At 70.7% G+C, this 227325-nt stretch carries 191 protein-coding genes and 3 pseudogenes (2 of these 194 running past the window's edge); 98 read left to right on the top strand and 96 right to left on the bottom strand.

Going from position 1 to position 227325, the window contains the following annotated elements:
- A protein-coding gene (locus tag ACEN9J_RS05880; RefSeq protein ID WP_413763583.1) for a LysR family transcriptional regulator crosses the window boundary here: on the bottom strand, positions 1 to 107 show its 5' end (the start). It extends 808 nt beyond the left edge of the window; the window shows 107 of its 915 coding nt (coding positions 1-107); the start codon lies at positions 105 to 107; its stop codon lies off the left edge, out of view.
- A gap of 128 nt (positions 108 to 235) precedes the next feature.
- Here ACEN9J_RS05880 and ACEN9J_RS05875 point away from each other — a divergent pair, with 128 nt between their 5' ends.
- From ACEN9J_RS05875 to ACEN9J_RS05850, 6 genes are read left to right on the top strand one after another with little or no spacing between them, the layout of a single operon-like run.
- Positions 236 to 1228: a 2Fe-2S iron-sulfur cluster-binding protein gene (locus ACEN9J_RS05875; RefSeq protein WP_413763582.1), complete on the top strand. Its 993-nt coding sequence runs from the start codon at positions 236 to 238 to the stop codon at positions 1226 to 1228.
- Positions 1229 to 1258: 30 nt separating this feature from the next.
- Positions 1259 to 2518 (top strand): aromatic ring-hydroxylating dioxygenase subunit alpha, encoded by a 1260-nt coding sequence (locus ACEN9J_RS05870; RefSeq protein ID WP_413763581.1) that lies wholly within the window; start codon positions 1259 to 1261, stop codon positions 2516 to 2518.
- Positions 2515 to 2997, top strand: coding sequence for an aromatic-ring-hydroxylating dioxygenase subunit beta (locus tag ACEN9J_RS05865; RefSeq protein ID WP_057594947.1), 483 nt, complete (start codon positions 2515 to 2517; stop codon positions 2995 to 2997). Before ACEN9J_RS05870 ends, ACEN9J_RS05865 begins: the two co-directional genes overlap by 4 nt.
- Positions 2998 to 3000: 3 nt before the next feature.
- Positions 3001 to 3369 carry a chorismate mutase gene (locus ACEN9J_RS05860; protein ID WP_057594948.1) on the top strand — a complete coding sequence of 123 codons (369 nt, stop codon included), beginning with the start codon at positions 3001 to 3003 and terminating at the stop codon, positions 3367 to 3369.
- Positions 3366 to 4325: a Bug family tripartite tricarboxylate transporter substrate binding protein gene (locus tag ACEN9J_RS05855; protein ID WP_413763580.1), complete on the top strand. Its 960-nt coding sequence runs from the start codon at positions 3366 to 3368 to the stop codon at positions 4323 to 4325. Before ACEN9J_RS05860 ends, ACEN9J_RS05855 begins: the two co-directional genes overlap by 4 nt.
- A 29-nt stretch (positions 4326 to 4354) precedes the next feature.
- Positions 4355 to 4675: a non-heme iron oxygenase ferredoxin subunit gene (locus ACEN9J_RS05850; RefSeq protein ID WP_261205802.1), complete on the top strand. Its 321-nt coding sequence runs from the start codon at positions 4355 to 4357 to the stop codon at positions 4673 to 4675.
- Here ACEN9J_RS05850 and ACEN9J_RS05845 read toward each other — a convergent pair.
- Entirely contained in the window at positions 4654 to 5268 is a 615-nt protein-coding gene (locus ACEN9J_RS05845) for a DUF2726 domain-containing protein (RefSeq protein WP_261205801.1), read from the bottom strand. The two genes, ACEN9J_RS05850 and ACEN9J_RS05845, sit on opposite strands and share 22 nt — an antisense overlap.
- Positions 5269 to 5455: 187 nt before the next feature.
- Between ACEN9J_RS05845 and ACEN9J_RS05840 the strand changes: the two genes are divergently transcribed.
- Positions 5456 to 5938 carry a RidA family protein gene (locus tag ACEN9J_RS05840; protein ID WP_261205800.1) on the top strand — a complete coding sequence of 161 codons (483 nt, stop codon included), beginning with the start codon at positions 5456 to 5458 and terminating at the stop codon, positions 5936 to 5938.
- Between the two features lies 1 nt (position 5939).
- Here the strand turns inward: ACEN9J_RS05840 and ACEN9J_RS05835 are convergent, their stop codons facing one another.
- Positions 5940 to 6998, bottom strand: a complete 1059-nt coding sequence (locus ACEN9J_RS05835) for a DUF72 domain-containing protein (RefSeq protein ID WP_261205799.1) — start codon at positions 6996 to 6998, stop codon at positions 5940 to 5942.
- A 66-nt stretch (positions 6999 to 7064) separates the two neighbouring features.
- On the opposite strand from ACEN9J_RS05835, the gene ACEN9J_RS05830 reads away from it, so the two are divergent.
- The 7 genes from ACEN9J_RS05830 (at position 7065) to ACEN9J_RS05800 (ending at position 12888) form a co-directional block, all read left to right on the top strand.
- A complete protein-coding gene (locus tag ACEN9J_RS05830; RefSeq protein ID WP_413763579.1) occupies positions 7065 to 8549 on the top strand; it encodes a sensor histidine kinase in 1485 nt (494 codons plus the stop codon).
- Positions 8546 to 9175, top strand: coding sequence for a response regulator transcription factor (locus ACEN9J_RS05825; protein ID WP_057594954.1), 630 nt, complete (start codon positions 8546 to 8548; stop codon positions 9173 to 9175). Before ACEN9J_RS05830 ends, ACEN9J_RS05825 begins: the two co-directional genes overlap by 4 nt.
- Positions 9176 to 9283: 108 nt before the next feature.
- Positions 9284 to 9802, top strand: coding sequence for a GlcG/HbpS family heme-binding protein (locus tag ACEN9J_RS05820; protein ID WP_057594955.1), 519 nt, complete (start codon positions 9284 to 9286; stop codon positions 9800 to 9802).
- The gene (locus ACEN9J_RS05815; protein ID WP_172705494.1) at positions 9799 to 10503 is read left to right on the top strand and encodes an ankyrin repeat domain-containing protein; all 705 of its coding nucleotides are present in this window, start codon (positions 9799 to 9801) and stop codon (positions 10501 to 10503) included. The genes ACEN9J_RS05820 and ACEN9J_RS05815 overlap by 4 nt, the downstream gene beginning before the upstream one ends.
- An 87-nt stretch (positions 10504 to 10590) precedes the next feature.
- Positions 10591 to 10809 carry a hypothetical protein gene (locus tag ACEN9J_RS05810; protein WP_057594956.1) on the top strand — a complete coding sequence of 73 codons (219 nt, stop codon included), beginning with the start codon at positions 10591 to 10593 and terminating at the stop codon, positions 10807 to 10809.
- Positions 10799 to 11893: a tRNA adenosine(34) deaminase TadA gene (gene tadA, locus ACEN9J_RS05805; RefSeq protein ID WP_413763578.1), complete on the top strand. Its 1095-nt coding sequence runs from the start codon at positions 10799 to 10801 to the stop codon at positions 11891 to 11893. Before ACEN9J_RS05810 ends, tadA begins: the two co-directional genes overlap by 11 nt.
- The gene (locus tag ACEN9J_RS05800; RefSeq protein ID WP_413763577.1) at positions 11890 to 12888 is read left to right on the top strand and encodes an LD-carboxypeptidase; all 999 of its coding nucleotides are present in this window, start codon (positions 11890 to 11892) and stop codon (positions 12886 to 12888) included. The genes tadA and ACEN9J_RS05800 overlap by 4 nt, the downstream gene beginning before the upstream one ends.
- 90 nt (positions 12889 to 12978) lie before the next feature.
- On the opposite strand, the gene ACEN9J_RS05795 is transcribed toward ACEN9J_RS05800, so the two are convergent.
- Positions 12979 to 13314 carry a hypothetical protein gene (locus ACEN9J_RS05795; RefSeq protein ID WP_057594959.1) on the bottom strand — a complete coding sequence of 112 codons (336 nt, stop codon included), beginning with the start codon at positions 13312 to 13314 and terminating at the stop codon, positions 12979 to 12981.
- Positions 13315 to 13661: 347 nt separating this feature from the next.
- Between ACEN9J_RS05795 and ACEN9J_RS05790 the strand changes: the two genes are divergently transcribed.
- The 5 genes from ACEN9J_RS05790 (at position 13662) to ACEN9J_RS05770 (ending at position 19012) form a co-directional block, all read left to right on the top strand.
- Positions 13662 to 14606 (top strand): adenylate/guanylate cyclase domain-containing protein, encoded by a 945-nt coding sequence (locus ACEN9J_RS05790; RefSeq protein WP_413763576.1) that lies wholly within the window; start codon positions 13662 to 13664, stop codon positions 14604 to 14606.
- A gap of 134 nt (positions 14607 to 14740) precedes the next feature.
- Positions 14741 to 15088: a hypothetical protein gene (locus ACEN9J_RS05785; protein WP_296735124.1), complete on the top strand. Its 348-nt coding sequence runs from the start codon at positions 14741 to 14743 to the stop codon at positions 15086 to 15088.
- Positions 15089 to 15298: 210 nt separating this feature from the next.
- Positions 15299 to 17134, top strand: coding sequence for a DUF1800 domain-containing protein (locus ACEN9J_RS05780; RefSeq protein WP_413763575.1), 1836 nt, complete (start codon positions 15299 to 15301; stop codon positions 17132 to 17134).
- A gap of 43 nt (positions 17135 to 17177) precedes the next feature.
- Positions 17178 to 18650: a DUF1501 domain-containing protein gene (locus tag ACEN9J_RS05775; protein ID WP_413763574.1), complete on the top strand. Its 1473-nt coding sequence runs from the start codon at positions 17178 to 17180 to the stop codon at positions 18648 to 18650.
- Positions 18647 to 19012 (top strand): hypothetical protein, encoded by a 366-nt coding sequence (locus ACEN9J_RS05770; RefSeq protein ID WP_057594963.1) that lies wholly within the window; start codon positions 18647 to 18649, stop codon positions 19010 to 19012. The genes ACEN9J_RS05775 and ACEN9J_RS05770 overlap by 4 nt, the downstream gene beginning before the upstream one ends.
- 14 nt (positions 19013 to 19026) lie before the next feature.
- Here the strand turns inward: ACEN9J_RS05770 and ACEN9J_RS05765 are convergent, their stop codons facing one another.
- Entirely contained in the window at positions 19027 to 19932 is a 906-nt protein-coding gene (locus tag ACEN9J_RS05765) for a LysR family transcriptional regulator (RefSeq protein ID WP_413763573.1), read from the bottom strand.
- Positions 19933 to 20041: 109 nt separating this feature from the next.
- On the opposite strand from ACEN9J_RS05765, the gene ACEN9J_RS05760 reads away from it, so the two are divergent.
- From ACEN9J_RS05760 to ACEN9J_RS05725, 8 genes are all read left to right on the top strand, one after another.
- Positions 20042 to 20536: a cupin domain-containing protein gene (locus tag ACEN9J_RS05760; RefSeq protein WP_413763572.1), complete on the top strand. Its 495-nt coding sequence runs from the start codon at positions 20042 to 20044 to the stop codon at positions 20534 to 20536.
- Entirely contained in the window at positions 20514 to 21272 is a 759-nt protein-coding gene (locus tag ACEN9J_RS05755; RefSeq protein ID WP_413763571.1) for a carboxymuconolactone decarboxylase family protein, read from the top strand. Before ACEN9J_RS05760 ends, ACEN9J_RS05755 begins: the two co-directional genes overlap by 23 nt.
- A gap of 175 nt (positions 21273 to 21447) precedes the next feature.
- The gene (locus ACEN9J_RS05750) at positions 21448 to 22170 is read left to right on the top strand and encodes an STN domain-containing protein (RefSeq protein ID WP_413763570.1); all 723 of its coding nucleotides are present in this window, start codon (positions 21448 to 21450) and stop codon (positions 22168 to 22170) included.
- Complete coding sequence (locus tag ACEN9J_RS05745; protein ID WP_057594968.1) at positions 22167 to 22667, top strand: RNA polymerase sigma factor; 501 nt, start codon at positions 22167 to 22169, stop codon at positions 22665 to 22667. Before ACEN9J_RS05750 ends, ACEN9J_RS05745 begins: the two co-directional genes overlap by 4 nt.
- Before the next feature lie 58 nt (positions 22668 to 22725).
- A complete protein-coding gene (locus ACEN9J_RS05740) occupies positions 22726 to 23730 on the top strand; it encodes a FecR family protein (RefSeq protein ID WP_413763569.1) in 1005 nt (334 codons plus the stop codon).
- A gap of 118 nt (positions 23731 to 23848) precedes the next feature.
- Positions 23849 to 35773, top strand: coding sequence for a filamentous haemagglutinin family protein (locus tag ACEN9J_RS05735; protein ID WP_413763568.1), 11925 nt, complete (start codon positions 23849 to 23851; stop codon positions 35771 to 35773).
- A 162-nt stretch (positions 35774 to 35935) separates the two neighbouring features.
- Positions 35936 to 36256, top strand: a complete 321-nt coding sequence (locus tag ACEN9J_RS05730; protein ID WP_296732576.1) for a hypothetical protein — start codon at positions 35936 to 35938, stop codon at positions 36254 to 36256.
- Positions 36257 to 36324: 68 nt separating this feature from the next.
- A complete protein-coding gene (locus ACEN9J_RS05725; RefSeq protein ID WP_296732573.1) occupies positions 36325 to 36654 on the top strand; it encodes a cupin domain-containing protein in 330 nt (109 codons plus the stop codon).
- A gap of 7 nt (positions 36655 to 36661) precedes the next feature.
- On the opposite strand, the gene ACEN9J_RS05720 is transcribed toward ACEN9J_RS05725, so the two are convergent.
- The gene (locus ACEN9J_RS05720; RefSeq protein WP_413763567.1) at positions 36662 to 37558 is read right to left on the bottom strand and encodes a LysR family transcriptional regulator; all 897 of its coding nucleotides are present in this window, start codon (positions 37556 to 37558) and stop codon (positions 36662 to 36664) included.
- A gap of 117 nt (positions 37559 to 37675) precedes the next feature.
- Here ACEN9J_RS05720 and ACEN9J_RS05715 point away from each other — a divergent pair, with 117 nt between their 5' ends.
- Positions 37676 to 38623: a threonine/serine dehydratase gene (locus tag ACEN9J_RS05715; RefSeq protein WP_296732557.1), complete on the top strand. Its 948-nt coding sequence runs from the start codon at positions 37676 to 37678 to the stop codon at positions 38621 to 38623.
- A 23-nt stretch (positions 38624 to 38646) separates the two neighbouring features.
- On the opposite strand, the gene ACEN9J_RS05710 is transcribed toward ACEN9J_RS05715, so the two are convergent.
- Complete coding sequence (locus ACEN9J_RS05710; RefSeq protein WP_261205781.1) at positions 38647 to 39000, bottom strand: hypothetical protein; 354 nt, start codon at positions 38998 to 39000, stop codon at positions 38647 to 38649.
- Between the two features lie 218 nt (positions 39001 to 39218).
- On the opposite strand from ACEN9J_RS05710, the gene ACEN9J_RS05705 reads away from it, so the two are divergent.
- The 15 genes from ACEN9J_RS05705 to ACEN9J_RS05635 all read left to right on the top strand — a co-directional run bounded on the left by ACEN9J_RS05705 (position 39219) and on the right by ACEN9J_RS05635 (position 66029).
- A complete protein-coding gene (locus ACEN9J_RS05705) occupies positions 39219 to 39944 on the top strand; it encodes an STN domain-containing protein (RefSeq protein ID WP_413763566.1) in 726 nt (241 codons plus the stop codon).
- Positions 39945 to 39954: 10 nt separating this feature from the next.
- Positions 39955 to 40515, top strand: coding sequence for an RNA polymerase sigma factor (locus tag ACEN9J_RS05700; protein WP_057590199.1), 561 nt, complete (start codon positions 39955 to 39957; stop codon positions 40513 to 40515).
- A 46-nt stretch (positions 40516 to 40561) separates the two neighbouring features.
- Positions 40562 to 41524, top strand: coding sequence for a FecR family protein (locus ACEN9J_RS05695; protein ID WP_261205778.1), 963 nt, complete (start codon positions 40562 to 40564; stop codon positions 41522 to 41524).
- A gap of 148 nt (positions 41525 to 41672) precedes the next feature.
- Positions 41673 to 55253: a filamentous haemagglutinin family protein gene (locus ACEN9J_RS05690; protein ID WP_413763565.1), complete on the top strand. Its 13581-nt coding sequence runs from the start codon at positions 41673 to 41675 to the stop codon at positions 55251 to 55253.
- A gap of 244 nt (positions 55254 to 55497) precedes the next feature.
- Positions 55498 to 57189 (top strand): ShlB/FhaC/HecB family hemolysin secretion/activation protein, encoded by a 1692-nt coding sequence (locus tag ACEN9J_RS05685; RefSeq protein ID WP_413763564.1) that lies wholly within the window; start codon positions 55498 to 55500, stop codon positions 57187 to 57189.
- 73 nt (positions 57190 to 57262) lie between these two features.
- Positions 57263 to 59137, top strand: coding sequence for a DUF2341 domain-containing protein (locus ACEN9J_RS05680; protein ID WP_413763563.1), 1875 nt, complete (start codon positions 57263 to 57265; stop codon positions 59135 to 59137).
- Positions 59138 to 59147: 10 nt separating this feature from the next.
- On the top strand, positions 59148 to 59558 hold the full coding sequence (locus tag ACEN9J_RS05675) for an ExbD/TolR family protein (protein WP_057590202.1): 411 nt from the start codon (positions 59148 to 59150) through the stop codon (positions 59556 to 59558).
- 125 nt (positions 59559 to 59683) lie between these two features.
- Positions 59684 to 60316, top strand: coding sequence for an energy transducer TonB (locus ACEN9J_RS05670; protein WP_413763562.1), 633 nt, complete (start codon positions 59684 to 59686; stop codon positions 60314 to 60316).
- Positions 60317 to 60363: 47 nt separating this feature from the next.
- Positions 60364 to 62151 carry a putative porin gene (locus ACEN9J_RS05665; protein ID WP_413763561.1) on the top strand — a complete coding sequence of 596 codons (1788 nt, stop codon included), beginning with the start codon at positions 60364 to 60366 and terminating at the stop codon, positions 62149 to 62151.
- 10 nt (positions 62152 to 62161) lie between these two features.
- The gene (locus ACEN9J_RS05660; RefSeq protein WP_216087292.1) at positions 62162 to 62932 is read left to right on the top strand and encodes a hypothetical protein; all 771 of its coding nucleotides are present in this window, start codon (positions 62162 to 62164) and stop codon (positions 62930 to 62932) included.
- A 23-nt stretch (positions 62933 to 62955) separates the two neighbouring features.
- Positions 62956 to 63900, top strand: a complete 945-nt coding sequence (locus tag ACEN9J_RS05655; RefSeq protein WP_057590292.1) for a peptidylprolyl isomerase — start codon at positions 62956 to 62958, stop codon at positions 63898 to 63900.
- 37 nt (positions 63901 to 63937) lie between these two features.
- On the top strand, positions 63938 to 64474 hold the full coding sequence (locus tag ACEN9J_RS05650; protein ID WP_057590204.1) for a YbjN domain-containing protein: 537 nt from the start codon (positions 63938 to 63940) through the stop codon (positions 64472 to 64474).
- Positions 64475 to 64500: 26 nt separating this feature from the next.
- Positions 64501 to 64734, top strand: coding sequence for a hypothetical protein (locus ACEN9J_RS05645; RefSeq protein WP_057590205.1), 234 nt, complete (start codon positions 64501 to 64503; stop codon positions 64732 to 64734).
- Between the two features lie 29 nt (positions 64735 to 64763).
- Positions 64764 to 65504 carry a S1 family peptidase gene (locus ACEN9J_RS05640; protein WP_413763560.1) on the top strand — a complete coding sequence of 247 codons (741 nt, stop codon included), beginning with the start codon at positions 64764 to 64766 and terminating at the stop codon, positions 65502 to 65504.
- A 42-nt stretch (positions 65505 to 65546) separates the two neighbouring features.
- The gene (locus ACEN9J_RS05635; RefSeq protein WP_057590211.1) at positions 65547 to 66029 is read left to right on the top strand and encodes a hypothetical protein; all 483 of its coding nucleotides are present in this window, start codon (positions 65547 to 65549) and stop codon (positions 66027 to 66029) included.
- An 18-nt stretch (positions 66030 to 66047) separates the two neighbouring features.
- On the opposite strand, the gene ACEN9J_RS05630 is transcribed toward ACEN9J_RS05635, so the two are convergent.
- From ACEN9J_RS05630 to ACEN9J_RS05605, 6 genes are all read right to left on the bottom strand, one after another.
- A complete protein-coding gene (locus ACEN9J_RS05630; RefSeq protein WP_413763559.1) occupies positions 66048 to 67124 on the bottom strand; it encodes a S41 family peptidase in 1077 nt (358 codons plus the stop codon).
- A gap of 31 nt (positions 67125 to 67155) precedes the next feature.
- Positions 67156 to 67524 (bottom strand): response regulator, encoded by a 369-nt coding sequence (locus ACEN9J_RS05625; protein WP_057590213.1) that lies wholly within the window; start codon positions 67522 to 67524, stop codon positions 67156 to 67158.
- A gap of 101 nt (positions 67525 to 67625) precedes the next feature.
- On the bottom strand, positions 67626 to 68849 hold the full coding sequence (locus tag ACEN9J_RS05620) for an ATP-binding protein (protein WP_413763558.1): 1224 nt from the start codon (positions 68847 to 68849) through the stop codon (positions 67626 to 67628).
- Complete coding sequence (locus tag ACEN9J_RS05615) at positions 68839 to 69444, bottom strand: chemotaxis protein CheB (protein ID WP_057590215.1); 606 nt, start codon at positions 69442 to 69444, stop codon at positions 68839 to 68841. Before ACEN9J_RS05615 ends, ACEN9J_RS05620 begins: the two co-directional genes overlap by 11 nt.
- The gene (locus tag ACEN9J_RS05610) at positions 69441 to 70298 is read right to left on the bottom strand and encodes a CheR family methyltransferase (protein ID WP_412179571.1); all 858 of its coding nucleotides are present in this window, start codon (positions 70296 to 70298) and stop codon (positions 69441 to 69443) included. The genes ACEN9J_RS05615 and ACEN9J_RS05610 overlap by 4 nt, the downstream gene beginning before the upstream one ends.
- A gap of 53 nt (positions 70299 to 70351) precedes the next feature.
- Positions 70352 to 73855, bottom strand: coding sequence for a response regulator (locus ACEN9J_RS05605; protein WP_296733409.1), 3504 nt, complete (start codon positions 73853 to 73855; stop codon positions 70352 to 70354).
- 250 nt (positions 73856 to 74105) lie between these two features.
- Between ACEN9J_RS05605 and ACEN9J_RS05600 the strand changes: the two genes are divergently transcribed.
- The 5 genes from ACEN9J_RS05600 to ACEN9J_RS05580 all read left to right on the top strand — a co-directional run bounded on the left by ACEN9J_RS05600 (position 74106) and on the right by ACEN9J_RS05580 (position 80083).
- A complete protein-coding gene (locus ACEN9J_RS05600) occupies positions 74106 to 76451 on the top strand; it encodes a helicase C-terminal domain-containing protein (protein WP_413763557.1) in 2346 nt (781 codons plus the stop codon).
- Positions 76438 to 77094 carry an alpha-ketoglutarate-dependent dioxygenase AlkB gene (locus tag ACEN9J_RS05595; RefSeq protein ID WP_413763556.1) on the top strand — a complete coding sequence of 219 codons (657 nt, stop codon included), beginning with the start codon at positions 76438 to 76440 and terminating at the stop codon, positions 77092 to 77094. Before ACEN9J_RS05600 ends, ACEN9J_RS05595 begins: the two co-directional genes overlap by 14 nt.
- A gap of 46 nt (positions 77095 to 77140) precedes the next feature.
- Positions 77141 to 78493, top strand: a complete 1353-nt coding sequence (locus tag ACEN9J_RS05590; RefSeq protein ID WP_413763555.1) for an MATE family efflux transporter — start codon at positions 77141 to 77143, stop codon at positions 78491 to 78493.
- A 68-nt stretch (positions 78494 to 78561) separates the two neighbouring features.
- Entirely contained in the window at positions 78562 to 79431 is an 870-nt protein-coding gene (locus ACEN9J_RS05585) for a helix-turn-helix domain-containing protein (RefSeq protein WP_413763554.1), read from the top strand.
- Positions 79432 to 79468: 37 nt separating this feature from the next.
- On the top strand, positions 79469 to 80083 hold the full coding sequence (locus ACEN9J_RS05580; protein ID WP_413763553.1) for a DUF938 domain-containing protein: 615 nt from the start codon (positions 79469 to 79471) through the stop codon (positions 80081 to 80083).
- 30 nt (positions 80084 to 80113) lie between these two features.
- Here the strand turns inward: ACEN9J_RS05580 and ACEN9J_RS05575 are convergent, their stop codons facing one another.
- Positions 80114 to 80608, bottom strand: a complete 495-nt coding sequence (locus ACEN9J_RS05575; RefSeq protein ID WP_413763552.1) for a hypothetical protein — start codon at positions 80606 to 80608, stop codon at positions 80114 to 80116.
- Positions 80609 to 80688: 80 nt separating this feature from the next.
- Between ACEN9J_RS05575 and ACEN9J_RS05570 the strand changes: the two are divergent.
- Positions 80689 to 81006, top strand: a pseudogene (locus ACEN9J_RS05570) (DUF4304 domain-containing protein); the annotation flags it as partial.
- Positions 81007 to 81315: 309 nt separating this feature from the next.
- Here ACEN9J_RS05570 and ACEN9J_RS05565 read toward each other — a convergent pair.
- Positions 81316 to 81525 (bottom strand): hypothetical protein, encoded by a 210-nt coding sequence (locus ACEN9J_RS05565; protein ID WP_057590224.1) that lies wholly within the window; start codon positions 81523 to 81525, stop codon positions 81316 to 81318.
- Positions 81526 to 81718: 193 nt separating this feature from the next.
- Here ACEN9J_RS05565 and ACEN9J_RS05560 point away from each other — a divergent pair, with 193 nt between their 5' ends.
- The 6 genes and pseudogenes from ACEN9J_RS05560 to ACEN9J_RS05535 form a co-directional block, all read left to right on the top strand.
- Entirely contained in the window at positions 81719 to 82732 is a 1014-nt protein-coding gene (locus tag ACEN9J_RS05560) for an acyl-CoA dehydrogenase family protein (protein WP_261205753.1), read from the top strand.
- Positions 82720 to 83502 (top strand): PIG-L deacetylase family protein, encoded by a 783-nt coding sequence (locus ACEN9J_RS05555; RefSeq protein ID WP_057590226.1) that lies wholly within the window; start codon positions 82720 to 82722, stop codon positions 83500 to 83502. The genes ACEN9J_RS05560 and ACEN9J_RS05555 overlap by 13 nt, the downstream gene beginning before the upstream one ends.
- Complete coding sequence (locus ACEN9J_RS05550; RefSeq protein ID WP_413763551.1) at positions 83499 to 84113, top strand: class I SAM-dependent methyltransferase; 615 nt, start codon at positions 83499 to 83501, stop codon at positions 84111 to 84113. The genes ACEN9J_RS05555 and ACEN9J_RS05550 overlap by 4 nt, the downstream gene beginning before the upstream one ends.
- Positions 84110 to 84814 (top strand): glycosyltransferase, encoded by a 705-nt coding sequence (locus tag ACEN9J_RS05545; RefSeq protein ID WP_057590228.1) that lies wholly within the window; start codon positions 84110 to 84112, stop codon positions 84812 to 84814. Before ACEN9J_RS05550 ends, ACEN9J_RS05545 begins: the two co-directional genes overlap by 4 nt.
- Positions 84815 to 84949: 135 nt before the next feature.
- Positions 84950 to 85258, top strand: coding sequence for a plasmid stabilization protein (locus tag ACEN9J_RS05540; RefSeq protein ID WP_413763550.1), 309 nt, complete (start codon positions 84950 to 84952; stop codon positions 85256 to 85258).
- A gap of 23 nt (positions 85259 to 85281) precedes the next feature.
- Positions 85282 to 85953: pseudogene (locus ACEN9J_RS05535) on the top strand (NAD(P)H-binding protein); the annotation flags it as partial.
- 224 nt (positions 85954 to 86177) lie between these two features.
- Here ACEN9J_RS05535 and ACEN9J_RS05530 read toward each other — a convergent pair.
- Positions 86178 to 87230 carry an aldo/keto reductase gene (locus ACEN9J_RS05530; RefSeq protein WP_413763549.1) on the bottom strand — a complete coding sequence of 351 codons (1053 nt, stop codon included), beginning with the start codon at positions 87228 to 87230 and terminating at the stop codon, positions 86178 to 86180.
- Positions 87231 to 87423: 193 nt separating this feature from the next.
- On the opposite strand from ACEN9J_RS05530, the gene ACEN9J_RS05525 reads away from it, so the two are divergent.
- The 5 genes from ACEN9J_RS05525 (at position 87424) to ACEN9J_RS05505 (ending at position 92087) form a co-directional block, all read left to right on the top strand.
- The gene (locus ACEN9J_RS05525; RefSeq protein WP_057590231.1) at positions 87424 to 88416 is read left to right on the top strand and encodes an AraC family transcriptional regulator; all 993 of its coding nucleotides are present in this window, start codon (positions 87424 to 87426) and stop codon (positions 88414 to 88416) included.
- 117 nt (positions 88417 to 88533) lie between these two features.
- A complete protein-coding gene (locus ACEN9J_RS05520) occupies positions 88534 to 88713 on the top strand; it encodes a DUF3606 domain-containing protein (protein ID WP_057590232.1) in 180 nt (59 codons plus the stop codon).
- Positions 88714 to 88742: 29 nt separating this feature from the next.
- Positions 88743 to 89666 carry a cation diffusion facilitator family transporter gene (locus tag ACEN9J_RS05515; protein WP_057590233.1) on the top strand — a complete coding sequence of 308 codons (924 nt, stop codon included), beginning with the start codon at positions 88743 to 88745 and terminating at the stop codon, positions 89664 to 89666.
- 184 nt (positions 89667 to 89850) lie between these two features.
- Positions 89851 to 90270: a hypothetical protein gene (locus ACEN9J_RS05510; RefSeq protein ID WP_413763548.1), complete on the top strand. Its 420-nt coding sequence runs from the start codon at positions 89851 to 89853 to the stop codon at positions 90268 to 90270.
- A 575-nt stretch (positions 90271 to 90845) separates the two neighbouring features.
- Positions 90846 to 92087 (top strand): class I SAM-dependent methyltransferase, encoded by a 1242-nt coding sequence (locus ACEN9J_RS05505; RefSeq protein ID WP_413763547.1) that lies wholly within the window; start codon positions 90846 to 90848, stop codon positions 92085 to 92087.
- 13 nt (positions 92088 to 92100) lie between these two features.
- Here ACEN9J_RS05505 and ACEN9J_RS05500 read toward each other — a convergent pair whose 3' ends face one another.
- Positions 92101 to 92916 (bottom strand): thioesterase family protein, encoded by an 816-nt coding sequence (locus ACEN9J_RS05500; RefSeq protein WP_413763546.1) that lies wholly within the window; start codon positions 92914 to 92916, stop codon positions 92101 to 92103.
- A complete protein-coding gene (locus tag ACEN9J_RS05495) occupies positions 92909 to 93904 on the bottom strand; it encodes a Rieske 2Fe-2S domain-containing protein (RefSeq protein WP_413763545.1) in 996 nt (331 codons plus the stop codon). The genes ACEN9J_RS05500 and ACEN9J_RS05495 overlap by 8 nt, the downstream gene beginning before the upstream one ends.
- Before the next feature lie 136 nt (positions 93905 to 94040).
- On the opposite strand from ACEN9J_RS05495, the gene ACEN9J_RS05490 reads away from it, so the two are divergent.
- The 4 genes from ACEN9J_RS05490 (at position 94041) to ACEN9J_RS05475 (ending at position 97806) form a co-directional block, all read left to right on the top strand.
- Entirely contained in the window at positions 94041 to 94700 is a 660-nt protein-coding gene (locus ACEN9J_RS05490; protein WP_413763544.1) for a TetR/AcrR family transcriptional regulator, read from the top strand.
- Positions 94697 to 96352 (top strand): acyl-CoA dehydrogenase family protein, encoded by a 1656-nt coding sequence (locus ACEN9J_RS05485; RefSeq protein ID WP_413763543.1) that lies wholly within the window; start codon positions 94697 to 94699, stop codon positions 96350 to 96352. Before ACEN9J_RS05490 ends, ACEN9J_RS05485 begins: the two co-directional genes overlap by 4 nt.
- 110 nt (positions 96353 to 96462) lie before the next feature.
- A complete protein-coding gene (mgrA, locus tag ACEN9J_RS05480) occupies positions 96463 to 97503 on the top strand; it encodes an L-glyceraldehyde 3-phosphate reductase (protein WP_057590240.1) in 1041 nt (346 codons plus the stop codon).
- A gap of 102 nt (positions 97504 to 97605) precedes the next feature.
- Entirely contained in the window at positions 97606 to 97806 is a 201-nt protein-coding gene (locus ACEN9J_RS05475) for a hypothetical protein (protein WP_057607172.1), read from the top strand.
- A gap of 17 nt (positions 97807 to 97823) precedes the next feature.
- Here the strand turns inward: ACEN9J_RS05475 and ACEN9J_RS05470 are convergent, their stop codons facing one another.
- The 13 genes from ACEN9J_RS05470 to mltG form a co-directional block, all read right to left on the bottom strand.
- Positions 97824 to 98999 carry a c-type cytochrome gene (locus ACEN9J_RS05470; protein ID WP_413763542.1) on the bottom strand — a complete coding sequence of 392 codons (1176 nt, stop codon included), beginning with the start codon at positions 98997 to 98999 and terminating at the stop codon, positions 97824 to 97826.
- Positions 99000 to 99024: 25 nt separating this feature from the next.
- The gene (locus ACEN9J_RS05465) at positions 99025 to 99831 is read right to left on the bottom strand and encodes an ABC transporter ATP-binding protein (RefSeq protein ID WP_413763541.1); all 807 of its coding nucleotides are present in this window, start codon (positions 99829 to 99831) and stop codon (positions 99025 to 99027) included.
- A complete protein-coding gene (locus ACEN9J_RS05460; RefSeq protein WP_413763540.1) occupies positions 99825 to 100937 on the bottom strand; it encodes an ABC transporter permease in 1113 nt (370 codons plus the stop codon). The genes ACEN9J_RS05465 and ACEN9J_RS05460 overlap by 7 nt, the downstream gene beginning before the upstream one ends.
- 172 nt (positions 100938 to 101109) lie before the next feature.
- Positions 101110 to 102396, bottom strand: coding sequence for an acyl-CoA dehydrogenase family protein (locus ACEN9J_RS05455; protein ID WP_296733327.1), 1287 nt, complete (start codon positions 102394 to 102396; stop codon positions 101110 to 101112).
- Between the two features lie 74 nt (positions 102397 to 102470).
- Complete coding sequence (locus tag ACEN9J_RS05450; RefSeq protein ID WP_413763539.1) at positions 102471 to 103064, bottom strand: phosphatase PAP2 family protein; 594 nt, start codon at positions 103062 to 103064, stop codon at positions 102471 to 102473.
- Positions 103065 to 103212: 148 nt separating this feature from the next.
- Entirely contained in the window at positions 103213 to 103665 is a 453-nt protein-coding gene (locus tag ACEN9J_RS05445; RefSeq protein WP_413763538.1) for a hypothetical protein, read from the bottom strand.
- 376 nt (positions 103666 to 104041) lie between these two features.
- Positions 104042 to 104257 (bottom strand): hypothetical protein, encoded by a 216-nt coding sequence (locus ACEN9J_RS05440; protein ID WP_413763537.1) that lies wholly within the window; start codon positions 104255 to 104257, stop codon positions 104042 to 104044.
- Positions 104258 to 104418: 161 nt separating this feature from the next.
- A complete protein-coding gene (locus tag ACEN9J_RS05435; protein WP_413763536.1) occupies positions 104419 to 105084 on the bottom strand; it encodes an ankyrin repeat domain-containing protein in 666 nt (221 codons plus the stop codon).
- Positions 105084 to 105890, bottom strand: coding sequence for a TatD family hydrolase (locus tag ACEN9J_RS05430; RefSeq protein WP_413763535.1), 807 nt, complete (start codon positions 105888 to 105890; stop codon positions 105084 to 105086). The genes ACEN9J_RS05435 and ACEN9J_RS05430 overlap by 1 nt, the downstream gene beginning before the upstream one ends.
- Positions 105891 to 105964: 74 nt before the next feature.
- Entirely contained in the window at positions 105965 to 106381 is a 417-nt protein-coding gene (locus tag ACEN9J_RS05425; RefSeq protein WP_057590250.1) for a PilZ domain-containing protein, read from the bottom strand.
- Positions 106378 to 107391, bottom strand: a complete 1014-nt coding sequence (locus tag ACEN9J_RS05420) for a DNA polymerase (RefSeq protein ID WP_057590251.1) — start codon at positions 107389 to 107391, stop codon at positions 106378 to 106380. The genes ACEN9J_RS05425 and ACEN9J_RS05420 overlap by 4 nt, the downstream gene beginning before the upstream one ends.
- Positions 107388 to 108050, bottom strand: a complete 663-nt coding sequence (tmk, locus tag ACEN9J_RS05415; RefSeq protein WP_413763534.1) for a dTMP kinase — start codon at positions 108048 to 108050, stop codon at positions 107388 to 107390. Before tmk ends, ACEN9J_RS05420 begins: the two co-directional genes overlap by 4 nt.
- Positions 108047 to 109069 carry an endolytic transglycosylase MltG gene (mltG, locus tag ACEN9J_RS05410; RefSeq protein ID WP_261205732.1) on the bottom strand — a complete coding sequence of 341 codons (1023 nt, stop codon included), beginning with the start codon at positions 109067 to 109069 and terminating at the stop codon, positions 108047 to 108049. Before mltG ends, tmk begins: the two co-directional genes overlap by 4 nt.
- Positions 109070 to 109228: 159 nt before the next feature.
- Between mltG and ACEN9J_RS05405 the strand changes: the two genes are divergently transcribed.
- A complete protein-coding gene (locus ACEN9J_RS05405; RefSeq protein WP_413763533.1) occupies positions 109229 to 110161 on the top strand; it encodes a YgfZ/GcvT domain-containing protein in 933 nt (310 codons plus the stop codon).
- A 215-nt stretch (positions 110162 to 110376) separates the two neighbouring features.
- Positions 110377 to 111285, top strand: coding sequence for a hypothetical protein (locus ACEN9J_RS05400; protein ID WP_413763532.1), 909 nt, complete (start codon positions 110377 to 110379; stop codon positions 111283 to 111285).
- A gap of 7 nt (positions 111286 to 111292) precedes the next feature.
- On the opposite strand, the gene ACEN9J_RS05395 is transcribed toward ACEN9J_RS05400, so the two are convergent.
- Together ACEN9J_RS05395 and ACEN9J_RS05390 are read right to left on the bottom strand one after the other, a co-directional pair.
- Positions 111293 to 112153, bottom strand: a complete 861-nt coding sequence (locus ACEN9J_RS05395; protein WP_261205728.1) for a YbgC/FadM family acyl-CoA thioesterase — start codon at positions 112151 to 112153, stop codon at positions 111293 to 111295.
- A 34-nt stretch (positions 112154 to 112187) separates the two neighbouring features.
- Entirely contained in the window at positions 112188 to 113150 is a 963-nt protein-coding gene (locus ACEN9J_RS05390; protein ID WP_413763531.1) for an alpha/beta hydrolase, read from the bottom strand.
- 139 nt (positions 113151 to 113289) lie between these two features.
- Between ACEN9J_RS05390 and ACEN9J_RS05385 the strand changes: the two genes are divergently transcribed.
- The 7 genes from ACEN9J_RS05385 (at position 113290) to ACEN9J_RS05355 (ending at position 122296) form a co-directional block, all read left to right on the top strand.
- Complete coding sequence (locus tag ACEN9J_RS05385) at positions 113290 to 114426, top strand: iron-containing alcohol dehydrogenase (protein WP_057590258.1); 1137 nt, start codon at positions 113290 to 113292, stop codon at positions 114424 to 114426.
- Positions 114427 to 114592: 166 nt separating this feature from the next.
- Entirely contained in the window at positions 114593 to 116938 is a 2346-nt protein-coding gene (locus ACEN9J_RS05380; RefSeq protein WP_413763530.1) for a type VI secretion system Vgr family protein, read from the top strand.
- Between the two features lie 12 nt (positions 116939 to 116950).
- Positions 116951 to 117388 (top strand): hypothetical protein, encoded by a 438-nt coding sequence (locus tag ACEN9J_RS05375; protein WP_057590260.1) that lies wholly within the window; start codon positions 116951 to 116953, stop codon positions 117386 to 117388.
- A 14-nt stretch (positions 117389 to 117402) separates the two neighbouring features.
- Positions 117403 to 120060, top strand: a complete 2658-nt coding sequence (locus ACEN9J_RS05370; protein ID WP_413763529.1) for a DUF2169 domain-containing protein — start codon at positions 117403 to 117405, stop codon at positions 120058 to 120060.
- Positions 120057 to 121190 carry a pentapeptide repeat-containing protein gene (locus tag ACEN9J_RS05365; protein ID WP_413763528.1) on the top strand — a complete coding sequence of 378 codons (1134 nt, stop codon included), beginning with the start codon at positions 120057 to 120059 and terminating at the stop codon, positions 121188 to 121190. Before ACEN9J_RS05370 ends, ACEN9J_RS05365 begins: the two co-directional genes overlap by 4 nt.
- Entirely contained in the window at positions 121187 to 121864 is a 678-nt protein-coding gene (locus ACEN9J_RS05360; protein WP_413763527.1) for a DUF3540 domain-containing protein, read from the top strand. Before ACEN9J_RS05365 ends, ACEN9J_RS05360 begins: the two co-directional genes overlap by 4 nt.
- 45 nt (positions 121865 to 121909) lie before the next feature.
- Complete coding sequence (locus tag ACEN9J_RS05355) at positions 121910 to 122296, top strand: DUF4150 domain-containing protein (RefSeq protein ID WP_057590264.1); 387 nt, start codon at positions 121910 to 121912, stop codon at positions 122294 to 122296.
- Between the two features lie 22 nt (positions 122297 to 122318).
- Here the strand turns inward: ACEN9J_RS05355 and ACEN9J_RS05350 are convergent, their stop codons facing one another.
- The 4 genes from ACEN9J_RS05350 to ACEN9J_RS05335 all read right to left on the bottom strand — a co-directional run bounded on the left by ACEN9J_RS05350 (position 122319) and on the right by ACEN9J_RS05335 (position 127271).
- A complete protein-coding gene (locus tag ACEN9J_RS05350) occupies positions 122319 to 123311 on the bottom strand; it encodes a tripartite tricarboxylate transporter substrate binding protein (protein WP_057590265.1) in 993 nt (330 codons plus the stop codon).
- Positions 123312 to 123414: 103 nt separating this feature from the next.
- Entirely contained in the window at positions 123415 to 124488 is a 1074-nt protein-coding gene (locus ACEN9J_RS05345) for a patatin-like phospholipase family protein (protein ID WP_057590266.1), read from the bottom strand.
- A gap of 108 nt (positions 124489 to 124596) precedes the next feature.
- The gene (locus ACEN9J_RS05340) at positions 124597 to 124839 is read right to left on the bottom strand and encodes a type II toxin-antitoxin system prevent-host-death family antitoxin (protein WP_413763526.1); all 243 of its coding nucleotides are present in this window, start codon (positions 124837 to 124839) and stop codon (positions 124597 to 124599) included.
- Positions 124840 to 124901: 62 nt separating this feature from the next.
- Positions 124902 to 127271, bottom strand: a complete 2370-nt coding sequence (locus tag ACEN9J_RS05335; RefSeq protein WP_413763525.1) for a Tex family protein — start codon at positions 127269 to 127271, stop codon at positions 124902 to 124904.
- Positions 127272 to 127480: 209 nt separating this feature from the next.
- On the opposite strand from ACEN9J_RS05335, the gene ACEN9J_RS05330 reads away from it, so the two are divergent.
- The 4 genes from ACEN9J_RS05330 to ACEN9J_RS05315 all read left to right on the top strand — a co-directional run bounded on the left by ACEN9J_RS05330 (position 127481) and on the right by ACEN9J_RS05315 (position 130470).
- On the top strand, positions 127481 to 127945 hold the full coding sequence (locus ACEN9J_RS05330) for a hypothetical protein (protein WP_413763524.1): 465 nt from the start codon (positions 127481 to 127483) through the stop codon (positions 127943 to 127945).
- Between the two features lie 65 nt (positions 127946 to 128010).
- On the top strand, positions 128011 to 128388 hold the full coding sequence (locus ACEN9J_RS05325; protein WP_413763523.1) for a GIY-YIG nuclease family protein: 378 nt from the start codon (positions 128011 to 128013) through the stop codon (positions 128386 to 128388).
- Positions 128389 to 128491: 103 nt separating this feature from the next.
- Positions 128492 to 129061, top strand: coding sequence for a DUF2239 family protein (locus ACEN9J_RS05320; protein ID WP_057590270.1), 570 nt, complete (start codon positions 128492 to 128494; stop codon positions 129059 to 129061).
- Positions 129058 to 130470: an MATE family efflux transporter gene (locus tag ACEN9J_RS05315; protein WP_057590271.1), complete on the top strand. Its 1413-nt coding sequence runs from the start codon at positions 129058 to 129060 to the stop codon at positions 130468 to 130470. Before ACEN9J_RS05320 ends, ACEN9J_RS05315 begins: the two co-directional genes overlap by 4 nt.
- Positions 130471 to 130473: 3 nt before the next feature.
- Here ACEN9J_RS05315 and ACEN9J_RS05310 read toward each other — a convergent pair whose 3' ends face one another.
- The 3 genes from ACEN9J_RS05310 to ACEN9J_RS05300 all read right to left on the bottom strand — a co-directional run bounded on the left by ACEN9J_RS05310 (position 130474) and on the right by ACEN9J_RS05300 (position 133092).
- Positions 130474 to 130950 carry a VOC family protein gene (locus ACEN9J_RS05310; RefSeq protein WP_057590272.1) on the bottom strand — a complete coding sequence of 159 codons (477 nt, stop codon included), beginning with the start codon at positions 130948 to 130950 and terminating at the stop codon, positions 130474 to 130476.
- Between the two features lie 85 nt (positions 130951 to 131035).
- Positions 131036 to 132439: a sensor histidine kinase gene (locus ACEN9J_RS05305; protein ID WP_413763522.1), complete on the bottom strand. Its 1404-nt coding sequence runs from the start codon at positions 132437 to 132439 to the stop codon at positions 131036 to 131038.
- On the bottom strand, positions 132436 to 133092 hold the full coding sequence (locus ACEN9J_RS05300) for a response regulator (RefSeq protein ID WP_413763521.1): 657 nt from the start codon (positions 133090 to 133092) through the stop codon (positions 132436 to 132438). Before ACEN9J_RS05300 ends, ACEN9J_RS05305 begins: the two co-directional genes overlap by 4 nt.
- Positions 133093 to 133210: 118 nt before the next feature.
- Between ACEN9J_RS05300 and ACEN9J_RS05295 the strand changes: the two genes are divergently transcribed.
- Entirely contained in the window at positions 133211 to 135262 is a 2052-nt protein-coding gene (locus ACEN9J_RS05295; protein ID WP_413763520.1) for a prolyl oligopeptidase family serine peptidase, read from the top strand.
- A gap of 3 nt (positions 135263 to 135265) precedes the next feature.
- Here the strand turns inward: ACEN9J_RS05295 and ACEN9J_RS05290 are convergent, their stop codons facing one another.
- The 3 genes from ACEN9J_RS05290 to ACEN9J_RS05280 all read right to left on the bottom strand — a co-directional run bounded on the left by ACEN9J_RS05290 (position 135266) and on the right by ACEN9J_RS05280 (position 139419).
- The gene (locus tag ACEN9J_RS05290) at positions 135266 to 137674 is read right to left on the bottom strand and encodes a TonB-dependent siderophore receptor (RefSeq protein ID WP_413763519.1); all 2409 of its coding nucleotides are present in this window, start codon (positions 137672 to 137674) and stop codon (positions 135266 to 135268) included.
- A gap of 106 nt (positions 137675 to 137780) precedes the next feature.
- A complete protein-coding gene (locus ACEN9J_RS05285) occupies positions 137781 to 138827 on the bottom strand; it encodes a FecR family protein (RefSeq protein WP_413763518.1) in 1047 nt (348 codons plus the stop codon).
- Positions 138828 to 138915: 88 nt separating this feature from the next.
- The gene (locus tag ACEN9J_RS05280; RefSeq protein WP_057590277.1) at positions 138916 to 139419 is read right to left on the bottom strand and encodes an RNA polymerase sigma factor; all 504 of its coding nucleotides are present in this window, start codon (positions 139417 to 139419) and stop codon (positions 138916 to 138918) included.
- A gap of 240 nt (positions 139420 to 139659) precedes the next feature.
- Here ACEN9J_RS05280 and ACEN9J_RS05275 point away from each other — a divergent pair, with 240 nt between their 5' ends.
- From ACEN9J_RS05275 to ACEN9J_RS05260, 4 genes are all read left to right on the top strand, one after another.
- A complete protein-coding gene (locus ACEN9J_RS05275; protein ID WP_413763517.1) occupies positions 139660 to 140757 on the top strand; it encodes an alpha/beta hydrolase family esterase in 1098 nt (365 codons plus the stop codon).
- 27 nt (positions 140758 to 140784) lie between these two features.
- Positions 140785 to 141822 carry a PAS domain-containing sensor histidine kinase gene (locus ACEN9J_RS05270; RefSeq protein ID WP_413763516.1) on the top strand — a complete coding sequence of 346 codons (1038 nt, stop codon included), beginning with the start codon at positions 140785 to 140787 and terminating at the stop codon, positions 141820 to 141822.
- 16 nt (positions 141823 to 141838) lie between these two features.
- Positions 141839 to 142471: a response regulator transcription factor gene (locus tag ACEN9J_RS05265; RefSeq protein ID WP_057590280.1), complete on the top strand. Its 633-nt coding sequence runs from the start codon at positions 141839 to 141841 to the stop codon at positions 142469 to 142471.
- Between the two features lie 155 nt (positions 142472 to 142626).
- Complete coding sequence (locus ACEN9J_RS05260; RefSeq protein WP_413763515.1) at positions 142627 to 145056, top strand: DUF6351 family protein; 2430 nt, start codon at positions 142627 to 142629, stop codon at positions 145054 to 145056.
- A gap of 15 nt (positions 145057 to 145071) precedes the next feature.
- On the opposite strand, the gene ACEN9J_RS05255 is transcribed toward ACEN9J_RS05260, so the two are convergent.
- The 5 genes from ACEN9J_RS05255 to ACEN9J_RS05235 are packed head-to-tail and all read right to left on the bottom strand — an operon-like array spanning position 145072 to position 151041.
- Positions 145072 to 145899, bottom strand: coding sequence for an amidohydrolase family protein (locus ACEN9J_RS05255; RefSeq protein WP_413763514.1), 828 nt, complete (start codon positions 145897 to 145899; stop codon positions 145072 to 145074).
- Between the two features lie 28 nt (positions 145900 to 145927).
- Complete coding sequence (locus ACEN9J_RS05250; RefSeq protein WP_413763513.1) at positions 145928 to 146929, bottom strand: NAD(P)-dependent oxidoreductase; 1002 nt, start codon at positions 146927 to 146929, stop codon at positions 145928 to 145930.
- 32 nt (positions 146930 to 146961) lie between these two features.
- Positions 146962 to 148002 carry a LacI family DNA-binding transcriptional regulator gene (locus tag ACEN9J_RS05245; protein ID WP_057590284.1) on the bottom strand — a complete coding sequence of 347 codons (1041 nt, stop codon included), beginning with the start codon at positions 148000 to 148002 and terminating at the stop codon, positions 146962 to 146964.
- Between the two features lie 49 nt (positions 148003 to 148051).
- Positions 148052 to 149995, bottom strand: a complete 1944-nt coding sequence (locus ACEN9J_RS05240; RefSeq protein WP_413763512.1) for a TRAP transporter large permease subunit — start codon at positions 149993 to 149995, stop codon at positions 148052 to 148054.
- A gap of 5 nt (positions 149996 to 150000) precedes the next feature.
- Positions 150001 to 151041: a TRAP transporter substrate-binding protein gene (locus ACEN9J_RS05235; protein WP_296782657.1), complete on the bottom strand. Its 1041-nt coding sequence runs from the start codon at positions 151039 to 151041 to the stop codon at positions 150001 to 150003.
- 448 nt (positions 151042 to 151489) lie between these two features.
- On the opposite strand from ACEN9J_RS05235, the gene ACEN9J_RS05230 reads away from it, so the two are divergent.
- Positions 151490 to 152017: an HD domain-containing protein gene (locus ACEN9J_RS05230; RefSeq protein ID WP_057590286.1), complete on the top strand. Its 528-nt coding sequence runs from the start codon at positions 151490 to 151492 to the stop codon at positions 152015 to 152017.
- Positions 152018 to 152041: 24 nt separating this feature from the next.
- Here ACEN9J_RS05230 and ACEN9J_RS05225 read toward each other — a convergent pair whose 3' ends face one another.
- The 10 genes from ACEN9J_RS05225 to ACEN9J_RS05180 all read right to left on the bottom strand — a co-directional run bounded on the left by ACEN9J_RS05225 (position 152042) and on the right by ACEN9J_RS05180 (position 163831).
- Positions 152042 to 153484 (bottom strand): PAN domain-containing protein, encoded by a 1443-nt coding sequence (locus ACEN9J_RS05225; RefSeq protein ID WP_413763511.1) that lies wholly within the window; start codon positions 153482 to 153484, stop codon positions 152042 to 152044.
- Positions 153485 to 153672: 188 nt separating this feature from the next.
- Positions 153673 to 155229 carry an MFS transporter gene (locus ACEN9J_RS05220; protein ID WP_413763510.1) on the bottom strand — a complete coding sequence of 519 codons (1557 nt, stop codon included), beginning with the start codon at positions 155227 to 155229 and terminating at the stop codon, positions 153673 to 153675.
- A 66-nt stretch (positions 155230 to 155295) separates the two neighbouring features.
- Positions 155296 to 155931 (bottom strand): membrane integrity-associated transporter subunit PqiC, encoded by a 636-nt coding sequence (locus ACEN9J_RS05215; protein ID WP_413763509.1) that lies wholly within the window; start codon positions 155929 to 155931, stop codon positions 155296 to 155298.
- Complete coding sequence (locus ACEN9J_RS05210) at positions 155928 to 157580, bottom strand: intermembrane transport protein PqiB (protein WP_057597468.1); 1653 nt, start codon at positions 157578 to 157580, stop codon at positions 155928 to 155930. The genes ACEN9J_RS05215 and ACEN9J_RS05210 overlap by 4 nt, the downstream gene beginning before the upstream one ends.
- On the bottom strand, positions 157577 to 158290 hold the full coding sequence (locus ACEN9J_RS05205; protein ID WP_057597467.1) for a paraquat-inducible protein A: 714 nt from the start codon (positions 158288 to 158290) through the stop codon (positions 157577 to 157579). The genes ACEN9J_RS05210 and ACEN9J_RS05205 overlap by 4 nt, the downstream gene beginning before the upstream one ends.
- The gene (locus ACEN9J_RS05200) at positions 158287 to 158925 is read right to left on the bottom strand and encodes a paraquat-inducible protein A (RefSeq protein ID WP_057597466.1); all 639 of its coding nucleotides are present in this window, start codon (positions 158923 to 158925) and stop codon (positions 158287 to 158289) included. The genes ACEN9J_RS05205 and ACEN9J_RS05200 overlap by 4 nt, the downstream gene beginning before the upstream one ends.
- A gap of 20 nt (positions 158926 to 158945) precedes the next feature.
- The gene (locus tag ACEN9J_RS05195; protein WP_413763508.1) at positions 158946 to 160385 is read right to left on the bottom strand and encodes an MFS transporter; all 1440 of its coding nucleotides are present in this window, start codon (positions 160383 to 160385) and stop codon (positions 158946 to 158948) included.
- Positions 160385 to 161602, bottom strand: a complete 1218-nt coding sequence (locus tag ACEN9J_RS05190; RefSeq protein ID WP_057607291.1) for a multidrug effflux MFS transporter — start codon at positions 161600 to 161602, stop codon at positions 160385 to 160387. The genes ACEN9J_RS05195 and ACEN9J_RS05190 overlap by 1 nt, the downstream gene beginning before the upstream one ends.
- A gap of 71 nt (positions 161603 to 161673) precedes the next feature.
- Entirely contained in the window at positions 161674 to 162969 is a 1296-nt protein-coding gene (locus ACEN9J_RS05185) for an LLM class flavin-dependent oxidoreductase (RefSeq protein WP_413764545.1), read from the bottom strand.
- Between the two features lie 52 nt (positions 162970 to 163021).
- Complete coding sequence (locus tag ACEN9J_RS05180; protein ID WP_413763507.1) at positions 163022 to 163831, bottom strand: SDR family NAD(P)-dependent oxidoreductase; 810 nt, start codon at positions 163829 to 163831, stop codon at positions 163022 to 163024.
- A gap of 272 nt (positions 163832 to 164103) precedes the next feature.
- On the opposite strand from ACEN9J_RS05180, the gene ACEN9J_RS05175 reads away from it, so the two are divergent.
- Positions 164104 to 165291 carry an MFS transporter gene (locus ACEN9J_RS05175; protein ID WP_413763506.1) on the top strand — a complete coding sequence of 396 codons (1188 nt, stop codon included), beginning with the start codon at positions 164104 to 164106 and terminating at the stop codon, positions 165289 to 165291.
- 40 nt (positions 165292 to 165331) lie between these two features.
- Positions 165332 to 165667, top strand: coding sequence for a hypothetical protein (locus tag ACEN9J_RS05170; RefSeq protein WP_413763505.1), 336 nt, complete (start codon positions 165332 to 165334; stop codon positions 165665 to 165667).
- A gap of 7 nt (positions 165668 to 165674) precedes the next feature.
- Here ACEN9J_RS05170 and ACEN9J_RS05165 read toward each other — a convergent pair whose 3' ends face one another.
- The 3 genes from ACEN9J_RS05165 to ACEN9J_RS05155 form a co-directional block, all read right to left on the bottom strand.
- Entirely contained in the window at positions 165675 to 165905 is a 231-nt protein-coding gene (locus ACEN9J_RS05165) for a hypothetical protein (RefSeq protein ID WP_413763504.1), read from the bottom strand.
- A 112-nt stretch (positions 165906 to 166017) separates the two neighbouring features.
- Positions 166018 to 166641 (bottom strand): pyridoxamine 5'-phosphate oxidase family protein, encoded by a 624-nt coding sequence (locus ACEN9J_RS05160; RefSeq protein ID WP_413763503.1) that lies wholly within the window; start codon positions 166639 to 166641, stop codon positions 166018 to 166020.
- Positions 166638 to 167840 (bottom strand): MFS transporter, encoded by a 1203-nt coding sequence (locus ACEN9J_RS05155; protein ID WP_413763502.1) that lies wholly within the window; start codon positions 167838 to 167840, stop codon positions 166638 to 166640. The genes ACEN9J_RS05160 and ACEN9J_RS05155 overlap by 4 nt, the downstream gene beginning before the upstream one ends.
- 78 nt (positions 167841 to 167918) lie before the next feature.
- Here ACEN9J_RS05155 and ACEN9J_RS05150 point away from each other — a divergent pair, with 78 nt between their 5' ends.
- Positions 167919 to 168818 carry a LysR substrate-binding domain-containing protein gene (locus ACEN9J_RS05150; protein WP_413764544.1) on the top strand — a complete coding sequence of 300 codons (900 nt, stop codon included), beginning with the start codon at positions 167919 to 167921 and terminating at the stop codon, positions 168816 to 168818.
- Positions 168819 to 168958: 140 nt separating this feature from the next.
- On the top strand, positions 168959 to 170194 hold the full coding sequence (locus ACEN9J_RS05145) for an MFS transporter (protein ID WP_413763501.1): 1236 nt from the start codon (positions 168959 to 168961) through the stop codon (positions 170192 to 170194).
- Here ACEN9J_RS05145 and ACEN9J_RS05140 read toward each other — a convergent pair.
- Both ACEN9J_RS05140 and ACEN9J_RS05135 read right to left on the bottom strand, forming a co-directional pair.
- Positions 170187 to 170576 carry a hypothetical protein gene (locus ACEN9J_RS05140; RefSeq protein ID WP_413763500.1) on the bottom strand — a complete coding sequence of 130 codons (390 nt, stop codon included), beginning with the start codon at positions 170574 to 170576 and terminating at the stop codon, positions 170187 to 170189. The two genes, ACEN9J_RS05145 and ACEN9J_RS05140, sit on opposite strands and share 8 nt — an antisense overlap.
- A 107-nt stretch (positions 170577 to 170683) precedes the next feature.
- The gene (locus tag ACEN9J_RS05135; protein WP_413763499.1) at positions 170684 to 172366 is read right to left on the bottom strand and encodes a M24 family metallopeptidase; all 1683 of its coding nucleotides are present in this window, start codon (positions 172364 to 172366) and stop codon (positions 170684 to 170686) included.
- A 67-nt stretch (positions 172367 to 172433) separates the two neighbouring features.
- On the opposite strand from ACEN9J_RS05135, the gene ACEN9J_RS05130 reads away from it, so the two are divergent.
- A complete protein-coding gene (locus ACEN9J_RS05130; RefSeq protein ID WP_413764543.1) occupies positions 172434 to 173933 on the top strand; it encodes a PLP-dependent aminotransferase family protein in 1500 nt (499 codons plus the stop codon).
- Positions 173934 to 174041: 108 nt separating this feature from the next.
- On the top strand, positions 174042 to 176333 hold the full coding sequence (locus tag ACEN9J_RS05125; RefSeq protein ID WP_413763498.1) for a DNA/RNA non-specific endonuclease: 2292 nt from the start codon (positions 174042 to 174044) through the stop codon (positions 176331 to 176333).
- On the opposite strand, the gene ACEN9J_RS05120 is transcribed toward ACEN9J_RS05125, so the two are convergent.
- From ACEN9J_RS05120 to ACEN9J_RS05105, 4 genes are all read right to left on the bottom strand, one after another.
- Positions 176278 to 176820 carry a methylated-DNA--[protein]-cysteine S-methyltransferase gene (locus ACEN9J_RS05120; protein ID WP_261205687.1) on the bottom strand — a complete coding sequence of 181 codons (543 nt, stop codon included), beginning with the start codon at positions 176818 to 176820 and terminating at the stop codon, positions 176278 to 176280. The genes ACEN9J_RS05125 and ACEN9J_RS05120 overlap by 56 nt on opposite strands.
- The gene (locus tag ACEN9J_RS05115) at positions 176817 to 178028 is read right to left on the bottom strand and encodes a YbfB/YjiJ family MFS transporter (RefSeq protein ID WP_413763497.1); all 1212 of its coding nucleotides are present in this window, start codon (positions 178026 to 178028) and stop codon (positions 176817 to 176819) included. Before ACEN9J_RS05115 ends, ACEN9J_RS05120 begins: the two co-directional genes overlap by 4 nt.
- A 73-nt stretch (positions 178029 to 178101) precedes the next feature.
- On the bottom strand, positions 178102 to 181173 hold the full coding sequence (locus ACEN9J_RS05110; protein WP_413763496.1) for an FAD-binding and (Fe-S)-binding domain-containing protein: 3072 nt from the start codon (positions 181171 to 181173) through the stop codon (positions 178102 to 178104).
- Positions 181174 to 181202: 29 nt separating this feature from the next.
- The gene (locus ACEN9J_RS05105) at positions 181203 to 181910 is read right to left on the bottom strand and encodes a GntR family transcriptional regulator (protein ID WP_261205684.1); all 708 of its coding nucleotides are present in this window, start codon (positions 181908 to 181910) and stop codon (positions 181203 to 181205) included.
- Positions 181911 to 182041: 131 nt separating this feature from the next.
- On the opposite strand from ACEN9J_RS05105, the gene ACEN9J_RS05100 reads away from it, so the two are divergent.
- The 3 genes from ACEN9J_RS05100 to ACEN9J_RS05090 all read left to right on the top strand — a co-directional run bounded on the left by ACEN9J_RS05100 (position 182042) and on the right by ACEN9J_RS05090 (position 185208).
- Entirely contained in the window at positions 182042 to 183286 is a 1245-nt protein-coding gene (locus ACEN9J_RS05100) for a pyridoxal-phosphate-dependent aminotransferase family protein (RefSeq protein WP_057594796.1), read from the top strand.
- Positions 183287 to 183425: 139 nt separating this feature from the next.
- Entirely contained in the window at positions 183426 to 184403 is a 978-nt protein-coding gene (locus ACEN9J_RS05095) for a tripartite tricarboxylate transporter substrate binding protein (protein ID WP_208511811.1), read from the top strand.
- A gap of 13 nt (positions 184404 to 184416) precedes the next feature.
- Positions 184417 to 185208 (top strand): 2-keto-4-pentenoate hydratase, encoded by a 792-nt coding sequence (locus ACEN9J_RS05090; RefSeq protein ID WP_413763495.1) that lies wholly within the window; start codon positions 184417 to 184419, stop codon positions 185206 to 185208.
- Here the strand turns inward: ACEN9J_RS05090 and ACEN9J_RS05085 are convergent.
- Positions 185157 to 186119: a LysR family transcriptional regulator gene (locus ACEN9J_RS05085; protein ID WP_261205680.1), complete on the bottom strand. Its 963-nt coding sequence runs from the start codon at positions 186117 to 186119 to the stop codon at positions 185157 to 185159. The genes ACEN9J_RS05090 and ACEN9J_RS05085 overlap by 52 nt on opposite strands.
- Before the next feature lie 103 nt (positions 186120 to 186222).
- On the opposite strand from ACEN9J_RS05085, the gene ACEN9J_RS05080 reads away from it, so the two are divergent.
- Positions 186223 to 187413 (top strand): MFS transporter, encoded by a 1191-nt coding sequence (locus ACEN9J_RS05080; RefSeq protein WP_057594800.1) that lies wholly within the window; start codon positions 186223 to 186225, stop codon positions 187411 to 187413.
- A 27-nt stretch (positions 187414 to 187440) separates the two neighbouring features.
- Entirely contained in the window at positions 187441 to 188490 is a 1050-nt protein-coding gene (locus tag ACEN9J_RS05075; protein WP_413763494.1) for an aldo/keto reductase, read from the top strand.
- On the opposite strand, the gene ACEN9J_RS05070 is transcribed toward ACEN9J_RS05075, so the two are convergent.
- From ACEN9J_RS05070 to ACEN9J_RS05035, 8 genes are all read right to left on the bottom strand, one after another.
- A complete protein-coding gene (locus ACEN9J_RS05070; protein WP_413763493.1) occupies positions 188474 to 189370 on the bottom strand; it encodes a 2OG-Fe(II) oxygenase in 897 nt (298 codons plus the stop codon). The genes ACEN9J_RS05075 and ACEN9J_RS05070 overlap by 17 nt on opposite strands.
- 13 nt (positions 189371 to 189383) lie before the next feature.
- Positions 189384 to 190037, bottom strand: a complete 654-nt coding sequence (locus tag ACEN9J_RS05065; RefSeq protein ID WP_413763492.1) for a hypothetical protein — start codon at positions 190035 to 190037, stop codon at positions 189384 to 189386.
- Between the two features lie 38 nt (positions 190038 to 190075).
- Complete coding sequence (locus tag ACEN9J_RS05060) at positions 190076 to 190693, bottom strand: hypothetical protein (RefSeq protein ID WP_413763491.1); 618 nt, start codon at positions 190691 to 190693, stop codon at positions 190076 to 190078.
- Positions 190694 to 190704: 11 nt separating this feature from the next.
- Positions 190705 to 192105 carry a cytochrome-c peroxidase gene (locus ACEN9J_RS05055; protein WP_413763490.1) on the bottom strand — a complete coding sequence of 467 codons (1401 nt, stop codon included), beginning with the start codon at positions 192103 to 192105 and terminating at the stop codon, positions 190705 to 190707.
- A gap of 178 nt (positions 192106 to 192283) precedes the next feature.
- Positions 192284 to 194737 (bottom strand): alkaline phosphatase family protein, encoded by a 2454-nt coding sequence (locus tag ACEN9J_RS05050; protein ID WP_413763489.1) that lies wholly within the window; start codon positions 194735 to 194737, stop codon positions 192284 to 192286.
- Positions 194738 to 195000: 263 nt separating this feature from the next.
- Entirely contained in the window at positions 195001 to 196437 is a 1437-nt protein-coding gene (locus tag ACEN9J_RS05045) for an MFS transporter (RefSeq protein ID WP_413764542.1), read from the bottom strand.
- A gap of 230 nt (positions 196438 to 196667) precedes the next feature.
- The gene (locus tag ACEN9J_RS05040) at positions 196668 to 199481 is read right to left on the bottom strand and encodes a diguanylate cyclase domain-containing protein (RefSeq protein WP_261205672.1); all 2814 of its coding nucleotides are present in this window, start codon (positions 199479 to 199481) and stop codon (positions 196668 to 196670) included.
- 165 nt (positions 199482 to 199646) lie between these two features.
- Complete coding sequence (locus tag ACEN9J_RS05035; protein ID WP_413763488.1) at positions 199647 to 200357, bottom strand: FMN-dependent NADH-azoreductase; 711 nt, start codon at positions 200355 to 200357, stop codon at positions 199647 to 199649.
- Between the two features lie 127 nt (positions 200358 to 200484).
- Here ACEN9J_RS05035 and ACEN9J_RS05030 point away from each other — a divergent pair, with 127 nt between their 5' ends.
- Positions 200485 to 201435, top strand: coding sequence for a LysR substrate-binding domain-containing protein (locus ACEN9J_RS05030; protein WP_413763487.1), 951 nt, complete (start codon positions 200485 to 200487; stop codon positions 201433 to 201435).
- On the opposite strand, the gene ACEN9J_RS05025 is transcribed toward ACEN9J_RS05030, so the two are convergent.
- Positions 201436 to 202068 carry a TetR/AcrR family transcriptional regulator gene (locus tag ACEN9J_RS05025; protein ID WP_413763486.1) on the bottom strand — a complete coding sequence of 211 codons (633 nt, stop codon included), beginning with the start codon at positions 202066 to 202068 and terminating at the stop codon, positions 201436 to 201438.
- A 95-nt stretch (positions 202069 to 202163) separates the two neighbouring features.
- Here ACEN9J_RS05025 and ACEN9J_RS05020 point away from each other — a divergent pair, with 95 nt between their 5' ends.
- Complete coding sequence (locus ACEN9J_RS05020; protein ID WP_082321992.1) at positions 202164 to 203030, top strand: NAD(P)H-binding protein; 867 nt, start codon at positions 202164 to 202166, stop codon at positions 203028 to 203030.
- Positions 203027 to 203506 carry a DUF1772 domain-containing protein gene (locus ACEN9J_RS05015; protein WP_296736906.1) on the top strand — a complete coding sequence of 160 codons (480 nt, stop codon included), beginning with the start codon at positions 203027 to 203029 and terminating at the stop codon, positions 203504 to 203506. The genes ACEN9J_RS05020 and ACEN9J_RS05015 overlap by 4 nt, the downstream gene beginning before the upstream one ends.
- A gap of 133 nt (positions 203507 to 203639) precedes the next feature.
- Here ACEN9J_RS05015 and ACEN9J_RS05010 read toward each other — a convergent pair whose 3' ends face one another.
- The gene (locus ACEN9J_RS05010) at positions 203640 to 204545 is read right to left on the bottom strand and encodes an SDR family oxidoreductase (RefSeq protein WP_057594811.1); all 906 of its coding nucleotides are present in this window, start codon (positions 204543 to 204545) and stop codon (positions 203640 to 203642) included.
- Between the two features lie 204 nt (positions 204546 to 204749).
- On the opposite strand from ACEN9J_RS05010, the gene ACEN9J_RS05005 reads away from it, so the two are divergent.
- A complete protein-coding gene (locus tag ACEN9J_RS05005; protein ID WP_082325167.1) occupies positions 204750 to 207527 on the top strand; it encodes an ExeM/NucH family extracellular endonuclease in 2778 nt (925 codons plus the stop codon).
- 40 nt (positions 207528 to 207567) lie between these two features.
- Here the strand turns inward: ACEN9J_RS05005 and ACEN9J_RS05000 are convergent, their stop codons facing one another.
- The 18 genes and pseudogenes from ACEN9J_RS05000 to ACEN9J_RS04915 form a co-directional block, all read right to left on the bottom strand.
- A complete protein-coding gene (locus ACEN9J_RS05000) occupies positions 207568 to 208506 on the bottom strand; it encodes a glutathione S-transferase family protein (RefSeq protein ID WP_057596405.1) in 939 nt (312 codons plus the stop codon).
- 35 nt (positions 208507 to 208541) lie between these two features.
- Positions 208542 to 210191, bottom strand: coding sequence for an isovaleryl-CoA dehydrogenase (locus ACEN9J_RS04995; protein WP_413763485.1), 1650 nt, complete (start codon positions 210189 to 210191; stop codon positions 208542 to 208544).
- 25 nt (positions 210192 to 210216) lie between these two features.
- Positions 210217 to 211233, bottom strand: coding sequence for an NADP-dependent oxidoreductase (locus tag ACEN9J_RS04990; protein ID WP_261205663.1), 1017 nt, complete (start codon positions 211231 to 211233; stop codon positions 210217 to 210219).
- Between the two features lie 92 nt (positions 211234 to 211325).
- Positions 211326 to 211787 (bottom strand): PaaI family thioesterase, encoded by a 462-nt coding sequence (locus tag ACEN9J_RS04985; RefSeq protein ID WP_261205662.1) that lies wholly within the window; start codon positions 211785 to 211787, stop codon positions 211326 to 211328.
- A gap of 4 nt (positions 211788 to 211791) precedes the next feature.
- Positions 211792 to 212589 (bottom strand): SDR family oxidoreductase, encoded by a 798-nt coding sequence (locus ACEN9J_RS04980; protein ID WP_413763484.1) that lies wholly within the window; start codon positions 212587 to 212589, stop codon positions 211792 to 211794.
- Between the two features lie 37 nt (positions 212590 to 212626).
- Positions 212627 to 212929 carry a Dabb family protein gene (locus ACEN9J_RS04975; RefSeq protein ID WP_057596409.1) on the bottom strand — a complete coding sequence of 101 codons (303 nt, stop codon included), beginning with the start codon at positions 212927 to 212929 and terminating at the stop codon, positions 212627 to 212629.
- Between the two features lie 11 nt (positions 212930 to 212940).
- Complete coding sequence (locus ACEN9J_RS04970; protein ID WP_261205661.1) at positions 212941 to 213159, bottom strand: hypothetical protein; 219 nt, start codon at positions 213157 to 213159, stop codon at positions 212941 to 212943.
- A 14-nt stretch (positions 213160 to 213173) separates the two neighbouring features.
- A complete protein-coding gene (locus ACEN9J_RS04965) occupies positions 213174 to 215027 on the bottom strand; it encodes an acyl-CoA dehydrogenase (protein ID WP_413763483.1) in 1854 nt (617 codons plus the stop codon).
- 189 nt (positions 215028 to 215216) lie between these two features.
- Entirely contained in the window at positions 215217 to 216392 is a 1176-nt protein-coding gene (locus ACEN9J_RS04960; protein ID WP_057596412.1) for an acetyl-CoA C-acyltransferase, read from the bottom strand.
- A 37-nt stretch (positions 216393 to 216429) separates the two neighbouring features.
- Positions 216430 to 217926, bottom strand: a pseudogene (locus ACEN9J_RS04955) (M20 family peptidase); the annotation flags it as partial.
- 1 nt (position 217927) lies between these two features.
- Entirely contained in the window at positions 217928 to 220030 is a 2103-nt protein-coding gene (locus tag ACEN9J_RS04950; protein WP_057596414.1) for a 3-hydroxyacyl-CoA dehydrogenase NAD-binding domain-containing protein, read from the bottom strand.
- A gap of 262 nt (positions 220031 to 220292) precedes the next feature.
- Positions 220293 to 220988, bottom strand: a complete 696-nt coding sequence (locus tag ACEN9J_RS04945) for an ABC transporter ATP-binding protein (RefSeq protein WP_057596415.1) — start codon at positions 220986 to 220988, stop codon at positions 220293 to 220295.
- 1 nt (position 220989) lies between these two features.
- Positions 220990 to 221766: an ABC transporter ATP-binding protein gene (locus ACEN9J_RS04940; RefSeq protein ID WP_261205658.1), complete on the bottom strand. Its 777-nt coding sequence runs from the start codon at positions 221764 to 221766 to the stop codon at positions 220990 to 220992.
- 3 nt (positions 221767 to 221769) lie between these two features.
- Positions 221770 to 223080 (bottom strand): branched-chain amino acid ABC transporter permease, encoded by a 1311-nt coding sequence (locus tag ACEN9J_RS04935; protein ID WP_057596417.1) that lies wholly within the window; start codon positions 223078 to 223080, stop codon positions 221770 to 221772.
- Positions 223081 to 223084: 4 nt separating this feature from the next.
- The gene (locus ACEN9J_RS04930; RefSeq protein ID WP_057596418.1) at positions 223085 to 224038 is read right to left on the bottom strand and encodes a branched-chain amino acid ABC transporter permease; all 954 of its coding nucleotides are present in this window, start codon (positions 224036 to 224038) and stop codon (positions 223085 to 223087) included.
- Positions 224039 to 224116: 78 nt separating this feature from the next.
- Positions 224117 to 225349 carry a branched-chain amino acid ABC transporter substrate-binding protein gene (locus ACEN9J_RS04925; RefSeq protein WP_057596419.1) on the bottom strand — a complete coding sequence of 411 codons (1233 nt, stop codon included), beginning with the start codon at positions 225347 to 225349 and terminating at the stop codon, positions 224117 to 224119.
- Positions 225350 to 225549: 200 nt separating this feature from the next.
- Positions 225550 to 226779, bottom strand: coding sequence for a branched-chain amino acid ABC transporter substrate-binding protein (locus tag ACEN9J_RS04920; protein WP_057596420.1), 1230 nt, complete (start codon positions 226777 to 226779; stop codon positions 225550 to 225552).
- A 149-nt stretch (positions 226780 to 226928) separates the two neighbouring features.
- On the bottom strand, positions 226929 to 227325 hold the end of the coding sequence (locus ACEN9J_RS04915; protein WP_413763482.1) for a 3-(methylthio)propionyl-CoA ligase. Its footprint extends 1232 nt past the window's final position; the window shows 397 of its 1629 coding nt (coding positions 1233-1629); its start codon lies beyond the right edge, outside the window — the gene reads right to left on this strand; its stop codon occupies positions 226929 to 226931.

Below are 227325 nucleotides of genomic sequence, written 5' to 3'. Positions count from 1 at the left end.
GCGGGCTGCGACAGGCCCAGCGAGGCGGCCACGGCCGACACGCGCTTCTCGGCCAGCATGCGGTCGAACACCAGCAACAGGTTGAGGTCGATGTCCTTGAGCTGCATGCCGGACCTTTATTCATTTCGGTGATGAAGAGAATTCACGGAATTCTATTGGTCAATCGGCGACGGCCGCGCATCATCCGTCCCCGAGACAACCGGCGCACCGCGCCCGCCCACGAGAAGAACATCCGATGGACCTGCACATCCACCCCCTGGCCCGCACGCTCGAGGTCCGCCCCGGCGCGAACCTGCTCGAGGTGCTGCGCGAGCACCATGTGCCGGTGTCGTACAGCTGCATGGCCGGGCGCTGCGGCACCTGCCGCTGCAAGCTGGTGTCGGGCCAGGTGCTCGACGCGGGCCAGGACGCCATCCGTCCCGACGGCCAGGGCGAGCGCTACGTGCTGGCCTGCCAGGCCACCCTGACCGAGAGCTGCGCGATCGAGATCCCCGAGCCCGACGAGGTGGTGGTGCATCCGGCGCGGGTGCTCAAGGCGACGGTCACCGGTATCGACACGCTGACCCACGACATCCGCCGCCTGCGTCTCAAGCCCAACAAGCCGCTCGAGTTCTCGCCCGGCCAGTACGCGCAATTGCAGTTCGCGCCGGGGCTCGCGCGGCCGTACTCGATGGCGGGCCTCGGCCGCGACGACGAACTCGAGTTCCACGTGCGCCGCGTGCCCGGCGGGCGCGTCACCGCGCATGTGTTCGAGCAGCTGCGCGTGGGCGACGCGGTGCGCGTCAGCGGGCCGCTGGGCACCGCCTACCTGCGCACGAAGCACCGCGGGCCGATGCTCTGCGCGGCCGGCGGCACCGGGCTGGCGCCGATCCTGTCGATCGTGCGCGGCGCCATCGAGGCCGGGCTCACGCAGCAATCGATCCACCTCTACCTCGGCGTGCGCTCGGCGGCCGACGTCTATGGCCTCGCCGAACTGCGCGAACTGCAGGCGCTGCATCCGCGCCTGACGGTGCAGGTGGTGGTGGTCGCCGGCCCGGCCGAGGCCGGCCAGCGCCTGGGCCTGATCACCGACGCGATCCGCGCCGACTGGCCCGGCAGCCTCGAGGGCTGGCGCGCCTACCTCTGCGGCTCGCCGCCGATGGTCGAGGCCGTGACGCAACTGGTGCGCGGCCGCGGCCTCGCGCCCGAGCAGATCCATGCCGATGCCTTCTACCTGCAAGGCACCTGAAGAATTGCCGGAAAGACAAGGAGACCCGCGATGACAACGCAAGCCGTGTTCCCCATCGAGCTGCGCTGGGAGAACGAGCAGACCAGCCGCATCCCGTTCAAGGCCTACACCGACGAGGAACTGCACCTGAAGGAGCTGCAGCGCTTCTTCTACGAGAAGCACTGGTGCTACGTCGGCCTCGAGGCCGAGATCCCGAACCCCGGCGACTTCAAGCGCACCGCCGTCGGCGAGCGCTCGGTGATCCTGGTGCGCGACATGGAGGGCGAGATCCACGTGGTGGAGAACGTCTGCGCGCACCGCGGCATGCAGTTCTGCCGCGAGCGCCAGGGCAACCGCAAGGATTTCGTCTGCCCCTACCACCAGTGGAACTACTCGCTCAAGGGCGACCTGCAGGGCGTGCCGTTCCGCCGCGGCGTGAAGCAGGACGGCAAGGTCAACGGCGGCATGCCCGGCGACTTCAAGCTCGAGGAGAACGGCCTCAACAAGCTCAAGGTGGCGCGGCGCGGCGGCGTGGTGTTCGCCTCCTTCGACCATGGCATCGAGTCCTTCGAGGACTTCCTCGGCCCCGAGATCCTGCGCTACTTCGACCGGTTGTTCGACGGCCGCAAGCTCACCATCCTCGGCTACAGCCGCCAGCGCATCCCCGGCAACTGGAAGCTGATGCAGGAGAACATCAAGGACCCGTACCACCCGGGCCTGCTCCACACCTGGTTCGTGACCTTCGGGCTCTGGCGCGCCGACAACAAGTCGGAGCTCAAGATGGATGCGCGCGGGCGCCACGCCGCGATGATCTCCACGCGCGGCAGCGCGGGCAAGGCCGCGCAGGTGACGCAGGTCTCCAGCTTCAAGGAGAGCATGCAGCTCAAGGACCCGCGCTTCCTCGACATCGTGCCCGAGCCCTGGTGGGGCGGGCCGACCGCGGTGATGATGACGCTGTTCCCGAGCCTGATCCTGCAGCAGCAGGTCAACAGCGTGTCGACGCGCCACATCCAGCCCGTGGGCCACGATGCCTTCGATTTCGTCTGGACCCATTTCGGCTTCGAGGACGACAGCGAGGAGATGACGCAGCGCCGCCTGCGCCAGGCCAACCTGTTCGGGCCGGCGGGCTTCGTGTCGGCCGACGACGGCGAGGTGATCGAGTTCTCGCAGCAGGGCTTCGAGCAGAAGCCCTACCACCGCACGCTGGCCGAGCTCGGCGGGCGCGAGGTCGAGAACACCGACCACATGGTGACCGAGACGCTGATCCGCGGCATGTACCGCTACTGGCGCGAAGTGATGGAGGCCGCATGAAGCAGCTCGACCCTGCCGCCTACCTCGAGCTGGCCCGGCTCTATGCGGCCTATGCCCATGCGGTCGATTCGGGCCAGTGGAGCCTGTGGCCGGCCTTCTTCACCGAGCAGTGCAGCTACCGGCTGCAGCCGCGCGAGAACCACGAGCGCGGCCTGCCGCTGGCCACGCTGTCCTTCGAGAGCCGCGGCATGCTCGAGGACCGCGTCTACGGCATCCAGGAGACGCTGTTCCACGACCCGTACTACCAGCGCCACGTGGTCGGGCTGCCGGTGGTGCACGGCGTCGACGACGACGGCACCATCCGCAGCGAGGCCAACTACGCGGTGTTCCGCACCAAGCTCGACGGGCCCTCGACCGTGTTCAACGTGGGCCGCTACATCGACCGCGTGGTGTCCACGCCCGAAGGCCTGAAGTTCGCGTCGCGCCTGTGCGTGTTCGACAGCGAAATGATCCCGAATTCCATCATCTATCCGATCTGAGCCATGCAGGACAAAGAACCCGAGACCCACGGCGCGCCGCTGCGCCGCTTCACCGACCCGGCCTACCGGCCGCTGTGCGCCAACCTCGCCGAGGTGCGCGAGAACATCGACGCGCTCGACCGCAAAATCGTCGCGCTGCTGGCCGAGCGCGGCCGCTACGTGAAGGACGCGGCGCGCTTCAAGCGCGATGCCTTCCAGGTCTCGGCGCCCCAGCGCCAGCAGGAAGTGATCGACAAGGTAAGGGCGCTGGCCGAACAGGAGGGCGCCTATCCCGAGGTGGTGGAGGCCGCCTACCGCGCATTGATCGCGGGCTTCATCGCGCGCGAGCAGCAGGATCACCTGGGCATGGTGGACGTGGAGGCGCGGCCATGAAAACCTTGCTCGTGTTCGCGGCCACGGCCGCCATCGCCATCACGGCCCAGGCCCAGGACTGGCCGCAGCGTCCCGTGCGCGTGATCGTGCCCTTCGCCGCGGGCGCCTCGCCCGACATCCTCGCGCGCATCGTCAACGACAAGCTCGCCTCGCGCATCGGCCAGCCGCTGATCGTGGAGAACAAGCCCGGCGCGGGCGGCAACAGCGGCACCGACCAGGCCTCGAAGGCCGCGCCCGACGGCTACACCTTCCTGCTCTCGGTCAACGCGCCGCTGGTCTACAACACCATCCTCTACAAGAACCTGCCGTACGACCCGTTCAAGGACCTGGTGCCGGTGTCGCTCGCGGCCACCACGCCCAATGTGTGCGCGGTGTCGAACGGCATGAACGTCGACTCGGTCAAGTCCTGGCTCGAGGCGCTGAAGCGCAACCCCGGCCAGTTCAACTTCGCCTCGACCGGCAACGGCTCGATCTCGCACCTGGGCGTGGAGCTGGTCAAGCTCAAGACCCGGTCCTTCGCGGTCCACATTCCCTATGCGTCCTCGGGCCAGGCCGTCACCGCGATCATCCAGGGCGACGTGCAGTTCGCCTGCCTGCCGCCGGTGTCGGTGATGCCGCAGGCCAAGGCCGGCCGGCTCAAGGCCATCGCCGTGACCTCGGCCGAGCGCTCGGCGCTGCTGCCCGAGCTGCCGACCCTGCGCGAATCGGGCCTGCCCGACATCCAGGCCGTGCCGTGGTTCGCCTACATGGCGCCCAAGGGCACGCCCGATGCGATCGTGCAGCGCATGAGCCGCGAGATCGCCGCGGTGCTCAAGGACCCCGAGGTGCAAAAGCGCCTGCAGACCGCGTACTTCGATCCCGTGGGCAGCACGCCCGAGGCGCTGGCGAAGTTCATGGGCGAGGAACTGCGGCGCTGGAAGCCGGTGATCGAGCGCACGGGCCTCAAGCCCGACTGACAGCCACCCACGCCACGAAGGAAAAGAACATGACCACGATCACCTGGATCGACGCCGCGGCGGTGGACGACGTCCCCGCCGACGACGTGATCGGCATCGACGTGCAGGGCCGCGACATCGCGCTCTATGGCACCGAGGACGGCATCCATGCCACCGACAACATCTGCACTCACGGCCATGCGCGGCTGTGCGACGGCTTCCTCGAGGGCCACGAGATCGAGTGCCCGCTGCACCAGGGCCGTTTCGACGTGCGGAGCGGCAAGGCGATGTGCGCGCCGCTCACCGAGGACCTGCGCAGCTACCCGGTGAAGATCGAGGACGGGCGGGTCTACCTCGCGTTCGAGGCCTGAACGGCGGCGGGCAGCTGGCGCTCGCGGCGCCGGCGCCTGGCCTTCGACGGATGCCACTGGTGCGTCGAGGCCTTGAAGGCCGGCCGCTCGAGCGCCATCGCCTCGAGGAAGCGCGGGCCGAGCTGCAGCCGCGGCGTGGCCAGCGAGGGATCGAAGTCGGCCTCGACGCGGCCCACGTCGGGCACGCGCGCATAGCGCAGCACGCGGTAGCCGGCATCGACCAGCAGCGCATCGTGGGCCTCGCGCAGCGCGCGTTCCTTGCGGCCGGCCTTCTCGTCGAGGCCGACCACGGCCACCACCTCGAAGTTGCGGTCGCAGATGACGAAGTCGGCGATCTTGCGGCCGAAGCCGCTGCGCGCGGCGCGGGTGCGCGCGGTGAGCAGGGCGCCGAAGCTCACCTGCGGCAGCACCACGAGGTCGGGCAGCGTCTGCACCAGGCGGTGGTACATGGCCTGCTGGCGTTCGTTGAGCGGCGCGCGCGGACGCGGGCGTTCGACGAAACCGCCGCGGCTGTCGTTGCGCTTCTGCGCGATCAGCACGACCAGGAGCAGGGCGAGGGTCGCCAGAACGACCACGAATAGAAATGTATTCATCTGTAACTCTCCTTCAGCGGCGAGTCTCGCACGAGTGAAAGCGAGGGCCTTGGCAAGCCCCTCGAAGCCTCGGACCAGGGCTTGCGCGCGGCCTCTGTTGCGGCTGCATTTCGCGGGCTCTGTATCTGTTCGCGGCGCGCCGGTGCGGCGAAGATGGCGCCTTTTCTTTCAGCTGGAAATTCCGCCCATGACCGCCTCCGCCCATCGCCAACAGACCGCCGACCGCATCGCCGCCGAGCTCGGCCACAGCTTCGAGGGCGAGATCCGCGTCGGCGGCCACTATGCGTCGGCCGTGCGCGACGGCAACACCGTCTACATCAGCGGCCAGGTGCCGCGCGTGGGCACCACGGTGATGGTCAAGGGCCGCGCGGGCGATACCGTGTCGCTCGAGCAGGCGCGCGAGGGCGCGCAGATCTGCGCGCTGCGCGCGCTCGCGATCCTGCGCCGCGAGCTCGGCTCGCTCGACGCGGTGCGCCAGGTGCTGCGCGTGGGCGTGTTCGTGCAGTGCAGCGCCGACTTCACGCTGCACAGCGAGGTGGCCGACGCGGCCTCGGACCTGCTGCACGAGGTGTTCGGCGACGCGGGCGTGCATGTGCGCACGGCGGTCGGCGTCTATGCGCTGCCGAAGAACGCGACGGTCGAGGTCGAGATGACCGTCGCGGTCGACTGACTCAGCGCAGCAGCAGGTCCGCCACTTCCTGCGCCAGGGTCGCCACGGTGCGCGGCGCGCAGCCCTCGGCGTTGTTGCTCACGGTGACGAAGGCGTTCTGCCCGGCCTTCACGGTGCCCGCGATCACGCGCGCCAGCGCCTGGCGCGTCTCGGGATCGGGGTCGACGATCTTGTCGAACGGGCCGTAGAGCTTCTCGGCGTCCTCGTAGCCGTAGCGGCCGTGGCGCCGGTGCAGGTTCCAGCGGCACACCAGCGGGCGCGGCCACAGCGCGCGCAGCATCGGCAGCTGGTCCTCGATCGGCGGCATCTTCGCGTGCAGGCCCAGGCACCAGGTGGCGCCCACGCTGCGCAGCATGGCGGCGAACTCGGGCGTCATGAGCTGCGGGTCGCGCACCTCGACCGCGACCACCGCGTCGGGCGCGGTCGGCGTGAGCGGCGGCAGCGCGGCAATCATCGCGGCGAGGCGCTCGAGCAGCAGCGGCACGTCGGCCAGCACGGGCCGCGGCAGCGGGCTCAGCTGGAACACCAGCGCGCCGATGCGGTGGCCCAGGCCCTGCAGCGCGGGCTCGGCGAACTCGCGCACCGCGAGCTCGGCGCTGAGGAAGGCCGGATTGATCTGCGTGCCGCGGCCGCTCTCGTCGCGCACCGTGGCATCGGTCACCACGCTCGGCGCCTTCACCACGAAGCGGAAGTCGTCGGGCACCATCGCGGCATAGCGCGCGTACTGGCTCGCGGTGAGCGCGCGGTAGAAGTTGCGGTCCAGGCTCACGGTGCGGAACAGCGGATGCTGGCCATAGGCCGCGAGCCCGTTCTTCGACAGCACGGCCTCGGCGTACTCGCCGTCCCACACGAGGCCGGCCCAGCCCGGGTAGTTCCACGACGAGCCGCCGAAGCGCAATTGCGGCGGCAGCTGCAGCGCGAGGTCGACCAGCGCGGGATCGGCGGGCGCCGGCTGCACGGTGCCGCCGCGCGATTTCTTCGGAGCCGGCGCATCGTCCGCGGGCGCGGGCGGCGCCGAAGGGGGAGATCCGGGGAGGTCGGGGAAAAGATGGTCCTGCATTGCACTGATGCCTCGGGCGCGCATTCTCGCCCGGCCGGCGCCTGCCTGCCGGGCACAATCCGCGCCATGAAACAGTGGTTGCGCACCCGCGGCGGATGGTGGCTGGCCTGGCTGGCGCTGTCGGCCATGGGCGCGGTCTGGCTCGCGCGCGCGGAGATCGAGCGGCTGCACCAGGCCTTCGACACCGACGCGCGCATCGCGCACCGCCTGATGAGCCAGCAGGTGGTGCAGTACGACGCGGTGCTGGCCACGCTCGCATTGCTCGAGCCCGCGAGCGGCGGTGGCGCCGACCGTCCAGAGCAGCGGCTGCCCGCCGTGTACTCGTCGATCCTCGGCGTGCAGCGGCGCGCGCGCGGCGAGGCCTGGCCGCCGGGGCCGCAGGCCGAGGCGCTGGCGCGGGCCGAGGCGCGCTCGCGCGAACTGCATCGCGCAGAGTTCGCGGCGCTCGACCTGCCGCACGGGCGCTACCTGCTGGCGATCGGCGCCGACCCGGTGAGCTATGCGCTGGCCATCGACCTCGCGGGCACGGTGCCCTGGCGCGACTGGCCCATGAACCCGCAGCAAAGCCCCGTGCGATTGAGCCTGCAGCGCGATGGCCAGCAACTGGTGCTGCAGCCGGGGCGCATCGGCGAGGGCGGCTGGCGCTTCGACTTCTCCAAGGTGCTGGCCTCGCCGAGCCAGCCCTTCGACCTCGTCGCGCAGCGCCAGGTGGGCTGGTCCGAGCTGCCCTGGCGCGCGATCGCGCTGTGGACGCTGGCGATGGCGCTGCTGGTCGCGGGCCTGTGGACCGCAAGGCGCCAGCGCGTGGCGCGCCGCCGCGCGGAAGAACTGCTGCGCCTGGGCCAGGTCGCGCGGCTCAATGCGCTCGGCGAGCTGTCGGCCGGCCTCGCGCACGAACTCAACCAGCCGCTGACGGCCGTGCTCGCCAATGCGCAGGCCGCGCGCCGGCTGCTCGACGAGGAGCCGCCCGACATCGCCACCGCGCGCGGCGCCATGGGCCAGGCGGTCGAACAGGCACGGCGCGCGGCCGGCGTGGTGGGGCGGCTGCGGCGCGTGATCGAGCGGCCCGAGGCCGGCGGCGAGCTGCGCCCGCTGGCGCTGCACGAGGTGGTGCGCGATGCGATGCACCTGCTGGCGCCCGAGTTCGAGCAGCGCGGCGTCGCCGTGCGCTTCGATGCCGCGGCCCAGCCGCCGCTGCGCGTGTTCGGCGAGCCGGTGGCGCTCGAGCAGATCGTGCACAACCTGCTGATGAACGCGCTGCAGGCGCTCGAGGGCGTGCCGGCGGGCGAACGGCGCATCGAGATCGAGCTCGCGCGCCAGGGCGGGGAGGGCATGCTGGCCATCGTCGACAGCGGCCGCGGCATCGCGCCCGAGGCGCTGCCGCGCCTGTTCGAACCCTTCTTCAGCACGCGCGAAGGCGGCCTGGGACTGGGCCTGAGCCTCAGCGAGACCCTGGCCAGCGGCATGGGCGGCAGCCTCGAGGCGGCGCATGCATTGCCGCGCGGCGCGCGCTTCACCCTGCGGCTGCGGCTGGAAGAAAGCGCCCGATGAACGTCCAGCCCCAATCCCCGCTGGTGCACCTGATCGACGACGACCAGGCCGTGCGCGAGAGTCTCGCGCTGCTGATCGGCACCGTGGGCCTGCGCGTGCAGGCCTGGGCCGATCCGCAGGCTTTCCTCGCGGGCTTCGACCGCACGGGCATCGGCGCGATCGTGCTCGACGTGCGCATGCCCGGTATCGGCGGACTGACCGTGCTCGACCGGCTGGTGGCGCAGGGCGTGGACCAGCCCGTGATCATGCTGACCGGCCATGGCACCGTCGAGATGTGCCGCCGTGCCTTCAAGGCCGGCGCGGCCGAGTTCCTCGAGAAGCCGGTCGACGACGAGCAACTGCTCGAGGCGCTGCAGCAGGCGGTGCGCCAGCACGTGCGCTCGCGCGAGCGTTCGCAGGCCGACCAGGCGGCGCGCGAGCGGGTCGCGCAGCTGTCGGAGCGCGAGCGCGAGGTGCTGGCCTTCATCGTCGCCGGCCTCACCAACAAGGAGATCGCGCGCGAGCTCGCGCTGTCGCCGCGCACGGTGGAGACGCATCGCGCGAACCTGTTCGCCAAGCTCGAGAGCGATTCGCTGGCGCAGCTGATCCGGCGCTACGCGCTGCTGGTCGATAGCGAGGCTCCGTAGAACTACGGAGCGCGCCCCGCAGCCGTACGAATGGCCGCGCCGACGCGCCTTTCCTACAGTGGCGCAGCCGTCGGCAACGGGCCGGCGCCACTCACTGGAGACCCCTTCATGCATTCGTCGCTTCGCTTCGCCACCCTCGCCGCCGCCGTCGTCGGCCTGGCCGCATCCACCCTGGCCCAGGCCCAGACCGCCGCGCCCGCCGCGGTGCGCACCGAGCGCAACATCTCGCTCGCGCTGGCCAACCAGATCGCTGCCGAGGCCGTCGCCGCCTGCGCCGCCAACGGCTACAACGTGGCCGCCACCGTGGTCGACCGTGCCGGCACCGTGCGCGCCGTGCAGCGCGCCGACAACGCCGGTCCGCACACGCTGGCCTCGAGCGAGCGCAAGGCCTGGACCTCGGCCTCGGCCAAGAGCCCCACGCAGGCCATGATGGAGAACGCGCAGAAGAACCCCGGCGCCGCGAACCTGGTCTACCTGCCGGGCTTCCTGCTGCTGGGCGGCGGCGTGCCCGTGAAGTCGGGCAACGAGGTGATCGGCGCGGTGGGCGTGGGCGGCGCGCCCGGCGGCCACCTCGACGAACAGTGCGCGAACGCCGCGCTCGAGAAGGTCAAGGGCCTGCTGGGATGAGAACGGCGCGCGCGCTTCGGCTCGCTGCTTGCCTGGCGGCGGCGCTGGTCGCGGGCGTGCCGGGCGCGGCCATGGCCCAGGTCGCGCCCACCGTGGCCGAGGGCCGGGCCTACGAAGGCTTGCACCGCGCGGCCTGGCAGGGCGACCTGCCGCGGCTGCGCACGCTGGTCGCGGGCGGCGCCAGGCTCGATGCGCGCGATGCACGCGGCCGCACGGCGCTGCAAGTGGCCACGCATGCGCGCCAGCGCGAGGCGATCCGCCTGCTGGCGCAGGCCGGCGCCTCGCTCGACGTGCTCGAGGACGACCGCTACGACGCCGTGACCATCGCCGCGGTGGCCGACGACCCGGCCACGCTGGCGCTGCTGCTGTCGCTGGGCGCGAGCGCGAAGCAGGTCACGAGCCGCTACGACGGCACCGCGCTGATCGCGGCCGCGCACCTGGGCCACGACGAGGTGGTGCGCCAGCTGATCGCGGCCGGCGCGCCGCTCGACCATGTCAACAACCTGCACTGGACCGCCGCCATCGAGGCGGTGGTGCTGGGCGATGGCGGCGAGCGGCACCAGCGCACGTTGGCCGCGCTGATCGGTGCGGGCGCGAATCTCTCGCTGGCCGACCGGCAGGGGCGCACGCCGCTGCAGCTCGCGGTGGCGCGCGGCTATACGGCGATGGCCGATCAGTTGAGGGCCGCGGGCGCGCGCTAGTTGCGAGGGAGAATCGGGCTTTTGCTGCCCGAGACTCCGCCATGCCGCTTTCCGTCGACACCACCGCCCGCGCGAAAGGCCGCTGAAATGCGCGGCCTCGGATTGATCGGTCTCGTGATCGCGCTCGCGATCGTCGCGCTGGTCGCGAAGAAGCAGTTCGCCGGCACGGCCGCGCCCGTCTCCGCCGATGGCTCGACGGCCCCGGCCCCGGTGCGCGACCAGGCTCGCCAGGTGCAGGACCAGTACAGGCAGGCCCTCGACGCCGCGATGCAGCAGTCGCAGCGCAAGATGCCCGATGACGAGTGAGCCGCTGAACGACGACGGCTTCATGGCGCTCGCGCTCGCCGAGGCGCGGCGCGCGGCCGAGGCCGGCGAGGTGCCTGTCGGCGCGGTGCTGGTGAAGGACGGCCGCGTGATCGCCACCGGCCGCAACACGCCCGTGGGCGGGCACGACCCCAGCGGCCATGCCGAGATCAACGCGCTGCGCGCCGGCGCCGAGGCGCTGCGCAACTACCGGCTCGAGGGCTGCGAGCTGTTCGTCACGCTCGAACCCTGCGCGATGTGCGCGGGCGCGATGCTGCATGCGCGGCTCGCGCGCGTGGTCTATGGCGCCGCCGATCCCAAGACCGGCGCTGCGGGTTCGGTGCTCGACCTGTTCGCGCTGCCCCGGCTCAACCACCAGACGCAGGTGCAGGGCGGCGTGCTGGCGGCCGACTGCGCGGCGCTGCTGCAGGACTTCTTCCAGCAACGGCGCGCGGCCGCGCGCGAGCAGGCGCAGCCGCTGCGCGACGACGCGCTGCGCACGTCGCCCGAGCGCTTCGCGGCGCTGGCCGACTATGCCTTCGCGCCGCACCACGTGCAGGACCTGCCGTCGCAGCGCGGCTGGCGCCTGCACTACGTGGACGAAGGGCCGGCCGACGGCGTGGCCTGCCTGTGCCTGCACGGTCCCGGCGAATGGGGCTATGCCTTCCGCCACCTCGTGGGCCTGCCCGGGCTGCGCGTGCGGGTGCCCGACCTGATCGGCTTCGGGAAGAGCGACAAGCCCAAGCGCGAAGCCGCGCACAGCCTCGAATGGCATCGCGACGTGCTGCTCGAATGGCTGGACCGGCTGCCGCCTTCGCCGATGGTGCTCGTGCATTCGCAGGCCGGCGCGAACCTGGCGGCGGCCTTGCATGCGGCCGCGCCCGCGGGCCGCTTCGCGGCGCTGCTGGCCGCGCCCGAGGGCGGCGAGCGCGTGCGCGATGCCTGGCGCGCGCCGTTCCCCGACCGCGGCTTCGAGGCCGCGCTGCGCGCGCTCGGCCCGCTGGCCCGGTCCTCGGGGCCGGACCGCGCGCAGGCGCTGGCACTGGCAGAGGCGGCGCGGGCCGCGATGGGATACTCGACGCCGTGAGCAACAAGCACATCTACATCTATTCCCCCTCCAGCGCGGTGCGCGACAAGGCCGCGTTCCGGCGCGGCGTGGCGCGCCTCAAGGCCCTGGGCCACGAGGTCGAGGTCGACGAGGCCGCGCTGTCCTTCCACCAGCGCTTCGCCGGCGACGACGCGACGCGCCTCGCGGCCATCGCGCGCGCGGCCGCGAGCGGAGCCGACATCGCGCTGATCGCGCGCGGCGGCTACGGCCTCACGCGCATCCTCGACGGCGTGCCGTTCAAGAAGCTGGCCAAGGCCATCGAGCGCGGCACCGAGTTCGTCGGCCTCAGCGACTTCACCGCGCTGCAGAACGCGCTGCTCGCGAAGACCGGCGCCGTGACCTGGGCCGGTCCCGCGGTGGGCGAGGATTTCGGTGCCGAGGCCGGGCCCGACGACATCATGGAAGCCTGCTTCGACGACCTCGCGAACGGGCAGGGCGAGGGCACGGGCTGGCGCATGCCGGTGCGCGACGCGGCGCTCAAGTTCAAGCCCGTGCACGACGCCGTGCTGTGGGGCGGCAACCTCTGCGTGCTGACCAGCCTGCTCGGCACGCCGTACTTTCCGGCGGTCGACCAGGGCGTGCTGTTCATCGAGGACATCAACGAGCATCCCTACCGCATCGAGCGCATGCTCGAGCAGCTGCGCATGGCCGGCGTGCTCGGCCGCCAGCGCGCCATCGTCTTCGGCCAGTTCACCGGCATGCGCAAGGTGCCGGGCTACGACCGCGGCTTCGGCCTCGACACGGTGATCGACCGGCTGCGCGCGCAATTGCGCAAGGTACAGGTGATCGCGGGCCTGCCGTTCGGCCATGTGCCGACCAAGGTGCTGCTGCCGGTGGGCGCGAAGGTCGAGCTCGCGGCCGACGGGCGCGACGTGTTCATGGTCTGGGGCCACCATCCGCACGGCGGCGCGCGGTCCCATGGCCACGATCACGGCCATGCGCATCACGCGCACGACCACGGCCACGACCACTGAAGCGCGCCCGCGCGGCGCAAAAAAAAGGCAGCCCGGAGGCCGCCTCGAAGCGAACGGCAGGCAGCTCGCGACCGCCTGCCATCCGTCACATCAGTGGTGGGGAATGCGCTGGTGCGCGCGCGGTCCCATCGAGCCTGGCAGGCCGCCTTCGAACATGCTGTTGATGCCCTTCATCTTGCGGCGCGCGGCGGTTTCGCCGTCGATCGCGCTGAGCGCGGTCATCACGTCCTGGCGCAGGTACCAGAGGGTTTCGACATCGGCGGCGAAGCGCACGCGCTGGCTCACGCGCTGCACGGAGTGGCCGCCTTGCGAGGGGAGCAGCGACAGCATCGCGCTGCGGATGCGGCCGAGCTGAAGGTCCTTGGTGCGTGCGTTGCCGGCACCCGACAGGTGCAGCAGACGAAGCAGGCGGCGGAGGATCGTCATGGCGAGTTACGTAACACCGAGAACAGGATTGGCGGTTACCTTAATCGGGCGGTGATCAAGAGACAAGTTGTGGAACATTGTTTCTTGTTTGAAAACAACACACTTTACGTAGCAGTTCGAGCAAAAACTGAAGAGTGTTTTCTTAAGTATTAATGCAATTGCGGGATTATTCCTACAGTGCTCGCAGTATTTGTCCGACGCCTCACTCTTCCTCTTCAGAATAGTGCGACTTGGTGAAGGATTTGACGGTACAAACCCGTCCAGGGATGACTGGATTTCGGCGTTCTCCGTGTCCGGTCGGAGATAGATACAACACAAAACAACGGCGGTGAGGCCGGATTCAGAACATGGTTGTCAACTCCACTGTGGTGTTTGCGGACCTGACCGGCAGTACCCGGGTCTTCGAGGCCATGGGCAATGCCCGGGCCACGGAGACGGTGACGCGCCTGACGCAATGGATCGGGGCGGTGTGCGAGAAGCATGGCGGCCGCGTGGTCAAGTCGCTCGGCGATGGCGTGCTCGCGCTGTTCGCCGAGGGCGCGGGCGCGATCCAGTCGGTGATCGAGCTGCAGCGCCAGCACCAGAAGCGCCTGCTGGCCTGGCCCGCGCCGCTGCGCATGGAGCTGCAGATCGGCGTGGCCAGCGGCGAGGTGCTCGAGGTCGATGGCGACTGCTTCGGCGACGCGGTCAACCTGGCCTCGCGCCTGAGCGATCTCGCGGGGCCGAGCCAGATCTGGGCCACCGAATCGGTGATCGTCCAGTTGCGCGAAGGCGCGGTCCATCACCGCGACCTCGGCCCGATCAACATCCGCGGCCGCAGCGAGCTGTCGGTGGTGCACCGCATCGACTGGCAGGAGGACGTCACCGCCTCGCTGACCGTCCCGGCCGCGCTGATGGCGGGGCGCCATGCCGATTCGAACTTCGGCCAGATCGAGCTGAGCTGGCTCGACGTGCGCTCGATGTTCCGCACCGAGCAGCTGCCGATCCACCTGGGCCGCGTCGACGGCGCCGAGTTCGTGGTCAACGATCCGCGCGTGTCGCGGCTGCACGCGCGCATCGAGCTGCGCCAGGGCAGCTGCGTGCTGACCGACCTCAGCACCTACGGCACCTGGGTGCGCTTCCACGGCAACGCCGGGCCCAGCAGCGAGATCGCGCTGCGGCGCGAGGAGTGCGTGCTGCACGGCAGCGGCGAGATCGGCCTCGGCGCGCCGCTCAGCGATTTCAGCGCGCCCACCATCGCCTTCAACACCATGGGCGGCGACGTGCTGCTGTCGCGCCGCACGGTCGGCTGAACGGCGCCGGCCCCGTCACGTTTGGCTACCAGAAGCGGTGGCCGGAGGTGCACGGCGCGCGGGGGCCGGGCGTTGCTCGTGCATCGGACCGCCGTTGGCGGTCGTTTCCAGCCAGCCCGCACCGGGAGCCCTCAGTGAACCTAAAGCCTTCTTCCTTCTCGTCGCGCGGCCTGCACGTGGCCGCGCTCGCCGCCGTGGCGCTCGCCTCGCTGTGCGCGGCCGGTGCCGCGAACGCGCGCGGCCACTGGTCGATCGAGATCGGCACGCCCGGCGCGGGCTATCCGCCGCCGTACTACGCGCCGCCGCCGGTCTACTACGAGCCCGCGCCGGTCTACTACGCGCCGCCACCGCCGGTGTACTACCGCCCGCCGCCGCCCGTGTACTACCGGCCGGCACCGCTGATCGCGCCGCCGCCGGGCCGGCTCTACTACGGTCCCGGCTACCCGTACCGCGCGCCCAACGACGACGGGGACGACGACTGACACGCGCAGTGTCCTCCTGAGCGCTTGCTGAAGACAATTCAGGGCAGGAATTGTCAAATTGTGTTTCCTGGGCGACGAAAAAGTCACACAAGTTCACATTTCTAAGCCGAAAGTCCGTTGATTTCGGCCCCTCGATCCACGGAAACCGGTAGGGCATGGGCCTTGCCTCCTGACCTCCATCGGCGCGCGGGCGCCGCAGGAGCGAGGGTCATGTTCGACACGGAAGAAGCCGGCCGGCAGGCAGCGGCTCATGGGATGGAGGATGCGCCGCTGGCGCGGGACGGCGACGGCACGCCCGGCGCCGAAGGATCGGCCGGGGCGCTGAAGGGCTTCGCGCTGTTCGCGATGCTGGCGCTGATCGCGGGCTGTGGCGGTGGAGGAGGCGGCGGTGGCGCGGGCGGCGGCATCTTCCCCGGCGCGGCTGGCGGCGGCAATCCGCAGCCCGATACGTCCGCGCCCGCCGACACGGGTCCCTACCACTACCTGCAAGCCAGGAGCGACGCGGAAGCCGCGCGCTTCCTGCTGCAGGCACAGTTCTCGGCCTCCGAGGCGGAGATCGCCACGGTGCGCAGCCTCGGCTACCTGCCCTGGCTCGAGCAGCAGTTCAACGCGCCGCGCACCCAGACCGCCTGGGAATGGGTCGAGAGCCAGCCCTACAACGGCACCGACATCGATGCCACCGTCTGGCGCCAGCTCATGCTGTCGGGCGACGCGGTGCGCAAGCGCATGGCGCTCGCGCTCAGCGAGATCTTCGTGGTCTCGGCCAACGACATCGGCTCGAGCTGGCCGACGCACATGATGGCCCAGTACTGGGACATGCTGGCCGCCGGCGCCACCGGCAACTTCCGCCAGCTGCTCGAGGCCGTGACGCTCAATCCCGCGATGGGCTTCTACCTCAACACGCGCGGCAACCAGAAGGAGAACAACCGCGGCCGCCAGCCCGACGAGAACTATGCGCGCGAGGTCATGCAGCTCATGAGCATCGGCCTGCAGCAGCTCGAGGCCGACGGCACGCCGAAGACCGGCGCCGACGGCCAGCCGCTCGACAGCTACACGCAGAACGACGTGAGCCAGCTCGCGCGCGTGTTCACCGGCTACGACCTCGACATCAAGCCCGGCGAGCAGAACGGCTTCCGCCCGCCGGGTGCGAGCTACACCGTCGAAACCAGGGACTGGACCACCCGGCCGATGGTGCTCGACGCGAGCCGCCACTCGATGCTCGAGGCGAAGTTCCTCGGCGCCACCGTGCCCGCCAACACGCCCGGCGCCGCCGCGCTCAAGATCGCGCTCGACACGCTGTTCAACCACCCGAACGTCGGCCCCTTCATCGGGCGGCAGCTGATCCAGCGGCTGGTCACGAGCAACCCGAGCCCGGCCTACGTGAAGCGCGTGGCCACGGCCTTCGCCGACAACGGCGCGGGCGTGCGCGGCGACATGAAGGCGGTGTTCGCCGCCGTGCTGATCGACGACGAGGCACGCGGGCCGGCCGGCCTGGCCAGCCCCGACTTCGGCCGCCTGCGCGAACCGATGCTGCGGCTGGCGCAATGGGGCCGCAGCTTCGGCGTGAGCTCCACCAAGGGCACCTGGCGCATCGGCGACCAGAGCAATGCCAGCTACGGGCTGGGCCAGAGCCCGCTGCGCTCGCCCTCGGTCTTCAACTACTTCAGGCCCGGCTACGTGCCGCCGGCCACCGCCATCGCCGAGCGCAAGCTGGTGGCGCCCGAGTTCCAGATCGTCAACGAGTCCAGCGTGGGCGGCTACCTCAACTTCCTGCAGAACGCGCTGCCCTACGGCATCGACAACGGCGACGTGCGCGCCGCCTACGCGGCCGAGAAGGCGCTGGCGCTCGACCCCGCGGCGCTCGTGAAGCGGCTCGACCTGCTGCTGACCGGCAACCAGCTCTCGAACGCCACCGTGAGCCTGATCGTCAATGCGCTCGCCACGCCCGCGCTCAACGCCAGCAGCAGCGAGGGCGCCCGGCTCAACCGCGTCTGCGCCGCCGTGATGCTGGTGATGGGCGCGCCCGAATACCTGGTGCAGAAATGAACCCCATGACCTCGACGAACACGGCCAGCCAGGAGCGGCGCCCATGCATCTGATCGATCCCGCGCGCCACACCCGGCGCGCCTTCCTGCGCCGCTCGGGCCAGCTCGCGATGGCCGGCACCGCGCTGCCGTTCGCGCTCAACCTCGCGACCATGGGCGAGGCCGCGGCCCAGGCCGCGTCCGGCGACGACTACAAGGCGCTGGTCTGCGTCTTCCTCTACGGCGGCAACGACTACGCCAACACGGTCGTCACCTACGACACCGACAGCTACGGCAAGTACAGCCAGATCCGCGGCGGCAACGGCGATGCCGGCGGCGGCATCGCGATCCCGCGCGCCCAGCTGCTGCCCACCTTGCTCGCGCCCACGCAGGCCTTGCCGGGCGGGCGGCAGTACGCGCTGCATCCGTCGATGACCGCGCTGGCCGACCTGTTCCACGGCGAAGGCAAGGTGGCGGTGCAGCTCAACGTCGGCCCGCTGATCGCGCCGATCACGCGCGCCCAGTACGACAGCGGCAACCGCAAGGCCTGGCCGGTGCCGCCCAAGCTGTTCTCGCACAACGACCAGCAGTCGGTCTGGCAGTCGTCCTCTCCCGAGGGCTCGACCGTGGGCTGGGGCGGCAACATCGGCGACCTCGTGCTGTCGGGCAACACCGGCGCGCTGTTCACCTGCATGTCGGTCGCTGGCAATGCCGTGTTCCTCTCGGGCGACCGGGCGCTGCAGTACCAGGTCGGCACCGGCGGCGCGGTGCGCATCTACAGCGTGGGCGACAACACCGGCAACCTGTTCGGCTCCGACACCGTCAAGGCCGCGATGCAGCAGCTCGCGCAGCAGTCGCGCGGTCACACGCTCGAGGAGGAGTACAGCAAGGTGGTGCGGCGCGCGGTCAAGGCCGAGGGCCAGGTCACGGCGGCGATCCAGAGCGACTTTCCCGCCGGCGCCTTCCCGGCCAACAACGGCCTCGCGAGCCAGCTCAAGATGGTCGCGCGCCTGATCCGCGGCCGCGCCTCGCTGGGCGTGAAGCGCCAGGTGTTCTTCGTCTCGATGGGCGGCTTCGACCTGCACGACAGCCTGATCGCCAACCAGCCCGGCCTGATGCAGCGGCTGTCCGACGCGATGGCAGCCTTCCATCGCCAGATGGCGGCGCTGGGCCTGGCCGAGCAGGTCACGGCCTTCACGGCCTCCGACTTCGGCCGCACGCTCTCGTACAACAGCGACGGCTCCGACCACGGCTGGGGCGGCCACCACTTCGTGGTCGGCGGTGCGGTCAAGGGCAGGGCGATCTACGGCACGCCGCCGCCCGTGAGCATCGGCAACACCGCGGCCGATGCCGACCAGTGGCACGTGGGGCAGGGCCGGCTGCTGCCCACGACCTCGGTCGACCAGTACGCGGCCACGCTCGCGCGCTGGTTCGGCGTGCCCGACAGCCAGCTCGACGAGATCCTGCCGAACCTGAAGAACTTCGGACGCACGGCGAATGGCATCGCGTATCCGCGCAACGTCGGGTTCATGGCATGAACATCATGGGCCACGTCACCTTGATGGGCAGCCTCGACAGCGTCGAGGGCGGCATCAGCGTGGACTTCGGTCCCAAGCCGCGCCGCGCGGCCGCGCCCGCGGCGCCCGCCACCGGCCTCGCGCGGCGCCGGCCCTTCGCCAGCGTCGAAGCCGCGATCGCGGCCATCGAGGCGCTGGACCGCGAGCTGCGCAAGTTCGAGCTCGCGGTCGACGACGGGCTGCAGGATTACCTGGGCGTGCAGATGGCCCAGATCACCGACTGCGCGCTCACGCGCGGCTGGGAGCCCGTGGGCTTCGTGCAGGACGAGGGCTTTCGCGTCTACCGCTACGAGCGCGTGCGCGGCCGGCGCAGGCTGGGCTGAGCGCCCGCGCGGCCTCAGCTGCCGCGCGGTGCCCGGTAGCGCAGGGCACCGATCACCAGCGCCAGTGCCGGCGACAGCTGGCGGCGGTTGGCGTGGTAGAGGTGATAGCCGGGGAAGGTCGGCCACCAGTCCCGCAGCACCGGCACCAGCGTTCCCTGCGCGATGTGCGGCGCCATGATGTCGAGGGGCACGCAGGCGAAGCCCAGGCCGTCCAGCGCCGCCTGCAGCATCAGGTAGGTGTTGTTGAACGTCGCCTGTCCGCGCACCCGGACGCCGAGCGCCTCGCCGTCCTTCTCGAAGTCCCACGCATACAGGCCGCCGTGCGTGGCCAGCCGCAGGTTCACGCAGCGGTGCGCCGTGAGGTCGCCGGGCACCAGCGGCAGCGGCTTGCCGGCCAGGTAGCCGGGCGAGGCGGCCACCGCCATGCGCAGCGGCGGCGCGATCGCCACGGCCACCATGTCCTTGTCGACGCTGCTGCCCAGGCGCACGCCCGCGTCGAAGCGCCGGGCCGCGATGTCGGTCAGCGCGTAGTCCACGCTGAACTCGATCTCGATGTCGGGATGCTCCCGCAGCAGCGGCAGCAGCCGCGGCCACAGGACCGTGGCAATGGCATGGTCGTGCGCCGTGATGCGCACCGTGCCGGCCGGCTTGTCGCGCATCGCGCTCAGCGATTCGAGCTCCTGCGCGATCTCCTGCAGCCGCGGCGCCAGCGTGTTCAGCAGCCGCGCGCCGGCATCGGTCACCGAGACGCTGCGCGTGGTGCGCGTCAGCAGCCGCACGCCGAGCCGGGCTTCGAGCGCCAGCATCGAATGGCTGAGCGCCGAGCGCGAGACGCCGATCTGCGCGGCCGCGCGCGTGAAGCTGCGTTCGCGCGCGACGACGACGAAGGCTTGCAGGTCGTTGAGGTTCTCGGTGGTCACGGATGAATTGGTGAACTGGATTCACAAGTGCATCCCGATTTTGCAGTCTTCTCAACCAATGGCGCGCTTCCTAGAGTTCGGGCATCGGTCCATTTCCCAGGAACTCTCCATGTGCCATCGTCCCCTCCAAGCCGCCTTCTGCCTGGCGGCACTCCACAGCCTGAATGCCGGCGCCGTCGAAAACGCGCCAGCCGTTGCCGAGGCCCAGCAGATCGCGCGTGCCGGCAGCCAGGCCTCGGTGGCCGGGCCCGCCGAGTACTTCACCGGCCGCGTGCGCATCGATCCGGTCTGGCCGGCCAGCGAGACCCTCAACGCCTCCGGTGGCCTCGTCACCTTCGAGCCCGGCGCGCGCTCGGCCTGGCACACGCACCCGGCCGGGCAGCGCCTGGTCGTGACATCGGGCGTCGGCCTGACCCAGGAGTGGGGCCGGCCGGTGCGGGAGATCCGGCCCGGCGATGTCGTCTGGTGCCCGCCGGGCGTCAAGCACTGGCACGGCGCGGCGCCGGGCACCGCGATGACGCACCTGGCCGTCACCGGCACGGTCGATGGCAGGAACGTCGAATGGCTCGAGAAGGTGTCCGATGCGCAATACCCCCAGCGTTGACCGGTCCCGCAGGAGCGCGCTCGCCTCCGCCCTGGGCCTGGCCGCCGCCGCCTGCCATGCCGCGCCCGTGAACGCCGCGCCCGCCGGCACCGGATCCCTGAGCGCGCGCCAGCAGGCGATCGTTCCGATCGCGGCTTTCGCCGCGAGCGGCGACATCGCGCGCCTGTCCGCCGCGCTGCAGCGGGGCCTCGACGCCGGCCTGGGCGTCAACGAGCTCAAGGAGCTCCTGGTGCAGGTCTACGCCTATGCGGGCTTTCCGCGCAGCCTCAATGCGCTGGGCGAGCTGATGAAGGTGCTCGAGGCGCGCCGGCAACGCGGCCTGCGAGACCGCGAAGGACCGCTGCCGTCGCGGCCCGTTCCGCGGGGCGATGCCCTGCTCGCGGCCGGCACCGCCAACCAGACGAAGCTCTCGGGCGGACCGGTCCGGGGCCCGCTGTTCGACTTCGCCCCGGCCATCGACGAGTTCCTCAAGACCCATCTGTTCGGCGACCTGTTCGAGCGCGACAACCTCGACTGGCAAAGCCGCGAACTCGCCACCGTCGGCATGCTGTCGGCGCTCGCGGGCGTCGAGCCGCAACTCCAGGCCCACCTGCGCATCGCGATGAACGTCGGGCTCGGCGCGGCGCAACTCGAGCAACTGGTCCGGGTGCTGGAGGCACAGGTCGATGCCGAGGCGGCGCGCCGGGCCCGCGAGGCCCTGGAACGGCAGCTCGCCGCCACGCGTTCCGGCGGCTGAGCCCGCGCCGGCCGGTCCGGCGCGGGGCCGGCCGTCATCGTTCGGACACGATTTCGTCATCTCGCGCGGTCACCATCCGGCTCGCCCAGGCTGCGATGGTCCCGATGTCCGCGGCCCGGCCCCTTTCGAACTCGCCGCGCATGCACCTTCCCCGCACCTCCATCCTCGATCCGGCATGCCCGCAGCGGGTTCACAGCTCGCGGCGGGACTGATGGCGGTGGTGGTGCTCCTGAGCGGCATGCCGGCCGCGCGCGCCGACGCGCCGCGCACCACCGCGGCCGACCCCGTGGCCGACCCCGCGGCGCCGATGCGCTTCGACATCCCGCGCCTGCCGCTGGCCGCCGCGCTGAGCCGCTTCCATGCGCAGACCGGCCAGTCGCTGCTCTACGACGACGCGATCGCCGAGGGCCGCATGGCCGGCCCGCTGCAGGGCGAGCGCACGCCCGAGGCCGCGCTGCGCGAGCTGCTCGCGGGCAGCGGCATCGTGGTGCGCTACACCTCGCAGGCGGCCTTCATGCTGATGCGTCCCGAGGCGCCGGACGCCGGGTCCGCGCCGGCTGCCGCGGCCACCGGCACGGCCAGCGCCAGCGCCGCCACCGCCGCGCGCCGCGGCTACTACACCGAGCTGCAGGCCCGCGTGACCGCGGCCCTGTGCGGCGATCCGGCCACCATGCCCGGCAGCTACCGTCTCGCGCTCAATCTCTGGATCGATGCCGAGGCCCCGGTGGTCGAACGCGTGCTGCTGCATCCCACCGGCAACGAGCGGCGCGATGCGCGCATCGCCGCGCGGCTCACCGGCCTCGCGCTCGCGTCGGCGCCGCCCGCGGGCCTGGCGCAGCCGATCGCGCTGCTGATCCTGCCGCGCCAGCCGGCGCAGACCGGCGACTGCCGCCCATGACGGCGCTGCTGAACTTCCTGGTGGAGCGCTACGACGTGCTGCGCCGCAAGCTCTCGCACCGGCTCGGCTCGGTCGAGCTGGCCGAGGACGTGCTGCACGACACCTACGTCAAGCTCTCCGCGCGCGCGCCGGCCGGCCCGGTGCACAGCCCGCAGAGCTTCCTGCTGCGCACCGCGGTCAACATCGCGATCGACCGCATCCGCGCCGACCGGCTCGAGCTCTCGGGCGAGGAGGTCGACGAGTTGCTGATGGCCGACGAGAAGGCGGTGGATCCGGCCGTGGCCGTCGAGGCGCGCGTCGACCTCGAGGCCGTGGCGCGCGCGATGGAGCAGTTGCCGCCGCTGCGCCGGCAGCTGCTGTTCGCCTCGCGCGTCGAGGGCATTCCGCAGAAGGAACTGGCCCAGCGCTACGCGATCTCGCTGCGGCGCGTCGAACGCGAGATCCACCTGGCGCACGAGTTCTGCGTCGAACAGATGCGAGGGCCGCGCAAGGACTGAGTTGGCGGCCGGCCCCGGCGCCGAACGTCCAGTCAGCAGCACACCGATGATTTCGAACATGGCCGACGACGATTCCGAAGTCCCCGATTCCCGTCTCGACGCGGAAGCGCGCGCGTGGGTGCGTCGGCTGCGCTCGGGCGCGGCCACGCGCAAGGACGCGCGCGAGCTCGCGCGATGGCGCGCGTGCGGCCCCGGCCACGCGCAGGCCTTCGAACGCGCCAAGCGCGAATGGCAGGCGATCGGCGGCGTGGCGCAGGCGCACCAGCGGCTCTTTCCCGCGGCGGCGGCACCGGCCCGCGCCGCCGCGCACGCGGCGGTGGCGGTCGATACGCGCCGGCGCTGGCTGCTCGGCGCGGGCTTCGCGAGCGCGGGCGCGGCGGCCGTCGCGGCGGTGGTGCATCCGCCGCTGGCGCTGTGGCCCTCGTGGTCCGAACTGGTGGCCGACTACCGCACCGGCACCGGCCAGCAGGCCACGGTGACGCTGGCGGGCGACGTGGAGCTGATGCTCAACACCCAGACCAGCCTCGCGGTGCAGCCCGCCGGCGCGGCCGGCAGCGGCGAGCGCATCCGGCTGATCGCGGGCGAGGCCACGCTGCGGCGCGGACCCGGCGCGCCCTTCGTCGAGCTGGTCGCGGGCGACACGCGCATCGTGCCCGGCGTGGGCAACGTCGCCGTGTGGCGCCAGGAGGAGCGCTACCGCGTGAGCTGCATCGAGGGCCGCGTCGAGGTCATGCATCCCATGCGCACCGTCGCGCTGCTGGAGGGCGAGCAGATCTGGTGCGGCGCGACCGGCGTGTCGCCGGTGGCGCAGGTGGACATGGCGCAGACCCAGGCCTGGCGCCGTGGCGAGCTGGTGTTCCGCGGCACGCCCTTGAGCGAGGCCATCCACGAGATCAACCGCTACCGCAGCGGCCGCGTCGTGCTGGCGAGCGACTCGCTCGCGCGCCACCGGCTCAGCGGGCATTTCCGCATCGACGCCCTCGACGAGGCGATCGAGCAGATCGAGGTGCTGTTCGGCGCGCGCGCCACGCGCTGGCCGGGCGGGATCGTGATGCTGGGCTGAACGCGGGCCGCGCCGCACGCGAAAAAAAGTCGGATTCCCTTGGCGGGTCTTCGCGGCGCGAACGTCTAGGTCAGGACTTCAACGACCGACCCCGATGCCCACACACGGACCCGCCACCATGTCTCCGATCCCGCGACGCGCCACCGACCGAACCCCGCCGCACCATCCACCTCGCGCCCAGGCGCGGCCGCTGCATCCCGTCGCCTGGGCCGTCGCCGGCCTCGCGATGGCGCTGGCCGCCGGCGGCGCGCAGGCCCAGCGCGCCTTCAGCGCCGGCTGGATGGCGCAGAAGAACATGGCGCAGGCCACGGCCGCCGCCACCGGCCGGCTGCCCAACGGCCAGCCGGCCGCGCTGCTGACCCACCCGCAGGCGCAGCAGCAGCGCGCCAACGCCGAGCTGCAGCGCTCGCTCGACAACCTGCAGCTGGCCGCGCGCGGCATCGCGGCCCAGCAGGCGGCCCAGGCCGCGGCGCGGCTGGCCGCGCAGGGCGAGGCCTCGGTGCCCGACGGCCTGGCCGAGGGCGGCCTGCGCGTGGACGGCAACAGCCTCAGCGCCGGCTGGCTCAACGCGCAGGCACCGCAGCAGACGCAGGCCGGCGGCCGCACCACGGTCGCGATCCGCCAGACCGGCGAGCGCGCCATCCTCAACTGGGAGACCTTCAACGTCGGGCGCAACACCACGGTCGAGTTCCAGCAGCAGCCCGACTGGGCGGTGCTCAACCGCGTCAACGATCCGCAGGCGCGGCCCAGCCGCATCCAGGGCCGGATCAAGGCCGACGGCACGGTGCTGATCGCCAACCGCAACGGCGTGGTGTTCAGCGGCACCAGCCAGGTCGATACGCGCAACCTGGTGGCGGCCGCGGCGCGCATCGGCGACGACCAGTTCCGCAACAACGGCATCTACAGCGCGCAGTCCAATGGCCAGCCGCTGCCGGTGTTCACCGACGCGGCGGGCAAGGTCGAGGTGCAGGCCGGCGCGCGCATCGCGACCCGGCAGCCCGCGTCGGTGACGCAGGGCGGCGGCTACGTGCTGCTGCTCGGGCGCGAGGTCGAGAACGCCGGCAGCATCGCCACGCCGCGCGGCCAGGCACAGCTCGCGGCCGGCGACAGCTTCGCGATCCGCAAGGGCGTGGGCACCGAGGCCAACACCTTCTCGACCACGCGCGGCAACGAGATCGCGCCGCAGTTCGCGCCCGACAGCACGGCCGGCCTGGTGCGCAACAGCGGCCTGATCGTCGCCACCGAGGGCGACATCACGCTGGCCGGCCGCACGGTGCGCCAGGACGGCGTGGCGCTGGCCACCACCACCGTCAATGCGCGCGGCACGGTGCACCTGCTGAACTCGGCGGCCGATACCAAGGGGCGCGTGGCCACGGGGCGCGAGGCGGTCACGGCGGTGCTGATCGATGCGGACGATCGATTCACCGCGCTGGACAGCCAGCGCGAGGCGCTGGTGAGCGAATCGGTCGCGCTCGACCGGCTGCGCACCATGGCCGTGCCGGGCGCCTTCGACAACCTGTCGCGGCTGCAGGATCGGCGCGATCTCTCGCGCGTCGAGGTGACGTCGGGCGGCGAGGTGCAGTTCGACGATGGCGCCCTGGTGCTCGCGACCGGCGGCCAGATCGCCGTCAGCGCGCAGCGGCGCGTGTACGTGGGCGCGCAGGCGCGGCTGGATGTCGCGGGCGCGGTCGGCGTGAGCGTGGCGATGGCGTCGAACAACGTCCAGGTCAACATCCAGGGCAACGAGCAGCGCGACGCGCCGCTCAACCGCGACACCGGCAAGCTCGCCAACGCCAATGTCTGGATCGACCGGCGCCGGCTTTCGTACGTGCCCGCCAAGCCGGGCGTGTACGACCGCGACCGCTTCTACACCGCGGGCGGCCTGCTCGAGGTCGGCGGCTACCTGGGCAACCAGCCGCGCGGCATCGGCGAGTGGATGGCGCAGGGCGGCAATGTCACGCTCGCCGGCGCCGAGGTGGTGACGCAGCGCGACTCGCAGATCAACCTCTCGGGCGGCTCGATCGACGTGCGCACCGGCTACCTGAACCAGAGCTGGCTCAAGGGCGGCGACGGGCGCCTGTACCGGCTCGACCGCGCGCCGGCCGACATGGTCTTCGAGGGCGTGTACCGCGGCTTCGAGGATGCGCATGCGCGCTGGGGCAAGAACACCACCGGTTATTTCTACAACCCGCTGATCGGCCCGCAGCGCCAGCTCGAGAACGGCTACACGATCGGGCGCGACGCGGGTCGGCTGGTGGTGAGCGCGCCCACGGCCGTGCTCGAGGGCGACATCGAGGCGACGGTGTTCCGCGGCCCGCGCCAGACCCAGGCGCGCGGCGCGGCGCAGGACGGCTACCTGCAGTCGCAGCTCGCGGTCGCGCGCGCCGGCACGCTGGCGCTGCGACGCATCGGCGGCGTGGGGCCCGACGGTGCCTTCGACATGCAGGTGCGCATCGGCGAGTTCGCCGACGTCGCCGATGCGCTCGCCGGCGACCCGTCGGCCGCGCTGCCCGCCGCGCGCACCGGCACCGCCTTCCTCGACGCCGCGCGGCTCTCCGGCTTCGGCCTGGGCGGGCTGGAGATCGTGGCCAACGGCGAGGTGCGCATCGAGCGCGCGCTGCGGCTGGCCGACGGCGGCCGGCTCGAGATCGTGGCGCCTTCGACGCGCATCGAGGCCGACGTGACGGCGCGCGCCGGCAGCGTGGCGGTGGGCAACGTCGCGCCGGTGGCGAGCACCGGCTCGCCCAACATCGGTGACCTGCTGCAGCGCGACGGCGCCGCGAGCTTCGTGCTCGGCGCGGGCGCGCGGCTCGACCTGCGCGGCCTGTGGACCAACGAGCGACTGGAGGGCGGCAATATCGACGGCGCGGCCGGCAGCGCCTTCGTCGACGGCGGCAGCCTCTCGGTGCGCATGACGCATGGCGGCGTCGCGCTGGAGCGCGGCAGCCTGGTCGACGTGTCCTCGGGCGCCACGCTGGCGCGCAACGGGCGGCTCGCGGGCGGGCGCGGCGGCAGCGTGAGCCTGCTGGCCGGGGCCGCGCTGGTCGAGACCAACCTCGAGGACAACCCCGGCGACGCGCTGCTGCGCATCGATGGCGAGCTGCGCGCGAGCGGCGTGCTGGGCGGGGGCACGCTCACGCTGCAGTCGCCGGCCAACGTGCTGTTCGGGCCCGATGCCTTCCTCGAAGGCGGCACGCTCGCGGCCGGCACGCCGTCGCCGCTGAGCGTGGTGTTCGCGCGCGACGTGCACGTGGGCATCGGCGAGCGCCTGCCGCAACGCATCTCGACGCCGTTGACGGTGTCGCTGCAGGACTTCGCGCTGCCGTCCGTTCTGAGTCCCACCAATGCCGCGCCCCTCGTGACCGCGGCCGACTGGGTGCTGCCACCCTATGTCTCGGTCTACACGCCGCAGGGCTTTCTGCCGCCCGGCAGCCCGCTCCCGGCGGGCACGCGCATCAATGCCTTCGGCGGCCAGCTGCCGATAGGCACGGTGCTGCCTTCGGCCGTGTTCCCGCTCGGCATTCCAGTCCAGCCCTACGTGCTGACCCAGGAGGCGGGCGAGCGCTCGGCGATCGCCTCGGTCTATCTCGCGGGACGCCTGGTCGAGCGCGGCGCGTACTTCGACGAAACGATCGCGTTCGCGCCCGCGCTGCGGCTCGACCCCGCGTTGCTGCAAAGCGGCTTCTCCAGGTACCGGATCGGCAGCTTCAGCGGCGTGCGCGTGCTCGAGGATCTCGCGCCGCGCATGCCGGTGCTGCGCGCCGCCGCCGACGCGGGCGAACTGGCCAGCGGCACCGACACCGCGCGCGCGCTCGAGCGCTGGCTGCCGCCGCTGTACGCCGAGGATGCGCCACGGCATCGCCTGAGCCAGCGCGCCGGCGCCGACCTGAGCCTGCAGGGCGCCGAGCTCGAGCTCGCGCGCGGCGTGCGCATCGAGGTCGATCCGGGGCGCCAGGCGCGCCTGGTGGCGCAGGGCCAGCTCACGGTCGAAGGCCAGGTGATCGCGCCCGGCGGCGATATCGTGCTGGCCAGTGCCGCCACGCGCGGCACCACCGATCCGAAGCTGGCGCCGATCGGCACCTCGATCTGGATCGGCGGCGAGGCGGTGCTCGACGCCGCGGGCCGCGCCCACGTCGCGATCGACGACCACGGCCTGCGCTACGGCATCGCGCCCGATGGCGGCTCGATCCGCATCGGCCTGGAGGACTACACGCGCGCCGACCGCGACTTCCTGAAGGCCACCGGCATGCACGTGATCGTGCGGCCCGGCGCCCGGCTCGATGCCTCGGGCGCCACGGCCGAGGTCGACGCCGCGCCGCAGAACCTGCCGCCCGGCGGCACGCGGGCACAACGGCTGGCCGGCGACGGTGGGCTGATCCGCATCGGCTCCTCGCGCGGCATCTTCAACGACGGCTGGCTGCGCGCCGCCGCGGGCGGCGAGGGCGCGGCCGGCGGCACGCTGAACCTGGTGCTCGAGAACCCGATGAGCAACCCGCACCGGGTGCAGGTCCTGACCCTGGCGCAGGAGCGCGTCGCCAGCGGTGCCGCGGCCGGCCTGCGGCCCGGCGAGGCCGACGGCTCGCCGGTCGACGCGCGCGCCCGCCTCAGTGCCGAGGAGGTGCGCGACGGCGGCTTCGGCACGCTCGAGCTCTGGAGCCGCGACGTCTTCAGCTTCGAGGGCGACCTGGACCTGCGGCTGCCCGAGAGCCTGATCCTGCGCCGCGGTGCCTTCGCCAGCGCGCCGGCCGCGCCGCCCGCGCGGGTGCGGCTGGCCGCGCCCTACGTGCTGCTCGACGGCAAGGTCGTGATCCCGGTGCAGCAGAACGAATTCCAGTCGGGGCTGGTGCAGACCGGCACCTCGACCGTCAACCGGGGCCGGCTCGAGATCGAGGCCGCGCTGATCGACGTGCGCGCCTCCAACCTGTTCGGCGCCATCGGCGTGAGCCAGAGCATGGTGCCCACGTCCAGCGGCGGCCAGATCGTCACCCGCCCACTGGACTTCGCCGGCTTCGACGAGGTGCTGCTCGACAGCCGAGGCGACGTCCGTTTCACCAACGGCACCATCGAGGTCGGCGGCAACCTCACGGTGAGCGCGGCCCAGCTCTACCCGACCACCGGCGCCACGGGCGACCTGCGCGTGGCCCTGCGTCCGGGACAGCCCGACCACTACGATCCCGCGCGCCGGCTCACGATCCGCGGCACGGGCACGGTGCCCGAGCCGCCGGCCTCGGCCTTCGGCACGCTCACGCTGGCGGCCGCGACCATCGACCAGGGCGGGGTGGTGCGCGCACCGCTGGGCAGCATCGTCTTCGGCACCAAGCCCGCCTTCGGCATCGGCACGCCGCCGCTGCGCGACCAGATGTTCGAGGTGCTGCTGCGCGACGGCAGCCTCACCTCCACCAGCGCCGCGGGCCTCGTCATGCCCTATGGCGGCACGGTGGACAACATCCGCTACAGCTACAACGGCCAGGAGGTCGAGTACCTGCCGCTCGCGGCCGTGTCCGGCAAGCCGACGCAGTATGCCGAGCTGTTCGTGCGGCCCGGCGTGGCCTTCGGCCAGTCGCGGATCACGGCCGAGCATGGCGCGGTGCTCGACGTGTCGGGCGGCGGGCAGCTCACGGGCGCCGGCTTCTTCACCGGCCGCGGCGGCTCGGTCGACGTGTTGCGCACGCCGCTGATCGATGCCAATCCCACCTACGGCTTCAGCAGCGCGGGCGCCGGTGTCTATGCGCTGGTGCCGGGCTTCGCGGGCGGCTACGCACCGGTGGCGCCCGATACCGGCGCGGGGGCGCCGCGCGTGGGCCAGCAGATCCGCTTCGACGCACCCGTGGGCGGATTGCCCGCTGGCACCTACACGCTGCTGCCCTCGACCTATGCGCTGCTGCCCGGTGCCTGGCGCATCGAGCTCGGCGCGCAGAACCAGGCCGGCCCGTTCGACACGGTGCGCGCCAGCGGTTCGATGCGCGCGAGCGGCTACCTGGCCATCGCCAACACCGCGGTGCGCGACGCGCTGCCCACCGCCGTCACGCTCACGCCCGGCAGCGCGGTGCGCGGCCTCTCGCAGTACAACGAGACCAGCTATGCCGACTTCGCGCTCGCGCGCGTCGCCCTGTTCGGCGGCGCGCGGCCCCGGCTCGAGCGCGATGGCCAGAGCGTGCACATCGACACCGCCAGCGCGACCGGCCGCGTGCTGTCCTTCGAGGGCGTGGCGAGGCTGCGCGGCGAAGCCGGCACGGCCGGCGTCTACGACGGCCACCTGTTCCTCACCGGCCGGCGCGCGGTCGAAGTGCTGGCGCCGGGCATGGCGCCCACGCCGGACTTCGCCGCCTTCGACGCGGCGCAGCTCTCGGCCTTCGATGCGGGCACGCTGATCGTGGGCGGCACCTACGGCCTGCGCGACGTGTTCGTGACCGTCGGGCAGGCCGCGGTCCCGGTCGGCCCGCACGTGGTCGTCAACAGCGCCGAGCAGGAGGTCGTGATCGTGCGCGGCGGCGCGCGGCTGGCCGCGGGCCAGGTCTTCCTGTCGGGCCACGACGTGCGCGTGGAGCGCGGCGCGCTGATCGACACCACGCGCAGCAGCACCACGGGCTTCGACTCGACCCAGGGCTACGTCTACCTCGACTCGGCAAGCAACGGCGCCAGCGCGATCCTCGCGGTGGGCAACGGCGTCTACGATTTCGCGCCGCCGCAGGGCAACGCCTCCGCGCGCCAGGGCGCGATCACCATCGACGACGGCGCGATGCTGCGCACCCGCGGCAGCGTGAGCTTCCTCAGCAGCGGCCCGGTGACGCTCGGCGAGGCCGAGATCAACGCGCGCTACCTGAGCATGGCCGCGCCCGCGATCCAGGTCGGCACGCGCGCATCCTTCGCCGCGGCCGAGGCGCAGGGCGCGATCGGGCCCGGCGTGCGGCTGAGCCAGGAGATGCTCGAGCGGCTGCTGCGGCCCACCGTGCCCGGCCAGACGCCGATCGAGCAGCTCTCGCTGACGGCGACCCACTCGCTCAACTTCTTCGGCAGCGTCGCGCTCGACCTGCGCGCGGCGCGCGGGGAGGGCGTCCCCGAGACGGTGCTGATGCTCAACACGCCCGCCATCTACGGCTGGGGCACGGCCGGCGACAGCGCGCGCATCGCGACCGGCACGCTGATCTGGAACGGTCTCGCGGCCGGCAGCGGCTCGCCCGAGTCGCCGTTCACCAGCCGCGGCCCCGGCCCCGTGACGCCCGGCGGCCCGGGCACCGGTGCCGGCAGCCTGGTCGTCGATGCGCGCCGCATCGAGTTCGGCTACGGACCATCGCAGCGGGGCCAGGACCAGGCGGCGCTCGACCGGCTGATCCTCGGCTTCTCGCACGTCGGCCTGCAGGCCAGCGACCGCATCACCGCCAATCGGCGCGCCACGCTCTCGGTGTACCGCCAGGGCACCGACGCGGCCAGCCGCAGCGGTGGCGAACTGCTGCTGAGCACGCCGCTGCTGACCGGCGAGGCCGGCTCGTTCATGAGCTACCGCGCCGGCGATGCGGTGCGCGTGAGCGCGCCCGAAGGCAACCGGGGCGCGGGCGACACGGCGCGCCTCGACGCGCTCGGCGCCGAAGTCCGGCTGGCGGGCCGCTCGGTCCTGCTCGACACCGCGGTCGCGCTGCCCAGCGGCCGGCTGGTGCTCGAGGCCGAGCGCGACATCCGGCTCGGCGACGGCGCGGCCATCGACCTCGCGGGCCGCGCCCTCGGTTTCTTCGACGTCACGCGCTTCAGCAGCGGCGGCGACCTGCTGATCGAATCGGCCGAAGGCGCCGTCGCGCAGGCCGCGGGTTCGCGCATCGACGTCTCGGCCGCCGGCAAGCCGGCCGGTTCGGTCCGCGTCACAGCGACCGGCGCCGACGGCCGCGTGACGCTCGCGGGGCGCATCCTCGGCGCTTCGCCGCGGGCGCGCGAGTCCGGCAGCATCGACATCCGCGCGCGCGCGCTCGACGACTTCGCCGGGCTCAATGGGCGGCTCAACGAGGGCGGCGTCTTCGGCGGCCGCGGCTTCGTGGTCAAGACCGGCGACCTCGCGATCGGCGACGAGCTGCGCGCCAACCGCATCGAGGTCTCGGCCGACGGCGGGCGGCTCACGGTCAACGGCCGCATCGACGCCAGCGGCGAGGACGTGGGCACGATCCGCCTCGCCGCGCGCGACGACCTCGTGCTCGCATCGGGCGCGGTGCTCGACGCGCGGGGCACGCGGCTCGCGCTCGACGGGCGCGGCCAGGCCATCGAGGCTTCGAACAGGGCGCAGGCGGAACTCGGCTCCACGGCCGGCACGGTGCGGCTGGACGCGGGCGCGACGATCGACCTGCGCGCGGCCGACGCGGTCGCGCGCGGCCGGCTCGAGATCAACGCACGGCGCCTCGGCACCGACGGCGTGGCGGTCGATGCCGCCGCGGGCGTGGCGGTGCGCGGCGCCGAGAGCATCGCGGTCAATGCCTTCGCGCGCGACACGCCCGCGGACGGCATGGTCGACCAGGCGTACCTGGACCGGCTGCATGCCGCCAGCGTGGCCTTCATCGACGCCGCCAACGCCAGCGGCGCGACCCAGGCGCGGCTGGCCGGGCTGCGCGCGCAGGGCCCCGCCTTCCATCTGCGGCCCGGCGTGGAAGTCCGCGCAGCGGGCGACCTGCGGGTGCGCGGCGAGATCGATCTCTCGGGTTACCGCTACGGCCCCGGCGCCGACAGCGCGCGGCGCGGTTCGGGCGAACCGGGCGTGCTGGTGCTGCGCGCGGGCGGCAACCTCGTCGTCAACGGCAGCATCTCCGACGGCTTCGCGCCGCCGCCCGACACGCCCGACGACTTCGGCTGGACCGACCGGCCCGACGGCCGGGGCCGCATGATGGCCGTGGCCGACATGCTGGCGCCCGGCATGCGTTCGTGGTCGATGCGCCTCGTGGGCGGCGCCGACCTGGGCGCGGCCGACACGCGCACGCTGGCGGCCGCATCGCGGCTGCGCGACAGCGGCGACCTGCTGCTCGACGACCCGCACCAGGTCGCGGTCCAGTTCTCGCCCGAGGCCGGGCTGTCGGTGCTGCGCACCGGCACCGGCTCCCTCGAGTTGCTGGCCGGGCGCGACTACCGGCAGATGACGCCGTTCGGCGTCTACACCGCCGGCACGCAGATCGCGGGCAGCGAGGCCTGGGACCTGCCGCGCGCGGCGGGCTGGGACGGCTCGGTGCTCGCCGGCTATCCCGACTACGAAGCCACGCTCAACGCGCGCCGCATGTTCTTCACCGAGGGCGGCGGCGACCTGTTGCTCGCGGCCCAGGGCGAAATGCGTGGCCACGTCTACAGCGACATCGGCAACCTCAAGTTCAGCAACGACATCGGCCGCTGGCTCTGGCGCCAGGGCGGCAGCGAACTCGGGCAGCGCACGGCCTGGGGCATCAACTTCGGCCAGTACGTGCTGTCGCCGCTGTCCGGCGGCGTCGAGCTCGCGGGCTTCAACGGCATCGGCACCTTGGGCGGCGGCCATCTCACGGTGCGCGCGGGCGGCGACGCCGGATCGACATCCAACATCGGCATGAACGACTTCACGGCCACCACATCCGCGCTCGACCTGTTCGTCGCCTCCACCGGCCGCGTGGGCGCCGACGGCACGCTCGCGGTCTCGGGCGGCGGGCGCCTGAGCCTGGAGGTCGGCGGCCGCCTCAACACCGGCGTCGACACGGGCAACATGCCGGTCACCACCGGCCAGGTCGTGAACCTGCGCGGCGACAGCCGGGTGCGCGCCGGCACCATCGGCATGTCGCTCGAGGCGGGCTATGGCCTGAAGGCCGGCGGCGATCCGCGCGCCGTCGATGTACGCGCGCCGCGCGACCGCGCGGGCTTCGGCGGCATCAACCTGCTGGTGGGCGATGGCGCGATGACGCTCGAGGCGCGCGGCGACCTGTCCGTGATCACCGCGCGCGACGCGGGCCGGGTGCCGCTGCGCGGCGGCGAGACGCAGGCCTCCTCGCAGGGGCAGGACGGTTCGGCCGTCAGCGCGTTCTCGCTGTGGACCGAGCGCAGCGGCCTCGAACTGTTCTCGGCCGGCGGCGACATCCTGCAGCGGCCGGTGCTGAGCCTGGACAGCAACGCGCTGCGCTACGACCCGGGTCGCTTCTCGGCCATCGCCGCGAACGGCTCGGTCACCACCGCGATCAATCTCGCGCCATCGCGCCAGGGGTTGCTCGAGCTGCTCGCGCGCGACAACATCTTCGGCACCTCGTCGATATCGAGCGCCGCCCTCGAGTCGCTCGCCACGCCGCAGGCGCCGCTGTGGCTGCTCAGCGCCTTCGGCTCGCGCCTGGCCAGCAACTACTACGCGGCGATCGACCGGCCCTCGCCCGAGGGCGACATCTACGAACCGCTGTTCGAGGGCAGCGTGCTGTTCGCCCACGGCGTGGACCGCGCGACGGCGCTGCATGCCGCGGGCGGCGAGCCGATCCGGCTGTACGCGGTGCGCGGCGACATCATGGCCGTCAACGGCCTCGAGCGCGCCCTGGTCGAAGGGGGCCGCGACATCGAGCACTACTACATCGCCGCCCGGCCGCTGCAACTGCGCGCCGGGCGCGACATCCTCGCCAGCGGCTTCGTCTCGCACAACGCGCCGACCGACGTCTCGGTGCTGCAGGCCGGGCGCGACATCCTCAACACCCGGATCGACCTGGCCGGCCCGGGCCTGCTCGAGGTCACGGCGGGACGCAGCATCCAGCAGGGCCTGCCGGCGGATAACTCCTCCTCGAACTTCACGCTGCGCAGCATCGGGCCGATCTTCGAGGGCGACACGCGGCCCGGTGCCTCGATCGTGCTGTCGGCCGGCATGGGCGCGCGCGGACCCGATTACGCCGGCTTCGCCGCGCGCTACCTGGACCGCGCCAACCTGGCGGACCCGGGCGCGCCGCTGGCCGACCAGGCCGGCAAGGTCGCGAAGACCTACGAAGACCGGCTGCTGGCCTGGCTGCGCGAGCGCTTCGGCTACGCGGGCGGCGCCGAGGGCGCGCTCGCGGCCTTCCTCGCGCTGCCCGTGGAGCAGCAGGGCGTGCTGGTGCGCGAGGTGTTCTACGAGGAACTGCGCCAGGGCGGGCGCGAGTACAACGATCCCGACAGCCGCCGTGCCGGCAGCTACCTGCGCGGGCGCGCGGCGATCGCGGCGCTGCTGCCCGAGGGTACCGGGCGCGGCGACATCGTGTTCCAGGGCAGCGCTGGAGCGCACACCCAGTTCGGCGGCGACATCCAGGTGCTGGTGCCCGGCGGCGGACTCACGCTGGGCGCCAACGGCGTGCTGCCGCCGCCGAGCACCGGCCTGCTCACGCAGGGCGAGGGTGCGGTCGAGATCTACACGCGCGACAGCGTGCTGCTGGGCCTCTCTCGCATCATGACCACCTTCGGCGGCGGCATCCTCGCCTGGTCGGCCGAGGGCGACATCAATGCCGGGCGCGGCAGCAAGACCACGCTGGTCTATACCCCGCCCAAGCGCAGCTACGACGCGCTCGGCAACATCCGGCTGTCGTCGAACGTGCCGAGCAGCGGCGCCGGCATCGCCACGCTGGCCCCGATCGCCGAGGTGCCGCCGGGCGACGTCGACCTGATCGCGCCCCTGGGCACCATCGACGCGGGCGAGGCCGGCATCCGCGTGTCGGGCAACGTGAACCTCGCGGCCTTGCAGGTGGTCAACGCGGCCAACATCCAGGTCAAGGGGGAGTCGGCCGGGCTGCCGGTGGTGGCTTCGGTCAACGTGGGCGCGCTCACCAGCGCCAGCGCCGCGGCCTCGCAGGCCGCGATGGCCGCGCAGGACTCGGTGCAGCGCGAGCGCGCGGCCGCGCGGCAGGCGCTGCCCTCGGTGTTCACGGTGCGCGTGCTGGGCTTCGGCAACGAGCCCGCGTCCGGCACGCCGAGCACGCCCGGTGGCAACGATGCCGCGCCGCAGCGCGGCGGCTACCGCAGCGGCAGCGCGGTGCAGGTGCTCGGCGATTCGGCCATGGGGCCGGCCGAGCGCAACCAGCTCACGCCGGCGGAGCGGCGAACGCTGGGATATTGAGGAGGGCGCCCGGCATCGCGAAGAGAGGCCGCGCAACGCAGCCTCTCTCGCGCTATTCGGCCAGGGTGGGGCGACTTCCCGGAGGATTCCCGGCATCTGCTGAGCTGCGCGCAGTTCCCCGGCATCGAGCGGATCACACGGGAACAGGCCTCCATCAAGGCCATGGAAACGCGGCCCGCACCGACGTCCGACGAGGCCAGGCTGTCGGGCTACGTGCAGTCCTCGCTGCCTGTCTGCATGGCCTTGCTGCCCACGATGCAGGGCCTGCAGGACGTCGAGGTCAGGGAGGCCGCCGCCTATTGCAATTGCATCCACGGTGCCAGCGTCGAGGGACTGACCGGCGCCGACCTTGACGACTTCAGGACACCGAGCCTCGATGGCAAATACACCATCGAGAAGAGATTGCTGATAGGCAGCGGAATGGCAGCGCGCGCGAATGCCGCCATACTGGCATGCCGGGCGGAGGCGTTGGCTGCGTACTGACTTCGCGCCGCACTGTGGCGCATCCGAGCGATCGTTCGGGTCGCATTCAATACAGGGAGTTTCGATCCATGAATCCAGTGAATCCAGGCACCGCCCTGCCGGCATCGTCGATGCCGTGGGAGCCCACCGCCGTGGCGCGCTTCAACGACAACCAGATCATGGTGGTCAAGGCACAGGGCGCTTACGAATGGCATCGGCATGACGACACCGATGATTTCTTTCTAGTCCTCAAGGGACGCCTCACCATCGAAATGCGCGACCGCAGCGTCACGGTCGCGGCTGGCGAACTGTTCGTGGTACCACGTGGCGTGGAGCATCGTCCCATTGCGCAGGAGGAAGCTCATTTCCTGCTGATCGAGCCTTCGGGTACCCCGGGCTCGGCAACCGGCGGCGGTTGAACGGCGCTCAATGCGCGGTCATCAGTGACCGCAGCAGCGAGACGGCCCTTTGCGCCGCGGGGGCCAATGGCCGTGCGGCGGAACGGACCAGCGTGATCTTCGTCTTCGACAGGCGCCTCTCCCGCAGCGCGACGGTGGTCAATGCGCCGGCCTCGACTTCATCGAGAACCGCATGTCGAGGCAGGAAGGTCACGGCGACTCCGTTGACCGCGATCTGGCGCATCAGTGCGATGGAGTTGGTCTCCATTGCCAGATCGAGCTGAATGCCACTCAGCGCAGCGACCCGATCGATCTCCTGCCGGATGCCGAAACTCCTGTCGGGCATCACGACAGGGTATCCAACCGCTTCGGCGACCGAGCAGGACTTGCTGCGTGCCAGCGGATGCGTGGCGGAAACCACCAGGTACAGCGGCTGTCGCATGAATGCGAGCTCGATGAGGTCGCCGCGCGGGGCGGGGCCGAACAGCAGTCCCAGATCGGCCTGTTGCTCGGCGACCATGTCGGCCGCTGCGTTGGAGCCCACGATCGCCAGCGACATCCTGACCTGTGGATTCGCACGATGGAATGCCTTGGTGAACTCCGAGAGCAGGCGAGGGATGACGCCCTCGATCGCAGCGATCCGGACATGGCCTCTGGGCAGTTTCAGGTATTCGTCGAAGCGCGCACGGAAGTCCGCGGTCTCTTCCGCCTGCCTGGACAGGAATTCCAGCAACAGAGTGCCGGCCGCGTTCAACCGCATGCCCCTGGCTTCGCGGCTGAACAGCCGGGCGCCGAAGTGATCCTCGAGCATCCGCACCTGCCGGCCGATGGCGCTGGTCGCGACACCCAGCGTTTCCGACGCGGCCGTCAGAGATCCGGTTCGCGCAACCTCGCGGAAGTAGCGCAGCACCGCGGTTTCGATCATCGGCAGCCCCTTCATACTTTCCATTGATTCGCAAGCTTATTGCCAATTGACCCCCTGTGATTGGCAAGAAACACGGAATACGCTCGGATTCCTCGACCATGAACTCAGAGGATCTGCATGAGCTCTGCCATTTCACGAGAAGCCATCGAGGCGGCACATGCCCGGATCGGTGACTTCGTTCGCAAGACACCGGTGCTTGAACTGCCGCGTGGCGAACTGTCCGACCGGGCCCGGGTCTGCCTGAAGCTCGAGCTGCTGCAGCGCACCGGATCGTTCAAGCCCCGCGGCGCGTTCAACAACGTGCTTCAGCGCGAGGTGCCGGCGGCCGGTATTGCCGCCGCATCGGGCGGCAACCACGGCATTGCAGTGGCCCATGTCGCGAGAACGCTGGGGATCCGGGCCACGTTGTTCGTTCCCGAGAGTGCGAGTCGCGTCAAGATCGAAGCGATCCGATCGCTCGGCGCGGATCTGAGGCTGCATGGCACGTCCTATGATGAGGCACAGTCGGCTTGTCTCGACCACGTGGCCCGAGCGGGCGCGCTGCACGTGCATCCGTTCGACGACGAAGCCACGATCGCGGGACAGGGAACGATTGGCAAGGAATGGGAGGCTCAGTGTCCGGGCCTCGACGCCGTTCTGGTTGCAACGGGCGGAGGTGGCCTGGTCAGCGGGATTGCCTCTTGGTACGCAGGACGAGGCGTGAAAGTGATCGCCGTGGAGCCGATGGGGGCGAACGCACTGCACGCATCGATGGCGGCCGGACATCCCGTTGCGATCCAGGTCCGATCGATCGCGGCGGATTCACTGGGGCCCAGCAGGGTCAGCGATCGTGTCCACGAGATCTGCGCATCATCGGTCGATCGAGTCGTTCTGGTTTCGGACGACGCGATCGTTCGAGCGCAGGGCTTGCTGTGGCAAGCCTACGGTCTGATCGCGGAGCCCGGAGGCGCCACCGCGCTGGCTGCCTTGCTCGACGGGGCCTTCGTTCCAGCGCCGGGGAACCGCGTCGGCGTGCTTCTTTGCGGACGCAATGCGGCGCTGGACACCGGAACTTTCGGGGATTGAGGCGTCATCCGGGCGCGAGGCCCTCACCGCCCCGGAATCAGCGGCGACACCGGCGCCACCGGCGGCGGCCGCTGCGGATACACCGAGGTGCCGAAGGTATTGCCCATGCGGGTGCTGGTGGCCGCGCGGTTGAACAGGCCGAGCTGGTTCGAGGGCCGGTTGGCGATCGCCTCCGAGGCCAGTTGCGGCGTGCCCTCGGCATCGCGCGGTGCCGAGGCGGGCGGGCGCATCTTCTGCGTCAGGCAGTCGTAGGAGGGCGCGCGTTCGCCGTTCACCGTCGCCTCGATGCAGGACGGGGGCGGCTCGGCGTCCTGCGCCATGGCGCCGGGGCCGGACAGGCCGGCCAGCATCGCGATCCAGAAGCAGGCTGCGCGCATCGACGTCTCCGATCTCCGGGAAAGAAAAAACGCGCCAGTCTAGGCCGGGAACAAGTCGCCGCGATGTCGCGAACCCGGGTGCGCGGCGCCTGTCATGGGTCGGTCATGTCAGACGAATAGCCTCAGGCCGCGAACATCGATCCAGACCGCAAGGCGGACGGCCGCGCCAGTCGCCCACTTTCTCTCCGCCGCACTCCCTTGCCTTCCTCCTCCGCCTCATGACACGTGCTTCCGCCTCGGGCAGTGCCCTGTCGCTGTCCTGGTGCCTCGTCGTGCTGCTGATGATGGGCGCGCGCTTCGCCCAGGCGCAAATGCCCGGTCCGCGCGAAGCGGCCGGCGCGATCAACTTCGACATGCAGGCCCAGCCGCTGCAGGACGCGCTGGCCGAGTTCGGCCGCATCACCGGCCATTCGGTGCTGGTCAGCAGCAGCCTGGCCGCGGGCCGCGCGGCCTCGCCGGTGCGCGGGCAACTGGCGCCGCGCGAGGCGCTGCGCCAGTTGCTCGCGGGCTCGGGCCTGGTGGCGCGCTATGTCGGCGAACAGTCGTTCACGCTGGTGCCCGAGTTCGTGGCGGAAGCGAACGCACCCGCGGCAACGCGCGGCGAGGCCGTCGGCGGCGAGGACGAGGCCGTCGCCGACCTGCGCGCCTACGCGGCCGCGCTGCAATCCTCGATCACGCGCGTACTGTGCATCGCGCAGCCCGACGCCTTCGGCCGCTACCGCCTCGGCCTGCAGCTGTGGATCGGCGACGACGGCGCGGTGCGCGAGGTCCGCGTGCTCGAGGGCAGCGGCCAGCAGGAGCGCGACGCGCGCGTGCTGCGCAGCCTGCGCGACCTGGCGCTCGATGCGCCGCCGCCCGCGCTGCCGCAGCCGCTCACGATCCTGCTGACGCCGCGCACCGACCCGGCGCGCGATTGCCGCCCCCATCGGGCACGCGCGGGCTGAGGGAGCGACGATGCCCGACCGCTTCAAGGCCGCATTGCGGACGCTGTTCCTCGCGCGCTACGCCCAGTTCAGGAAGCACCTGCACATGCGCCTGGGTTCCGAGGACCTGGCCAACGACGCGCTGCAGGAAACCTTCCTGCGGGTGGAGAACAGCACCGTGCGCAGCGAGGTGCGCTATCCCTCGGCCTACCTGTTCCGCATCGCGCTCAACGTGGCCGAGGACCAGCGCAAGAGCAACGCGCGCCTGCTGAGCGTGGGCGAGGTCGAGGCGCTCTACGACATGGCCGACGAGATGGCCGACCCGGCGCGCGGCGCCGAGGCGCGCGACCAGATCGCGGCGCTCGAGCGCGCGCTGGCCGAGCTGCCGCGCCGGCGCAAGGCGATCGTGCTGGCCGCGCGCGTGGACGAGATGCCGCACAAGGACATCGCGACGCGCTACGGCGTGTCGGTGCGCACGGTCGAGAAGGAACTGCGCGCCGGCCTCGAGCATTGCTGCGAGCGATTGGGCCGGGATTTCATCCAGCGCTTCGGTCCCGGCGCGGGAAAACAGTCGAAGCAAGATGAAGGCTGAAAAAGATGAAGCCTCGGCCGTCGACGAACCCGGAGATCCCGACGCGATGAAGACCCTGCAACGCGAAGCCCAGGCCTGGGCGGTGCGGCTGGCCTCGGGCCAGGCGAACGAGGACGATGCGCGCGCCTTCAAGGCCTGGTGCGCGCGCAGCCGCGCGCATGCGCAGGCCTTCGCGCAGGCGCGCGAGGTCTGGCGCGCGATGGCGCCGGCCGGCCTGCAGCTGCGCCGGCAGGAGGAGCGCGCCGCGCGCAACAAGCTGCCGCTGCCGGGCCGCCGCGCCTGGCTCGGCGGCGCGGTGGCGGCCTCGGTCGCCTACCTCGCGGTCTCGCCGCCGCTCGGCCTCTGGTCGCCGGTGACCGACTGGAACGCCGACTACAGCACCGCCACCGGCGAGCAGCGCGAGGTGCACGTGGCCGGCGGCGTGGTGCTGCAACTGAACACGCGCACGCGCGTGAACCTGCGCCGCGCGGCGGGCGATGGCGGCGGCGGCGACAGCGTCGAGCTGGTGGCCGGCGAGGCCGAGTTCGCCAACGAGGCCGCGGGCGGCACGCGCTTCACGGTCACGGCCGCGGGCGGCACGGTGTCGGCGCAGCGCGCGCGTTTCAACATGCGCAACCTCGACGGCGAGGTCTGCGTGACCTGCCTGTCGGGCCAGGTCGAGGTGGCGCGCGGCACGCAGCGCGTGCGGCTCGACGCGGGCCGCCAGCTGCGCTGGAGCGCGGCCGGCCTCGGCACGGTCGCGGCGGTCGACACCGGCCCGGTCAGCGCCTGGCGCCGGCGCCAGCTGGTGTTCGACCGGGTGCCGCTGTCGCAGGTGGTGGCCGAGGTCAACCGCTACCGCCACGGCCGGCTGGTGATCACCAGCGCGGCGCTGGGGCGCAGCGAGGTGCAGGCCAGCTTCTCGATCGACCGGCTCGACGACGTGGCCTTCCTGGTGCGCGACGTCTACGGTGCCGAGCTCACGCAGCTGCCCGGCGGCATCGTGCTGCTGGGCCTGGCCAGCACCTGAGTGCCGTGGCCGGGCGCGCGCCGTTCGTGAAGTTTTCGTGACATGGTGCAGTCGCGCCATGGCTTCGCTGTCATAGCTCGGTAGACCACGAGGCCGCGGGCCTCGCGGCATCGATCGAGCAACGCAACACGAACCCATGGAAGTCCGCATGCAACGCAGCAGCACGGTGTCCCGGCGCAACGAGAGCAGCCCCTTTTCCTTCACCCCCCAGACCCGGCTGCGGCCGCTGGTGCATGCCATCGCGCTGATGCTGGCCGCGGGCGCCGCGGTGCCCGCCGCGCATGCGCAGCGCGCCTTCAGCGCCGGCTGGATGGCGCAGAAGAACATGGCGCAGGGCACCGCGCTGGCCACCGGCCGGCTGCCCAACGGCATGCCGGCCTCGGCGCTGGTGAGCCCGCAGGCGCAGCAGCAGCGCGCGGGCGAGCAGCTGCAGCGCTCGATCGGCAACCTGAACCTCGCCGCGCGCGGCATCGCGGCGCAGCAGGCCGCGCAGGAGGCGGCGCGCCGCACGGCGCTGGCCAGCGGGCAGGGCGTGCCCGACGGCATGGCCGAGGGCGGCCTGCGCGTGGACACGGCCAGCCTCACGGCCGGCTGGGCCAATGCCAACGCGCCGGTGGAAACGCGCAGCGGCGGCCAGACGCAGGTGACGATCGCGCAGACCGCGCCGCAGGCGATCCTCAACTGGGAGACCTTCAACGTCGGGCGCAACACCACGGTGAAGTTCGAGCAGCAGCCGAGCTGGGCCGTGCTCAACCGCGTCAACGACCCGCAGGCGCGGCCCTCGCAGATCCAGGGCCGGATCCAGGCCGACGGCACGGTGATGGTGGTCAACCGCAACGGCATCGTGTTCAGCGGCAGCAGCCAGGTCGACACGCGCAACCTGGTGGCCTCGGCCGTTGGCATGAGCGACGCACAGTTCAGGAAGGGGATCTACAGCGATGCCCAGGGCACGAAGTTCGTCCCGAGCCTGGCCAACGACCTGCAGACCACCGCCAACAGCTTCAGCCATGGCGCGGCCACGGGCGACGTGGTGGTCGAGGCCGGCGCGCGCATCGCGACGCGCCGCCCCGAGACGGTGACCGAGGCCGGCGGCTACGTGCTGCTGGCCGGGCGCGAGACGCGCAACCACGGCCAGATCAGCACGCCCAACGGCCAGGTCATGCTGGCCGCGGGCGATGCCTTTGTGATCCGCAAGGGCCTGGGCACCGACGAGAACCAGGCCTCGACCACGCGCGGCAACACGGTCGTGCCGCTGCGCCTCGAGGGCAGCGGCGCCGGGCTGGTGCGCAACACCGGGCTGCTGCAGGCGGAGCAGGGCGACATCACGCTCGCCGGCCGCGACGTGCGCCAGCAGGGCGTGGCGGTGTCGACCACCTCGGTCCACACGCGCGGCACGGTGCACCTGCTCAACGACACGGCCGATGCCGCGGGCAAGGTGACGCTCGAGGCCGGCAGCGTGACCGCGATCCTGCTCGACGAGAGCGCGACCACCGCGCTCGACGTGCAGCGCAACGCGATGATCAAGGACTCGGACAAGGCCGGCGACGGCGTCGCGCACCGGCGCGACCAGTCGCTGGTGCGCATCGCCAGCGGCGGCGAGGTCGAGTTCCTCGGCGACTCGCTCACGCTGGCCACCGGCGGGCAGGTGCTGGTCGATGCCGCGAAGCGCAGCAGCGTGCGCGAGGGCGCGCGCATCGACGTGTCGGGCGCGGTCGGCGTGCGCGTGGCGATGGAGGCCAACAACGTCGAGATCAACGTGCAGGGCAACGAGCAGCGCGACGCGCCGCGCAACCGCGACGGCCGCGCGCTGTTCAACAACAACATCTGGCTCGACCGCCGCTACCTGGTGCGCGTGCCCGCGGGCACCAACGGCTACGAGACCGACCGCTGGTACACCGCGGGCGGCCTGCTCGAGGTCGGCGGCTACCTCGGCATCGCGGGCCACGGCATCGGCGAATGGTCGGCGCAGGGCGGCACGGTGCAGTTCGGCGGCGGCGAGCTGCGCACCGACAAGGGCTCGAGCATCAACCTCGCGGGCGGCACGCTCGACGTGCAGACCGGCAAGATCCGCCAGACCTGGCTCAAGGGCTCGGACGGCCGGCTCTACGAGGCTTCGCGCGCGCCGGGCGACCTGCTCTACACCGGCCTCTACAAGGGCTTCGAATCGGAGCACAAGCGCTGGGGCGTGACCGATGCCTTCTACAACCCGCTGATCGGCGCGAAAGAGCGGATCGAGAACGGCTACACGGTCGGGCGCGACGCGGGCCGGCTGGTGGTGGCCACGGCCAAGGCGCAGCTCGAGGGCGACATCGACTCCAGCGCCTTCCAGGGCCAGGGCCAGACGCAGGCGCGCGACAAGTCCTTCGACGGCTACCGCCAGGCGCAGACCGCGGTGGCGCTGCGCGGGCAGCTGATCGTCGGCAAGCAGACGCCGGTCTACGACAAGGCGACCGAGGGCCTGCGCTACACCGAGGACGCGGTGGCGCAACGCATCGCCATCGGCGGCGCGGGCGGCGAGGACCAGGACATCCACCTCGACGCCGGCTGGCTCGATGCGCTCGAGCTCGGCGCGCTGCGCGTGCATGCCAAGGACGCGATCGCGGTGCGCGAGGCGCTGCGCGTGGCGCCGGGCGGCGACATCGCGCTGCATGCCACGCAGGTGCAGGTCGATGCGGGGCTGGAAGCGCGTGGTGGCGGCATCGCGCTGGGCAACGTGTTCCAGAAGTGGAGCGCGAGCCTGGGCTGGATCGACAGCCTCGCGGCGCCGCTCAAGCCCGAGCTGGCCGCCAACGTGACGATCGCCGAGGGCGTGCTGCTCGACGCGCGCGGCCTGTGGACCAACCTCGCGCTCGACCGCGCGGGCACGGCGGGCGTGCCCTTCGTCGCGGGCGGCAGCATCCGCGTGCAGTCCAGCGGCGACGTGGTGGTGTCGCCAGGCGCGGTGCTCGACACCTCGGCCGGCGCCGTCTACCGCGCCGACCACAGCGTGCAGGGCGGCCGCGGCGGCGACATCGCGCTGGCGGCCAATGCCTATCCGGGCGCGGGCACGAGCGGGCCGGCGGGCGAGCTGGTGCTCGGCGGCGCGCTGCGCAGCCAGGGCATGAAGGGCGGCGGCACGCTGCGGCTGCAGTCGGGCGGCGCGGTGGTGGTCGGCGGCGAGATCGCGGGCGGCCGCGGCGTGCTGGCCGCGGGCGAGGCCGCGCCGGTCGACCTGATCGCGAGCGAGGGCTTCGTGGTGAAGGCCGGTGCCACGCTGCCGACCGATTTCCACTACACGCGCACGCGCGCCCAGCCCGGCGAGGCGCTGGGCGCGGCGCCGCTGGTGGACCGGGCGCGGCCCGAGACCCACCTCACGCTGGCCGCGAACTGGACCCCGCCCAAGCCCGTGGGCAGCAACGACTTCTACACCCTGCAGACCGCGAGCGGCCAGTCCTACTCGTTCTATTCCTGGAGCACGATACCGACGCTGCCCGCGGGCACGGTCATCGTCAGCCTCACGGGCCAGTTCGGCGGCTTCCCGAACGGCTACACGGTGCCGGCCGACGTGTTCCCGCAGGGCATGGGCATCCAGCCTAGCCCGGGCGTGATCAGGGCCGGCACGACGGCGCCGCGCGACCTCGAGTTCACGGCCGGCACGCGCATCGCGGCGGGCGGGCGCTTCGACCGCGACGTGGCGGTCGGCCGCGTGCTGCACATCGATGGCGAGCAACTGCGCGCGGGCTTCTCGCGCTACGAACTGGTCGGCCACCAGGGCCTGGCGGTCGCGCCGGGCGCCGCGCTGCGCGTGGAGATGCCGGTGCTGCGCGCCGACACCACCGCCGCGCGCGGGCTGCCCACGGGCGCCGACACCGCCGGCGTGCTCCAGAGCTGGCTGCCGCCCGAATACACCGAGAACGCGGCCAAGGGCCTGCTGACGCAGCGCCAGGGCGCCGACCTGCAGCTCACGGCCGGCTGGGGCTACGGCTCGCTCGCGCCGCTGGACGTGGGCCGCGACGCGCGCGTGCAGGTCGATGCCGGCCGCGCCATCACGCTCACCGGCAACGGGCAGATCACCGTCGACGGCACGCTGCGCACGGCGGGCGGGCGCATCGAGGTGACGAACTTCGGCTATGGCCTCGACGGCGCCTCGTCGAAGAGCCACGACCGCTCGATCTGGCTCGACGACCATGCGGTGCTCGACGTGTCGGGCGAGGCCCGCATCGCGACCGACGTGCGCGGCCGGCGCTACGGCCTGGTCGGCGACGGCGGCAGCATCCAGATCGGCGGGCGCTACAACGCCAATGCCACCAGCACGGTGGGCGCCGACAACTTCATCGTGGTGCGCCCCGGCGCGCGCCTCGAGGCCTCGGGCACCAGCGCGACGCTGGACCTGCCGCAGGCCGGCGCCACCGTGGTCGCTTCCGACGGCGGCCTGATCTACCTGAGCAGCTTCAACGGCCTGTTCCTCGACGGCACGCTGCGCGCCGCCGCGGGCGGCGCGGGCGCGGCCGGCGGCACGCTGGGCCTGACCCTGGAGGCGCCGGCCTATCCCGAGGCCAACCTGCCCGACGCGCGCGTGCGTTCGCTGCGCGAGATCAAGCTCGGTGCGCAGCAGGGCCCCGACTCGCTGCGCGCCGACCTGCGCCCGGGCCAGGCCGATGCCGCGCTCGCCTACGGCCATGCGCGCATCGGCGTCGACCGCATCGAGGCCGGCGGCTTCGACAACCTCTCGCTGTTGGTCAACGGCGTGATCAGCTTCGAGGACGGCGTGAACCTGCGCCTCGGCCAGGGCCTGCGCATGACCGCGGGCAGCTTCAGCCTCGCGCAGGGCTCGGGCGACGGCTCGCAGGTGCTGCTGGCGGCGCCCTATGTGCGCCTGGGTGGCAATACCGGCCTGGGCCGCGACAAGCACATCCTGCCGATCCCGACGAACACGCGCGTGCCGCGGCTGGCCGCGGGCTCGGACCTGCGCATCGAGTCCTCGGTGCTCGACGTGATCGAGACCGTGGCCTTCGGCACCGCGGGCCCCCAGCCCGAACTCCAGGGCAACGTGCAGGTCGAGCGCGACGGCTTCGAGCACATCGCGCTGCGCAGCCAGGGCGACCTGCGCCTGCTGGCCTCGCTGGTGCGCGACCGCACCTCGCTCGAGACCGCGGGCGACCTGGTGCTCGCGGCCAGCCAGATCTATCCGGGCACCGGCGCGCGCGCCGAGATCCGCGCCGGCAAGAGGGGGCAGGTCGACACCTGGGGCAACTACCAGAACCTGTACGACCCGGCGCGCAGCCTGCGCGTGGAGCGCATCGGCGAGGGCGAGCCCGCCGTGCCGTACTCGGCCTTCGGCAGCCTGCAACTGATGTCGGCCAACATCGACCAGGGCGGCGTGCTGCGCGCGCCGCTGGGCAGCGTGATCCTGGGCCGCCCCGAGGGCCAGGCCGACGACGTCGCCTCCACCGTGCGGCTGCGCGCGGGCAGCATCACCTCGACCAGCGGCGCCGGCCTGGCCATGCCCTACGGCGGCACCAAGGACGGCCTGACCTACATCTACAACGGCACCGACGCCGGCTACGTGGGCCTCGGCGGTTCGGGCATCGCCTTCGGCGGCGTCACGCTGCTCGGCGAGCGCATCGACGTGCAGGGTGGGGCGCTGATCGACCTGTCGGGCGGCGGCATGCTCGCGGGCGCGGCCTTCCTCACCGGCCGCGGCGGCTCCACCGACGCGCGGCTCAACCCGCTGGTGCAAAGCGGCACCGGCCGCGCGGCCTTCGTGCTGCCGGGCCTCGCGACCAACCCGGTCTACGCCATCGTGCCGGGCGCGCAGCCGGGCGCGGCGCCGATCGCGGCCGAGAAGGGCGCGGGCGACCCGATGGTCGGGCGCCAGATCACCGTCGGCGCGGGCGTGCCGGGCCTGCCGCCGGGCACCTACACGCTGCTGCCCTCGACCTACGCGCTGCTGCCGGGCGCCTTCCGCGTCGAGCTCAACGGCCTCGCGGGCGGCCAGGCGGCTTTCGGCGCCACGCAGGCGATGCGCAACGGCTCCTACAGCACCGCGGGCCGGGTCGGCGTCGCCAACACCGGCATCCTCGACACGCTGACCACGCAGCTCGTGCTGACGCCGGCCGACCTGCTGCGCACCTATTCCCAGTACAACGAGACCAGCTACGCCCAGTTCGGCCTCGACTGGGCCGCGCGCGACGGCGTGCCGCGCCCGCGCCTGGAGCGCGACGCGGGCCGGCTGACGCTGACCCCCGGCATCAAGCCGCTGGAGGACCGCGGCGTCCGCATCGCCGAGGGCACGGTGCGGCACGCGGCCGCAACGGGCGGCTTCGGCAGCGAGCTGGTGGTCAGCGGCTCCGGGCGCGCGTTCGAGATCGTGGCGGCGGGCAAGGGCCCGACCGAAGGCTTCACCGGCGTCACGCTCGACGCCGGCATGCTCAACGGCATCGGCGCGGGCACCATGGCCATCGGCGGCGCGCCGGGCTCGCAGTTCGAGACCGGCCGCAACACCCAGTCCTCGTATCTCGCGAGCTTCGGCACGGCCTACCAGGCCGCCAGCGGCATCGTGCTGCGCGAAGGCGCCGTGCTGTCGGCGCCGCAGGTGTTCCTGGTCGCGGGCCAGCGCGACGGCGGCATCGTGCTCGAACAGGGCGCGGGCATCGACACGCTGCGCCGCGGACCGGTCTCCTGGGACTCGAAGGCCGGCTATGTCTTCAAGCCCGGCGATGTCGCGGTGCTCGCCGTTTCCAACGGCTGGCTCGACATGCTGGCCCCGAGCCTGAGCACCGACACCCGCTGGGGCCAGGGCCCGATCCGTATCGGCGTGTGCGAGGGCAGCGTGCGCTGCGGCGGCACCACCACCCTCTATGCCGAGGGCACGATCACGGCCGCGACCGACCGTGCCTTCGAGCTCGGCGACTCGGTGCGCTACGGCGCGCGCAACCTGGTGCTGGCCGTGGGCGGCATCAACGTCGGCAGCGCCGAGGCGCTGGAGCGCGCCCGCGCGGGCGGCGCGCTGCCCGCGGGCATGACGCTCAACCAGCAGGTGCTCGACCGCCTGCTGCGCGGCGACACCAGCACCGGCGCGCCCGCGCTCGAGAACCTGGTGCTGACCGCGCGCGACTCGGTCAACTTCTACGAATCGGTGCGCTTGTCGACGCTGTCGTCCGCCAACGGCCAGCCCTCGCTGGCGCAACTGGTGCTGACCACGCCGGCCATCTACGGCCATGGCGGCGCCGACGACGTGGCGCGCATCGAGACCGACACCCTGGTGTGGAACGGCACGGCGTCGCCGGCCGGCGGCGTGATGAGCGGCGGCGCGGGCACCGGCAGCGGCCGGCTCGAGGTCGACGCGCGCGAGATCGTGTTCGGCTACGCGGCGCAGGCCCAGCCCAAGTCGGTGATCTCGCACGACCGCCTGACCCTGGGCTTCGGCACGGTGGCGCTGAACGCCAGCGAGCGCATCACGGCCAACCACCGCGGCAGCCTCGGCGTCTACCAGTCGCAGGGCGCGTGGAACGAGGCCACCAAGGACTTCGACCGCAGCGGCGGCGAGCTGCTGATCGCCACGCCGCTGATGACCGGCAAGGCCGGCTCGGTCAACGCCATCCGCGCGGGCGGCCGCATCGCGGTGACCACGCCCGAAGGCGCGGTGCTGCCCGCGATCGACGCGGTGGCACCCGAGGCGCTGGGCGCCGAGCTGCGCCTCGACGCGGGCGGGCCACTGAGCTTCGACACCGCGGTGCGGCTGCCCAGCGGCAAGCTGAGCCTGGTCGCGCAGGGCGACCTGCTGCTGGGCGAGCGTTCGATGCTCGACCTCGCGGGCCGGCGCGTCGATTTCTTCGACGTCAGCAAGTACGCCTGGGGCGGCGACCTCGTGCTCGAGAGCCGCGGCGGCAACATCGCGCAGGCGGCGGGCGCGCGCATCGACCTGTCGGCCCGCAACAACCGCGCGGGCCGCCTCGATGCGGTGGCGCTCGACGCCGGCGCGGGCACGGTCGACCTGCGCGGCGCCATCGCGGCCGACAGCAGCGGCTACTACGACGCGGGCGGCACGCTGGTGCCCTACGCGGCGGGCGACATCGAGCTGCGCGCGCAGTCCATCGCCGACTTCCGCGGCCTGAATGCGCGGCTCAGCGAGGGCGGTGCCTTCGGCGTGCGCAGCTTCCAGCTCAAGCGCGGCGACCTGGTGGTCGGCGACGAGCTCAAGGCGCGCGAGATCAACCTCTCGGTCGACGGCGGCCGGCTCACGGTCGAGGGCCGCGTCGACGCCAGCGGCGAGCAGGCCGGCAGCATCCGGCTGGCCGCGCGCGACGGCGTGTCGCTCGCGGGCACGGCGGTGCTCGATGCCAGCGCCAGCGTGCTGCGGCGCGACAGCCACGGCCAGGCGATCGACGCGCCCAACCGCGCGGTCATCGAGCTCGATGCCGGCAGCGGCACGCTCTCGATCGCCAGCGGCGCGCGCATGGACCTGCGCGTGGCCGGTGCCGCGAAGGACTACGGCACGGTGGCGCTCAACGCACCGCGCCGCGGCGCCGACGACGTGGCCATCGAGGCCGCGGGCAGCATCGACATCCAGGGCGCGAAGTCGGTCGCGGTCAACGCCTTCGTCACCGACAAGAGCGCGGCGAAGGGCACGGACGCGAGCGTCGACGGCCGTACCTACCAGGTGATCGACCAGGCCTACCTCGATCGCCTGCACGGTCAGAGCGAGGCCTTCATCGAGGCCGCGCTGCGCAACGGCGCGCTGATCGACGGCCGCCTCGCGGGCCTGCGCGCGCAGGGCGACCGCTTCCACCTGCGCCCCGGCGTGCAGATCGTGACCGACGCCGCGATCAACCCCGATGGCGACCTGCACGTGGACGGCGACATCGACCTCTCGGGCCACCGCTACGCGAGCCTGAACCCGCGCACGCGCAAGACCCTGGCCTACGGCTCGGGCGAGCCGGGCGCGCTGGTGATCCGCGCGCCGGGCAACCTCGAGGTCTTCGGCAGCATCAACGACGGCTTCGACGGCTCGCGCCTCGTGCGTGGCGCCACGCCCGACGACAAGGGCTGGATCCTGCCGAACGGCCGGCTGCCCTTCGGCGGCGACCTCGTGATCCCGCACGGCGGCATGGTCACGCTCGACACCGGCACCGGCTTCGAGCAGGGCCGCACGCTGAACTTCGACCTGCCGGCCAGCGCGGTGACGCTGCCCTCGGGCACGCTGCTGCCAGCGCTGATGGTGCTCGACCAGCCGCTGACCGTGCCCGCGGGCCTGGTGCTCGGCGCGGACGTGCGCGACGCCGCGGGCAAGCTGCTGCACGCGGCCGGCTCGGTACTGGGCGAGCCCGTGACGCTGCCGGCCGGCACGCGCCTGGCCGCGGGCTTCCGTCTGCCGGCCGCGGTGCGCATGGCGGCGGGCATCTGGCCCGCGGGCGTGCCGCTGCCGGTGGGCATGGCGCTGTCGCGCCCGCTCGCGCTGGCCAAGGGCGCGGTGGTGCCCTCGGAAACCCAGGTCAAGCTGCCCGGCGGCGTCGAGATGATCAACCTGCGGCCCGCCGATGCCGACGGCAACCAGGGCCGCACCTGGGCGCTGGCGCCGATGCTGCCCGCCGGCTCGCTGTCGTGGGACCTGCGCCTCGTGGCCGGCGCCGACCTCGGCGCGGCCGACACCCGCCTCGCGCAGCCGCACGCCACCGGCCGGCTGCAGCTGGCCGACACCCACTTCGGCCTCGGTTCGAAGGTCAGCGACGTGCCGGGCACCGGCTCGCCGGCCACCTACTTCTGGGGGCCGGACGCCGGCGCGAAGATGGTGATCGACTTCTTCGGGGAGTACGTGCTGAGCTTCCAGATCGTTCCGGGCACGCCCATGACGCCCGAGCAGATCGACGAGATGCGCATGTGGGGCCTGGTCGGCAACGACCCCGCCGACATGAACGACTACGGCTACGGCGAGTACGCCACCGTCGACAAGCCGGCCGTGCCGCCGGACCGCGTCGCGGCCTACCACCCGGCGCGCGAGCAGATCTTCAGCGTGCTGCGCACCGGCACCGGCGACCTCGACCTGGTCTCGGGCGGCGACATCACGCTGCGCTCGCCCTACGGCGTCTACACGGCCGGCACCGCCACCGCGCCCGGCGTGGGCGGCGCGGCCGACCGGCTCTACGACCAGCAGCGCGGCCTGCTCAAGGACGGCTCGATCCTGTTCTCCGTCGAAGGCAAGCCCTACGAGCCGCTGGTCGACGGCGGCGCGCGCAGCCTCTACGCGGCCTGGTACCCGGAGCAGGGCGGCAACCTGCTGCTGCGCGCCGGCGGCGACCTGCGCGGCGACCTGGTCGGCAGCGGCGGCTCGTTGCGCGTGGGCTTCGAGCTCGCCGAGATGCGCGGCCAGGTCGGCTCGACCGCTACCGGCACCTGGCTCTGGCGCCAGGGCAGCGGCAGCGTCGCGACCGGCGCCGACTCGCTGCCCGCGGCCTGGTGGATCAACTTCGGCACCTACGTGGCGGGCTCCAACGGCGAGTACTACCCGTACCCGAGCAACAGCTTCAACAACGATCCCTACCTCGTGGGCTTCACCGGCTTCGGCACGCTGGGCGGCGGCAACCTGGTGGTGGAGGCCGGCAAGGACGCCGGCATGATCGGCCCGCGCGGCGAGGTCTTCTTCAACGACGGCCCGATGAGAGCCCAGACCTCGCGCGTGCCGCGCAGCGAGGGTCTGCACCTGGCCGTGGCGAGCACCGGCCGCATGACGCCCGGCGGCGAGCTCGTGCTCACGGGCGGCGGCGACCTCGACCTGCGCATCGGCGGCAGCCTCAATCCGAACGCGACGCTGCGCAGGAACGAGCACGACCTCAACAGCACCTTCGTCAACCTGCGCGGCGCGCTGCGCGTGCAGGCCGGCGCCATCGGCGGCCTCGACGTGGGCGCGGGCACGCGCGACCAGCTCGACTCGCGCGGCGGCGACCCCTACAGCAAGGGCCGCGCCGGCGCCAGCGGCGGACCGGTGCTGGTGCTCGGCGACTCGACCGCGCGGCTGGACACGCGCGGCGACCTGGTGCTCGGCGGCGTGGCCGACGCGGGGCGCACCAAGCTGCTCAACAGCACGCCCTTCAGCTACCAGGGCCGGGCCTACGCGGGCGAGGGCTACAGCTGGTTCTCGCTGTGGACGCCCGCCACCGCCGTGGACCTGTTCAGCGCCGGCGGCAATCTCACGCCGACCACCGCCTGGGGCGAGGGCGGCGTGAACGAGGACGTGGTGAAGGCGCGCCGCGACAACAACCTCGGCGCGACCTTCCAGGGGCATTTCTATCCGTCGATCCTGCGCGCGGTCGCGGCCAGCGGCAGCCTCTACTACGGCGTGGGCACCGCGAACCTGCTGGCCAACAACGGCGCGGCCTTCACGCGCACCGAGTTCGGCCTCACGCTCTCGCCGGCACCGCAGGGCGCGCAGTACGCCAACGTCACCGGCAAGGGCGTGCTCGAGCTGCTGGCGCGCGACTCGATCCAGGCCAGCGGCTATGCGATCACCGCGTCGACGGCCGACCCGGCGGCGCTCACCAGCCCGTTCCGCCCGGGCTTCATGGGCGTGATCGCCTACACGGGCGGCGGTCCCTACGGCTTCAGCCCGGTGACGGTGCACAACATGCATCCGTCCGTGGCGAATGCCGAGACCGACTGGCTCATCGGCTTCAGCGGCCGCTACACGAACGCGCCGCTGTTCACCTTCGCGAGCCAGGCCACCTCGGCCTATGCCGCGGCGGGCCAGGAGGCGGCGCGCTACTACGCGGTGGAAGGCGACATCGTCGGCCTGCGCTTCGGACAGGCCGCCAGCCTCGGCTACCTGGGCCGCGACGGCACGCGCTACGACGGCTCGATCCCGGTGGCGGTGCGCGCGGGGCGCGACATCACCGACTCGGGCACGCGCCTGGGCCAGAAGGACACCATCGGCACCGGCCGCGGCAACCTGATCTCGCACGGCCTGGCCGACGACATCTCGGTGATCGAGGCCGGCCGCGACATCCGCCACAGCAGCTTCTACGTCACCGGCCCGGGCCTGCTCGAGGTGACGGCCGGGCGCAATCTCTACTTCGCCGACCGCGGCGAGATCAAGACGCTGGGCGCCGTGGTCGACGTGAAGCCCGGCGACCGCAGCAGCGGCGCCAGCGTGGCGGTGTCGGCCGGCATGGGCGCGGGCGCCGACTGGCAGGCCTTCGCGAAGCGCTACCTCGACCCGGCCAACCTGGCCGATCCGGGCCAGCCGCTGGCCGACCAGCCGGGCAAGGCCGTGGCCGTCTACGGCGGCGCGCTGTCGCTCGCGCAGTGGCTGGCGCGCGAGTTCGGCTACGAGGGCAGCGAGGCCGGCGCCGAGTCCTTCTTGGCGCGCAAGCAGGTGGAGCTCGACCGCGAGCGCCAGCAGGCGCTCTCGCGCGGCGACAGCGCGCCCAACCGCTCGCTGGCGCGCGAGTACAAGGTCGAGAGCCGGCTGCACCTGGTCAACTGGCTCACGGAGCGCTTCGGCAAGGCCAACCGCCTGGGCCTGCATTTCGACGCCGCCACCATGGATGCGCGCGCCTTCTTCGCGGCGCTGCCGCCCGAGCAGCAGCGCGCCTTCCTGCGCGGCGTCTACTACGCCGAGCTCAAGGCCTCGGGCCGCGAGTACAACGAGGAAGGCGGCAAGCGCCGCGGCAGCTACCTGCGCGGACGCGAGGCCATCGCCACGCTGCTGCCCGATACCGATGCGCAGGGCCGCCCGCGCAGCTACGAGGGCGACCTCACGCTGTTCAGCAGCGCGCTCTACATCGACGAGTACGTGACCACCAGCGGCGTCGGCAAGGACCGCCCGACCCCGGGCAAGACCTACATCAGCAAGGCCGAGTGGGAAGCGCTGGGCAGCCCGGGCTACGGCGTGGCCTTCTACGACGTGCTCGACGCCGGCATCCACACCCAGTTCGGCGGCGACGTGCGCATCATGACGCCGGGCGGCCGCACGCTGGTGGGCGTGGACGGCGGCTTCGTGCCGGGTCCGGGCTCGGGCGTGATGACGCAGGGCGAGGGCGACATCGACATCTATGCGCGCGGCAGCATCCTGATGGGCCAGAGCCGGGTGTTCACCACCTTCGGCGGCAACATCCTGGGCTGGTCGGGCGAGGGCGACATCAACGCCGGGCGGGGCGCCAAGACCACCGTGGTCTACACGCCGCAGCGGCGCGTCTACGACAGCGTGGGCAACGTCACGCTGTCGCCCAACGCGCCGACCACCGGCGCGGGCATCGCCACGCTGAACCCGATCGCCGAGATCCCGCCGGGCGACATCGACCTGATCGCGCCGCTGGGCACCATCGACGCGGGCGAGGCCGGTATCCGCGTGTCGGGCAACGTCAACCTCGCGGCGCTGCGCGTGGTGAACGCCGAGAACATCCAGGTGCAGGGCAAGTCCACCGGCATCCCGGTGGTGGCGGCGGTCAACGTGGGCGCGCTCTCGAACGCCAGCGCCGCGGCGGCGCAGGCCGGCATGGCGGCGCAGGACTCGCTGCAGCGCGAGCGCGCCGAGGCGAGGAAGGCCTTGCCCTCGGTGTTCACCGTGCGCGTGCTGGGCTTCGGCAACGAGGCGCCCGAGGGCGCGCCGGCCGGCGGCGGCGGTGCGCGCGAGCGTGGCACCACCGGCGCCGCCTACGACCCCAAGGGCGTGGTGCAGGTGCTCGGCGCGGGCGCGCTGACCACCGCGCAGATGCAGTCGCTGACGCCGGGCGAACGGCGCAACCTCAAGCAGTAGCACGAAGGACCGCGCGGCTCGCGCCGCGCCAATCCAGGAAGGGCCTCCCGCGTGGAGGCCCTTCTTCTTATGTGCGTCGACGACCCCGTGCAGGACCCGTCCGACTTTTCTTGATGAAGTTTTCGTGACAAACGACAGTCGCCGCGCCTGCCGGGCGTCTAGGAAACGTACGCAGCGGCGACATGAAGGCTCTCCACCATGGGCCGCTGCCGAGCGAGCTTCATCCTTGAGAACCGAGCTGGACATGCATGACTTGAAGAAGAACGCCCCACCGATGTGCTGGAGAGCGGTGTGGCTGGCAGTGCTGGCGCTGGGCGCGCACGGCGTCGCGTCGGCGCAGGCCGCGGACACCGCGCCGGCGGCCGCCGCGCCCGCCGCCACCCCGGCCCCGAACCAGAACCCGCCCCCCGCGGCCGCGGCCACCCCCGCGCCGGCCGCCCCCGAACGAAAGGTCGACGTCACCGAATACATCGTGCGCGGCAACACCGCGCTGGACGCCCGCGCGATCGAGAAGGCGGTCACGCCCTTCCTCGGTCCCGAGCGCACGCTGAAGGACATCGAGGCCGCGCGCGACGCGCTGCTCGCCGCCTACCAGGCCGCGGGCTACCAGTCGGTCTACGTCGACCTGCCCGAGCAGCAGGTCACGCAGGGCGTGGTGTTCCTGCAGGTCAGCGAAACGCGAGTCGGCCGCGTGCGCGTGGTCGGCGCCGAGTACAACTCGCCGCTGGACGTGCGCGACCAGGTGCCTGCGCTGCAGGAGGGCACCGTGCCCGACTTCAACAAGGCCCAGTCGCAGCTCGCCGCGCTCAACCGCGGCCCGAAGCGGCAGGTGATGCCGCTGGTGCGCCAGGGCGCGCTGCCCGGCACCATGGACGTGGACCTCAAGGTCGAAGACCAGAGCCCGTGGCGCGCCAGCGTCGGCCTCAACAACGACTACAGCGCCGACACGCGCAAGCTGCGCGCCTCGGCCTCGATCGGCCACGACAACCTGTGGCAGCTCGGGCACAGCGCCTCGATCAGCTTCTTCGGCGCGCCGCAGGACCTGAAGCAGACGCAGGTGGTCTCGGCCTCGTACCTGGCGCCGCTGCCCAACAGCAACTGGTCGCTCGAGGCCTCGGCCTTCTGGTCCGACAGCAACGTGGCCACCGTGGGCGGCACCGACGTGCTCGGCAAGGGCCACTCGATCGGGCTGAAGGCCACCTACACCGTGCCCAACACCGGCAACTGGTGGCATTCGTTCAGCGCCGGCGTCGACCTGAAGAACAACCGCGAGGCCCTCACGCTCAAGAACAGCAGCGACGAGGTGCCGCTCAAGTACGCGCCGATCACGCTGTCGTACTCGGGCCTGCGCCAGGCCGAGAAGAGCCAGTACGGCGTGGGCGTGTCGCTGGTGGTGGGCACGCGCAGCTTCTTCAGCTACGGCAGCGACCAGGCGCAGTTCGACTACAAGCGCTACAAGTCCTCGCCGAGCTTCATGGTGCTGAAGACCGACCTCAACGGCACCTACACCTTCGAGGGCGGCTCGCAGCTCGCCTTCCGCGTCAACGGCCAGATGACCGACTCGCCGCTGGTGTCGAGCGAACAGATCGCCGGCGGCGGCATGAACTCGGTGCGCGGCTATCTCTCGGCCGAGGCCACCGGCGACTACGGCGTGGTCGGCTCGCTCGAATGGCGCACCCCGCCGCTGAACTGGCTCAACCCCTGGGTCGAGGGCTGGCGCGCCTACGCCTTCGTCGACGGCGCGCGCCTGCGCCTGAAGAACCCGCTGCCCGAACAGGCCGACCGCTTCGCGCTCGCCTCGGTGGGCCTGGGCACCACCTTCAAGGTCGGCCAGTACTTCTCGGGCCGCATCGATATCGGCCGTCCGCTGAAGGACGGCCCGCGCACGAAGAAGGGCGACACGCAGGTCAATTTCAGCATCAACGCCAGCTACTGATCACCGAATCCGAAACGCGGCAACGCCACTTTTCAAGAACCTTTTTCCACGAGCTTTCCGGAGAACCCCTGTCATGCGACGCTTTCTTTTCCTCGCGCTCACGCTGTTGAGCACGCTCCTGCCGGGCCTGGCCCATGCATGGTGGCAGCCCGAATGGGCCTATCGCAAGCCGATCACCGTGGACGGCGGCCCGCAGGCCGGCGCCATCGGCAGCGACGCCGGCCGCATGCCGGTGCTGGTGCGCCTGCACACGGGCAACTTCAAGTTCGAGGGCGTGAGCGAGACCGGCGCCGACCTGCGCTTCGTGGCCGGCGACGACAAGACCGTGCTCAACCACCAGATCGAGCAGTTCGATCCGCTGCTTGGCATCGCGCTGGTCTGGGTCGACGTGCCCACGGTCTCGGCCGGCACGCCGCAGAAGCTCTGGATGTACTACGGCAACCCCAAGGCCCCGGCCTCGGGCAACGGCCAGCGCAGCTTCGATCCCGACTACACCCTGGTCTACCACTTCGCCGAAGGCGCGGTGCCGCCGCGCGACACGACCGCCTACGGCAACAACGGCCAGACCCCGACCGTGCCGGCCGAAGGCACGGTGATCGGCAAGGGCGCGCAGTTCGCCGGCGCGCCGCTGATGCTGCCCGCCACGCCCTCGCTGGCCCTGGCCGCCGGTGCCAGCTTCACCTTCTCCGCCTGGGTGCGGCCCGACCAGCTCGGCGCGCGCCAGGTGATCTATGCGCGCCGCGACGGCGCGGGCGAACTGCTGGTCGGCATCGACCAGGGCGTGCCCTTCGTGCAGGTCAACGGCCAGCGCAGCACCCCGGCGCAGCCGGTGCAGGCCGGCCAGTGGTCGCACATCGCGGTCAAGGCCGAGGGCGACAGCGTTGCGCTGTACGTCGGCGGCCGCCCCGCGGTGTCGCTGGCCGCGCGCCTGCCGGCGCTGAACACGGCCGCCGCGCTCGGCGCCGACGTGGCCGCCACGCCTGCCGCCGGCCAGAACGCTCCCGCGGCCGCCGCCTGGGCGCCGTTCACCGGCGCGATCGACGAAGTGCGCCTGTCGAAGGTCGCGCGCGGCGATGCGCTGCTGCTGGCCGACGCCGTCTCGCAAGGCGCCGAATCGCGCCTCACGGCCTTCGGTGCCGACGAGCAGCAGGCCGGCAAGAGCCACTTCGGCTTCATCCTGGCCGCGATGCCGCTGGACGCCTGGATCGTCGTCGGCCTGCTGGGCCTGATGATGGTGCTGTCGTGGGCCATCATGATCGGCAAGGGCCGCAGCTACGGCGCCATCTCGCGCGCCAATGCCCGCTTCATCGAGCACTTCCGCGAAGCCGCCGGCGCGCCGCTGGACCGCCTCGCGATCAGCAACACCGTGTCGCAGGAAGTCCGCGACGATTCCTCGCTGTGGCGCCTCTACCAGGTGGCGATCGAGGAGATGCGCCGCCGCCACGAGCGCGGCTACGACCTGAGCGCCGTGTCGAGCGCGACCATCGGCGCCATCCGCGCCGCCATGGACGGCGTGATGGTGCGCGAGACCGAGCGCATGTCCAAGCGCATGAACTGGCTGTCGACCACCATCGAGGGCGCGCCCTACGTCGGCCTGTTCGGCACCGTGATCGGCATCATGCTGGTGTTCGTGGTGGCGGCGATGGCCGGTGCGGTGGACATCAACTCGGTGGCACCGGGCATGGCGGCCGCGCTGCTGTGTACCGCCGCCGGCCTGGGCGTCGCGATCCCCGCGCTGTTCGGCTACAACTGGCTGGCCTCGCGCTCGGACGCCATCGGCGCCGACATGGCGGTGTTCGTCGACGAGTTCGTGACGCGCCTGGCCGAGGAGCAGGGCGAGGGCAGGTCGGTGCCCGCGGCCGTGGCGGCCCAGGGCGGCGCGCGCCGCACGGCCGACGACAACGCGGCGCGTGGCGGCTGGACCTCGCCGGCACAGGTTCCGGCCTGAGGCGACGCACATGCCCAACGCAGCCAAGTTCGCCGTGCGCAAGCGCACCGGCGGCATCAACATCACGCCGTTCGTGGACGTGCTGCTGGTCGTGCTGGTGATCTTCATCCTCACCAGCAACGCCAGCATCCCGGGCATCAAGGTCGACCTGCCGAAGGCCAGTTCCTCGGTGGCGCTGGAGAAGCCCAAGACCAAGGCCATCACGATCGACAACGCGGGCAACGTGTTCCTCGACGCCTACCCGGTGTCGCTGCCGGAGCTCGAGGAGCGCCTGCGCACCGAGAAGGCCCTGTCGCCCGACTTCCCCGTCATCGTGCGCGGCGATTCGAGCGTGCAGTACGCCAAGGTGGTCGACGTGCTGGACCTGCTGCGCCGCATCGAGCTGAACCAGATCGGCCTCGTGACCGGCAAGCAGAAGTGAGGACCGGCGCGTGAAACCTCGCGATCCGACTTTCGCCTTCGTGGGCCGCGCCGCGGCCGGCGGCAGGCGCGCCTGCCGACGCTCGCGCGCTGTGGCGCCGCTGGGGCGGCTGGGCCATCGGCGCGGTGCTGCTGGCGCTGCTGGCGGCGCTCGTGTGGTACCTGCTGGCCGACACCGCGAGCCAGAAGCGCGTGGTGGCCGACGCTCCCACGCTGATGCTGCCGCCGCCACCGCCCCCGCCGCCCGAACCCGAGAAGCTGCCCGAGCCCGAGCCGGAGAAGATCAAGCCGGTGACCGAGCCCGAGCCCAAGCCGATCGAGCCGCTGGAGCCGCCGAAGGACGACACACCGCCCAGTCCCACCAAGGACCTCGGCGACCCCGTGACCATGGACAGCGCCGCGCAGGCCGGCAGCGATTCCGTCGGCATCCAGGCCGGCAGCGGCGGCGGCATGAGCGGCACCGGTGCCGGCGGCGGCCTGGGCAGCGGCTCGTTCGCGCGCTATGCCTCCGACCAGCTGCAGCGGGCGCTGCTGCGTGACCCGCGCACTCGCAGCCTGACCTTCGACGACATCCATCTCGACATCTGGCTCGACGTCCAGGGCCAGATCCGGCGTGCGCAGCTCGTGCGCAGCACCGGCTCGACCGAGACCGACGAGGCGGTGCTGGCCGCGGTGCGCGACCTCGGCCGGCTCGACGAGTCGCCACCGCCTTCCGTGCGCTTCCCGATGCGCGTGTCCTTCAGGGGGCGTCGGCCGTGATGCGCGCCGAAGCCCCGTCTTCCCCATTCCATCCCGTGAACGAAGCGATGAACCCATCCAAATACCCCTTCGGCCGCCGCCTCGCGCCGGCCCTGCGCCAGGGCGCGCTGGCCGCGGCCGTGGCCACGGCCCTCGCGCTGGCCGCGAGCGGCGCGGCCGCCCAGCAGGCCGGACCGGCCGGCGAGACCGCCATGGTCAAGCTGATCCGCGGCCTGATTCAGAGCGGCACGCTCGCCAAGGACGTGGGCGAGGCGCTGCTGGCGCAGGCCCAGGCCGAAGCCATGGCCTCGCAGCAGGCCCAGCAGCGGCTGGCCGCGGTCTCGGCCGGTGCCGTGGCCAGCGCCGGCGGCGTGCGCCTGGAACCGGGCGACGTGCGCGTGCCCTACATCTCGCAGACCGTGCGCGACCAGATCCGCGACGAGGTCAAGGCCCAGGTCATGGCGCAGGCCAAGGACGAAGGCTGGGCCGCGCCCAACGAAACGCCCGAGTGGAGCAAGCGCATCCGCTTCGAGGGCGACGTGCGCGTGCGCAACGAGTCGCGCAGCTATGCGGGCAACAACAGCAACATCGAGATCAACTGGCCCGAGCTCAACAAGGGCAGCGGCTACGACGTCAACCCCAACACCAACCTCGCGCTGCCCTCGCTGCTCAACACGCGCGAGGACCGGCGCAACCTGTTCCGCGCGCGGGCCCGCGTGGGCATCCTCGCGGACCTCAGCGAGAACACCAAGGCCGGCGTGCGCCTGGCCTCGGGCAGCGACGACAACCCGGTGTCGACCACCACCACCCTCGGTGGCGGCCTGAGCAAGAAGAGCGTGTGGCTCGACCAGATGTGGATCTCGCACAAGCCGGTCGACTGGCTCACCGTCACCGGCGGCCGCTTCGCCAACCCCTTCATGTCGACCGACACGCTGTTCTCGAGCGACCTCAACTTCGACGGCATCGCGTTCCAGTTCGACAAGGCGCTGGCCAGCAACAAGGACCTGTCGCTGTTCGGCACGCTGGGCCTGATCCCGCTCGAGTACTCCTCGGACAACGCGCCCAGCCGCAGCCAGACCAAGGCCCGCAGCGAGAACAAGTGGCTGCTCGGCGCGCAGGTCGGCGCCGACTGGAAGCTCGACGACGACAACCGCCTGCGCGGCGCGCTCGCCTACTACAACTTCCGCAACATCAGCGGCAAGGTCTCCGAGCCCTGTGCGCTGTACGCGGGCGCCGACGGCTGCAGCACCGACTGGTCGCGCCCGGCCTTCATGCAGAAGGGCAACACGCTCATGCTGCTGCGCGACATCTCGCTCGACCCGCTGAACCCGGCCGGCACGCCGCAGCCGCAGTACGTGGGGCTGGCCTCGAAGTTCCGCCTGGTCGACCTGAACATGCGCTGGGACACCAAGGTCGCGGGCAACAACCTGCGCCTGGACGCCAACTTCATCCGCAACACCGCCTACGACGCCAGCGACATCTGGCGCCGCGCGGGCATCCGCGGCGCCATCGTCAACAACTTCGGCAGCACCGGCGGCACCACCCAGGCCGACTACAAGAGCGGCGGCAACGCCTTCATGCTGCAGGCCACCTACGGCCGCCCGGCACCGGCCGCGCGCGGCGACTGGAACCTCATCGCGGGCTACAAGCGCATCGAGCCCGATGCGCTGCCTGACGGCTACAACGATTCGACCTTCCATGGCGGCGGCACCAATGCACGCGGCTACTTCCTCGGCGGTTCGTACGCGTTCGACAAGAACCTCTGGTTCACCGGCCGCTGGATCTCGACCAAGGAGGTCTATGGCGCGCCGCTGTCGATCGACACGCTGCAGCTCGAACTCAATGCGCGCTTCTGAGGACGTCGCCGTGGCCCGATCCCATTTCAAGACCCCAGCGCTCGCCCTGGCGCTCGCCTTTGCCGGTCTGGCCGGCCTGGCCGGCGGCGCGCACGCCCAGGGCGCGCCGGCCGCGGCCGGCGGCCAGAGCATGGAAGAGCGGCTGCGCGCGCAGCTGCGCATCACCACCTCGCAGCTGCAGCAGGCGCAGAACGAGCTCGCCGCGCTCAAGGCCGGCAAGCCCGCGGCTGCGGCACCGGGCGCGGCCGCGCCCGCACCGGCGGCCGAAGTCGAGGCGCTGCGCAAGGACCTCGCGCGCGCCCAGTCGCAGCTCGCCGGCGAACGCCAGGCGCGCGAGCACGCGAGTGCCGGCGTCGAGCAGCTGCGCCAGCAGGCGCAGGCCGCGGCCGAGAAGTCCAACGGCCAGGTCGCGCAGTTCCGCAGCGCCTACGAGGAGCTGCTGCGCACCGCGCGCGCCTCCGAGGCCGAGCGCCAGCGCCTCGTGGCCGAGACCGGCACGCAGCGCACCGCGCTCACGCAGTGCGAGGCGAAGAACACGCAGCTCTACGCCGTGGGCCAGGAGGTGCTGCGCGCCTACGAGACCATGGACATGGGCAGCGTGTTCGCCGCGCGCCAGCCGTTCGCGGCCCAGAGCCGCGTGAAGTTCGAGCAGATCGCGCAGCAGTACGGCGACAAGCTGTACGAAGGCCGCTTCGACGCGCGCGCCGTGAACGCCCCCAAGCCGGCCGAGGCCGCGGCCACGCCGCCGGCCGGCGCCGCATCGGCACCCGCCGCGAAGTGAGCGGCCAGAAGGAAACCTCGACCATGAACCCGAAGAAACCCCTTGCTCCCGCGCACCTGCGCACGCTGGCCGCGCTGCTGCTGGCCGCGTCGGCCAGCCTCGGCGCCGCGGCGCAGCAGATCGCCGCGCCCACGGGCGCGCCGGTGGTCGCCCGCCTGGGCGAACTCACCGTGCGCCAGGACGAGGTCGAGAAGCTGCTGCAGGCCTTGCCCGATGCCGAGCGCGCGGCCGTCAAGGACAACCGCGCCAGCGTCGAGGGCTGGCTGCGCCAGCGGCTGCTCGGTGAGGCGCTGCTGAAGGAGGCGCGCGACAAGGGCTTCACCGACAAGCCCGAGGTCAAGGCCAAGATCGACGCCGCGGTGCGCGAGCTCACGGCCCGCATCGTCACCACCGGCTACCTCGAGTCGGTGAGCCAGGTGCCGGCGGGCTATCCGTCGGAGGCCGAACTCTCCGCCGCCTACGAGCAGGGCAAGGCCGGCTTCAACCTGCCGGCCACCTACCGCGTGGCCCAGATCTTCCTCGCCACCCCCGACACCGCCACCGCGGCCGTCGCCAAGGTGCGCGAGGAAGCCCAGAAGCTGGCGCGCGAAGCGCGCGGCGGCGGCGACTTCGCTGCGCTCGCGCGCGCGAAGTCGCAGGACAGGAGCAGCGCCGAGCGTGGCGGCGAGGTCGGCAACCTGCCGCTCGCGCGCATGCTGCCCGAGGTGCGCGATGCCATCGCCAAGCTCAAGACCGGCCAGGTCGGCGACCCGGTGCAATCGGCCGCGGGCTTCCACGTCGTGAAGCTGCTCGACAGCCAGCCCGCGCGCACCGCCACGCTCGAGGAGATGCGTCCGCAGCTGCAGGCCGCGCTGCGCCAGCAGCGCCAGCAGCAGCTGATCCAGGCCCACCTGACGCAGCTCGCGCCGGCCACGCAGCTGAGCATCGATGCCGCCGCGCTCGACGCCGCGCTGCGCAAGACGAACTGAACCCACCGACAACCACCATCCACAGACAGGGAACCTCATGACGAACACCCCGACCGACACCACCGCCGCCACGCCCGCCGAGGCCCTCGACCTGCTCGACGCGGTCACGCCCGAACAGGTCTCCGAAGCCATCAAGGCCGCTGGCGCCGCCGTCTCCACCATCGAACAGGACGGCGTGATCCGCCTGCACAGCGCCAGCCACGGCATCGGCTTTCAGGTGCTGTGGGGCAATCCCGTCACCACCACCCAGTACACCGACTTCACCTTCAGCTGCCCGCTGCACGTGCAGGGCGGCACGCTGCCCGAGGCCGTGCTCGCGGCCTGGCACCGCAGCAAGCGCTTCGCGCGCGTCGCCCAGCACGGCGACTTCGTGGTGCTCGAGATGGACGTGGTGGTCGCCGGCGGCGTGACGCCCGCGCACCTCGCGTTCAGCGCGCGCCTGTGGATGCAGATGATGGGCGAGTTCTTCCTGCACCTGCGCAACTACGGCCCGGCCGCCGCCACGCGCGGCGATGCCGCCAATGGCGAAGCGCCGGCCGCTGGTGCCGCCGACCGGGTCGAAGCCGCCGCCTGAGCGCGCGCCGAACGCATCCCAGCGCGATGCCCGACAGCCTTCGTTCCGCGGAGTCCTTCGACGGCCACGATTCGCCGACGCTGCGCGCGATCCACGCCACCGCGCGCCAGGTGCAGCGCGCGCGGCGCGCGGAGACCGTGCGGCTGCGGCAGCGCGAGGCGCTGCTCGACATGCTCGCGCGCGTCATGGCCGACCTGCACATCACCAATGCCGAGCTCAACGCGGCGCGGCGCGCGCTCGCGCCGACGAGGCCGAAGTGAATGTCGCGCCATGGCGGCCTGGACCGGCCATGCGCGGTCTCGCGGCGACAACCTGCGCGGCACTCGTTGCACATGCCGCGGCCCAGCCAGCCGGCGGCACGCCACCCGCGCCCGTCCTGGAAGGCAACGCCAGCGGCGTGTTCCTCAACGACGCGGGCGACGTGCTGACCGCGCGCCACGCCGTGACCGGCTGCCGCTCGCTGTTCGTGCTCAAGGACGGCCGCGTCGCCGAAGCCACGGTGCGCGCGATAAGCTCGCAACCCGAGCTCGACGTCGCCGTGCTACGCAGCGACATCAAGCCCTACCTGGGCGCGACCTTCCCGCGCGGCGAGGCGCTGCCCACCGCGACGATCTCGGTGTTCTCCGAGGCCCACGGCCCGCTGCAGCGCATGGCCGACCGTTCGGCCGTGCTCGGCAATGCGCTGACCGTGCCTGGCGCCGAGGGCCTGCAACTGCTGTCGGGCGCCAAGCCCGGTGCCAGCGGCAGCGCGGTGCTCGACGCCGGCGGCCTGCTGCTGGGCGTGGTGGTCGAGCGCATCGCGGCCGCGCCCGGCGCCAGCGGCGGCACGCTGAGCCGGCTGCCCAGCCTGTCGGGCAGCGGCGCGGCCGCGGGCTCCACGCGCGTGCGCGCCGAGACGGCCGCGCGCATCAAGCATTTCCTGCGCGACAACGGGGTGGCCTTCAGCGAGAGCGACACGCCGCAGCTCGGCCCCCAGCAATCGCCGGCCGCGCGCGCCGCCACGCTGTCGGTCGGCGTGCTGTGCGGCTGAGCCGGTCGGCATCGACTTCCAGAACTCCTTCCGAAAAAACGCATGTTCCCTTCGCATCGCCATACCGCCGCCGCGCCGCGGCCCTGGGCCAGCCTGTTCCGCGCGCTCGGCCTCGCCGGCCTGGGCCTGGCGGCCGTGCACATGCCGGTGCAGGCCCAGCCCGCGCCCTCGGCGCGCGCGCCGGTGCCGCAGCACTGGATCAGCTATGCCGAGCTGGCGGGCAACCAGTTCCAGGGCCGCCTCAGCGATCCGGCCGACGAGACCGTGCAGCGCCTGCATGCCTGGATGCAGCAGCGCCTGCTGGAAGAGGGCCGCACCCTGCCGCCGCCGCCGCTGATCGTGCGCGTGTGGGTTGCGCCCGATGGCCGGCCCGAGCGCGTGGCCTTCGATTCGCTGGGCAATGCGCAGGCCGATGCCGACCTGCGCCAGTTGCTGACCGCGCAGCCGCTGTCGGAGCCGCCGCCGCGGGACATGCGGCAGCCGATGGTGTTGCAGCTGACGTTGAAGGTGCTGGGGCCGGGTTGAGGGCACGCTGCGCCGGCACTACTTGCGGGCGCCGGCAGTGGATGTCTCCGCCGCCTTGATGGCCTCGCTCACCTCATAGGCGGTCGTCGGATCGCTGTCCTTGCCGACCAGCCCCCTGAGCGCCGCCAGGTGCGCCACGCCCAGCGCCTCGTCCGCGTTGGCCGGCAGGTCGGGCACGACGCCCGTGCCTTCCCAGTTGGTGCGCGTGATCGGGTTGATCGAGCGCGCGAAGGGGATCGTGATCTCGAAGCGATCGTTCAACCGATGGTTGCTGGACGGATGGGCACCGCCCTTGGTGCGCTCGCCGACGATGCGGGCGCGTTTCAGCGCCTGCAGGTTGTAGGCGAACTCCTCGCCGCCCGAGAAGGTCTGGCTGCTGGTCAGCACATAGACCGGCCGGTCCAGGTAGCGCGGGCCGCGCAGCTTGGCGCGGGTCCAGTGCGACTCCACGCGGTGGCCTTCGCGATGCAGCACGTCGTTGAGATGCACCTTGCCTTCGAGCAGATGGCTGCTGACCTGGGCCACGCCCGCGGGCCAGCCGCCGCCGTTCTGGCGCAGGTCGACGATCAGGGCATCGGTGTGGGCCAGGAACTCGAAGGTGGCCGCGGCGGTCGCGGCCAGCGCCTCGGGCTGGTCGAAGCAGCGCAGGTCGATGTAGCCGACGTTGCCGGCCATGCGTTCCGCCTTGTAGAAGCAGTGGTTGAAGCGCACGTACTGCCGCGCCAGGTGGACCTGCGCCGCCGCGGCGGCCTGCGCATCGGCCGGCTTCGGCAGCGGCTCGCGGCTGAAGGCCACGAGCAGGTGCTTGTCCTGGTTCACCGATTGCAGGTCCTGCTCGAGCTGCGCGCGCAACGCGTCGGCGTCGTCGATGCCCGCATAGGCACCGTCGCGCAAGCGCGCACGCAGGCGGGCCGCGATGGCATCGGCCGGCGCGGGCAGCACGTAATGCCGCTGCACCAGCTCGGCGGCGCGGGCCACGATGCGGTCGCGCTCGGCGGGTGCGAGGGGAACGGTGTCGGGGGACTGCGCGGCGGCCGATACGGCCGGCGCGCCCAGTGCAAGGGCGAGGAGGGTGGAGGGAAGCAGGCGGCGCATGGCCGCCGATGCTAAGGCAGCGAAAAGGCCCTCAGCCCGCGGCCGCGAGGATGTCCTCGAGCGCGCCGATGTCGATCGGCTTCTGCAGATGGTGGTCGAACAGCTTGCGCCCGTCGGGCCCGCCCGCGGCACCGGCATCGGCGGCCGAGAAGCCCGAGATCGCGACCAGCAGCCTGGGCGCGCCCTGCGCCTCGGTCTCGCGCAGGCGGCGCGCGACCTGGGTGCCGGGGATGTCGGGCAGGGTGAGGTCGATCAGCGCGGCATCGAAGCGTTCGGCGGCGGCGGCGTCCAGCGCCTGCTGGCCGGTGTAGGTGCAGCGGGCGGTGTGGTCCTGCAGGGTCAGCAGTTCCTGCAGCAGGTCGGCTGCGGCTTCGTTGTCGTCGACGATCAGCACATTCACGGCGGTCGGTCCTTGGTGGCCTTTGCGGCCTTTGGTTTTCTGAAAATGTCCGGAATGGAACAGTATCCCGGCACGGCGCCGCGCGTGGGGTAGGAGCAAGCCTACGGTTGCGCCGATCCGCGCGGCGCGGCCAGCGGCAGCTCCACGCTGAAGGTCGAGCCCTCGCCCGGCGCGCTCTCGACGCCGATGCTGCCGTCGTGCAGGTCGACGATCTGGCGCGTGATGTACAGGCCCAGGCCCAGCCCGGCCGCGTGCTTGCGGCTGTGCTCGGTGCGCTCGAACTGCTCGAAGATGCGTGCCTGGTCCTCGGCCGCGATGCCGATGCCGCGGTCGCGCACGCTGACGCGAGCGAAGCCGTCCTCGCCGGCGCCGACCTGCTCGACCGTCATCGCGACCGGCTGGCCACCGCCGTAGCGCAGCGCGTTGGTCAGCAGATTGGTCAGCACCTGCTCGATGCGGAACTCGTCCCACACGCCCGGCAGTTCGGGCGGCGCCTGCAGCGAGATCTCGGAACCGGCGGCCTCGGCCTGCTGGCGCAGGTTCTCGACCACGGCGCGCGCGAGCTGCGCGAGGTCGGTGGGCTTGGGCTGGATCGAGAGGGCGTCCTTGCGCATGCGCGTGACGTCGAGCATGTCGTCGATCAGCCGCACCATGTTGCGGATCTGCCGCTGGTCGCGCTCGATCATCGCGGGCAGCCGGTCGGCCGCGAAGGCCGCGAGGTTGCCCTTGGACACGTGGAGCTGGCGCAGCTGCGCCTCGAGGTAGAGGGTGTTGAGCGGGGTGCGCAGCTCGTGCGAGACCATGGACATGAAGTCGTCGCGCATGCGCACCGCGCGCTCGAGTTCGCGCTGCGTGACCTGCAGCTGCGCCACCAGCTCCTCCTGCTTGCGGTGCGCGTGGGCCAGCAGCTCCATCTCGTGCCGCAGCGCCTTGCGGTGGCGGTGCAGGTCGACGAACACGTTGACCTTGCTGATCACGGCATGCGGATCGAGCGGCTTGTGCAGGAAGTCGACCGCGCCGCTCTCGTAGCCCTGGAAGGCGTAGTTGCGCTCGCGGCCGGCGGCGCTCACGAAGATCAGCGGGATGTGCCGCGTGCGCTCGGTGCCGCGCATCATCTCGGCCAGCTCGAAGCCGTTCATGCCGGGCATCTGCACGTCGACGATGGCGAGCGCGAACTCGTGCTCGAGCAGCAGCGCCAGCGCGTCCTCGGCCGACTGGGCGCGGAACACGGAGCGCCCGGGCGCGCGGATCAGCGCCTCGAGCGCCACCAGGTTCTCGGGCAGGTCGTCGACGATCAGCAGCTTGCTTTCGACGTCAATGTCCATGAGCGGCCTCCAGGTGCAGCAGCAGGGTGTGGAGATCGCGCAGCGGCAGCACGAAGTCGGGCGAATGGCGCGCAATGGCGGCGTTGGGCATGACGGAAACCAGGGCTTCTTGGGGATCCTGCACGGCGGTCAGCCCGCCGGCACGGTGAATGCGTTCCATGCCCTCGGCGCCGTCGTCGTTGGCGCCGGTGAGCAGCAGGCCGGCGAGGCCGGCGCCGTAGACGTCGGCCGCGGAGGCCATCAGCACGTCGATCGACGGGCGCGAGAACAGCACGGGCGGCTCGCAGCTCAGCGAGAAGCAGCGGTCGCGCTCGATCGACAGGTGGTAGCCGGGCGGCGCGAAATACAGCGTGCCGGCCGCGAGCGGCATCTTGTCGGCGGCCTCGCGCACCGGCATGGCGACGCGCTCGCCGAACACCTCGGCCAGGCGGCTGTCGTGGCCCTCGGGCAGGTGCAGCACCACCACCTTGGGAATGCGGCTGGCGGCGGGCAGGCCGCTCAAGAGACCGAGCAGCGCGTCGATGCCGCCGGCCGAGGCACCGATGACCACGGCCTCGACGCGGCGGCGCAGGTGGGAGGGCAGCGCCTGTTTCACGTGGCCTTCCGGTAGATGCGCTCGGGGCGCGCCAGCGGCTCGAAGCGGTCGGCATAGGCCGAGAAGTCGATGCTCTCCTTGGCGCCCAGGCCGAGGAAGCCGCGGTGGCTCAGCGATTCGTGGAACAGGCCGAGCGCGCGGTTCTGCAACTCGCGGTTGAAGTAGATCAGCACGTTGCGGCAGGACACCAGCTGGGTCTCGGCGAACACGCTGTCGGTGGCCAGGCTGTGGTCGGCAAAGATGGTGTCGGCGCACAGCGAGGGGTCGAAGCGCGCGGCGTCGTAGGCCGCGGTGTAGTAGTCGGAGAACGCGCGCAGCCCGCCCGCGCGCTGGTAGTTGGCGGTGTAGCCGCGGATCGCCTCGAGCGGGAAGATGCCCTGGCGCGCCTTCTCGAGCGAGGCCGGGTTGATGTCGGTGGCGTAGATCTGCGTGCGCTCGAGCAAGCCTTCCTCGCGCAGCAGGATGGCGAGCGAGAACACCTCCTCGCCGGTGCTGCAGCCGGCCACCCAGACCTTGACCGACGAATAGGTGTGCAGCAGCGGCACCACGTGGCGGCGCAGGCCCAGGAAGTAGGCCGGGTCGCGGAACATCTCGCTGACCGGGATGGTGAGGAACTGCAGCAGGCGCCCGAACAGCGCGGCGTCGCGCAGCACCCGGTCCTGCAGCGCCGAGATCGAGGGCAGGCCGAGCTGCGTGAGCGCGTGCAGCACGCGGCGCTTCTGCGAGGCCAGCGTGTAGTCGCGGAAGTCGTAGCTGTACTTGAGGTAGATCGCCTCCATCAGCAGCCGCAGCTCGATCTCGGTGTCGCTCAGCGGCTGCGGCGGAGCGGCGATCGCGCCCGGCACGGCGGGCAGGGCGGGGCGGCCGGTCGCCGGCCGCTCGGGCAGGGAAGGCGGCGGCGCGTCGGTCACAGGCGCTCCATCTTCGGCATCCACACGCGCAGCAGCGAGAACAGGCGGTCCAGGTCCACCGGCTTGGCGAGGTAGTCGCTGGCGCCCGCGGCCAGGCACTGCTCGCGGTCGTCCTTCATGGCCTTGGCGGTGATGGCGATCACCGGCAGCTTGGCGAAGCGCGGATCGGCGCGCAGGTGGCGCGTGGCCTCCAGGCCGTCCATCTCCGGCATCATGACGTCCATCAGCACGAGGTCGATCTCCTTCACGCGGTCGAGCTGCTCGAGGGCCTCGCGGCCGTTGCGGCCGATCTCGACCTTCGCGCCGCGCTGCTCGAGCGCGCTCGTGAGCGCGAAGATGTTGCGCACGTCGTCGTCCACCAGCAGCACCGTGCGGCCCTCGAAGATCCGGTCGCGCCCGCGCGCGGCCTTGAGCATGCCCTGGCGCTCGCTCGAGAGTTCGGCCTCGACCTTGTGCAGGAACAGGGTGACCTCGTCGAGCAGCCGCTCGGGCGAGCGCGCGCCCTTGATGATGATCGAGCGCGAGTAGCGGTGCAACTCGGCCTCCTCCTCGCGCGTGAGGTTGCGCCCGGTGTAGACGATCACCGGCGGGAACGAGACGATGTCCTCCGAGGCCATCTGCTTGAGCAGCTCGCTGCCCTGCATGTCGGGCAGCTTCAGGTCGGTGATCATGCAGTCGAAGATGCGCGTGCGTAGCAGCTCCAGCGCCTCCTCGCCCGAGGCCACGTCGACGATCTCGATGTCGTCGTCGCCGATCAGCTGGATCACGCTCTGGCGCTGCAGGTCGTCGTCTTCCACCAGCAGCACGGTCTTGACCTTCTGCGTGAGCTTCTCCTCGAGCCGAGCGAACACGCGCGTGAGTTCCTCGCGCGTGGCGGGCTTGCGCGCATAGCCGACCGCGCCCATGTGCAGCGCGGCCTCGGCGTTGTCGGCGGCCGAGACCACGTGGATCGGGATGTGGCGCGTGAGCGGCGAATCCTTCAGGCGCTGCAGCACGTCCAGGCCGGTGCTGTCGGGCAGCCGCATGTCGAGCAGGATCGCGTCGGGCACGAACTCGCTGGCCAGCGCAAAGCCGTCGGCCGCGCCGTGCGCGACCAGGCAGCGGTAGCCGAGCTCGTGCGCGAGGTCGTAGAGGATGTGGGCGAACTGCGGTTCGTCCTCGATCACGAGCACGCGCCGCACCTGCTGGTCGCGCGGCAGCGCGCGGTCGTCGGCGAACTGCGGCGCGGGCACCACCGGCGCCGGCGCGGCCGGGGCAGGGGGCGCGACCGGCACCGGCGCGCGCGGCTGCAGGCGCGCCGGCGCGCCGCCCACGGGCGGCTGCGACGGGATGCTGCCCGGTTCCTGCTGCGCGGCCTGCGGCGCCTGGGCAGGCAGGTGCAGGGTGAAGGTGCTGCCCTGGCCCGGCTCGCTCTGCACGCTGAGCGTGCCGCCCAGCAGCCGCGTGAGGTCGCGCGAGATCGACAGGCCCAGGCCGGTGCCGCCGTAGCGGCGGCTGGTCGTGCCGTCGGCCTGGCGGAAAGCCTCGAAGATCACTTCCTGCTGGTGCGGCGCGATGCCGATGCCCGAGTCGGAGACGGCGAAGGAGGCGCCGCCGTCGGCCGTGCCCGAGATCACCAGCGAGACCTCGCCCTGCTCGGTGAACTTGAGCGCGTTCGACAACAGGTTCTTGAGGATCTGCTCCACGCGCTGGCGGTCGGTGACCAGCGAGGCCGGCGCGGCCGGGTGCAGTTCGAGGCGGAAGTTCAGCCGCTTCTCGTCGGCCAGCGGCCGGAAGGTGCTCTCCAGCGCCTGCGCCAGGCGGTCCAGGCGCGTGTCCTCGGTCACCAGGTCGAGCTTGCCGGCCTCGACCTTGGCGATGTCGAGGATGTCGTTGATCAGCACCAGCAGGTCGTTGCCCGAGGCATAGATGGATTCGGCGAACTTCACCTGCTCGGTGCTCAGGTTGCCCTGCGGGTTGTCACCCAGCAGCTTGGCCAGGATCAGCGCGCTGTTGAGCGGCGTGCGCAGCTCGTGCGACATGTTGGCGAGGAACTCCGACTTGTAGCGGCTCGCGCGCTGCAGTTCGTCGGCGCGCTCCTCGAGGTCGCGCTGGGCGCGGCGCAGCGCGGTGTTGCGCTGGTCGAGCGCCTCGGTGCGCTCGGAGAGCTGGCTGTTGGTCTGCTCGAGCTCGGCCTGCTGGTTCTCGAGCATGGCCTGCGAGGCGCGCAGCGCGCGCGACTGCTCCTCGAGCTCCTCGTTGGCGGTGCGCAGCTCCTCCTGCTGCACCTGCAGCTCCTCGTTGAGCTGCTGGGTCTCGGCCAGCACCTCCTGCAACTGCTCGCGGTAGCGCGCGGCGGCCAGCGAGGTGCCGATGTCCTCGGCCACCACCTCGAACAGGTCGCGCGCGCGCTGGTCGGGCGTGCCGGGCAGGCCGAGCTCGACCACGCCGTTGGACACGCCGTCGTTGGCCACCGGCAGCAGCACCACGGCGCGCGGGCGCATCTCGCCCAGGCCCGAATTGACCTTGAGGTAGTCGGCCTCGACCGGGTCGATCAGCATCAGCCGCTTCTCGGCGGCGGCCTGGCCCACCAGGCTCTCGCTTGGCGAGAACACCTGCTGCGCGTTCTCGGCCTCGATCGAGAAGCCGTAGCTGGCCGCGCGGCGCAGCGGGCCGTGGCGCTCGCGCACGTAGAGCGCGCCCACGGTGCTGCCCAGGTGGCGCGAGAAGAAGGCCAGGATCTTGCGGCCCATGTCGGCGGCACTGAGTTCGCCCACCAGCTCGCCGACCAGCTCGGTCTGGGCGGTGCGCAGCCAGGCCTGCTCGGTCAGGCGCTCGGTGTGCGCCTCCTGCTCCTGCAGCACCGCGTCGTAGCTCTCCGACAGGCGCACCAGCTGCCGGCGGCCGAAGAAGGCCACCAGGCCGCTCAGGGTGAGCGTGAACAGCAGGAACAGGCCCACCACCATCCAGCTGGTGCGCTTGACCTCGGCATTGCGCTGGAAGCGCAGCGACTGCTCGGTGTTGATGAAGTTGTCGAACTCGTTGCGGATGTCGTCGGTCAGGCGCTTGCCGCGCCCCAGCTTGACGGCGGCCTCGAAGTCGCCGCCGCTGCGGCGCGCCGCGATCATCTCGGCCGCGAACTCGTTCCAGGCGCCCTGCAGCGAGCCGATGCGGTCGACCCGCTCGATCTGCTGCGGGTTGTCGCCCACCAGCTGGCGCAGCGCCGCGGTGTCGGTCTTCACGCGCGCCAGCGCGGCGTCGTAGGGCTCGAGGAAGCGGTCCTGCCCGCTGATCAGGAAGCCGCGCATGCCGGTTTCCATGTCGATCGAGCGGCGCTGCAGCTCGCTGGCGCTGCGCACCACCTGGTCGGTGTGCTCGACCCAGGCGATGGTCGACAGCAGGTACAGGATCAGGGCGACGAAGACGACGGCACCGAACAGGCCCCCGAGCAGCGGCAGCTTGATGTTGCGGCTCAGCAGGCGCTCGAAGTCGGCGGTGTCGATCGCGGCGGCAGTTTTCATTTCGAACGTAGTTGTGAACGAACAATTGACATTGTCTTCGACCGGAGGAGACGGACGGCGCGCGGCCGCCCGCCCGGCCCCGGAACGGTGGCAAGGCGCGAGGGAAGAGGGGGAGAAGGGCAGGCCGCGGGCCTCCCGAAGCTGCGTACTCTAGCCTGCGCGCCGGCAGGGATACTGTAAATTCCACCAGCACACTGGATGAATATCCATATACTGGCGACCGCTGCGTCCCGTCGCCCCCCTCACTCCGATGTCTCGCGAAGCCTTCCGCGCCACCGTCGCGCCCGTCTCCGTCAAGGCGCTGTGCGCTTTCGGCGCGAAGGCCGGCGACCTCGACCTGCGCTTCGTGCCCGCGCCCAGCGCGCAGGAGGGCATGGCGGGCCACGCGCTGGTGCAGGGGCGGCGCGGCGAGAACTACCAGAGCGAGGTCGCGCTGCAGTCCGAATGCGGCGCCCTGCTGGTGCGCGGCCGCGCCGACGGCTACGAGCTGCAGTCGGGCAGCGCCCGCGTCGAGGAGATCAAGACCTTCCGCGGCGACTTCGACGCCATCCGCGGCAACCACCGCGCGCTGCACTGGGCGCAGGCGCGCTGCTACGGCTGGATGCTCTGCGAGGCGAACGGCCATGCGGCGATCGTCGTGGCGCTGGTCTACCTCGACCTCGCGAGCGGCGAGGAAACCGTGCTCGAGGAATTGCACACGCGCGAGGAACTGCAGGCCCACTTCGAGGACCTCTGCGGCCGCTACATCGCCTGGGCCGAGCGCGAGGGCCGGCATCACGCGGCGCTCGCGGAGCTGCTGGGCGCGCTGGCCTTTCCGCATGGCGCCTTCCGCACCGGCCAGCGCGAACTGGCCGAGGCGGTCTACCGCGCCGGCTCGAAAGGCCACTGCCTGATGGCGCAGGCACCCACCGGCATCGGCAAGACGCTGGCCACGCTGTTCCCGTTGCTCAAGGCGCGCGCGGCGGGCCGCGTCGACAAGGTGTTCTTCCTCACGGCCAAGACCTCGGGCCGCGCGATCGCGCTCGAGGCGCTGCGGCTGCTCGAGCGCCAGGCCGCCACGGATGGCAAGGCACCGGCCGATCCGCTGCGCGTGCTCGAACTTACCGCGCGCGAAAAGGTCTGCGAGCACCCAGGCCGGGCCTGCCATGGCGACGCCTGCCCGCTGGCCAAGGGCTTCTACGACCGGCTGCCGGCGGCGCGCGCCGAGGCCGCGCGCGCCGCCTGGCTCGACCGCCTGGCGCTGCGCCGCATCGCGCTCGCGCACGAGGTCTGCCCTTATTTTCTCGGGCAGGAAATGGCGCACTGGAGCGACGTGGTGGTCGGCGACTACAACTACTACTTCGATGGCAGCGCCTTCTTGTGGGCCACCATGAAGGAGCGCGAATGGCGCGCCGCGCTGCTGGTGGACGAGGCCCACAACCTGCTCGAGCGCGCGCGCGGCATGTACACCGCGCCGCTCGACGACGGCGCGCTCGAGGAGGCCCACCGCGCCGCGCCCGCCGCCGTGCGCGGCCCGCTCGCGCGGCTGCATCGCGAATGGGGCGCGCTGCAGGAGGCGCAGCAGGCCAACGCGGTCGACTACGAGACCGCCGACGAGATCCCCGAGCGCTTCGCGCGCAGCCTGCAGGCCGCCAACACCGCGATGGCCGAGCACTTCGCGGCCACGCCCGACGCGGCGCAGGGCCCGCTGCAGCGCTTCTTCTTCGACGCGCTGCATTTCGCGCGGCTGGCCGAGAGCTTCGGCGACCACTCGGTGTTCGAGCGCACCCTGGGGCCGAACGGCTCGCGCGGGCTGGCCATCCGCAACCTCGTGCCCGCGCCCTTTCTCGAAGGCCGCTTCGCCGATGCCGCTTCGGCCGTCTGCTTCTCGGGCACGCTCTCGCCGTTCCCGTTCTACCGCGACGCGCTGGGCCTGCCCGAGGACGTGGCCGTGCTCGACGTCGCCTCGCCGTTCAGCGGCCGCCAGCTCCATGTCGAGGTGGCGATGGATGTGTCCACGCGCTGGCGCGACCGCGCGCGCTCGCTGCGCAGCGTGGCCGGCATCATCGGCAGCCAGTACGCGCGCCGGCCCGGCAACTACCTGGCCTTCTTCAGCAGCTTCGACTACCTCGAGCAGGCCCGCGCGGCCTTTGTCGCGCGGCATCCCGAGGTGCCCGTGTGGAGCCAGACCCGCGGCATGCCCGAGGCCGACCGCCAGGCCTTCGTCGAGCGCTTCGCCGTCGGCGGCCGCGGCATCGGCTTCGCGGTGCTCGGCGGCGCCTTCGGCGAGGGCATCGACCTGCCGGGCACGCGCCTCGTGGGCGCCTTCGTCGCGAGCCTCGGGCTGCCGCAGTACAACGCGCTCAACGAGATCACGCGCGAGCGCATGGACGCGCGCTTCGGCAAGGGCTACGAGTACACCTACCTCTATCCGGGCCTGCAGAAGGTGGTGCAGGCCGCGGGCCGGGTGATCCGCACCGAGCAGGACGAGGGCGTGCTGCACCTGCTCGACGACCGCTTCTCGCGCGCCGAGATCCGCGAGCTGCTGCCGCGCTGGTGGGAGGTGCGACTGAACGGACAGGGCGGGCAGCAAGGAGGCGGCGATGCGCGCCGCTAGACGCGTCGAGCACGAGGCGCAGCCCGACCTGTTCGGCGCCGCGCCGGTCGCGGCCATCGACGGGCTGCGCTACGAGGCGGGCTTCCTGAGCGCCGCCGAGGAGGCCGAGCTGCTGGCCATCGTCGGCGGCTTCACGCTGCGCGAGATGCGCTACAAGGCCTACACCGCGCGCCGCCGCGGCATCGGCTTCGGCGGCCGCTACGACTTCGATGCCAACCGGCTGCTGCCGGGCGCGCCGCTGCCCGAATCGCTGCACCCGCTGAGGCGCCGCGCCGCGGCCTGGGCCGGCATCGACGAGGCCGAGCTCACCCATGCGCTGATTTCCGAGTACCAGCCCGGCACGCCGCTGGGCTGGCACCGCGACGTGCCCGACTTCGAGCACATCGTCGGCATCTCGCTGCGTGGCGACGCCGTGATGCAGCTGCGACCCTACCGGCGCGACGGCCACTACGCGGCCAACGATCCCACGGTGCAACTGCTGGTCGGGCCGCGCTCGATCTACCTGCTGCGCGGCGCCGCGCGCTGGGAATGGCAGCACGCGATCGCGCCGACGCCGGCGCTGCGCTATTCGATCACCTTGCGCACGCGCTCGCGGCGCAGGGTGGGCGCGCCCGGCCCGGCGTGGCGCCACGACGACCGCTGAGCCACGCCGGAGGCCGGGGCAGGGCGCGCGCTACGATCCGCCCCCCATGGAGTCCACTTCCACCCGCCCCCTCTGGCAACGCTTCCTGGTCTTCCTCGGCCCGCTGGTCCTGACCAACGTGCTGCAGGCGCTCGGCGGCACGGCCATCACCATCTACCTGGGCCGGCTGCTCGGCACGCGTTCGCTGGCGGCCGCGGTCAGCTTCTTTCCGCTGTTCATGTGCTGCATGGCCTTCGCGATCGGGCTGGGCACGGGGGCCTCGGTGCTCGTGGGCCAGGCCTGGGGCGCGCGCGACACCGACAAGGTGCGGCGCGTCGCGGGCGCGGTGCTGCTGGGCACCTTGCTGCTGTCGTGCGTCATCGCGGGCATCGGCGCGGCCGGGATCGGCCCGGTGCTGCGGGCGCTGGGCACGCCGGGCGACGTGCTCGCCGATGCCGTGGGCTATGCGCGCGTGCTGTTCGCCGCGATGCCCGTGCTGTTTTTGCACCTGATGCTGGCGGCGCTGCTGCGCGGCCTGGGCGACACGGTGACACCGCTCAAGGCGCTCGCGGTGGCGTCCTCGGTCTGGGTGCTGCTCACGCCGGCCTTCATCCTCGGCTGGCTCGGGCTGCCGCGGCTCGGCACCCAGAGCGCGGCCTGGGCCAGCATGACGGGCAACGCGCTGGCCGTGCTGTGGCTGGCCTGGCACCTGCGCCGCAGCGACAGCCTGCTCGCGCCCGCGAAGCTGCGCGCGCACCTGCGCTGGAACGCGCCCGTGCTCGCGACCGTGGCGCGGCTCGGCGTGCCCACCGGGCTCTTCTTCATCACGAGTTCGCTGGCCGACGCGATGCTGCTGTCGCTGGTGAACCGCCATGGCCCCGGCGCGACGGCCGCCTGGGGCACGGTGGGCCAGGTGATGGCCTATGTGCAGTTCCCGGCGATGTCGATCGCCATCGCGGCTTCGGTGTTCGCCGCGCAGGCCATCGGCGCCGGGCGCCTGGACGAGATCGACCACGTGAAGCGCGTGGGCCTGTGGATGAACCTCGCGCTCACGGCCGGGCTCGCCGTGCTGGTCGCGCTGGCGGCGCCGCTTGCGGTGAGCCTGTTCAGCAACGATCCCGCCGTGGTCGAGCTCGCGGCCTCGGTGCTGCGCATCACGGTCTGGGGCAGCGTGGCCTTCGGCATGGCCAGCGTCTTCACGGGCGTGATGCGCGCGGCCGGCACGGTGCGCGTGCCCACGGCGATCTCGCTGGGCTGCCTGGCCGTGCTGCTGTTTCCGCTGGCCTGGGTGCTGCAGCAGGCGCTCGGCTTGCGCGGCGTCTGGGTCGCCTATCCGCTGACCTATCTGGTGGCGCTGGGGCTGCAGGCGCTGTACTTCCACGGTGTGTGGAAGCGCAGGCCGATCCAGCGGCTGATCTAGGGAACGCGAAGGGCCCGACAGCAAGTTCGGTCAGGACGCGCCGCGCCCGCGTGGCCGATGATCGCGGCATGGACCGACCCACCCCCGACGCGATCGCCGAGCTCATCCCCTGGATCGAGGCGCGGCTCGACGACGCGCTCACGCTCGATCGCATCGCGCAGCAAGCGGGACTGTCGCCGTATCACTTCTCGCGGCTCTTCACCGCGCGCATGGGCCGCAGCGTGATGGCCTATGTGCGTGGCCGCCGGCTGGTGCGTGGCGCGCGCCGGCTCTGCGACGAGCCTGAGCTCCAGCTCGTCGAGCTCGCGCTCGATTGCGGTTTCGAGTCGCAGGAAGCATTCACCCGCGCGTTCAAGCGCATCTTCGGCGTCTCGCCCGGGCGCTTTCGCGCCGGCTTCGCCCTCACACCCATCGAAGGCCAATATCCCATGAACCTGCCCGCCAGCACCTCCACCGCCGTGACCCGCTTGCCAGACCTCGTCCGGCTCGAGGCCTTCAGCATCGCCGGCCCGGCCCGGCGTTTCGACCAGGAGAGCCGTTCCGAGATTCCGCAGCTGTGGTCCGCGCTGATCGGCGCCTTGCCGTTCGAGGGCCAGGTGCCGAGCTGGGCCACCTACGGCGCGGTCTGGGGCGTCGACCGGGAGGAGGGCAGCTTCGACTACATGGCGGGCGTGGGCATCGTGCCCGGCAGTGCGCTGCCCGCGGGTTTCAGCGAGAAGCGCATACCGGCCGCGACCTATGCGGTGTTCCGCATCACGCTCGACGGATCGGCGCTGCACCCGCAGGTGAAGAACGCGATGGCGACCATCTGGGGCCAACTGATCCCGGCCTCGGGACTCAAGCTGGCCGACAGCCCGGACTTCGAGCTCTACGACGGCAAGTTCGAACCCACGCGGCCCGGCGCGGTGATCGACTTCCACGTGCCGGTCGAGGGCTGATAGCCTCCGGCTCCCGACCTTCGCCACCGAGCACCGCATGTCCGACCTGTCCTTCAGTCCCGCCGCCGAACGCAACAAGCAACCGATCCTCGAGCGGCTGCTCGGCATCCTCGGCCGGGAGGGCGCCGCGCTCGAGATCGCCTCGGGCACCGGCCAGCATGCCGAGTGGTTCGCGACCGCCTTGCCCGGCTGGCGCTGGCAGACCAGCGATGCCGATGCGCGCGCGCTTCCCGCGCTCGCACGCCGCGTCGAACAGTCCGGCCTGCCCGGCCTCGGGAAGCCCGTGCTGCTCGATGTGCTCGACGCCTCCTGGCCTTCGCAGGGCACGGCCTTCGCACAGGATTTCGATGCGATCTACTGCGCGAACATGCTGCACATCTCGCCGTGGCCCACCTGTGCCGCGCTGATGCAGGGGGCGGCGCGGCATCTGCGCCCGGGTGGCGTGCTGCTCACCTACGGGCCGTATTTCGAGGAGGGCGTGGCGCCGGCGCCGAGCAACCTTGCCTTCGACCAGAGCCTGCGCGAGCGCGATCCGACCTGGGGCATCCGCTCGTTGACGCAGGTCGAAGCGCAGGCGCGCGAAGCGGGGCTGCGCCTGCACGCGCGGCACGCGATGCCCGCGAACAACCTGCTGCTGGTGTTCGGGCGCTGACAAAAGCCAGCGGGATCGCATTCGCGCCGCTCAGGCGCCGAGGCCGGAGCCCGCCGCTTCGCCATCGATCTGCGCCACCAGCCCCCGCAGCCAGGCGCGATGCGCCGCGAAGCTCGTCAGGCCCTCCTCGGCGGCTTCGCGCGACGCGAGGTGGCGCTCGAGGAAGCGGAAGCCCACGCATTCGGCCGCCGCTCGCAATGTCTCGATGGCCAGGTCGCATTCGTAGAGGAAGTCGAAGCGGCTGGCCCAGAAGCCTTGCTCGCTCCGGGCCAGCACCTCGAAGGTGCCGGGGTGCTCGATGCTGAACTCGATGAACGCCAGGCCATCGTGCTGGTGCCAGACGGCCGCGACCCTGCTGTCGCGCTCCCACAGCGGCACCAGCGGCGGACCCTCGGGCACCGCGGCGCCGCGATCGACGTAGAAGGGCGGCCCGAGGCAGCAGCCCCTGAAGGCCTCGTGCAGGCATTCGCCCGCCGCGAGCCGCTGCATCGGCTCGGACACGCCGAGTTCGCGCAAAGCCGCCATCCGCCGATCCCGTGCCACCACCGTCATCCGTTCTCTCCTGCTGCGCGTCCGAGCATAGCGAGCGCGAGAGCGCGGTCAGAATGCAGCTTCCATCCACCCGCCCCACGAAGCCGATGACCACCCGCGCCGCCTTCCTCAAGCTGCTGACCCGCAAGCTCCATCCCGTGCTCATGGCCGAAGGCTTCGAGGGTTCGGGCCAGACCTTGCGGCGCATCGAGGGCCCGGTGATCCACGTTTTCAACGTGCAGGGCGCGAGCGGCGGCAAGCAGTGCTACCTCAACCTCGGCGCGCACCTCGACTTCCTGCCGACCGAGGGCGGCGGCCAGGTCGCGCCGGCGGAGATCGAGGAGTCGCACTGCGTGTTCCGCGATCGCCTCGACCCGCCGGCCGGCGAGGCCCATGGCTGGGCCTATGGTCGCTCGATGGAGGAGGCCGAGGAAACGGTCGAATTCATCGTGAGCGAATGGGCCGGACCCGGGCGCGCGTTCTTCGCGAGGCACGGCGACTATCCGCAAGGCTTCGCGCGGATGCTGCGCGAGACCGACCCCGCGCAGATCCATGCGCGCACGGCGCTGCACCTCGCGCGCATCGCGCTGCACCTGGGCGAGCATTCGAGCCCGGACGCTGGTCGACACGGGCCTGGCGAAGGCGCCCGAGCGCGCCACCAGCCTGAAGGCGGATCTCGAGCGAGTGCTCGGAAACTGAGCTCAGCGCGTCGCGCCGCGGCGCGACTGGATCTGGTTGCTGCCGCCCACATGGCCTTCGCGGTCGTTGCGGCTTTCGGTGGTGCGGCGCGGCTCGTTGCGCGAGGTCGGGGCCTGGTGGCCGGCCTTGTTGTGCTGCGGTCCGTGGTTGCCGTCGCGCAGCAGGTCGCGGCTGTCGACATCGTTCGACGGGGTGGTGTGGGTGTTGGGCATGGCTTTCTCCAATGGCTGTGCGCTCCGTTCTCCGCGTGCACCGTTGGCGCGCCTGTCGGACCAGGCCTCGGCCCGGCGTCGGTGGCGCGGGCCGCCGCTCCTACAGGCCCGGAGCCTTCCTGCCGACGGGAAGGGGCGCGCCCGCCATCTAAGTTCTGGGCCCATCCACCGGAACACGCCCGCACGAAGATCCATGACGGAAGACCTCAGCAGCGACACCCTCGAGCGGCTCCGGCTGCCCGCCGATCCCGCCGCTGCGCTGAGCCGTCTGGTCGAAGCCGGCGCCGACCGCGTGCCCTGGCCGGCCCAGGGCCGCACGCTGATGCGCTGGCGCGCGCTCGCCGAGGTCGCGGCGCACGATCTCTCGCTGGCCAAGCTCTACGAAGGCCATACCGATGCGCTCGCGATCCTCGCGGAGCTGCACGGTCCCGCGCTGCCGTCCGGCTCGCGCTGGGGCACCTGGTGCGCCGAGCCGCCCGATGCACGCGTCGCCATGCGGCCCGAGGAGGGCTGCCCGGGCGCCGTGCGCCTCGACGGACGCAAGGCCTGGTGCTCGGGCGCGGCCGGCCTCACGCATGCCATCGTCAGCGTGCACGACGAGGCGGATCGAGCCTGCCTCGCGGCCGTGTCGCTGCGGCAGCCGGGCGTGCGCGTGTCGGACGAAGGCTGGGAGGCCGTCGGCATGGCGGCGAGCGCGAGCGTGGACGTGCATTTCGAGCACGCGCTCGCGGTGCCGGTCGGCAGGCCCGGCGACTACACGAGCCGCCCGGGCTTCTGGCAGGGCGGTGCCGGCATCGCGGCCTGCTGGTGGGGTGGCGCGCTCGGCATCGCGCGCCAGGTGCTCGCATTCGCGGCGCGGGGCGGCAAGCCCGATGCGCACCGGCTCGCGCACCTCGGCGCCATCGATGCCGCGCTGGCCGGTGCCGCCGCGGTGCTGCGCGAGGCCGCGCACTGGATCGACACCCATCCGGCCGACGACGCGCGACGCGTGGCGCTGAACGCGCGGTTGGTGGCCGAGCAGGCGGCCGAGACGGTGCTGCGCCACGCGGGCCGCGCGCTCGGCGCCGCGCCGCTGTGCCGCGACGCGCGTTTCGCGCGCGCGATGGCCGACCTGCCGGTGTACCTGCGCCAAAGCCATGCCGAGCGCGACCTCGCCGCGCTGGGACAGATCGCAGTCGACGAAAGGAGCGCCACATGGGTGCTGTGATGGACGAAGTGCCCGACGATGCCGCCCAGCGCGCGATCCGCGGCGACGGCACCACCGAGGACGAATGGAACGACTGGCCCGGGCTGGCCCGGCTGCCCGCCATCGACAGCGGGCAACTGGTGCCCGAGGGCGCCCGCGCGGTGGTGGTGGCGCCGCACCCCGACGACGAGGTGCTCGCGGTCGGCGGCCTGCTGGCGCAGCTCGCGGACCAGGGCCGCGAGGTGGCGGTGATCGCCGTGACCGACGGTACCGCGAGCCACCATGGCTCGGCTGTCTGGCCGCCCGAGCGGCTGGCCCGCACCCGCCCGCGCGAGAGCCTGCGCGCGCTCGAGCGGCTGGGCCTGGCGATCGAGCCGGCGCGGCTCGGGCTGCCCGATGGCGGGTTGCGCGCGCTGCGAGCCACGCTGGCGGCGCAACTGGTGTCGCTGCTGCGCCCGCGCGACATGGTCTTCACGACCTGGCGCCGCGACGGCCATCCCGACCACGAGGCGACCGGCCAGGCCTGCGCGCTGGCGGCCGCGAGCGCGGGCGCGCGGCTGGTCGAGGTGCCGGTCTGGGGCTGGCATTGGGCACGGCCCGCGGATGCGCGCATGCCCTGGCGGCACGCCCGGCGGCTGCTGCTCGACCCGGAGGCGCTGCGGCGCAAGCGCGAGGCGGTGCGTGCCTTCACCAGCCAGCTGCGGCGCGACCCCTCGACCGGCGCGCCGCCGGTGCTGCGCGCCACCACGCTGGCGCGCGCGCAGCGGCCCTACGAGGTGGTGTTCCTGTGAGCTCCGCGGCGCAGCACGGCTACTTCGAGTCGCTCTATGCGGCCAGCGAGGATCCCTATGCGGTGCGCACGCGCTGGTACGAGGCGCGCAAGCGCGCGCTGCTGCTCGCGGCCTTGCCGCGGGCGCGCTACCGCCATGCGTTCGAGCCCGGCTGCGGCGTCGGCGAGCTCACGATCGCCTTGGCCGCGCGTTGCGACCGTCTGCTCGCGAGCGATTTCTCGGCCCGGGCGGTGGCGATCGCGCGGCAGCGCACGGACGGGCTGCCTCACGTGGACGTGCGGCGGCAGGCCTTGCCCGACGACTGGCCGCTCGAGCCCGGCCCGGGTGCGTTCGACCTGATCGTGCTCAGCGAGATCGGCTACTTCTTCGACCGCCAGGCGATGCAGCGTGTCGCCGCCTGCTGCGAGCGCACGCTGGCCGCCGACGGCACGCTGGTGGCCTGCGACTGGCGCCCCGGTTTCGCGCAGCGCAGCCTGCCGGCCGCCGAGGTGCAGGGCATCCTGGCCGCGCTGGGCCTGGCACGGCTGGCGCTGCACGAGGAGGACGATTTCCTGCTGCAGGTCTGGACGCGCGATGCGCGCTCGGTCGCCCAGTGCGAGGGCATCCGGTGATCGGCCTCGTGATCCCGGCCCACGACGAGGGCGAGCGCATCGGCGCCGCGTTGCGCGCGGCGCGCCGGGCCGCGGCGCATCCGGCGCTGGCGGGCGAGGAGGTCCGCCTCGTGGTGGTGCTCGACAGCTGCGTCGACGGCACCGCGGACGTGGTGGCGCGCCATGGCGCGCGGCAGCTCGCGCTGGATGCGCGCAACGTGGGCATCGCGCGCGCGGCCGGCGCGGCCCATTGCCTCGAGGCCGGCGCGCGCTGGCTGGCCTTCACCGATGCCGACACCCGCGTCGCACCCGGCTGGCTCGCGATGCAGCTGGCCGAGGCGCGGGCGGGTGCCGACGCGGTCTGCGGCACGGTGGGCGTGCACGACTGGAAGGTGCACGGAGGCGGCGCCGCGCGGCTGCGCGAACGCTTCGCGCGCGACTACATGGCGCGCGACGGGCATCGCCACGTGCATGGCGCGAACCTCGGCGTTTCGGCCGCGGCCTACCTGCGCGTGGGCGGCTTCGCGCCACTGGCCTGCGGCGAGGACGTGGCGCTGGTCGCGGCGCTCGAGGCCGCGGGCGCGCGCATCGCATGGAGCGCGCGCCCGCGCGTCACGACCAGCGCGCGCACCGATGCACGCGCGCGCGGTGGCTTCGGCGACACGCTGCTGGCGATGGCGGCCGCGCTGGCCGTGCCGGTGGCGGCCATCGAAGCGGGTTGAGCAGGCTGGAGCGCCGCGAGGCCGCGCCACCGACGACGGACAGCGCTGACGCCGGGCGCTAGGCTTTTCTTACCCTGGGTGCGATCGCCGCGCGCAGCATGGTTTGCATCTTTCATGCACACAGGAGCGATGACCATGCCAAGAGGCGACAAGTCGTCCTACACGGACAAGCAGAAACGCAAGGCCGAGCACATCGAGGAAGGCTACGAGAAGCGCGGCGTGGGCCGGGGCGAGGCCGAGCGCCGTGCCTGGGCCACGGTGAACGCCGAGACCGGCGGCGGCAAGAAGAGCGGCTCGGGCCGCGGCCGGCCGGAGAACCACGCGCCTTCGCGCAAGGGCGGCCACAAGGGCGGTGCCGCGGCGGCGGCCCGGCCCGCGGCCGCGCGGTCGGCCTCGGCGCGCAAGGCCGCGGCCACGCGCCAGCGCAACGAGCAGCGCGGCTGAGTCCGGCCGCCGTCACGGAGATCATGGAGACGACCATGCACATCATCCTCGGAGCCACCGGCCATGTGGGCTCGGCCCTGGCCGAAGCGCTGCTGGCCAAGGGCCAGCCCGTTACCGTCGTCACGCGCCATGCCTCGAAGACCGAGGCGCTGCGCAAGAAGGGCGCCAAGGTCGCGGTGGTCGACGTGTTCGACGTCCCGGCCTTCCAGCGCGTGCTGGCCGGCGGCAAGCGCCTGTTCCTGCTGAACCCGCCCGCGGCGCCCTCGACCGACACCGCGGCCGAGGAACGGCGCAGCCTGCGCAGCATCCTGCGCGCGGTGCAGGGCGCCAACCTCGAGAAGATCGTGGCCGAGTCGGCCTACGGCGCGCAGCCGGGCGAGCGCATCGGCGACCTCGGCGTGCTCCACGAGATGGAGCAGGCGCTCGCGGCCCAGCCCATTCCCACCGCCGTGATCCGCGCGGCCTACTACATGAGCAACTGGGACCTGTCGTTGCGCACGGCGCAGGAGCAGGGCGTGGTCCACACCATGTATCCGGTCGATTTCGCGCTGCCGATGGTGGCGCCGCGCGACCTGGGGCAGTTCGCGGCGCGGCTGATGGAAGGGCCGGCGAAGGATTCGGGCCCGCACCACGTGGAAGGGCCCGAGCCCTATACCAGCGCGGACGTGGCCGAGGCCTTCGCGCTGGCCCTCGACAAGCCGGTGCGCGCGGTCCAGACCCCGCGCAGCCAGTGGGAGCATGCGTTCAGGGCGATGGGCTTCTCGGACGCGGGCGCGGCCTCGTACGCGGCGATGACGCGCATCACGCTCGAGCGGAAGTACGAGGTCGAGAATCCCGAGCGCGGGCGCGTCCCGCTGCGCGAATACATCGGCGCGCTGGTGCGCAGCCGCTCCGGCTGCGTGGCAGCGCACCGCGCGTCTCAACCGCGCGCCAGCGAGTCCGCCACGCGCTGGCGCCGCACGCCGCCCTGGCGTTCGAGCATCCAGCCCGGGTACTCGGCCGGCAGCGCGCTGACCTTGTCGAGCCGCGCGAGTTCGTCGGCATTCAGCTTGATGGCGGTGGCGGCGAGGTTGTCGTCGAGCTGGTCGACGCGCTTGGCCCCGATGATCACGCTGGTCACCACCGGCTGGTGCAGCAGCCAGGACAGCGCGATCTGCGCCACCGAGACCTTGCGCGCCTCGGCCAGTTCGCGCATGACGTCGATGCAGTCGAAGGCGCGTTCCTTGTCGACCGGCGGGAAGTCGAAGGCGATGCGGCGGCTGCCTTGCTCGGCGTCGCCATCGCGGCTGTACTTGCCGCTGAGGAAGCCGCCGGCCAGCGGGCTCCAGACCATCAGGCCGACCTCCTCGCCGCGCATCATCGGCACCAGTTCGCGCTCGAGGTCGCGGCCCGCGATCGTGTAGTAGGCCTGCAGCGATTCGAAGCGCGCGAGGCCCTTGCGTTCGGCGATGCCGAGCGCCTTGACGATCTGCCAGGCGGCCCAGTTCGACACGCCCACGTAGCGCACGTGGCCCTGGCGCACCAGGGTGTCGAGCGCTTCCACGGTTTCCTCGATGCGCGTGGCGGGGTCGAAGCCGTGGATCTGGTAGAGGTCGATGTGGTCGAGCTGCAGCCGTTGCAGGCTGGCCTTCACGCCGTCCATGATGTGGTAGCGCGAGGCGCCGGCCGAGTTCACCCCCTTGCTGCCGGTTTCGCCGAGCACCTTGGTCGCCACCACCACCTTGTCGCGCGGCACCTTGAGGTTCTTGAGCGCCTGGCCGGTGATGACTTCCGACTGGCCTTCGGAATAGACGTCGGCGGTGTCGATGAAATTGATGCCGGCGTCGAGCGCGCGGCCGACGAGCGCCTCGGCCTCGGATTGCTGGAGATCGCCGATCTGGCCCCAGATGCCCGAAGACCCGCCGAAGGTCATGGTGCCGAGGCAGAGTTCGGAGACGAAGAGGCCGGTGCGGCCGAATTTGCGGTATTGCATCGAAAGAATTCCTTTGCGTTAAAGGCCCGGTGGGCCCCGGAAAAGTATCCGGCCGCGCGCCGCCCCGGGGCCAGCGCGTTCCTGCAAAGGTCTTGCCTAATTCTCCAGACCGGTGCTCGCGGGCGTGCGGGCGCGCCAGGGGAGGTTTAAGCTGCGAGCCGCTTGTTTCTCCACCGTGACAAGGACTCGCCACATGTCCGACGAAACCCCCGACATCCTTTCCGCCATCGGCACGCCGCTGCCGCTCGAACCCGAACTCGACGAAGCCCGCAAGGAGCTGGTGCGCCTGATCAACCTGGTGACCGGCGGCCGCGACGGCTCGATCGACACCGCGGTGCCCGGGCTGTTCGTCTACTGCGTCAGCAAGCCCGACGGCCCCAAGCACGCGATGCAGACGCCGGCGCTGGGCCTGATCGCGCAGGGCTCCAAGCGGATCATGGTCGGCGACGACATCTACGTCTACGACCCGATGCACTACCTGGTCACCTCGGTCGACCTGCCGGTGTGCGGCCAGGTGCGCGTGACCAGCGAGCAGGAGCCCTACCTGGGCCTGCGGCTGGAGCTCGCGGTCGACGAGATCGGCGAGCTGATCCGCAGCGAGCAGCTGCCGGCCAAGGCCAATGCGCCCGCCTCGCGCGGCATGTACGTCAACCGCATCGCGATGCCGGTGCTCGAGCCGGTGCTGCGCCTGTTGCGCCTGCTCGAAACGCCCGAGGACGTGCCGATCATGGCGCCGCTGATCAAGCGCGAGATCATGTACCGGCTGCTGGTGAACGGCGAGGGCGCGCGGCTGCGGCAGATCGCGCTGCAGGACAGCCACACCCAGCGCGTGGCCAAGGCGATCAGCGCGCTGCGCGTGAACTTCGCGCAGTCGCTGAAGGTGGAGGACATGGCGCGCGCGGTGCACATGAGCGTGTCCTCGTTCCATCACCACTTCAAGGCCGTGACCGCGATGAGCCCGCTGCAGTACCAGAAGCAATTGCGCCTGCAGGAGGCGCGGCGGCTGATGCTGCTGACCGGCGCCGACGTGGCGACGGCCGCGCACAACGTGGGCTACGAGAGCCCCTCGCAGTTCGCGCGCGAGTACGGCCGCATGTTCGGCGCGCCGCCGCTGCGCGACAAGCGCCGCTGGCTCGGCGAGGCGGGCAACGACGCGCTGGGCGCGGCCTCGCGCGAGGCGGCCTGAGCATCCTGCGTGCGCGGCGCGCATGGATGCCGTCCTGCACGCAGTGTCGTCCGCGTCCGGCCTCGTGGCGCCGAGCGCTCGCGACACTGCGTGGCTTCAACGCAGGAGAAACGTCCGATGTCCGAAGAGCTTCAGATCCGCATCCCCCGAGACGATGACCGGATCGACGTGACCGACCTCAAGGAAGTCGACTACTGGACCGAATGGTTCGGCGTGTCGGAAGAACGGCTTCGCACCGCCGTCGCCTCGGCCGGTACCTACAAGGACGACCTGCGCATCTACCTCGGCCTGCCTTGAGGCCCGGCTAGCGAACGGCCACGCTCTCCATGGCCGAATCCCGCATCGCCATCTACGGCGCCATCGGCGCCAACATCGCCATCGCGATCACCAAGTTCGCCGTGGCCGGCATCACCGGCAGCTCGGCGATGCTGTCCGAGGGCATCCATTCGTCGGTCGACACCTTCAATGGCGTGCTGCTGCTGGTCGGCCTGCGCCTGAGCAAGCGCCCGCCGAGCGTGGAGCATCCGTTCGGCCACGGCAAGGAGCTCTATTTCTGGAGCCTGATCGTCGCGGTGCTGATCTTCGGGCTCGGCGGCGGCGTGTCCTTCTATGAAGGCATCGAGCACATCCGGCATCCCGAGCCGCTGGGCGATCCGACCTGGAACTACGTGGTGCTCGCGGCCGCGGCGGTGTTCGAGGGCACGAGCTTCCTGATCGCGCTGCGGCAGTTCCGCGCCCAGGCCGGCGGCACGCCGTTCTGGCAGGCGCTCGACCGCAGCAAGGACCCGACCACCTACACCGTGCTGGCCGAGGACTCGGCCGCGCTGGCCGGCCTCGCGGTGGCGGCGCTGGGCATCTACCTGGGCCACCGCTTCGACATGCCGGTGTTCGACGGCGCGGCCTCGATGGTGATCGGCCTGCTGCTCGCGGGCGTGGCGCTGCTGCTGATCGCCCAGTCGCGCGGCCTGCTGATCGGTGAGGGCGTGCGGCCCGAGACGGCGCGCGCGATCCGCGAGCTGGCGATGGCGCAGCCCAGCGTGGAGGAGGTGGGCCGGGTGCTGTCGATGTACATCGGGCCCGACCAGGTGCTCGCGATCGTCGACGTGAATTTCAAGGACGACACCGACACCGGCGAAGCCGCCGAGGCCATCGCCGCCATCGAACGGCAGGTGCGGGCGCGCTTTCCGATGATCAAGCGGCTGTTCATCGAGGCCAGCGAAGCGCCCGCGGACCTGGCGCCGCGCTCCTGACCGGCGCTGCGCGCGGCACGACGCACGCTGGTGCGACAGCGTGGTGACAAGCCACTACAGATTTCCGTATCGCCGCGCAACCCCTCGTCATGACGGAAACAATTACTTGCATTTGCTTGTAATCAATGGTTTCATTCTGTTCAGAAATCAGGGAGCAATCTGAGCAGAGAGAAAGGAGCCTCACGTGAGTCATCACGCCTTGACGCTTCGCAACCTGGCACGCCCGGCAATGCTTGCCCTGTGCCTCCTGCCGCCGGCGACCCAGGCCGCCGACGGAACCATCCACTTCACCGGCGCGATCGTCGGAGCACCCTACGAGACGCGTGTCGCCGCGAGGCCCACCGCGTTCGTTCACCGCGTGACGGGCGACGCCACGGAGATCCATTTCCTGCGCCAGCGGATCGATGCGCCCAGCGCCAGCGTGCGCGTCGATGCCCTCGGCGCGCAGCCGCTGGCCATCGCGTTCGTCGATGCGCAAGGTCGGACCACGCCGCTGGCGCAACGGCGCGAGTGGTCGATCGGGCAGGAAGGCGGGGTGTTGTCGGTGGCGGCGCCCGAATCTCGGCGCGCCGAGGCCGTACTTGTGACCGTGCGCTACGACTGAACCCTGAGGTCGAGGCGTCTCGGTGCGCAACGGGAAAGGCACGCGCCGGATCAACCGGCGGCCGGGCCGTGGCCGATCAATGGCGAACGACAGCTTCGCGGCTCAGCCGATCGGCGACTGCCGCATTCACGGCGCGCTCGGACGCCAAACGCCGTTCTCCGCAGAGACTGCATTGGTAGTGACGCAACCAGGGAAGCCATCGCATCCAGGTGCGGCGGGGAACACGCCGAAGATGGGCGAGCCCGCAGGAACAGTTCGAGAAAAGTATGGCCATCGGCGTGAAATCCAAAATTGGTTTGCATCCGAGCTCTTCCCCTGCCGAGGCTCTTGGGCCTGTATACAGCATCGAAACAATGCCTAATTATTCTCACGAAAGAATTCATTTGTATTACAGATTGTGAGAATTCGACGCTTGTAGTTTTCCTACATATTCCTTCAGAGACATGTCATCCCGTCAGGTTGCCTCGCTATGCCGGGTCGACATCAGGTCGAAATCCAGCATGTCCCTGCACATCGCACGGAATCTGGCTATCGTGCTTTCCCGAATCGCAAGCAACACCAACACGGAGAAATGCATGCTTTGGGAAAAGAAGGTCGAACAGTGGAGCGCGGCCGTCCGCGCTCGTGCCAATCTGCCCGCGCGGCTGACCTTGTGGGACGGCAAGTCGTACGACTTCGGCGACTTCAGCGGCCCCGCCGTCACCCTGCACGTGAAATCGCCCTCGGCGCTGTCGCTGATGCTCGAGCCCACGCTGGCCAACCTCGGCGAGGCCTACGTACAGAGCAAGATCGACATCGAGGGCAAGCTCTCGGACATCATCGACATCGCCTACGGGCTCGCGAAGAGTTCGCTCGACAACGGCACCGGTGCCGGTGCCGGTGCCAGCGCGCTCAAGAACATGGCGCGCTACTTCACGCACACCAAGGCGTCGGATCGCAAGTCGATCCAGTACCACTACGACGTCTCGAACGCCTTCTACCAGCTCTGGCTCGACCCGAACATGGTCTATTCGTGCGCCTACTTCGAGAACGGCGAGGAGGACCTCGAGACCGCGCAGCTCAAGAAGATCGACCACATCCTCACCAAGATCCAGCTGCAGCCGGGCCAGACCCTGCTCGACATCGGCTGCGGCTGGGGTGCGCTCGTGATCCGCGCGGCGCAGAAGTTCGGCGCGCGCTGCGTGGGCGTGACCTTGTCGCAGAACCAGTTCGACCTGGCGACCGAGCGCGTGAAGGCCGCGGGGCTGGCCGACCGCATCGAGATCCGGCTGCAGGACTACCGCGATGTGAGCGGGCAGTTCGACCGCATCACCAGCGTCGGCATGTTCGAGCACGTGGGCCGCAAGAACCTGCCCGAGTATTTCCGGCGCGTGCGCGCGCTGCTGGCCGATGACGGCGTGGTGATGAACCACGGCATCACTTCGTCGGACCCCGAAGGCGGCGGCGTCTCCTACGGCGGTGGCGATTTCATCGACCGCTACGTGTTCCCGAACGGCGAACTGCCGCACATCGGCCTGACCCTGCAATCGATGCAGCAGGGCGGCCTCGAGGCCTTCGACGTGGAGAACCTGCGGCGCCACTACGCGCGCACGCTGCGCCTGTGGAGCGATGCCTACGAGGCACACACCGAGCAGGTGCGCGCGATGGTCGACGAGGAGAAGTTCCGCATCTGGCGCGTGTACCTCGCGGGCTGCGCCTATGCCTTCGAGAACGACGACGTGGCGATCTACCAGATCGTGGGCCGCAAGGCCGGCCGCGCCGCGAAGACGCTGCCCTGGTCGCGGCGCTACATGTACGCCGGCGCGGTCGCGGCCTGAACGCGATGCCTCGCTAGCGCGCGAAGACCAGCAGCGTCTGCGTCGCGAAACCGAAGCGCCCGCGCTCGTCGTGCAGCTGGCTGAAGGCGCAGCCGCTGCCGTCGGGCGCGATGGTGGTCACGGCGTCGAGGCCGACCCATTCGCCCACGGGTTGCCGTGCAAGCTGCAGCGAGAGGTCGGCGTTGGCGAAGTTGAAGCGCTCCGCCGGCAACACCCAGCTCAGGCCATTGCCGAAGTCGGCCGCGGCGGCCGCGCGCATCGCGGGCGAATTGGCCGCGCCCGCGACCAGCGGCACGCGCAGCCGGAACCAGGCGGCCGCCGGTCCCGGTGCCGCGGCATCGCCGGCGGCCACGCGGCTTTCCGTCGCCGTGTAATAGAACGAGCGCACGTCGGGCAGGCCCGGGATGCGCAGCGGTGCCGTGCAGTCCGACGGTGCCGGCATCGACAGGGCAGGGGCCAGCGGCCTTTGCAACGTCTCCTCGGGCGGCGCCACGGGCTGTGTGCGCACCAGCAATGCATGCGCCTTGGCCACTGGCTTGCCTTGGGCCATCAGCGTTATCTCGACGCGCGCGGTGGTGCGGCCCGCTTCGACGTCGACGCTCGACGACAGGCTGTCGACCGGCACCGGCCGGATCAGCTCGACCGTGAGCCGCGCGAGCTGCCAGCCTTCGCCCTCCACCGCCGACTCGGCGATGTGCGCGAGCAGGCCGCAGGGCGCGCCACCATGCTGCGCGCGCGGATCCCAGGGCCCGCGCGAGAGTTCGCTGGCGCGCCAGCTGTTCGCGTCCTCGCGCACGAAGACGGCATCGGAGGCGGCGAGCTCATGCATGGGCGGCGATCTCGATGCGGCGCAGGGGCGCGGGGGCAGGCACTTCGTCCTCGGTCTCGAACTGCTCGGCCCAATGGCGGAAGCGCATGATGGGCCCGTCGCCCTCGGCCAGGCTGGGACGCTTCCAGCGCATCTTGTGCTCCCAGATCGGCACGTCCTGGCTCACCTGGTGGATCGCCTCGTCGATCAGCGCGAGGCTCATGTCGGGCGAGGCGATGCCCTGCAGCCGTGCCATCAGGCTGAAGCTCACGGCGACGCGGCCGGTCTCGATCGGTACCACCGAATCGACGAACAGGATTTCGGCCAGGTCGGCGATGCGAAAGCGCACCGTCGCGAAGTAGGGGCCGTACAGCGAGGTCTGCAGGAAGCCCGGCAGCCGGCCGCGCGGCGTGTTGAAGTCGTGCAGGATGTTCACGTGCAGCGCCGGCCCCGCGGGCTCGAAGCGGTCGAGCCGCGCCAGCGTGGCCACGCCGTGCAGGTGGTGGAAGTGCGTGGTGTCGACGATGTTCTCCTGCACCTCCTGCCAGATCGTCGCGACCTCCCAGCGCTGGCGCCGGTAGCGCGACCACTGCGCATCGCCATGCTCGGGCATCGCCGGCACCTCGAAGGTGGGCGCGATCCCGCGCGGATGCCACCACACCATCACCAGCCCGTTGCGCTCGACCAGCGGCCAGGACTTCAGGTGCCGCATCTCGAGGCGCGGATTCGGGCTGTAGGGAATGTCGGTGCAGGCGCCGTCGCCCGCGAACTGCCAGCCGTGGAACGGACAGCGCAGCGAGGTGCCGCAGACGCGGCCGCCGTGGCCCAGGTGGGTGCCGAGGTGCGGACAGTGCGCATCCATCGCATGGGCCTGGCCCTGCATGTCGCGCCACAGCACGAACTCGCGGCCCATGGCCGTGAGGGGCTGCACGTGGCCCTTGCGAAGGTCCTCGCTGTAGGCAGCCTGGAACCAGCCGTGACCGAAAGAGGAGTCGTCGAACCTGCGCATGGAGAAGCTTCCTTGGTGGTTGAACTGGACGCCGCGGCCGCCGGCGGCGCGATCGTTGCGATGCGGCCGAGGCGTCGAAGTATAGGGAGCCGGAGTGCAATTGCAATAAGAAATGAACTGTGATTCAATTCTTCGCGTGACCTACCGACGCACATCCAAAGTCGAGGAGCGCATGACGCTCACGCGCGAGCGCATCGTGCTGGCCGCGCTCGAACTCGTGGCCACCCATGGCTACGGCGGCACCACCATGCCGATGGTCGCGGCCACGGCCGAGGTCTCGACCGGTTTGCTCTACCAGTACTTCCCGTCGAAGACCGACCTGTTCGACGAGGTGTTCCGCCAGGCCTCGCAGCGCGAGATCGACGCCTGCGCCGCCGCGGCCGCCTCCGAAAGCGGTGCCGGCGAGCGATTGGCCGCGATCATCCGCACCTTCGCGCACCGCGCGCTCAAGCGGCCCAAGCTCGCGTGGGCCCTGCTGGCCGAACCGGTGGCGCCGCAGATCGACGAGGACCGGCTGCGCTTTCGCGAACCCTATCGCGCGATCTTCGTGACGGTGATCGAGGACGGCATCGACAGCCGCGAGTTCCGCGCGCAGAACGCGCACACCAGCGCCGCGGCGATCGTCGGCGCGCTGGCCGAAGCCATGATCGGCCCGCTCGCGCTCGGCGTGCTGTCCAAGCGCGCGGCGCAGCGCGTAGTGGAAGACATCGTCGCGTTGTGCCTGGCCGCGGTGCTCGACCACACCGCGCGCACAAAGAAGGCACCCGTCCCGCCTTCGGCCAAGGAGACACCATGACCGACTTCATCCAGCCCCATCCCGAGCCGTCGAACCGCTTCGCGAGCGACCGCACTCTGCACCACACGCTCGAACGCCTGCTGCCCGCCGAGGTCTTCGCCGACGCGACCCCGCTGCTCCAGCGCATGGGCGAGCGCGCGATGCAGGAGATTCCCGCATTGGCCGCGACGGCGGAGCACAACGTGCCGCGCCACGAGCCCTTCGATGCCTGGGGTCGGCGCGTCGATCGCATCGAGGTCGATCCGGCCTGGCATCGCCTGGTCGACATCGGCCTCGAGGAGGGCCTGGTCGCGCTGCCCTACGAGAACCCCTACGGCGAGTTCACGCGCGTGGTGCAGGCCGGCCTCGTGAACCTGTACGACGGCGCGGGCGCGGTGGCCTCGTGTCCGCTGGTGATGACCGATGGCGCCGCGCGCCTGCTCACGCTGCACGACGAAGCGCTGGCCGCGCGCTACCGGCCGATGCTCACGGCGCGGCAGGGCGGCTGGACCTCGGGCCAGTGGATGACCGAGAAGGAGGGCGGCTCCGATGTCGGCCAGACCTCGACCGTCGCACGCCCGCGTGGCAACGGCACCTGGTCGCTGCACGGCACCAAGTGGTTCACCTCGGCCACCACCTCGCAGATGGCGCTCGCGCTCGCGCGGCCCGAGGACGCGGTACCGGGCAGCCGCGGGCTGTCGCTGTTCCTGGTCGAGCTGCGCCGCCCCGACGGCAGCTGGAACCACATCGCCGTGCGGCGCCTCAAGGACAAGCTCGGCACGCGCGCCCTGCCGACCGCGGAGCTCGAGCTCGAAGGCACCGTCGCGGTGCCGGTCGGCGGCATCGATCGCGGTGTCGCGAAGATCGGCGACCTGCTCAACGTCGCGCGGCTGTGGGCCTCGTGGGGCGGCCCGGCGGGCGTGGGCCATCTGCTGATGCTGGCGCGCGACTACGCGAGCCGGCGCCGCGTGTTCGGCCAGATGCTCGCCGAGAAGCCGCTGCATGCGCAGTGGATCGCGCGCATCACGGCCGAGTACGAGGCGATGCTGGCGCTCAACTTCGAGACCGCGCTCGCGCTCAATCGCCACGAGCGCGGCACCGGCGCGTCCGGCCTGGCACGGCTGCTGGCGCCGCTGACCAAGCTGGCCTGCGCGCGCCAGAGCATCTGGGCGGCGAGCGAGCTGGTCGAGAGCTTCGGTGGCGCGGGCTATGTGGAGGACACGGGCATCCCGCGCGTGCTGCGCAACCTGCACGTGCATTGCATCTGGGAGGGCACGACCTCGGTGCTCGCGCACGACGTGCTGCGTGCGCTGCGCGCGCCCGAGGCGGGCGAGGCCTTTCTCGCCGACATCGACCAACGGCTCTCGGCGCTCGCGGGCCAGGGCACGCGCGCGCCCGATGCGATCGTGCATGCGCGACGCACGCTCGCGGAGCTGATGCCGCGCGCGCAGGAGAGCGATGGCCGGCGCCTGGCCTGGGGCATGGCGCGCACCTATCAATCGGTGCTGCTGCTCGAGGCGGCCGCATGGCGCCAGGCGCGCAAGGCCGACGGCTCGGGATGGACCGCATTGCGGCTGTTCCTGCAGGACGCGCTGGTGCCGCCGGTGCTGCCCGCCTCGGACGAGGAACTCGCGGCGCTGGCCTTCGGGCGCGACACGGCCGTGGCGTCGTAACGCAGCGGATCGGCGGCCTGCGCGTCGACGCGATTGCCGCTATCCTCGAACGCGAAGTACCGGCGCCGACATGGCGCCTTTCTCTTTCTCTTCGCGTTCTTCCATCGCCCATGACCTACCTCGCCGCCTCCACGCGCTACGAATCCATGCCCTACCGCAAGGTGGGCCGCAGCGGCCTCGTGCTGCCCGCCATCTCGCTGGGCCTGTGGCACAACTTCGGCGACACCACGCCGATCGCCACCCAGCGCCAGCTGCTGCGCACCGCCTTCGACCTCGGCATCAACCACTTCGACCTGGCCAACAATTACGGCCCGCCCTATGGCAGCGCCGAGACCAATTTCGGCCGCCTGCTGCGCGAGGACTTCAAGCCCTACCGCGACGAACTGATCATCTCGAGCAAGGCCGGCTGGGACATGTGGCCCGGCCCCTATGGGCAGGGTGGCGGCTCGCGCAAATACGTGCTGGCCAGCCTCGACCAGAGCCTGCAGCGCATGGGCCTCGACTACGTCGACATCTTCTATTCGCACCGCTTCGACCCGCACACGCCGCTGGAGGAGACCGCCTCGGCGCTGGCCCAGGCCGTGCAACAGGGCAAGGCGCTGTACATCGGCATCTCCTCGTACTCGGCCGGCAAGACGCGCGAGATGGCCGCGCTGCTGCGCGAATGGAAGGTGCCGCTGCTGATCCACCAGCCGGCCTACAACCTGTTCAACCGCTGGATCGAGAAGGACCTGCTCGGCGCCACCGAGGAACTGGGTGCCGGCGTGATCGCGTTCACGCCGCTGGCGCAGGGCCTGCTGACCGACAAGTACCTGCAGGGCGTGCCGGCCGATGCACGCATCAACCGCCCGGGCGGCGGCTCGCTGAAGCCCGAGCATCTGTCGGATGCCAACATCGAGCGTGCGCGCGCGCTGAACGCGATCGCGCAACGCCGCGGCCAGTCGCTGGCCCAGCTCGCGCTGAGCTGGACCCTGCGCGATCCGCGCGTGAGTTCGGCGCTGATCGGCGCGAGCCGGCCCGAGCAGATCGTCGACAACGTGGCCGCGCTCCGGGGCGCGCCGCTGAGCGCCGAAGAGCTGGCCGAGATCGATCGGCACGCGGTCGAGGGCGGCGTGAACCTCTGGGAAAAACCGTCGACCGACTTCGCCTGAGCGCAGGGCCGGGGATCACGGAGCGCATCAGGTAACTCGCAATCCGTCTTTGAGCTGCCGCACGGGCTGCGCAGAATGGAGGCGTTCCGTTTCGAGTTCCTCATGCCCCAGCGCACCTATCACTCCGTGGCCGCACAGGCCCAGCTCGTCATCTCGCGCACCGCCGAGGCCTGGACCGTCCCGCCCGCATCGGCCCATGCGATCGCGCGTCGCGCGGCCTACGGCCATGTGCCGCGCCGCGCATTGCGCCGGCTTCAGGCCATGGCGGCGCTGCGGCCCGCGGTGCTGATGCATTCGTGGTGAGCGACGGCGCCACGCCGTCAATGCACGAAGCCGCCTTTCACGAAGCGCACCGGCTGCGCATCCATGCGCGCGATCAGCGCGCCGAGGCCATCGGCCGCGGCCGCCGGGACGGTCGTTGTTCCTGAGGTGGTCTCCGCGCGGCACAGCAGGTCGTCGTCGCTCCAGGCACTCTTGCCGGGCTCGCCGCGCGCGCGCAGCCAGCCCTGGCGGTCGACCAGCAGTTGCGTGCCTTCGAGCTTCTCGGTGGCGGCGATCAGCGAGAAGGCCTCCCACGCCGCCGGAGAGTCGGCCACGCAGGCGATGCTTCGCTCGTGCGCATTCGACGCGAGGCCGGGACGCGGCTCGAGCAGCACCGTCACCAGCCGCGGATCCTCGAGCAACGCACTTGCGTTATCGCCGGCGGCCACGATCCGCAGGCGCTGGCCGCGCCAGCTGCTGAGCATGCGCACCGGCTTGCCGTCGCAACGCACCGCCATGTCGGGCGGGCTCACGGGCTGGGCCCAGACGCCCGCCACGCGCAGGCTTTCGCCGGCGGCCTGGGCCTTCATGAAGTCGATCAGGGCCCAGGCGTCGCTTTCGCTCAATCGGCCTTGAAAGCCCGGCATGGTCTGCGCGCCATGGCGATCCCGCGTGCCGTGCAGCACGCGCCACAGCAGGTCGCCATCGGCGCGGCGCCAGAGCAGCGGTCCGGCGAGATTCGGCGGCCACACGGGCTGCGACGCGGCCAACGGACCCTGGCCGCGCCCGTCGCTGCCGTGGCAGGCCACGCAGTTCTGTGCATAGAGCATGCGGCCGCGCGCAATCGATTCGGCGCTGAATCCCTCCGCATGTTGTTGAAAGCTCGTGGGGTGCGCGGGCACGAGGACCACGTGGGCATCGGGCCAGGGTGCCAGCACCACGGGCAGCACCGCGGCGCCCAGCAGCCAGATCCGGCGCCGTCGCCACAGCAGCGCCACGACCAGCACCACCAGCGACAGTCCCAGCAACACCACGCTGACGCCGAGCCGGCGCGCCTGGCCCAGGTCGATCAGCAGGTTCTCGCCCGACAGCCGCTCGGCCCAGGGCCAGGCGGGCTGTCCGTGCGCATGCGCGACCAGGCCCAGCGCATCGAGCAGCCGCAGCAGTTGCAACTGCAGGGTCTGCAGCGCCTCGATCAGCAGATTGAGCCAGGCCGCATCGGGCAGCGCGTTCATCGCGCCCGCGCCTCGAAGGCCGGTCTCACCAGGTCGCGTCCAGGCCCAGGTGGCGCAGCGCCTCGTACCGCAGCTCGGCCAGGCGCGGATCGCCGCGATGGCGCGGGTAGGGCAGGTCCACCACCAGTTCGGCCGCGATGCGCGCCGGCCGGTCACTCAGCACGATCACGCGGTTGGCCAGGAACAGCGCCTCCTCGACGTCGTGCGTGACCAGCAGCGCCGAGAAGCCGTCGCGCTGCCAGAGGTTCACGAGCTCGCTCTGCATCGCGATGCGCGTGAGCGAATCGAGCTTGCCCAGCGGCTCGTCGAGCACCAGCAGCTGCGGGTCGTTGACCAGCGCGCGCGCCAGCGCCACGCGCTGCGCCATGCCACCCGACAGTTGATGCGGATAGGCCTTCGCGAACTCGGTGAGACCGACGCGCTGCAACGCCTCGTCGACCCGGCCGCGCTGCGCGTCGAGCACGCCGCGCGCCTGCAGGCCCAGCGCCACGTTGTCCCAGACGCTGCGCCACGGGAACAAGGTGGGGTCCTGGAACACCACGATGCGCGAGGGATCGGGCTTCTCGATGGCCTCGCCGTTCTGCGTGATGCGTCCCGTGGTCGCGGGCTCGAGGCCGGCCACCAGGCGCAGCAGCGTCGACTTGCCGCAGCCGCTCGGGCCGAGCAGCGCGACGAACTCGCCGGGGCGCACCTGCAGGTCGATGTCGTCGAGCACCTGCAGCACGCCCGTGGGCACTTCGAACCAGTGGCTCACGCCATGGATGTCGATCAGCGCGCCGGTGTGGGCGGAGGTGCCTGCATCGACGGCGGGGGAGAGGACGGCGCCTACCATTTGACGGTTCCCTTCTGCCACGACAGCACGCGGTCGCGCACCTTGAACAGCAAGGTGATCAGGCCCGAGCACAGCGCGGCCATCACCAGCAGCGCGGCATACATGTTGGCGTAGGAGGCCCAGCCCTGGGCCCACTGCAGGTACCAGCCGAGGCCGGCCTTCACGCCCATCATCTCGGCCGTGATCAGCACCGAGAACGAGGCGCCCAGGCCCATGAACAGGCCCACGAAGACCTGCGGCAGCGCGGCCGGGATGGCGACGCGCAGCACCAGGAAGCGCTCGGAGGCGCCCAGCGTGCGGGCCACGTCGTAGTAGCTCTTGCCGACCGAGGCCACGCCCGACCAGGTCAGCACGGCGACCGGGAAGAAGGTGGCGAGGCCGACCAGGAACACCGCGGCCACGTAGCTCGAGGGCGCGAAGAAGAAGGCCAGCGGCAGCAGCGCCGAGGCCGGCACCGGGCCGAGGAAGCGCAGCAGCGGATGCACCCAGTAGCCCGCGATGCGCGACCAGCCGACCGCCACGCCGGTGACGAAGCCGATCAGCGCGCCGATCACGAAACCGTTGGCCAGCAGGCGCAGCGAGTAGGCGGTGGACAGGCCCAGGCGCTGCCAGTCCTCGTGCAGCACGTCGATCAGGCTCTGCGGCGGCGCGAAGAAGGGGGAGGGCAGCACGGCGAGCTTGGCGGTGGCGATCTCCCACAGCGCGAGCACCAGCGCCGAGGCCACCAGCCATTGGCCGGCGGGACGCAGCGTGCGCGCGACGCGGCCGGCACGCGGGCCGAGCAGCGCGATGACGAGGAAGCCCGCTGCGATCACGAGCGTGGCGTAGCCGAATTCCTCGGTGAAGTTCCAGTCGCTGAAGCCGATCGGCTTGTTGGGCCACAGCAGCGTGAGCAGGCCCAGCGCCAGCCAGGCCGCGGCGGCCAGCACGCCGGTGCGCCAGAGACCCGGCGGCAGCGCGTGCCGGCGCGCGAGCACGGTGGCGGCATCGGTGGCCACCGGTGCGGGCGGGCGCGGCGCGCGAGGCTGGGGAGCCGCGGCGGGGCCGCGGAACTCCGGCGCGTTCAGCACGCCGGACACGTCGAGTGCGTGGTCGGCCGAGGTCATGCCTGGGCGCTCCCGATGGCAGGTTGATCGTCGAAGAGGGTCATGGGAATTGCTCCGCCGGAGGATGAAGAAGGGAAGGGCGAGTGTTGGCGCTGCACCCTTCCCGGCCAACGAATGAATGCACGCATGGATATGCGGATTCGTCGGCTGCGGCATGTCGCCGCCGGGGCCTTCAGGACGAGACGTTCGCGCCCACGGCCCAGTAGAAGGTAGGCCGCGCGCCGTTGAGCAGGTGGTCGCCGACCACGCGGCCCTTGTAGATGGTCGGGTTGTGCGAGGCCAGCGTGCGCGCGTTGCGCCAGTGGCGGTCGAGCCGGATGTCCTCCTGCAGCGCCGAGGCACCGCCCACGTCGAACAGCCGCGTGCCGGCCTGCAGCACCGCGTCGACGATGCCGGCTTGCGCCTTGGCGGTCTCGAGCTCGACCTGGAACAGCAACTGCTCGGGGATCGCTTCGCCGCGCTGGCGCCGGCGGTCGATCTCGCCCAGCGTGCGTGCCACCGCCTGCACCGTCGAGCTCGCGACGAAGGCCGTGCTGGCGAGCTGGCCGACGACCTGCTGCACCAGCGGATCCTCGCGCGGCGTGCTGCCGCTGCCGTGGCTGTAGACGCGCTTGCGCGGCCGCACGAAGTCGACCGCGTCGCGCACGATCGCGCGCGCGATGCCGGCCAGGGTGGCGAGGTGCGTGAGCTGGAACTGCGCGGTCAGCGGCGTGGGCTGGTCGCGCACGTAGAGCAGCACGTGCGCCGGGTCGACGCGCACGTTGCGAAAGCGCGTGGTGCCCGAGGCGCTCAGACGCTGGCCGAAACCGCGCCAGTCGTCGACGCGCTCCACGCCCGGCGCGCCGGAGGGCACCAGCGCGATCACGCGGTCGTTGCTGCCGTCGTCGTTGTGGCGCTGCGCCGAGACCGCGATCCATTCGGCGTAGAGGGTGCCGGTGCTGTAGTACTTGTCGCCCTCGAGGCGCCAGCCGTCGCCGTCGCGGCGCAGCGTGGTCTGCATCTGGCCGAGCGGGCCTTCGCCGAGCTCGGTGGTCGCGTTGCCGAAGATCACGCCGTCGGCCGCGAGCCGCAGCCAGGGACCGTGCAGCGCGGGATCGATCTCGGCGAACAGGCGCTCGATGAATCCGAAATGGGCGCGCAGGATCTGCGGCAGGTTGGAGTCGGCCTCGCCGAGTTCGATCAGCAGGTCGAAGAACTGCTCGACCGAGGCGCCGAGACCGCCTTGGGCGACCGGCACGCGCAGCGCGCCGAAGCCGGCCTGGGCCAGCCAGGCCACGGCGTCATGGGCCAGCAGGCGTTCGTTCTCGCGCTGCACCGCGCCTTGGGCGATGCGCGCGAAGATCGGGCGGAAGCGATCGGCGAGCTGATCGTACGAGGGCGGTTGCGGGGCGCGCGGCGACTCGGCGGCGGGCGATGGGTTGCCGGGCGCGGTGCGCGGCGGATGCGTGAGGGATTCCATGGGGCGACGACTTTGCAGTCGCGCCCTTCGATTGGGAAATGCGCTTTTCGAGTTTTCTTATGCGCCGCGGGACTTCAGGCGCGCGACCTCGGCATCGTCGGCCAGCGCTTGCCCGACAGGCTCGGCATGCGGCCGACGAGTCGCCGCGTGCCGAGTTCCAGCATCCACCAGGCAGCACCCAGCAGGCCCGCCATGAGCGCACCGAACATCAGCCCGGCCGCGATGTCGAGCGGGAAATGCACACCGACGTGGATGCGCGCCCAGCCCGTGGCGGCCGCGACCACGAACAGCGCGACGCCCGCGGCGCGCAGCGCCGGCCGTGCGAGGAAGGCAAAGGCCACCATGAACATCACCGACGCATGCGTGCTCGGGAGCGCGGCGCTGGCTCCGTGAGATATGTAGGCCGGCACCAGGCCCATGATGAAGGGGCGCGGCATGTTGATGCGCGCGGCGATGTCCTGGCACAGCATGGCGGTGAGCCCGGCGCCCGCGAGCACGAAGAAGACGTAGGTCCAGTTGCCGGGCCGGCGCCAGGCGGCGGCACCGATGATGGCGGCGGAAAGCCATGCGCCGCCGAGGGCGAGCCCGATCGCGATCGACAACACCCAGGGCGTGGGCTGGGTGCCGGCGGCGAGCCAGCGCAGCAGGTCGAGGTGGAATTCGTTCACGGAGCCTCCCTGAACGGACGAAATGGGACGAAGACGGCGCGCGCGCGGTCGAAGGACATGAATGAGTCTCGTGGGGCGAAGTGAAATGGCCCTGCCGTACGGGGCGACAGAAGCGATGGGTGCGGCGCGGAAAGGCCGCCAGACCGTGTCAGGCGAACGACGGCGGTGCCGTGGTCGGCGGCAGGCGCAGCCAGGGGCGGGGCAGGGGAGGCGCCCCACTCCGCGCGCTGGTGCAACGCCACGGTCCATGGCGAACGCCTGGCATTCCGGTGGCGGCCACGGCGATGGTCAACGGCAGCAGCGCGAGCACCAGGCCCATGAAGCCGTCGAACGCCGTGCTCAAGGCATTGACCATGGGCGTGCAGCAGGAGGCCTGGGCGAACATGGTGGTCTCGAGGCTGTCCGCATGGCCGGCGCGTTCGTCGGGTTCGAAGCGCACCGTTTCGCCGGCGTTGCGCACCTTGAGGCCGGGCTCGTCCTCGAGGCCGTCGTTGTGGAAGTGCGCCGAGATGAAGGGATGCAGCAGCACCAGCCAAAGACCGATGGCGCACCCGATGCATCGGTGCGCGTCGACCCATCGGCGGAACCTGGCCAGCAGCATGCGGCGGATGCTAGGCAGCAAATATGAACGGAATATGAGTACTCGCAGAACTTCTCGGGACTTCGAGCCATTTCCGAAGGTCCTGAACTATCGGCGCCGTCCGACACGGCGAGAAATCCTGGAGGTTCAGCATCCGCGTGTCCCGAGCGACTCCTCCTCCCTGGCTTGGGGCACCTGCCGTGACAGCGGCAGGTTCTTGAGCGCCCGGCTTTGCGCCGGGCGCCTTTTCTCTGCCAGGTGATTTTACATAATGCACATTGTGCGGATTAGCAAGAAAGGCGATGGGGCGCGATTTACGCGGCCATGGGGTCCGCACCGCATGCTGGACCGGATCCAAAGCCAGGGCCTCCTGGCCATCAGCTCCTGGCGCTCAACTTCAGTCCCGCGCGTCCAACCCGCCGTCAGTCGTCAGTTCCGCCCGCCGGAACCGCCGGCGCCGACGCAGTGCCTCGCTCATGCCATCGCGGACACCGGCCTTGATGACCAGGTACATGAGCCAGCCCACGAGCGTGCCGGCGATCAGGATGGCTGCGAGCAAGGACATCTGCCATGCCAAGGCGCCGCCACCGAGCTGCTGGAGGGTGAATTGCATGGATGTTCCGGGCAGAAAAAAGGGCTTCGATGAAGCCCTCATTCTGTCCGCGCCTGTTTCCAAAAAATACAAACTTCATCATCCAGACACTTGACGGAGCCGGTAATAAATCACGCTTTCATGGTGCCAGCATCGAAAACTACTAATTTATTAGTAAATTCTTACCATTTTCCGTCTTTTGGCACCGCTTTCGCCGCTGAAGCCGCCGCGATCAGCCCCGCGGCTTCGGACCGATTGGCGCGGTTGGCGAAGTCGACGGCGGTCATGCCGAGCTGGTTCTTCATCGTCACGTCGGCGCCCTCGGCCAAGAGCAGCTTCACCGCATCGGTCGAGCCGTACATCGCGGCCATCATCAGCGGCGTGGTGCCGTTGGGCGACTGCGCGTCGATGAAGGCGAAGTTGTCGAGCAACTGCTTCATGATCGCCACGTGCCCGCCGGTCGCCGCATAGTGCAGCGGCGTCCAGCCGGGCTTGTTGATGTCGGCGTCGCGCTTGATGAGCTGGGTGACGAGCTCCTGCTGTCCCTTGATCGCCGCGAGCATCAGCGGGCTCTCGTCCTTGGCGTTGCGCAGCTCGACATTGGTCTGCGGCGATTCCAGCAGCACCTGGATCACTTTCGGCGACGGCTCGCGCAGCGCGATCAGCAGGCCGGTCTGGCCGCGTTCGTCGCGTGTGTTCGGATCGAAGCCTCGCTGCAGCAGGCTGCGAACGCCACTGGGGTTGTCGGCGCGCACGGCCCGGAAAAAGTCTTCGAAGGAACCTGCGTGCGCAGAAAAAATCGCAGAAAAAACAGATAGATAGACGAGCTTCTTGAAGTTTTTCTTCATCATTGTAGAACCCCCTTGAACAGTGTTTCGAAGTTGTCGCTGGTCGCCCGGGCCACGGCCTCGAGCGGCAACTGCCGCAATTCGGCGATCTGCCGCGCCACGTACGGCACGTAGGCCGGCGTGTTGGTCTTGCCCCGGTACGGCACCGGGGCCAGGTATGGGCTGTCGGTCTCGATCAGCATGCGCTCGAGCGGCACGAAGGCCGCCACGTCGCGCAGATCCTGCGCCTTCTTGAAGGTCAGGATGCCCGAGAAGGATATGTAGAAGCCGAGATCCAGCGCGGCGCGTGCCACCTCGGCGGTTTCGGTGAAGCAGTGAAACACGCCGCCGGCCGCGCCCGCGGAGCCGTCCTCGCCCTCCTCCTTGAGGATCGCGATGGTGTCGGCCGAGGCTTCGCGCGTGTGGATCACCAGCGGCTTGCCGGTCTGCCGGGCGGCGCGGATGTGCACGCGGAAGCGCTCGCGCTGCCATTCGAGGTCGGCGATGCTGCGGCCGCCCTTGCGTTCTTCCATCTGGTAGTAGTCGAGGCCGGTCTCGCCGATCGCCACCACGCGCGGCCGCGCGGCCAGGCGCACGAGGTCGTCGACGCTGGGCTCCAGCGTGTCTTCCGTGTCCGGATGCACGCCCACGCTGGCCCAGAAGTTGTCGTAGCGCGCGGCCAGCGCCTGCACCTCGTCGAACTCCTCGAGCCGGGTGCAAATGCACAGGGCCCGGTCGACCTGGGCGGCCGCCATGGCGGCGCGTACCGCATCCATCTGGTCGGCGAATTCGGGAAAGGTCAGGTGGCAGTGGGAGTCGGTGAACATCGCCAGGAATCTGAGGAAACGAAGGAAGCCGGGAAAACTGGCGAGCGCAAAAGGCGGCCGGATCGCCGCCGATGTCAGATCGTCTGCGTGGGCCGGTCGGAAGCCATCGAGCCGCCCAGCGCGGCCTCGATGCGCGCCTTGAGCTGGCGCGATTTCTCGTCGGACGGAAAGCGGATGCCCACGCCGGGCGCCCGGCTGCCGGCCGCGCGTGCCGGCGTGATCCAGGCGACCTTGCCGGCCACCGGATAGCGTTGCGGGTCCTCGGGCAGGGTCAGCAGCACGTAGACGTCGTCGCCGAGCCGGTATTCGCGCGAGGTCGGAATGAAGATGCCGCCCTCGGAGAACAGCGGGATGTAGGCCGCATAGAGCGCCCCCTTCTCCTTGATGGCGAGCTGGATGACGCTCGGCCGGTGCGGCGCGGCGCCACCCGCGGCGTTGGCGGCGGCAGCGGCTGCTGCGGAGTTGGCGGACGGGGCTGCGGGTTGGTTCATGGGCGGCGAGCGGCTGAATTGAGGGTGCTGCGCGCTTCGCTCACGAGCGCTTCCAGCATGAGTCCTGCATTGAACGGATGTTCCGCGGTCCGGGCCGACGCGGCCAGCGATTTCGACCAGCGCGCCAGCGCGAGCCGCGAGGGCGCGGCCGGCAGGTCGCCGGGTTCGAAGAAACGCGGCGCGGCGCCATTGCCGACGGCCATCAGGTCGTGGCAGAGCTTCTGCAAGGCACCGACCGCCTGGGCCGGCGCCTGGTCGGCCAGCGCGCCGACGTCGCCGCGCAGCACGGCCTTGGGCAGCAGCGCCCAGGCCTTGGGCGACTGGCCGGCGCGCGCGAGCCGCAGGGCATCGCTCGGGCGTCCACCGGCCGCGCGCAGCAGGGCCGCGGCATCCGCCGCCGGAACGTCCTGCGCCGCAAGCCAGGCTTCGGCCTGTTGCATGTCGGGCCAGGGCAAGGTGAAGCCGAGGCAGCGGCTGCGGATGGTCGGCAGCAGCTGCCAGGCGGCCTCGCTCGCGAGCACGAAACGCACGTCGCCCACGGGCTCCTCGAGCGTCTTGAGCAGCGCATTGGCGGTGATGGTGTTCATGCGCTCGGCCGGATAGACCAGCACCACCTTGCCGCGGCCGCGTGCGCTGGTGCGCTGGGCGAAACCGACCGCGTCGCGCATCGCCTCGACGCGGATCTCGCGGCTGGCCTTGCGCTTCTTGTCGTCGATGTCGGCCTGGGCCTTCTCGTCGAGCGGCCAGCCCAGTTCCTGCATCGCCACCTCGGGCATCAGCACGCAGAGGTCGGCATGGGTACGCACCTCGATGGCGTGGCAGCTCGGACAATGGCCGCAGGCGGCGCCCTCCTCCGTCGGCTGCTCGCAAAGCCATGCCGAGGCCAGCGCGAGTGCCAGGTCGTACTGGCCCAGGCCCGAGGGCCCCTGCAGCAGCCAGGCGTGACCACGCTGGCGCAGCAGTTCGACCAGCGGCTGGCGCAGCCAGGGCGACAGTTCCGCCGCGGTCATGCGCGTCCCTCCCCGGCCAGGCCGCGCGCCACCAGCGCCGCCTCGACCTGTTGCCAGACCTGGTCGCGGCTCTGGCCCGCATCGATGCGCACGAAGCGCGCCGCATCGGCGGCAGCGCGATCGGCATAGCCCTGCGCGACCTTGCGGAAGAACTCGACCGGCTGGGCCTCGAACTTGTCGGGCACGCGCGCGCCGGCCAGGCGCTGGGCCGCGATCTCGGGCGCGAGGTCGAACCACAGCGTGATGTGCGGCTGCAGCAGGGCCACCTCGGATTGCCCGCCGCGTCCGGCCTGCGCCCAGCGCTCGAGCGTGGACAGCACCTCGGTGTCGAAGCCGCGGCCGCCGCCCTGGTAGGCGAAGGTGGCGTCGGTGAAGCGGTCGCACAGCACCACGTCGCCGCGCGCCAGTGCCGGCTCGATCACCTGCGCGATGTGGTCGCGCCGCGCCGCGAACACCAGCAGCGACTCGGTCAGCGGGTCCATCGGCTGCTCGAGGATCAGCGTGCGCAGCGTCTCGGCCAGCGGCGTGCCCCCCGGTTCGCGCGTGCGCGTGACCGCGCGACCCTGGCCCTCGAAGAGCGCCTGCAAGGCATCGAGGTGGCTGGACTTGCCGGCCCCGTCGATGCCCTCGAGCGTGAGAAAGAGTCCGCCAGCGTTCATTGGGCCGCCTTCGTCGCAGGGGTGCCGCCGCCACGCTGGTAGCGGTTGACGGCACGGTTGTGGTCGTCGAGCGATGTGCTGAACTGGCTGGTGCCGTCGCCGCGCGACACGAAGTACAGCGACTTGCTCTGCGCCGGCTGCACGGCCGCCAGCAGCGCGGCCTTGCCGGGCATCGAGATCGGCGTGGGTGGCAGGCCGTTGCGCATGTAGGTGTTCCAGGGCGTGTCGGTCTGCAGGTCCCGCTTGCGCAGGTTGCCGTCGAAGGCGGTGCCCATGCCGTAGATCACGGTCGGGTCGGTCTGCAGCGGCATGCCGATGCGCAGCCGGTTGTTGAAGACGGCGGCGATCTCGGCCCGGTCGGCCGCCTTGCCGGTCTCCTTCTCGACGATGCTCGCGAGGATCAGCGCCTGCTCGGCCGATTGCAGCGGCAGGTTGCTCGCGCGCGCGGCCCAGGCGGCCTCGAGCTTCTTGTCCATGGCGCGCATCGCGCGCTGCAGCAGCGCGATGTCGGTCGAGCCCTTGGAGTAGGTGTAGGTATCGGGGAAGAAGCGGCCTTCGGGATGCTGGCCGGGGCGGCCCAGCTTTTCCATCAGCGCCTCGTCGCTCAGGCCCACGCTGTCGGGCTTGAGCTGCTCGGCCTTGGCGAGCGCGGCACGCACCTGGCGGATGTTCCAGCCTTCCACCAGCACCAGGCTGCGCGTCGCCTCCTCGCCGCGCACCAGGATGTTGAGCAGCAGCTTCGGCGTCACGCCGCGGTCGAGCTCGTAGCTGCCGGCGCGCATCTGCCGGTCCTGGCCCGAGATGCGGAACCACAGGTAGAGCAGCTGCGGGTCGACCGCCACGCCGGCATCGGCCACGGCCTGGGCGATGCCGCGCGGCGTGGTGCCGGGCTCGACCGACAGGTCGACGTTGGGCGCCGGCAGCTTGAGCGGCTGGTGCACCCACCAGAGTCCGCCGGCACCGGCGGCCAGCGCGGCCAGGGCAGCGAGCAGGAAGATCGTGAGGAAGAAGCGGCGCACGGATCCGATGGATAAGCGGAAGAAGAAGAAGGAGGCGATGAAAGGGGCCGAACGGGGCGGACGCGAAAGGAGCGACCGGACAAGGCGGTGGCCCTGCAAGAAGAAAGGCTGCCGTCCCCGCGGTCCCGACGAATCGGGCCCGGCCATGATAATTCAGCGATGACCACAGTCGTTCTCAATGGCGTTGCGCCCCTCGCCCATCTGGGCGTGATCCGTGCCGAGGGCCCCGATGCCGCGGCCTTCCTGCATGGCCAGCTGACCCAGGATTTCTCCCTGCTCGGCGCCGCCGAGGCCCGCCTGGCGGCGCTGTGCACCGCCAAGGGCCGCGTCATCGCGAGCTTCATCGGCATCCGCCCGCAGCCCGAGCTGGTGCTGCTGGTCTGCAGCCGCGACATCCTGGCCGCCACGCTCAAGCGGTTGTCGATGTACGTGCTGCGCGCCAAGGCCAAGCTCAGCGACGCGACCGAGCAGTTCGCGTTGTTCGGCCTCGCGGGCACCGCGCTCGCGGCCAACGGCATCGACGCTTCCGCCGCGCCCGGCCAGCGCCGTGCGATCGAAGGCATCGAGGGCGGCAGCGCCATCTCCCTGTACCCGGCCGACGGCGTGCCGCGCGCGCTCTGGCTGGCCCCGGCCGGCAGCGCCGCGCCGCAAGGCGCCGCGCTCGATCCGGCCCTGTGGTCGTGGAGCGAGGTGCGCAGCGGCATCGTCACGCTCACCACGCCGGTGGTCGAGGCCTTCGTGCCGCAGATGATCAATTACGAATCGGTGGGCGGCGTCAACTTCAAGAAGGGCTGCTACCCCGGCCAGGAAGTGGTGGCGCGCAGCCAGTTCCGCGGCACGCTCAAGCGCCGCACCTACCTCGTGAAGGCCGACGGCGAAGTCGCGGCCGGCCAGGAAGTCTTCGCGGCCAGCGACGCCGAACAGCCCGTGGGCACGGTCGCGCAGGCCGCACCCGCGCCCGACGGCGGCTGGGCCGCGCTGATCTCGATGCAGATCGCGGCGCTCGAGGCCGGCGGCCTGCATGCGGCCTCGGCCAGCGGCCCGGCGCTGAGTGTGGAACCTTTGCCTTATCCGCTGCTCGAAGATATCTGAGTTCTCCGAACAGCACCGGGCGCCGACCACCGACGCCACGCTGCAGCTTGAAGCCCAATCAGTGAGGCGTTTTGGGCTTCCAACGCCCGTCGTTCGGGCGCAAGGCGCTATCTTTCAGATAGCGCCTTTTTTTGTGCGTCTTTCTTGACCCCGTTGCCGCCGGTGCGCCGTAGAAGCCTGCACTGACCACTTCCGGCAAGGAAAGAGAGACCTCCATGAACCGCAGATTCTTCTCCACCGCCCTCGCGCTGGCCGCGCTCTCGGCCTGCACCCAGACCCCGGCGCGCCCCTATCTGCCGCCCTCGCCCGTCGACCGCCTCGGCAGCCTGATGGAAGTCAGCGTGGTCGACCGCGCCACCGGCCGCGAGCTGCCCGTCTACCGCGCCAACGGCGAGTACTGGGTGGCCGGGCGTCCCGGCGCGCGCTATGCCGTGCGCCTGCGCAACCGCATGGGCGAGCGGCTCATGACCGTGATGTCGGTCGACGGCGTCAACGTGCTGACCGGTGAAACCGCGGGCGTGCAGCAGAACGGCTACGTGCTCTCGGGCGGCGAGCGCGCCGACATCGCGGGCTGGCGCAAGAGCGATTCGCAGATCGCGGCCTTCGAGTTCACGGCCAACGGCAATTCGTACGCGAGCCGCACCGGCCGCCCCGACGAGGTCGGTGTGATCGGCGTCGCGGTGTTCCGCGAGCGCGTGGCACCACCGCCACCGCCCGTGCCGATGCCGTATCCGCGCCGCGACGGCTACAGCCGCGAGGAATCGGCGCCGCGCGGCGAACTCGAGGCCCGCAACAAGTCGATGGCACCCTCGGCCTCGGCCTCGGCCGACAGCGCGGCGCCCGGGGAATCCTCCGCCATGGCGCAGTCGCGCAGCCAGCCCGCGCCCAGCCTCGGTACCGGCCATGGCCGCCGCGAGACCTCGTACGTCGGCCACACCACCTTCGAGCGCCTGCGCTCCTCGCCCGACGAGGTGGTGCGCATCCGCTACGACAGCCGCGAGAACCTCGTTGCCGCGGGCGTGATCCCGGCCAGCCCGGCACCGCGCTGGCCGCGTCCCGCGGGACCGTCGCCGTTCCCCGCATCCGAGGCGGGCTACGTGCCCGATCCGCCGCCGCGCTACTGAGCGACGCTCAACGCAGCGTGCGCCGCATCTCGATGTGCGGGATGTCGGCCTCGACGAAGGGCTCGCCATGCACCGCATAGCCGAGCCGTTCGTAAAAACGCTCGGCGCTGCGCTGCGCATGGAGCGCGATCTCCGCATCGCCGCGCGCCCGGGCCGCGGCCTCGAGCGCCTGCACCACCGCCACGCCGTGGCCGCCGCTGCGCAGCGCGCGATGCACCGCGATGCGGCCGATCATCGAGCGGCCGTCCCGCGCCGGCAGCAGCCGGCCGGTGGCGATCGCCTGGCCGAGCCGGTTGCGCACCACCACGTGCGGCACGGCCGCGTCGTGCTCGTCCCACTCCATCGCCTCAGGCACCTTCTGCTCCTCGATGAAGACCGCGCGCCGCAGCGCCGCCGCGCCTTCGCCGAGCGTGGCCCAGTCTCCGGTGTCGATGGCCCGCATCGTCTCGCCGGCCTCGAAGCCCTCGAGGATCGCGCGCAACGAGGCCGGCACCGGCTTCGAGGTCTGCGTGGCCGGGTCTGCGAACACGTAGACCAGCTCGCAGCCGACCAGGAACTCGCCCTGGCGGAACAGCCCGCCCTCGAAGGTCATCGACGAGGTGCCGATGCGCGCGCAGCGCATGCCCACGTCGATCACGTCGTCCATGCGCGCCGAGGCGCGGAAGTCGATGGTCGCCTTGCGCACGTAGAGATCGCCGCCCAGCGAATGCATCGCTTCCTCGTAGGGCAGCGCGAGCGCGCGCCAGTAGTCGGCGATGGCGGTGTCGAAGTACATGAGGTAGTGCGCGTTGAAGACGATCTTCTGCATGTCGACTTCGGCCCAGCGCACGCGCAGGCGGTGGAAGAAACGGAAATCACTGCGTTGCATTCTTGTTGTCTCCAGGGAAATGAAATCGGAATCGTCAGGGCCGCAGCGCCTCGCGCAGCGCCTTCGCCGCGTCGTCCTGCGCCTGCAGCGCCTCGGGGACCGCGCGGCCCATCTTGAGGAACTCGTGGATCACTCCGCGGTAGATCTCGAGGTCGACCGGCACGCCCGCGGCGCGCAGCTTGTCGGCATAGGCGATGCCCTCGTCGACCACGGGGTCGCACTCGGCCAGCGCGATCCAGGCCGGTGCCACGTCGTCGACGTCGTCCGCGATCAGCGGCGCGAAGCGCCAGTCGTCGCGGTCGGCCGGGCTGCGCACGTACTGGCCGAAGAAGTAGTCGATCAGGGCCTTGGTCAGCAGCGGGCCCTGGGCGTAGCGGCGGTGCGACTCGGTGTCCTGGTGGCCGGTCATGCCGGGGTAGATCAGCAGCTGGAGCGCGAGCGGCAGGCCCGCGTCGCGCGCGAGGATCGCGCAGACCGCGGCCAGCGTGCCGCCCGCGCTGTCGCCGCCGACCGCGAGCCGCGCGGGATCGAGGCCCAGGCTCGCGCCCTCGCGCGCAACGAAGGCGAAGGCGTCCCACGCATCGTCGGAAGCGGTCGGGAACTTGTGCGCGGGCGCGAGCCGGTAGTCGACCGACACCACGGCGCAGCCGCTCTTCCTGCTGAGCACGCGGCACAGCGTGTCGTGGGTGCGGATGTTGCCGACCGTGAAGCCGCCGCCGTGGAAGTACACGAGCACCGGCAGCACCTCGGCCGAGGGCGCGTAGAGCCGCGCGGGGATCGCGTGGCCGTCGCGCGCGGCGATCTCGAAGTCCTCGATGCGCGCGAGCTCGGGCTTGGGCACCTCGAGCACGCCCGCGCCGCGCTCGTACGAAGCCTTGGCCTCCTCGGGCGTGAGCTGGTCGAGCGAAGGGTGGCCGGCGCGCGCCATGCGCTCGACCACGCTGGCCATCCTGGCGGTCAGCGGAGGGGAAAAAGGTACGGGGGGATTCGTCGTCATGTCATGGGAAGCCAACGAGCGCTGTGCCGAGTGCGACAGCGTCAAGGGTTTTCTTCGTGGGCAAGCTGCCTGCCTGTTGGTAGATTCGATGGTCCGCCATCGTACTTGCCTGCCAGCTCGAGAACCCCTCCCCCACCCCATGGCCCTCATCCAATACCTGACCCAGATCCAGTTCGAATTCGGCGCGGTGAAGCTGCTGTCGAGCGAGTGCGCGCGCATCGGCATCAACCGCCCGCTGATCGTGACCGACGCCGGCGTGCGCGCGGCCGGCATCCTGCAGAAGGCGATCGACGCCATCGCCGACCTCGAGGTCACGATCTTCGACCAGACCCCGTCCAACCCGACCGAGGCCGCCGTGCGCGCGGCCGTCGAGCTCTACCGCAGCGGCCGCTGCGACGGCCTGATCGCCGTGGGCGGCGGCTCGGCCATCGACTGCGCCAAGGGCGTGGCGATCGCGGCCACGCACGAAGGCCCGCTCAAAACCTACGCCACCATCGAGGGCGGTTCGCCGAAGATCACCGAGCGCGTGGTGCCCCTGATCGCGGTGCCCACCACCAGCGGCACCGGCAGCGAGGTCGCGCGCGGCGCGATCGTGATCGTCGACGACCACCGAAAGCTCGGCTTCCACAGCTGGTTCCTGATGCCCAAGGCCGCGATCTGCGACCCCGAGCTCACGCTCGGCCTGCCGCCGCGCCTGACCGCCGCCACTGGCATGGACGCGATCGCGCACTGCATGGAGACCTTCATGTCGGCCGCCTTCAACCCGCCGGCCGACGGCATCGGCCTCGACGGGCTCGAGCGCGCCTGGGGCCACATCGAGCGCGCCACCAAGGACGGCAGCGACCGCGAGGCGCGCCTCAATCTCATGAGCGCCTCGATGCAGGGCGCGATGGCATTCCAGAAGGGCCTGGGCTGCGTGCACTCGCTGAGCCACAGCCTCGGCGGCGTCGACCCGCGCCTGCACCACGGCACGCTCAACGCGCTGTTCCTGCCCGCGGTGATCCACTTCAACGCCGGTGCCGAGTCGGTGCAGAAGGAGCAGCGGCTGCAGCGCATGGCGCAGGCCATGCACCTCGATTCGGCCGGCGACCTCGGCGATGCGATCCGTGACATGAACGCGCGCCTGGGCCTGCCCAGGGGCCTGGCCGAAGTGGGCGTGACGCCCGCGCTGTTCGAGCAGATCATCGACGGCGCGATGGCCGACCACTGCCACAAGACCAACCCGCGGCTGGCCACGCGCGACGACTACCGCGCGATGCTCGAAGCCTCGATGTGAGGCCGGGCCGTGGCGCTTGGCCCGGCCTTATAAACAGTTCGTCTTAAGCGCGCGGTCTTAGCGCGTCGCATGCACCATCGCGTCATGTCGATGACATGAGGGCTTCCTAGACTGGCCTCGACGACCCGCACCCGCCGGGTCCTTCGAGAACAGGGAACACCTTCGAATGACGCGAACCATCCGGGTCCACACCGCACTGAGCGCCGAGCAGTTGAAGTTTCGCGCGATGCGGGGACAGGAAGGCCTCTCCAGACTCTTCGAGTTCGAGGTCGACATGGTCAGCACCAGCTTCAACCTCGACCTGAAGACGCTGCTGGGCACCTCGCTGAGCATCGAGGTCTCGGACGATGCCGGCCCGCGCTTCCTCAACGGCACCGTGGTGCGCTTCGAACTGCTGGGCCGTGCCAACGAGACCGGCCGCCACTACGTCTACCGCGCGCTGGTGCAGCCCTGGCTCTGGTACCTCACGCGCACCACCGACAGCCGCATCTTCCAGAACAAGAGCGTGCCCGAGGTGCTCGACGAGGTGCTCGGCAAATACGGCTTCGAATACGAGAAGCGCCTGACCGGCAGCTACCGCAGCTGGGAGAACTGCGTGCAGTACCAGGAGAGCGACTTCGCCTTCGCGAGCCGCCTCATGGAGCACGAAGGCATCTCCTACCACTTCGAGCATTCGAACGGCTCGCACCTGCTGGTGCTGGCCGACGATGCCGGCGCCTACCGGCCGCTGCCCGGCTACGCCAGCATCCCGTACCGGCCGCGCGACCGCGTGGTCGACGCGCTCGAGCCCTGCATCGACCGCTGGCGCGTGGCCGAGCAGATCACCTCGGGCCGCGTGATGCTCGACGACTTCGATTTCCGCAAGTCGCGCGCCTCGCTGCAGAGCGTGCAGCAGGACCCCAAGGGCCACGACCATGCTTCGTACGAGGTCTACGAATGGCTGGGCGGCTACAGCGAGCACCAGCAGGGCGACACCTATGCGCGCATCCGGCTGCAGGAGCTGCAGTGCGCGCACGAGCTGGCCGCGGGCCACACCAACGTGGCGGGCATGGCACCGGGCTACCTGTTCTCGCTCACGCATTGCCCGCGCGAGGCCGACAACCGCGAGTACCTGGTCACCGAAACCCGCTACGACCTGCAGGAGCCCGAGTACTCGAGCGGCGGCAGCGCCGAATCGGTGTGCGAGTTCGACTTCACCGTGCTGCCCTCCTCCGTGGCCTACCGACCCGCGCGCAAGACGCCGCGCCCGCGCACCAACGGCCCGCAGACCGCCACCGTGGTCGGCCCGCAGGAGATCTGGACCGACCGCTTCGGCCGCGTGAAGCTGCAGTTCCGCTGGGACCGCTATGGCCAGGCCGACGAGAACAGCTCCTGCTGGGTGCGCGTGTCCAGCAGCTGGGCCGGCGCGAACTTCGGCACCATGCACATGCCGCGCGTGGGCCAGGAGGTCATCGTCGACTTCATCGGCGGCGAGCCCGACCGACCGATCATCACGGGCCGCGTCTACAACAGCGACCAGATGCCGCCGTGGGAACTGCCGGCCAACGCCACGGCCAGCGGCATCCTCACGCGCTCGAGCGAAGGCGGCGCGGCCAACCAGGCGAACATGCTGCGCTTCGAGGACCGCACCGGCGCCGAGCAGATCCTGCTGCATGCCGAGCGCAACCTCGACGTGGAGGTCGAGGCCGACGAGACCCACACCACCGACGGCACGCGCACCACGCTGATCAAGGGCCACGAGTCGGCCACCTACCAGGACGGCGAGACGCGCGACATCACCGCGGGCGCGCAGGAGACCATCACCGGCGGCGACACCCGCGACGTGACCGGCGGCTTCAACGAGACCATCAGCGGCGGCGTCAACCAGCGCATCACGGGCGGCAAGAACCGCAACCTCGCGGGCGGCCTGAACGACACCATCACGGGCGGCGTGAACCTCGCGATCACCGGCGGCTTCCACGGCACCATCGACGGCCAGGAGATCCGCTTCGTGAGCGGCGGGCGCAACGACACCATCAACACCGTCAACAACACGACGGTCAACGGCCCCTCGACCACCATCGTGACCGGCCCGACGGTGCACACCTCGCCCGACGTGACCTTCAACACCACGAACCACGTCCACAACACGACGCAGCACGTCATCAACACCAACGTCTACAACACGACGTCGACCACCTACAACAACACGACCAACAACTACACCAACAACTCCACCGTCTACAACAACAACTACGCCTCGAGCGGCGACTGGCGGCTCGCGCGCGTGGGCGGCGTGGGCTTCCGGCTGAGCCTGGTGGGCATGTCGCTGGACGTGTGGGGCGCGCGGCTGCAGTACTACGCGGCGCTCAATGCGCAGCTCGCGACAGTCAAGATCGACGTGGCCATCTTCTCGATGAAGAACGCGCCGCTGAAGATCAGCACCACGGGCCTGAAGATCGCCAACAAGGGCATGCTGATCGCGACCGGCGGCCTGGCGGCGAAGTTCAAGGTGCTGACACTGGTGGCCTGACGAAGCGAACGAATGGAAATTCTGCTGTGGATCGTCTTCGCGGTGCTGATGGGCTCGATGCTGCTGGTCGCGGTGTCGGTCGTGATCGCGGCCACGCGCGAGAACCGTATCTATTCGGCCGAGGCCAGGACCTGGGAGCGGCTGGCGCAGACCGGCATTCCCGCGCAGGCCGTGGTCGAGTCGCTCAAGCGGTCCGAGAATGAACTCTCGCGCGGCGGCTCGCAGGGCCAGACCGTCTATGCCGTCGAACTCGCACTGCGCGTGCTCGGCACCGACGCCGTCGTGGAAGAACGACGCGCCGTCGTGCGCACGCTGATCGACGAAGGGCTGCTGCCGCAGTTCGCGGTGCCCGGCAAGCCGGTGCACCTGCTGCGCGATCCGAACGACGCCTCCATCTTCGCCATCGACCGCGCGCGCACGCCGCTCGAGATTCCGCGCGCCTCGCACTGAGCGCGCGTCCTTCCGTGAAAACAGTCAAACCCCTGCGGCTGAGCGTCATCACGCGCCCCTTCCTGCGCCAGGGCCACCAACGCCTGGCGCTCACGGTGATGGGCATGGTGTCGATGGACGAGCAGCCGGTGCTGCTGCCCGAGACCGAATTCTGGAAGACGGTCTCCGAGGAGCTGGGCCCCACCGGCGCCATCGACCTCGGCATGCCCAAGGCCTGCGCCGAGTTCCTCGCCACCGGCCATGCCTACACCCATCACCAGGCCGAGAAGACGGCCTGCGCGGTCGAGCTGCGCGTGGGCGCGCTGGCGCGGCAGCTGGTGGTGTTCGGCGACCGCTACTGGATCGACGGCCGCGCGAGCGCACCGCAGCCCTTCGAATCGATGCGGCTGGACTGGAGCCGCGCCTACGGCGGTCCGGCCTTCGCCGACAACCCGCTGGGCATCGGCCACCAGCCCGAACTCGTGAACGGTTTGTGGGTGCAGCGCTTGCCCAACGTCGAGCATCCGCAGCGCCGCATCGACCATCCGGGCCGCACGATGGAGCCGGCCTGCCCCGGCGCGATCGACGTGAGCTGGCCCGCGCGCATGCGGCTGATCGGCAGCGACTACGGCGCGCACTGGCGCGAGCACCTGTTCCCCGGCTTCGCGCAGGACATGGACTGGCGGCTCTTCAACGCCGCCGTGCCCGAGCAGCGCTGGCCCCAGGCCGACCGCATCGCGGGCGGCACCCCCTACGAGATTTTGAACATGCATCCCGCGCGGCCCGTGCAGCACGGCCGGCTGCCCGACTGGCGCGCGCGCGGCTTCGTGGCGCGCAGGACGCAGGCCGGCAGCGACGAGCCCGGCCACTTCGACGAGGTCGAGCTGCGGCTCACCACGGCCTGGTTCTTCCCGCACCGCGAACAGATCGCGCTGATCTTCCATGGCGAGACCGCGATCGCCGAGGACGACGCCGCCGACATCACGCACCTCATGCCCGCCATCGAGCGCGCCGCCGATGCACCGCGACCGCTGGCCCGCTACCTCGAGATCCTGCAGCGCCGCAGCGATCCCGAGACCGGCGCGCTCCACACCTTCCGCGACGAGGAATTGCTGCCCGCCGAGACCATCGGTCCCTGGCTCGACCAGCTCGAGGAAGAGGAATCGCCGCTGGTGCGCAACATGCGCGAACGCGCGCGCGTGCTGCGCGAAGACCTCGCCGACAAGGGCGTGGCCGCCGGCCACAAGCCGCGCCACTTCAAGGAGCGCGCGGCGCCCGAGCCCTTCACCAGGCGGCCGAGCCTCAGCGAGCTGCCCGCGTTCATGGAGCGCGCCAAGGCCTACGAGCGCGAACAGTTGCAGAAGCTCGAGGACGGCCGCCGCGACCTCTCGCGGCATGCGAAGGCCAACGCGCCCGAGTCGCGCAAGGTCGGCTTCGACACCGGCGAGATGGTCGACGGCGCGCAGCGCACCGAGGTCAAGGGACCGCCGGCCTTCGATGCGAAGACCGTGATGCAGGGCCTGCTGGGCATCGCGCCCGCCACGCGCAGTCCGCAGATGCCGCCCGAGCAGCAGCGTGCGCTCGAGCAGGCGGCCGAGAACGGCCGCCGCGGCCTGATCGACATGTACCGGCTCGGCGCCCAGCACCAGAGCGCGGCCGATGCGATGGACGCCACGCGCGCGGCCGAGGCGCGCGAACGCGTGCTGCAGCTCATGGCGACCACGCGCGATCTCTCGGGCCTGGACCTGACCGGCGCCGACCTCTCGGGCATCGACCTGCGCGGCGCCCGGCTGCACCGCACCCTGCTCGAAAGCGCCTCGCTCGCGGGCGCGCAGCTCGACGGCGCCGATGCCACCGAGGCGGTGCTGGTGCGCGCGAACCTCGCGCATGCCTCGCTGGCCCACTGCGTGCTCGATCGCGCCAACCTGAGCCTCGCACGCTGCGAGCGCACCTCGTTCGCGCACGCCCGGTTGCACGAAACCACGAGCGAGAAAAGCCGCTTCGACCACTGCGACTTCGGCGGCGCGCGGCTCGCGCACCTGAACCTGTTCGGCATGCATTTCGAGGGCTGCCGCTTCGACGATGCGCACTTCGACTACGTGACCGTGCTCGAAGGCAGCCGGCTCGTGGACTGCAGCTTTCGCGGCGCCACGCTGCACAAGTTCGGCCTCATTGCCTGCGAGGTCGAGGGCCTGGACTTCGCGGGCGCTTCGCTCGAAGCCTGCGCCTGGGCCCACACCGTGGCCGACCGGCGCGTGAGTTTTCGCGGCGCCACGCTGCGCACCACCTGCTTCGTCGGCACCAGCAGCCTGCGCACGGTCGATTTCGAAGGCGCCACGCTGGTCCATTGCAGCCTGCGCGAGATGCAGCTCGAGGGCGCGCGCTTCGTGCGCGCCACGCTCGACACCTGCGATCTCTCGGGCTGCGTGCTGACCGGCGCCGACCTCGGCGCCATCGATGCGCCCGACAGCCTGTTCATCCGCGCCGACTTCACCCAGGCCTCGCTGCGCGGCGCCAACCTCATGAATGCCCATCTGCAGAAATCCCGCCTGCTCTCCTGCGACCTGCGCGAAGCCAACCTGTTCCGCGCCGACGTTTCGCAGACCGTGATCGACACGGTGACCGACACCCACGGCGCCCATCTCGAACAGGCCAAGACGCTGCCGCGGCGCGCGGCGGATCCGGTGCAATGACGCCGGAGACCCTGGCCCTGAAACTGCGCGGCGGCGAATTCATCGAGCGGCAGGATTTCCAGGGCATGCGATTCGATGGCCTGGACCTCAGCGGCGGCGCCCTGCGCGACTGCGATTTCTCCAACGCCAGCCTGCGCGGCGCGAAGCTCGCCGAGTCGGCCTTCGATGCCTGCCGCTTCGACGGTGCCGTGCTCGACGGGGCCGACCTGCAGCGCGCGGGCTTCCACCGCTGCAGCCTGGCGCGCGCGAGCCTGCGCGGCGCCACGATGAGCCGCGCGGCTTTCAGCGATTGCGAGCTGCACGAGGCCGATGCCGCCGAGGCCAAGGCCGATCTCGCTGCCTTTCACCAGAGCCGGCTCGATGGCACTAGCTTCGCGGGTGCGGACCTCACGAAGGCCGTGTTCGGCGAATCGAGCCTGGCCGGCACCCGCTTCGACGCGGTGACGTTCGACACCACCGTCTACTACCGCGCCGCGCTGCGCGACGCGCGCTTCACGGGCGCCAGCTTCCACAACGTGATCTTCAGCGAGGCCGATCTCGCGGGCCAGGACTTCTCGGGCCAGCAGTTCCGGCTCTGCCAGTTCATCGATGCCGACCTCGGCGGCTGCAACTTCGACCGCGCGACGCTGGTCCAGTGCAACTTCAAGGGCGCGAAGCTCGCGCGCGCGGTGCTCACCGCGGTGCATGCGCCGCAGTGCCTGTTTCCCGAGGCCGACCTGCGCCAGGCCGATGCGCGCGGCGGCCATTTCGACCAGAGCCTGTGGGTTGGTGCGCGGCTCGACGACGCCGACCTGTCGGATGCGCGGCTCGAGCAGTGCGTGTTCCATCGCGCGCGGTGCCGCCGCACCTCGTTCGCGCGCAGCCGGCTCGTGTATGCGGACTTCGCCTATGCCGACCTCGGCGAGGCCGACCTGCGCGGCGCCTTCTTCGAGCGCACGCAGATGCACCGCGCGCTGCAGTCCGGCACCCGATGGGGCGAGCGCGGCGGCGTGCTCGACAGCGACCCGGCCCTGTTCGAGGCCGAACGCTTCTCGGCCGCACGCCAGGACCGGCCGCAACGCGCGGGCCGCGACGGTTTCGGCCGGCCGCTGCCTTCCACTTCCGACGACCTCGAGGACCTCGCACCATGAGCCCCGCCGCCCTGCGCGAACGCGCCTCCGCTCCTACCGCGCACCACGCACCGGACATGCAGGCCTTGCTGCGCCGTCCACTGCCCGCGCCCGCCGCCTGGACCGGCAACGCGCTCGGCACCGTGCTGCAGGCGCTGCCCGGCGATGTCTTCCAAGTCGAGGCCCAGGCCGGCGGCGAACGCTGGCACTGCCCGCGCGCCGCGAGCTGCCTGCTGCAGCCCTCGGTCGGCGACACGGTGCTGGTGGCCGGGCCGCGGCGCGACCAGGCCTACCTGATCGCCGTCATCACGCAGGCCTATCCCGCACAGGCGCGGCTCGCGGTCGACGGCGTGCTCACGCTGCAGGCCGGCACCCGGCTCGAACTGGCCGCGCCCGAACTCGATCTGCAGGCACGCAAGGCAGAGGTCGAGATCGGCGAGATGGACTACCGCGGCGGCGAAGTGCGCATCACCACACTGATCGCGCGCTTCGTCGGCCGCACCTGCGAGACCGTGCTCGACCGGCTCAGCGTGCTCACGCGCTCGAGCTTCAGGCTCACCGAGGAGGTCGAGCAGGTGCGCGCGGGGCAGATCGACTACCAGGCCGAGGAGACCCTGCGGCTGCATGCGAAGAACACGCTGGTGAGCAGCAAGGGACTGGTCAAGGTGGATGCCGAGCAGATCCACATGGGCTGACCCGCGCCATCGACCACCGACGACAGCCAGAAAGGAGCAGCCACCATGTTCGCCAATGCACAGATGATGGGCGTCGACCTCGCCTTCCCCGACGTCTGCAAGACGCCACCGGCCTTGCCCATCCCCTACCCCAACATCGCGCTGGGCCCGACCGCGATTCCCAACGCCTGGAACATCCTCTACGGCGGCACGCCGGCCCACAACATGGCGACCGTCACGCCGATCACCAACGGCGACAACGCGGGCGTGCTGATGGGCGTGGTCTCGCAGACGGTGATGGGGCCTTCGCGCCACATCACGGGCGCCTTCACCGTGCTGCTCAAGGGCACGCCGTGCACGCGCATGACCAGCCTGTCGGTGCAGAACCGCTGCAATATCGTCGGCATGCGGATCGTGCCGAGCCAGTTCAAGGTGCTGGTGCTGGCGGCCTGAGCCTTCGACGGCCGGGCTGGTGCTACTCCGCCTTCACGCCCGCGGTGCGGATCACCGCGCCCCACTTCGCGGTCTCCGACGCGATGAAGGCATCGAACTCCTCGGGCGTGCCGCCGGCCGGAAAGGTGCCCATCGCATCGAGCTTCGCGCGCGTCTCGTCGCTCTTGATGATGCGCGCCACCTCGTCCGACATGCGCTTGACGATCTCGCGCGGCGTGCCGGCCGGCGCGAGCATGCCGGCCCAGGTGCTGCCGGTGAAGCCCGCGAAACCCTGCTCGATGAAGGTCGGCACGTCCGGCACCGCGGGCAGCCGCTTGTCGCCCGCCACGCCGATCAACCGGATCTTGCCGGCCTTGGCCTGGTTGATGAGCCCGGTGGGCGCATCGAAGAAGAGCTGGATCTGCCCGCCCATCAGGTCGGTCAGCGCCGGCACCGCGCCGCGGTACGGGATGTGGATCATGTAGGTCTTCGTGAGCGACTTCCACAGCTCGGTCGTGAGGTGCGCGGCCGAGCCGTTGCCCGACGAGCCGAAGCTCACCTTGCCGGGATTCGCGCGCGCGTAGTCGATCAGCTCGCGCGCGGTCTTGAACGGCGCGTCGAGGTTGACCGCCGCGAGCAGCGGCGACACGCCCATCAGCGACACGCCCGCGAGGTCCTTGCGCGGGTCGTAGGGCAGTTTCGGATAGAGCGAGGTGTTGGCCGCATAGGCCGCGATCACCACGCCGAAGGTGCTGCCGTCGGGCGCGGCCTTGGCGACCGCATCGACGCCGATCAGGCTGTTGGCGCCGGGCTTGTTGTCGATCAGCACCGGCTGGCCCAGCCGCGTCTGCAGCCCGATCTGCACCAGCCGCGCCATCTGGTCGGTGAAGCCGCCGGGCGTGTAGGGCACGACGATGCGGATCGGCTTGTTGGGCCAGGCGCTCTGCGCGAGCACCGGCAGGCCGAGCGTGGCGGCCGCACCGGCGGCGGAGGTGGCGGTGGCGAAGCGGCGGCGCGACATCAGGGCATGGGGCATCGGGAACGGTCTCCTGCTTGTTATGCGCCGTCCGGGGCGGACGGCATGCGGGCCATTCTCGAAGCGCGGGCCGCGTGCCCGTTCAGGGTTTGCCCGGCGCCGCTCAGAGCGGCAGGATCTCGGCCGCGCTGCCGCGCGCCAGCCATTCCCGCAGTTCGTCCGAAAGCCGCTGGGCCTCGCGCGTGGCCCGCGTCCAGGCCGCGATGCGCGCCTGCGCGTCGTTCTGGAAATGGATGAAGTCCTTGCGATCGGGCAGCTTGCCGTTGGGCAGCGTCTTCACCCAGTCGGGATCGGGCGCCAGCACCACCATGCGGTCGAGGAAGCCCGTCGACTTGTGGCGCCAGCGCAGCCCCTTGTCGAGCCAGCCCGGCACCACCGCGCGCTGGAAATGCGGGTACAGCACCAGGCCGTCGTCGACCGGCTGGTAGTCGAGGTGCAGGTGGTAGTCGGTGATGCCGCCGTCCCAGTAGGCGCCGCGCGGCGCGCCCGGGATGTCGTGCACCGCGGCCAGCAGGAACGGGATCGAGCACGAGGCCTGCAGCACCAGGTTGAAGTTGTCCTCGCGCAGCGCATGCTGGCGGGTGCGGAAGTCGCGCGTGCCGAAGGGCAGCTCGGCGCCGGGCGTGGAGAACACGCAGCGCTCGAGCCAGGCGCCCAGGGTCTTGCGGTGCACGCTGTTCGAGGCGAAGGCGCCGAGGTAGCCGACCGGCGTGCGCGCCCTGCCCTCGCGCCCGAGGATGTGGCGCCCGCGCGAGGTCACCACGTGCAGCCGGTAGCGCGGATGCGCGAGCACCTCGCCGATGCGCCCGCCATAGAAGGCCTGCAGGCTCTCGGCGAAGCGCTCGCTCAGCTGGTGCGGGCTCAGCCGCTTCTGTCCCGGCGGCACCTCGAACTGCTGGCGCACGTAGTCGTGCTCGAAGCGCTCGAAGGCCGCGACCGGATCGCCGAGGCAGGCCGTGGCCAGCCGCCAGGCGCCGATCGACGCGCCCACCAGGTGCACCGGCTGGCTGGACTGCGTGAGCCACTCGCCGAAGACGAAGCGGTCGATCGGCCCGAGGATCAGCCCCTTGGGACCGCCGGCCGCGCCGGGGATGGTGCGCACATCCTGCGGCCGCAGGCCCTGGGCCTCGATGTGCCGGCGCGCGGCGGGGCCGGCGTAGATGCGCAGGGCTTTCATGGCTTGCCGTGCTCGAAGGGATTGAGCAGCGCGACGCCGAAATTCGCGAAGTCGGCGACGTTGCGCGTCATGGCATCGATGCCGAACGGATTCATTTGCTCTCTTCGCTCAACGCGGCAATGGAGGAACCCGCCTGCGCGCGACTCCGCGCTCGGGAGTCAGAAACTCGGTGCGCGCATCGGCGGCAAGCAGCAGCGCCTTGAGCGACAGTCGGGCCGAAGCACGCGAACGCGACCACTGCATGGCAGGAACGAGCACGGCCACCGGGGTGCCACGCTCTGTCACTGTTTGCGGCCCCTCTGTCCGGCAGGCCTCGATGAGCTCGTCAAAACGTGCCTTCGCATCTCGCACTGACCAGGTTCTCACAGACACCCCTTCAGACTGGCTCGACCTTAGGCGCTTCGCGGCACCGCCTACTTGCGCAACCCCTGCAACTTCGCAAACGCATTCGCCATCTGCCCCGAGGGCTGCGGCGTGTTGTCGCGGCGCGGCTGGTGGCCGCGGCCGGCGCCTTCGAAGCGGTTGTCGCGCGGGCCGTCGCGGCGCGCGGGCGCGGCGTCGAGCTTCATCGACAGGCCGATGCGCTTGCGCGCCACGTCGACCTCCATCACCTTCACCTTGACGATGTCGCCGGTCTTCACGACCTCGCGCGCGTCGTTGACGAACTTGTGGCTCAGCTGGCTCACGTGGACCAGGCCGTCCTGGTGCACGCCGAGGTCGATGAAGGCGCCGAACTGGGCGACGTTGCTCACGGTGCCCTCGAGGATCATGCCCTCCTGCAGGTCGGCGATGTCCTCCACGCCGTCGTTGAAGCGCGCCACCTTGAAGTCGGGGCGCGGGTCGCGGCCGGGCTTCTCGAGTTCGCCGAGGATGTCCTTCACGGTGATGACGCCGAACTTCTCGTTGGCGAACAGCTCGGGCTTGAGCGTCTTGAGCATGTCGGCGCGGCCCATCAGCTCGGCGATGGGCTTGCCGGTCTTGACGATGATCTGCTCGACCAGCGGATAGGTCTCGGGATGCACGCCGGTGACGTCGAGCGGATCGGTGCCGCCGCGGATGCGCAGGAAGCCCGCGCTCTGCTCGAAGGCCTTGGGGCCGAAGCCCGTGACCTCGAGCAGCTGCTTGCGGGTGCCGAAGGCGCCGTTGGCATCGCGCCAGCGCACCACGGCCTTGGCCACGGCCGAGGACAGGCCCGAGACGCGGCTCAGGAGCGGCACGCTCGCGGTATTGAGGTCCACGCCCACCGAGTTCACGCAGTCTTCGACCACGGCCTGCAGGGTGCGCGCGAGCTCGCTCTGGTTCACGTCGTGCTGGTACTGGCCCACGCCGATGCTCTTGGGGTCGATCTTCACGAGCTCGGCCAGCGGGTCCTGCAGCCGGCGCGCGATGGAGGCGGCGCCGCGCAGGCTGACGTCGACGTCGGGCATCTCCTGGGCCGCGAACTCGCTGGCCGAATAGACCGAGGCGCCGGCCTCGCTGACCACCACCTTGTCGACCTTCATCTCGGGCGCGCCGGCCTGGGCCGCCATCTTCGCGAGCAGCTTGATCAGGTCGGCCGCGAGCTTGTCGGTCTCGCGGCTGGCGGTGCCGTTGCCGATCGCGATCAGGTTCACGCCGTGCTTGGCGCAGAGCTTGCCGAGGGTGTGCAGCGACCCTTCCCAGTCCTTGCGCGGTTCGTGCGGGAACACGGTCGCGGTCTCGACCAGCTTGCCGGTGGCATCGACCACCGCCACCTTCACGCCGGTGCGGATGCCGGGGTCCAGGCCCATCACCACGCGCGGGCCGGCCGGGGCGGCCAGCAGCAGGTCGCGCAGGTTGTCGGCGAAGACCTTGATCGCGACCTTCTCGGCGTCCTCGCGCAGGCGCGTGAACAGGTCGCGCTCGGTCGACAGCGCGAGCTTCACGCGCCAGGTCCAGGCCACGCACTTGCGCAGCAGGTCGTCGGCCGGGCGGCCGGCATGGCTCCAGCCCAGGTGCAGCGCGATGCGGCCTTCGGCGACGCTGGGCTTGCCCGGCTCGGGCTCCACCGGCAGCACCAGCTTGGCGTCGAGGATGTCGAGCGCGCGGCCGCGGAACACGGCCAGCGCGCGGTGCGAGGGCACGCGGCCGATCGGCTCGTCGTAGTCGAAGTAGTCGCGGAACTTGGCGACGTCGGCGTTGTTCTCGTCCTTGCCGCTCATCAGGCTGGACTTGAGCAGGCCCTCGTTCCAGAGCCATTCGCGCAGGCGCTGCACCAGCACGGCGTCCTCGGCCCAGCGTTCCGAGAGGATGTCGCGCACGCCGTCGAGCACGGCGGGCACGGTCGAGAAGTCGGGGCCGGGCTTGCCGTCGTCGAGCGTGGTGGCGGGCTGCAGGAAGGCCTTGGCCTCCACGGCGGGATCGAGCGTGGGGTCGGCCAGCAGCTTGTCGGCCAGCGGCTCGATGCCGAACTCGCGCGCGATCTGGCCCTTGGTGCGGCGCTTCTGCTTGAACGGCAGGTACAGGTCTTCCAGCTCCTGCTTGGTCGGCGCGAGTTCGATCGCGGCGCGCAGTTCGGGCGTGAGCTTGCCCTGTTCGTCGATGGCCTTGACCACCGCGGCGCGGCGGTCCTCGAGTTCGCGCAGGTAGCTCAGGCGCGCCTCGAGCTCGCGCAGCTGGGTGTCGTCGAGGCCGTCGGTGGCTTCCTTGCGGTAGCGCGCGATGAATGGAACCGTGGCGCCCCCGTCGAGCAGTTCGACGGCGGCCTTCACCTGATGCTCGCCCACCTTGATTTCGGCGGCGAGCTGGCGAATGATTTTCTGCATTGCTGAGTGGCGTCCCTGCCGCTGCTCCCGGCCGGCCGGTCGCGTTGGTCGAATGAAGCGCGCGAGTTTGCCATAGTGAAAATGGCGTCCGGCCACCGGGCGCGGACACTTGTCCGACCGCTCCACGCCCCCACCTCCCCACCGTGCAACCACCCTCCTCCCCTGGCCCGCGCCGGCCGCCGTCCCGCTTCGGCAAGTTGTTACGGACGGTGTTCGCCGTGCTGCTGGTGCCCTTGCTGCTGTTCGAGGAATGGGGCTGGGAACCGCTGGCCGCGCTCGCGGCGCGGCTGGCCCGACTGCCGCTGTGGGCGCGCGCCGAGACCTGGCTGCGCGGCCTGCCGCCCTGGGGTGCGCTGCTGGCCTTCCTGCTGCCGGTGCTGCTGCTGTTGCCGGTCAAGGTGCTGGCGCTGTTCCTGTTCAGCCATGGCCACGCGGGCAGCGGCGTGGCGGTGCTGGTCGCGGCCAAGCTGGCCGGCACCGCGGTGGTGGCACGGATCTTCCAGCTCGTCGAGGGCACGCTGATGCGCATCCCGCTGTTCGCGCGCTGGTATCCGCGCTGGAAGGCCTGGAAGGACCGGGTGCTGGGCCTGGTGCGGCAGAGCCGGCCCTGGCGGCTGGTGCATGCCTTCAACCGGCGCGCGCTGCGGGCCTGGCGGCGCCTGCGCGGGGTTTGAGGCGCGCGCCTATTTTTACCCGGGTATATTGATGGATTAAATTTAACCCGGGTAAAATTGGCGCCATGACACTTTCCCAGGAATCACGGCGCGCCCTCACCCGGCAGTACAAGGACAGCACGCTCCCCGCCGGCGTGTTCGCGATCCGCAACCTGAAGACGGGCCGGGTCTATGCCGCGGCCGCGCTCGACATCGTGGGCGCGATGAACCGCCAGCGCTTCGAGCTCAACCTGCGCAGCCACCGCAACAAGGCGCTGCAGCAGGACTGGATCGCGCTGGGCGCCGAGGCCTTCGCCTTCGAGGAACTGGCGCGCGTGAAGGAGCGCGACGACCCGGCCTTCGACCGCGCGGCCGAACTCGAGGCGCTGTTCGAGCTCTGGGCCGAGGAGTCCGGCTGCCATGGCGCGCAGGGCTACAACGGCCCGGCGCGACCGCGCGCCTGAGCCTTCGCCGGTGCCCGCCGTCCCCCTCGCCCTCCTCCTTCGCCGGCCGCAAGAAAAGTCAGGCTTTCTTCATTGCGCCCGGGTAAATTACCGCTCCGCCTCCATGACCCTCGAGACTTCCTCCCTCCCGGCCTGCGCCGATCCCGCGTCCACCCTGACCGCCTTCGCCGGCTTCCACCGCATCGCACGCGGCTCGCGCGCCGAGCTGGTCGCCGCGCTGCGCGCGCGCACCGACGACACGCCGTACCTGGTGTTCGATGACCAAAGCGGCGCGCAGATCGACCTCGACCTGCGCGAGCCACCGGCGCCGGCCGGCGAGCCGCCGCGCGGCGTCGGCCGCCCCAAGCTCGGCGTGGTGGCGCGCGAGGTCACGCTGCTGCCGCGCCAGTGGGAATGGCTGGGCCGCCAGCCCGGCGGCGCCTCGGTCGCGCTGCGCCGGCTGATCGACGAGGCACGCCGCGTCAACGCGGGGCGCGATGCCGCACGCGCGGCGCGGGAAGCCACCTACGGCGTGATGACCGTGCTGGCCGGCAACCTGCCCGGTTTCGAGGAAGCCATGCGCGCCCTGTTCGCGCTCGAGCGCGAGCGCTTCGAGCAACACATTTCGACCTGGCCCGAGGACCTGCGGGCCCACCTCCAAGAACTCTCCGGCGCGAGCTGGACCCACGAATGAACGCCAAGACAGACACAGCCCCCAACCCGAGCGGCCTCCAGGGCACGCCCGTGGCACCCGTGGGCGCGCCGCGCGCCCTGTGGAAGACCTTCCTGTTCTTCCTCGCCCCCATGCTCTTGAGCAACATCCTGCAGTCGCTGTCGGGCACGCTCAACAACATCTACATCGGCCAGATGATCGGCGTGACCGCGCTGGCCGCGGTCTCGAGCTTCTTCCCGGTGTTCTTCTTCTTCATCGCCTTCGTGATCGGCCTGGGCGCCGGCGCCTCGGTGCTGATCGGCCAGGCCTGGGGCGCGCGCGACGTCGCCCGCGCCAAAGCGGTGGCCGGCACCACGCTGAGCGTGGGCATCCTGATGGGCCTGGTGATCGCGGTGTTCGGCGGCGCCTTCACCACGCCGCTGCTGGCGGCGCTGGGCACGCCGCCCGACGTGCTGGCCGAGGCCACGCGCTATGCCCGGATCATGCTGATCGCGATGCCCGGCGTGTTCGTGTTCCTGATCTCGACCGCGATGCTGCGCGGCGTGGGCGACACCGTCACGCCGCTGCTCACGCTGCTGATCTCCACCACCATCGGCATGCTCGTCACGCCGGCCCTGATCCGCGGCTGGGGCGGCCTGCCGCAGCTGGGCGTGACGAGCGGCGCCTGGGGTTCGGTGCTCTCGTTCCTGGTCGCGACCCTGTGGCTGGGCTGGCGGCTGCGCCGGCGCAACAGCCCGCTCGCGCCCGACGCGGTCTTCCTGCGCAGCATGCGCATCGACCCGCAACTGCTCAAGACCGTGCTCAAGGTCGGCGTGCCCACGGGCGTGCAGATGATCGTGGTGGCGCTGGCCGAGGTGGTGCTGCTGTCGCTGGTCAACGGCTACGGCTCGAGCGCCACGGCCGCCTACGGCGCGGTCAACCAGGTCGTGGCCTATGTGCAGTTCCCGGCCATCTCGATCGCGATCACGGCCTCGATCCTCGGCGCGCAGGCCATCGGCGCCGGCCGCGCCGACCGCCTCGGCGCCATCGCGCGCACGGCGCTGATGATGAACCTGCTGCTCACCGGCGGCCTGGTGCTGCTGGGCTACCTGTTCTCGCGGCCGCTGATGGGCTTCTTCATCACCAGCGCGCCGGTGATCGAGATCGCCCAGGAGCTGCTGCACATCATGCTGTGGAGCCTGGTGATCTTCGGCATGGCCTCGGCGCTGTCGGGGATCATGCGCGCCAGCGGCTCGGTGCTGGTGCCCACGCTGATCTCGATCGCCTGCCTGCTCGGCCTCGAGGTGCCGGTGGCCTGGTTCATGAGCCACCGCATCGGCCTGGACGGCATCTGGTATGCCTACCCGGTGACCTTCGGCGCGATGCTGCTGCTGCAGACCGCGTACTACCAGCTGGTGTGGCGCAAGAAGGCGATCAAGCGGCTGGTGTAGCGATCAAGCGCCGTCGAAGGCCTTCTTCACGGTGGCGATGTCGAGCTTGACCATCTTCATCATCGCTTCCATCGCGCGCTTGGCCTTCGCGGGATCCTTGTCCTGGAACATCCGGATGATCGCGTCGGGCGCGACCTGCCACGAGACGCCGAAGCGGTCGGTGAGCCAGCCGCACTGCACCGGCTGGCCGCCGCCCTCGAGCAGCTTGTCCCAGTAGTGGTCGACCTCGGCCTGGGTCTCGCACCTCACGTACATCGAGATGGCCGGGGTGAACTTGTACTCGGGGCCGCCGTTGAGCACCATGAACGCCTGGCCGTCGAGCTCGAAGGTGGCGGTGAGCAGCGAGCCCTTCTTGGCCGGGTTGACGTCGCCCCACAGCAGGGTGTCGGTCACGCGCGAATTCGGGAAGATCGCGCTGTAGAACTTCAATGCCTCCTCGCCATTGCCGTCGAACCAGAGGCAGGGAACGATTCTTTGCATGGGTATCTCCTTGGAGCTTGATTGATGAACCTGCAAGTTCAGTATCGAAGCTGCGCGCGGCTGCTGTCAACCCGGGCGATGCCCTTCAGCCGTAAGTGTTCGTGCGGCCCGCAAGCGGCAGCCGGACGCTGAAACCCACGCCGCGCCCCGGCGCCAGGCCGTCGACGATGGCCACCTCGCCGCCCATGCGGTGCACCGCCTGTTTCACGATCGCGAGGCCCAGGCCCGAGCCCGGCGTCTCGTGCGCGCCCTCGCCGCGGTGGAAGCGCTCGAACACCCGCTCGCGCTCGGCCGCGGGAATGCCGGGCCCGTCGTCGGCCACCAGCAGCGCGAGGCGGCCGTCTTCCACACGCAGCGTCATCGCCACCTGCGCGCCGTCGGGCACATGGCGGATCGCGTTGTGCAGCAGGTTCTCCAGCACCGACTGCAGCGCCGGCACGTCGACCTCGGCCTGCAGGCTGTCGGGCGCCTCGAGCGCCAGCTCGATGCCGCGTGCCATGGCCTGCGGCGCCGCCTGCGCGAGCAGCCCGCGCGCGAACTGCGCCACGTCGACGCGCTTCGGGGCCGAAGGCTGCGCATCGTCGAGCAGCGCCAGGTCGAGCAGTTGCTGCGTGAGATGCGAGGCGCGCGCGATCGCCTGCTCCAGATGCAGCTGCGCGCGCTCGCGCTCGGCGGCATCGGCCGCGCCCGCCAGCGCATGGGCCTGCGCGGCGATCACCGCCATCGGCGTGCGCAGCTCGTGCGCCGCGTCGTGCACGAAGGCGCGCTCCTGCCTGAGCTTGTCGCGCAGCTGGCGCAGCATGCGCTCGAGCGCCGAGGTCAGCGGCTTGAGCTCGGCCTGGGGCGGGTCGTAGCCGATCGGCGACAGGTCGCTGCTGCCGCGCCGCGCGATGAGGTCGGCCAATCGCTGCAGCGGCCGCAGCCCGAGCCGCACCGCCAGCCACACCGGCAGCAGCACGATCGGAAAGGCCAGCAGCAGGTAGGGCAGCAGGCGCGTGGCGTTGCGCTCGAGCACCCACCAGCCCGTGATGCGCGGCTCGGCGAGCTGCAGCCGCCAGCGGCCGGCCTCGGTGCCGTGGACCCAGTACGAGACGCCATCGAAATCGCGCTCGATCACCTGCGGCGCCGGCGCATCGAGCACCCGGTCGCCGAGCGAGGCCGAGCGGTAGAGCACCGCGCCATCGTCGCGCCGGCGCAGTTCCATCCACACGCTGCCGCCCGGATTGCCGCTGATGCGCAGGGTCCTGAACTGGGTCGCGGTCGAACGCATCACGCCCACCGCCTGCGCGTCGCTGTCGACCTCGCGCAGCGAGGCGCTCATCGCGCGGCCCAGCTTCTTCAGCCCCTGGTCGACCGCGAGCGCCTGGCGGAACTCGACGTAGAAGTAGGCCAGCAGCATCAGCCAGACGCCGACGAAGGCGATCAGCATCGCGGCCAGCACGCGCCGGCCGATGCTGGGGCCGGGCCATGCGAACGACAGACGGTTCATGGCGTCAACATGTAGCCCACGCCGCGCACCGTGTGCACGCGCGTGGCGCCGATCTTGCGCCGCAGGTTCGACACGTGGACCTCGACCGCCGCGAAGTCCAGCGGCTCGCCCAGCGGTTCCAGCCGCTGCGCGAGCACGCCCTTGGCGACCACCGCGCCGGGCTCGCGCGCCAGCTCGAGCAGCAGCCTGAATTCGCGCGGCGACAGCTCGAGCGCGCTGCCCGCGAGCGTGGCCTGGTGGCGCCGCGGCGCGATCGACAGCGGCCCCAGCGTCCAGACCTCGCTGGCCTGGCGCGCCGAGCGCCGCAGCACCGCGCGGATGCGCGAGATCAGCTCGGCGGTGGCGAAGGGCTTGATGACGAAGTCGTCGGCGCCGCCATCGAGGCCGGCCAGCCGGTCCTCGACCGCCGAGCGCGCGGTGATCACGATCACCGGCACCGCGCCGCCCGCGCCGCGCCAGCGCGCCAGCAGTTCGAAGCCGTTGCCGTCGGGCAGCGAGAGGTCGAGCAGCACGCAGTCGAACACGGCCGCATCGGGCACGCGCGGCGCGTCTCGGGCGCGGCGCAGCCATTCGCTCGTGAGGCCGTCCACCTTGAGCGCGGCCTGCAGCGCGCGGCCCAGGTCGAGGTCGTCTTCGATCAGCAGGATGTGCACGCGGCGATTGTGCGCGCGCCGACCTTCGGGCCAGCCAAAGACAGGGCGCGCCATCTTTGGCTTCGCCCAAGGTCGGGCTTCGCACAATCGCCGGCCACCGTCTCCAGGAACCGGAACCATGCGCCGCGACTTTCGCCCCACCGCCCTGCTCGCCCTGGCCTGCGCCGCCGGCGCGCTGCTGCTGTCCGCCTGCGCCACCGCGCCCACCCATCCGGCGCTGGCCCGGGCCAGCCAGGACCGGACGCTGCCGCCGCTGGTGCCGATGCGCCGCTTCGTCGCCAATGTCGACACGGTCGGCGGCCATGTGCTGTCGCCCGACGGCCGCAAGCTGCTGTGGGTGCAGACCGTCGGCACCGACGTGGGCCTGGCCGTGCGCGACAGCGCCGACGCGGCCACGGTGCAGTCGGCCAGCACGCGCAGCTTCGCCACCGGCACGCTCGCGAGCGGGGCCGCCTACGCCTGGCTGCCCGACAGCCGCCACATCGCCTACCTCAAGGACGCGAGCGGCGACGAGAACACGCAGATCTTCGTGCTCGACAGCCAGTCGCCCGAGGCCAGACCCTGGGCCGTCACGCCCTGGCCCGGCGTGCGCTCGACCGGCGTCATCGGCGGCGCGCCCGGCAGCCCGAACTTCTTCTTCGCGAGCAACCGCAACGACCGCACCAGCCTCGACCTGTTCGAGGCCGACCCGAGTACCCGCAGCGTGCGCGAGGTGGCGCGCGGCGAGCCCGGCAGCCGCGTGGTCGCCTGGTACGTCGACACCCGTCGCGAGCCGGCCGCGCGCATGCGCCAGCTCGGCAGCGTCGACGGCTCCGACCTGCTGGTGGAGCTGCGCCAGGCCGACGGCAGCTGGCGCCCCTTCAAGACCATCGTGGCCTTCGATGCCTACGCGCCGCTGCGCATCGACCGCGCCGGCGGCCGGCTCTGGGCGCTCGGCAACATCGGGCGCGACAAGCTGGCGCTGGTCGAGGCCGACCTCGCCACCGGCGCCGAGAAGGTGCTGGCCGAGGACGACCAGGTCGACCTCGGGGCCGTCTACTTCCCGCCGAACGAGGGCGCGCCGCAGGCCTGGACCTCCGAGCCCGGCCGCCCGCGCATCCGCTACCTCGACGCCACGCTCGACGCGGAGGTGGCCGCCGCCATGAAGCTCGCACGCGAACGCGGCTGGCTCGCCGCCGATCCCGTGGTCGCGCGCCCGCAGAGCAGCGCGCTCGGCCAGCGGCGCATGGTGCTGCGCGCCGTCACCGAGACCGGCGGCATCGAACTGCTGCTCGACCGCGACAGCCACGCCCTGACGCGGCTCGCACCGCCGCCGAGCGAGCACGCCGAGCGCTTCTTCTCGCCGAGCGAGCCCTTCTCCTTCGAAGCCTCGGACGGCCTGCGCATCCACGGCTACCTGGCGCGCCCGCGCGGCGTGCGCGGCCCGGTGCCGCTGGTGGTCTACATCCACGGCGGCCCCTGGATCCGCGACCACTGGCAACCCGCGGGCTTCAACACCGTGCAGATGCTCGCCAACCGCGGCTATGCGGTGCTGCAGGTCAACTACCGCGGCTCGGGCGGCTACGGCCGCGCCTTCATGCTGGCCGGCGCGGGCCAGACCAGCGGCCGGCTGCAGCAGGACATCGCCGAGGCCGCGCAGTGGGCCATCGACCAGGGCGTGGCCGATCCGCGGCGCATGGCGGTGCTCGGCGCCAGCTTCGGCGGCTTCTCGGTGCTCGCGCAGCTGATCCGCAAGCCGCACGACTACCGCTGCGGCATCGACATCGTCGGCGTGGCCAACTGGCCGCGCGTGATCGAGAACTGGCCGCCGTTCTGGCGCAACCGCCACTACTTCGCGCGCTTCTTCGGCGACGTGAACCAGCCCGAGGAACGCGCGCGCATGCTGCGCGATTCGCCGGTGTCGCAGCTCGAGCGCATCGAGGCGCCGCTGCTGGTGATCCACGGCGCCAACGACGTGCGCGTGCTGCGCCAGGATTCGGACGACGTGGTGGCCGAACTGCGCCGGCTCGGCCGGCCGGTGGACTTCCTGAGCTTTCCCGACGAGGGCCACAGCGTGCGCAAGTGGCGCAACCGGCTCGCGCTGTGGCGCAAGGTCGAGGACACGCTGGCCGGCTGCCTCGGCGGACGCAGCAACGGCTTCGACTTCTACGAGCTGATGCCGCGCTCCTGAGGCCTACCAGCGGTAGGTGGCCGTGGCCGTCGCGGTGCGCGGATAGCCGTAGTAGCAGTTGCCGTAGCCGCAGTTGGCGATGTAGGTCTTGTTGGTGAGGTTGCGCAGGTTCAGCGCCAGGGTCCAGCGATCGATGTCGTAGCCGAGCATGGCGTCGAGCACCGTGGATGCGGGGACCTTGCTCGGTCGCGTGGCTTCGCCGTCGCCGTGGTTGGTGCCGGTGTAGCGCGCCCCCAGTCCGACCTTCAGGCCGTTGGAAAAGCGGTAGTCGGCCCAGACCGAAAACCGGTGGCGCGGCACGGCCGTGGCCTGCTTGCCGATCTCGTCCGGATTGCTGCTGGCCGTGACGATGGCGCGCGGCGTGTAGCTGTAGGAGGCCGTGAGGTTCATGCGCGGCGCGACCTCGGCCGTGGCCTCGAGCTCCAGGCCGCGCACCGAGATCTCGCCCGTCTGCCTGGGCTTGGCATCGCCGTCGAAGCTGATGTAGTTCTTGCGCCGCAGGTCGAAGACGGCCGCGCTGTACATCGCCTTGCCGCCCGTGGGCTGGTAGCGCACGCCGGCCTCGAACTGCTTGCCGCTCTCTGGCTTGAAGGGGTCGCCCGAGACCGGGTCGATGGTGGCGGTCGGCGCGAACGACTCCGAGTAGCTCAGATACGGCGCCCAGCCGCTCGGATGCAGGTAGACCAGGCCGGCGCGGCTGGTGAACTTGTGGTCGCGGATGCGCTGGGTCGAGCCGTCGAGGCGGCTGAAGACCGTGCTGTCGGCCGTGTCGTAGCGACCGCCCACGGTCAGCGACCAGCGCTCGCCCCACTTGACCTGGTCCTGCAGGTACAGGCCGGTCTGCGTCAGCCGGGTGATGCCGTCGAAATACGGCGCGGGCAATTCGATCGGCCCGCCGTACACCGGCGCATGGATGTTCAGCGGCGACGCGCTGCCACCGCTGAAGGTGACCTGGTCGATCCGGGTGCGCTGGTAATCGAGCCCGACCAGCACCTTGTGCTGCGCCTCGCCCGTGCGGAAGTCGGCCTGCGCCTGGTTGTCGAGCGCCACGGCGGCGATGTTCTCGCGGCTGCCAAACACGCTGCGCGCCATCTGCTGGAAGTTGACCGGATCGTTCGGCACCTCGGGGTTCAGCGCATTGAAGCCGCGCAACTGCGTGCCCGTGTAGTCGAGCTTCTGGTGCGCATAGCGTGCGTTCTGCCGCACCGTCCAGGTGTCGTCGATCCGGTGCTCGAACTGGTAGCCGACCATTTCCTGGTCCTGGTCGAAACGGTCGAAGCCGGGTTCGCCGACGAACAATTTCGATGGGATGTAGCTGCCGATCGCGGTCGGATCGAGCGAGCCGACCTGCGGCCGCGCGCGCGTGTAGACACCGCTGCGCGTGCGGGTGAACTGGGACAGCAGCGTCAGCGTGGTGTCGCTCGACGGCTTCCAGGTCAGCGACGGTGCGATGTAGCTGCGGTCGTCGGCCTCCTTGGCCGCCGGCAGTTGCGCATCGCGCAGCAGTCCGGTGATGCGATAGAGCAGCTTGCCCTCGGCATCCAGCGCACCCGAGAAATCGCCTGCGACCTGCTTGCGGGCGTGGTCACCCAGCTGCAGTTGCAGCTCGTGCACCGGCTCCGCCGTCGGGCGCTTGCTGACCACGTTCACCACCCCGCCCGGCCCGCTCATGCCATAGAGCACCGACGAGGGACCGCGCAGCAGCTCGATGCGCTCGGCGCCGTAGTTCTCGGTGCGCCACACGCCCCAGGTGCTGTTGTTGCGCAGCGGCAGGCCGTCGAGATAGAAGCCCGGCGAGTAGGCATCGAAGCCGCGCAGCGAGATCCAGTCGTAGCGCGAATCGGCGCCATAGGTGGTGGTCGACACGCCCGGCGTGTAGCCCAGCGCGTCCTTGAGGTTGGCGGCGCCCATGGCCTCGATGCGGTCGGCCGTGATCACCGAGATCGACTGCGGCGTCTCGATGATCGGCGTGTCGGTCTTGGTGCCGGTGGCGCTGCGCCGGGCCACGTAGCCCTGCACCCGGCTGGTGGCGCTCTGCTCGCCCTCGGCCTGCACGGTGACGGCCGGTAGCGACGCATTGGAAGCGCCCGGCACCAGCGTGCGGATGACCACGGCGTTGCCCTCCACGCTGGCCGACAGGCCGCTGCCGGCCAGCAGCTGGTCGAGCGCCTGGCGCGGCGCGAGCCGGCCCGCGACCGCCGGCGCGGTCTTGCCCGCCACCAGGCTCTGCTGCACCACGAGCTGCACGCCGGTCTGGCGCGCCCAGTCGTTGAGCGCCTGGGCCAGCGGCTGGGCCGCGATGCGGATCGGCACCGGGTCGGCCGGCAGCGTCTGGGCCGATGCGGTCAGGTGGGCCAGCGCGAGCGCCAGGGCCAGGGCCAGCGGTGCCGGCTTCGATGTCAAGCAGTTCATCTACGTTTCCAGATTTCGAATACAAATGGTTCTCATCTGGGTTGACGCACGATGGGCGGGAAATACCGTAGCCCCGCCGAAAATTTTTTCCGGCGCCGCTCTTGTCTCAGTGCGCGGCGACCAGCTCGGTGACCGCGCCGGCCTGCTTCAGCCGCACCGGCAAGGCGCTCGGCAGCGCGCGGCGCAGGGTGCGCGCATCGCGCGGATCGAAGGTGCCGGTCAGCCGCAGCGCCGCCACGGCCGAATCGTTCACCACCAGGCCGGTGCTGCCGTAGCGCTCGAGTTCGGCCAGCGCGCGCGCCAGCGGCGTGTCGACGAAGCTCAGCCGGTGCTCGCGCCAGGGCGCGATGCCCTCGGCCGGCACCGCCGCCACCGTGCCGAGCAGGCCCTGGGCATCGCTGTCGAGCTGCTGGCCCGCGACCAGGAACACCGCCTCGCGCAGGCTCGCGGCCGAGGGCGCGGCCCAGGCACCGTCCCCGGTACGGTGGCGCCGCGCCACCCGCACCCGGCCCTCCTCCACCGACACCCGCGTGCCGTCCGCGCCGTCGATCCCCGGCGTGTGGCGCACGGCGAAACGGGTGCCCACCACGCGCACCTCCAGCGGCCCGGCCAGCACCGAGAACGGCCGCTGCGCATCGGACTGCACGGCGAACACCGCCTGTCCCTCGAGCAGCCGCACCTCGCGCCGGTCGCGGAACAGCTGCACCTCGATGCGGGTCGCGGTGTCGAGCCGCAGGCGCGTGCTGTCGGGCAGCGGCAGTTCGAGCTGCTGGCCGCGCCGGGTGGCGAAGGCCTGCACGAACACCGGCTGCGCCTGCAGTTCGCGCCAGCCCAGGTAGCCGGCGCCGACGGCCATGCCGGTGGCGGCCAGCGCCAGCGCCGGTTTCATGAAGCCGCGCCGCGTGGGCGCGGCCGCGCGGCCCGCGAAGCCTTCGCGCCAGCCGGCCACGGTCGCGGCCGGGATCGCGTCGACGGCCCGCCAGCGCGATTCCCAGGCACGCCAGGCCTCGCCGCGGCGCGAATCGGCCACCAGCCAAGCCTGGAACTCGCGCTCCTCGCCGGCGCTCCAGCCCTCGCGCTGGCGGCGCACGAACCAGTCGAGCACCTGCTCTCGCAGGCGCGATGCGTCTTCCGGTGATGGCGTCGAAGTCATGTGGCGAGGGCGTCCCTGGGGATGGAGACGCACGAGCGGGCGCCAACCCTGTAGGACGCGGTCTCTCTTCGGTTCATCGTGGCTGCGTTCATTTCCCGTCGCGCTCCAGGCAGTCCCAGCAGGCGGCCATCGCGATGCGCAGCTGCATCTCGACCGTGCGCACCGAGATGCCCATGCGCTCGGCGACCTCGGCATACGAGAGCCCGTCGAACTTGTAGAGCACGAAGGCCTCGCGGCAGCGCGGCGGCAGGCCGTCGATGGCGGCGATCATCGCGGCCAGCCCCTGGCTCGAGGCCAGCGCCGCGTCGGGCTCGAAGCTCGCGGGGCCCATGCAGTCGTCGGGCTCGCCCAGGCCGTCCTCGGTCGCGGCATCCGCCAGCCCGGCGCGCACGCTGCTGCGCCGGTGATGGTCGGTGACCAGGTTGCGCGCGACCCGGTAGAGCAGCGCGCGCGGATCGCGCACCACGCTGCCCGCGCGCTGCGCCTCGTAGACGCGCGCATAGCTCTCCTGCGCGAGGTCGGCCGCGGTGGCGCGGTCCGGCACCTTGCGGGACAGGAAGTTCAGCAGTTCGCGGTAATAGCGTTCGAACACGGGCGCGCCGGCACCGGCAAGGGTGGGTCGAAGTCCAGGAGGCAGGTTGGCTTCGACGCGGCGTGGCTGACCTGAGGCGGTTCAAGGGAAGGCGGGGAGCGCGGATTATCGCGGGCTTTCCGGACGGGATAACCCCGGGGCGCAATCAGAAACTTCCGATGGCCGCCACCGGGGCCGCCCGCCTCCAATAGGCGGCGTGCTACGCGAGGCACGCGATCCACAACATCCAAGGAGGCCCCCATGTCGTCGAACCGGACCCGGCAATTCATCCGCCTGCTGCTGGCGCTGCCCCTTCTGATCGCATCGCTCGGCTTCGCGGGACCCGCAGCCGCCGGCCAATGGAAGGACGGCCTCTACATCGCCGGCTGGCCCTTCCTGCTGAACACCTACGCCTACAAGGTGTGGCTGCCCTCGGGCTACGACGCCAGCCTGCTCGCGGGCCGCAAGCTGCCGGTGATGCTGCTGCTGCACGGCTGCACCTCGGACCCCGAGAACATGGCCGAGGTCAGCCGCATGAACGAGCTGGCGGACCAGGAAGGCTTCATCGTCGTCTATCCGCGGCAGCCGATCCTGCGCAATCCGATGCGGTGCTGGAACTTCTACCAGCCCGAGAACCAGGCGCGCGATTCCGGCGAGCCGGGCGCGATCCAGGCGATCCTGCAGGAGGCGATGAGCGCTCATGCGCGCGTCGTGGACCGCAACCGCGTCTACGTCGCGGGCATCTCGGCCGGCGGCGCCATGACGGCCTGCTATCCCGAGGTGTTCGCCGCCGCGGCGGTTCATTCGGGCGGCATGTACAAGGCCGCCACCGATCCGCTGCACGGCCTCGAGACCCTGCTGACCGGCAGCAGCGCCGACCCCGACGTGCGCGGCCAGGATGCCTGGGAGTGCGGTGGCAGGCAGGCGCGCCTGATGCCCCTGCTGGTCTTCCACGGCACGGCGGATGCCGTCGTGAATCCGAAGAACGGCAAGCAGGTCGCGCAGCAGTTCGTGCAGCTCGACGACATCGCCGACGATGCCAGGGACAACGATTCCGTGCCGTTCCAGAGCCCGGCGGGCCAGGTGTCCTACGACGACGGCTTCAAGCGCAATCTGCCCAGCAGCACCGAATCGATCGCCGGCACGGCGGACAAGCATGCCTACCGCAAAGAAAACTACCTGAGCGCCGACAAGACGAAGATACTGGTCCAGATGTACACCATCGACGGCATGAACCACGCCTGGAGCGGCGGCAAGCCCGGCATGCTGTTCAGCGATCCCCAGGGCCCCGACGCCTCGCGCATCACCTGGGACTTCTTCAAGGCCTACACGCTGGACGGCAATGTCGCGCCGCGTTGAGCCGCCACCGTCGCACTGAAGCAGGCCATGGCGCAGGACCCCTCGCTGCCCGACATCCCGTTCCATGCGATCGTCGAGCAATCGCTGGCCGGCATCTACGTGCTGCAGGACGAATGCTTCGCCTATGCCAACGCCACCTGGGCCGCGCTGGTCGGCTACACGCCGCAGGAGATGATCGGCGCCCACCTCGATCGCTTCGTCCCGCCCGACTTCCTGCCCGAGGTGCTCCGGCGCTACCACCTGCGGCTGGACAGCAATCCGCCCAGCCTGCGCTTCATCACGCGCGGGCTGCATCGCGACGGCCGCACCATCTACATCGAGGTGCACGGCACGCGCATGATGTTCGGCGGCCGCCCGGCCGTCATGGGCGTCGGTGTCGATGTCACGCAGCAGTTGCGCAACGAGCAGGAGCTGCGCACCTCGCAGCAACGCCTGCGCGACCTCGCCGCCCACACGGCACGCACGCTCGAGGAACAGCGCCAGAGCTTCGCGCGCGACATGCACGACGTGCTCGGCGGCATGCTCACCTCGATCAAGATGGACGCATCGCGCGTGCTCAAGCGCAGCGAGGGCGAGGAGACGCGCGCGCTGGTCCAGGGGATCCTGGGGCTGACGCAGCAGACCATCGACGCGGTGCGCAGCATGTCCGAGGCCCTGCGCCCGAGCGCGCTCGACCACCTCGACCTGTCGGTCGCCGTCCGGCGCGACCTGCAGGAGTTCTCGCGCCGCCATGGCATCGCGCACCGGGTCCAGGCGCGGGAGATCTCGGCGCGCCTGTCGCCCCGTCGCGCCCTCGCCGTCTACCGCATCTTCAGCGAGGCGCTGACCAACGTGGCGCGCCATTCGCAGGCCATGCTGCTCGAGGTCGCGCTGGAGCCCGCCGGCGACGAGCTCGTGCTCGCCATGCACGACGACGGCCAGGGCTTCGACCCCGCGACGGTGGCCGGCCCCGCGCTCGGCCTGCTCGGCATGAGCGAGCGCGCGCACGAGATCGACGGCACGCTGCGCATCGACGCAGCGCCCGGCCAGGGCACGCGGCTGGAGCTGCGCGCTCCCCTGCTCTAGCAACGGGAGACGGCCCATGATCGACCTGCTGATCGTGGACGACCACGCCATCTTTCGCTCGGGCCTGCAGCGGCTGATGCTCGACGAGAGCGACATCCGCGTGGCCGGCCAGGCCAGCAACGTCGGCCAGGCGCTCGAACAGCTGCAGCAGGGCCGCTTCAGCCTGGTGCTGCTGGACATCAACCTCGAGGGCCGCAGCGGCCTCGACCTGCTGGCCTCGATCCGCATCAAGTGGCCGCGGCTGCCGGTGCTGGTGCTCTCGATGTATCCGGAGACGCAGTACGCGCTGGTGGCGATCCGCGAAGGCGCCAACGGCTATGTCGCCAAGGACGCCGAGCCCGCGGAGCTCATGGGTGCCATCCGCCAGGTGGCCGCCGGCGGGCAGTACGTGGGCCACCGCATCGCCTCCCAGTTGCACGAGCAGGCCGTCGGCCTCGACACGCGCCCGCCCCATCAGCGGCTCACGATGCGCGAGCACCAGATCATGCTGATGCTGCTCAAGGGCATGTCGCTGACCCACATCGGCGAGGAGATGCTGATCAGCGTGAAGACCGTCAGCACCCACCGCGCGAACCTGCTCGAGAAGCTCGGCGTGGCGAGCACGGCCGAGCTCGTGCTGTACGCGGTGCGCAACGGCCTGATCCATTGAGCCCGAGTCCTGGCGCGCCCTTGGGCAAACACCTACCCCGGCTCGGAATAGTCTGATCGCCGCGCGAAGCCGCGCTGCCTAAGCTGGCGGCGGCACGCGGCTGGAGGACTCCGGTGGGTCTTCGACGCGTGCCGCATCGACAAGGAAAACAACGGATGACATCGAGACAAAGCCGGACCGTGGCGCCATGGATCGCCGCGGCCTTCGTGCTGCTGGCCGCGGGATGCGGCGGCGGCGGAAGCAGCAGCGCCTTCCTTCCCCTGCCGCCAGCGGGCGGCGGAACGACCGCCCCCGCGGCCGCGAGCCTCAAGGTGCTGTCGACGCGCGCCGACATGGTCAGCGGCGGATCGGCGCTCGTGGAGGTGGTGCTGCCGCCGTCCGCGAACCGGTCGAGCCTCAATGTCAGTCTCGGCGGCACCGATGTCTCCGGTGCCTTCAAGCCCAACGGCCAGGGGCGCATCCTCGGCCTGGTGAGCGGCCTCGCGATCGGCACCAACAAGCTGACGGTGGCCGCCACCGACAGCTCCTTCGCTGCGGCGGCGCTGGTCGTCACCAACCATCCGGCGCAAGGCCCTGTGTTCTCGGGCGTCCAGTCCCTGCCCTACGTTTGCGCGACGCCCGCCGCCACGCCCGGCGACGCCGCCACGCCCGCGACCAATGCCAGCGGCCTGGCCGGCAGCGCGACCGACGCGCAATGCGCGATCGCGACGCAGCGGCGCCTGTTCTACCGGACCCTGACGCCCGTCTCGGTCGCGGCGGGCGACGGCGGCTGTTCCTTCGTGCTGCCCGACCCCTCGCCCTCGGCCCCCGGAACGCCCGTCGCCACGCCCGCGAACTCCTGCTTCCAGCCCTATGCGGTGGCGAGCACGCCGCTGGCCCAGGTCGCGAAGACCCGGCCCGACGGCCTGGCCGAATCGGTGCCGTACATCGTCCAGATCGAGCGCGGAACGATCAACCGCGGCATCTACGACATCGCGGTGCTGATCGACCCGACGCGCGCCTGGAACCCCGCCGACCCGCAACCCCAGTGGAGCGGCAAGGTCGTCTATTCCTTCGGCGCCAGCACCGGCCAGCCGCGCCTGCAGTTCCGCAGCTCGCAGAACTGGGCCGACGACGCGGCGCTGTCGCGCGGGATGATGGTGGTGGCCAACGGCCTGACCGACTCGGCCTACAACGCCAACCACGTGCAGCACACCGAGACGGTGATGATGATGAAGGAGCACATCGTCGATACCTATGGCGAGATCAAATACACCATGGGCAACGGCTGCTCGGGCGGCTCGATCATGCAGAACACCACCGCCTCGATCTACCCGGGCCTGCTCGACGGCATCCAGGTGCAGTGCGACTACAGCGACACCACGACCACGGCGACCGAGGTCGAGGACTGCGTGCTGCTGGTGAACTACTACGCCTCGCCCGCGTGGAAGGCGCTGGTCGCCGGCCTGTCGCCCGCGCAGGTCAACGCACGCAAGGCCGCGATCAACGGGCACCAGGACCAGCTCGGCTGCCATTCGTGGAACAACGCCTTCGGCCCCTTCTTCAAGCCCGGCAACTACGTGATCCAGGCCGTGATCGACGCCGACGGCAACATGGCGCCCTTCGGCGCGCCGAGGAACAACTGCGGCCTGCCCGCCGCGCTGGTCTACGACGCGAAGACCAATCCCGCCGGCGTGCGCTGCACCGACGTCGATGCCGCGATCCCCGTCTGGGGCACGGCGCCGGGCACGCGCCGCGCCAACCTCACGTACGACAACACGGGCATCCAGTACGGCCTGAAGGCGCTGCGCTCGGCCGCGATCACGCCCGAGGAGTTCGTCGTGCTCAACGAGAAGATCGGCGGGCTCGATGCCGACAACGAACGCTCGCCGGCCCGCTCGGTGGCCGACGCGGCCGCGCTGCCCATCGCCTACCGCTCGGGCAACGTGGGCAGTGGCCTGAACTTCTCGAAGCTGCCGATCATCGACGCGCGCGGCCGCGACGAGACCGGCATCCACCACACCTGGCGCAGCTTCTCGCAGCGCGACCGCATCGACGCGGACGCCGGCGGCCATGGCAACCAGGTCATCTGGCGCTTCGGCCCGGGGCTGGCGGCCTCGGCGTCGATGACGCTCGACTCCTTCCTCGGCATGGACGCCTGGCTCAGCGCACTGAACACCAGCGCGCCCAAAGCCTTCGTGAACGATGCGCGGACCCAGCAGCAGGTGGTCGCGGCCAGGCCGCGCTCGGTGTTCGACTTCTGCTACCTGTCGAGCGATGCGACGCAGACCACCAAGGTCACGGACCCGGCCGCCTGCGACGCCGATCCGGGCCTGGTGCTGCATGGCTCACCGCGCCAGGTCGCGGGCGGTGCGCGCACCGAGAACATCCTCAAGTGCCAGCTGAAGCCGATCGCCGCGGCCGACTATGCGCCCTCGACGCTGAGCGATGCGCAACTCGGCCGGCTGCGTGCCGTCTTCCCCGACGGCGTCTGCGACTTCGGCAAGCCCGGCGTCGGCCAGCAGCAGCCCGCGGGCCTGCTCGACTACAGCGCGGTGACCGGCGGTGTCGTGCTGCCGGCCGCGCCGGTGTCCTCACCGCTGTAGCCGAACGTGCGAGGCTCAGGCCGCGAAGCCGTAGAGCGCGGCCGGGTTGTCGACCAGGATGCGCCGGCGCGTGTCCTCGCTCGCGGCCCACGAGAACAGCAGGTCGTACAGCGGCGCGCTCTCGGGGCGCGGATCGCGTCCCGGGTGCGGCCAGTTGCTGGCCCACAGGCAGCGCTCGGGAAAGGTCTCGGCCAGCGTGCGCGCGAGCAGGCTCACGTCGTCGTAGCCGGGCGCGCCGCTCTTCGAGGTCTCGTAGGGCGCCGAGAGCTTGATCCACACGCGGCCCGCGTCGATCACGCGCAGCAGCGACTGGAACGAGGGATGGCTGGGCGCCAACGGCTCGAGGAACTTGCCGTTGTGGTCGAGCACCAGCCGGCACGGCAGCTTCCTGAGCACCTCCTCGTGCTCGGGCATGGTGCGACCGTCGAGCTGCAGGTTGATCATCCAGTCGGCATCGGCCATGCGCGCGGCCATGCCCGGCAGCGACTCCCAGCCCAGCACGCCGCCGATCATCATGTAGCGCACGCCGCGCATGCCGCCCGCATGCAGGCGCGCGATCTCGGCGTCGGGCGCATCGGGCGCCAAGAGCGCGATGCCGCGCGCCGCCTCGCCGAACTGCGCCAGCGCATCGAGGGTGCAGCGGTTGTCGAAGCCGTAGCCCGTGGGCTGCACCACCACCGCGCGCTCGATGCCCAGCGGCTGCTGCACCTGCTCGCGGTAGGCCGACACCGGCGAATGCGGCGGCACCCAGGCGACGTTCGGAATCAGCGGGAAGCGGTCTTCGTAGATGTGGACGTGGCAGTCGCAGGCGCCTGCATAGCGCGCGTTCCGGGTCGGTTCCATGGAGGCTCTCGGTGGATGGGGAAAGGGATCAGGCCGGCACGCCGAAGGCCTGGCGCCAGCGATGGGCCTCGGTGGCATTCACCGCGCCCTTCGGCACCCGGCCCTGGAAGATCTCGGCCAGCTGCGACACGGTTTCCATCGCCTGGTGCTCGACCGCGGGCGGCGTGAGGCCGCCGATGTGCGGCGTGGCGATCGCGCGCGGATGGCGCGCCACGGCGGGCGACGGCATCTGGTCGGGCGCGCGGCCCACGTCGAGCGCGCAGCCCGCGATCGTGCCGGCATCGAGTGCCGCGACCAGCGCATCCTCGTCGACCAGGTTGCCGCGCGCGGCATTGATGAAGAAGGTGCCCGGTTGCATCGCCGCGAAGGCCGCGGCGTTCATGAGGTTCTCGGTGTCCTCGGTGGCCGCCGCGAGGCAGACCACGAAGTCGGACTGCGCGAGCAGCTCGCCGAAGCCGGCCTGCGCGATGCCGGGCTGCGCCACCACCGCGAAGGGATCGTGCACCACCACGCGCATGCCCAGCGCCTGCGCGACGGTGCAGAGGTAGCGTGAGATTTGCCCGTAGCCGATCACGCCAAGCGTGGCGCCGCGCAGCTCGCGGCCCATGGCGGGCGGCACCGGCAGGCCCGCGTGGTAGAGCGCGGTGGAGGTGCTGATGCCGCGCGCGAGGTCGATCATCGCGCCCACGATCCATTCGGACACCGAGGCGATGAAACCCGCGCTGGCCTGCGTCACCAGCACGCCGTGGCGGCTCGCGGCGGCGAGGTCGATGTTGCGGATGTCGATGGCGCAGCGCACGAAGGCCTGCAGCTTCGGCAGCGCGGCGAACAGCGCCTCGTCGCCCACGGTCTGGCGGTAGGAGACGATGGCGTCGCAGTCGCGCGCCAGTTCGGCGATCTCGTGCGACGAGAGATCGCGGTCCTCGGGATTGAAGCGCACCTGCGCGAAGACGCGCAGCGCGTTGCTGGCGCGCTCGCCGAAGTAGTGGGCGAGCTTGCTCTGGGGATGGCTGACGAAAACCGTGGTCATGGACAAGGCAGGAAGAAAAGAAAAAGGCGGCCTCAGCCGCGCGGCGGCGCCACCGAGTCGCGCGCCACCAGCGTGGGCGCGAACAGGAACTCGCCCGCGGGCAGCGCGCCGTCGGCCAGGCGGCTCATCACGCGCTCGACCATCACCTGCGCCATCTCGGGCACCGGCACGCGCACCGAGGTCATCGCGGGGTACATCAGGGTGGAGAGGAACACGTTGTCGATGCCGACCACCGACACGTCGTCGGGCACCGCGAGCCCGGCATCGCGAAAGCCCGCCATCAGACCGTAGGCCAGCAGGTCGTTGACGCCGACCACGCCGGTGGGCCGCTCGGGCAGCTGCGCGAGCTGGCTGGCCTGGGTGCGGCCCAGCTCGCTCATCATCGAGTCGCCGTACTCGTCGACCGGCAGCCCTTCGACCACACGCGCGCTGCTCTCGAGGCCGGCTGCGCGCGCGGCCGCGAGAAAGCCCTGGATCTTCTCGTTGCGGCTCATGGTGCGCCCCGATGGCGTGACGAAGGCCAGCCGCCGGTGGCCCCGTTCGATCAGGTGCGCGGTGGCGATGCGCGAGGACTCGAAGCTGTCGACCGTGACGTGGTCGATCACCGAGGCCTCGCCGGGCGTGGCGCGCCGGTCGTAGCTCACCACCACCAGGCCGCGCTCGGCCGCGGCCTCGACGTGCTGCTCGTCGATCAGCGAGGAGATGATGATCACGCCGCGCACGCCGTGCGCCATCAGGTCCTCGAAGAAGCGCGCCTCGCGTTCCTTCTCGCGGTAGGTGTTGCCGATCATGATGCGAAAGCCGTAGCGCTCCTGTGCCAGCGCCTCGACCTCGCGCGCGATGAAGCCGTACATCGGGTTGGCCATCGAAGGCACCAGCAGGCCGATCAGCGGCGTGTGGCCGGTCTTGAGCTGCCGCGCCGAGGTGTTGGGCCGGTACTTGAGTTCGCGGATGGCGTCCTGCACCCGCTCGAGGGTGGCGGCCGCCATGCGGTCCACGCGGCCATTCAACACGTTCGACACGGTGCTGGTCGAAACGCCCGCGCGCTGGGCGACATCGCTGATTCTGCTCACGGTTTTCGGGGTCCTTTCGGGTTCATCGCGGTCCTGCGGTCGTGCCTCGTCACAGCCCCATGCGCGTGGGCAGCCAGACCGAGAAGGCCGGCACCAGCACCAGCAGTACCAGGGTGACGAACAGCACCGCGAGGTATTTCATCATCGGCCGCGCCACGTCCTTCACCTGGGTGCCGGTGATGGCGCAGGTGGCGAACAGGCCCAGCCCCACCGGCGGCGCGAACAGGCCGAAGCCCATGGCGATGACCATCACGGTGCCGAAGTGCAGCGGATTGACGCCCAGCTGCGCCGCGATCGGTGTCAGCAACGGCCCGAAGATGATGAGCGCGGGCGCGCCCTCGAGGATGGCGCCGAACACGATCATGATCAGCACCGAGAGCATCACGAACATGGTGCTGCCCCATGCGTGCGCGAACTCGATCATGAACGACGACAGGTACTGCGGGATCTGCTGGATTGTCAGCGCAAACGAGAGGCTGGACGCGGCCGCCACGATGAACAGGATGCTGCCGGCCATCGAGGCCGAGCGCACGAACAGGCGCGCCACCGACGACCAGGTGAGCTCGCGGAAGGCCAGCCAGCCCACCACCAGCGCATAGACCACGGCGAAGGACGAGACCTCGGTCGAGGTCGCGACGCCCGAGGTCACGCCCTTGCCGATCATCGCCACCATCACCAGCGCGACCAGCGCGCCGCCGAGCAGTCGGAACATGGGCGTGCGCACGTCGAAGGCCTGGTCGGGGTCGATGCGCGTGCCGACGTAGATGGTGACCGCGGCCAGCGAGAGCGCGAGCACCACGGCGGGCACGAGGCCGGCCATGAACAGCCCGGCGATCGAGATGTTGGCGACGAAGCCCATGATGATCATGTTGATGCACGGCGGGATGGTCTCGGCCATCACCGCGGTGCAGGCCAGCAGGCCGGCGGTCTCGTTCGGGTCCTGCTTGGTCTTGCGCACGGCCGGCATGATGATGCCGCCGACCGCGGCGATGTCGGCCAGCTTGGAGCCCGAGACGCCCGAGAAGAAGGCGGTGGCCGTGATGGTGATCAGGCCCAGGCCGCCGCGCAGGCGGCCGAACATGCGCAGCAGCAGCTCGATCAGCCGCGAGGACATGCCGTTGGATTCCATCAGCAGGCCGGCCAGCACGAAGAAGGGAATGGCGAGCAGCACGTAGTGGTCGGTGCCGGCCATCACCTGCTGCGAATAGACCAGCATCGGCAGCGACGGATCGGCCATGAAGAACACCAGCGACGAGAGCGCGAGCACGAAGGCGATCGGCACGCCGAGCATCAGGCCGCCGAGGAAGCCCGCGGTCAGCAGCATCCAGGGCGCGATGGCGTGGCCGGGCACGAAGGCGTTCCAGCCCACGACGGCGGCGGTGAGCGCGATGCCGACGGCCAGGGTGCTCCACACGCGGCGCGCCGGTCCGTTGACGGCGTTGGCGAGGCCGAACAAGGTCATGAACAGGCTGCCGATGACCACCGGGTAGACGTAGATCCACTGCGGCAGGCCGATCGGGGTGGTCATGTTGTAGGCGTCGAGCAGCAGCTCCCACGAGGAGACGAGCAGGCTGGCCGAGACGCCGACCACGATCCAGTTGCCGAACTGGATCAGCGCGGGCTGCCAGCGCGCGGGCAGCAGGCCGCGGAACAGGTCGACGCCCACGTGCTGGCTGCGCGCGAGCACGGTGGCGGCACCGAAGAAGACCTGGATCACCATCAGCGCGCGCGCGACCTCCTCGGCCCAGTCGAAGGGATCGTGCAGGAAGTAGCGGAACACGACCGAGACGAAGACGATGAGAACATCGATCGCGAGCACGACGCCCGCCACGTTCTCCATGGCGCGCGTGAGCCAGGCGAGGCCGCGGCCCGCGGGGTGGGCGGTGCTGAAGCCCAGGGCGCGCGGATCGTGGCCATGGCCCGCGGCCGGCAGCGGCGACACGGGCGGCAAAACGGGCGTGACCGGAGCCATCGGAGGCAGGACGCTGGACATGCCGGTCAGGCGCGGGCGGCGTTGATGGCGGCGAACAGCGGCCCGGTCTCGGGATACTGCTTGGCGAAGGCCGACCAGAGCCTGGCCTCCATCTCCTTGCGCACCTGGTCGCGCTCGTTCCGGGCCATGGGCGTGAAGCTCAGGCCCAGCTTCTTCAGTTCCTCGATGGCGCCCTGCCCTTTCTCGGCGCCGATCTGGCGCTGCTGCGCGGTCGATTCGGCCGCGGCCTTGAGGAAGGCCGGGCGCAGGTCGGCCGGAATGCGGTCCATGGCGCGGCGCCCGGCGATGCAGACCATGGGGCTGAACAGGTGCTCGGTCATCCAGCAGTGCTTGACGACCTCGTTGAGCTTGCTCGCGAGCACGGTGGCGGCATCGTGCTCGAAGCCGTCGACGACGCCGGTCTGCGCGGCCATGTAGAGCTCGCCGAAGGAGATGGGCGTGGGGATGGCGCCCATGATCTTGAAGGTCTCGATGAAGGCGGGCGTGGGCAGCACGCGCAGCTTGACGTTCTTCACCTCGGCCAGCGACTTGACGGGCTGCTTGGTGTAGACGTTGCGCGCGCCGTAGTGCTGACCCCAGGTGATGACCTGGCAGCCGGTGCTCTTGACCAGCATGTCGTTGAGCTTGGCGCCGACGCCGCCGTCGAGGGCCTTGGCGACATGCTCGTAGCTGTCGAACAGGTAGCCGAGGTCGAGCATGCCGAACTGCGGCGTGACGGTGGCCCAGATCGAGGAGCCGGTGAGCATCATGTCGATGGAGCCGACCTTGACCTGCTGCACGACGTCGCTTTCCTTGCCGAGCTGGTTGTTGGGAAAGTAGTCGATGCGGATGCGCTCGCCGACGGCCTTCTTGAGGTTGACCTGCATGAGCTGGTTCCACGCGAAGTGCGAGGAGTTGAGGTCGGCGACGTGCGAGGACGACAGGCGCAGCGCGACGGTCTTGTCCTGCGCGGCGACGAAGGGCGTGAATCCCGTGCCGGCGGCCGCCATCGCTAGCGGCAGGGCCGACGATGACTGGACGAAGCGGCGGCGTGAAATCGAGGTCATGGCTTGTCTCCTGTGGGTCGGAACGCCCGTTTGGTGCCGTTTGGTGGAACGATTTACTGTATCGATACACAAGACGGGCGGCAATGTGATTTCGGTAGGTGTTTTCCTTCGTAAACGGCGGTTTTTTGCGGCGCTGTGGACGCGTGCACAGGACAGCGGGTACTTCCCTCCGCGAATGTCCCCCGGCCTTCGGCCTCCTCCTTGATTTCGCTGCGGGAAGCACCCGCTGCCCTGTGCACGGAGGCGCAGCAGTTGTGCGGGCCGGTTCACCCGCCCTGCCCCAGGCTCACGTCGACGGGGTACTCCCCGCAGCGAAATCAAGGAGGAGCCGAAGGCGGGGGACATTCGCGGAGGGGAGTACCCCGTCGGCGTGAGCCCGCCCCCGACCTACCACAACACGGCCCCCACGCCATTGCCACACAACACACGACCCGATAGGGTTGTCCGCATGACCCCAGAGACCTCCCCCGACGCCGCGAGAAGCTATGCCATCCAGATGCACGGCGACCAGAAGTACGGCGTGCACCCCTACGTCCATCACCTCGATGCAGTGGTCGCGCTGCTGCGGCCCTATGGGGAACAGGCACAGGTCGTGGGTTTCCTGCACGACGTGGTGGAAGACACCGACGCCACCGTGGCCGACATCGCCGAACGCTTCGGCACCCTGGTGGCGGGTTGCGTGGCGCTGCTGAGCGACGCGCCCGGTGCCAACCGCAAGGAGCGCAAGGCCCGTACCTATGCCGCCATGTCGCATGTGAAGGGAGAGCAGGAACTCGCGCTGACCGTGAAGGCCGCCGACCGCCTGGCCAACGTGCGCGCCTGCGTGGCCGATGGCCATCGCGACCTGTGGGAGACCTACCGCGGCGAGCACGCCACCTTCAAGGCCGCCGCCTACCGGGCCGGCCAGTGCGATCCGCTCTGGACCGAAATCGACGCCCTGCTCTCGGCCTGGCCGTCGAATCCGCCGCCGCGCTGAGCGATCCCGCGCCCGATGCGCGCCTCAGCGGCCGCAGGCCGAGTGCTTGCGGCCTTCGGTGTCATTGGGCAAGCCCATGAAGTCCAGGATGTGAGGCGCCGTGCCATCCACCTGCAGCAACGGCGCCGCGCTCAGGTTGCCCTGGCAGTAAGCGGTCTTGAGCGGGTTGAGGTAGTTGTTGTTGAGGATCAGCAGCGTGTCTCGCTCCGAGGCCACCTGTCCGCCATGGCCGCTGCCCACGCCGCCATGGTCCGAGGTCACCACGACGAGCCACTCCTCGTTCGCATAGTTCGGCCGCGCCGTCAGCGCCGCGAGCACCTGCGCGATCTGCTGGTCCTCGGCCGCGATCTTGCCCCGATAGAAGGCATTGAGCGGGTCGTAGCTCGGTGCATGCACATCCACGTTGTGCAGGTAGTAGAAGATCGCCGTCGGCGCATGCTTCCAGCTCAGCCAGCTCTTGACCGTGTCCGTGGCCTGCTGCGAATTCTTGGCCGCGTTGGCGACCACGAAGTCGGCCTTCGCGGGCCGCAGGTTGTGCGTGATGTTGAACCAGTCGCCCACCACTGCCGTCGTGGCCGTCGGCCAGGCCTCCTTGATCCGGTCGAACACGTGCGTCTTGCGCAGCGGCAGGCTGGTGTCGTTGGACGTCACGCCGTGCTTGTCGGCCCAGAACCCCGTGAACACCGACGACCAGCCGGGACCGCTCACCGTCGCCTGCTTCGTGCCGCCGGCCAGCACGTTGCCGTGGAAGGCCCCGCCCGCGATCAATGCCGACATCGCGGGCGTCGCCACGCAGCCCGCGCACTGCACCGCGTCGCCGCGCAGGCCGTCGATGCCGATCAGCAGCACATGCCTGTTGCCCGGCACGGGGTTGGGAATACCTTCGCCCGCGATCAGCGAATAGTGGTCGTAGGGATGGCCGGGATAGTCCGTCTTCAGTCCGCCCACGTCACTCGCGCGCTTGTCGCTGAGGTCGCAGCGCTGCTGGGCCTTGTAGTAGTCGAAGGAACGGCACCAGGTCGACCGGCTCGCGTCGGTGCACGCATTGGCGCAGTCGCCGGGCGTCACCGACTGCAGGCTCTCGGTGTTGTGGCCGCTGATCGCCGCATCGGGCGTTCGCACGAAAGGCTTCAGCGGGTCGGGCTTGAGGCTGTAGTGGTCATAGGGATGGCCGGGGTAGTCGGTCTTCAGGCCGCCCACGTCCTCGGCGCGCTTGTCGCTGAGATCGCAGCTCTGGTTGGCCCGGTGGTGGTCGAAGGACACGCACCAGGCCGCGCGCGGCGCCCCGAGGCAGGCCGCGGCGCACATCTCGGGCGTGGACTGCGCCAGGTTCTCGACGTTGTGGCCCGCGATGGCCGCATTGGGCGTCGGCGCGAACGCGTCCAGCGAGGCCGCGGCGGCGGGGCCGGCGAGCGCCGCGGCCGTCAGGAACAGGCCAGTCAGGCGTGCCCGGATCGATGACTTCATGATGTCTCCTCATCACAGGGGTCGTGGGGATGATTCCCTCGCTGCCTCGCCGTGTCTGCCATGGCGAATGCAACTTCGGGCGGAGTAAATCACTGGCGCTTGCCATCGATCCAATTCAAAAATCTTCGGTGTCGCATAGAGCAGGCCTATGCATCGTCCTGTCATCGAAAGGTGTCATGGCACCGCGTTCAGGGGCGGTTGCCGGCCTTGCCGCCGATCATGCGCCACGCACTGACGGCGCTGAGCAGCGCCAGCCCGGCGCTCAGCAGCATCACCCAGCGAAATCCCGCCACGAAGGCTTCGGCCACCGCGCGCCGCAGGGTCTCGGCCGTGGCGGCGTCCACGCCCGGCGGCATGGCGGCGCCGGCGAGGCTGGCGCGCTCGCCTTCGAAGAAGGCCGTCACCTGCGCCGAGGCGTTCGCGGCCTGCAGCCGCTCGGCCAGCGCGGCGTCGAAGGCCCAGGCCATGACCGCGCCGAACACCGCGATGGCCAGCACCGCGGCCGCGCGCGAGACCGCGTTGTTCACGCCCGAGGCCACGCCCGCGAGGTCGGGGCCGACGGCATTCATCACCGTGGTGGTGAGCGGCGCCACGGTCACCGCCATGCCCAGGCTCAGCACCACCACGGCCGGCAGGAAGCCGCTCCAGTAGCTCGCGCCGACGCCGGGCAGCGCGAACAGCCCGAAGCCCACGGCCGCGATCGCGGGCCCGATCACCAGCGGCAGCCGCGGTCCGAAACGGTCGACCAGCTGGCCGGCCCAGGCCGAGAGCGCGAACATGACGAGGATGAAGGGCAACAGCGCCGCGCCGGCCGCCGTGGCCGACCAGCCCTGCACCTGGATCAGGTTGAGCGGGAAGAAATAGAGGCCGCCGCCGAGCGCGGCGTAGAGCAGCAGGGTGAGCAGGTTGGCGCCGCTGAAGTTGCCGCTGCGAAACAGCGAGAGCGGCAGCATCGGTGCGCGCACGCGGCGCTCGATGGCGACGAAGCCGACGCTGCCCGCGATGCCGATCGCCAGCGCCGCGCGCACGGCCGCCGAGGCCCAGCCCTGCGTGGGCGCCTCGATGAACGCATAGACGATGCCGCCGAGCCCGGCCGTGGCCAGCAGCGCGCCCCAGGGATCGAGGCCGCCGCGGGCCGAGGCGCCGCGGCTCTCGGGCACGTGGCGCCAGCAGATCCACAGCACCAGCAGCGCCATCGGCACGTTGATCAGGAAGGCCCAGGTCCACGAGAAATGATCGACCAGGAAGCCGCCGAGCACCGGCCCCACGGCCCCCGTGATGCCGCTGAAGCCCGACCAGGTGCCGATGGCCTTGCCGCGCGCCTTCTCGGGAAAGGCCGCGCTGATCAGCGCCAGGCTGCCCGGCACCAGCATCGCGCCGCCGAGGCCCTGCACCGCGCGCGCGGCGATCAGCTGCTGCACGCTGGCCGCGAGCGCGCAGGCCACCGACGAGAACGCGAAGATCGCGACGCCGATCGCGAACACGCGGCGGCGCCCGAAATGGTCGCCGAGCGCGCCGCCCACCAGCAGCAGCGCGGCCAGCAGCAAGGCATAGGACTCGACCACCCACTGCGCCTGAAAGGCGGTGGCGCGCAGGTCGGCCTGGATCGCGGGCAGCGCGACGTTGACGACGGTGCCGTCGATGAAGGCCATGCTCGAGCCGACGATGGCCGCGGCCAGCACCCAGGGCCTGGAGGCCTCGGGGCAACCGGTGTCGTCGCCGGGCGTCTTGCCGATCTGTGCCATCGCTGGTCTCCGCTCCAGAGCATCGATTCGCCACCCCGCCCCGCCGCTGGCGCGGGACGGCCGCCATCAAGGCGCGCAGGTGGTCGCCGACGGATTCGCGCGCGCGGCAGCCACGCTGCGCGCCATCGCCGCGGCCGCGGCCGCGGTCACGCGCTGGGCGCCCTGCGCCACCGCGTCGATGCCGGTGCCCACGGGTTCGCCGGCCTCGAAGCTGCACACCAGGGTGCGCGGCTCGTCGGCGCGCCGCAGGGTCCAGCTGAAGGCCGCTTCCACGCGCCCGCCGTCGACCGCGTCGAACTGCTTGAGCTGGGCCGCGATGCGCCACACCGGCTGCACATTGGGGCGGCCGCCCTTGCTGACGTCGAGCGCGCCCAGGCGCGTGGCGATGCCGCTGGCCAGCGCGTCGCGCAGCTCGTTCTCGAACGACGAGGCCCAGCGGTGCTGCTCGAGCACCTCGACCTGCACGCTGCCGCCGGGCTTGCGCACCACCATCTGCGGCCGGGCCAGCCGCTCGGGCACGGCCACGGGCGCGAGCTCGATGGCCAGCGGCACGGTACCGCTGGCGGCGGGCGCGGCGATCTGGTCCGCGGGCACGCTGCTGGCAAGGGTGTAGTAGCTGTCGGGCTTGCTCGCGCAGCCCGCGGCGAGCGCGGCCAGCACGGCGATGCCGGCGAGAAGGGTTCGGCTGTGCGTCTTCGTCATTTCTTGTCGTCCGGTTTGCCGCGCAGCAGCGATTCGGGATGGCGCTCGAGGTAGTCGGTCAGCACGCGCACCGAGCCGGCGGCGCGCGTGAGCTCCTGCAGCATCTGGCGCGTGTCCTGCTGCAGCGGCGAGTCGTCGGCCAGCGTGCGCTCGGCCGAGTTCACGGTCTTGCGCACGTCCTTCATGGCCGCGGCCAGTTCGGGCGTCACGTCGTTGTTGATGCGGCTCACCGTCTGCTCGGTGGCGGTCAGCGTCTTGTTGAGCGTGGCCAGCGTGGTGCGCAGGTCCTGCGCGATCTGCTCGTAGGGCACCTTGTTGAGCTTGCTCGCGATCTCCTGCACCTGCGACTGGATCTCGTCGAGGCTGTTGGCCATGGTCGGCAGCTCGATCGGGCTCTTGCTCAGGTCGATCTTGGCGGGCGGCGCCTTCGGGAAGAAGTCGAGCGCGACGTAGACCGAGCCCGTGATCAGGTTGCCGTTGCGCAGCTGCGCGCGCAGGCCCTTCTCGGTGAGGAAGCGCAGCCGCTCCTGCTGCGAGAAGCGCGGCTCGTTCTCGCTCGCGCGATCGGTGCTGCGGCGGCGCAGCCGGTCGGGGTAGATCTGCACCAGCACCGGCATGCGGAACTCGCGCTCGGCGCGGTCGAACTCCACGCCGATCGACTTGACCTCGCCGATCACCACGCCGCGGAAGTCGACCGGCGCGCCCGGCACCAGGCCGCGCAGCGACTGGTTGAAATACATCAACAGCGTCTGCGAAGGCCCGTCGGGCTCCTTCATCGCCGTGGTCTCGTCGGCCGCCAGCATGAAGGCCGTGTTCTCCTTCGCGAGCGGGCCCATGGCGTCGTCGGGCGCCTGGAACGCGATGCCGCCGAGCAGGATGGTCGCGAGCGACTGGGTGCGCAGCGTGAAGCCGCTGGCGCTGAGCTGCGCATCGATGCCGCTGGCCTGCCAGAAGCGCGTGTTGACGCCGACGAACTTGTCGTAGGGCGCGTTGACGAACACGCGCAGCGTCACGCCGCGGCCGTCGCCGTCGAGCTCGTAGGCCGCGACCTGTCCCACCTTGATGCGGCGGAAGTAGACGGGCGAGCCGACGTCGAGCGAGCCGATGTCGGCCGCGCGCAGCAGGAACTGCTGGCCCGAGTCGTCGCGCGTGACGATGGGCGGCGCCTCCAGGCCCTTGAACTCGCCCGAGGTCTCCTTCGACACGCCGGCGTCGGCGCCGATGTAGGCGCCCGACAGCAGCGTGTTCAGGCCCGAGATGCCCGAGGTGTCGAGCCGCGGCCGCACCACCCAGAAGCGCGAGTCCTCGGAGGTGAAGCCCTCGGCCTCCTTGTTGAGCTGCACCAGCACGCGCACGTGCGAGCGGTCGCGCGCCAGGCGCAAGCTCTGCACCAGGCCGATCTGCACGTCCTTGTACTTGACGGCGGTCTTGCCGGCCTCCAGGCCCTCGGCGGTCTTGAAGGTCAGCACGATCTCGGGGCCGCGCTCCATCAGGATGCGCGCCACCAGCATCACGCCGACCAGCGCGGCCACGATCGGGATCAGCCAGATCAGCGAGGGCAGCCACTCGCGGCGGCGCTTGACCTGCGGCCTCGGCAATGGCGGCGCGGACGGCGCCGGTCGGTCTTGCGGTCGTTCTTCTTCACTCATGCTGCTTGTTCTTCCCTGTTCTCGAAATTCTCTTGCACGGCCTGTGCCTGCCGGCTGTCCCAGGTGAGCTTCGGATCGAAGCTCAGCGAGGCCAGCATGGTCAGCACCACCACCGAGCCGAAGGCCGCGATGCCCACGCCCGCGGTGATCACCGCGAAGCCCTGGATCTGCACCAGGCCGGTCAGGAGCGACACCACGAACACGTCGAGCATCGACCAGCGGCCGATGATCTCGATGATGTGATAGAGCTTGGCCCGCTCGTGCTGCCGCCAGCTGCTGCCGCGCTGGGCCATCACCACGAGCAGGAACAGCACCGCCAGCTTGAACAGCGGCACCAGGAAGCTCGCGATGAAGACGATGGCCGCGAGCCCGTAGGCGCCCGAGACCCAGAAATAGATCACGCCGCTGAGGATGGTGTCGTACTGCGCCCCGAACAGCGTGCGCGTGATCATCACCGGCAGCAGGTTGGCCGGGATGTACATGATGCAGGCCGCGATCAGGAAGGCCCAGGTGCGCGTGAGGCTCTGCGGCTTGCGCGTGTGCAGGTGCGTGCCGCAGCGCCCGCAGGCGTCGCCCTCCTGCGCGTCCTGCCAGACGGCCGCGCAGTGCGGGCAGGCCAGCAGGCCCAGCGAGGCGGCGGTGACGACCGGCGGGTCGGCGGCGGGTTCCGGTTCGGGCGCGGGCGGCCTGCGCAAGGCGGGGAACTTCATGCGGAAGCCCCCTGCTCGTCCTCGTCGCCGGCGGCGCGGAAGGTCATCTCCCAGAACGCGCCCGGGTTGAACGACAGCACCGCCGTCAGCGTGACCGTGAGCGCCATGAAGGCCCACAGCGCCGGCCCCGCGACCACCGTCGCCATGCTCGAGAGCTTGACCACGGCCACCAGCACGCCGAGCAGGAAGACCTCGATCATTCCCCAGGGCCGCAGCGACTGCATCAGCCGCACCAGGATCGCGAAGCCCAGCGGCCGGTGCTCGCGCCGCAGCGGGATCAGCAGGTAGACCAGGATGCACAGCTGCAGCAGCGGGAACAGGATGGTGGTGGCCAGCACCAGCAGCGCCACCACCGACATGCCCTCGGCCCCGAGCACCACCACCGCGCCGGCCAGCGTGGTCTGGCTGCGCAGGCCCTGCAGCTCGATCTCGACGATCGGGAACAGATTGGCGATCGCGAACATGATGAGGCTGGTCACGGTCAGCGGCAGGATGCGGCTTTCCTGCGCGCCCGGATGGCGGCCGATCTCGGTGCCGCAGCGCGCGCAATGGGCGACCTCGCGCGGCTGCAGTTCGGCGCGGGCATAGACCGCGTCGCAGCCGGGGCATACCACCGTATCAGGTACTTCCTTCATGGGGCCGTACCCTAACCTATTCAGCCCGCGTGTCCCGTCGTCCTGAGCCGCAAGCTGCTGAAGATTGCGGCGACACCGGCACAACAGCCGGCCAGCACCAGCGCCACCACCGGCCCGTGGCCGCCGTGCGGGCTCCAGAGGCTGAAGACGCCGGCCAGCACCACCGCGCCCAGGGTCTGGCCCGTGAGCCGCGCCGTGCCGAGCATGCCGCTGGCTGCACCGCTTCGGTGCGCGGGCGGCGAGGTCACGATGGTGTGGTTGTTCGGCGACTGGAACAGCCCGAAGCCCAGCCCGCACAGCGCCATGCGCCAGGCGATGTCGGCATTGACCGGGTGCGCCGGCAGCAGCGCCAGCGAGAACAGGCCGGCGGCCATCAGCCCCAGGCCGATGCCGCCGAGCAGCCCGTCGGGATAGCGGCCGATCAGCCGGCCGGCCAGCGGCGCCATCGCCACGATCGCCAGTGGCCAGGCCGTGATCAGCAGGCCGGCCTCGAAATGGCTGCGGCCGTAGACGTCGAGCAGCAGGAACGGCAGCGCGATGTAGGCCAGCATCTGGGCGCAGAAGGCCGCCACCGAGGTGCCCATGGAAAGCGCGAACACCGGGATGCGCAGCAGGTCGATCGGGAACAGCGGCACCGCGAGCGAGCGCTGCCGGCGCAGGTAGACGAAGCCCACCGCCACGCCGGCCAGCAGCGTGAGCCAGGCGCTCAGCGGCGGGCCGCCCGCCGCCACCCCGCCCTCGCGCACGCCCAGGCGGTCGACGCCGAGGAACACCAGCGAGAACATCAGCACGTTGAGCGTCACGTCGATCGGCGAGAAGCGCAGGCCCGCGGCCGGCGCCACGCGGTTGAACGGCAGCGCCTTCATGCCGAGCGCGAAGGTGACGATGCCCAGCGGCACGTTGATGGCGAACAGCCACGGCCACGAGGCCACCGACAGGATGGCCGCCGCCACCGAGGGCCCGGCCACCGACGAGGTGGCGACCACCAGCGAGTTGATCGCCATGCCCTTGCCGAGCTGCGAGGACGGATAGGTCAGCCGCACCAGCGCCGCGTTCACGCTCATGATGCCGGCCGCGCCCAGGCCCTGGAAGGCGCGCGCGGCGATCAGCGTGGTCAGCGAGTTGGCGAAGGTGGCGGCCGCCGAGGACAGCGTGAACACCGCCATGCCCACCAGGTAGACGCGCCGGTAGCCCACCAGGTCGCCCAGCGAGGCCAGCGGCAGCAGCATCACGAGGATGGCGATCTGGTAGGCGTTCACCACCCAGATCGACTGCGAGGCGCTGGCGTTGAGCTCGCGCGCGATGCCCGGCAGCGCGAGGTTGACGATGGTGCCGTCGAGCACCGAAACGATCAGCCCGAGGATGATCACCAGCATCGACCAGCGCCGCGCGGGCTGGTCGAGGCCGTCGCTGACGCGCGCACCGCCCTCGGTGCCCAGGCTGGCCGCCACGCTGCTCATCAGGCCTCCTGCACCCGGCGCGCCGGTTGCGTGCCGCGCCCGCCGCCCAGCGTGAGCCAGGTCAGCACGCCGGCGATCAGTGCGCCCGCGGCCATGCCGGTCACCATCGGCAGCGGGCCGCCGTCGGTGAAGGCGCCCACCACCGCCATCGCCACCGCGCCGGTCAGCATCTGCAGCGTGCCCAAGAGCGCCGAGGCGGTGCCGGCGATGGCGCCGTGCATCTCGAGCGCCAGCACGCCGGTGGTCGGGATCACGAAGCCCATGAAGCCCGAGGCGATGAAGTACAGGACGATCATCACCCACAGGCTGTCGCCGCCCATGGCGTAGTAGGCGAACATGGCGACCATCGCCACGCCGCAGCCGGCCACGCCGAACTTCACCAGCCGAGCCAGGCCGAAGCGCTCGCCGAGCGCGCCGTTGAACTGCGAGGCGCCGAAGAAGGCGGCCGCGTTCACGCCGAAGGCCACGCTGTAGAGCGCGGGCGACAGGCCGTAGTGGTCGATCATCACGAACGAGGAGTTCGCGAGGTAGGTGAAGAAGCCCGCCATCGCGAAGCTGCCGATGAACACCAGGCCCAGGTAGTGGCGATCGCGCAGCAGCAGCCAGTAGGCCGAAAGCGCGCTGCCGATGCTGCTTTCGACGCGCTCCGAGGCCGGCCGGGTCTCGGCCAGCAGCGTGGCCATCATCGCGAGGCCGGCGACGGCCGCGACGGTCACGGCCCAGAACACGCCGCGCCAGCCGGTGACCGCGATCACGCCGCTGCCCACCAGCGGCGCGAGGATCGGCGAGATGCTGAACACCAGCATCAAGAGCGACATCAGCCGCGCGGCATCGGTGCCGGTGTGCAGGTCGCGCACCACCGCGCGCGGGATCGCCATGCCGGCCGCGGCGCCCAGGCCCTGGATGAAGCGCAGCGCGATCAGGGTCTGGATGTCGGTGGCCAGCGCGCAGCCCACGCTGGCGATCGCGAACACCGCGAGGCCCGCGTACAGCGGCGGCTTGCGGCCCACCATGTCGGAGACCGGCCCGTACAGCAGCTGGCCCGCGCCCAGCGAGATGAAGAAGGCCGTGAGGCTCATCTGCACCGCGCCGATGTCGGCGCGCAGACTCTGGCCGATCGCCGGCAGGGCCGGCAGGTACATGTCGATGGCGAAGGGACCGATGGCGGAGAGCAGGCCCAGCAGCAGGGCCATGCGGAAGAAGGGAGAGGAACGCATTGGAGCGATTGTCGCCAATGCGCCGCCCACGCGCCGGCGGCGCGCCCAGTGTCCCCTCGCCTCGCCCCCCGCTAATCTTGCGGAAAGAAACGGTTGGCCGGCCGCGGCAGGCCGAGGTTCTCGCGCAGGGTACGACCTTCGTATTCCTGCCTGAAGATGCCACGGCGCTGCAGTTCGGGCACCACGCGGTCGACGAAGGCATCGAGCCCGCCGGGCAGCCACGGGAACATCACGTTGAAGCCGTCGGAGCCCTCGCTCTCGAGCCATTCCTGCATCTCGTCGGCGATGGTCCGGGCCGTGCCCACGAAGGCCAGGCCGCCATAGCCGCCCAGGCGCTGCGCGAGCTGGCGCACCGTGAGGTTCTCGCGCCGGGCCAGCTCGATCACGCGCTCGCGCCCGCTCTGGCTCGCGTTGGTGGGCGGCACCTCGGGCAGCGGGCCGTCGGGGTCGAAGCTGGAGGCGTCGTGGCCCAGCGCGATCGACAGCGAGGCGATCGCGCTGTCGTAGTGCACCAGGCTGTCGAGCTTGGCGCGGATCGCCTTCGCCTCGTCGACCGTGTCGGCCACGATGGTGAAGGCGCCCGGCAGGATCTTGAGGTGCTCGGGGTCGCGCCCGAGCTTGCGCATGCGCGACTTGATGTCGGCATAGAAGGCACGCGCGTTCGCCAGCGTGCCCGGCGCCGCGAAGATCAGCTCGGCCGTCTCGGCCGCGAGCTGGCGCCCGGCCTCCGAGGCGCCGGCCTGCACGATCACCGGCCAGCCCTGCACCGGCCGCGCGATGTGCAGCGGCCCGCGCACCGACAGGTGCTCGCCCTTGTGGCCCAGCACATGCAGCTTGGCCGGATCGAAGAAGCGGCCGCTGTCGACGTCGCGCACGAAGGCGTCGTCGGCCCAGCTGTCCCACAGGCCGGTCACCACGTCGTAGAACTCGCGCGCGCGGTCGTAGCGCGCGTCGTGCTCCATGTGGTCCTCGCGGCCGAAGTTCAGCGCCGCGTCGGGATTGGACGTGGTCACGATGTTCCAGCCCGCGCGGCCGCCGCTCAGGTGGTCGAGCGAGGCGAAGCGCCGCGCGATGTGGAAGGGCTCGTCGAAGGTGGTCGAGGCGGTGGCGATCAGCCCGAGGTGCCGCGTGTGCTGCGCCAGCGCCGACAGCAGGGTGAAGGGCTCGAACGAGGTGGCCGTGTGGCTGCGCTGCAAGGCCTCGATCGGCATGTTGAGCAGCGCGAGGTGGTCGGCCATGAAGAAGGCGTCGAAGCGGCCGCGCTCCAGCGTCTGCGCGAGCTGCTTGAGCCGCTCGAAGTTGAAGTTGGCGTCGGGCCAGGCGCCCGGGTAGCGCCAGGCGCCGGTATGGATGCTGACCGGGCGCATGAAGGCGCCCAGGCGCAGTTGCTTGCGCGTGCTCACGGCCGGTCCCGGAACATCAGAAGGGCTCCTTGAAAGGCCGCAGGTCGAGTTCCTGCGTCCAGGCGCTGCGATGCTGGGCATGCAGCTGCCAGTAGCTCTCGGCGATGGCATCGAGCTGCAGCAGTCCGTCCTCGCCGGCCTGCGCGGCGCGCTGCGGCGAGCCGCTGCGCAGCCGCTCGCCGTCGATGCCGCCGTCGATCACGACATGGGCGACGTGGATGCCCTGCGGGCCGAACTCGCGCGCCAGGCTCTGGCTCAGCGAGCGCAGGCCGGCCTTGGCGGCCGCGAAGGCGGCGAACGGCGGCTTGCCGCGCAGCGCGGCGGTGGCGCCCGTGAACAGCAGGCTGCCGCGCCCCGCGGGCGTGGCGCCTTCGAAGGGATTGGCCAGCAGGCCGCGCAGCGCCTCGCGCGCGAACACGAAGCCGCCGAGCGTGCTGGTGCGCCAGGCCTGGGTGAACTGCTCGACCGAGATCTCGAGCGTGGGCGCGCGCGCCGCGCTGGAGGCGTTGAACACCGCCACCGACAGCGGCCCGAGCGCGCGCACGCGCTGGCCGACGCCGTGCACCTCGGCCTCGCTCGCCACGTCGGCCACGAAGGCATGGGCGGTGCCGCCCGCGGCCGCGATCTCGGCGGCCACCGCCTCGAGCTGCTGCGGCGTGCGGCCGGTCAGCGCGACGACCAAGCCATCCTGCGCGAAGCGCCGCGCGAGCGCGGCACCGAGGCCCGCGCTCGCGCCGACGCCCGCGATCCAGGCGACGGAGGGACCACGGGAGGCGGTGGGTTCGGCGGGAGAAGAAGACGGGGAGGAAGCGGCGTTCGTGGACATCGGGGCGGGTCGGCAAAGCGTGGATCGTCACGAAGGCTATACCCGCGCCCCGGGGGCCGGAACGATGGAAAAGCGATAACCATATGCGCGAACCGGTCGAGTCCCGGGCCCGGTGCAGACCGGCCGGGGAAGGTGCACAAGCGCCCTGCCCCGTGCTTTGGCGCCTCGATCATTTCCACGTCAGGAATGGCGGCCCTCGCCGGCCTACCATGGTCCGAGGGCCGCGGCTTTTCCTCGACGCCTCCCCTATCACACACAACAGGAGACAACACGTGAATCCGATCGAGCAGAGAACCATCTCGAAGATGAGCTGGCGGCTGTTGCCGCTGCTCATGGTCAGCTACTTCATCGCCTACCTCGACCGCGTGAACCTCGGCTTCGCGGGCGCCGCCATGTCCAAGGACCTGGGCTTCAGCGCGGCCGTGTTCGGCAGCGCGGCCGGCATCTTCTTCATCGCCTACTTCCTGTTCGAGGTGCCGAGCAACATGGCGCTCGAGCGCTTCGGCGCACGCCGCTGGATCGCGCGGATCATGTTCAGCTGGGGCATCCTGTCGGCGGCCCAGGCCTGGGTCGGCGGCTCGACCAGCTTCAACGTCGTGCGCTTCCTGCTCGGCATCGCCGAGGCCGGTTTCTTCCCGGGCGTCATCTTCTACATCACGCTGTGGTTCCCCTCGGCCTACCGCGCGCGCATCGTCGGCTGGTTCATGTTCGCGATCCCGATCTCCACCGTGATCGGCTCGCCGATCTCGGGCTTCATCCTCGACATGGACGGGACGGGCGGCATGCACGGCTGGCAGTGGCTGTTCATCCTCGAGGCGATCCCCTCGCTGATCCTGACCTTCTTCGTGCTGTTCTACCTGCCCGACGGCCCGAAGGACGCGAAGTGGCTCACGAACGAGGAGCGCACGTGGCTGCAGGGCACGCTCGACGCCGAGCGGCGCAACCGCGAGTCGATCAACCAGATCTCGTGGAAGCAGTCGCTGCTGAACCCGCGCGTGATCGGCCTGGGCTTCGTCTACATGGGCATCACGGTGCCGCTGTACGGCCTGAGCTTCTTCCTGCCGCAGATCATCAAGGGCTTCGGCGGGCTGGGCAACGTGGAGATCGGCTTCATCAACGCCTTCCCCTACCTGGTGGGCGCGATCGCGATGCTGTTCTGGACCCGCGCCTCCGACGCGCGCAAGGAACGCAAGTGGTTCCTGCCAGGGCCTGCTCGCGCCATGCAAGGGGTCGCGCTGCTTCGCAAAGGGGCTGGATGCAAGGCGCCCGCGCGCAGCAAGGCGTCCGCCTTGCAAGCGCGGGCAACGCCGCAGACGGCCCCTTTGCGAAGCAGCCCGGAGGGAAGCTCACCAGAGCCCGCCCCTGGGCGTTGCGCTCCTAGCGTGTGCGGACGCACACGCGTCGTCGCGCGCCTTGATGGGCGGGCTCTGGTGAGCTTCGCGACCCCTTGCATGGCGTGAGCAGGCCCTTGTCCCGCTGGCCTGCATCTTCGTCGGCCTGGTGCTGGCGGCCGAGACCAGCGCGCCGGTGCCGAAGATGGCCGCCGTGACGCTCGCGGCCTTCGGCATCTTCAGCGCCCTGCCCACCTTCTGGACCCTGCCCACCGCGATCCTCAGCGGTACGGCCGCGGCCGCGGGCATCGCCTGGATCAACTCGATCGGCAACCTCGGCGGCTACATCGGCCCGACCATCTTCGGCACGCTCAAGGACCGCATGGGCAACGACATCTACGCGGTGATCTTCCTCGCGCTGCTGGCGGCCGTGGCCTTCGTGCTGGTGCTGATCATCGGCCACGACGCGCGCACCGAGCAGGCCGCGGCGCCCGGCCGCGCCTGAAGCGCGCTCAGGAGGCCGCGCCGGCGCGCCGAGTCGCGTCCGCGGCCCGGACGGCCTCGAGCTTTCGCCAGGCCTCCCAGCACTCCTTCGAGCAGCAGGGCCACCAGCCCAGCGGCCCGACCACCGCCGCGTCGCCGCAGCCGTTGCCGCACCAGCGCAGCACTAAGGACTTGGAGCGGCGGCGCGGCACCGGGCTCGGGGGCTGCAGGGATTCGAACGGGGATTGACCGGGGTGCATGGCGGGCGGGGCTTTCTTCGCTGTCTTCGAGGGTCCGAAACGGGACCGACCTCCTGAAGACGAACGAAGAGCGCCAAACCCTCAGTCCTTCGCAAAATTTTTTTGCGCTCCTTCAGTACAGCGTGGCCTTCTGCCGCGCCGGCAGCTCGCGGTCGTAGCTCGCGCCGTCGAAGGCGGCATCGGTCAGCGCCGACAGGATCGCGCCGGGCGTGGGCACGTCGGGCCGCGCCTCATCAGGCCGCGGCGCCCACAGCCGCGAACGCTGGATCGCGCGCGCGCACTGGAAGAACACGGTCTCGATCGCGATCTCGATCACGCACTGCGGCGCCTTGCCCTCCACCGCGAAGCGCGCGAGCAGCGCCGGATCGACCGTGAGCCGCGCGCGGCCGTTGACGCGCAGGGTCTCGCCCACGCCCGGGATCAGGAACAGCAGCGCCACGCGCGGATCGGCCACGATGTTGCGCAGGCTGTCGATGCGGTTGTTGCCGCGGCGCTCGGGCATCCACAGCGTCTTCTCGTCCTTCACCGCCACGAAGCCCGGCGGATCGCCGCGCGGCGAGGCATCGAGGCCGTCCGGCCCGAGGGTGGCGAGCACCGCGAACGGCGAGGCTTCGATCAGCGCGCGGTAGGACGGATGCAGCCAGTCGATCTCCTTCTTGAGCGAGGCTTCGCCGGGCTGGCCGAACAGGGCCTGGAGCTGGGCCAGGGTCTGGATCGCGTGCGGGTCGTGGGTCATGACGGTCGATGGTGAAGGGAATCCGGGGAGGGCTCGAGTTTCGCGGCACTGCGCCCGCAGGCGATGGCCATGGCGGCCAGCAGCACCGCCGCCACGCCGTAGACCCAGGCCGACGAGGCAATGGGCAGCAGCAGCCCGGCCAGCACCGGCCCTGCCCCCGCGCCGATGTCGCGCCAGGTCGAGCGCGCGGCCAACGCCTGCACGCGCTCGGGTCCGGGCGTGCGGTGCGCGACGATGGGCGCGATCAGCGGCAGTTGCAGCGCGCGCAGCACCACGATCAGCGCCGCGCAGCTCCAGAGCCAGCCCAGGCCGAAGCCCACCAGCGCCAGCGCGGTGATGAGAGACAGGCTCACCAGCAGGCGCTCGGCGCCGAAGCGCTCGGCCATGCGGCCGCCCACGGGGCCGAGCGCGATCTCCGAGAGGTAGCGCATTGCCATCAGCAGGCCGGCCACCACCACCGCCGCACCCGGCAGCAGGTCCTTGCCGAGGTACGACAGGCCGACGATGAACAGGCCGTCGAGCGCCAGCCCTTCCATGAAGGACCAGCCGTCGAGGCTGTTCGGCCGCTGGAAGCGCCTGGCCGCCACCGCGACCGGATGCGGCGCCGTCGGCAACCGGCGCGCGGCCAGCAGCCCGAGCAGCGCCACCGCGGCCAGCAGCCAGAAGATGGTGCGCGGCCCGCTCCAGTGCGCGAGCAGCGCGCCCAGCGGCAGCGCCACCACCGGCCCGAGCGCGATGAAGGCGCGCGAGCGACCGCTGCGGCGCGCGGCGCCCACGGGGTCGGCCGTGGCCAGCGCCTGGGTCGAGAGGTTGAAGGCCGCGAAGCACAGGCCCCAGACCAGCCGCAGCGGCAGCAGCATCCACAGCCCCGAGAGCGTGGCATAGCCGAGGCAGCACAGCACCGCGCCCGCGACGGCCAGCGTGCAGGTGCGGCGGTCGCCATGGCGCGCATAGAAATCGGCCACCCAGCCATAGCCGGCGATGCGCACCAGCCGGTTGGCCGCGAGCAGCAGCCCCGCCTCGGCGAGCGTGACGCCGAACTGCGCGGCATACATCGGCAGCAGGAGGTAGAGCACCACGTCGCCCGGCAGCGCGAGCCCGAGCGAGAGCGCGGCATGGCGGGAGTTGCGGTCGGTAGTGGAGACGGAGGCCGCGGTAACGGCGGGGACGGAAGCGGAACGGCGGGAAGAAGAAGACATCGAGCCCGCATCGTGCGCCCGCAAAGCCCGCGCCGACAAACGACATTAACGCGCCGCATGCGTGACAAAATCGCACGCATGCCGTCCCGCGAGCCTCCCCTGAACGCCGTGCGTGCCTTCGCGGCCGCGGCGCGCCACCTGAGCTTCACGCGCGCGGCGCACGAACTGCACGTCACCCACAGCGCGATCAGCCGCCAGATCAAGGGCCTCGAGGCCTTCCTCGGCGTGGCGCTGTTCGAACGCCGCATCCGCCAGGTCGCGCTGACCGCCGAGGGCCAGCAGTTCTTCGCCGAGGTCGAGCCCGCGCTGGCGCAGATCGGCGCCGCCGCGCATGCCTTGCAGGCGCAGGGCGCGGCGCGCACGGTGCGCATCAACGTGCGGCCCTCGTTCGCGGTGCGCTGGCTGATCCCGCGCCTGCCCTCCTTCGTCGAGCGCCATCCGGACATCGAGCCGCAGGTGGTCACGAGCACCGTGATGCCCGAGCAGGTGGCCGACAGCTTCGACATCGCGGTGCGCCGCGGGCTCGAGGGCTGGCCCGGCGCGATCGCGGTGCGGCCCTTCCTCGAGGACGAGGTGCTGGTGGTCGGCGCGCCCGCGCTGTTCAAGGCCCATCCGCTGCGCGACCTGCGCGCGCTGGCCGCGCACGTGCAGCTGTCGGCGCGCACACGCAAGGAGGACTGGGAGGCCTGGAAGAAGCAGGTCGGCGCGCCGCGCGTGCGGCCGGCCGGGCGGCTGCAGTTCGATCACCTGCACTTCGTGCTGCAGGCCGCGGTCGACGGGCTGGGCATCGCGCTCGCGCCGACCTCGCTGGTGTCGCACGACCTCGCCTCGGGCCGGCTGCACTCGCCGCTGCCCGCGCTGCGCATGCGGCTCGAGCGCTACTACTACGGGCTCGCACCGGGCGCGGCGCCCGAGGCGCGGCAGGTGGCGGACTGGTTCGAGGACATGCTTCTCGCGCAGCAGGCCGGCGCGGGCTGATCGACGGACCGGAAGGCGGACAGCCGAACGCAGAGGGCGCGAAGGTTTCGCGAAAGTCGCGGAAGGACTTCCAAAAGAGTCTTCTTTTGCGGGTCCGTTTTCGGCCAGCCCGATGCGGCGCGGTCCACGACCATCGCCTCATGTCCTCCGCCCTGCCCCGCCCCTTTCTCCACCTGGCCCATGCCAACCTCGCGGCGCAGTCGGCCGAGCAGCTCGGCCTGGCCGCGGTGCCGCTGGTCGCCGTGATGGCCTATGGCGCGGGCGCCGCCGAGACCGGCCTGCTCGCGGCCGTGCAGACCCTGCCCTTCCTGCTGCTCGCGATGCCGCTGGGCCTGCTCGCCGACCGCATGCCGCGCCGGCGCCTGATGCTGCGCGCCGAAGTGCTGCGCGCGCTGTCGCTCTTGCTGATGCTCGCCGTGCTGGCGGCGCCGTGGTCGGCGCGCATGGGCATCGCGGGCATGGCGCTGCTGGGCTTCATCGGCGCGATCGGCACCGTGGCCTTCAGCGTCGCGGCGCCCGCGCTGGTGCCCGAGCTGGTGCCGCGCGAAGCGCTGGCGCGCGCCAATGGCCGCATCGAGCTGGCGCGCAGCGCGGCCTTCGCGGCCGGCCCCGCCGTGGCGGGCGCGCTCGTGGCCTGGACCGGCGCGGGCGCGGCCTTCGTGCTGGCGGCGGCGCTGTCGGCTGCGGCCGTGGCCCTGCTGTGGAAGCTCCCCGAGCCGGCGCGCCGCATGCCCGCCGCGCGCCATCCGTGGACCGAACTGCGCGAAGGCGCGCGCTTCGTGCTGAGCCATGCCTGGTTGCGACCGATGCTGCTGACCGGCGCCATCTTCAACATCGCGTGGTTCGTGCTGCAGGCCGGCTACGTGCCGCATGCGGTGCGCGCGCTCGGGCTCGGCGCGCAGGGCGTGGGGCTCACGCTCGCGATGTATGGCGCGGGCATGGTGGTGGGCGCGCTGCTCACGCCGCACATCGCGGCGCGCACGAGCCCGGGCCGTGCGATCCGCGTCGGTCCCTTCAGCGCGGTGCTGGCCGCGGTGTTGATGGCGTCGACACTGCGGTGGCCCAGCGCCGGGCTCGCGGCCTTGTCGCTGTTCGTGTTCGGCGCCGGGCCGATGGTGTGGACCATCAGTTCGACCACCTTGCGCCAGGGCGTGACACCCGCGGGCATGCTGGGCCGCGTCTCGGCCGTGTTCCTCACGGTGAATGCCGGCGCGCGGCCCGTGGGCGCGGCGCTCGGCGCGGGGGCCGGCGCGCTCTGGGGCGAAGCCGGCTGCCTGCTGCTCGCGCTCGCGGGCTTCGTGCTGCAGGCGGCCGTGATCGCGCTCGCGAAGCTCGATGCCGCCCCCTCGGAGGCGGCGTTGCGCAGCCCTACTTGAGCGTCGACCAGACCATCGCGCGGCAGCCCGGCTGGTTGGCGGGCGGCAGCAGGTCGCAGTTGCGCAGCGCCTGGCGCTGGTTGTCGTTCATGCGGTCGTAGCGATCGCGGTCCCGGTCGCGTTCGCGCTCCCAGCCACCGCCGCCACCACCACGGCGGCGGTAGTCGTCCGAGTGGCGGCGCGATTCGATGTCCTGCAAGTTGTCGCGGTCCTGGCGCGAGAGGTTCTCGTTCTGCAGGCAGCGCGCGTAGGCCGGGCTTTCGGGTCGGAAGCCATAGGCCATGCAGTTCTGCTCGTCGCGCATGCGCTGTTCGCGCGCATGCTCGCCCGGTGTCACGCAGCCCGCGAGCAGCGTGCCCGCGGCAACGGCCGCGAGCGCCATGCGCGGCGCGGAAGAACGGAAGGTGCGAAGAAGGAAAAACGGCCTGGGTTCGATACGGTTCACAGTCATTGCCGAACTCTAGGCCGCAGAGCTAGGAATGTTCTGAATCAATTCTTAAGAAGCACGTCCTCGAAGAAGGCACCGATCGGCCGTTCGAGGTCGCGCACCTGGACCTCGAGCACCCAGATGCCGTCGCCCGGAACGAAATCGGCCTCGGCCAGGCGGTGCTTGCCGTAGAGCGCATGCGGAAAGTCCGAGACCCGGTGGCCCCCGGTCTCGCGCACCAGCGCGCAGCCATGCGTGCGCGCGAGCTCGCTCGCGAAGTCGTAGAGCGCGGCGCCGCTCAGCCCCTGCCGCCAGGCCTCCTGCGCGCGTTCGAAGATGTCGCGCGCCGCGCGCGTGACGCGCGCGTGGTCGGCATCGGCACCGCGAACGAAGGTATCGCCGTAGTCGCCTTCGTAGCCGTCCCAGACCGGGCCCAGGTCGACGGTGTAGACGTCGTCCTCGCGCAGGCGACGCTGGCGATCGACCGGCTCGCGCGAAGTGCGCTGCGTGTCGGGCCCGAAGCGCACATAGGTCGGATGCCAGTTGTAGGCGGCGCCGAGCCGGCGCAGATGCCGGTCGGCGACCGCGATCGCCTCGCCCGTGGTCATGCCGGGCTCGATCAGCGCGGCGATCTGCGGCAGCGCCTCCATCGAGCGGCGGCGCGCCTCGAGGATGCCGTCGCGCGTGAACGTGGCGCCCACCTTCTCCCAGGGATGGCGCACGACCTGCTTCGTGCTCGGCAGAAACACCTCGGAGACGAAGCGCGCCTTCGGCAGCCCCTCGGCCTGCAACAGCGCCCGCGCGTCGCGCACCATGGCCGGGTTGCCGCAGGCATAGACGATGGTCCGCGCCCAGTCGTGCGCGGCCTTCGATGCCGCGTGCTGCACATGCTGCTTGCCCTCCACGCGTGACGACGGCACCGCGGTCCAGCGAAAGCCCGCGTGCACGCGCGCCATCTCGTCGAGCCATGCGGCCGCATAGCAGTCGCCGGCCTCGGCCACGCCCCAGTAGAGCGACACCGTGCGGAACGCGCCGCTCGCGAGCGCCGTCCGCAGGATCGGCCGAACGCCCGTGAAGCCGGTGCCGGTGGCCAGCAGCACGAGGTGCTCGATTCCGTCGGCGGGTGCCTGCCAGACGAAGGCGCCATGGGGCCCTTCGAGCTCGAGCAGGTCCGCGGGCCGCAGCGCGGAGAGACGCTGCTCGGTGAACAGGCCGCCCGGCATGCGGCGGATATGGAACTCGAGCCGGTTCGAGGCTTCGCCCTCTTCCGACGGCCGGTTGGCGATCGAGAAGCTGCGGTGCTCGCCGTCCTCGAGCACGAACTGCGCATGCTGGCCCGGCGCGCAGCGGAAGGGCTCGGCGCTCTGCAGCTCGACCACGAGCCGCGTGACCTTGGCCGTGAGCGGTTCGCAGACCAGCACCTTGGCCGAATGCCGCGATGGCGCGAGCGCCGGCGCGCTCCAGTGCGCGAAGCGCAGCCGCAGGTCGCTGGTGGCGCGGCATTGGCACATCAGCAGCTCGCCCGCGTCGACCTGGTAGGCCGCCTCCGAAGGCGGCGCGATGCGCTCGACGCCGCCTTCGAGCAGCTGCGCGCGGCACGAACCGCATTCGCCGCGCTTGCAGGAGAACGGCACGGCCACGCCCTGCGCCAGCGCCGCATCGAGCAGGCTGCCCGCGCCATCGAGGGGAAATCGCGGGCCGTCGGGCGCGAGGGTGCAGAAGAAATGCGTGGGCTTCGTCGTCATGGGGAGCTTCGTGGGTGGAATGCCTTGGACGCGAATCTAAATAGAATGTGGCCTTGCCTGTAGGTCCATTTCGGAGAAAGCGATAAGGCCACTTCCCAGCCCCCCGCAGGCCCGGCGCACGCCATCGAGCCTCGATCTCGCGACGGAACCGCCGCGCGAGGGCGAGGCCAAGCAGGCCTGGATCTACCGCCAGATCCGCGCCCGCATCCTCGACGGCGCGCTGGCCAGGGGCGCGCGCCTGCCCTCCACCCGGCAGCTCGCGCAGCGCTGGCAGGTGTCGCGCGTGACCGTCGACGCGGCCTACGACCAGTTGCGCAGCGAGGGCTACCTGGTCAGCCGGGCCGGATCGGGCACCTATGTGGCGGCGCAGGTGCCCGACCGCTTTTTCGAGGTCGGCGACGCGAAGCGGCGCCCGGCCACGCCCCGCTCGCGGCCGGCCTGGAAGACCGACATGGCGCCGCTCGCCGCCACCGAGGCCCACCAGGCCTTCATGGCGCGCGTGGCCGATCCGGCGCTGTTCCCGCTCGATCTCTGGCGCCGCGCGTTGCAGGCCAGCGCGCGGCGCGTGACCGCGGCGCAACTGTCCGACGACGATCCCTTCGGGCTGCCGGCATTGCGCGAGCAGATCGCCGGCTACCTCGGGGTGGCGCGCGGCATCGCCTGCGAGGCCGAGCGGATCGTGGTCGTCTCGGGCATCCGCGAAGGGCTCGACCTCTGCGCGCGGCTGCTGCTGGCGCCCGGCGACAAGGTGCTGCTCGAGGACCCCGGCTACCTGCATGCCGCGCCGATCTTCGGCCAGCACGGACGGCAGGCGGTCCCGGTGCCCATCGATGCCGAGGGCTTCCCGGTCGCGCATGCGCGCGAGCACGCAGACGCGCGGCTCGCGCATGTCACGCCCGCGCACCAGTCTCCCAGCGGGATCACGATGCCCGTGTCGCGCCGGCTCGAACTGCTGTCGTGGGCCGAAGCCGCGCAGGCCTGGCTGGTCGAGGACGACTACGACAGCGAGTTCAGCTACGACAGCGCCCCGCTGCCCGCCCTCAAGAGCCTCGATGCGGCCGACCGCGTGATCCACTGCGGCAGCTTCAACAAGACCCTGTTCGGCGCGCTGCGCATCGGCTACATGGTGCTGCCGCGCGCGCTTGTCGCCGACTTCCGCCGCGCCCGCCACATCGCCGGGCGCTCCACCGGCGTGATCGAGCAGATGGCGCTGGCCCGCTTCCTCGAGAGCGGCGACTTCGCGCGCCATGTGCGGCGCGCGCGCCTGGTCTATGCGCGGCGCCGCGATCTCGTGCTCGGCGGCCTGCGGGCAGCGCTCGAGCCCGCGCGGCTGCATGTCACCGGGGAACACGCGGGCTTCCACCTCGTGTGGTGGCCGCCGCCAGACATGGCGCTCGAGCCGTTCCTGCGCGCGGCCGCGCGGCAAGGGCTGCGCTTCCAGTCGATCTCCGATTTCTGCCGGCGCAAGGACCTGCCGCCGGGGCTGGTGATCGGCTACACGGCGATGGACGACGCGGCGCTGCGCCGGCACGTGGACGAGCTGCGGCGGCTGATCCAGAGCGCCTGACGCGGCCGTGCCTTTGCATCGTCCTGTCATCAAGGCCCTCTAAAAGGCGAGCGAGACGGTCCGCGAATCCGCAATCGCCGCCGCCCCCGCGGCCAGTTGGAGGAGAACATGAACGAGCCCGCCCACATCGGTGTCGCCGCGCGCCTGCGCATCCAACAGCAGGCCGAACAGATCCAGCGCTCGCTCGACGCGATCGGCGCCGGCCGGCCCGGCGACGCCGAGCCCGAGATGCTGCGCCGCAGCGCCGTGCTGCAGCGACGGATCGGCCTGCCGGTGCAGGAGGCCGCGCGCGAGGCGCCGCATTCGGGCGCGGAAAAGGTCTGGGGCAAGACGATCGACTTCGTCGACGTCGCCTTCCTGCAGCGTGGCGCCTATGCGGCGCGCGCCGTGGCGCGGATCGCGACGCGCGACGGCCAGGGCCTGGGCACCGGCTTCATGATCTCGCCCGTCCTGTTCCTCACCAACAACCACGTGATCGGCTCCAAGGCCGATGCGGCGGACCTGCTGGTGGAGTTCGACTACGAGCGCGACCTCGCGGGGCGCCCGCGCGTGCCCACGCGCTTCGCCTTCGCGCCCGAGGCCTGCTTCCTCACCAACGACCAGGACGACCTCGACTACACCGTGCTGGCGGTCGGCGGCCGCCTGAGCGGCCCCGGCACGCTCGCGGGCTACAGCTTCCTGCCGATCTCCGCGGCCCGCGACAAGCACCAGCTGGGCGACCACGCCAACATCGTCCAGCACCCCGACGGCCGCCTGAAGGAAGCCGTGCTGCGCGAGAACCAGCTGGTCTCGCGCGCGAGCACCACGCTGCACTACGTGGCCGACACCGAGCCCGGTTCTTCCGGCTCGCCGGTCTTCAACGTGCTGTGGCAGGTGATCGCCCTGCACCACTGGGGATCGCCGCACCGCGACCTGTTCGACCAGAACGGAAAGCAGATCGCCAAGACGGTCAACGAGGGCATCCGGATCAGCGCCATCGTGACCGACATGAACACGCGCAAGAGCGGCCTGCCGGCGCGCGAGCGCGAGAAGATCACCGAGGCCATCGCCGCGGGCCTGGACCCGCAGGTGGTCTCGTCCGTTGAGTCCGCGCCGGCCGTGGCGCATGACGCGTCGCTCGGTGCATCGGTCGACGTGGCCAGCGACGGCACGGCGACCTGGACCATCCCGCTGCGCGTGAGCGTGCAGCTGGGCGGCTACCCGGCCCGCGGCCCCGCGCAGGACGCCGCACCGCAACTGCCCGCCGCTGCAATGCCGCCGGGCACCGGCGAGGAGGCACGGGTCCAGGTCGATCCGGACTACGGCAACCGCGACGGCTACCAGCCCGACTTCCTGCCCGGCGTTGCCGTTCCCCTGCCCAAGCCGCGCGGCGCGGCGGCCCTGCGCGCGGTCTCCGTCAACACGCGTCCCAAGGCGGGCCGGCCCAGGTACGAACTGGCGTACGAACACTTCAGCGTGGTGATGCACAAGGAACGGCGGCTGGCCTGCTTCACGGCCACCAACATCGACGGACGGCTGGCCAAGAGCTATGACCGCAGCACCGGCGTCATCGCCGCCTTCCATCCGGGCGAGGAAGAAGCGGACGAGGCCCCGGAGGCCAGCGAGCTCTGGTTCATCGATCCGCGCATCCCCGAGGAAGAGCAGACCCCGCCCGCGCTGTACGCGGGACAGACGGCCTACGACGCGCAGGGCGCGGCCATCGTCGACAAGCGCAAGGCGGACCATGCGAACCGGATCTTCCAGCAAGGCCACCTGACGCGCCGGCAGGATCCGCTCTGGGGCCCGGACGACATCGTCGTGCGCGCCAACGCCGACACCTTCCACGTGACCAACCGGTCGCCGCAGGTGGGCTTCTTCAACATGGGCAAGAGGAAGCCGGGCGCCGAAGCCGCCGCGCACGCGGGCGGCACGCTGTACTGGCGCGCGCTCGAGGACTTCGCGCTCAACAACGCGGTGGCGGACCAGGCGCGCGTGAGCGTGTTCACCGGACCGATCTTCGACGACGAGAACGACATTCCCTGGGACCGCGGCATGCCCGAAATGGCCGGGTTCAAGGCCCCGCGCGAGTACTGGAAGATCGTGCTGCGCGTGGAGGACGGCCGCTTGCAGGCGACCGCCCTGAGCATCGACCAGACGCCGCTCATCGACTACGTGCCCGAGGCCGCGCTGTCCGAAGCGGCCCTGGCGCGCGTGAGCTTCGAGAAGGTGAAGCGCTACCACGTGAGCATCGCGGAACTGGAGCGCAGGACCTCCCTCGATTTCGGCGCGAAGGTGCGAGCTGCCGACACGCATCGGGGCGGGGAACGACGCGAGGTCGCGTCCTTGAGCCAGCTGCTGAACGTTGCTAGAACAGGGACGCCATCCCGTTCGGCCGCGCGCCCTCGATATCGAGCATCCTGAGCTTGGTCAGCGCCCCGCCCCCGGCCGAGAAGCCGCCGGGCTTGTTGCCGGCCGCGAGCACGCGGTGGCATGGCACCACGGGCGCGAAGGGATTGAGGCCCATGGCCTGGCCCACCGCGCGCGCCAGCGTCCTGTCGCCCAGTTCCTCGGCGATCTCGCCGTAGGTGCGCGTGTGGCCCGGCGGAATGCGCCGCGCGAGCTCGTAGACGCGTCGATGGAAGTCGGACAGGCCGCGCATGTCGAGCACGATGTCGCGCAGGTCGTCCTGCGCGCCTTCCAGCAAGGCCTGCACGGCGGCGATGGCGCGTCGCGCCTCGGCATTCGGCTCGGCCTCGGGCAGCTCCGGAAAGCGCTGGCGCATGCGACGGCGCGCGGGCTGCTCGGTGGGGTCGTCCTGCGGCAGTTGCACGCCGACCAATCCTTGCGGACCCCAGGCGACGCCGCAGACGCCGAGCGCGGTATCGAACACGGCGAAGCCGGCGTTCATGCGGGTTCCAGCGCATGCTGGCGCGAAGCCAGCACGGCTCCGAGCCACAGCGCGATCGCCGACCCCACGAGGCCGCGCGCCAGTCCGCCCGGTCCGTCGGAGATCCAGCCGGTGATGGTCGGGCCCACGATCTGGCCGAAGGCGAACACGATGGTGAAGACGCTGATGCCCTGGGCCCAGCGCGAGGACGGCAGGTTGTGGCGCACCAGCGCGGTGGTCGAGGCCACCACCGAGAGGAACACGCCGCCGAACAGCAGCCCCGAGACCAGCGCGACGGGCGCCGAGGCGCTGAGCACCGGCAGCAGCGTCGCCACGCCCAGCAGTCCGTTGAGCAGCGCCTGCGGCTGCCCGCCGCGGTAGCGGTCGAGCAGCCCGGCCCACAGCCGCGACGAGGCGATGCAGGCGATGCCCAGCAGCGCATAGAACAGCGTGACGAATCCCGCGCTCGCGCCCTGCTCGCGCAGCAGCGCGATCACGAAGGTCATGTAGCCGATGTAGCCGATGCCGAAGAAGGCATAGCCCGCGAGCGCCCAGCCGAAGCGCCGCAGTGCGACCGGCGCGCCGGGTGCCGCGGCGGCGGGCGGGGGCGCGGGTCGATCGGGCAGCGCGCGGCCGGCCCAGGCCAGCAGCACGGTCGCCACGCCGCTGGCCACCGCCAGCGCCCACCAGGCCCAGGCCCAGCCATGCGGTTCGCCCGCGGCGGCCTGCAGCACCTGCGGCACGAGCAGCGCCGAGGCCAGGATGCCGAAGCCGGTGCCGCCGTAGTAGATGCCCAGCAGCAGGCCGCCGCGCGAGGCATCGGCCTCGCCGAGTCGCGCGGCCATCAGCCCACCCGCCACGAACACCCAGGCGCTCGCGATGCCCGCGAGCAGCCGCTGCAGCAGCAGCGCGGGCGCCGCGGTGACGAAGCCGCTGCCGGCCATGAACAGGCTCGCGAGCACCGCGCCCACCACCAGCAGCCGGCTCACGCCGAAGCGCCGCATCAGCGCCGGCGTGACCAGCGCGCCGACCAGGTAGCCGACCGCGTTGGCGGTGTTCATGCCGCCCGCCAGCGCATAGCTCCAGCCGAGGTCGTCGCGCATCGGCGGCAGCAAGAGCGCATAGGCGAAGCGCGTGATGCCGAGCGAGACGGCCGCGCCCATCGACAGGGCGAAGGCCAGCCGCAAGGTGGGCGGCACGGGGGCGGAGGAAGTCAGGGTGGTCGACATCGGGCGGTGCGCGGGGGGATGCACCATTTTGCGGCAGGCCGCGCCGCCGCGCTGTCGCGCGTGAATCCGCCGCTCAGTGCACGCCGGCGTCCGCCTGCACCAGCAGCCGCTCGAGCAGCACCGCCACGTGCACCGCCTCGCGCTGCGCGCCATCGGCGATCTGGTGCCGGCAGCTCGTGCCGTCGGCCACCACGATGGCGCCGGGCTTGGCGCGGATCGCGGGCAGCAGGCTGGCTTCGGCCATGCGCATCGAGACCTCGTAGTGGCTGGCCTCGTAGCCGAAGCTGCCGGCCATGCCGCAGCACGAGCTCTCGATCAGTTCGGGCGCGGCGCCCGGGATCAGCTTCAGCACCTCGAGCACCGGGCTCACCGCGCCGAAGGCCTTCTGGTGGCAGTGGCCGTGCAGCAGGATCGGCGCCTCGGCCGGCTTGAGCGCGAGCTCGAAACGGCCGGCGCGGACCTCGCGCGCGACGAACTCCTCGAACAGCAGCGCCTGCTTGGCCACGGTCTCGGCCTTCTCGCCGAAGCCCATCACCAGCGTCTCGTCGCGCAGCGTGAGCAGGCACGAGGGCTCGAGGCCCACCACCGGCACGCCCGCGCGCGCCAGCGGCAGCAAGGCATCGATCAGGGCCTCGGCCTTGCGCTGGGCCTCCTCCACCATGCCGCTGGCCAGATAGGTGCGGCCGCAGCAGTGGTGCGCGCCACGCTTCTCGACCGTGTGCAGCACATAGCCCGCGGCCTGCAGCACGCGCGCGGCCGCGAGCGCGTTCTCGCTCTCGAAGGTGCCGTTGAAGGTGTCGACGAACAGCACCGCGGCCTTGCCGCCGCGCCGCGCGATCGCCAGCACGGTGTCGCGATCGGCGAACAGGCCGGGCTCGCCGTCCTTGGCGCGCCAGAAGGTGTCGCCGCGCCAGGCCGGCAGCGAACGCTTCGCCGAGAAGCCCAGCAGCTTCTCGCCGAGCCAGGCGGCGCCCGGCACGCTGTTGCGCAGGTTCAGGAGCCACGGCAGCCGGCTCGCGCGGTGCGCGTAGTCGGGCAGCCGCGCCACCAGCCGGTCCTTGAGCGTGTGGCCATGGCGCCGCTTGTAGTGGGCCAGGAACTCGATCTTCATCTTGGCCATGTCCACGCCGGTCGGGCAGTCCCGCTTGCAGCCCTTGCAGCCCACGCACAGGTCCATGGTCTCGTGCAGGGCCTCGCCGGTGAAGGCATCGGGGCCGAGCTGGCCCGACAGCGCCAGCCGCAGCGTGTTGGCGCGGCCGCGCGTGAGGTGCTGCTCGTCGCGCGTGACGCGGTAGCTCGGGCACATGGTGCCGGCGTCGAACTTGCGGCAGTGGCCGTTGTTGTTGCACATCTCGACCGCCTTGGCCAGGCCGCCGGTGCTGTCGCCGCCGGTGCCGGGCGCGGAGGTCTGCTCGGTCACCGGGTCGGCATTCACGTTCCAGGCCGACCAGTCGAGCACCGGCTTGAGTTCGATGCGGCGATAGGGCCTGGGCGCGGTCGGTGGCGCGAAGCGGAACAGCGCGCCGTCGTCCATGCGCGGCGGATCGATGATCTTGCCGGGGTTGAACAGGCCGACGGGATCGAGCTTGTGCTTGATCGCGCGGAAGGCCTCGTTGATCGCGGGCCCGAACTGCCACTCGATCCATTCGCCGCGGCACAGGCCGTCGCCGTGCTCTCCGCTGAAGGCGCCCTTGTACTTGCGCACCAGCGCCGAGGCCTCCTCGGCGATCGATCGCATCTTGGCGCCGCCATCGGCGCGCATGTCGAGGATCGGCCGCACATGCAGGGTGCCGACCGAGGCATGCGCGTACCAGGTGCCGCGCGAGCCGTGGCGCGCGAACACCTCGGTCAGCGCGTCGGTGTACTCGGCCAGGTGCTCGAGCGGCACGGCGCAGTCCTCGATGAAGCTCACCGGCTTGCCGTCGCCCTTGAGGCTCATCATGATGTTGAGGCCGGCCTTGCGCACCTCCCAGAGGTTCTTCTGGCGCGCCTCGTCGGGCATCTCGACCACGCTGCCCGGCAGGCCCAGGTCGCCCATCAGTTCGACCAGTCGTGCCAGCGCCTGCAGCAGCGGCGCCTTCTCGGCGCCCGAGAACTCCACCAGCAGGATCGCGGCCGGCTTGCCGATCAGCGCGGTCTGCACCGTGGGCTTGAAGGCCGGGTTCGCGAGGCTCAGCTCGATCATCGTGCGGTCGACCAGCTCGACCGCGGTGGGCCCGAGCTTGACGATGTGCTGCGCGGCATCCATGGCCGCATGGAAGGTCGGGAAGTTGACGATGCCCAGCACCTTGGCGCGCGGCAGCGGCGCCAGCTTGAGCGTGAGGCTGCGCGTGTAGGCCAGCGTGCCCTCGGCGCCGATCAGCAGGTGCGCGAGGTTCACGCTGCCGTCGGCCGTGTAGGGCTTCTCGCTCTGGTTGTCGAAGATGTCGAGGTTGTAGCCGGCCACGCGGCGCATCACCTTGGGCCAGTTCGCCGCGATCGCCTCGCGGTGCTGGCGCGCGAGGCCGCGCACGAACTGCGCGATGCCCGCGGCGCGCACGCCCAGCGTGCCCACGGGCCCGAAGTCCACCAGCTCGCCGCTCGACAGCCAGGCGCTCGCGCCGAGCACGTTGTGCACCATGTTGCCGTAGGCGATGGAGCGCGAGCCGCAGGAGTTGTTGCCGGCCATGCCGCCCAGCGTGGCCTGGGCGCTGGTCGACACGTCGACCGGATACCAGAGGCCGTGCGGCTTGAGCTGCGCGTTGAGGTGGTCGAGCACCAGCCCTGGCTCGACGGTGGCGGTGCCCGCTTCGAGGTCCAGGTCGAGCACGCGCCGGAAATGCTTGCTGTTGTCGATCACCAGCGCCGCGCCCGTGGTCTGGCCGCACTGGCTGGTGCCGCCGCCGCGCGCGAGCACCGGCACCTTGAGCTCGCGCGCCACGTCGATGGCGGTGGCGATGTCGCGCTCGGTCTTCGGCACGAAGGCGCCGACCGGCGTGATCTGGTAGATCGAGGCGTCGGTGGCGTAGCGGCCGCGCGAACCCGCGTCGAACAGCACCTCCCCTTGCGTCTCGGCGCGCAGGCGGCGCGCGAGCGCCTCGCAGGTGTCGTTGGGCGGCAGGACGGTTCCGGCGGGCTGGATGCGGCTGGCGGGTTCGATGAGCATCGGGGGTTTTTCTTTTGGGGGGAGCGCGCTCAGGGCGCCTTGGAACGGGTCTTCTTCGCGGGCGGATAGATCTCGCCCTCGCGCAGCAGCTCGAGCACGGTGTCGCGCTTGCGCAGCACGTGCGCGACCAGCACCTTGCGCATGGCGGCGGCATCGCGCGCGGCCAGCGCCTCGATCATCTGTTCGTGCTCGGCCACGGCGCTCTTCCACTTGGCCTCGTTCTGGTTGGTGCGAAAGCGCAGCGACTGCACGCGCGCATTGATCGAGCGGTAGGTGTTCGACAGCACCGGGTTGCCCGCGGCCTCGTTGATCGCCGAATGGATGCGCGCATTGAGCCGGTAGTAGCCCGAGAGGTCGTGCCGCGCGTAGCAGGCCAGCATCTCGTAGTGCAGCGCGCGCACCTCGGACAGCTGCTCCTCGGTGATGCGGCGCGCGGCCAGTTCGCCCGACATGCCCTCGAGCATCGACAGCACCTCGAAGGTGTCGATCACGTCGGCCTCGGTGAGCTTGACGGCCACCGCGCCGCGGTTGGGCAGCAGGTCGACCAGGCCCTCGGCCGCGAGCAGCTTGATCGCCTCGCGCAGCGGCGTGCGCGAGACGCGCAACTGCAGGCAGAGCTCGCGCTCGTTGAGCTTGGCGCCCGGCGCGATCAGGCCTTCGACCAGCATGGTGCGCAGCCGCGCCGCGACCTGGTCGTGCAGCGCGAGGCGGGAGATTTCGATGATTTCGGCGGTCATGGGATGCGTTCTTTGGGCCTCGTGATTGCATTTTGAATGCAAAAAAGAAGGGCTACAACCTTTGATATTCAGGGTAAACCAGCAGAACAAAATGAATTTTGAATGCAAAACTGGCGCCGAAAGGACCCGCCATGCTGCAACTCGACCTCCATCCCACCGGCCGTCACTTCCTCCAGATCCCCGGCCCCAGCCCGGTGCCCGACCGCATCCTGCGGGCCATGAGCCTGCCCACCATCGACCACCGCGGGCCCGAGTTCGGCACGCTGGGCCTGAAGGTGCTCGGCGGCATCCAGCAGATCTTCAAGACGAAGCACCCGGTCGCGATCTACCCGGCCTCGGGCACCGGCGCCTGGGAAGCCGCGCTCGCCAACACGCTGAGCCCGGGCGACCACGTGCTGATGTACGAGACCGGCCACTTCGCCTCGCTGTGGCAGAAGATGGCCACGCGCCTGGGCGTGTCGACCGAGTTCCTCGCCTACGCGGGCAGCGACGACCAGTTGCCCAACGCGCCGAGCTGGCGCCGCGGCGTGCAGGCCGAGCTGATCGAGGCACGGCTGCGCAAGGACACGGAGAAGAAGATCAAGGCCGTGTGCGTGGTGCACAACGAGACCTCGACCGGCGTCACCTCCGACATCGCCGCGGTGCGCCAGGCGATCGACGCGGCCGGCCATCCGGCCCTCTTGATGGTCGACAGCATCTCGGGCCTCGCGAGCGCCGATTTCCGCCATGACGAATGGGGCGTGGACGTCACGGTCAGCGGCTCGCAGAAGGGCCTGATGCTGCCGCCGGGCATCAGCTTCAACGCGCTCTCGCCGCGCGCGCTCGAGGCATCGAAGGGCGCGAAGCTGCCCAAGGCCTTCTGGGCCTGGGACGAGATCGTCGAGATGAACAAGGACGGCTACTGGCCCTACACGCCCAACACCAACCTGCTCTACGGCCTCTCGGAATCGCTCGACATGCTGTTGGGCGAAGGGCTGGACAACGTGTTCGCGCGCCACCGCCGCTGGGCCGCGGGCGTGCGCGCCGCCGTCCAGGCCTGGGGCCTGCCGATCCAGTGCGCCGACCCGGCCGTCTATTCGCCGGTGCTCACGGGCGTGATCACGCCCGAGGGCGTCGATGCCGATGCGCTGCGCCGGCTGATCCACCAGCGCTTCGACCTCTCGCTGGGCACGGGCCTGGGCAAGCTCAAGGGCCGCATGTTCCGCATGGGCCATCTCGGCGACAGCAACGACCTCACGCTGGTGGCCATGGTCGCGGGTGTCGAGATGGGCATGAAGCTCACCGGCATCAAGCTCGCGGGCAGCGGCGTGCAGGCGGCGATGGACCATTTCGCGAGCCATGCGGCCGCGCCGGTGGCGCTGAAGAAGGCCGCATAGCGACACAGGGAGCCTCGATCGATTCCAGGCCGCAGCGCGCCGCTCGAACGGCGCGGCGGCCTCGGCGCGAGGGCCGCACGGACATGCGCCCTTCCCGCCCCGCATCCGACACCCCCATCCATCCACGGAGACAAGCACGATGCAACGACGTTCCCTGATCCAGGCCGCGACCGCCGCGGCCGCCACGCTGGGCGTGCCCCGGCTGTTCGCGCAGGACTGGCCCAACGCGCCGGTGCGCATCGTGGTGGGCTTCCCGCCGGGCGGCGGCACCGATGCGCTGGCGCGCGTGGTGGCGCAGAAGCTCACCGTGATGTGGAACCAGCAGGTGATCGTCGAGAACAAGGCCGGCGTGGCCGGGGTGCTCGCGGCCGACTACGTGGCGCAGCAGCCGAGCGACGGCAGCACGCTGCTGATGGCCCACATCAACAGCCATGCGCTCGCGCCCAGCCTGCAGCCCAAGCTGCGCTACAGCGTGGAGCGCGACTTCGTGCCGATCGTGCTGGTGGGCGTCACGCCCAACCTGCTGATCGCGAGCCCGGCGCAGAAGGCGCTCACGGTGAAGGACATCGTGGCCGCCTGCAAGGCCGCGCCCGGCACGCTGAGCTTCGGCTCGGCCGGCGCCGGCTCGGCGCAGCACCTGGCGCTCGAGATGTTCAAGCTGCAGGCCGGCGTCGATGCGCTGCACGTGCCCTACAAGGGCAGCGGGCCGCTGCTGGCCGACCTGATGGGCGGGCAGATCCAGTACAGCTTCGAGACCATGACCGCGGCCACGCCGCACGTGAAGAGCGGCCGCGTGCTCGCCGTGGCGCAGACGCGCACCCAGCGCGCCAAGGGCCACCCGAACGTGCCGACCATGCAGGAGCAGGGCTTCCAGGGCTTCGAGGCCACCACCTGGTACGGCCTCGCGGGCCCGGGCAAGCTGCCGGCCGCCATCGCGCAGAAGGTCAACCGCGACGTGAATGCCGTGCTCGCCATGCCCGACGTGCAGGAGAAGCTCGACACCTACGGCGCCGAGGACGGCGGCGGCTCGCAGGACAAGTTCAGGCAGTTCATCCACACCGAGATCGCCAAGTGGGCCAAGGTGGTGAAGGACGGCAACGTGCGCGTCGAATCTTGAGAAGATCGGCGGCATGAACGCACACACGACCACCCTGCCCCCTTCTCTTTCCGCGCTGGCCGACGCCCTCGTCGCCGCGCGCCGCGCCAACCGCACGCTCGATGCCGTGCCCTGGCTCGACACGCTGCACGAGCCCGCCGAGGCCTACGCGGTGCAGGACGCGGTGGCCGCGGCACTCGGCTGGTTCGACGCGGGCACCCTGCCCGGCTGCTGGAAATCCGGCGGCGGCTCGCGCGGCGCGACGCTCACGCATGCGCCGCTGCCGCCCGCCGGCGTGCGCCAGAGCCCGGCCGATTGCTCCGACCTCGTGTTCCACCAGCCCGGCATCGAGGCCGAGATCGCGCTGCGCCTGGGCCGCGAGGTCACGCCGGCACAGGCCGCGTCGCTCGACCATGAAGACGCGGCCGCGCTGGTCGATGCCATGACGGTCTCCATCGAGGTCTGCGATGCGCGCTGGCAGGACCGCGAGGCCGCCACGCCGTTGCTGCGGCTGGCCGACTCGCAGGTGCATGGCGCGCTGGTGCTCGGCGAATGGCGGCCCTTCGCCGCCATCGACTGGGCCTCGCAGCGCTGCGAAACCAGGATCGGCAACGCCGACACGGTGGTGCGCGAAGGCAGCCATCCGCTCGGCGATCCGGCCTGGCTGCTGCCGATCTGGCTGCGCCATCTCACGCGCCACGGCCAGGCCGTGCCGGCCGGCACGGTGGTCACGACCGGGTCCTGGATCGGCCTGCTGCCCTGCGCGCGCGGCGATCAGGTGACGGCCGATTTCCCCGGCATCGGCGCCGTGCGGCTGCGCGTGTAGCGCCCGCCACCCACGCCCGAACAGGCCACGAGGAAGTCGAGCACCGCGCGCACCCGCGCCGGCAGGGTGCCGGCCTTGCCGATGTAGACCGCGTGGATCGGCTCCACCTCGTTCGGGTTGAACTCCTCGAGCAGCGGCACGAGCCGGCCCGCGTCGATGTCGTGCTGCGTGTGATAGAGCGACAGCCGCGTGATGCCGGCGCCCGCGATCGCGAGGTGGCGCAGGGTCTCGCCATCGCCCGCGCGCACCGGGCCGGCCACCGGCAGCAGGATCGTCCGGCCGTCGATGCGGAACGGCCAGTCGGGCGCGCTGCGCCGGTAGGTCCAGCCCAGGCGGCTGTGCGCCTCGAGTTCCTGCGGCGTGCGCGGCGTGCCGTACTTCGCGAGGTAGGACGGCGCGGCCAGGAGGGTCTGGCTGGTGTCGCCGATGCGCCGCGCCACCAGGTCGGAGGCCGGCAGCTGGCCCCAGCGGATCGCGATGTCGGCGCGCTCGTCCATCAGGTCGACGATGCGGTCGGTCAGCGCGATGTCGAGCGTGATCTGCGGATGCAGTTCGATCAGCTTCGGCACCAGCGGTACCAGCATGTGGTGGCCGAAGGACACGCTGGCATTGATGCTGACCCGGCCGCGCGGCGCGGCACCGGCGGCGGCGCAGCGCTCGGCCTCGTCCATGTCGGCCAGCACGCGGTGGCTGCGCTCGTAGAAATGCAGGCCCTCGGGCGTGAGCTGCAGCTTGCGCGTGGAGCGGTGCACGAGCTGGATGCCCAGCCGCGCCTCGAGGCGCGCCACCAGCTTGCTGACGGCCGAGGGCGTCATGCCCAGCAGCCGCGCGGCGGCCGAGAAGCCGCCCGCGTCGACCACCTGCACGAAGGCCTCCATCTCGCCCGAACGGTTGACCTCGATGCGCGGCATGGCGTGTTCTCCGGTGGATTCGGCTTGTGAGTTGAATTCACAAGTGCATTGACCGGCGGCATTCTAGTCAACGAGGGACTTCGTCCGCACAGTACAGGGCATCATGCCCATCGCTCTACTCGCCCTCACCGCCGGTGCCTTCGGAATAGGCACCACCGAATTCGTCATCATGGGCCTGCTGATGCAGGTCTCGACCGACCTCCAGGTCTCGATCACGGCCGCCGGCCTGCTGATCTCGGGCTACGCGCTCGGGGTCGCGGTCGGCGCGCCGCTGCTCACCATCGCCACCCGCCGGCTGCCGCGCAAGACCGTGCTGCTGGCGCTGATGGCGATCTTCACGCTCGGCAACATCGCCTGCGCGTTGGCACCCAGCTACGAACTGCTGATGGGCGCGCGCGTCATCACCTCGCTCGCGCACGGCACCTTCTTCGGCGTCGGCTCGGTGGTGGCCACCGGCCTGGTGGCGCCCGAACGCCGCGCCTCGGCCATCGCCATCATGTTTACCGGCCTGACCGCCGCCACCCTGCTGGGCGTGCCCTTCGGCGCCTGGCTGGGCCTGCACTTCGGCTGGCGCGCGGCCTTCTGGGCCGTGGCGCTGATCGGCCTCGTGGCGCTCGCGGTGCTGGCCGTGTTCGTGCCGCGCGTCGAGGGCGAGGCGAAGCCCGCGCCGCTGCGCGAGGAGATCGCCGTGCTGGCCCGGCCCCAGGTGCTGCTGGGCCTGGCGATGACGGTGCTCGGCTTCGCCGGCGTGTTCGCCGTCTTCACCTACATCCAGCCGCTGCTGACCCAGGTCACGGGCCTGTCGGAATCGGCGGTGTCGCCGATCCTGCTGGTGTTCGGCGGCGGCCTGGCCGTGGGCAACATCCTCGGCGGCCGGCTGGCCGACCGCGCGACCATGCCCGCGGTGCTCGGCACCTTGGCCGTGCTCGCGGTGGTGCTCGGCACGATGCAGTTCGCCATCGGCACGCCGATCGCCGCGGTGGTCTTCGTCGGCCTGCTCGGCGTGGCCTCGTTCGCCACGGTGGCGCCGATGCAATTGCGCGTGCTCGAGAAGGCCTCGGGCGCGGGCCAGAACCTGGCCTCGAGCCTCAACATCGCGGCCTTCAACCTCGGCAATGCACTCGGCGCTTGGGCCGGCGGCGTGGTCATCGACCATGGCCCGGGCCTGCGCGCGCTGGGCTGGGCCGCGGCGCTCTTGACCGTGGCGGGCCTCGCGATCGCGCTGTGGAGCCGCGCGCTCGACCGGCGCGGCGACCGCGCCCTGCCCGGCGATTGCGCTTCGGTGCGCGCCTGATCCATCCAACGCTCAAGGAGAACCCTCATGGAACAACGCTTTCTCGGTCGCTCGGGCTTCAAGGTGCCCGCCCTCGGTTTCGGCGCCGGCACCTTCGGCGGGCAGGGCCCGCTGTTCAGCGCCTGGGGCAACACCGGCACCGACGGCGCGCGCCGCATCGTCGACATCGCGCTCGATGCCGGCGTGAACCTGTTCGACACCGCCGACGTCTATTCGAACGGTGCCTCCGAGACCATCCTCGGCGCCGCGCTCAAGGGCCGGCGCGACAAGGCCATCGTCTCGACCAAGCTCTCGCTGCGCGCGGGCGACGGCCCGAACCAGGTCGGCGCCTCGCGCCACCACCTGGTGGGCGCGACCGAGGCCGCGCTCAGGCGGCTGGGCACCGACTACATCGACATCCTGCAGCTGCACGCCTTCGACGCGATGACGCCGGTCGAGCAGGTGCTGGGCACGCTCGACGCGCTCGTGAAGTCGGGCAAGGTGCGCTACATCGGCATGTCGAACTTCTCGGGCTGGCAGCTGATGAAGTCGCTCGCGGCCTCCGACCGGCTGGGCCTCGAGCGCTACGTGGCGAACCAGACCTACTACTCGCTGGTCGGGCGTGACTACGAGTTCGAGCTGATGCCGCTGGGCCTGGACCAGGGCGTGGGCGCGATCGTCTGGAGCCCGCTGGGCTGGGGCCGCCTCACGGGCAAGATCCGGCGCGGCCAGCCGCTGCCCGCGGGCAGCCGGCTGCACGAGACCGCCGGCTTCGCGCCGCCAGTGGACGACGAGCGCCTCTACCGCGTCGTCGATGCGATGGACATCGTGGCCGAGGAGACCGGCAAGACCCACGCGCAGATCGCACTCAACTGGCTGCTGCAGCGGCCCACGGTGGCCAGCGTGCTGATCGGCGCGCGCGACGAGGCGCAGCTCACGCAGAACCTCGGCGCGCTCGGCTGGCAGCTGAGCGACGCGCAGATGGCGCGGCTCGACACGGCCAGCGCGATCGCGCCGCCCTATCCGTACTACCCGTACTGGAACGGGCAGTTCGCGGAGCGCAGCCCGGTGGCGGTGCCGATCAACGCGCCGGCCTGAGCTCGCCGGCCGACACGAAGCGGCGCGCGCGCATCCACTTGGTCACGACCCATTTCTCGCCGCGTGTCACGGGCGCGCTCGCGTGCAGCGAGCGCGCGTCGACGCGCCCCTCGTCGTCGCCGTACTCGAAGTAGCAGGCATTGCCGCGAATCGGCGACATCGCCAGGCCCAGCTGCGGAAAGACGGTTTGGCCGCCCTCGGGCACGTCGTTGAGGTAGGTCACGAGCGTGCTCACGCGCTGGCCGCTGCGCGCGATCGATTCGCGGTTGGCCAGGTTGCTCGGCGCCAGGTAGTCGTGGTGGGGTTCGCTGCCCGCGCCCTCCGGGTAGTGCAGCAACTGCAGGCCCTCGCCGTTCTCCAGCGGCAGGTTCATCAGCGCCGACAGTCGGCGGTCGAGGCGGGCCACGAGCTCATTCTCGGCCAGGCGGAAGAACATGCCCCAGCTCGCGCGCCGGTCGCTGACCACGTCGCGCCCGCTCATCGGATCGACCAGGGTGGAAGGCGCGAGGCGCGGCCGCGCCATCTCGATCAGGGCCCGGCATTCCTCGGCATCCATCACGTTGCCCAGCGAGGCATGGACCGGGTCTTCGCCGCGCGCATGCACGACGATCTCGCGGTCGATGGCCTGGAGCCGCGTGCACGGTGCGAGCCGCATCGCGGGCCGGGCAGCCGCCGCATCCGGCAGCTCGATGGCATCGACTGGCATCGCCGCGCCGCGCTGCCGCGCATCGACATGGGCCGCGACGATGGCCTGCGCGGCGCGTTCGTTCATGCCCTTGCCGCGCATCGTGGCGACCAGTGCCTGCGGCATCTGGCCGGCATCGAGCATGCCCTGGAGCCAGCGCCCCAGCTCGGGGGAAAAGCGCACGACGGTGCTCATGGCCGGTCGCCGCTCAGACGGGACCCAGGTGCGGCACCCAGCCCTTGTCGCCGCGCGTGAAGCCCTGGCGCAGCTGCAGCGGGCCGTTGGCGCCATTCATGATGCGCGCGACCATCGGGAACACGCGCTGCGCGTCGGGGTCCTGCATCCACGGCGCCGGGTCGATGCGGTAGGTGTAGCTCACCACGACCATCGGATGGCTGGCGTCGGTGCCGGCCAGCTTCACGTCGACGATCTTCTCGCGCTGCAGGTGCGCCACGCAGAAGTCGTTGGCATGCTCGGCGTCGCGGGTGGCATGCGAATGCGGCTTGTAGAACTTGCGGCCCTCGTCGGTCAGTTCGAAGCGCTTGACCGCGCCGTCGGGGTTCTCGGCGCTCTTCGGCGCGGCGACGATGGTGCTGCGCACCAGGCCCAGCTTCTCCATCACCGGGAACTGCACCGCATGGCGCGCGCCGGAACCGGCCTCGGCTTCGGTCAGGTCGATCGGCCAGTCGAACATCGCGAGGCAGATGTCGCCGCGCTCGGCCAGGTAGGCGTCGAGCGGGGCCGCGAGGTTCTCGGCGGTGGGTGCGTTGGCGTCGGGGCCGGCGCCGCAGGCGGCGAGCGCGCAGAGCGCGCCCATCGCCGTGAGGGTTGTCAGGGTCTGGAGCGAGGAACGGAGATTCATGGGGTTCTGGTGGAGGTATCGGGTAGCCAAGGCGGTGCTCAGTGCAGGTCGAGTTCGTCCGCGACCCAGCCGCGCCGCGTGAGGTGGACGCCGAGGCGCATCTGCATCGTTCCCTCGCGCTGGATCGCGCGCGCGAGCAGCGGGAAGGCCTGCTGCACCTCGGGCGCGGCGGCCCAGGGATCGAGCGCGATGCGGTAGGTGAAGAGCAGCGAAGTCGTCGTGCGCTCGTCGCGGGTCTGCGGCGGGTCCCAGCCGACCAGCCGATCGAGGCTCAGGGTGGCCGCGCACAGATCGCCCGGATGCACGACGGTCTGCGTGGTGGTGCGCACCACCACGGGCACCTGCAGGTAGTGCTGGCGCCCCGTGTCGGTCAGCGCGTATTCGCGAGCGGCCGCGACGTCCTTGCCGGTCACGAAGCCGAGCTTCTCGAGCAGCGGCATCTGCTGTGCGTCGGGCGCGTTCGATCCGGTCGCGACCTTGATCGGCCAGTCGTACATGGCCAGGCACACATGGCCGCGCTGCGCGAGGTAGTCGCTGGCGGCCGCGGTGAAGTTGTCGCGGTTCGGAAAGCGCGCCTCTTCGTTGCCGCAGGCGGTCAGCACGACCATCGGCAACGCGAGGCACGCGGCGATGCCGAAGCGCCGCCAGGAATTCAAGCGCGGGCCCGTCATTTCGTGCACCGGCCGGAAGTCGCTGGCGTGGCGGTCGGCTGGTAGCCGTCGCTCAGCGTGCCGAGGAAGCAGGTCAGGTCGGCGATCTGCTCGGCCGTCATGGCCGGTGCCGAGCCCGGCGTGCGCGGCCTGGTACCGCTGGCGGCCGTCTTGTCGCCGCCCTCGCCCGTGCCCAGCGGCACTTCCTCGTCGACGTTGCCCTGCTGCGCGCGCGGCAGGTCGTTGTACTTGCGCACCGTCGCGCCCGGCACGGCGGTGGGCTGCAGCGCCCAGGCCGGATTCGCCTGCGGCGCGCCCTGGCCGTCCTTGTCGCCTGGATACCAGTATTCGGGATGGGTGTCGCGCGTGTTGTAGAAGTTGAGCACCTGCTCCATCGAATGGAACACGCCGTTGTGGAAGAAGCTGCCGCGCGTCGCCACGTTGCGCAGCACCGGCACCTTGAACATGCCGCAGTACGGATTCGCCGTGTCCGGCGTGGCGGGCATGTGATCGGTGCGGAAGGGACCGCACAGCCCCATGTCGAAGTACTTCGGATCGTCGTTGGCCGGGATCGGATCGGGATTGTTCGGGATCGAGCGGTCGTTGCGCGGCGCGGCCAGCGCCTGGTAGGTGAAGTCGCTCATGAGGCCGGTGTTGCCGTTGAAGTTGGCGCCCGTGTAGTGGCAGCCCGAGCAGTTGGCGACGCCGCTGCTGTGGAACAGCACCTCGCCGCGCCGCTCGGCGGGCGTCAGCGCGCCGCCGATCTTGTTGAAGACATAGAGGTCGTACTTGCTGCTGTACGGGTGGAAGCTCAGGTCCTCGGTCTCGAGCGCCTGGATCGCCTTGCCCAGCGCATCGAAGGCCTGGTCGGTGTCGTCGAACACCTGGGCGCCGAAGGCCTGCTGGAACAGCGCCGCATAGCTGCCCTCGCGCACCGCCTTCACCACCGCCTCCTTCGAGGCGGCATTCATCTCGACCGGGTTGAGCAGCGGCAGCGCGGCCTGCGCCGCCATCGTGGCCGCGCGGCCGTCCCACATGAAGCCGCCGCCCGGCGACTCGGAGGTCACGCCGTCGGGGTTGGGCGCGTTGTCGTCGTAGGCCGGCGTCGATTCGCGGTAGCGCAGCGAAGGCACGGCGCGCGCGCCGGTCTGCGCGATGTCGGAACCGAGCTGCACCGAGATGCTGTTGGGCGGGCCATAGGCGTACTGCGGGTCGTGGCAGCTCGCGCACGACATGTTGCCGCCGCCCGAGAGCCTCTGGTCGAAGAAGGCCAGCTGGCCGACCTGGGCCGGCAGGCTCAGCACCTGGGGACGCGCCGCGACGGCGCCCTTGGCCGCCGCCGGATCGGTACTGTTGCAGGCCGCCAGGGCCCACAGCGCGGCCGCGAGCACCATGCCGAGCGCGACCGTCTTTTCCATTGCCAAGTTCATCATTCAACGTTGCATCCCGCGAAGGGGCCAGGCCGCCTTGCGGGATTTCGGAAACCTGAAACGCCAGATTCCAGACGGTCCGCAACGGATCCCGTCTGGAATGGCATGAGGGGAGCGGATCCGCGAGACGAGGCGATCCACCTCGCCCCGCGGATCGTCCTTCGGCTTACTTCGTCGCCCAGACGTTGACCTGGCTCGCGTCGGGTCCCACCTGCGGCGTGATCTGGCCTTCGAGCTTGCCGGTGACCGGGTCCTGCACACCGACGATGTCGTTCGGATAGAGCTTCTGGGTGTAGCCCGCCGGAATCACGTAGGCGTGGTTGATCGGCCGCACCGAGTCGAAGTGCGTGTCGGCGCTGCCCGAGTACTCCGGCAGTGCAGCGATGTTGGCCGTGATGAAGGCTTCGGTGTACTTGGCGCGGTTCAGGTAGCTCGCATCGACGGCCGGGTCGGCGATCTGGAACATGTCCTGCAGCGTGCGCACGAACGAGAAGTGGCTGTAGGCATCGCTGTCCACCACCTGCTTCTTCGCGCCGCCCACGTCCTGCTGGTTGCTGATGATCCCGAAGATCGAGTTACCGTGGCCGAAGTTGCCGTTGCTGTAGTTCTGCGGCGGCGCGGTCGGCAGGCCCTTGCCGCTCGCATCCACGGTCAGCGGCGTGGTCTTCGAATTCGGGCCGCCGGCATTCCAGCCGCAGCACGAACCGTTGCTGCCGCCCTCGCCTTCGTCGTACATCACGACGATCGCCACGCGCTTGTTCGGGTTCTTCCACAGCGCCGAGTTCTGGATCTTCTTGACCACCATGCCGAGGTAGATGTCGGCGCGCTGCACGCCATTGGCCTGGCCGTTGTTGTTGCTCACGCAGCTGGTGTCGCTGCCGACGCCGTGCATGTCGTCGCACTGGTCGGGCACGACGAAGTTGATGTTGCCCACGTCGCCGGTGTCCAGGTCCTTGCTGAACTGGTCGTAGATCCAGCCGCTGGGCAGGCCGTAGGCCGAGCTCTTGAGCCAGTCGGCTTCCTGGTACTGCGTACCGAAGATGGTGCGGTTGGTGGCCACGAACTCGGGCAGGTTGCGCGCGTCCTGGTAGGCGATGGAGGGGCCGTGCTTGACCTTGTAGAGGCCGTTCACCACGGCGAAGTTGCTCGAGCCCACGAGGCTGGGCGTGGAGCCGTCGAGGTTGGTCACGCCCAGGCGGCTCGCGTCGTAGGTGGCGGCCACCTGCGCATCGGCGATGCTGTCGGCGCGCACGTCCTGGCCCGGGTTCATCGATTCGCTGTAGGTGCGGATCGTGCGGCCGGTCTTCGACATCAGCGTGAACAGGTTGTCGCCGGGGATGTTGTGCACGGTACCGGTGGTCGGCGCGTCGCCGCAGCTCGCGCTGGCCGCGCTGTAGCCGGCGCGGGTGGCGCTGCCGGCGGGCGGCAGCTTGGCCTGCGCGGGCAGCGGCTGGCCGTCCGAGGCCGTGCCGGCCTTGAACTCGACGTCGGTGACCGCGTAGGGGGTGCCCGCGACGGCACCGCAGCCGAACCAGTTGTCGTCGGTGATGCCGAAGTCGTCGCCGCCGCCCAGCGCGGTGTAGTTCGGCTCCGACGGATTGCCGGTCGAGTAGTAGGTGCTGAGCTGGTTGTACTTCTTGAGGATGTAGTTGATGTTGACGGCGCGCGGGTTGTCCACGATCACGTCGGTCGACTTGTTCTCCTCGATGATCACGAAGATGTTGTCGTAAGCCGGCACGCCTTCGACGTTGAAGGCCGCCTGCTGCGCCTGCGCGAAGGTGATCGGCGCCTGCTTCTGCAGCGGCTGCGAACGCGCGACGCTGCTGCCGTCCTTGTTGCTGAGGGTCACGCCCGACAAGCCCACCAGGCGCGGGTCGCCGCCCGCCACCGCGAGGTGGTCGGGGAACATGTCCTTGCGGTCGAGCTTGGCCGTCGCGTAGGTGTAGCGGTTGGTGAGCTCGTTGTCCTGGTACAGGGCCGCGTACTGGTCGGTGCCCTTCAGGCCGTTGACGTCGGCCAGCGGATCGGTGAGCGCGGCCGTGCCGAGGTTGAAGGTGGGCACGTTCAGGCGCGCGAGCAGGTTGGCCTTCTCGGCCTTGTAGCTGCTGCCGTTGGCTTCCACCAGGCGCTGCGCTTCGCTCGACAGCGGGCTGATGACGATCTTGGTGGCGCCCTGGTCGGCGATCTGGTCGGCCGAAGCGCGCAGGATCAGGTGGCTCGCGACCTTGGCGCCGGTGGCCGTGTTGGTCGCCGAGGTGCCGATGTCGGCCACGAGCTGGCCGCCCTGGGTGGTGGTCAGCGTGAACTTGCCGCTGGCGTCGGTGGTGGTCGAGGCTTCGCCGCTGTCGAGCACGCCGTTGCCGTTGGCATCGACGAAGACCGTGGCCTTCGCGTAGTAGCCGGCCTTGAGCGTCGGGTTGCCCGAGGCGCTGCCCGGCACGAAACCGCTGGCGGCGACCACGCCGCTGAGCGTGACGGCGTTGCCGCCGCTGCCGTCGCCGGACGGCAGGAACGCGACACCGCTGCCGCCACCGCCGCCGCAGGCGGTCAGCACGGAGGCCGCGAGCACCGTGAGCGCGGGGCACAGCAGGCCGGTCTTGATCTTGTGGATGTTTTTCAAAGTCGACTCTCGATCGTTGGGGAATGCGAACGGACGCACGGATTCGCCGAATCCGGCGGCCCTTGATTCAAGGACCGGTCGATGGTGGTTTTGCCAAATGTCAGTCCGAAGGCAGCAGACTTAGGCGCGCATTAGCGCTTTCTTCCGCCTTCGGAAACAGCGCGCGCAGGCGCGCGCACGGCGTGCGCGGCACGCCGTAGAAGCAACGGATTTGCGGTTTCGCGCCCCGTGGTCAGGGCGCGGTCAGCAAGCCTGGGCGGCTGCTATTTCGGCGCGGCTTCGCGCCGTGCGAGCGCATGCATCTGCGTGGCCTCGCGCGGCAGCCACAGCGAGAGCGCGAACACCGCGAGGCCCACGACCAGCATCATCACGAAGGTCAGATGCAGCGAGCCGCCGAGCGCGAGCCGCAGCGCCGCGTCGCCGGCCGCGGGCGAGGCCGGGCCCTGCAGCAGCAGGCGCAGTTGCTCGTCGGTGAAGGCGAGCCGGCCGTCGGCGCGCGTGAGGCCGAAGTTGAAGACCGCGCCGAAGAAGGCCGCGCCCAGCGCGCTGCCGAGGTTGCGCGAGAACACGTTGGAGGCGGTGGCGCTGCCGCGCTGCGCGACGTCGACCGACTCCTGGATCAGGATCAGCGAGCTCAGGCTCAACAGGCCCATGCCCAGGCCGATGACGAACGAGCCCACGCCCGCGAGCACCGGCGTGCTGCCCGCGGCGAGCAGCACGAAGCTCGCGCAGCCCACGGGGATCAGGGCCGCGCCGGCCACGAGGATGCGCCACAGGCCCACGCGCTGGAAGATGCGCGAGGTCAGCGTGGCGCCGATCGGCCAGCCCAGCATCACCATGGTCAAAGTGAGGCCCGCCGTGACCGACGAGCGCTCGAGCACCACCTGCACGTACATCGGCAGGAAGGTGGTGATGCCGATCAGCACCATGCCCGCGAGCAGGGCCGCGCCGTTGACGGTGGCGATGACGCGCGCGCCCCAGAGCTTGAACGACACCATCGGGTCGGCCGCGCGGCGCTCCTGCCAGACGAACAGAACCACCGTGAGCGCGAAGGCCGCGGTCCAGCCCCAGGCGGAGGCGTCGTTGCCGATGCCGAACTCGGTGAGCGCGATCATCAGCGCCGCGATGCCGGCGGCGAACAGCACCGCGCCCACGATGTCGATCGAGGCGCGGCGCGTGGCCGATGCCTCGTGCAGGAAGGCCCAGAAGCCCAGCGCGGCGGCGAGGCCGATCGGCACGTTGATCCAGAAGATCCAGGCCCACGAGAGCTTCTGCACGATCAGCGCGCCGAGCATCGGCCCGAGCACCGCCGACACGGCCCACACGCTCGCGAGGTAGCCCTGCACCTTGCCGCGCTCGCGCACCGGATACAGGTCGCCCACGATGGTCAGCGCCACCGGCTGGATGGCGCCGGCACCGATGCCCTGGATCAGCCGGAAGCAGATCATGGCCGGCATCGACCACGAGAAGCCCGCGAGCAGCGAACCGACGAGGAAGATCGCGATGCCCGCGAACATCACGGGCTTGCGGCCGTAGAGGTCGGAGAGCTTGCCGAAGACCACGGTCATCGCGGTCTGCGCGAGCAGGAACGAGGCGAAGACCCAGCTGTAGAGATGCAGCCCGCCGAGCTCGGAGGCGATCTGCGGCATGACGGTGGAGACGATGGTCGCCTCGATCGCGACCATGGCCATCGACGCCATGATCGACGCGATGACCAGCGCGCGGTGGGTGGTCTTGGTGGGAGGAGCTTCGGGTGTCACGCGGGACTTCCTGGAGGCGCGGTGCGTCGGGGCACATCGGGGCGCGGGAAGCGCACGGGGCACGGGCACGGTTTGCGAAGGGCTGCATGCTATAGCCATCACGAGCCCCTGTCCGCCGCTCGGACTCTTCGCAGGATCAGGCAAGTGGGCGCGGGCGCCCTGCCCCGGCTTCAGCCCTCGCCTTCGGGCGGCTCGAGGAAGGACGGCTGCGACCGCGGGAACACCGCCTTGCCCTGGCTGCCCTCGCCCGGCGCGAAGAAGGCGTAGCGGTTGCGCCCCGCGGCCTTGGCGGCATAGAGCGCGGCATCGGCGCGCGCCAGCAGCTCGGCCGCCGTGACCGCAGACTCGGCCGGGCCGTGGAAGGCGATGCCGATGCTGGTCGCGACCTCGATGCGCTGGCCGTCGACCGTGAACACCGGGCGGTTGATGCGCTCCACGATCTTCGAGGCCACGGCCGCGACCGATTCGCGCTGCCGGATGTTCTCGATCACCAGTACGAACTCGTCGCCGGCCAGCCGCGCCGCCATGTCGCTGGCGCGCACGCAGGCCTTGAGCCGGCGCGCGTACTCGGCCAGCACCGCGTCGCCCACCGCATGGCCCAGCGTGTCGTTGATGGCCTTGAAGCGATCGATGTCGAGGAACATCACGGCCAGCGAATGGCCGGTGAGCCGGCTGCGCAGCACGGCGTCGGGCAGGAACTCGTTGAAGGCCAGGCGGTTGGGCAGGCCGGTCAGCGTGTCGATGCGCGCGAGCTCGATCAGCTGGCGCTCCACCAGCTTGAGCGCCGTGATGTCGAGCGCCAGCGAGAAGATGCCGTGCGTGCTGCCGTCGCCGCGCGTGTCGGGCACGTAGATCACCTGCGTGACGCGGTCGTAGCCCGCGCGCTGCGTGCGCGCCTCGAACTCCACCTTCTCGCCGGCCAGCGCGCGCGCCAGCATCGGCCGGCGCGACAGGTAGACCTCGCGGCCCGCCACCTCCTCGAGATGGCGGCCTTCCACCTGCGAAGGCTCGAGGCCCAGCCATGCGTGGCTGGTGGCATTGGCGAAAGTGATGCGCTCCTCGCGGTCGATGTAGGTGATCAGCGCCGGCATGCTGTTGGTGATGGCGCGCAGCCGCAGCTCGCTCTCGGCGGCACGCAGCTCGGCCTCCTTCAGGGCCGTGATGTTGAAGGCCATCAGGTAGAAACCCAGCACCTCGCCCTCGAGGCTGATGTCGGCGATCAGGTGGGTCTGGAAATGGCCGTCGCTGCCGTGGATCGGCGCATCGACCGGGAAATGCGCGTTCTTGCCGGCCAGCACCGAGGGCAGGTGCGGTCGGATCTGCGCATACACCGCCTCGCCGAGCGAGGAGCGCAGGCTCACGCCCGCGAGCGGGCCGTCGAACAGGTCGGCCAGCTTCCGCGCGCGGCTGTTGGCGAACAGGCAGTTCTCGTCGCGGTCGAAGTAGCCGACCAGCGCCGGAATGCTGTTGGTCACGTCGCGCAGCCGGCGTTCCTGCTCCGTCAGGGCCTTGCGCACATTGACCTCGTCGGTGATGTCGAAGGTCATCGCGAACACGCCGCGCACCACGCCCTCGGTGTCGCGGTCGGGGATGTAGTGCGCCTTGTAGGTGCGGTCGCCGACGCCGCGCGCGGGGTTGCCGGCCTTCTCGACGATCACGGTCTCGCCGCGCAGCGCGCGTTCGTAGTACGGCGCGACGACCGCGAAGTCCTCCGCGCCGCGCGCCTCGGGCATCGCGCGGCCGACCAGTTCGTCGTCGTCGTGCATCGCCTTCACGTGCGCATTGACGAAGGTGTAGCGCAGCGAGGCATCGACGTGCGAGACCAGCGCCGGGATGTTGTCGGCGATGGTGCGCACCTGGGCCTCGGAACGCGCCAGGCTCAGTTCGCCGGCGCGCTGCTGCGCCATCAGCTGGTCGAAGCTGCGCGCGAGCTCGCCGATCTCGTCCTGCGCATAGCGCGCCGGCGGCTCGGGCACGCCGGCGGCCGGATCCTGCGCCGACTGCATGCGCCCGTGCAGCGCGGCCAGCGGCGTGAGGCGCCGCCGCACGAAGCCCAGCGCGAGAGCGCCCGCGAGCAGCGCCGCCAGCAAGCCGCCGCCGAGCGCCACGCGCTCGATCGCGTCGATGCGCGCGAAGGCCTCGTCGCTCGGGTACATGGCGCCGACGATCCAGTTGGTCTGGTCGGTGCGCTGGAACGCGAACAGGCCCCGCACGCCCGACTCGTCGGTGCCTTCGCTGGTGCCCTCGAAGCCCGCGATCGCGCGCCGGATCTCGGGGTTGGCGCCGTTCTCGGTCGGCAGCCGGTTCAGGATGAGCGCGGCGTCGGGATGGTCCACCACCACGCCGTCGGCCGTGAGGATGAACAGGTAGCCGGTCTTGCCGAAGCGCACGTCGGCCAGGTCGCCGAGGATGTTGCGGTCCTTGAGGTTGAGGGCGCCCGACACCACGAAGCGCACCTTGCCCTGCGCGTCGAGCACCGGCTCGGTGATGGCGACCTGCGCCAGCCCGTTCAACCGGTTGCGGTAGGGCCGCGAGATCAGGCCCAGCCCCGACTGCACCGTCTGCTGGAAATAGGCGCGGTCGCGGATGTTGATGGTGCCGACCTGGCTGGCATTGCTGAGGTTGGCGACCAGGTTGCCCTCGAGGTCGAGGAAGGCCACGTTGTCGAAGGCCAGGCGCAGCGACTTGTGCTGCTCGAGGAAGGCCTGCAGCGGCCGGCCGTCCTGGAAGTTCTGCGCCTCGACGCTGTCGACGAAGGTCTGCAGCAGGATGCGGCGGCTGCCGAATTTCTGGTCGACGCCGGTCGCGATCGAGGAGACGCGCGCGAACTGCTCGCCGGTGATCGAGGCGCGCAGGCTGCCGCGCACCAGTTGCAGCGCGACCATCGCGATCGCGACGGTCGCGGCCAGCACCACGGCGGCGACGCCGAGGCTGACGCGGGTGTGGAGTCCGAAACGGCGATGGAACGGTCGCGAAGGGGTCATGAATGAGATGAAGGCCAATGGCGCGCCGGGGTTCCGTGCCGGCTCGTGCGACCTGGGGCGAGTATCGGTGCGTTCGTCGGTCAGCGGAAGGTGAGAAACGTCATGCACCTCCGCTTCCCGATACGCGGCGGCGGCCCGAACGGATGCAGCCGCCGCGCCCGGCCGTCAAACGGCGATGGCGGGCCGCCCGGCCGCCGGCGCCGTCACCGCCCCGGCCAGCGCATCCACCATCGCATCGACCTCGGCCTCGGCCCGGGCCAGCGAGTCGGCCAGCAGCGCGCCGCCGAACTCGTCGCCCTCGGCCGCGGCTTCGTGCACCTCGGTCAGGCCGATGTACGAGAAGGCCGTGCGCACCATCGCCTCGCCATGGTTCATGTGCGCGATGCGCCCGCCCGGACCGTAGCCATGGTCGCCGCGCGCGCCCAGCAGCACCAGGCGCTTGCCGGGCGGCAGCATCGGCCAGTACGGCACGGCGCCGCGCGCGCGGTCGAAGCCGAAGGTGCGGCCTACGCGCACCACGTTGTCGATCCAGGCCTTGAACTGCGCCGGCACGCCGAAGTTGTACATGGGCAGGCCGACCACCAGGAGGTCGGCCGCCAGCAACTGGTCGACCAGGCGGTCGCTCTCGGCCAGGCGCTCGGCCATCCAGGGCTCGCGCTGCTCGGGCGCGGTGAAGGCGGCATGGATCCAGCGCCCATCGACGAAGCCCGGCGGCCGCTGGCCGACGTCGAGGTGCTCGACCGCGTCGCCGGGCCGCAGGGCCTGCCAGCGCTCGACGAAGCGGGCCGACAGGCGGCGCGAGTGGGAGCCATGGGAATCGGTGCCGGAACGGCCCGGGCGCGCGCTGGTGTCGATGTGGAGCAGTCGGAGGGACATGGTCGGTGGTCCTGGAGATGAGTGAATGGATGTCTTTCGTCTCGCGATGCCAGAATGGCGATCGGCTGAGACGTAGCGAGAATCTATGGGCCTCGCTGCCGCCTCACAAACGATCGTTTTTCCTTCAATGAACGAGCCAGATTCATCTGTCAGGTCACCCAGGCGATTGCCGCCGCTGCAGGCGCTGCGCGCCTTCGAGGCCGCGGCGGCGCATGGCAGCTTCCTGCGCGCGGCGCGCGAGCTGTCGGTCACGCCCTCGGCCATCAGCCACCAGGTGCGCGCGCTCGAGGACACGCTGGGCCAGCCGCTGTTTCGCCGCCTCACGCGGCAACTGGCGCTCACGCCCGCGGGCGAGCGGCTGTTCGAGGACCTGCGCCAGGGCTTCGATGCGCTCGAGGCCGGCGTCGAGCGGCTGCGCCGGCCGGCCGCCACCCAGGCCGTGACGCTGAGCACCAACACCGCCTTCGCCGCGCGCTGGGTGATCCCGCGCATGGCGGCCTTCCGCGCGGCCTGCCCGGGCATCGAGCTCAGGCTGCATGCGAGCGACACGGTGGTCGACCTCGCGCGCGGCGAGGCCGACATCGCGGTGCGCCTGGGCAGCGGCCGCTGGCCGGGCCTCGCGGCGCGCGCGCTGATGCCCGAGCGCTACGCGCCGCTGTGCAGCCCGATGCTGGGGCTGGCGCGCGTGGAGGACCTGCCGCGGCACCGGCTGATCCATTGCGACTGGCAGCCGCAGGCCCATGCGCCGGCGCTGTGGCCGCGCTGGTTCGAGGCGGCGGGATTGGCGCCGCCGCGCGGCCGCTCCGCGAAACAGGCGGCGAAGGAAGCGCCGGAGGCCGAGCTCTCGTTCTCCGACGAGACCCATGCGATCCTGGCCGCGCTCGGCGGCCATGGCGTGGCGCTCCTGAGCCTCACGCTCGCGGCCGAGGAACTGCGCAGCGGCGCGCTGGTCCAGCCCTTCGGGCCGGCGCTCGATACCGGGCGCTACTTCCTGGCCACCGCGAACGGGCGCGAGGACGAGCCGGCGGTGCGCGCGGTCTGGGACTGGATCGCGTCGCAAGCACAGCCGGCTGGCTGATCAGTCCTCGAAGGGCTCGGCGATCTCGCGCAGCGCCATGCGCTTGTAGGCCGCGACCAGCGCCGCGCCCTCCTCGCTCGCCACGCCGATCGCGAGGCGGATCGTGGCCTCGCCGAGCTCCCAGATCAGGAAGGCCGACTGCTCGATGCGCTCGCGCCCCGCGTCGCCGTGCACCTTGCGCATCGCCTCGGCCAGCATCGCGCCGGCAATGCGGCTCTCGGCGATCTGCAGCCCCAGCAGTTGCTTGTCGGCCTGCATGCCGCTCCAGATGTCGCGCATCACGGGCCGCGCGACGACGATCTCGAAATAGCGGTCGACCAGCGCCGAGAAGGCCAGCCGCAGGCTCGCGAGGTCGTGCACCTCGCGCAGGCCCTCCTCGATGCAGCCGCGGCTGTGCAGGTTGATGCGCTCGGCCAGCACGCGGATCAGCGAGCTCTTGTCGGGGAAGTACTGGTAGAGCGAGCCGATCGAGATGCCGGCGCGCGCGGCCACCTCGCTCATCTTGAGCGAGTCGCTGCCGCCGCGCGCGATCAGGTCCGAGGCGCATTCGAGGATCAGCTCGACCCGCGCCTTGCTGCGCTCCTGCGTCGGGTTCTTGCGCGCGGCGGGCGCGGCAGTGGCGATCTGGTTCATGGCGAAACGGGCCCGAAAAAACGGTTGACGCTCGAAATGTGAGGGAATATCATTTTTTACGTGAGCAGTCCTCACATTAACCGAAGGAGTCCGAGATGGCAATCGATCAGGTGCAGATGCGGGACGATGCGCGTCCCATCCTCGTGCTGGGCGCTCACGGCAAGACCGGCGCGCGCGTGATGGCGTTGCTGCGGGCCGCCGGCCACGCGGTGCGCGCCGGCTCGCGCGGCGCCCGTCCCGCCTTCGACTGGAACGACCGCGCCACCTGGGGCCCGGCGCTCGAGGGCGTGCGCGCGGTCTACATCGCCTACCAGCCCGACCTCTGCGTGCCCGGCGCGGTCGAGACCGTGCGCGCCTTCTGCGAAGCGATCGCGCGGGCCGGCGTGCGCAAGGCCGTGCTGCTGTCGGGCCGCGGCGAGCCCGAGGCCGAGGACGCGGAGAACGCGCTGCGCGCCAGCGCGCTCGACTGGACCATCGTGCGCGCGAGCTGGTTCTTCCAGAACTTCAGCGAGAACTACTTCCTCGAGGAGATCGTCGCGGGCGAGATCACATTGCCCGAGGGCCTCGCGCCCGAGCCCTTCGTCGACGCCGACGACATCGCCGAGATCGCGGTCGCCGCGCTGCTCGATCCCGAGGGCGGGCGCCATGGCGGCCAGCTCTACGAACTCACCGGCCCCGAGGCGCTGGACTTTCCCGAGGCGATCCGCCGCATCGGCCAGGCCGCCGGCCGCGACATCGGCTGCCGCATCGTGACCATGGACGACTACGCCGCCGCGCTGGGCCAGGCCGGCCTGCCGGCCGATCTCGCGTGGCTCGTGATCTACCTCTTCAAGACCGTGCTCGACGGCCGCAACACGCCGGTGGCCGACGGCGTGCAGCGCGCGCTGGACCGCCCGCCGCGCGGCTTCGCCGAGTACCTCGCGCGCACCGCGCCCACGGGTGTCTGGGGAGCCGCGTCGTGAGCGGCAAGCTGCTGAGCGCGCTGGTGCTGGCCGGCGCGCTGTCCAGCGCGCTCGTCGCCGGCATGTTCTACGCGTTCTCGTCCTTCATCATGGCCGCGCTGGCACGCGTGCCGCCGGCCGAGGGCATGCGCGCGATGAACGCGATCAACGTGACGGTGATCACGCCGAGCTTCATGGCGCTGTTCATGGGCGCGGCCGTGCTCGGCATCGCTCTCGCGATCTGGTCGCTGTTCTCGATCTCGCAGGCCGACTCGCAGCTGGTGCTGCTGGGCGCCCTGCTCTACCTGCTCGGCTGCTTCGGCGTGACCATGGCCTTCAACGTGCCGCTCAACGACCAGCTGGCCGCTGCGCCCACCGAGGCGCTGTGGCACAGCTACCTGCGGACCTGGACGATGTGGAACAGCGTGCGCACCGCCGCGGCCGCGCTGTCGTCGGCGGTGCTGGTGGCCGTGGCGCTGCGGCAGGCCGCGGGTTGAAGGCGGGAGCGGGCAACCGAACGCAGAGGGCGCGAAGGTTTCGCAGAAGTCGCAGAAGGAACAACCAAAAAATCGATGTTCTTCTGCGACTTCTGCGCTCCTTGGTATTCCTTCTGCGTTCGGCTGTCCGAATTCAAGGGGCGCGCAATTGCTCGCGCAGCCTGGCGCCGATCTCGGGCCGCTCGAGGAAGGGATCGGCGGGGTTGGTGATCGAGACGATGTTCTCCATGCGGCTGCGCACGTTGCCCAGCGCCTTCGGGTGGCTGAACACGTAGAACTGGTTGGCGCTGATCGCCTCGAAGACCTTGGCCGCGACCTCGGCCGCCGTGATCTTGCCGCTGCTCACCGCCTTGTTGCTCATGGCCTGGCCGATCAGCTGGCTCTTGGTGAGCTCGCTCTGCTTGGGCGCGTCGGGCCGGTTGCGCTCGCTGCTGGTGATGCCGGTGGGCACGAAGTACGGGCACAGCAGGCTGGCGCCGATCTGGTCGGTGACCAGGTTCAGGTCCTGGTACATGGTCTCGGTGAGGCTCACGACCGCGGCCTTGGCCGCGTTGTAGATGCCCATGTTCGGCGGCGTCAGCAGGCCGGCCATGCTCGCGGTGTTGGTCACGTGGCCGCGGTACGAGGGGTCCTTCGCGGCGGCCTCGAGCATCATCGGCACGAACAGGCGCACGCCGTGGATCACGCCCCAGAGGTCGACGCCGAGCACCCAGTCCCAGTCGGCCACGGTGTTCTCCCACACCAGGCCGCCCGCGCCCACGCCGGCGTTGTTGAAGACGAAGTGCGGCGCGCCGAAGCGCTCCTTGACGGCGGCGGCCAGCGCTTCCATCTGCGCCGCGTCCGACACGTCGACCTTGCGCGCCAGCACCTGCGCGCCGGCCGCTTCCATCTCGGCCTTGGCCTTGTCGAGTGCGTCCTGCTGCACGTCGACCAGCACGAGGTTCATGCCGCGCGCCGCGCCGATGCGCGCGCATTCGAGTCCGAAGCCCGAGCCCGCGCCGGTGAGCACGGCGGTCTTGCCCTTGAAGTCCTGAATCATTGGATACGTTCCTTTGGAATGGCTCTGCGCCGAGCATTAGAGCGCGTCGGCGCGCACGCGGCTGTCGTTCGTGCGACGCATCGCGAAGCCTTTGGTTTACGCATGGGCCGGCAGCGCCGAAGGGTGTCTCCGAAGCTACATACAAGCTGCCTATAAACCGCCGCAGCCCGCTCGCCGGTCCTTCATTCCATCCAGAAAATTTCCATGATCCATGCAGCGCCGAGGCCGACCTGGCAACTCAGAACTTTGGTACTCGCGGCAGTCGTCGCGCTGAGCGCCTGCGGCGGCGGTGGCGGCGGCGGGGGTGTCTTCCCCTTCGTTCCCCCGCCCTCCTCCGGTACCGCGCCGCCCGCGGTGCAACCGCCGCCGGCCCCGCCGCCGCCCACCTGCGCGGCCGCCGTGCCGGCCGACGCGCCGCTCGCGGCCATTCCCGCCGTGCAGGGCACGGGCCACCTGAGCCCGATGGCGGACCAGGGCGTGACCGTGCGCGGCGTGGTGGTCGGCGACTTCCAGGCCACCGGCACCGGCGACACCAGGCTCAACGGCTTCTTCGTGCAGTCGCTGGTGCCTGATGCCGATCCGCTGACCTCCGAAGGCCTCTTCGTCTACGCGCCGGCCAATGCGACGCGCGTGGCGGTCGGCGACTACGTGCAGGTCTCGGGCACGGTCACCGAGTTCGGCCAGACCGCGGGCGCCAACGCCAAGCCCGACAGCATCACGCAGATCGCGGGCACGACCGACAAGCCCGTGGCCATTTCCATCTGCGGCTCGGGCCTCGCGATCGCGCCGACCCCGATCACGCTGCCGGTGGCCGACGAATCCACGCTCGAGCGCTACGAAGGCATGCTGGTCGAGATCGCGCAACCGCTGGCCGTGTCGGAGCTGTTCGAGCTGGGCCGCTACGGCCAGCTGGTGCTGTCGCTCAACGGGCGCCAGTTCAACCCCACCAACGGCAACGCGGCCGCCACGCACGAGCAGAACCTGCTCGCGCGCATCGTGCTCGACGACGGCTCGTCGCGCCAGAACCCGAACCCCATCCCCTACCTGAGCGCCGCGGGCACCGACGGCACGCGCCGCATGGGCGACACCACGCAGAAGGTCACGGGCATCCTGAGCCACAACTTCGCGGCCTACCGGATCCAGCCGACCGAGGCGACCAGCTTCGCGCAGGCCAACCCGCGCCCGGCCACCGCGCCCGCGGTCGGCGGCACGCTGAAGGCCGCGAGCCTGAACGTGCTGAACTACTTCACCACCTTCCAGAACGGCGAGAACGCCGCGGGCCAGACCGGCCAGGGCTGCACGCTCGGCAGCGAGGCACCGAGCGCGGGCAACTGCCGCGGCGCCAACAACCGCGCCGAGTTCGATCGCCAGCAGGCCAAGATCGTGGCCGCGATCGCGGGCCTCGATGCCGACGTGATCGGCCTGATGGAGATCCAGAACACCGACGTGGCGACCGACAACCTCGTGGCCGCGCTCAACGCGAAGCTGGGCGCGGGCACATACGCCTCGGTGCGCAGCGGCAGCTTCGGCACCGACGCGATCAAGGTCGACATCCTCTACAAGCCCGCCAAGGTGCAGCGCGTCGGCGGCCTGGTGTTCCCCACCGGCACCGACCTCGCGGACTACGTCGCGCCCAGCGGCCGGCCGCCGCTGGCGCAGCGCTTCAGCGCGGTGGGCAACCACGGCGGCTTCTGGTTCGTGGTCAACCACCTGAAGAGCAAGGGCAGCTGCCCGAGCACCGGCGACATCGACCTGGGCCAGGGCTGCTTCAACCTCGCGCGCACGAAACAGGCGACGGCGCTCAACAGCTTCGTCGCCAAGCTCAAGGCGCAGGGCGAGGCCGACGTGCTGATGATGGGCGACTTCAACAGCTACCTGCTCGAGGACCCGACCAAGGTGCTCGAGTCGGCCGGCAACGAGAGCCTGCTCAAGCGCATGCCCGCCAACGACCGCTACACCTACGTGTTCGGCGGCGAGACCGGCGCGCTCGACCATGCCTATGCCTCGGGCTCGCTCGCCACGCAGGTCGCGGGCGTGGGCGTGTGGCACATCAACGCCGACGAGCCGACCGCGCTCGACTACAACACCGACTTCACGACCGACGACCGCTACGCGCCCACGCCGTACCGCGCCTCGGACCACGACCCGGTGCTGGTGGGCCTGAACCTCGCGGCCGACACGGCCGTGACGCTGCCGATCCTCGGCGGCACCATCCCCGCGACCGCCCGGGCCGGCGAAAGCTACGGCGTGACGATCACCGAGGCCCTGCCCGGCGGCAGCGCCACCCTGACTTCGCTCTCGGTCGACTGGGGCGATGGCAGCGCCGCGACGACCGCGCCGGGCGCCGGCACGGTGACGCATACCTACGCGGCCGCGGGCAGCTTCGACGTGGTGATCACGCTGACCAACTCGGCGGGCCAGACCGCCACGCGCTCCGGAACCGTCGCTGTCAGCAAGATCGTGGTGGTTCCGCCCGGCCCGCCCGACCTGTTCTTCAGCGAGTACATCGAAGGCAGTTCGAACAACAAGGCGATCGAGCTCTACAACCCGACCGCGGCGACGCTGGACCTGAGCCTCTACACCGTCAAGCTGTACTCGAACGGCGCGAGCACCGCGACCAACACGCAGGTGCTCAGCGGCACCCTGGCACCGGGGGCGACGCTGGTGCTCTCGAACAGCGGCGCCACCACGCCCTTCAAGCCAGCGGGTTCGATCGTCAGCAGCGTGGTCAACTACAACGGCGACGATGCGCTGACGATCGAGAAGTCGGGCACGGTCATCGACCGCATCGGCCAGGTCGGCGTGGACCCCGGCACCGAATGGAAGAGCGGCAGCGTGAGCACGCTGGACCAGACGCTGCGCCGCAAGCCCACCGTCAAGGCCGGCGACCGCAATCCCCTGCTGCCCTTCGATCCGGCGGAGCAGTGGGACAGCTTTCCGATCAACACCTCGGACGGCCTGGGCTCGCACACGGTGAACTGAGCGGGAGCGCCGGGCCGGCGATCGACGGCCCGGCGGTTTTTCAGCCCTCGGCTTTCTTCAGCACGTAGCCGATGCGCGGGAAGTGCACGTGCACCCGGCCCGTGCGTTCGCCGTTGCGCTCCAGCGTGTAGTGGGTGCGCGTGGCCGCCACCAGGATGCCCGGCGTTTCCTCGAGCCCGAAGCTCTCGGCGCGCAAGGTGACGGCGCTGCCCAGCGGAATGCCGTGGTCGTCCTGGAAGGTGCTGTCGGTCAGCAGCGAATGCGGCGTCGCGGCCTTGGCCACGGCGATCGCTTCCTCCGCGCCGAACTTCTCGGGCGTGCCATGGCCGATGGCCGCCATGCGGTTCATCCAGTCGACCACCGCGGGCGTGAGGTCGAGGATGCCCTTGACCGCCTCGATGCGGCGCGTGTACCACAGCGGGTGGTAGGCCGAGAAGTCGGCGATGCAGGGCCCCTCGCCGAGCAGGAAGGGCTTGTCGTCGAGCATGTCGGACAGCCGGCGCAGGTACGACTTGTAGGCGCTGGTGGCGTCGGCCGGGCGCAGCCGCGTCATGTTGCCGGCGCTCATCTTCGCGCGGTCCTCGCCGAAGGCCTTGGCGGCCTCGGGCGGCGCCTTGGCGAACACCTCGGCCGCGCCCTTGGGCTGCAGGTTCCAGGCCATCGCGGCCCAGAACAGCGTGGTGTCGGCCCACTGCGCGAGGATGCGCGACATGCCCTTCTCGGGCTCGGGGTAGAGCGTGGGCGCGGGCTGCAGGTGCTCGAGCACGTCGGCGATCAGCGCGCTGTCGCAGTAGATGTCGGCGCCGATCTGCAGGAACGGCGTCTTGCGGTAGCCGCCCGTGAGCACCTCCACGTCGGGCTTGGGCATGATCGGCGGGATGAAGACCGACTTCCACGGCAGCTGCTTGGCGCCGAGGATCAGGCGCACCTTCTCCGAGAAGGGCGAGGTGGCGTAGTGGTGCAGGATCAGGTCGGCCATCGTGGTTCTTTCGTTGAAGGAGGGACAGGTTTTTTCTAGACGGGTTGGGCGCGCCGCACGATCGCATCGAAATCGGTGCCCGCGCCCAGCGTGCCGAAGGCATGGCCCCAGTCGCCGCCCAGGCGCGAGGCGCAGAACGCGCCCACCACCGCCGGCGGCGCGGTCTGCGCGAGCAGCGAAGCCTGCACGGCCAGCGCCACGTCCTGTGCCAGACGACGCGCCTCGACCTCGGAGGCCATCGCCTCGATGCGCGCGGGCAGCGCGTCGGCCAGGCGGTCGAGCGCCGCATGCTGGCCGCGCGCGGGGGCCAGTTCGTGCGCCAGCGCCGCCACCGCGTCGCCCTTGCGCAGGCCGCGCAGCAGGTCGAGCGCCATGATGTTGCCCGCGCCCTCCCAGATCGAGTTGAGCGGCATCTCGCGGTAGACGCGCGCCATCACGCCCTCGCCGCCCTCCTCCACGTAGCCGTTGCCGCCCAGGCATTCCATCGCTTCCTGGCCCAGCAGGCTGCCGCGCTTGCAGATCCAGAACTTGGCGACCGGCGTCAGCAGGCGCGCCATCAGTCGCTCGTGCTCGTCGGCGGGCCGGTCGAAGGCGCGCGCGAGGCGGATCGCGAGCGCGGTGGCGGCCTCGCTCTCGAGCGCCATGTCGGCCAGCACGTTCTGCATCAGCGGCTGCGCGATCAGCGGCTTGCCGAAGGCGCTGCGCTGCGCTGTGTGGTTCAGAGCCAGCGCGAGCGCCTGGCGCATCAGCCCGCTGGTGCCGAGCGCGCAATCGAGCCGCGTCATCGTGCCCATCTCGAGGATCTGCGGAATGCCGCGGCCCTCCTCGCCCACCAGCCAGGCGCTGGCGCCGTGGAACTCGACCTCGGAACTGGCATTGGCCTTGTTGCCGAGCTTGTCCTTCAGGCGCTGGATGCGGATCGCGTTGCGCGTGCCGTCGGGCAGCACGCGCGGCAGGAAGAAGCAGCTGAGCCCGGCCGGCGCCTGCGCCAGCACCAGGAAGGCATCGCACATCGGCGCGGAGAAGAACCACTTGTGGCCCGTGATCTCGTAGCGCTCGCCCCAGCCGTCGCTGCCGGCGCGCACCGCCTTCGTGGTGTTGGCCCGCACATCGGAGCCGCCCTGCTTCTCGGTCATGCCCATGCCCATGGTCACGCCGGCCTTGTCGGCCACCGGCTTGAGCGCGGGGTCGTACACGAGGCTGCCGAGCTTCGCACCCCAGTCGGCATGCACGGCCGCGTTGTCGCGCAGCGCGGGCGTGGCCGCGTAGGTCATCGAGATCGGGCACAGCATCGAGGGCTCGAGCTCGGTGAAGAGCATGAAGCCCGCGGCGCGCAGCACATGGGGCGACGCGGCCGCGCCGGGCTCGGCGCGCCATGGCGTGCCGTGCAGGCCGGCGCCCACCGCCGCTTTCATCAGCAGGTGGTAGCTCGGATGGAACTCGACCTCGTCGATGCGCCGTCCGAAGCGGTCGTGCGTGTGCAGCTCGGGCGTGTGCACGTTGGCCAGCCGCGCATGCGTCTGCATCTCGGCCGAACCGAGCGTTTCGCCCAGTTGCCGCAGCGACTCCGTCGGCAACTGTGGCGCATTGAAATTCAACGCATCGCGCAGGGGCCGGTGGGTGTCGAAGAGGTTGTAGCCGGCCAGTGGTGCCGGCTGGTTGAATACCTCGTGGGTCGCGTCCATGCCGGCTCCTTCGCGTTCTCTTCTCTCAGATCAGCTTGACGAGCTGCTTGCCGAAGTTGCGGCCCTTGAGCAGCCCCAGGAAGGCCTCGGGCGCGGCCTCGATGCCCTGCGCGATCGACTCGCGCGGCTTGAGCTTGCCGCTGCCCACCAGCGCGCCGAGTTCGGCCAGCGCCTCGGGCCACACCTCCATGTGCTCGCTGACGATGAAGCCCTCGACCTTGAGCCGGTTGATCAGGATCAGCGCGGGGTTCGCGAGCGGCAGCGGCTGGCCGTCGTAGCCCGCGATCATGCCGCACAGCGCCACGCGCGCGAAGGCGTTGGTGCGCAGCAGCACGGCGTCGAAGATGTAGCCGCCGACGTTCTCGAAATAGCCGTCGATGCCGTTCGGGCAGGCTTCCTTGAGCGCCGCGCTCATGGTCTTGACGTCCGGATGCTGGCGGTAGTCGATGCAGGCATCGAAGCCCAGTTCGTCGGTCACGTACTTGCACTTGTCCGGGCCGCCCGCGATGCCCACCACGCGGCAGCCGCGCGCCTTGGCCAGCGCGCCGAAGGCGCTGCCCACGGCACCGCTGGCGGCCGTGATGACCACGGTCTCGCCGGCCTTGGGCGCGATGATCTTGACCAGGCCGTACCAGGCGGTCACGCCCGGCATGCCGACCGCGCCCAGGTAGTGCGACAGCGGCACGTGGGTGGTGTCCACCTTCTTGAGCGCACCGGGCTGCGAGGCATCGACCACGCTGTACTCCTGCCAGCCGCCGAAGCCCACCACCTTGTCGCCCACGGCGTACTTCGGGTGCTTGCTCTCGACCACTTCGCCCACGGTGCCGCCCTGCATCACCTGGCCCAGCGGCTGCGGCTGGGCGTAGCTCTTGGCGTCGTTCATGCGCCCGCGCATGTAGGGATCGAGGCTCATGTAGTGGTGGCGCACCAGCACCTGGTTGTCCTGGAGCGCCGGGGTTTGCGCGGTCACGAGCTTGAAGTTGCTCGCGACGGCTTCGCCCTCGGGGCGGTTGTCGAGGATCTGCTGCTTGTTGGTCGGCATGGTCGTGTCTCCTGGAAACTGGATGGCGGCGCGCGAGGCGCCTTGGGACTGCGGCGGCGGAACGGGGTCCGCCGCCCCTGGAATGCTTGCCGTCAGTCGGTCGACGGCGGGCGCATCGCGTTGGCGCTCGCCGGGCCGGTCGGCAGCCGGCGCTTCACGTACTTGAAGGTGCCGGTGGCATGGGCGCACACGCGCTCCTGCTCGTCGTAGATCCTGGCCTCGGTGAAGGCCAGCGTGGCGGTGCGGTGGATCAGCGTGCCGCGCGCGCGCAGCGGGCCGACCGAGGGCTGCATGAAGCTGGTCTTCATCTCGATCGTGACCACGCCGGTCTCGGGCGTCACGCTGCGCGCGGCCGCGGCCATGGCGATGTCGAGCAAGGTCATGCAGGCGCCGCCGTGCGTCACGTCGAAGGTGTTGAGATGCTCGGGCTTGGCCGTGTAGCGGATCTCGGATTCGCCGTTCTCGAACTTCACGAGCTCGAAGCCCAGGTGGCGCGCGAACGGGATCTGGCTCGTGTACGAGCGGATGTTGATGTCGTCGGAGTCTTGGGTCATTGCTTCAGGCCGCGCCCAGGACCACGCTCACGCCGCCGTCGACGGCCAGCCACTGGCCGGTGATGTGCTTGCCGGCATCGCTCGCGTACAGCAGCGTCAGGCCCTTCAAGTCTTCGTCGTCGCCCAGGCGGCCCAGCGGCGCCTGCGCGGCCATCTTCTCCTCGCCCAGCGACTTGATCAGGCCGGCCGCCATCTTGGTCATGAAGAAGCCCGGGCAGATCGCGTTGACGGTGATGTTGTACTTGCCCCATTCGGCCGCCAGCGTGCGCGTGAAGCCGATCACCGCGGTCTTGGAGGTGTTGTAGGCCAGGGTCTGCATCTCGGGCGGGTTGCCGTTGAGGCCCGCGATCGAGGCGATGTTGATGATGCGGCCGCTCTTCTTCGGGATCATGTACTGGTTGGCCACGTGCTGCGACAGGATGAAATAGCCGCGCACGTTGAGGTTCATCACCTTGTCCCAGGCCTCGACCGGATGGCTTTCGGCCGGCGCGCCCCAGCTCGCGCCGGCGTTGTTCACGAGGATGTCGATCGCGCCCAGGCGCTGCAGGGTCTCCTCGGCCAGGCGGCGGGTGTCCTCCTCCTTCGCGCAGTCGGCGGCGATCCAGCGCGCGTCGATGCCGGCGGCCTGCAGCTCGGTCGCGGCCTGCTCGAGGTCCTCGGCCTTGCGCGAGCTCAGCATGATCTTCGCGCCGGCCTCGCCGAGCGCATGGGCCATCTGCAGGCCCAGGCCGCGCGAGCCGCCGGTGATGAGCGCGGTCTTGCCGCGCAGGTCGAACAATTGCTGGGTGGTGCGGGTGGTCATGGGGATGTCTCCGGAGGTCGGTGGTGTTCGGGGAATGTCAGATCTCATAGTCCATGCACTGGCGCGCTTCGCGCACGGCGCCGATGAAGGGCTTGAGCGCGACGTGCTGCGGATGCTCGGCATAGGCCGCGAGCGCGGCGGCATCGGTGAATTCCGAATTGAGGATCAGGTCGTAGGTGGCTTCCAGGCCCGGCTGGGCCAGCGCGACCTCGAAGCGCACGGTGCCCGGCGACAGCGTCGCGCAGGCCTCGAGCAGCGCCTTGGCCTTGGCGAGGTTGGCGGCCTTGTCGGCGCCCTCGGCGTGCGCCTTGAACTTCCACATCACGATGTGCCTGAGCATGGCCTCGCTCCTTACCTGTCGTTCATGCGCGAGCGCACGTAGATCAGCACGAAGCCCACGACGGTCGCGATGCCGCCGGGCACGGCCATGGCCCAGCCGGTGGCCGGCTCGGTGCGGCCGGTGGCGATGCCGAGGATGACGAGGAACAGGCCGCCGTAGATCAGGATCCAGATCCACTTCTCGAGCGTGGCATGCGGTTTGGGTGGCTTGGCGGGAGTGGGAGGGGTCATGGCAATGGCAGGCATCAGAATGCCTCTTCGGGCAAGGCGGTACAGGTCGGATCGCGGCTCTCGACCACGTTGAGCCAGGCGCCGTTCTTGGGCAGCTCGTAGTGGAAGAAATAGCGCGCGGCCGCCATCTTGCCAGCAGTCGCGGGCGCGGCCTGCGCCGGGTCGAGTTCGAGCGCGCGCTGCGCCACGTCGAGCCACAGCCAGGCCAGCACCGTGTGGCCGAAGGCCTGCATGTACGGCACCGCGTTCACCAGCGCCTCGGCCGGGTCGCCGGTGGACCAGGCGGCCTCGGTGGCGCTGCCCACGCGCTGCAGCGCCTCGCCCAGCGCCTTGGCATGGGCGGCCAGCGCGGGCGCCTTGGCGGCGCGGCCGATGGTCTCGGTCATGCGGCCCGCCAGCAGCTGCAGGCCGCGGCCCTTCTCCATCAGCACCTTGCGGCCCAGCAGGTCGGCCGCCTGGATGCCGTGCGTGCCCTCATGGATCATGTTGAGGCGGTTGTCGCGCCAGTACTGCTCGACCGGGAAGTCGCGCGTGTAGCCGTAGCCGCCATGGACCTGGATCGCGAGCGAGTTGGCCTCGAGGCACCATTCGCTGGGCCAGCTCTTGGCGATCGGCGTCAGCACTTCCAGCAGCAGCCGCGCGTCGTCGGCGGCCTGCTCGCTGCCGGTCTTCTGCTCGTCGACCAGCCGCGCGCAGTACAGCTCGAGCGCCAGCGCGCCCTCGCAATAGGCCTTCTGCGCGAGCAGCATGCGGCGCACGTCGGCGTGCTCGATGATGCGCACCTGCGGGCCGGCGGAGTCCTTGACCACCTTGGCCTCGCCGCCCTCGGGCTTCTTCACGAGGCGGCCCTGCGGCCGGCTCTTCGCATAGTCGAGCGAGGCGTGGTAGCCAGCCATGCCGAGCATGGTGGCGGCGGTGCCGACGCCGATGCGTGCCTCGTTCATCATGTGGAACATGCAGTGCAGGCCCTTGCCGGGCGCGCCGACCAGGTAGCCCACCGCGCCGGCCTTGCCGCCGACCGGGTACTTGCCTTCGCCGAAGTTCAGCAGCGTGTTGGTGGTGCCGCGCCAGCCCAGCTTGTGGTTGAGGCCCGCGAGCGCCACGTCGTTGCGCTCGCCGGTCAGTTCGCCCTGCGTGTCCACCATGCGCTTGGGCACGATGAACAGCGAGATGCCGCGCGTGCCCGGCACCAGCTTGCCGTTCTCGTCGGGAATCTTGGCGAGCACGATGTGCACGATGTTCTCGGTCAGCTCGTGGTCGCCCGAGGAGATCCACATCTTGTTGCCCGTGAGCCGGTAGCGCGGGCCCAGCGGATCGTCCTGGAAGCCATCGCCATCGGGCACCGCGCGCGTGGCCACGTCGCTCAGCGAGGAGCCGGCCTGCGGCTCCGACAGGCACATGGTGCCGGCCCAGCGCCCGGAGAACTCGTTCTTGGCGAACACCTCCTTCTGTGCATCGGTGCCGTGCACCATCAGCAGGTTGGCGTTGCCGCTGGTCAGCATGTTCGAGCCGATGCTCACCGAGGCCATCGCGAAGAAGCTGTTGGCCGCGGCCTGCACCGTGTAGGGCAGCTGCATGCCGCCGATGTCGTAGTCCTGCGCCGCGCTCATCATTCCCGATTCGACGAAGGCCTTGTGCGCGTCGTGCGTGGCCTGCGGCAGGATCACCTTCTCGCCGTCGAAGTGCGGCTCCTGCGTGTCGACGGTGCGGTTGAACGGCGCGTACTTCTCGCGCGCGATGCGCTCGCAGGTGTCGAGCACCGCGTCGAAGGTCTCGCGCGAGTGGTCGGCGAAGCGTTCGCGCGCGGCCAGCGTTTCGGCATGCAGCCAGTCGTAGAGCAGGAAATCGAGGGTGGGACGCAGGCTCATGATGAGTTCCAGGAAAGCGGGATCAGGGTCGGGATCGGGATCGGACTGCCGAACGCAGAAGGCGCGGAAACCAAGAAAAAGTCGCAGAGAAAAACCAATGAAAAAATTTTGGTTTCTCTTCTGCGACTTCTGCGTAACCTTCGCGACTTCTGCGTTCGGAAGTCCGAATTCAGCGGTTCAGGACAATGCTCAGATCACCTCGAACACGCCCGCGGCACCCATGCCGCCGCCGATGCACATCGTGACCACGACCTTCTTCGCGCCGCGGCGCTTGCCTTCGATCAGCGCGTGGCCCGTGAGGCGCTGGCCGCTCACGCCGTAGGGGTGGCCCACGGCGATGGCGCCGCCGTCCACGTTGAGGCGATCGGCCGGGATGCCGAGCTTGTCGCGGCAGTAGATCACCTGCACCGCGAAGGCTTCGTTGAGCTCCCACAGGTCGATGTCGTTGACCGTCAGGCCCAGGCGTTTGAGCACCTTGGGGATCGCGAAGACGGGGCCGATGCCCATCTCGTCGGGCTCGCAGCCCGCCACCGCGAAGCCCAGGAAGCGGCCCAGCGGCTTCAGGCCCTTGCGCTCGGCGTACTTCTCGTCGACCACCACGCAGGCGCCGCCGCCGTCCGAGAACTGGCTGGCGTTGCCGGCCGAGATCAGGCCGCCGGGCAGCGCCGAGCGGATGCCGCTGATGCCTTCCTTGGTCGTGCCGGGGCGGATGCCTTCGTCGTTCTCGATCGTGACTTCCTTGGTGCGCAGTCCCAGCACCGGGTCGGCCACGCCGGCCAGCACGGTGATCGGCGCGATCTCGTCCTTGAAGCGGCCGGCTTCCAGCGCTGCCGTGGCCTTCTGCTGGCTCGCGGCGCCGTATTCGTCCATGGCGTCGCGGCCGATGTTGTAGCGCTTGGCGACCTGCTCGGCCGTCTGCAGCATGTTCCAGTAGATCTCGGGCTTGTGCTTCACCAGCCAGGGGTCGGCCAGCATGTGCTTGTTGGCTTCGTTCTGCACGCACGAGATGCTCTCGACGCCGCCGGCCACGTAGACGTCGCCCTCGCCCGCGATGACGCGCTGGGCGGCGGTGGCGATGGTCTGCAGGCCCGAGGAGCAGAAGCGGTTGATGGTCATGCCCGAGGTGGTGATCGGGCAGCCGGCGCGCAGCGCGATCTGGCGCGCGATGTTCGAGCCGGTCGCGCCCTCGGGCGTGGCGCAGCCCATGATCACGTCGTCGACCTCGGCGGCCTCGATGCCGGCACGGGCGATCGCGTGCTGCACCGCATGGCCGCCGAGCGTGGCGCCGTGCGTCATGTTGAAGGCACCCTTCCAGCTCTTGGCGAGCGGCGTGCGGGCGGTGGAAACGATGACGGCGCTGGTCATGGTGAGGTCCTTTTCGAAGATGGAAGGGAAAGCCGGGTTACTGGGACTGCGCGCCGGAGGCGTTGCGCAGCAGCTGCTGATAGAAGCCGATCATCTCGCCGTAGTTCGAGATCGCGAGGCGTTCGTTGGTGCCGTGGAAGCGCGCGAGGTCCTCGTTCTTCATGCGGAACGGCGAGAAGCGGAACACCGCGTCGCTCAGGATCGAGAAGTGGCGCGAATCGGTGGCCGCGGTCATGAGACCGGGCGCGACGATGGCGTCGGGGAAGGACTGGCGCACCGAGCGCTCGATGGTGCGGTAGCCGGCGCTGTCGGTCGGCGAGACCGGCGAGGCCTCGGAGTTGCCGGGGTAGCGCTTGATCTTGATCTCGTCGTCGCCCAGCTGCTTGCGCAAGTGGGCCTCGACGCTGTCGATGGTGTCGCCGGGCAGCACGCGGAAGTTGACGGCGGCCTCGGCGCGGCCGGGCAGCACGTTGTCCTTGTTGCCGGCGCGCACGATGGTCAGCGCGGTGGTGGTGCGCAGCATCGCGTTGCTGCTCGGGCTCTTCTGCAGCTGGCCTTCGACCAGCGGCGCCGTGAGCCAGAGGTTGGACAGCATCACGCGGTTGATGCCGCTCATCTCGGGCGCGAGCGTGCCGAACATCTGGCCGGCCACGCCCTGGATGCCGCCGGGCATCGGGTTGGCCTCGAGGCGCGCGAGCGCCGCGCTCAGGCGGCCGATCGCGCTGTGCGCGGGCGGCATCGACGAGTGGCCGGGCGCGGTGTCGAGCGAGAGGAAGAAGGTGGCGTAGCCCTTCTCGGCCAGGCCGATCAGCGCCGCCGGCTTGCTCAGGCCCGGCAGCACGCCGTCGAGCACCAGCAGGCCCTCGTCGAGCACCCAGTCGAGCTTCACGCCGCGCGATTGGAGCAGCTCGGCGATCGGCAGCGCGCCGCGCAGGCCGCTGACCTCCTCGTCGTCGCCCATCGCGAGGTAGACGGTCTGCTTCGGCTGGAAGCCGCTCGCGATCAGCAGCTCGATGGCCTCCATCTGCGCGAACAGGTTGCCCTTGTTGTCGAGCGTGCCGCGGCCCCAGACGAAGCCGTCCTTGATCTCGCCGCCGAAGGGATCGACGCTCCAGGCCTTCTCGGTGCCCGGCGCGATCGGCACCATGTCCTGGTGCGCCATCAGCGCGATCGGCTTGGCCTGCGGATCGCTGCCGGTCCAGGTGTAGAGCAGCGCCTTCTGGCCCACGACCTCGCGCTTGAGCGTGGCGTGGACCTTGGGAAAGTTCTGTTCGAGGTAGGCATGCAGCCGGTCGAACTCGGCCAGGTTGGCGGCCGGGTCGTCGAGGCTGGACACCGTGCGAATGGGGATCGCGCCCGCGAGCCGCTTCGCGGCGGCCTGCAGGTCGATCTCGGGCTTGGGGGCCGGCGCCACCGCGAGCTGGCGCGATGGCGTGGTCCAGGTCTTGACCGCCACGGCCGCCGCCAGCGCGACGAGCACCAGCAGCAACCCCAGGAAGATGCGTTTCAGCATGGGCGGTCGGGTTCCCGGACGATCAACCGAAGGACTTGCCTTCGGCCACCAGCTTCTGGATCAGCGGCGCGGGCTGCCAGAACTCGGCGTCGTCGCGCGGGTTTTTCGCGAAGCGCTTCATCGTCTCGGCCACGTTGTACAGGCCGACCTGCGAGGCATAGTGCATCGGGCCGCCGCGCCAGATCGGGAAGCCGTAGCCCGTGAGGTAGACCATGTCGATGTCGCCCGACTTGGAGGCGATGCCGTCTTCCAGGATGTGCGCGCCTTCGTTGACCAGCGCATAGACCAGGCGCTGCACGATCTCCTCGTCGGAGATCTTGCGCGGCGTGATGCCCAGTTCCTTGCGGTGGTCCTCGATCATCTTGTTGACGAGCTCCGAGGGGATCGCGTCGCGCTTGCCGGCCTGGTAGTCGTACCACCCTGCCCCGGTCTTCTGGCCGAAGCGGCCCAGTTCGCAGAGCTTGTCGGCCGTGCGGCTGTACTTCATGTCGGCGCGCTCGACGGCACGGCGCTTGCGGATCGCCCAGCCGATGTCGTTGCCGGCCAGGTCGCCCATGCGGAACGGACCCATCGCGAAGCCGAACTTCTCGATCGCCTTGTCGACCTGCTGCGGCGTCGCGCCTTCGTCGAGCAGGAAGCCGGCCTGGCGGCTGTACTGCTCGATCATGCGGTTGCCGATGAAGCCGTCGCACACGCCCGAGACCACCGAGGTCTTCTTGATCTTCTTGCCGATGGCCATGACCGTGGCGAGCACGTCCTTGGCGGTCTGCTTGCCGCGCACCACCTCGAGCAGCTTCATCACGTTGGCCGGGCTGAAGAAGTGCATGCCGACCACGTCCTGCGGACGCTCGGTGAACGATGCGATCTTGTCGACGTCGAGCGTCGAGGTGTTCGAGGCCAGGATCGCGCCCTTCTTGGCGACGCGGTCGAGTTCCTTGAAGACCTTCTCCTTGACGCCGATCTCCTCGAACACGGCTTCGATGATCAGGTCGGCGTCCTTCAGGTCGTCGTAGTTCAGCGTGGTGCTCAAGAGCGCCATGCGCTGCTCGTACTTGTCCTGCTTGAGCTTGCCCTTCTTGACCTGGGCTTCGTAGTTCTTCTTGATGGTCGCGATGCCGCGGTCGAGCGCTTCCTGCTTCATCTCCAGGATCTTCACGGGGATGCCCGCGTTGAGGAAGTTCATCGAGATGCCGCCGCCCATGGTGCCGGCGCCGATCACGCCGACCGTCTTGATCTCGCGCTTGGGCGTGTCCTCGGGCACGTCGGGAATCTTCGAGGCGGCGCGCTCGGCCATGAACAGGTGGCGCAGCGACAGCGACTCGGGCGTGAACATCAGCGCGGTGAACAGGCGACGTTCCTCGGCCATGCCCTCGTCGAACTTGAGCTTGGTCGCGGCCTGCACGGCGTCGATGCACTTGAGCGGCGCCGGATAGTTCTTCGACATGCCGCCGACCATGTTCTTGGTGAACTGGAAGTAGGCATCGCCCTGCGGGTGCTTGCACGGCAGGCTGCGCACCAGCGGCAGCTCGCCGCCCTTGGCGGCCGCGGCCTTGGCGAACTCGACGGCTTCGTCGAACACCGTCTCGGGCGAGGCGGCCAGCTTGTCGAACAGCTTCTGGCCCGGCAGGCTCGCGAGCACTTCGGACTTCACGGCCTCGCCGCTCACGATCATGTTGAGGGCGGTTTCCACGCCGAGCACGCGCGGCAGGCGCTGCGTGCCGCCGGCGCCGGGCAGCAGGCCCAGCTTGACTTCGGGCAGCGCCACGTTGGTGCCCGGGGCCGCGACGCGGTAGTGGCAGCCGAGCGCGAGCTCGAGGCCGCCGCCCATGCACACCGAATGGATCGCCGCGACGATCGGCTTGGTGGCGGCTTCGAGCGCGAGGATCACGCTCAGCAGGTTGGGTTCCTGCAGCGCCTTGGGCGTGCCGAATTCCTTGATGTCGGCGCCGCCCGAGAACGCCTTGCCGGCGCCGGTGATGACGATGGCCTTGACGGCATCGTCGGCATGGGCCTTCGACAGGCCGTCGGTGATGCCGATGCGGGTCGAGAAACCGAGACCGTTGACCGGGGGATTGGTCAGGGTGATCACGGCGACATCGCCGAGCACTTTGTATTCAGCCGTCATGCTGCGTTCCTTGGTGTGTGATGAGAAAAAAGAAAAAGCACGAGTGTTCTTTTTCCGGGGATTTTAGGCCTTTGGCGCGGCGCAACAATGGCACGCAGTCGCTGGAGGGACAAGGGGTGAAAACGGGAGCCGGACGCAGAGGACGCGAAGGTTCCGCGAAGGACGCGAAAGAAAACCCAAACAAGTATTTGGCTGCTCTTTCGCGTCCTTCGCGTGATCTTCGCGTCCTCTGCGTCCGGAAGTCCGCTTTCGAAAGCCTAGTCTAGACCTCGAGCCATTCCTTGCGCGTCGATCCGTCGGCGCGCAGGCTCGCCGGCGTGCCGTCGAAGACGATGCTGCCATGGCCCATGACGAGCGCGCGATCGGAGATCGCCATCGCGATGGTGAGCTTCTGCTCGATCAGCAGCACCGAGATGCCCTTGTCCTTGAGCGTGCGCAGGTACTGGCCCACGAGCTCGACGATCTTGGGCGCGAGGCCCTCGGTGGGCTCGTCGATGATGATCAGGTCGGGGTCGCCCATCAGCGTGCGGCACAGCGTGAGCATCTGCTGCTCGCCGCCCGAGAGCACGCCGGCCTCGGTGTGCTGGCGCTCCTTCAGGCGCGGGAACATGGCGTACATGTCGTCGAACTGCCAGCGGCTGCCCTTGCCGCTGCCCTTCTGCCCCAGCAGCAGGTTCTGGTGCACCGTGAGCTTGGGGAAGATGTCGCGGTTCTCGGGCACGTAGCCGATGCCCAGGTGGGCGATCTCGTAGGCCTTCTTGCGCAGGATGTCCTGCTCCTTCCAGCGCAAGGTGCCCTCGGCATGCACCAGGCCCATGATGGCCTTGGCGGTGGTCGAGCGGCCCGAGCCGTTGCGGCCCAGCAGCGCGACGATCTCGCCGGGCTGCACGTCGAAGGAAACGCCATGCAGCACATGGCTCTTGCCGTAGTAGGCGTGGATGTCGTGAAGCTTCAGCATCTCAGTGTCCCGCTCCCTGTGCATCGGCGACCGACGAACCCAGGTACGCCTCCTGCACGCGCGCATTGGCGCGCACCTCCGCGGGCGTGTCGAAGGCGATCACCTCGCCATACACCACCACCGCGATCTTGTCGGCCAGGCCGAACACCACGCCCATGTCGTGCTCCACCGTGAGCAGGGTCTTGCCGGTGGTCACGTGCTTGATCAGCGCGATGAAGTGCGAGGTCTCGGTCTTGCTCATGCCGGCCGTGGGTTCGTCCAGCAGGATCACGCTGGCGCCGCCGGCGATGGTCACGCCGATCTCGAGCGCGCGCTGCTCGGCATAGGTGAGGTTCACCGCGTGCACGTCGCGCTTGCGTTCCAGGCCGATCTGGCGGATCAGTTCCTCGGTGCGCGCATTGGCATCGTCGAGGTTCGAGAGGAAGCGCAGGAAGGTGTACTTGTAGCCGAGGCTCCAGAGCACGCCGCAGCGCAGGTTCTCGAACACGCTGAGCTTGGGGAAGATGTTCGTGATCTGGAAGCTGCGCGCGAGGCCCAGCCGGTTGATCTCGTAGGGCTTCCTGCCGTCGATGCGCTGCCCGTTGAGCAGCACCTCGCCGCTGGTGGGCGCGAGCCGGCCGCTGATCAGGTTGAACAGCGTGGACTTGCCCGCGCCGTTCGGCCCGATGACGGCCACGCGCTCGCCGGCCTTCACCGCGAGGTCCACGCCGCGAATGATCTCGGTCTTGCCGAAGTTCTTTCGCAGCGCCTTGAGTTCCAGTGCGTATTCAGCGCTCATGTGTTACGCCGCCTCCCGACGCTTGATTTCCGTTTCGATCTCTTCCTGCGCCTGGCCCCAGACCCGCACGAAGCGGCGCCGCGCGACCTCGAGCGCGCCCAGGCCGACGGCCAGGATCGCGACCGCGCCGAGCCAGCTGCCCGTGCCCGCGGTATTGAGCGAGACGCCGAAGAAGTTGAGGCTCGGGCCCATCGCCGCGTTGAGCTGGATGTGGTAGATCATCTCGATCAGCGCGGCCGCGCCGATCACCACCGGCACCAGCGCCGCGGCGAGCGCGAGGTAGAGCCACCAGAAGCGGCCGAACTTGCCGAACTTGGCCACGCGCAGGTTCATCATGATCAGGCTCGCGATGCCGCCCGGGGCGAACATCACCATGAACACGAACACCAGCCCGAAGTAGAGCTGCCAGGCCTTCGAGAGCTCCGACAGCAGGATCGAGGCGAACACCAGCAGCACCGCGCCGATCATCGGGCCGAAGAAGAACACCGCACCGCCGAGGAAGGTGAACAGCAGGTAGCCGCCCGAGCGCACCGCGTTGAGGCTGTCGGCCGCGTTCACGATCTCGAAGTTGATCGAGGCCAGGCCGCCGCCGATGCCGGCGAAGAAGCCCGCGATGATGAACGCGAAGTAGCGCACGCGCTGCGTGTTGTAGCCGATGAACTCCACGCGCTCGGGGTTGTCGCGCACCGCGTTGAGCATGCGGCCCAGCGGCGTGCCGGTGAAGGCGAACATCAGCGCGGTGCACACGAAGCAATAGAACGCGATCAGGTAGTAGACCTGGATCTGCGGCCCGAAGGTCATGCCCAGGAAGGGCGTGCCGTAGACGCGGTCGGTGGTGATGCCGCCCTCGCCGCCGAAGAAGCTCGGGAACATCAGCGCCATGGCGGCCACCAGTTCGCCGATGCCCAGCGTGATCATCGCGAAGGTGGTGCCCGACTTCTTCGTGGTGACGAAGCCCAGCAGGATCGCGAAGAACATGCCCGCGAGCCCGCCCACGAGCGGGATCAGCACCAGCGGCACCGGCACCGCGCCCTTGCTCGCGAGGTTCATCGTGTGGATCGCGATGAACGAGCCCAGGCCGACGTAGACGGCATGGCCGAAGCTCAGCATGCCGCCCTGCCCCAGCAGGATGTTGTAGCTCAGGCAGATGATGATGAGGTAGCCCATCTGCGAGAGCATGGTCAGCGCCAGGCTGCTCTTGAACAGGTGCGGCGCGACGATCAGGGCGATGGCGAACAGCGCCCAGATCAGGTAGCGCCCGATGTTCCAGGGCTTGAAGCGGTAGTAGCGGGAAGCTTGCGTGGTCGATGTCATGGCGTCAGTCCTCCCGGGTGCCCAGCAGGCCCTTGGGCCTGAAGATCAGGATGAGGACCAGGAACAGATAAGGCAGGATCGGCGCGACCTGCGAGATGGTGAGCTTGAGCAGCTCGTAGCCGAAGGTCTGCTCGCTGACCGCCACGCCCAGCGCCTGCAGCCCGCCGGCCAGCGACTGGTCCATGGCGACCGCGAAGGTCTGGATCACGCCGATCAGGAGCGAGGCCAGGAAGGCGCCGGCCAGCGAACCCATGCCGCCGACCACCACCACCACGAAGATGATGGAGCCGACCGAGCCTGCCATCGCCGGCTCGGTGACGTAGGTGTTGCCGCCCACCACGCCCGCGAGGCCCGCGAGCGCGGCACCGCCGCCGAACACCAGCATGAACACGCGCGGCACGTTGTGGCCCAGCGCCTCGACCATGTCGGGATGCTTGAGCGCGGCCTGGATCACGAGACCGATGCGCGTGCGCGTGAGCAGCAGCCACACCGACACCAGCATCAGCACCGCCACCAGCATGATGAAGGAGCGCGACTTGGGGAACTGCGTGCCGTAGAGCGAGAACAGCGGGCCCTGCAGCTGCGCCGGCAGGCCGTAGGGCACGGTCGAGCGGCCCCACACCAGCTGCACCAGTTCGAGGATCAGGTAGGAAAGACCGAAGGTCACGAGCAGCTCGGGCACATGGCCGAACTTGTGCACGCGCCGCAGGCAGTAGCGCTCGAAGCCCGCGCCCAGCGCGCCCACGAGCAGCGGCGCGAGGAACAGCGCCGGCCAGAAGCCGATGATGTTCGACAGCGTGTAGGCGATGTACGCGCCCAGCATGTAGAAGCTGGCGTGCGCGAAGTTGAGCACGCCCATCATGCTGAAGATCAGCGTGAGGCCGGAGCTCAGCATGAACAACAGCAGGCCGTAGCTCACGCCGTTGAGCAGCGAGATGACGAAGAATTCGACGTTCATCGGTCTTTCGGATCACATGAAAAAGAAAAAGGCCCGAGTGTTGAAGTCGGGCCTCGACCGTTCAGGGGCGTCCCGCGTTCAGGAGGGCCGCTTCATCTGGCACGTGGTGGGCGTGCTCGCCACGTAGGCTTCGTAGTACTTGACCGGGGCCAGCGTGTAGCCGGTGTTCTCCGGGCTGTACGGGTTCTTGGCGTCGGCCTTCTGCCAGCGCGTGATCCACAGGCCCTGCTGCAGCTGGTGGTCGGCCTTGCGCATCTCGACGTCGCCGTTGAAGCTCTTGAACTTCATGCCCTCGAGCGCCGCGGCCACCTTGACCGGCTCGGTCGACTTGGTGCGCACGAAGGCTTCGCTGAGCATCGCGTAGACGGTGTAGATGTCGGTGGTGTAGAGGTCGTCGTTGAAGCGCTTCTTGAACTCGCCCATCAGCGGCTGCACCGGGCCCGGCGCGTTGTAGTGGCTGTAGCCGACCTGGTAGACCTTGCCGTCCGAGGCCGCGCCCATGGCGGTCGGCGTGCCGTTGGTGACGGCGTAGTAGGTGTAGAACTTGACGTTGAGGCCGGCGTCGTTGGCCGACTTGATCAGCAGCGCGAGGTCGGAGCCCCAGTTGCCGGTGATCACGGTGTCGGCGCCCGAGGCCTTGATCTTGGCGATGTAGGGCGCGAAGTCGCGCACCTGGGCCAGCGGATGCAGGTCGTCGCCGACGATCTCGACGTCGGGGCGCTTGGTCTTGAGGTTTTCCTTCGCGAACTTCGAGACCTGCTGGCCATGCGAGTAGTTCTGGTTGATCAGGTAGACCTTCTTGATCTCGGGCTGGTCCTTCATGAAGGTGGTCAGCGCCTCCATCTTCATCGAGGTGTCGGCGTCGAGGCGGAAGTGCCAGTAGCTGCACTTGCTGTTGGTCAGGTCGGGATCGACGGCCGCGTAGTTGATGTAGAGCACTTCCTTGCCGGGGTTGCGGGCGTTGTGCTTCTCGAGCGCGTCGATGATGGCCAGCGCCGGGCCCGAGCCGTTGCCCTGCACCACGTAGCGCGCGCCCTGGTCCATGGCCGAGCGCAGCGCGGCGGTGGTTTCCTGCGGGCTGAGCTTGTTGTCGATGCCGATGACCTCGAACTTCACGCCGGCCGCGTTCTTCTTGTTGAATTCCTCGGCCAGGAACTGGAAGGTCTTGAGCTGGTTGGTGCCCACCGCGGCCATCAGGCCCGACAGCGGGTCGAGCCATGCGATCTTGACGGTTTCACCCTTCTGGGCCAGGGCGCCGGCGGCGCTCGCGGCAAGGATGGCTGCGGTAGCGATTTTCAGAGTGAACTTCACGATCTATATCTCCTGGTCAAACCGAATCAAAAAAGCCTTGCACGAGCGTACAAGCGTTCCCTGCCCCTCCCCTCAGGGATTGCCCGTAAGGGGAGTGCCGGGAAGCCCGGTTTCTATCGCGCAGGCGACAGCGCATTTCTCCAATTTCTACCCGGCGGTAGGCTTTGCTACCTTTGGGTAGGAAATGCACATGAACGCGCTCAGGGACGCTTCATCTGGCAGGTCGTCGGCGTGCTCGCCACGTACGACTCGTAGTACTTCACGGGAACGTTGGTGTAGCCGGTGTTCTCGGCGTCGTAGGGGTACTTGGCGCTGGCCTTCTCCCAGCGCGCGATGTACAGGCCCTGCTGCAGCTGGTGGTCGGTCTTGCGCATCTCGACCTCGCCGTTGAAGCTCTTGATCTTCATGCCCTCGAGCGCGGCCGCGACCTTGACCGGATCGGTCGACTTGGTCTGGACGAAGGCGTTGTCGAGCAGCGCGAAGGCATGGAAGATCGACGCCTGCGTGAGGTCGTCGTTCATCTTCTTCTTGAATTCGCCGAGCAGGCGCTGGATGTCGCCACCCATGTTGTAGTGGGCATAGGCCACGGTGTAGACCTTGCCCGCGGAGGCCGAGCCCATGGCCGTGGGCGTGCCGGCGCCGGGCGCGTAGTAGGTCAGGAACTTGACGTTGAGGCCCGCGTCGTTGGCGGCCTTGATCAAGAGCGACAGGTCGGAACCCCAGTTGCCGGTGATCACGGTGTCGGCGCCCGAGGCCTTGATCTTGGCGATGTAGGGCGAGAAGTCGCGCACCTGGGCCAGCGGATGCAGGTCGTCGCCGACGATCTGGATGTCGGGCCGCTTGGTCTTGAGGTTCTCCTTGGCGTACTTGCTGACCTGCACGCCGTGCGCGTAGTTCTGGCCGAGGATGTAGACCTTCTTGATGTCCGCCTGGTCCTTCATCCAGGTGGTCAGCGCCTCCATCTTCATCGAGGTGTCGGCGTCGAGGCGGAAGTGCCAGTAGCTGCACTTGCTGTTGGTCAGGTCGGGGTCGACCGCGGCGTAGTTCAGGTACAGCAGTTCCTTGCCCGGGTTGCGCGCATTGTTCTTCTCGATCGCATCGATGATCGCGAGCGCCGGGCCCGAGCCGTTGCCCTGCAGGATGTAGCGCGCACCCTGGTCCTGGGCCGAGCGCAGCGCGGCGGTGGTTTCCTGCGGGCTGAGCTTGTTGTCGATGCCGATGATCTCGAACTTCACGCCCGACGCGTTCTTCTTGTTGAATTCCTCGGCCAGGAACTGCGTGGTCTTGAGCTGGTTCGTTCCCACCGCGGCCATCAGGCCCGACAGGGGGTCGAGCCAGGCGATCTTGACGGTCTCGCCCTTCTGGGCGAAGGACGCGCCGGCTCCGGCCAGCAGGGCGCACACGGCGATGGACTTGAGGGCAAAACGCATGAAGGTCTCCAGGTTGTAGGGCGGCTCGATCGGCTGCCTTTGCAGCGTACAAGCGCGCTTTTTTCGTTCGCACAGGGATTGCCCGCAAGCCGGGCCGCGGCGGTGGCCGTGCTATCGCCTAGGCGACACGGCCGGCGCCGCAACCCGCTTCAGAGGCCGGGCAGCTTGTAGTCCTTGAGCTGCTCGCGCAGCCGGGTCTTGAGGATCTTTCCGGTGGCGCCCAGCGGAATCGCCTCGACGAAGACCACGTCGTCGGGGATCTGCCACTTGGCGGTCTTGCCTTCGTAGAACTTCAGCAGTTCCTCGCGCGTGACCTCGGCGCCGGGCTTCTTCACCACCGCGACGATCGGGCGCTCGTCCCACTTGGGGTGGTACACGCCGATGCAGGCCGCCATGGCGATGGCCGGGTGCGCGACCGCGATGTTCTCGATGTCGATCGAGCTGATCCATTCGCCGCCGGACTTGATTACGTCCTTGCTGCGGTCGGTGATCTGCAGGTAGCCGTCGGCATCGATGGTGGCGACGTCGCCGGTGGGGAACCAGCCG

Source organism: Variovorax sp. Varisp41 (assembly GCF_047325085.1).
Classification (GTDB): domain Bacteria; phylum Pseudomonadota; class Gammaproteobacteria; order Burkholderiales; family Burkholderiaceae_C; genus Variovorax.
This window is presented reverse-complemented; position numbering and strand designations above follow the sequence as displayed.

Excerpts from the sequence above, each read along its gene's own strand:
- ACEN9J_RS05875 (WP_413763582.1), top strand. The coding sequence starts at position 236 with ATGGACCTGCACATCCACCCCCTGGCCCGCACGCTCGAGGTCCGCCCC.
- ACEN9J_RS05870 (WP_413763581.1), top strand. The coding sequence starts at position 1,259 with ATGACAACGCAAGCCGTGTTCCCCATCGAGCTGCGCTGGGAGAACGAG.
- ACEN9J_RS05865 (WP_057594947.1), top strand. The coding sequence starts at position 2,515 with ATGAAGCAGCTCGACCCTGCCGCCTACCTCGAGCTGGCCCGGCTCTAT.
- ACEN9J_RS05860 (WP_057594948.1), top strand. The coding sequence starts at position 3,001 with ATGCAGGACAAAGAACCCGAGACCCACGGCGCGCCGCTGCGCCGCTTC.
- ACEN9J_RS05855 (WP_413763580.1), top strand. The coding sequence starts at position 3,366 with ATGAAAACCTTGCTCGTGTTCGCGGCCACGGCCGCCATCGCCATCACG.
- ACEN9J_RS05850 (WP_261205802.1), top strand. The coding sequence starts at position 4,355 with ATGACCACGATCACCTGGATCGACGCCGCGGCGGTGGACGACGTCCCC.
- ACEN9J_RS05845 (WP_261205801.1), bottom strand. The coding sequence starts at position 5,268 with ATGAATACATTTCTATTCGTGGTCGTTCTGGCGACCCTCGCCCTGCTC.
- ACEN9J_RS05840 (WP_261205800.1), top strand. The coding sequence starts at position 5,456 with ATGACCGCCTCCGCCCATCGCCAACAGACCGCCGACCGCATCGCCGCC.
- ACEN9J_RS05835 (WP_261205799.1), bottom strand. The coding sequence starts at position 6,998 with ATGCAGGACCATCTTTTCCCCGACCTCCCCGGATCTCCCCCTTCGGCG.
- ACEN9J_RS05830 (WP_413763579.1), top strand. The coding sequence starts at position 7,065 with ATGAAACAGTGGTTGCGCACCCGCGGCGGATGGTGGCTGGCCTGGCTG.
- ACEN9J_RS05825 (WP_057594954.1), top strand. The coding sequence starts at position 8,546 with ATGAACGTCCAGCCCCAATCCCCGCTGGTGCACCTGATCGACGACGAC.
- ACEN9J_RS05820 (WP_057594955.1), top strand. The coding sequence starts at position 9,284 with ATGCATTCGTCGCTTCGCTTCGCCACCCTCGCCGCCGCCGTCGTCGGC.
- ACEN9J_RS05815 (WP_172705494.1), top strand. The coding sequence starts at position 9,799 with ATGAGAACGGCGCGCGCGCTTCGGCTCGCTGCTTGCCTGGCGGCGGCG.
- ACEN9J_RS05810 (WP_057594956.1), top strand. The coding sequence starts at position 10,591 with ATGCGCGGCCTCGGATTGATCGGTCTCGTGATCGCGCTCGCGATCGTC.
- tadA (WP_413763578.1), top strand. The coding sequence starts at position 10,799 with ATGACGAGTGAGCCGCTGAACGACGACGGCTTCATGGCGCTCGCGCTC.
- ACEN9J_RS05795 (WP_057594959.1), bottom strand. The coding sequence starts at position 13,314 with ATGACGATCCTCCGCCGCCTGCTTCGTCTGCTGCACCTGTCGGGTGCC.
- ACEN9J_RS05790 (WP_413763576.1), top strand. The coding sequence starts at position 13,662 with ATGGTTGTCAACTCCACTGTGGTGTTTGCGGACCTGACCGGCAGTACC.
- ACEN9J_RS05780 (WP_413763575.1), top strand. The coding sequence starts at position 15,299 with ATGTTCGACACGGAAGAAGCCGGCCGGCAGGCAGCGGCTCATGGGATG.
- ACEN9J_RS05775 (WP_413763574.1), top strand. The coding sequence starts at position 17,178 with ATGCATCTGATCGATCCCGCGCGCCACACCCGGCGCGCCTTCCTGCGC.
- ACEN9J_RS05770 (WP_057594963.1), top strand. The coding sequence starts at position 18,647 with ATGAACATCATGGGCCACGTCACCTTGATGGGCAGCCTCGACAGCGTC.
- ACEN9J_RS05760 (WP_413763572.1), top strand. The coding sequence starts at position 20,042 with ATGTGCCATCGTCCCCTCCAAGCCGCCTTCTGCCTGGCGGCACTCCAC.
- ACEN9J_RS05755 (WP_413763571.1), top strand. The coding sequence starts at position 20,514 with ATGCGCAATACCCCCAGCGTTGACCGGTCCCGCAGGAGCGCGCTCGCC.
- ACEN9J_RS05750 (WP_413763570.1), top strand. The coding sequence starts at position 21,448 with ATGCCCGCAGCGGGTTCACAGCTCGCGGCGGGACTGATGGCGGTGGTG.
- ACEN9J_RS05745 (WP_057594968.1), top strand. The coding sequence starts at position 22,167 with ATGACGGCGCTGCTGAACTTCCTGGTGGAGCGCTACGACGTGCTGCGC.
- ACEN9J_RS05740 (WP_413763569.1), top strand. The coding sequence starts at position 22,726 with ATGGCCGACGACGATTCCGAAGTCCCCGATTCCCGTCTCGACGCGGAA.
- ACEN9J_RS05735 (WP_413763568.1), top strand. The coding sequence starts at position 23,849 with ATGTCTCCGATCCCGCGACGCGCCACCGACCGAACCCCGCCGCACCAT.
- ACEN9J_RS05730 (WP_296732576.1), top strand. The coding sequence starts at position 35,936 with ATGGAAACGCGGCCCGCACCGACGTCCGACGAGGCCAGGCTGTCGGGC.
- ACEN9J_RS05725 (WP_296732573.1), top strand. The coding sequence starts at position 36,325 with ATGAATCCAGTGAATCCAGGCACCGCCCTGCCGGCATCGTCGATGCCG.
- ACEN9J_RS05720 (WP_413763567.1), bottom strand. The coding sequence starts at position 37,558 with ATGATCGAAACCGCGGTGCTGCGCTACTTCCGCGAGGTTGCGCGAACC.
- ACEN9J_RS05715 (WP_296732557.1), top strand. The coding sequence starts at position 37,676 with ATGAGCTCTGCCATTTCACGAGAAGCCATCGAGGCGGCACATGCCCGG.
- ACEN9J_RS05710 (WP_261205781.1), bottom strand. The coding sequence starts at position 39,000 with ATGCGCGCAGCCTGCTTCTGGATCGCGATGCTGGCCGGCCTGTCCGGC.
- ACEN9J_RS05705 (WP_413763566.1), top strand. The coding sequence starts at position 39,219 with ATGACACGTGCTTCCGCCTCGGGCAGTGCCCTGTCGCTGTCCTGGTGC.
- ACEN9J_RS05700 (WP_057590199.1), top strand. The coding sequence starts at position 39,955 with ATGCCCGACCGCTTCAAGGCCGCATTGCGGACGCTGTTCCTCGCGCGC.
- ACEN9J_RS05695 (WP_261205778.1), top strand. The coding sequence starts at position 40,562 with ATGAAGACCCTGCAACGCGAAGCCCAGGCCTGGGCGGTGCGGCTGGCC.
- ACEN9J_RS05690 (WP_413763565.1), top strand. The coding sequence starts at position 41,673 with ATGCAACGCAGCAGCACGGTGTCCCGGCGCAACGAGAGCAGCCCCTTT.
- ACEN9J_RS05685 (WP_413763564.1), top strand. The coding sequence starts at position 55,498 with ATGCATGACTTGAAGAAGAACGCCCCACCGATGTGCTGGAGAGCGGTG.
- ACEN9J_RS05680 (WP_413763563.1), top strand. The coding sequence starts at position 57,263 with ATGCGACGCTTTCTTTTCCTCGCGCTCACGCTGTTGAGCACGCTCCTG.
- ACEN9J_RS05675 (WP_057590202.1), top strand. The coding sequence starts at position 59,148 with ATGCCCAACGCAGCCAAGTTCGCCGTGCGCAAGCGCACCGGCGGCATC.
- ACEN9J_RS05665 (WP_413763561.1), top strand. The coding sequence starts at position 60,364 with ATGAACCCATCCAAATACCCCTTCGGCCGCCGCCTCGCGCCGGCCCTG.
- ACEN9J_RS05655 (WP_057590292.1), top strand. The coding sequence starts at position 62,956 with ATGAACCCGAAGAAACCCCTTGCTCCCGCGCACCTGCGCACGCTGGCC.
- ACEN9J_RS05650 (WP_057590204.1), top strand. The coding sequence starts at position 63,938 with ATGACGAACACCCCGACCGACACCACCGCCGCCACGCCCGCCGAGGCC.
- ACEN9J_RS05645 (WP_057590205.1), top strand. The coding sequence starts at position 64,501 with ATGCCCGACAGCCTTCGTTCCGCGGAGTCCTTCGACGGCCACGATTCG.
- ACEN9J_RS05640 (WP_413763560.1), top strand. The coding sequence starts at position 64,764 with ATGCGCGGTCTCGCGGCGACAACCTGCGCGGCACTCGTTGCACATGCC.
- ACEN9J_RS05635 (WP_057590211.1), top strand. The coding sequence starts at position 65,547 with ATGTTCCCTTCGCATCGCCATACCGCCGCCGCGCCGCGGCCCTGGGCC.
- ACEN9J_RS05630 (WP_413763559.1), bottom strand. The coding sequence starts at position 67,124 with ATGCGCCGCCTGCTTCCCTCCACCCTCCTCGCCCTTGCACTGGGCGCG.
- ACEN9J_RS05620 (WP_413763558.1), bottom strand. The coding sequence starts at position 68,849 with ATGGACATTGACGTCGAAAGCAAGCTGCTGATCGTCGACGACCTGCCC.
- ACEN9J_RS05605 (WP_296733409.1), bottom strand. The coding sequence starts at position 73,855 with ATGAAAACTGCCGCCGCGATCGACACCGCCGACTTCGAGCGCCTGCTG.
- ACEN9J_RS05600 (WP_413763557.1), top strand. The coding sequence starts at position 74,106 with ATGTCTCGCGAAGCCTTCCGCGCCACCGTCGCGCCCGTCTCCGTCAAG.
- ACEN9J_RS05595 (WP_413763556.1), top strand. The coding sequence starts at position 76,438 with ATGCGCGCCGCTAGACGCGTCGAGCACGAGGCGCAGCCCGACCTGTTC.
- ACEN9J_RS05590 (WP_413763555.1), top strand. The coding sequence starts at position 77,141 with ATGGAGTCCACTTCCACCCGCCCCCTCTGGCAACGCTTCCTGGTCTTC.
- ACEN9J_RS05585 (WP_413763554.1), top strand. The coding sequence starts at position 78,562 with ATGGACCGACCCACCCCCGACGCGATCGCCGAGCTCATCCCCTGGATC.
- ACEN9J_RS05580 (WP_413763553.1), top strand. The coding sequence starts at position 79,469 with ATGTCCGACCTGTCCTTCAGTCCCGCCGCCGAACGCAACAAGCAACCG.
- ACEN9J_RS05575 (WP_413763552.1), bottom strand. The coding sequence starts at position 80,608 with ATGGCGGCTTTGCGCGAACTCGGCGTGTCCGAGCCGATGCAGCGGCTC.
- ACEN9J_RS05565 (WP_057590224.1), bottom strand. The coding sequence starts at position 81,525 with ATGCCCAACACCCACACCACCCCGTCGAACGATGTCGACAGCCGCGAC.
- ACEN9J_RS05560 (WP_261205753.1), top strand. The coding sequence starts at position 81,719 with ATGACGGAAGACCTCAGCAGCGACACCCTCGAGCGGCTCCGGCTGCCC.
- ACEN9J_RS05555 (WP_057590226.1), top strand. The coding sequence starts at position 82,720 with ATGGGTGCTGTGATGGACGAAGTGCCCGACGATGCCGCCCAGCGCGCG.
- ACEN9J_RS05540 (WP_413763550.1), top strand. The coding sequence starts at position 84,950 with ATGCCAAGAGGCGACAAGTCGTCCTACACGGACAAGCAGAAACGCAAG.
- ACEN9J_RS05530 (WP_413763549.1), bottom strand. The coding sequence starts at position 87,230 with ATGCAATACCGCAAATTCGGCCGCACCGGCCTCTTCGTCTCCGAACTC.
- ACEN9J_RS05525 (WP_057590231.1), top strand. The coding sequence starts at position 87,424 with ATGTCCGACGAAACCCCCGACATCCTTTCCGCCATCGGCACGCCGCTG.
- ACEN9J_RS05520 (WP_057590232.1), top strand. The coding sequence starts at position 88,534 with ATGTCCGAAGAGCTTCAGATCCGCATCCCCCGAGACGATGACCGGATC.
- ACEN9J_RS05515 (WP_057590233.1), top strand. The coding sequence starts at position 88,743 with ATGGCCGAATCCCGCATCGCCATCTACGGCGCCATCGGCGCCAACATC.
- ACEN9J_RS05505 (WP_413763547.1), top strand. The coding sequence starts at position 90,846 with ATGCTTTGGGAAAAGAAGGTCGAACAGTGGAGCGCGGCCGTCCGCGCT.
- ACEN9J_RS05500 (WP_413763546.1), bottom strand. The coding sequence starts at position 92,916 with ATGCATGAGCTCGCCGCCTCCGATGCCGTCTTCGTGCGCGAGGACGCG.
- ACEN9J_RS05495 (WP_413763545.1), bottom strand. The coding sequence starts at position 93,904 with ATGCGCAGGTTCGACGACTCCTCTTTCGGTCACGGCTGGTTCCAGGCT.
- ACEN9J_RS05485 (WP_413763543.1), top strand. The coding sequence starts at position 94,697 with ATGACCGACTTCATCCAGCCCCATCCCGAGCCGTCGAACCGCTTCGCG.
- mgrA (WP_057590240.1), top strand. The coding sequence starts at position 96,463 with ATGACCTACCTCGCCGCCTCCACGCGCTACGAATCCATGCCCTACCGC.
- ACEN9J_RS05475 (WP_057607172.1), top strand. The coding sequence starts at position 97,606 with ATGCCCCAGCGCACCTATCACTCCGTGGCCGCACAGGCCCAGCTCGTC.
- ACEN9J_RS05470 (WP_413763542.1), bottom strand. The coding sequence starts at position 98,999 with ATGAACGCGCTGCCCGATGCGGCCTGGCTCAATCTGCTGATCGAGGCG.
- ACEN9J_RS05465 (WP_413763541.1), bottom strand. The coding sequence starts at position 99,831 with ATGGTAGGCGCCGTCCTCTCCCCCGCCGTCGATGCAGGCACCTCCGCC.
- ACEN9J_RS05460 (WP_413763540.1), bottom strand. The coding sequence starts at position 100,937 with ATGACCTCGGCCGACCACGCACTCGACGTGTCCGGCGTGCTGAACGCG.
- ACEN9J_RS05455 (WP_296733327.1), bottom strand. The coding sequence starts at position 102,396 with ATGGAATCCCTCACGCATCCGCCGCGCACCGCGCCCGGCAACCCATCG.
- ACEN9J_RS05445 (WP_413763538.1), bottom strand. The coding sequence starts at position 103,665 with ATGCTGCTGGCCAGGTTCCGCCGATGGGTCGACGCGCACCGATGCATC.
- ACEN9J_RS05440 (WP_413763537.1), bottom strand. The coding sequence starts at position 104,257 with ATGCAATTCACCCTCCAGCAGCTCGGTGGCGGCGCCTTGGCATGGCAG.
- ACEN9J_RS05435 (WP_413763536.1), bottom strand. The coding sequence starts at position 105,084 with ATGAAGAAAAACTTCAAGAAGCTCGTCTATCTATCTGTTTTTTCTGCG.
- ACEN9J_RS05430 (WP_413763535.1), bottom strand. The coding sequence starts at position 105,890 with ATGTTCACCGACTCCCACTGCCACCTGACCTTTCCCGAATTCGCCGAC.
- ACEN9J_RS05425 (WP_057590250.1), bottom strand. The coding sequence starts at position 106,381 with ATGAACCAACCCGCAGCCCCGTCCGCCAACTCCGCAGCAGCCGCTGCC.
- ACEN9J_RS05420 (WP_057590251.1), bottom strand. The coding sequence starts at position 107,391 with ATGACCGCGGCGGAACTGTCGCCCTGGCTGCGCCAGCCGCTGGTCGAA.
- tmk (WP_413763534.1), bottom strand. The coding sequence starts at position 108,050 with ATGAACGCTGGCGGACTCTTTCTCACGCTCGAGGGCATCGACGGGGCC.
- ACEN9J_RS05405 (WP_413763533.1), top strand. The coding sequence starts at position 109,229 with ATGACCACAGTCGTTCTCAATGGCGTTGCGCCCCTCGCCCATCTGGGC.
- ACEN9J_RS05400 (WP_413763532.1), top strand. The coding sequence starts at position 110,377 with ATGAACCGCAGATTCTTCTCCACCGCCCTCGCGCTGGCCGCGCTCTCG.
- ACEN9J_RS05395 (WP_261205728.1), bottom strand. The coding sequence starts at position 112,153 with ATGCAACGCAGTGATTTCCGTTTCTTCCACCGCCTGCGCGTGCGCTGG.
- ACEN9J_RS05390 (WP_413763531.1), bottom strand. The coding sequence starts at position 113,150 with ATGACGACGAATCCCCCCGTACCTTTTTCCCCTCCGCTGACCGCCAGG.
- ACEN9J_RS05385 (WP_057590258.1), top strand. The coding sequence starts at position 113,290 with ATGGCCCTCATCCAATACCTGACCCAGATCCAGTTCGAATTCGGCGCG.
- ACEN9J_RS05380 (WP_413763530.1), top strand. The coding sequence starts at position 114,593 with ATGACGCGAACCATCCGGGTCCACACCGCACTGAGCGCCGAGCAGTTG.
- ACEN9J_RS05375 (WP_057590260.1), top strand. The coding sequence starts at position 116,951 with ATGGAAATTCTGCTGTGGATCGTCTTCGCGGTGCTGATGGGCTCGATG.
- ACEN9J_RS05365 (WP_413763528.1), top strand. The coding sequence starts at position 120,057 with ATGACGCCGGAGACCCTGGCCCTGAAACTGCGCGGCGGCGAATTCATC.
- ACEN9J_RS05360 (WP_413763527.1), top strand. The coding sequence starts at position 121,187 with ATGAGCCCCGCCGCCCTGCGCGAACGCGCCTCCGCTCCTACCGCGCAC.
- ACEN9J_RS05355 (WP_057590264.1), top strand. The coding sequence starts at position 121,910 with ATGTTCGCCAATGCACAGATGATGGGCGTCGACCTCGCCTTCCCCGAC.
- ACEN9J_RS05350 (WP_057590265.1), bottom strand. The coding sequence starts at position 123,311 with ATGCCCCATGCCCTGATGTCGCGCCGCCGCTTCGCCACCGCCACCTCC.
- ACEN9J_RS05345 (WP_057590266.1), bottom strand. The coding sequence starts at position 124,488 with ATGAAAGCCCTGCGCATCTACGCCGGCCCCGCCGCGCGCCGGCACATC.
- ACEN9J_RS05335 (WP_413763525.1), bottom strand. The coding sequence starts at position 127,271 with ATGCAGAAAATCATTCGCCAGCTCGCCGCCGAAATCAAGGTGGGCGAG.
- ACEN9J_RS05325 (WP_413763523.1), top strand. The coding sequence starts at position 128,011 with ATGACACTTTCCCAGGAATCACGGCGCGCCCTCACCCGGCAGTACAAG.
- ACEN9J_RS05320 (WP_057590270.1), top strand. The coding sequence starts at position 128,492 with ATGACCCTCGAGACTTCCTCCCTCCCGGCCTGCGCCGATCCCGCGTCC.
- ACEN9J_RS05315 (WP_057590271.1), top strand. The coding sequence starts at position 129,058 with ATGAACGCCAAGACAGACACAGCCCCCAACCCGAGCGGCCTCCAGGGC.
- ACEN9J_RS05310 (WP_057590272.1), bottom strand. The coding sequence starts at position 130,950 with ATGCAAAGAATCGTTCCCTGCCTCTGGTTCGACGGCAATGGCGAGGAG.
- ACEN9J_RS05305 (WP_413763522.1), bottom strand. The coding sequence starts at position 132,439 with ATGAACCGTCTGTCGTTCGCATGGCCCGGCCCCAGCATCGGCCGGCGC.
- ACEN9J_RS05295 (WP_413763520.1), top strand. The coding sequence starts at position 133,211 with ATGCGCCGCGACTTTCGCCCCACCGCCCTGCTCGCCCTGGCCTGCGCC.
- ACEN9J_RS05290 (WP_413763519.1), bottom strand. The coding sequence starts at position 137,674 with ATGAACTGCTTGACATCGAAGCCGGCACCGCTGGCCCTGGCCCTGGCG.
- ACEN9J_RS05285 (WP_413763518.1), bottom strand. The coding sequence starts at position 138,827 with ATGACTTCGACGCCATCACCGGAAGACGCATCGCGCCTGCGAGAGCAG.
- ACEN9J_RS05275 (WP_413763517.1), top strand. The coding sequence starts at position 139,660 with ATGTCGTCGAACCGGACCCGGCAATTCATCCGCCTGCTGCTGGCGCTG.
- ACEN9J_RS05270 (WP_413763516.1), top strand. The coding sequence starts at position 140,785 with ATGGCGCAGGACCCCTCGCTGCCCGACATCCCGTTCCATGCGATCGTC.
- ACEN9J_RS05265 (WP_057590280.1), top strand. The coding sequence starts at position 141,839 with ATGATCGACCTGCTGATCGTGGACGACCACGCCATCTTTCGCTCGGGC.
- ACEN9J_RS05260 (WP_413763515.1), top strand. The coding sequence starts at position 142,627 with ATGACATCGAGACAAAGCCGGACCGTGGCGCCATGGATCGCCGCGGCC.
- ACEN9J_RS05255 (WP_413763514.1), bottom strand. The coding sequence starts at position 145,899 with ATGGAACCGACCCGGAACGCGCGCTATGCAGGCGCCTGCGACTGCCAC.
- ACEN9J_RS05250 (WP_413763513.1), bottom strand. The coding sequence starts at position 146,929 with ATGACCACGGTTTTCGTCAGCCATCCCCAGAGCAAGCTCGCCCACTAC.
- ACEN9J_RS05240 (WP_413763512.1), bottom strand. The coding sequence starts at position 149,995 with ATGTCCAGCGTCCTGCCTCCGATGGCTCCGGTCACGCCCGTTTTGCCG.
- ACEN9J_RS05235 (WP_296782657.1), bottom strand. The coding sequence starts at position 151,041 with ATGACCTCGATTTCACGCCGCCGCTTCGTCCAGTCATCGTCGGCCCTG.
- ACEN9J_RS05230 (WP_057590286.1), top strand. The coding sequence starts at position 151,490 with ATGACCCCAGAGACCTCCCCCGACGCCGCGAGAAGCTATGCCATCCAG.
- ACEN9J_RS05225 (WP_413763511.1), bottom strand. The coding sequence starts at position 153,484 with ATGAAGTCATCGATCCGGGCACGCCTGACTGGCCTGTTCCTGACGGCC.
- ACEN9J_RS05220 (WP_413763510.1), bottom strand. The coding sequence starts at position 155,229 with ATGGCACAGATCGGCAAGACGCCCGGCGACGACACCGGTTGCCCCGAG.
- ACEN9J_RS05215 (WP_413763509.1), bottom strand. The coding sequence starts at position 155,931 with ATGACGAAGACGCACAGCCGAACCCTTCTCGCCGGCATCGCCGTGCTG.
- ACEN9J_RS05210 (WP_057597468.1), bottom strand. The coding sequence starts at position 157,580 with ATGAGTGAAGAAGAACGACCGCAAGACCGACCGGCGCCGTCCGCGCCG.
- ACEN9J_RS05205 (WP_057597467.1), bottom strand. The coding sequence starts at position 158,290 with ATGAAGTTCCCCGCCTTGCGCAGGCCGCCCGCGCCCGAACCGGAACCC.
- ACEN9J_RS05200 (WP_057597466.1), bottom strand. The coding sequence starts at position 158,925 with ATGAAGGAAGTACCTGATACGGTGGTATGCCCCGGCTGCGACGCGGTC.
- ACEN9J_RS05195 (WP_413763508.1), bottom strand. The coding sequence starts at position 160,385 with ATGAGCAGCGTGGCGGCCAGCCTGGGCACCGAGGGCGGTGCGCGCGTC.
- ACEN9J_RS05190 (WP_057607291.1), bottom strand. The coding sequence starts at position 161,602 with ATGCGTTCCTCTCCCTTCTTCCGCATGGCCCTGCTGCTGGGCCTGCTC.
- ACEN9J_RS05185 (WP_413764545.1), bottom strand. The coding sequence starts at position 162,969 with ATGCGCCCGGTCAGCATCCATACCGGCGCCTGGCGCTACCCGGGCGCC.
- ACEN9J_RS05180 (WP_413763507.1), bottom strand. The coding sequence starts at position 163,831 with ATGTCCACGAACGCCGCTTCCTCCCCGTCTTCTTCTCCCGCCGAACCC.
- ACEN9J_RS05165 (WP_413763504.1), bottom strand. The coding sequence starts at position 165,905 with ATGCACCCCGGTCAATCCCCGTTCGAATCCCTGCAGCCCCCGAGCCCG.
- ACEN9J_RS05160 (WP_413763503.1), bottom strand. The coding sequence starts at position 166,641 with ATGACCCACGACCCGCACGCGATCCAGACCCTGGCCCAGCTCCAGGCC.
- ACEN9J_RS05155 (WP_413763502.1), bottom strand. The coding sequence starts at position 167,840 with ATGTCTTCTTCTTCCCGCCGTTCCGCTTCCGTCCCCGCCGTTACCGCG.
- ACEN9J_RS05150 (WP_413764544.1), top strand. The coding sequence starts at position 167,919 with ATGCCGTCCCGCGAGCCTCCCCTGAACGCCGTGCGTGCCTTCGCGGCC.
- ACEN9J_RS05145 (WP_413763501.1), top strand. The coding sequence starts at position 168,959 with ATGTCCTCCGCCCTGCCCCGCCCCTTTCTCCACCTGGCCCATGCCAAC.
- ACEN9J_RS05140 (WP_413763500.1), bottom strand. The coding sequence starts at position 170,576 with ATGGCGCTCGCGGCCGTTGCCGCGGGCACGCTGCTCGCGGGCTGCGTG.
- ACEN9J_RS05135 (WP_413763499.1), bottom strand. The coding sequence starts at position 172,366 with ATGACGACGAAGCCCACGCATTTCTTCTGCACCCTCGCGCCCGACGGC.
- ACEN9J_RS05125 (WP_413763498.1), top strand. The coding sequence starts at position 174,042 with ATGAACGAGCCCGCCCACATCGGTGTCGCCGCGCGCCTGCGCATCCAA.
- ACEN9J_RS05120 (WP_261205687.1), bottom strand. The coding sequence starts at position 176,820 with ATGAACGCCGGCTTCGCCGTGTTCGATACCGCGCTCGGCGTCTGCGGC.
- ACEN9J_RS05115 (WP_413763497.1), bottom strand. The coding sequence starts at position 178,028 with ATGTCGACCACCCTGACTTCCTCCGCCCCCGTGCCGCCCACCTTGCGG.
- ACEN9J_RS05110 (WP_413763496.1), bottom strand. The coding sequence starts at position 181,173 with ATGCTCATCGAACCCGCCAGCCGCATCCAGCCCGCCGGAACCGTCCTG.
- ACEN9J_RS05105 (WP_261205684.1), bottom strand. The coding sequence starts at position 181,910 with ATGACCGCCGAAATCATCGAAATCTCCCGCCTCGCGCTGCACGACCAG.
- ACEN9J_RS05100 (WP_057594796.1), top strand. The coding sequence starts at position 182,042 with ATGCTGCAACTCGACCTCCATCCCACCGGCCGTCACTTCCTCCAGATC.
- ACEN9J_RS05095 (WP_208511811.1), top strand. The coding sequence starts at position 183,426 with ATGCAACGACGTTCCCTGATCCAGGCCGCGACCGCCGCGGCCGCCACG.
- ACEN9J_RS05090 (WP_413763495.1), top strand. The coding sequence starts at position 184,417 with ATGAACGCACACACGACCACCCTGCCCCCTTCTCTTTCCGCGCTGGCC.
- ACEN9J_RS05085 (WP_261205680.1), bottom strand. The coding sequence starts at position 186,119 with ATGCCGCGCATCGAGGTCAACCGTTCGGGCGAGATGGAGGCCTTCGTG.
- ACEN9J_RS05080 (WP_057594800.1), top strand. The coding sequence starts at position 186,223 with ATGCCCATCGCTCTACTCGCCCTCACCGCCGGTGCCTTCGGAATAGGC.
- ACEN9J_RS05075 (WP_413763494.1), top strand. The coding sequence starts at position 187,441 with ATGGAACAACGCTTTCTCGGTCGCTCGGGCTTCAAGGTGCCCGCCCTC.
- ACEN9J_RS05070 (WP_413763493.1), bottom strand. The coding sequence starts at position 189,370 with ATGAGCACCGTCGTGCGCTTTTCCCCCGAGCTGGGGCGCTGGCTCCAG.
- ACEN9J_RS05065 (WP_413763492.1), bottom strand. The coding sequence starts at position 190,037 with ATGAATCTCCGTTCCTCGCTCCAGACCCTGACAACCCTCACGGCGATG.
- ACEN9J_RS05055 (WP_413763490.1), bottom strand. The coding sequence starts at position 192,105 with ATGGAAAAGACGGTCGCGCTCGGCATGGTGCTCGCGGCCGCGCTGTGG.
- ACEN9J_RS05045 (WP_413764542.1), bottom strand. The coding sequence starts at position 196,437 with ATGGCGTCGATGGCCATGGTCGCGATCGAGGCGACCATCGTCTCCACC.
- ACEN9J_RS05040 (WP_261205672.1), bottom strand. The coding sequence starts at position 199,481 with ATGACCCCTTCGCGACCGTTCCATCGCCGTTTCGGACTCCACACCCGC.
- ACEN9J_RS05035 (WP_413763488.1), bottom strand. The coding sequence starts at position 200,357 with ATGTCCCTCCGACTGCTCCACATCGACACCAGCGCGCGCCCGGGCCGT.
- ACEN9J_RS05030 (WP_413763487.1), top strand. The coding sequence starts at position 200,485 with ATGAACGAGCCAGATTCATCTGTCAGGTCACCCAGGCGATTGCCGCCG.
- ACEN9J_RS05025 (WP_413763486.1), bottom strand. The coding sequence starts at position 202,068 with ATGAACCAGATCGCCACTGCCGCGCCCGCCGCGCGCAAGAACCCGACG.
- ACEN9J_RS05020 (WP_082321992.1), top strand. The coding sequence starts at position 202,164 with ATGGCAATCGATCAGGTGCAGATGCGGGACGATGCGCGTCCCATCCTC.
- ACEN9J_RS05010 (WP_057594811.1), bottom strand. The coding sequence starts at position 204,545 with ATGATTCAGGACTTCAAGGGCAAGACCGCCGTGCTCACCGGCGCGGGC.
- ACEN9J_RS05005 (WP_082325167.1), top strand. The coding sequence starts at position 204,750 with ATGATCCATGCAGCGCCGAGGCCGACCTGGCAACTCAGAACTTTGGTA.
- ACEN9J_RS05000 (WP_057596405.1), bottom strand. The coding sequence starts at position 208,506 with ATGGCCGACCTGATCCTGCACCACTACGCCACCTCGCCCTTCTCGGAG.
- ACEN9J_RS04995 (WP_413763485.1), bottom strand. The coding sequence starts at position 210,191 with ATGGACGCGACCCACGAGGTATTCAACCAGCCGGCACCACTGGCCGGC.
- ACEN9J_RS04990 (WP_261205663.1), bottom strand. The coding sequence starts at position 211,233 with ATGCCGACCAACAAGCAGCAGATCCTCGACAACCGCCCCGAGGGCGAA.
- ACEN9J_RS04985 (WP_261205662.1), bottom strand. The coding sequence starts at position 211,787 with ATGACCCAAGACTCCGACGACATCAACATCCGCTCGTACACGAGCCAG.
- ACEN9J_RS04980 (WP_413763484.1), bottom strand. The coding sequence starts at position 212,589 with ATGACCACCCGCACCACCCAGCAATTGTTCGACCTGCGCGGCAAGACC.
- ACEN9J_RS04975 (WP_057596409.1), bottom strand. The coding sequence starts at position 212,929 with ATGCTCAGGCACATCGTGATGTGGAAGTTCAAGGCGCACGCCGAGGGC.
- ACEN9J_RS04970 (WP_261205661.1), bottom strand. The coding sequence starts at position 213,159 with ATGACCCCTCCCACTCCCGCCAAGCCACCCAAACCGCATGCCACGCTC.
- ACEN9J_RS04965 (WP_413763483.1), bottom strand. The coding sequence starts at position 215,027 with ATGAGCCTGCGTCCCACCCTCGATTTCCTGCTCTACGACTGGCTGCAT.
- ACEN9J_RS04960 (WP_057596412.1), bottom strand. The coding sequence starts at position 216,392 with ATGACCAGCGCCGTCATCGTTTCCACCGCCCGCACGCCGCTCGCCAAG.
- ACEN9J_RS04950 (WP_057596414.1), bottom strand. The coding sequence starts at position 220,030 with ATGACGGCTGAATACAAAGTGCTCGGCGATGTCGCCGTGATCACCCTG.
- ACEN9J_RS04945 (WP_057596415.1), bottom strand. The coding sequence starts at position 220,988 with ATGCTGAAGCTTCACGACATCCACGCCTACTACGGCAAGAGCCATGTG.
- ACEN9J_RS04940 (WP_261205658.1), bottom strand. The coding sequence starts at position 221,766 with ATGAGCGCTGAATACGCACTGGAACTCAAGGCGCTGCGAAAGAACTTC.
- ACEN9J_RS04935 (WP_057596417.1), bottom strand. The coding sequence starts at position 223,080 with ATGACATCGACCACGCAAGCTTCCCGCTACTACCGCTTCAAGCCCTGG.
- ACEN9J_RS04930 (WP_057596418.1), bottom strand. The coding sequence starts at position 224,038 with ATGAACGTCGAATTCTTCGTCATCTCGCTGCTCAACGGCGTGAGCTAC.
- ACEN9J_RS04920 (WP_057596420.1), bottom strand. The coding sequence starts at position 226,779 with ATGCGTTTTGCCCTCAAGTCCATCGCCGTGTGCGCCCTGCTGGCCGGA.